Origin of the sequence: Pantoea sp. S61, from assembly GCF_016625145.1 — a bacterium.
Taxonomy (GTDB): domain Bacteria; phylum Pseudomonadota; class Gammaproteobacteria; order Enterobacterales; family Enterobacteriaceae; genus Pantoea; species Pantoea rwandensis_B.
In genome coordinates, this window is sequence record NZ_JACVUO010000005.1 from 113,999 (window position 1) to 333,529 (window position 219,531).

Consider the following 219,531-nt stretch of genomic DNA (forward strand, 5'->3'; position numbering starts at 1 on the left):
CTGGCCTGGTAAAAATTGCTTCTTAAGAAAAATCCTAATTGCTGTGGAGACTTAAACGCAAAAGCACAGCGCTGACAAGCGTTAATCGCCCACAGACAAAAGTTGGTAGTCAGGTTATCGGCAATGGCGAAAAAACATTCAGCGGGATACTCAATTTATCTTGCTGCGTTGACGCTGCTCGTGGGGGAAACGGGGGCTATCAAGATGGCATTGCAGGGGAAAATGCGCTTGCCAGCACAAAGGGGCACGCGCCGCTAAAATCGGGCACTCCGCCGCCGCAACAAAGGCTGGTATCACGCGCTGGGCAGCGGTTTTCTCGATCAACCACAGTTGATCGTCAATCGGCGGATGAACGTTCCACGGCAGCCAGGTTGCCTGCTGATCGGCTAGCAACCTGGCTGCGCGTGTGCCGGGCGCAACGTGACTGCTGAAGATCAGCTTAAAGCCTGGCTGAGCACTCAGCTGCGCGGCTAAGCCGCTGTCGGCCACCGCATCGGCCGCCACAATCACATCTGCAGGTTGCCATTGTTGCGGCTGCGGCTGTTTCAACAAGCGCACCAATCCCAGCGCCGTGGTGGCGGGCAGCTTGTCCATCGCCAGCAGTTGCGCGACCTCACTGCGAATTTGTGGGCAGAGCTGAACCGCCAGACCCCGCGCGGTGAGCTGTAAAGCCACTTCCGGCCCGCGTCCGTGTTCCGGCACGGCAATCACCGCGCCTTGGGTGGCGGCCATCGCCAACGCATCCATTTGATCGCGCAACCGCTGCGTGCGGTCGCCGTAGGAAGCATCCGTGATCAATAGTTTTGCCGACGGCGGGCAGTCAAACGGTAACAGCAGCGCTTCACGGCTCCAGTCGCCCATGTAGGTGATGCCACCGGCGATGGGCAGATGGAACCACACCGAGCCCGGTGAATGGCCGCTGCGGCCAGTAAACAGATGCAACGGGCCAATGGCCGTTTGCCCGCGCAGCGGTAACAAACGTCGCGCATACATCGGCACCGCGACGTTAGCCAGCTGTAACCAGGTTTGCTCGGTGGCGTACACCGGCGGCGAGCCGATTTGCGCCCAGCAGTCGAGCGAGGCCGCGTGGTCAATGTGCGAGTGGGTCAAACATAACGCATCAACGCGGCCAATGGCGCGGATATCCGGGCGCACGCCGGGTTGTGGACCGGCCCCGAGATCCCACAGCAGGCGATAGCCTTCCATCTCGACCAAAAAAGCCGCGGGCAGCTTGCCACCCACACCGCTGATAACCGTTAAGCTTGCCATGGTAAAACCCCTTGCGGCAGACGCCGCGCCAGCCGCGTTGCCAGTCCCATCAGCAAACACACGACCAGAATCATCAGGCAGCCTACCGCGGCTGCCAGCGAGGCGGAGCCCCCTTCGTCAAGGAACACGATGGTGGGTCCGATGGTTTGGGTTTGCGAGGTCACCAGCAATACCGAAACCTGGATTTCATTCAGTGCGGTGAGGAACACCAGCACCGTGCCCGCCAGCGCAGAAGGCGCCGCCAGCGGCAGTAAAATATCGCGCATGCGGCGCATAAAGCTGGCACCACACAAGCGTGCCGCCTCATCCAGCGCCGGTTCCAGCTGCGCGAATCCCGCCAGCGTTGGACGCAACACTAGCGCAAGGAAGTTCGCCAGATAAGCGGCGAGGATGATCCACACCGTGCCATACAGCGACACATTGATGATCGGCAGCGGGCGCAGGAAGAACAGCATCGCCGCTACGCCGGTGACAATCCCCGGCAAGGCATAAGTCAGTTCACTCGCCAGCCACAGGCCGCGCACCAGTTTGGTCCGGCGCCAGCTGAGGAAATACGCCAGGAACAGCGCAGTGGACGTCAGAATTATCGCCGCCAGCGTGGTCAGCCCGAGGCTGGTCATAAAGGCATGGCGCACCGCCGGATAGCCCCATAGCGCGCTGCGGAAGTTCTCCAGCGTCAGCGTTTGCCAGGTGAGCGCCTGACCATATCCGCTGGTGAGTGCAGTGATCAGCAGCGCACTGACCGGCAGCAGCAGCGTTAGTGCCATCCACAGCCAGGCCGCGCCTTCAATCGCCAACCGTCCGCGTCCTAACGGTTGCTGCCACAGACGCGGCGCACCGTTGACGCGCACATCGTGACGACCGCCGAGCCAGGCGCTGGCCGCCATACCCGCCAGCGTGATCACGGCAATCAGCAGCGCGTAAACGGCGGTATTGGGTAAGGCACTCGGGCCAATGCCGTTAAGCTGCTGATAGACCAGCGTAATCAGCGTTGGCACGCGGGCTGGAATGCCCAGCATCGCCTGAATACCGAAGTTACCGGCGGCCGCAACAAAGGTCAGTGCAGCCCCGGCAAAGATCGCCGGGCGCGCCAGCGGCAGAATGATGGTCAATAACACGCGCATCCGCGAGGCACCGCTGATCTGCGCCGCTTCGACTAAATCAGCCGGTATACGACGCAAACCGGCACGCACAGTGAGAAACACCAGTGGCGCGTTGTGTGTACCGAGCAGCAGCACGATGCCGCTCAGCGAATAAAGCGGTTGCTCGCCTGGTGCAAACCATGGCAAGCCGAGTGAACCAAACAGCAGGGCTAACGGGCTGGACGGTGCCAGCGCCTGTAGCCATGCGAGCGCCGTGACCTGCGGCGGAATCATCAGCGGCAGGATAAAGGCAAATACCCAGGCGGTTTTGGCGCGCAGATCGCTCAGCGCCACCAGCCAGGCGGCGGCGGTGCCGAGCAGCACTGAAATCAGGGTCGAACTCAAGGCGATGAGCAACGTATTGCCACTGGCAATCAGCACACGGTCGCTGGCAATCAGACGCGACAAGCGCGCCAGATCCGGCACACCTTGCGGGGCAATGGCCGTCCACACCAGTCGCAGCAGTGGCGCCACCGACAATAAGCCAATCAGCAGCACCATCAGTGCCAGGATCAGCTTTTCGCTGTTGAAACGCCAGCGTTGACCGCCACGCGTCGCGTTACGCCACTCGTTGCTCACCACGCTCATGCTTAGCCGCCAAACAGCGCGGTAAACTGATCGCGCACCGTAGCATCTTCCTTGATGGCTTTCGCGACGTCAGGCGTCAGCAGCTTGATTTTATTGATGGGTGTGAAGCCCGCCGGTGCAGAAACACGATCGTCCACCGGACGGTTACCCTGCTCGACCACCAGCTTCTGACCTTCCTCAGACAGCATAAAGTTCACGAAGGCTTTAGCGGCTGGCAGGTTGTGCACCGACTTCATGATCGCTACCGGCTCCGTCACGTAAGACACGCCCTCTTTCGGGTATACCAGATCGACGGGCGAGCCTTTTTTCTTCGCCAGAATCACGTCAGCGTCAGTGATGATGCCGTACTTATCCAGTCCGCTGGCAACGGCTTTCAGCGCCGGACCGTTGCCGCCCTGCGGTGCCACGCCAATCGCTGCCAGCTTCTTGTAGAAGTCCCAGCCGATGGTTGGCGTGTTGATATCGGTGTGCAGCTTGTACAGCGCCGCGCCGGAGTAAAGTGGGCTTGGCATGGCGATCTGACCTTTATTGGCCTCTACCGCCAGCGCGTTCCAGCTGTCAATCGGCTGTGCGTGCTGGGTGTTGTAAGCAATCACCGTGGCGATGATTTTGGTACCAAAGAAGGTTTTGTCTTTGTCGTAGAAGGACGGATTGATGTGACTCAACGGCGCATCGTTGTAGCTGTAGAGCTGGTTCTGATTTTTCAGGGCACCGAGGTTGATGGCATCGGCAATCAGCAGCACGTCCGGCTTGGCACCACCGCTCATCATCTCGGTCTGCAACACGTTCATCAGCTGCGTGGTGCCGTTACGCGTCCACTCCACTTCGACTTTCGGGTACGCGGCTTTGAACGCGTCCACGGTTTGCTGCGCGATTTCCGGTGCCTGTGAGGTGTAAATCACCAGCTTGCCGGACGGGGCATCATCGGCGTGGCTGGTGGCGGCAAACACTAATCCACTGGCTAACATCAAAGCGTTAAAAGACGTGCGCATAGCAATTTCCCTAAGTATCTGAATGTTATGAAGGAAGGATCCAACCGTCGCGCAGCGCCACCCCAAGGGTCGCGTCTGCAACGGGTAAAGCGGTCTCCGCCAGCTGCAGCGTGATGCTGTGGTCTGGCGCATCAAGTGGCGCAACATCAATCTGGTAATGGCTGCCGCGATAGATCACCCGCTGCACGCGCACCGCAAACTGCGGTTCATCCGGTTCAGCGAGGCGGAAATCCACCGCATGAAAACTGGCTTTGCCGTGAGGCATCGGGCGTTGTTCGGCCGCACAGCGCAAGGTGACGCGCAGACCGCACAGCGTGGCGAGCGCTTTGCCCTCGCCTGTCGGTTCGATATCGCTGACCGGCAGCACTTTGCCGTCATCGATAAAACCCGCCACCATTGCATTCGCCGGTTCACGCCACAGGGTTTGCGGCGTGGCAAACTGCATCACGCGGCCGCCGTCCATCACCACAATGCGGTCGGCCAGCGCCATCGCTTCGTGCTGGTCGTGGGTGATGTAGAGCAAGGTGGCGTGGCTGTGGCGATGGAAGCGGCGAAACTCCTCTTCCATGGTGGCGCGCAGGTGCACATCAAGATTGGCCAATGGTTCGTCGAGCAGCACCAGCGTGGGTTTGGCAACCAGACAGCGGGCTAACGCCACACGCTGACGTTGGCCACCTGAAAGATCGGCGGGGCGGCGTGAGGCAAAGCTTTCTAATCCCACCAGTTCCAGCGCCTGCTGCGTACGGCTGTCACGCTCATGGCGCGCTACGCCGTTGACTTTGAGGCTATAGGCGACGTTTTCCGCCACCGTCATATGTGGCCACAGCGCATAGCTCTGGAACACCACGCCAAGTTGGCGATCTTCTGGCGGCAGGTGCACGCCTGGCGCAGCGAAGCAGCGCTCGCCGACGTGGATTTCACCGGCATCAGCGGTTTCAAAGCCCGCCAGCAGACGTAATAAGGTGGTTTTGCCGCAGCCCGAAGGACCCAGAACGGCGATGAACTCTCCCTGCGCAATCTGCAGCGAGATATCCTGAAGTACCGGCTGGGCAGCAAAGGCTTTGCTTAACCCGCGAAGTGTGATCGTTGCCATGTTTCTGGCCTTTATCTGACAGTCCGGCTAAGACCCTACGACAATCAGATGACGATCCCGTGACATCAACTTGACGTTTCCGTGCTCAAACAGAACGGGAGGCCCGAGAGCCTCCGTGTACCTTATTCGACGCTTTCAGCCTGCAAATGCATGCCGATATAACGCTCATAGCGCGATGGCTTCACGCGTGACAGATCCACCAGCACCAACCCGTCGATACAGTTGTTGAAATCGGGGTCGCTGCCGAAATCGATAAACTGCACCCCGCCCGGCTCACACACTTCGGAATACTGCTTGTAGAGCGTGGGAATCGCGGTGCCGAGGTTCGCCAGCAGATGCTTCAGGCGGCGCAAGTCTTCCGCGTAGTTATCACCGGTAAACTGCGCCAGCACTTCTGGCAACGAGGCCGGATAGGGACGACGCGACTTCGCCAACGGCAACTCGGTTGGGAAGTACATGCGGTAGAACGCCACTAACAGATCGCGTGCCGCCAGTGGCATACCGCCGGAGATCGATACCGGGCCAAACAGATAGCGGGTCTCCGGGTATTTGGCGATATAGGCACCAATGCCCATCCACAGATAATCCAGACCACGTTTGCCCCAGTAGGCGGGCTGGATAAAGCTGCGACCCAGTTCCAGACCCTGATTGATGATCGGCAGCATGCGCTCGTCGTAATGGAACAGGCTATCGCTGTAGATGCCTTCCAGACCACGACGTTCCAGCTGCTCGGCACCCGGAATAAAGCGATAAGCGCCAACAATTTCCAGCGCGTCGTCATCCCACAGAATCAGGTGATAGTAATCGTCATCGTATTTATCGAGGTCACGACGGCGACCGCTGCCCTCGCCCACGGCGCGGAAGGCGATTTCACGCAGGCGTCCGAGTTCACGCAGCAGCGGCACCCAGGTCGCGCCGTTACGACGCCACAGGTAGATCTGTTTGCCATCCGGCAGCGAGCCCAGACGCTCACTCTCCATCAGCGCTTTTTTCAGTTCGGCACGGTCTTCCGGACGCGCAATCGCCGCTTCAGTCTGGAACAGACCCCGACGGCCCTGACCAATGCGATACAAGTGCTTACGCAGCCGTTTCGCCAGCTCTTTGCCCGGCGTGTGGCCGTCGTGCCAGTTGGCAAACGGGATCTGCTCGCCAATGTGCAGCTTGATGCGCGATCCACGCTGGCGGAACATTTCGCGCACCAGCATCAGCAGCGCCAGTGGTGAGGCAATTTTGGCGGCGGCATAGAACGCCAGGCTATTACGTCCGACGACGTGTGCCGGAACAATCGGCGCACGAGCACGGGCGGCCAGGCGCAGGAAGCTGTGATGCCAGCGGTTATCGCGCACACCACGGCTGGAGAGACGGGACACTTCACCTGCCGGGAAGATAATCAGCGCCCCCTGATTGTCGAGATGCTGCTGCATGCGCGTCAGCTGTTCGCGACTGGTACGGTTGCCCATGTTATCCACGGGCAACATCAGGTTGTTAATCGGTTCCAGCATCATCAACATGCGGTTCGCCACGATTTTCACATCACGACGTACCTGAGAAACGGCCGCCAGCAGCGCCAGGCCGTCGAGCGCACCGAGCGGATGGTTGGCGACAATCACCACCGGGCCGCTGGTCGGGATCTGCTCCAAATCGCGTTCACTTAATTCACAGCGCACATCCAGGTGCTCCAGCACTTGCTCGACCATATCCACCCCTTTCAGGTGGCGATAACGGTCAGCAAAAGATTGGAATTCATGTTCGCGAACGGCCCATTTCAACAGGCTTTTTTGCCAGTTCGCGGGGTGATGGCCTGGCCAGTAAGTATCGAGAAGCTGATCAACAGAAAACATCATTCACCTTTTGTGCGCAGAGGTTTATGGCACCGAAGTTAAACAGGCTTGTTTTCAGATTTATGACCAGTACCGAAGCGGAACGGAAAAAGCAGGAGCGGAAAGGAGAAGCACGACAGTGCGCCGCGACTGAATTGATCAATTCATTGCAGCAACGCGGTTTATCACGCGGGACTGACGCGGCGTTATTGCGGGAAAATGTGCAAGGAGTGACGCCGCTACCGAAAGGGGCGCTTTAGGGTAGCGGCGTGATGTCTCTCGCGGCGTTGCTCTATAGTTTTAACGGCGGCAATTGTGAGAACACGCTCAACAAGCCTTTGCTCCACAGCTGACGAATCTGCGAAAAGTAAGGGTGTTGTTCGGTAATATGATGCTGTTCGTTATCTTTGAAGCTGTCGGTGTGATAGACCATCACATCCAGCGGCAGGCCTACCGAAATGTTACTCGCCAGCGTTGAATCCATGGAAATCAGCGCGCACTGCATTGCCTGGCTAAGCGGGGTTTCATAGCGCAATACGCGATCAATAATCGGCTTGCCGTATTTGCTTTCACCAATCTGGAAATAAGGCGTATCCACGCTGGCTTCAATGAAGTTGCCCTGCGGATAGATCTGGAACAGGCGCGGCTCTTCACCGCGAATCTGTCCACCTAACAGCAGCGTGCCACCAAACTCTTCGCCATCACGCTTGATCACTTCACGCAGGGTTTCCCCCACCAATAGCGCAATGTCATACAGCGAGCGCCCATTCAGCAGATTGGGCTGATCGCTGTCGTGGTTATTACGCCGTAGCAAACTCATCACGCTTTGCGTGGTCGCCAGATTACCGGCGCTTTGCAGCACCAGCGTGCGTTCATCATCCACCTGAAACACGTGTAATTTACGGAACGAGGAAATATGATCGACGCCCGCGTTGGTGCGTGAATCCGATACAAAAATCATCCCTGACGATAAACGCATTGCCACACAATAAGTCATAGTCACGCCTGCAAAAAAATATCACTGCTGCGCATGCACCTGCTGCACCGCGGCCATCGCCAGCATATCCTCACCGCCGCCGCCCAGTCGCATACCGCGCACCGGACAAGCATCGAGATAATCCACACCCACCGCCAGACGTAAATGCTGGCGCGTACTGCGCGTATTGTTGGTGATATCAAAGCTGTGCCAACTGCCATCCAGCCAGGCTTCAACCCAGGCGTGAGTAGCAACGTGTTCGACATTGTCCGTATAAAGATAGCCGCTGACATAGCGCGCCGGGATCCCGAGACTGCGACAACAAGCCAGAAACACATGGCTGTGATCCTGGCAAACGCCGCTGCCCGCCGCAAATACTTTCGCTGCGGTATCACTCACCTGCGTGCTGCCAGGCTGGTACGGCATTTTTAACAGCAGCTCATCCATCAGTTTTTCCAGGCTGGCGAGCGGTTTTTCTGCGTGCCAGTAGCGCTGTGCGAAATCGCGAATCGCCGCATCGGGCAAGGTTAATGGCGTGGCGCGCAGAAACACCAAAGGCGAAAGGATCGATTCAGGATCGGGGGAATACTCCCCTTCATCCAGAATTTCCACCACCCCGCGCGCGGCAATCTCCAGTTGCTGATGTGGCGTATCCAGCGTCAGCACGTGCAACACGTTGCCATAAGCATCCAGGGTACGCGTGGCTTCGCACGGTAAATCGAGATCCCACGACAAAATCTGCTGGTGCACCGAGTTTTGCGGCGTCAGGCGCAGATACTGGGTGCTGAGTTTGACCTGCTGCTCATAGGCATACCAGGTTTTGTGCTCGATGTTCAGTCTCATTTCGCCTCCAGATAGGTCTGATTGATGCTTTCTGCCAGCGCGTTGCTCTGCGAGAGAAAGTGATTAAGCCAGCTATACAACCCGTCACGCGTCAGACTTTCCCAGGTGCTGAAGCGCATTTCAGCCAATAGCACCGTCACCAGATAGCGTGGACGATCCTCACCGCTGCTGCCGATCTGTTCCAGCTGGTTGGCGATCTCCTCAATGCAGGAGTGCAGCGAACGCGGGCTTTCGTTACGCAGGATCAGCATCTCATTCACCAGATCCGGCATCAGCTGCTGCTTAAAGATCGCGTTATAGGCTTCACGCGCCGACACGGCACGCAGCAAGGTATCGAGGCAGTAATATTCCCGCACCGAATCGGGGTTCTGCTCCAGCAGTTGCTGGTTGACGCTCAACAAACGCGCGGTGCCGTCGCTGCGCTCCATCAGTGTGCCGATACGGATAAAACACATCGCATCGCCACGCAGCAAAGTGCCGAACATCGCGCCGCGAAACAGGTGTGAGCGCTCTTTAACCCAGTCAAAAAAGCTGTCAGCGTTGGCGCTGGTGATGCCGCGTCGCCGCATGTTACGCATCTCAATCCACGTCGAGTTGATGCTCTCCCACACCTCAGACGACAGACTGCCGCGCACCGCGTGCGCATTGTTCCACGCCTCCTGCCAGCAGCTAAAAATGCTGCTGGGGTTACGATCGTCAAGGGCGAAAAAGTTAAACAGCTGCGGCATGGTGAAACGCCCGTTGAGGGTTTCAAACAGCTGGCGCGTGCCGGTGAGGTTGAGCGGCAACAGCAGCTCATCGGTTTGGCTGTTACGCACCGGCATCAGCGAAAGCCGATTGGTGACATCCAGCACCCGGGCAAGTTGTTCTGCGCGCTCCAGATAGCGCGCCATCCAATAGAGGCCACTGGCCGTGCGGCTTAGCATGATGCGTCATCCTCCAGAACCCAGGTGTCCTTGGTGCCACCGCCCTGCGACGAGTTCACCACCAGCGAACCTTCGGTCAGCGCCACGCGGGTTAAGCCACCCGGTACTAAACGAATATCCGCTCCGCATAAGGCAAAGGGACGCAAATCGATATGACGCGGCGCCAGGCCGTTGTCGATAAAAGTCGGACAGGTAGAGAGCGATAGCGTGTCCTGCGCGATGTAGTTTTCCGGGCGTGCTTTCAAACGATCGCGGAAATCACTCAACTCTTGCTGGCTGGCCACCGGGCCAATCAACATGCCGTAACCGCCGGCGCCATGTACCTCTTTCACCACCATTTTGCTGAGATTGGCGAGGACGTAAGTCAGATCCTGCGGCTTACGGCACTGCCAGGTCGGCACGTTGTTGAGGATCGGATCTTCATCCAGATAGAAGCGGATCATGTCGGGCACGTAGGGATAGATCGATTTGTCATCGGCCACGCCGGTGCCGATCGCATTGGCCAGCACCACGTTGCCGGATCGATACACCGACAGCAGGCCCGGCACGCCGAGCATCGAATCGGGACGGAACGCCAGCGGATCGAGGAACGCATCATCAACACGTCGATAGATCACATCGACTTTGCAGGGCCCGGCGGTGGTGCGCATCATCACCGCACCGTCTTTGACAAACAGATCGGCACTTTCCACCAGCTCGACGCCCATCTGCTGCGCCAGGAAACTGTGTTCGAAGTAAGCGCTGTTGAAGCGACCCGGCGTCAGCACCACCACCACCGGATCGTTGACCGGTGAGCTTTCGCGCAGGGTTTGCAGCAGATGCGAAGGATAGCGTTCTACCGGTGCCACATGCTGCTCGACAAACAACTCGGGATAGAGGCGCATCATCATCTTGCGGTTCTCCAGCATGTAGGAGACGCCAGATGGCGTGCGCAGATTGTCCTCCAGTACGTAGTACTCGCCGTCGTTGTTGCGCACCATATCGACACCGGTGATGTGCGCATAGATGTTGCGGTGCAGATCGACACCTTGCATGCAGGGCTGATATTGATCGTTTACCAGCACTTGCTCGGCAGGCACGATCCCCGCCTTGAGGATGTGTTGTTGATGGTAGATGTCATGCAGGAAGGCATTCAGCGCCTGCACGCGCTGGCGGATGCCGCGATCAAGCATCGCCCATTCACCCGCCGGAATAATACGCGGTACGCTGTCGAACGGGATGAGCCGTTCCGCGCCGCCATCGTCACCATAGACATTGAAGGTGATGCCCACACGATGAAACAGCAGTTCCGCTTCTTCGCGCTTACGCGCCACGGCCTCTTTGTCCGCCTGTTGTAACCACTCCCAGTAATGCTGATAGTGCGCACGGTGTTCGCCGTTGCTCATTAACATCTCATCATAGAAGTGTGACGCTATCTGGTAGCTTTCTTTCATGATTTACCCGGTGCTTGTCAGAGGACCTGGATCCTCTCCTGCACAAAGTGTGCCAGAGGCTCACGCCCCAAACGGCACACGCGCCCCGATAGCGGAGCAGCGCCGAATAACCCTCAGATTGCACCTTACTGGTGCATTAACTGCTGCGCAATTGGCAGCCAGATATCCGTCATCGCCCCATCGCCCCCCGTGAAAGGATCGCGATGCGGTAAAGGTACGCGCGCGATTTGATCTTTCGCCGCGCGTAAACGAGAAGGTTCATCACGCACGGTTTCAGGCGACATCCCTTCAGGATAGGCGCCAACGGCGAAAAAATCGTCTGAGGCGAACACCTGTTTATGGCCGACACCGGCGGGGATCAGCACCGCATCGCCCTCGCGCAGCGTCACCATGCGGCCGCTATCGCCACCAAACAGCACTTCTGCCCAACCGGACGCCACACCCAGCACTTCATGGGTATTCGGATGGTAATGAGTGTAAGGAAAGATCGGTGCGCGCCACGCGGCCGGCCAGCCGTTGGCAGTGAAGGTTTTTTCAAACCATTCGGCGCTGTTGCTTTGCAGCTCTTCATCATAGTCAGGCGCGATGCCCGGCCAGATGATCAGCGGCAGCAGATTGTTAGGCACGCCGCCTGAGGGCTGCGACAGCATCAAATGCTGCGGATTATTGGATGAACCTGCAGAAAAGGTACCGGCGGCGAAAGACATCAGTAACAGCAGGCTGGAAGTGTTGGCAGTCATACTCTTTCTCCGGGAAGCCACATTGCTTAATTGTGGCAAACCCCGACGGCATTGCAATGTGCGCCCGCCGACAAAATTCACATAAAAGAATGATTTACCTTACTAAAGCCAAATTAGTTAGCAACATATTTAACATTTTGTGGAGCCGATAAAACCGCCAGCAAACTGTTATAAAAAAACACTCAGGATCTGTGTCTGATTCGCTTCACTGTTATGTGATTAACTGGCAGGCAGTAACATTTAGAGGTGAACTATGGAAGCGATCAAACAAATTCTGCTCGATGAAATCGCCACGCTGAACCGTGAAGGCCAGCGCGATAATCTGCCACGCTTTAGCTTTTCATTCCTCAAAACCCATCCGGGGCTGTGGGCGATCATGTACCTGTGCTACGCGCTGTGCGTGGCGCTGATCTTCTCCACTGAGATGCTCGGCTGGCCCGCGTTCTGGTTCGCCACCGCCTTTGTATTGGTGATGAGCTTCCTGATGCTGATGGATATCAACCCCAAATACCGCTTTGAGGATATCGACACGCTGGATCTGCGCGTGTGCTACAACGGTGAGTGGTATTACGTGCAGCCGGTGTCTCAGCAGGCGCTGGATAAAATCGTGGAAAATCCCGGCACGCCCGATCGCGTGCGCAGCGGCATCGATCGCCTGATGAAGCAGAAAGGCGAAGTGGATTTTTATGATGTTTATTACCTGACATGGGGAAATAAGCAGGCGGCATCCATCTGATTCATTGCCATTTATTGGAGGTGCGCATTAATGCGCACCCTACGAAAACCGCTCCGAACAGTGTAGCGGCGAGATTTATGGTGCGCCTTTAAAGCTGCGGTGCTACTGGCTGATGCGCAATAAATTGCGCCGCTACAGTTCAGTGCGATTCCGATACATTGTGCCGCTACGATTGCGTGCAGTTTCGATACATTGCGCCGCTACGATTCCGTAGGGTTTCGATACATTGCGAGCTCCAGTCCAGTGCGATTCCGACACATTGCACCGCTACGATTGCGGGCGATTTTTTGCCCGCAGTTCAGCAATCAATTTCCCTAACGTCTCCACCGCCGCCTCAGCGCGGGCATCCCACGGCCAGGCGGTGTTGAAGCGGAAGCAGTGGCTGAACCCTTCACTGCCCGAGAACAGCTGGCCGGGGGCGATGCTGATGCCCTCTTTTAGCGCCAGATGATAGAGCTGCGTGGTGTTGATCTGCTGCGGTAGCGCAATCCACAGGAAATAGCCGCCCGGCGTATCGCTGATCTGCGCGTCAGCAGGCAGCACGCGACGTAAAGCCTGCTGCGCCAGCTGCTTACGTTTTGCCAGCGTCTGGCGCAGTTTCTTTAAGTGCGTGTCGTAACTGCGGGTGCTGAGGAAATCGGCCAATGCCAGCTGCATCGGCGCGCTGGTGGAGAGCGTACTCATGAGCTGAATACGCTGTACGCGCTGTGCGTAGCGCCCGGCAGCCACCCAACCCACGCGAAACCCCGCCACCAGATTCTTCGAAAAACTGCCGCAGTGCAGCACATTGCCCTCGCGGTCAAAGGCTTTGGCGGGCAAAGGCTTGTCGTGGCCGCTGTAGAGATCGCTGTAAACATCATCCTCAATCATCGCGACCTGATAGCGCGCCAGCAAAGACACCAACTGCTGTTTTCGTTCAGCGCTCAGGGTAAAGCCCAGCGGGTTTTGTCGGTTGGTCATCAGCCAGCAGGCTTTGACCGGCCAGCGTTGCAGCGCCTGCTCCAGCTCGTCGAGATCGATGCCCTGCTCGACATCGCTGGCGATAGCAATCGCATTCAGTTTCAGCCGCTCAATCACCTGCAAGGCACCGTAAAACGAAGGATTTTCAATCACCACCCAATCACCGGGTTCAGTCACCGCTTGCAGGCTGAGATTCAGCGCTTCCATCGCGCCGTTGGTGATGACGATATCGTCCGGCGACAAGGTGATGCCCTGCTGGGCATAACGTTGCGCCAGAATTTTACGCAGCGCTTCGTTGCCAGGCGGCAGGTTATTCAGGGCATCGCTGGGTTTCAGATTGTGTGAGACCTTAACCAGCGAGCGCATCAGCTGACGCTGCGGAAAGAGTTCAGGATCGGGAAAGGCAGAGCCAAACGGCATGATGCCCGGATCACGCGTGGCTTGCAGCACATCAAAAACGAAACTGTTGGTGTCCGCCTGCTCGGTTTTGGCAATCGCCTGTGTGGGCAAACGTGGACGGCTTTCGGCGGCACGCGGCGCTACGTAGTATCCGGATTGCGGTTTTGACAGGATCCATCCCTGACTTTCCAGCACTTCGTAGGCGTGCATCACCGTCATCAGGCTGAGGCCGCTCTGTTCCGCCTGCTGGCGCAACGACGGCAGCTTTTCGCCCGGCGGCCAGATGCGCGCTTCAATCTGCGTCCGAAGCTGATCAACCAACTGCTGATATTTCGCCACCCTGGCTCCGATATGGGGGATAGAGGCGACCATTTTCCCTCACCCTGGGCCTGTCCCGCAAGCGAGAGAGAGCATCGTTGGGCAGGGAATCGATGCTGTACTCAGGCTTTACCGCCCATCCCCTGCTGACGGGAGAAGGGTATTGAGCTGAGAGACTCGTACAGGCGAGGGAATCACACTCAGGCACTCACTTTCTGCGCGCACAGGCGTGCACCTTCCCCGGCTTGCAGGAGAAGTTGGCATGGGGGCAATCACTGCCCCCTTACCTTAAGGTAGCTGCACCAGCTGCTGCTCGTTTTCGACAAAATTCGGCAACTCATGGATGCGTTCCGGCGGCACCGGTTTACCCAGCAGATAACCCTGCAACGTATCGCAACCCAGGCCGGTGAGAAACGCTTGCTGATCCTGTGTTTCCACCCCTTCTGCGACCACTTTGAGATCCAGTGACTGCGCCAGTGCCACAATGGCAGAGACGATGGTGGCATCTTCTGATTTCGCCTGCAGCTCATTGACGAAGGCACGGTCAATCTTCAACTCACTGGCGGGCAAACGTTTCAAATAGAGCAGGCTGGAGTAACCCGTACCAAAATCATCGATCGAGGCTTTCACGCCCATATCCGTCAGTTGTGTCAGGATACGCACACTCTCTTCTGGATCACGCATCGCGGTGGTTTCCGTCACTTCCAGCGTCAGCAATTCGGCCGGGATCTGGTGCTTCGCCAGCGCCTGCGTCACGGTTTCCACCAGGTTGCTCTGTTCAAACTGCAGCGCGGAGAGATTCACCGCTACCGACCAGTGTGGATGGCCCTGCAGATGCCTGCTATGCAACTGACGACAGGCTTCGTTGATCACCCAATTGCCGATGTTGATGATCATGCCAGTCTTCTCGGCAATCGGCAGGAATTTGTCCGGTGCCAGCAAACCGCGCGAAGGATGTTCCCACCGCAACAGGGCTTCAAAACCAAGAATCGGACCGCTCGGCGCACAGTATTTTGGCTGGTAAAACAGACGTAACTCGCCGTTATCTAATGCTTGCCACAGGTCGTTGTTCAGCTGCAGCTGCGACTGCGCGAGGGTGTTCATCGATGGCTGGAAGAAGTTGTAGCCATTACGGCCGTTGTTCTTGGTGTGGTACATCGCGGCATCGGCGTTAAACATCAGCTCGCGCTCATCTTTCCCGTCGCCAGGGTAGACCGCGATGCCGATACTCAGTGACACCATCAGTTCATAGCGCGAAATATCGAACGGGCGATCGACCGCTTTCACCAGCGCATCCGCTACCGCAGCGGCATCATTGGGCTCATCGATTTCGATCAGCAGCACAAACTCGTCGCCGCCCATGCGCGCCAGCGTGTGGTGACCTTTCATTTGGCCGATCATACGCTCGGCCACGGCAATCAGCAGGTTGTCACCGACATGGTGACCAAAAGCATCGTTGACCGCTTTGAAGCCATCCAAATCCATAAACATCAGCGCAAACTGCGACTTTTCGCGGTTGGCCTTGTTCATGGATTGCTCCAGACGATCCTCGAGCAAAATACGGTTTGGCAGGCGTGTCAGGTTGTCGTGCAGGGCCAGCTGCGCCAGTTCACGGTTGGCTTCCGCCAGCGAGTGCGCAAGGATAGAGGTGCGCGCTTGCAGCCGAGCATCCAGCATCGAAACCAGCAAGGTGATACCGAGGATCGCCAGCGTCACCACGGTGACCACTATCGCCAGCCAGTTGCTGTTGACGCCCATGTGCGTGGCATGACTCATCATCGGGAAGCTGGCAGCGGCCATACCGGTGTAGTGCATGCCGGCAATGGCGCAGCCCATCACCACCGAAGCACCGAGACGCAGCATCGTCACGCGACCATGTCCTTCACGCAGGTTAAAGGCGAGCCACAGTGCCGCGCCCGATGCCACCAGCGCAATCACCACCGAAGCGGCAACCCAGCCCCAATTCCAGACGATGCCCGGCGCAAACATCAGCGCGGCCATGCCCATGTAGTGCATGGCGACCACGCCGGAACCGAGCACCAAAGCCCCGCCCGTTAAGCGCCGCCAGGATAAATCATGGGATGAGCACACCAGCCACAAGGCAAAAATTGATGCCAGAATCGCCACCGCCATCGACGTCGCCGTTAGCAGCGGATCGTAACTCATCACCATATCCAGGCTCATCGATAACATGCCGATGAAATGCATCGCCCAGACGCCCACGCCCATGGCGAATCCACGGCCTAATAACCAAACCAGCGCCACCTTGCCGGTTGAAGAAGCTACGCGGCCCGCCATATCCAGCGCGGTAAACGAAGCCAGCATCGCCACCAGAATGGAAACGATGACGGTAAACGAATCGTACGAAGTCACTAACATAGTGATTTCCCAAGTTAAAGCCGTTGTCACTCAGCTGTGGTGTTATAAAGAAAAAGTCAATGTCATTGGTTTTATTGTGTGATTTATCGGCAGATAACCTGCCGATTTGAGTCTTTGAACGATGAAACCTTCCGATGCGGAAGAAAATAAAAATTGTTTATCAGGCGCTGGTTAAAGGCAGCGGGTGCTCAGCAAACAGCGGCGGTGCATTAAACGCAGCGGTGAATTCACCGATACGCTCCGCTGGTGTCGGCTTGCCGAGCAGATAGCCCTGCAGCGTGTCAAAACCGAGTCCGGTCAGCAAACGCTGCTGCTCCTCAGTTTCCACCCCTTCGGCGACCATGCGCAGATTGAGACTTTGGGCCAGCGTCAGCATCGCGCTCACGACGGTGGCGTCCTCGCTGTCGGCACGCAGGCTGTTAATAAAGGCGCGGTCGATTTTCAGTTCGGTGGCTTCCAGATGTTTCAGATGCAGCAAATTGGCATAACCGATACCGAAGTTATCGATAGCCACTTTCACGCCCAATTGGTGCAGTTCAGCAATGCGCTGCTGGCTGAACTGCGGGTCGCGCATCGCGATATTCTCGGTTATCTCCAGCATCAGCGCGCCCTCCGGCAGCTGATAACGTTGCAGTGCATGACGTAAGCTGTCGATAAGATCACGCTGATGGAATTGCAACGCCGAAAGGTTGACGGACACGCTCCAGTCGCGGTGACCTTCATCGTGCCACTGCTTCAACTGGCGGCACGCCTCGTTGATCACCCAATTGCCCAGCGCCACGATTTGCCCGGTTTTCTCCGCGCGCGGCAGGAACATATCTGGCATCAGCAATCCCCGACGTGGATGCTGCCAGCGCAATAACGCTTCGAAGCCCATCAGCACCGTGCCGCCCGCGCGGAATTTTGGCTGATAGAACAGGCACATTTCCTGATATTCCAGCGCATTCCACAGATCATTCGCCAGCGCCAGCTGATGCTGCGCCACCGCGCTCATCACAGGCTCAAACAGGCACCAGCCGTTTCGGCCACTGTGTTTGGTGTGGTACATGGCGGAATCGGCGTTGAACATCATCTCCTGCTGACTTCGACCGTGCAGTGGGAACACCACGATGCCAATACTGAGTGACACCCGCAGCGAATAACGATCCAGTTCAAACGGCGCATCGATGGCATTGACCAACTGTTGCGCCAGCGCCGAGGCCTGCAAATCATTGTATTGCGGACACAGCAACACAAACTCATCGCCTCCAAGTCGCGCAAGTAACACGCCTTCGCCCAGTTGTACGCGCAGTCGCTCGGCTACCGCGATGAGCAGACGATCGCCCACATGATGGCCCCAGGTATCGTTGACCGCTTTGAAGCCGTCGAGATCCATAAACATCAGCGCAAAGGTTTCATCCTGCAAAGTGGCTTGCTTGATCTGCGCCGTCAGCTGTTGCTCCAGCAGCACGCGGTTGGGCAGCGAGGTGAGATTGTCATGCATCGCCAGCTGGCGCAGTTCACTGTTGGCGCGTTTGAGTTTGGCGGCCAGACGTGCCGCGCGTAGCTGGGCATCCAGCATGGAAACTAACAGCGTGAGGCCGAGGATGGACAATGTGATAATGGTCACCCACACCGCCAATCCATCTTCACTGATGCCATGATGCTGCTGCATGGTGCTCGGCATACTGTACTCCGCCGCGGCCATGCCGGTATAGTGCATCCCGGCGATGGCAATGCCCATCACCAGCGCAGCACAAACGCGCATGATCCACACGCTCTCGCCCTGGCGCAGATGAAACGCCAGCCACAGGGCCGCACCTGAGGCGGCATAGGCAATCACCACGGAGAGCGCGACCAGCGGCATGTCCCAGCGTATCGCCGGTTCGATCATCAAGGCATTCATGCCGATGTAATGCATCGCCACGACACCGCTGCCGAGTATCAGTGTGCCACGAAGCAGCCGACGTGGAGTTAAATGGCTGCCCTGCACGCCCTGCGCGAAAGCAAAGATGGCAGAGAGGATCGCTACCAGCAGAGAAACCGTGGTGAGGGTAATGTCATAACGCATGGTCATCGGCATCATCATCGCCAGCATACCAATGAAGTGCATCGCCCAGATGCCAATGCCCATCGCGGTGCCACCGCCAATCAGCCACATTTTCGCCAGACAGCCGCGTGAAACCGCGACGCGTCCCGCCGTATCCAGTGCGGTAAACGCAGCAATGAAGGCCACGATCAATGAAACCGTGACCAGAACGCTATCCCAGGTAACCAGCAGCATGTGCGCTCCTAAACTCAGCCCGCTGCGGAGCAGGTGCTGTATCGTCAAAAAAGTTCAAAGTGTTCGAGAACATTGATTAAAGGTGAGTCATGACCGCACGCAGTGAGGCAGAGGGAGTAACCGATCCAGACAATTCTGGAAACACCGCACTATGTTTTTGGTTTTTCATCGTCAGTCGCAGTCAGAAAAATTAATAATATCTGATTAATGCACGAACATAGCATTGAACGGTTAATCGCGGTAGAGGGTTAAATCACTCGCTGTTTAGTTTTTTTAACCGGTTGTCATCCCTTGCGATTACTGCGTTATCGGCGAAAAGTGTGAATTGATTAATGAAAAATCTAAGCGCAACGCTCCCAGTGTTGATTTGCTGATCTATAGTAAAGAAAACTGATATAAATCATAAACCCATCACCTAAGAATATTCCTAGGTGTCGGGCACTTACGCGGTTAAGCCGATTGTGGCTCTTGTTTGAATTCGAGTTCATTACATAAATGAATCACCAGGTGAAAAAGCACTGACCTTGGATAATCAGTAAGGAATGATTATGAAACTCAAGCTTTTTCTTTTGGCGTCCAGCCTGAGCGTCGTGCTCGCACCTCACGCGGCTTTTGCCGCCACCACAACGGGAACCATTAATGCGACCCTGACCCTGACCACCGGTTGCCTGGTGAATGGTCAGTCTGCCACCACGGGGGTCAACTTCGGTACCCTGAACTTTGGTAGCAGCGCCGCAACCTTCGATACCCTGAACGCCACGTTGGTCGGCGCATCGGGCAACGGTATTTATGTTCGCTGCACCACCGGCCAGACTTTCAACGTGCAGGTCACCAGCAGTAATGCTGCACCGGCGACCATTTACGGCACCGTTAGCGGCCAGCCTCGCTATCTGATCCTCGGTTCCAATAACACCCAAGGCATTGCCTATACCCTGTATAGCGATGCGGCATTTACTACCGCCATCGCCAATAACACCAACATTGCCGCCAGCGGCACCACGGACCCGACCTTAGGCACCAACTACGCCATTTACGGTCGTGTCGTGGGGGGCGGGTTTAACCCACTGATCCCGGCAGGGACTTATACCGACACCATTAACGTTGCGGTGAACTACTGAGGTCAGTTGTGGGGTAATCAGGGTGGCCGTGGTGCAGCGTTGGGCGCACAGTGCAGGCGGCCTCGCCCTGCTGATAGGGAGCGTCTCTGCCTGGGGGTTGCCAACCGCAACCTTTCAGGTCTCTGCATCAGTAGTGGCAGGCTGTGTGGTCTCCGGTACCAATACCGGGGTCTTTGGCACGCTTAATTTCGGCACGCAATCGGGTGTGTCGTCCAGCAGCGTGAGCGCCAGCTATGTGCAAAGCACCACCATCATTCTCGCCTGCACGCCAGGCACCGCCGTTAGCATGAGTATCAATGGCGGCGCCAATTACTCTACTACCCGCAATCTCAAGGTCTCGGGCAACACCAATACCGTGCCCTATTCCCTTTACACCAACGCGGCACACACCACGGCGATTCCCGTGAATAGCGCCGTGGCGCTGAGTTACAGCAACGCCAATAACATTACTTTGCCGATTTATGGCCTGTTAACGCTGCCCGGCCCCACGCGCGCCGGCACTTATACCGACACCTTAACCGTTACGCTTAGCTGGTGACGGCAGTGATAAAGAAGGATGAATAATCATGAACCTGCGCGCCTTGATACTGTTGTTTAGTATGGCCCTAATGCCTGCTGCCCACGCCGCCAATTCGCTGATGATTTGGCCCATCGATCCCGCCATCAATCCCGATGATAAAGCCAGTGAGCTGTGGCTGGAAAACCGTGGGAATGCCACCACCATGATGCAGGTGCGCATCTTTAGCTGGCTGCAAGTGGGCGGCCAGGAACAGTATCAAACCCAGCAGCAAGTGGTCGCCAGCCCACCAATGGTGCGCCTCGAACCGGGTCAGAAACAGCTGGTGCGACTCATTAAGCAGGGCGCGCCGCAAGCGGGACGCGAAATGTCCTACCGCGTGGTGCTGGATGAAATCCCTACGCCACGCACACCCGGCGAAAATCAGGCGGGATTAACTTTCCAGATGCGCTATTCGGTACCGCTGTTTGTTTATGGTAACGGCGTCACCAGCGACAGTGCGAAGCCGCAACTCAGCTGGCAACAGGTGGACAGTGGTGGCAAGCGCTGGCTGGAGCTCACCAACCGTGGCAACGGCCATGCGCGGCTGAGTAACGTCACCATTGGTGGTCGCCGCCTGGGCAATGGTCTGTTTGGCTACGTACTGGCAAACAGCAGCAACCGCTGGCCATTAACCAGCAGCGTGAGCGGGGAGTTGTCAGCGGAGGTCAATAAAGGGCACTGGAGCAGCGCGGCCGCGCGTTGATGACGTTTTCGCTGCATCCTTGCACGCTGGCAGTGGCTAGCGTGCTATGCCTGTTACCTCAAATCAGTAGCGCGGAGACCTTTTCCGAGCTACCACCGCCCCCTGCGCTGGAGAACAACGCCAGCGGTCAGCAGTACATGCTGGAGCTGGTGGTGAATCAGAACGCGCGCGGCGATATCGTGCCGGTGGAACGTAAAAACGGGGACTTTTGGCTGCGCAGTGGCGATTTACAGCGTGCCGGTATTCCTGCAGAGAAACTTCAGGGCGAGCAAATCGATGTGAATCAACTGGCGGAGGTGAAAGCCGAATATGACGAGCGCCGTCAGCGCCTGTTGCTCACCGTTCCGCCCGCCTGGCTGCCCGGCCAGGTGATCGGTAAAGATCAGCGCGGTCCACGCTATCCGGGGCGTGCCAGTAACGGTGCGCTGCTCAATTACGACTTTTACGCCACCCGTACCGATAATGCCGGCTCCCGCCTGTCGAGCTGGAATGAGCTGCGCGTGTTTGGCCCCATCGGACAGTTCTCCACCAATGGCGTCTACACCCAACAACTTGAAGGCGGCGTAAGCGGTCAGCAAGAGGGATATATTCGCTACGACACCTGGTTTAGCAATGAAGATGAGAACGATGCGATCAGCTGGCGTGCCGGAGACCTGGTGACCGATGCGCTGAGCTGGAGTAACAGCGTGCGTCTGGGTGGCGTGCAGATTGCGCGTGATTTCAGCGTGCGGCCGGATTTGGTCACTTACCCTCTGCCGGCGTTTTCCGGCCAGGCCGCGGTGCCCTCTTCCGTCGATCTGTTTATTAACGGTTATCGCAGTACGCAAGCCAATGTGCAGCCGGGTCCGTGGTCGCTGACCAATGTGCCGTTCGTCAATGGGGCGGGCGATGCGGTGATCACCACCACCGATGCCGTGGGGCGTCAGGTCACCACCACGCTGCCGTTTTATGTCTCCAGCAGCCTGCTGCGACAGGGTTTGTCGGATTACTCCTTCTCTGCCGGTGCCCTGCGTGAAAACTACGGACTGGAAAACTTTGATTATGGCGCAGCGGCAGCCAGCGGATCTTATCGTTACGGGTTAACCGACTGGCTGACGCTGGAGAGCCATGCGGAAGGCAGCGACAACGTGGCCACCGGCGGCGCAGGAGGCTTAGTGAAGCTCGGCAGTTGGGGGGTAGTGAATGGTGCCCTGGCACAAAGCCAGATGGAGGGTAAACCCGGCACGCAATACAGCTGGGGTTATCAATACAACAACAGCTGGTTCAGCCTCGGCACACAGCATATTTTACGCACTGCAGATTACGGCAATCTGGCGCTGGTCGGCAGCCGGGGCGACAGCGCTAACACCAGCTATTCACTGGCGCGACGCAGTGCACAATACACCGCCAGCGTGTCACTCAATCAATATGGCAGTCTGGGTCTGGCCTATTTTGATATTGCCGGAGGATCGGGCGATCGCACCCGTTTATGGAACTTGTCATGGAGTAAAAACCTGTGGGGTAACAGTAGCTTGTATATCTCCGCCAGCCGCGATCAGGAACAGGGCGACTGGAGCGGTGCTATATCTCTGGTGATCCCGTTCGGCGAACAGAGCAGCGCTTCGGTGAGTTACGAGCGCGATCAGCAAGGCAGCAACAATCAGCGTCTCTATATGTCACGCGCCATGCCGACCGATGGTGGCTTTGCTTACGATGCGGCCTGGGCCAATCAGGGCAGCGACAGCGGTGATTATCGTCAGGCGAGCCTGCGCTATCGCAATAACAAAATCGACACCTCCGCTGGATTCTACGGCGATAACGATAACACCACGCAGTGGGCCGATTTTACCGGTTCACTGGTGCTGATGGATAACCGCGTATTTGCCGCCAACGATATCAATGATGCGTTTGTGGTGGTGAAAACCGACTACCCCGATGTCACGGTACGCTATGAAAACCAGTCCATGGGACGCACCGATAATCAGGGCTATTTGCTGGTGCCCTCGATCAGCAGTTACTACGGCGCGAAATATGACATCGATACCCTGGATTTACCGGCTGACCGCACCGCGCCAAAGGTGGAACAGCGTTTTGCAGTGAAACGGAAAAGTGGTTACCTGCTGAACTTCCCGGTAGAGCGCCTGCGTGCCGCCAGTGTGGTGCTGCATGATAAACAGGGGCAACCGTTGCCAATCTCCAGCCAGGTGTTGCGCCCTAATCAGGGTACGGAATATATCGGATGGGATGGCATTGTCTGGATGGAGAACCTGAGCGCTGAAAACCCGATTCATGTCGTGACGCCTGATGGGCGCAGTTGTGATACCACGCTGACCATTGCAGACGGCCAGCCAAAAGCGCTGGAAACCTACGGTCCGCTGACGTGCGATCTGCCGCCGCCGGCACCGGGTTCGGCGGTCAGCACGGCCAATAATTCACAGTCAGGAATCTCACCATGAGAAAGATTTTTTTGCTGCTGGCGCTGTTTATCTTGCCGGGCACCAGTTATGCGCTTTGTAGTTTATCGGCCCCAGCGGCGACCTTCGGCTCCGTGACCACCTTCGCGGTTGGCTCTACCGTGCAGAACACTTCCAGCACCACCAACGTCAACTGTGGTTCCGGCACGCTTTCGCTGTTGGGCACCGATAACGTCACATACGCCTTCACCACTGCGACCTATCTCAGCGGCACGCGCGCGGTGTTGAAAAGTTCGAGCACCGGCACCGACAGCATTCCGATTCAGATGTGCATCGACAGCGCTTGTGCCACAGAGTTGCAACAGGGCGGCAGCTATCGCTGGAGCTCGGCCTTGCTGCTGGCGCTTGGGAACAGCCTTAACTTTAATATTCCGCTCTATTTTCGCACCCTGACGGGACAGGTGATTGCCGCCGGCACTTACACCACGACGATAACCATAACGGTAAGTTACACGGTATGCGCCGGGCTGAACGTAGCAGGTGCGTGCGTAGGTACGGTGCAAACCAGTACCGGCACCGCGATGCCGATTACCGTTAACCTGATAGTGACGAATGACTGCACCACCATCACCGCCCCTAACGTGAGTTTTGGCAGCGCGCCGCTGGTGGGAAATTTCTCCACGGTGCAGCAGACCATCAACGTGGTGTGTTCAAAAGGCAGCACCTTCACTGTGGGGTTGAGCAATGGCAGTTACTACAGCGGCACCACGCGCCAGATGGCGAGCGGCACCAACCGACTGGCGTACGACATCTACAAGGGCACCACCACCTCAACACGCTGGGGACCGACCGGCACCGACCGCTGGAGCAGCGCCAGCGCCACCTCTCTGAACGCGGATCTGGTGACGCGCAACTTCACCTATACCGCGCAGATTCTGACGACGCAGAATACGCCAGCGGCAGGGAGTTATACGGATAGCGTGGTGGTGGACCTGTCGTTTTAGGCAGGGCATTGGCGACGATGTAGTGTGTTAACAAGGCCTCGATGAATGAGTCCCCCTACACAAACAAAAAAGCAGCCCCTTCAGAAAGAGGCTGCTTTATTCGAATGGCTTCTCAACGGCCTGACATGTGACCCGTTGTCAGCCAGGACGTTACAGCGAAGCCCCCACCGGCGTGCCGCCATGGCGCGCCTGATATTGTTTCACCATGCGGCCAATCAGCAGCGTGCCGATCAATCCACACACCGCAGCGAATGACAACCACACGCCGGGCATCGCTTTATCGCCCGTGGCATGGATTAGGTAGCTTGAAACTGCTGGCGTGAAGCCACCAAACAACGCGGTCGCCAGGCTGTACGCCAGTGAGAAGCCGGTGGCGCGCACTTCAGCCGGCATAATTTCCGCCAGGTAAACCACCATCGCCCCGTTATAGCTGGCATACAGGAACGATAACCACAGCTCCGCTTCCACCAGATGCGCAAAAGTAGGTGATCCCACCAGCCAGTGCAGCACCGGCCAGGTGGTGAGAATCATCAGGATAGTAAAGGTGATCAGCAGCGGACGACGCCCTATGCGGTCTGACAGCGCGCCCATCACCGGCAACCAAATCAGGTTAGAGATACCGACGAACAGGGTCACCATAAAACTCTGCTCATCGCTCATCATCAGCACGGTTTTACCGAAGGTCGGGGTGAAGGCGGTGATCATGTAGAACATCACCGTGGTAGTCACCACCATCAGCATACCCGCCAGCACCAATGCCCAGTTCTCACCGACCGAGCGCATAATCTGTCCCATAGTTGGATGCTGCTTGCGCTTGCTGAACGCTTCGGTTTCTTCCAGCATGCGGCGGATCCAGAACAGGAACGGCACAATCATACAACCGACCACGAACGGAATACGCCAGCCCCACTCGGTGACCGCTTCCTTCGCCAGTAGATGATTAAGACCGAGGCCAAGCAACGCAGCGAAGATCACCGCGACCTGCTGGCTACCGGACTGCCAGCTAACATAGAAACCTTTGCGTCCTTTTGGCGCCACTTCAGACAGATAAACCGACACACCGCCTAACTCCACGCCCGCAGAGAAGCCCTGCAGCAAACGACCCAGCAGAATCAGAATCGGCGCGGCAGCCCCCAACGTGGCGTAACCTGGAACCAGGGCGATGGTGAGTGTGCCCAACGCCATCAAGCCTAATGTCAGTAACAGCCCTTTACGGCGTCCGTGATGGTCAATGTAGGCACCCAGAATAATCGCGCCAAGTGGACGCATCAGGAAGCCCGCGCCAAAGGTCATCAGCGTGAGCATCAGTGAAGCAAAGGGATCATCCCCGGGGAAAAAGGTTTTGGCGATCGCCGTAGCGTAATAGCCAAACACCATAAAATCGTACATCTCAAGAAAGTTACCGCTGGTAACGCTAAAGATGGTCTTGGCACCGCCTTGCGATGGTTTTTGTAAAGATTGACTCGCGCTCATATTGTCCTTCCTGGGTTTTTCTTCCGTTGTAGCGGGTTGTGCCAGGAATAGATGTGATCCGCTTCACCATTGCAGTTTACAAAAGTAAGACCAAAAGTAACAAGAAATTAACATGGGCGGCGGAAGCAAACAAAAAGGGCCGCTATGGATAGCGGCCCTTGTGAGCGATCAGAGGGATGAATTATTTCTTCACCGTCTCCATGCCCATCAAACCAATCTTCAGATAACCCGCTTCACGCAATTGATCCATCACGCTCATCAACGTTTCATAATCCACTGACTTATCCGCCTGGAAGAAGATGGTGGTGTCTTTCTTGCCTTCGGTCTGCGCCGTCAGCGCATTCACCAGCGTCTCTTTGGTCACCGCATCGTTGCCGATATAGATCTGCTTATCTTCCTTAATAGAAAGATAAACCGGTTTTTCCGGGCGCGGTTGCGGTGCGCTGGTGGACGCAGGCAGATTAACGCGCACATCCACCGTAGCTAATGGCGCGGCGACCATAAAGATGATCAGCAGAACCAGCATAACGTCGATAAACGGCGTCACGTTGATTTCATGCATTTCGCCATCGCCTACCGAGTCATCGTTTAAACGCATCGCCATAATACTTATCCTACGCGCAGTTTCTGTGCCGCCGCCGGACGGGTCGCTTCTTTCGCGGTATCCACGTTGCCGAGATCCAGATCGCGGCTCTGCAGCAGCATCACCTGCGCTGCAACATCACCCAATGAGGCTTTGTAGCTGGCAATCATGCGCGCGAAGACGTTGTAGATAACAACAGCAGGAATAGCGGCAACCAGACCAATCGCGGTCGCCAGCAACGCTTCTGCGATGCCCGGCGCCACAACAGCGAGGTTGGTGGTCTGAGTTTTAGCGATACCGATAAAGCTGTTCATGATGCCCCACACGGTACCAAACAGGCCGATGAAGGGAGCAACAGAACCGATGGTAGCGAGGAAGCCGTTACCGCGGCCGGCATGACGGCAGAATGCCGCAACGCGACGATCAAGGCGGAAGCTGGTACGTTCCTTAATGCCATCAAGGTCTTCGGTACCCGCAGAGAGTTCCAACTCGTTCTGCGCATCGTTCAGCAACACCGCACTGTGGCTGTTGCTTTTGAAGCTTTCAGCGGCGCGGTAAGCATCATTAAGCGAACGTGCTTCGCCCAGCGCCTGCTGTTCGCGTTTCAGGCGACGTTTCGCCCCGCTCAGCTCAGCAAACTTGCCGAAGAAAATCGCCCAGGTGACAACCGAGGCCAGTAACAGGCCAATCATCACCACTTTTACCACGATATCGGCATGCTGATACATGCCCCAAACGGAGAGGTCCGTTTGCATCAAATCACTGGCTACCACGCTGCGTCTCCAACTTCTGTTGCACAGTTCACGATTGAAGCGTGGATCATAGCAAAAAAATTGACCGAAGTGATAGTAGTTCTCATTACTATTTACAATCCAAAAGTGTCTTGTATTTCCACAATTTGGCAAATGATTTACAGAATACTGGCGTCACTCTGATAATCCGCAATCAGGCGCAACCCACTGAGGTATTTCGTGGTAACGTGGATGTTTTGTGGTAAGTGTCAGGAAAGGCAGTGATGGCAACGAATAAAATTGATACCACGCTGGTTAGCGCGGGACGAAGCAAACGTTACACTCAGGGCTCAGTTAACAGCGTCATTCAACGCGCATCTTCACTGGTTTTTGACACGGTTGCTGACAAAAAACGGGCGACCGCGGGTCGTGCATCGGGCGAGCTTTTTTATGGCCGCCGTGGCACCCTCACCCACTTCTCGCTGCAAGACGCCATGACCGAACTGGAAGGCGGCGCGGGTTGCGCGCTTTACCCGTGCGGTGCGGCTGCAGTATCCAATGCGATCATCTCCTTTGTCGAAGCGGGCGATCACATTCTGGTGAGCGGCGCGGTCTATGAGCCAACGCAGGATTTCTGCACCAAAATTCTCAGTAAGCTGAATGTCTCCACCACCTTCTTTGATCACTGCATTGGCAGTGAGATCGGTGAACTGATTCAGCCAAATACTCGCGTGGTGTTTCTCGAATCTCCCGCGTCCATCACCATGGAAGTGCAGGATATTCCTGCCATCGTGGCAGCCGTGCGCGCCAAAGCACCAGATGCGATCATCATGATCGATAATACCTGGGCGGCGGGCGTGTTGTTTAACGCGCTGGAGCATGGCATCGATATTTCGATTCAGGCAGGCACCAAATACATTATTGGCCACAGCGATGCGATGATTGGCACCGCCGTCGCCAATGAACGTTGCTGGCCGCAGCTGCGAGAGAATTCGTACCTGATGGGCCAGATGGTGGATGCCGATACGGCGTACATGGCCAGCCGCGGCTTGCGCACACTCGGTACGCGTTTGCGCCAGCATGAAGAGAGCGGTTTGCAGGTCGCGGAATGGCTGGCAGCACAACCGGAAGTGGCGCGCGTCAACCATCCGGCGCTGGCACAGAGTAAAGGCCATGAATTCTGGCAGCGTGATTTCAACGGCAGCAGTGGACTGTTTTCCTTCATCCTGCATGAAAAATTGAGCCGTGAGCAGCTGGCTAATTATCTCGATCACTTCCACCATTTCAGCATGGCTTATTCATGGGGTGGCTATGAATCCCTGATTCTGGCCAACCAGCCGGAAGAGCTGGCGGAGATTCGCCCGGCAGGCGGCGTCGATTTCGACGGTACGCTGGTGCGTTTGCACATTGGTCTTGAACACGTTGATGACCTGCTGAACGACCTGAAAGCGGGCTTTGCGCGCTTAAAACAGTAAATATTTAAACAAAACCTAAACCATTTCGTGCCGCATCGGTGAGATCAACGTCTGCGATGCCACAGATGGTTAAAATAGAATCCTTGTGACTCGATGGGATAGCAGATGGGTGTTTTACATGAGATTGTCCACGCGCTCTGGCATCAGGATTTTGCCGCGCTGGCCAATCCGGATGTCGTGTGGATTGTCTACGGCGTGATGTTTTTAACGCTGTTTTTGGAAAACGGTTTGTTACCTGCCTCTTTTCTGCCGGGTGACAGCCTGTTGCTGCTCGCAGGTGCCATGATTGCCAAAGGCGTGATGGATTTCGTGCCCACGATGGTGATTCTGACCACTGCCGCCAGCCTGGGCTGCTGGTTGAGTTATTTACAGGGGCGATGGCTGGGCAATACGCGGATGGTGAAAAGCTGGTTGATGCATTTACCGGCGCAATATCATCAGCGCGCCTGGAATCTGTTTAACCGCCACGGTTTGATGGCGCTGCTGGTCGGTCGTTTTCTGGCGTTTGTTCGCACATTGCTGCCGACCATGGCAGGCATTTCGGGTTTACAGAATGGGCGCTTCCAGCTGTTTAACTGGCTGAGCGGCGCGCTGTGGGTCGGGATTGTGGTCGCCATGGGCTATGGCATCAGTCAGGTGCCGTTTATCAAGCGTCACGAAGATCAGGTGATGGCAGTGCTGATGGTGCTGCCGATGGTGTTGCTGTTTGTCGGTCTGACCGGCAGCATCGTGGTGATCTGGAAAAAACGCCGCCAGAAAACGAGCTAATTCGGTTCGGGTTGCCATTAATGGCAACCCTTCAATGGTTCAGTGCCGTTTCGTCGCGCGCGCATTGATGCACATTTGGCCGTTCAGATGGCGTCAAACAGCAACCCATAGCGCAGTGCCATTTCTTTCAATGCACATTGATCTGTATTTGTTCAGGCAGCGTCAAACGGCAACGTTTGGCGCACGCGGCTGGCTTCCTCTCCCGGCGTCACGCCGAAATAGCGCTTAAACTCCCGCGAGAATTGCGAAGGGCTTTCATAGCCCACGCGCACCGCTGCCGCACTGGCTTTCATCCCATCCTGCAACATCATCAATCGTGCCTGATGCAGACGATAGCGCTTCAGATATTGCAGCGGCGAGGTCTGGGTGACGGCTTTGAAGTTGTGATGGAACGCCGAAACGCTCATGTTCACTTCAGCAGCCAGCATATCGACGCTGAGACTTTCGGCGAAATGGCTTTCGATGCGGCGTAAGGCGCGCGCAATCTGACTGAACTGGGTCTGACGATTCACCAGCGACAGCAGCGCACCGCCAATCGGGCCGGTGAGCACATAGTAGATAATTTCCCGCACCAGCTGTGGTCCCAGCACGCGCGCATCACGCGGATGGCTCATCGCATCCAGCAAACGCTCGGCAGCGCACAGCATCTCTTCACTCATAAACGCCGAATGGATACCGGAAGTATGCAACTGCGGCTGAAATTGTTCGTCGTCGCCGATATCCATCAATAGATCCTGTAAGCTGGCGATATCCACGCTCAGGCACATGCCGGCCAGCGGCTCTTCCGGGGTGGCTTCGGTTTCGCATTCCACCGGCAGCGGTACGGTCAGCATCAAATACTTCGTGGCGTCGTAATGAAACACCGTGCTGCCGAGATAACCGGTTTTACGCCCCTGAAAAAGAATCACAATGCCGGGTTGATACATCATCGGTGTGCGTGGAAGTGTTTCGCAGGCGTAGATGAGCTTGACGTTTTCCACGGCGCATAGCGGCTTACGCGCATCATTCATTAGCGCGGTCACGCGCTGCGCCAGCTGGCGGCAAAGGGCATCGTTCGGCATGGATCACTCTCAGGCAGCAAAAAAATCAGTGTGCCGCAATGCTGCTCAAAGCTCCACCCTTCAGCAGAATCAGGCAAGATTCTGGCAGAAATGACCAGGGTAAAAGGGCGAGGTGATTGCCACAATGATCCTGCGGTTGAGTTTGTTGACTAGACTTAACCTCAGCGCTTTTACGGTAAGTCACTGCGACAGATAAGGAGCAACTATGGCAGAGCAACCCATTATCAAACTGCACGACGGCAATATGATGCCGCAACTCGGACTCGGTGTCTGGCAAGCGAGTATCGAGGATGCCCGGGCGGCGATTGTCGAGGCTTTAAAAGTAGGCTATCGCTCGATTGATACCGCCGCCATCTACAAAAATGAGGAAGCCGTCGGTCAGGCACTGCAGGACACCGATGTCGCACGCGAAGACATTTTCATTACCACCAAACTGTGGAATGACGATCAGCAGAACGGCCAGCAGGCGATTGAAACCAGCCTGAAGAAGCTGCAACTGGAGAGTGTCGATCTCTATCTGATGCACTGGCCGTGCCCGGAAAAAGATCACTACGTTGAAGCCTGGAAAAAGATGATTGAGCTGCAGCAGCAGGGCTTAACCAAAAGCATTGGCGTCTGTAACTTCCATGAAGCCCATCTTAAACGCCTGATCGATGAAACAGGCGTCTCGCCGGTGGTGAATCAGATTGAGCTGCATCCCATGCTGCAACAGCGCACGCTGCATGCCTGGAACGCACTGCATCAGATTCAGACCGAATCCTGGAGCCCGCTGGCGCAAGGCGGTAAAGGGGTATTCGATCAGGAGATCATTCGCGAGTTGGCGAAGAAATACAGTAAGACGCCAGCGCAGATTGTGATTCGCTGGCATCTGGATAGCGGATTAGTGGTGATTCCAAAATCGGTGACGCCGGAACGTATTCGTGAAAACTTCCAGGTGTTCGACTTCAGACTGGAAAAACCCGAGATCAGCGAGATGACTAAGCTGGATAAAGGAAATCGTTTGGGGCCGGATCCGGAGAGCTTTAACGGGTAAGTCGGCACAGTTTAAACGCCAGGCGGATACGGCTAGCGCGTGCTCGCCTGCATTGGCTTAACAACAGTCGTGCGGTCATGTGCGGATCGCTATGCATCGTGACCCTGTCAATTTGGCGATCTCTTGTAAGGTGCGCATCGCTGCGCACCTTTTTTCTTAAGGGACGGGATTGACCTGTAGCTGCCCCGCCGTGCCGCGATCGGCTAACTCCAGCGTCTGGCTGTAGTAGACAAACGGGAAGTGATCCGACGAACTCTGTGGGAAGCTCACCAATAATTCGACATCACCATCCACCCACACCGTATCTTTCCAGCCGCGATCCTCGCCCATCGGCTGTGCGCCATTGACGCTCTTGATCAGGAACATCACGCCCTGAATATGCAGCGACTGTGGACGATCGGCGTGAATAATCCAGCGTTCAAAGGTGCCCTGCTGCACCGTGGTGTCGATGCGGCTCATGTCCCAGAGTGCGCCATTGATGCCCGGCACACTGTCGCCAATGCGGAATTCGCGCGTGCGCACCGCCACACCATCCAGAATCTGATCCGCTAATAAGCGCATCGGCAGATTGTCGGTAACCAGCGGCAGTAAGCCGGTCGGGCGCAGGCTCAGAACCAGCGTGTTGGCGAGAATGGAGGAAGGTTCAAACAGACCCCGCAGGCGATCCATCAGGCCCGCCGCAGTCCCTGCCGTAATCGAGACTTCATCGCCCTGCGACATATCCACCAGCACTTCACGGCGTTCACCGGGTGCCAGCGACAGCGTTTGCACCGCAACGGGCGCAGGCAGGAAGCCTTGATCGCTGGCAATCACGGTAAACGGACGATTATCCGAGAAGCTCAAATCAAAGCGACGCGCGTTCGAAGCATTCAACAGGCGCAGACGCACCCAACCACGCGACACCTCGACATACGGATTCTGCACGCCGTTGACCAGCAACGTATCCCCGAGGAAACCGCCGTCTGAGGGTGGGTTATAAACCGGCGTGGCAAAGTTATCGAGACGCTTGTCCTGGATAATCAGCGGGAAGTCATCAACGCCATAGTGCTTAGGTAACGGCAGCGCTTTGCTGACGTCATCTTCAATCAGCCACATGCCCGCCAGGCCGTTGTAGACGTGTGGCGCCATACGATTTGGCGTATTGGCGTGATACCACAAGGTCGATGCACCCTGACGAACCGGCAATACCGGCGCCCAGTCAACGCCAGCTGACATCATGCGCGGCGCACCGCCCATTAAGGCGCCCGGCACCTGCAATCCGCTGACCGTCATCGCCACCGGTTCGTTGAGACGGTTGCTGTAAATCAGCTTCACATCATCGCCGCTGTAGACGCGCACCGTGGGGCCGAGGTACATGCCATTAATGCCCCAGACCGGCACTTTATTGCTATTACCGCTAAATGACCAATGGCTGCGTTGCAGCGTCAGAAAGAGCGGCTGGCCACGGCGAGATTCAAGCAGTGGCGGAACAGGAAGCGGCACATCGCCCATCGGGGCCGCAGCGTAGGCGGCATAAGGCATACTACTGGTCGCCAGCGCAACACCGGCGGAAAGCTGAATAAACTGACGTCTGCTGCAAGACATAAAACTTCAGACCTTTTGAGCGGGGCGTGAAGACGCCGTGTCCATGTTGTTCTTGTTAGTGAGTTTTTGCTGTGATGAGCACGGGGCAGCGTTTCTGCCCCGTGGATGGCTAGAGTTTACCGTTTTTTTCGCGTTCGGCGACTTCGGCGTTCAATTCTTCCAGCTTAGCAGACATTAATTCGCGGCAGTGGGTGGCTAATTTGCGCACCGAGGTGGTTTCAAACTGCTTGGTATCCACTGGCGGCAGCATTTCAACAATCACCAGGCCGTTGTTCCAGCGATTAAGTTTCACTTTGCCGTGGGTATTCGACACCACCACAGGGATTATCGGCACACCTGCTGCCACCGCAGCGTGAAACGCACCGGTTTTAAACGGCAGTAAACCACGGCCACGGCTGCGGGTGCCTTCCGGAAACATCCAGAATGAAATCTTCTTTTTATTAAACTGCTCGACCAGTTCACCGATGGTGCCATGCGCTTTGGCGCGGTTATCACGGTCAATCAGCAAATTACCGGTCAGCCAGTAGAGTTGACCAAAGAACGGGATCCACAGCAGGCTCTTTTTGCCGACGGTGACCGTGGTCGGCTGCACGATCTTCGCCGCCGTGATCATGTCGTAATTGTTCTGATGGTTGGCAATGTAAATCGCATTGCCATAGTTCTCCGCGTCAACGGGTTTGCGCAGTTCGACTTTGACGCCAAACACCGTCGACAGGCGACCAAACATATGGCCGAACGTCGCCACATGGCGGGGATTACGCGGTGAGAACAAACACCAGATACTGCCGAAGATGCACACCAAAATCGAATAAACGATAACAATAATCGTGCGTATAATTAGTAACATAGCTTCCTCAAGTTGGGCAATCCATTGCCTGGTCAGTCTTATTCTTCGCTACTGGCGTCACTTTTCGGGCGCGCTGGCGCATTCACTTCTACGCTATCAATGCGCTGCAGGCCACGCGACACGCTGCCACGACGACCGCGATCGGCACGCACTTTTTGCAGATCCTCATCACGCATGATCAGCTTACGTTTGCCGACATACAGGGTGATCGAACTGCCCGGCGGCAGAATCAGCAACCACTGCAGCTTATCCACGCCCGCAGCGGCATCCGCTGATGGAATAGAGATGATTTTATTACCTTTGCCTTTCGACATCTGTGGCAGATCGCCCACCGGGAACATCAACATACGTCCGGCCTGGGTAATCGCCAGCAGCATATCATCGCCCGAATGCACCGCCATTGGCGTCATCACTTTGGCATTGTCTGGCAACGTTAGCAGCGCTTTACCGGCGCGGTTGCGCGAAATCAAATCGGCAAAGGTACAGATAAAGCCGTAACCCGCATCGGAGGCCATCAACAGTTTCTGGTCGTCCGCTTCCATCAGCACCTGTTCAAACGCGGCACCTGGCGGTGGCGTCAGTTTGCCGGTTAGCGGCTCGCCCTGCCCGCGCGCCGACGGCAACGAGGTCGGATCCAGCGTATAGCTACGGCCGGTGGAGTCGATAAAGGCCACGGGCTGGTTGCTCTTACCGCGGGCGGCGGCGAGGTAACTGTCACCGGCTTTGTAACTGAGACCGGTTGGATCGATATCGTGGCCTTTGGCGCTGCGCACCCAGCCCATCTGCGACAGCACAATCGTTACCGGCTCGGCACTCACCAGCTCAGTTTCGCTCAGCGCTTTAGCTTCTTCACGCTCATGCAGCGGCGAACGACGATCGTCACCGTAGGTCTGGCTGTCTGCCAGCAATTCTTTCTTCAGCAGGTTACTCATCTTGCGTTCGGACGCCAGAATCGCCTGCAGCTGATCGCGCTCTTTCTCCAGCTCCGCCTGCTCACCGCGAATCTTCATCTCTTCCAGTTTGGCGAGATGGCGCAGTTTCAGTTCCAGAATGGATTCGGCTTGCGTGTCGCTGAGTTCAAAGCGCGACATCAGTACTTGCTTAGGCTCGTCCTCGGTACGGATGATGTGAATCACTTCATCAATGTTGAGGAACGCCACCAGCAAACCTTCGAGGATATGCAGGCGGCGCAGCACGCGCTCTAAGCGATAGTTCAGGCGGCGCGTCACGGTATCGCGACGGTACACCAGCCATTCAGACAGGATCTCCAGCAGGTTTTTCACCGCCGGACGGTTATCCAGTCCGATCATATTCAGGTTAACGCGATAGCTCTTTTCCAGATCGGTGGTGGCAAACAGATGATTCATCACCTGCTCCACATCCACGCGATTGGAGCGCGGCACAATCACCAGACGCGTTGGGTTCTCATGGTTGGATTCATCACGCAGATCTTCCACCATCGGCAGCTTTTTATTGCGCATCTGGTTGGCGATCTGCTCCAGCACGCGCGCACCGGAAACCTGGTGCGGCAGTGCCGTGATCACCACATCGCCGTCTTCTTTCTTCCATACCGCGCGCTGACGGATCGAACCGCGCCCGCTTTGGTAGATCTTACGGATCTCGCTGCGCGGCGTGATGATCTCGGCTTCGGTCGGATAATCCGGGCCCTGCACAATATCCAGCAACTCATCCAGCGTGGCGTTGGGTTTGTCGATCAGCTTCACCGCCGCTTCCGCCACTTCACGCAGGTTGTGCGGAGGAATATCGGTGGCCATGCCCACGGCGATACCGGTGGTGCCGTTCAGCAGGATGTTCGGCAGACGCGCCGGCAACATCTTCGGCTCCTGCATGGTGCCGTCGAAGTTGGGGATATAATCCACCGTGCCTTGTCCCAGCTCGCCCAGCAAAATCTCGGCATATTTGGACAGGCGTGATTCGGTGTAACGCATCGCGGCGAAGGATTTGGGATCGTCCGGTGCACCCCAGTTACCCTGTCCATCCACCAGCGGATAGCGATAGGAGAACGGCTGCGCCATCAATACCATCGCTTCATAGCAGGCGCTGTCGCCGTGCGGATGGTATTTACCTAATACGTCACCCACGGTACGGGCAGATTTTTTGAATTTGGCGCTGGCGTTGAGGCCCAGTTCCGACATCGCGTAAACAATACGACGCTGCACCGGTTTCAGACCATCGCCGATATACGGCAGTGCGCGGTCCATGATCACGTACATGGAGTAGTTCAGGTACGCGTTTTCCGTAAATTTGTGCAGGGCAAGACGCTCTGCACCATCCTGCGTCAATTCGCTCATTAAGCTCGCATCCTCACTTCGTGGCCCGCAACGGCGGGGCATCCGGCGCTCATTTGGCGAGGATAGTACCTTATTCGTGCGAGTTAGTCACAGGGAAGCCAATGACCGCAGGCAGAATCGTAGGGCATTAAATAACGTGATGTCGGTTGGAAAATGAAAAAGGAATGAGAGCAATATCACAATTAATATCCCAATTAATATGTGAGCAGGATCGCAATTAATTATTAACGATTTCAGGTGTATTAAAGCTGTCCGTAATCATGGACAACATTTAGTATTGTTGCTTACACCGTCCTTTCCTAAATTTATACTCCATAAGACATCAATATTGCGCTCCTGATTTCTGGCATGAAGAAATAGATAACGAGGAAATAATCTTAAAAACGCTTTGCCAAAATAAAGGGTGACCGAATGCAAATACTGACTTCGCGACAACACCGTTTAGTCAAACTACTGTTGCAACATGCTGCACCGCAGCCGATCAGAGAATTAGCCCTACAGTTGGGCGTGTCAGAAAAGACGATTCAGCGCGACCTGCAGTGGCTGGAAAGCTGGCTCGGAAGCTGGTCACTGACGCTGGAGAAAACCCCAGGGCGCGGCGTGCGTTTGCGGGTTGATGATATCCAGCAGCGCCTGCAACTGGAGCAGCAACTCAACGGCGATGAAAGCAGTGCCGATGCGCTGGGGCAAAACAGCCGCAGAGTAAAAATTGCCTCGCAGTTGCTGAGTGACGCGCCGCGTGCAACCTCGATCAGTAAGCTGTCGGAACGCTATTTTATCAGCCACGCCTCGATTGTGAATGACCTTAAGGTGATTGAAGAGTGGCTGCAGCCGCTGGGTTTGACGCTGCAACGTGGGCCAGGCGGCACCCATATCGAAGGCAACGAACAGGCGCTGCGTCAGGCAATGGTCTCCCTGATTAATGATGTGATGCAGCAAAACGTCGCTGGCACGCCGCTGTTACCGCGCCTAGATCCCGGCAGCCAGCAGGCACTGGTGCATTATTTTGGCGATGAGGATGTGGCTTTTGTGCAGACGCTGCTGCAACAGATGGAGCAGCAACTCAGTTACCCGCTAGGCGATGCCTGGTATCTGAATCTCTGCACCCATATTCTGATCATGATGCACCGCATGGCGCAGGGGAATGCGCTGGCATTGGCAACGCTGGCCACAATGCAGGATCTCGATCAGCGCACTTTACTGATTGCCCAGCAAATGGTGACGCAGATTGAACAGCGGATGTGCTGCGCCCTGCCCGCCGATGAAGTGGGGTTTATTTATCAATATATTGTGTCATCCGGCATTGTGGTGGAAGAGCGCGGCGATAATGCGCCGATGCATAATCAATTCTCCACCGCAGAGTCGGTAAAAATAACCTGTGAATTAATTGATCGTTTCGCAGCCTTTATTCAGCAAGATTTAGCGCAGGACCGATTATTATTTGACGGCTTACTGGTGCATATAAAGCCACTATTAAATCGACTCAAATATCACATTCATATTCGCAATCCGCTGCTGGAGGATATTCAGCAGGAAATGAAGGGCATATTTTCGTTAACGCAACAGGCGATGCAATTAACCGCTCGCACTTATGGGCTTTCGCCAGTGGCTGACGACGAAATCGGTTATCTCTGCGTGCATTTCCAGGCTGCGCTGGAGCGGCAAATTGCCCATAAACGCATTCTGGTGGTGTGTTCCAGCGGCGTGGGGACGTCGCATCTGCTGAAGAGTCGCATCTTGCGGGCGTTCCCTGACTGGGAAATTGCGGGTGTGGTCTCCGCCAGCAATCACGCCGCGTTTTGTCAGAACCAGACGGTGGATTTAGTGATCACCACTATCCATCTCAACGCCGGTCCTATTCCGGCAGTGTATGTGAGTGCATTTTTTAACGATGACGATATCCGGCGGGTGACTGACGCCATGATTGGCAGCCAGCTGCCGGACGGCGCGCACTGCGCGTTGGCTGAACATTAATTGAATGAGGTAAAACCCATGGACATTTCCCGCATTCTGACGCCACGCCGCGTTAACCTGGCGCTCACCGCCACCACTAAAGAAGAAGTGATCAACGAACTGACCGATCTGCTGTATCAGGACGGCGCCATCACCGATCGCGCAGCCTTTATTGAAGATGTCTGGCTGCGTGAAGCTGAAGGCTCAACCGGGTTCGAAAACCACGTTGCCATTCCGCATGGCAAGTCTTCCGCCGTCCAACACACCACATTAGCCATTGGTCGTACCCAACAGGATATCCCCTGGGAGACGCTCGATGGCAGCCAGGTGCGCTGCATCATCCTGTTCGCGGTGCGACTGGAAGATCAGAACACCACCCATATTCGCCTGTTGTCGCAGGTGGCCAGCGCGCTGGCCGATGATGAGGTGATTGCCCAACTGCTGGTGGAAAAAGACCCCAGCAATATCATCCGGCTGTTTAGCCAGTACGCCGAAACCGACCTCTGTTAATCCCCTAACTCTTTGAGGTGACACATGAATATCGTCTGTGTAGCGGCCTGCACGGCAGGCATCGCGCATACCTATATTGCGCGTGAAAAACTGATCAAAGGCGCTCATGCACTGGGCCACACCATCCACGTTGAAACCCAGGGCACCATTGGCACTGAAACCGCGCTGACGCGTGAAGACATCGCCGCCGCTGACGTAGTGATCCTCGCCATTGATGTGAAGATCAACGGCGAAGAACGTTTCCAGGGCAAACCCATTGTGCGAGTGAAAACCGAAGTGGTGATCAAGTCACCGGTGAAATTCCTCGAAAAAGTGGCGGATTCACTGGCGCGTGCCTGAGGAGATCCATCATGAACGACAACAAACGTCAGTACGGACAAGAGATCAAAGGCCATCTGCTCACCGGGATCTCCTGGATGATCCCGCTGATCGTCGCCGCCGGGATCTGTATCGCACTCGGCCAGGTGATTGGCGGGCCGGATGTCGGCAAGCAAACCGGCACTATCGCCTGGATGCTGAATCAGATCGGCGGCTGGGGCATGGGCTTGATCGTGCCGCTGATCAGCGCGGCGATTGCCTACTCGATCGCCGATCGTCCCGGCTTTGCGCCAGGTTTGATCGTCGGCTTTATCTGCGGGCAGATCGGCACCGGTTTTATCGGCGGTATGCTCGGCGGCTTTCTGGTGGGTTACACGGTATTGCTGTTGCGCCGCACCATTAAGCTGCCGCAATCGATGCAGGGGTTGATGCCAATTATGGTGCTGCCGGTGCTGAGTACCATCATCGCCGGGCTATTGATGATGACCTTTATTGGCCAGCCGATTGTCTGGCTGCAAAAGGCGCTGATTCATCTGCTGGAATCGATGCAGGGCGGATCGAAGTTTGTGCTGGGTGCGGTGCTGGGCGCGATGGCGACCTTTGACTTCGGCGGCCCCATCAACAAGACCATGTCGCTGTTCGCCGACGGCATGCTGGTCGACGGAATTTATGGCCCGGAAGCAGTGAAGTTTGTCGGCTCAATGATTCCACCGTTTGGCATCACGCTGTCGTATCTGCTGACGCGCCATAAGTACACCAAAGCGGAGAAAGAGGCGCTGAAAGCCGCCTTCCCGATGGGTATCTGCATGATTACCGAAGGGGTGATTCCGATTGCGGCGCGTGATCTGCTGCGTGTGGTCGGCAGCTGCGTGGTGGCCTCTGCCATCGCCGGTGGGCTGATTATGGTGTGGGGCGTGGAAGCACCGGTGCCGCACGGCGGGATGTTTGTAGTGCCGCTGTTCACCAAACCGCTGATGTTCTGTCTGGCGCTGGGAATCGGCACCGTGGTGTGCGGCGTGATGCTGTCGCTGATGAAAAAACCGGTAACGCAGGCAGATGAAGAGTTCGATGACGTGGAAGCCCCTGGCGTCCGCGACGAAGAGATCAAATTCACACTGGAATAAGGAGCCACCATGTTTGCCATGATGAATGACCTGATTCAGGCCGCCGCTAAGCAGCAGTATGCCGTGCTGGCGATCAACTGCTTCAACCTTGAAACCGCGCGGGCGGCGATTCAGGCCGCCGAGCAACAGCGCGCACCGCTGATATTAAATGTCTATCAGGGCCACAGCACGCACTTCCCACCTGCCGTCGCGGTGCCGCTGGTGCAGACACTGGCGAATGCCGCCACGGTACCCGTTGCGCTGGCGCTGGACCACGGCAAGGCCTTTCCGCTGATTGGCCAGGCATTTCGCGCCGGCTTTACCGGCCTGATGATCGATGCCTCTGCCGATCCGCTGGCCGAAAATATCCACCAGACCGCAGCGGTAGTGAAGATGGCGCACACCGCTGGCGTTTGCGTCGAAGGTGAGTTGGGGCATATCGCCGATGCACCCACCTATGAGCTGGCGGATGCGTCGGTGAAAATGACGCAGGTTGCTGACGTGCTGCCGTTTATTGAGCAAACCGATATCGATTTGCTGGCGATTTCGGTGGGCACTGCGCACGGGCTCTACCCGGCTGGCGTGAAGCCGAAGATCGACTTCCAGCGTTTGCAGGAGCTGCATGCGGTCTCAACACGCCCATTGGCACTGCATGGCGGTTCGGGCACACCCGCCGAGGATATTCGCCGCGTCAGTCAGCATGGTGTGGCGAAGATTAACGTCGGCGCCGCAGTGTTTGATGCCGGTAAAAATGCGGTTGAGCAGGCGCTGAAACAGCATCCGCACGCGGAACTGGCCGATCTGCTCGGGCTGATGGAATCCGCCTGCCGTGAAGTGGTGATTGAGTATCTGAGCTGGTCGGGATCGGCTGGCAAAGCGTAGGGCGCGGACGCCATAAATGGCACCCCTACGGGGCCCCGTAGGGTACGCGTGGAAAAGAACACTCGTGATTTGACGCATTAACACGCACCTGAAAAGCCGCTTCGATCATCGCGATGTAAAGCAGCGGCAAGATACAGCGCGATAAGTCGCGCAGCAACAGGATGCAGAAGCATTTCCCTTTTTATCCATCATCGGGTCGGCGCACGCGTCGGCTCTGGTAAAACTCACGTTGAGGAAATATTAACATGTTGATTTCTATGAAAGAGATGTTGGCACCGACTCGTGAACACCGCTTCGCCATCGGCGCATTTAACGTAGCAGACAGCTGCTTTATTCGTGCTGTGGTGGAGGAAGCCGAGGCCACCAATACTCCGGCGATCATCTCGATTCACCCGAGTGAGTTGGAGTTCGTGACCGATGAATTCTTTGGCTATGTGCGTGAACGTACGCTGAAAAGCAAAGTGCCCTTCACCATTCACCTCGACCACGGCGCATCGATTGCGCAGGTGCTGCGCGCCATCCAGTGTGGATTCACGTCGGTGATGATCGATGGATCGCTGCTGCCGTACGAAGAGAACGTGGCACTGACCAAAGAGGTGGTGAAGCTGGCGCATTCGGTAGGCGTGTCAGTGGAAGGTGAACTCGGCACCATTGGCGATACCGGCACCACCGTGGAAGGCGGCGTCAGCAAAGTGATCTATACCGAACCGGCGCAGGCGGAAGATTTTATCCAGCGTACCGGCGTCGATACCCTGGCGGTAGCGATTGGCACCGCGCACGGTATCTATCCAAAAGATATGAAGCCGGAACTGCAGATGCATATTCTGAGAGATATTGCTCAGCGCACCGATATTCCGCTGGTACTGCACGGGGGTTCTGCTAACCCGGATGCGGAGATTGCTGAAGCGGTGACCCTCGGCGTGGGCAAAATCAATATATCCAGCGATATGAAGTACGCCTACTTCGCCAAACTGCGCGAAATTCTGGCGCGTGAAACCTGGTGGGATCCCAACGTGATTTATCCGGAAGCCATTACTGCCGCCAAAGCAGTGATTCGCTACAAGATGAATCTGTTTGGTGGATTGGGTAAAGCGAGTTTGTATCGCTGAGGGCAGCAAGGGGGCAATCGCGCCCCTTTAACCTGACGTAATCCATCGCGCCGCTATCGCCATGAAGGGTAGCGGCGCGCTTCTGTCTGGAAGATATTACTTAATCACACCCAGCCACTGCGAGGCGATTTGCGCATATTCGCCGGTGGCGGTGCTGAGATGCAGCCACTGATCGACATACAGTTTCCAGCTCATATCATCACGCGGAATCATGTAGGCTTTTTCGCCATACTGCATCGGCTTATCCGGATTGATGGCGCACAGCGTCGGGTAGTGCTTCATCTGGAACAATGCTTCGGACGCATCGGTGATCATCACATCGGCTTTCTTATCCACCAGCTGCTGGAAAATACCGACGTTATCGGCCAGTTGCAGCGTCGACTGCGGCAAGTGGCTGTGCACAAAGGCCTCATTGGTACCGCCAGCCGGTTCAATCACCCGCACGCTCGGCTTGTTGATCTGCGCGACGGTTTGGTATTTGTCTTTATCATCACAGCGCACCAGCGGGATCTTGCCATCCACACCCAGCGGCTCGGCAAACCAGGCAATTTGCTGACGTTTTAAGGTAACGGACACGCCACCCAGCGCGATATCACACTGCTTCGCCACGAAATCGTCACTCATGGTTTTCCAGGTGGTTGGCACCCACTGCACTTTGGCGCCCAGGCTGGCCGCCAGTGACTGCGCCATGCTGATATCCAGCCCTTCATACTGCCCATCGCTGCGCAGATAGCTGTAAGGCTTGTAGTCGCCCGTGGTACAGACTTTCAGGGTTTTACTGCTACGAATTTCGTCGAGGTGGGATTGCGCCGAGGCAGCGCCACTCACCAGAAGTAATGCACTCAGTATCGCGGTTTTCATGATTTCTTCTTTTTTATGTTGATGTCGGTTTGCGCGCGGATTGTTGCATAGCCCTGCGCATTGTTGCTTTATTAGCAAAAGTCTTGTGATCAATCACGCATTTTTTTGTCCCGCCTGCGCGCGTAGAGTGTGCGCCATCAACGGGAAACAGAGCGAATCATCCATGAGCAATATTTTAATCATCGACGGCGGAAAAACCTTTGCCCACTCGAAAGGCGAACTGAACCATACCCTCACTGAGGTGGCGGCCAGCCAACTGCGCGATCTGGGCCATAACGTGGTGGTCACCCTTGCCGACAGCGACTACAACGTGGCAGAAGAAGTGCAGAAATATCTCGACAGCGACGTGGTGATCTATCAAATGCCTGGCTGGTGGATGGGCGAGCCGTGGACGGTGAAAAAATACATTGATGACGTGTTCACTGAAGGTCATGGCTCACTGTATGCCAGCGATGGCCGTACGCGCAGCGACGCGGGCAAAAAGTACGGTTCTGGCGGTTTGATTCAGGGCAAAAAATACATGCTGTCGCTGACGTGGAATGCGCCGCTGGAGGCGTTTACCGATCCTGAGCAGTTCTTTGAAGGTGTTGGCGTGGACGGTCTCTATCTGCACTTCCACAAAGCCAACCAGTTCCTCGGTATGGAAGGTTTACCGACCTTTATCTGTAACGATGTGATCAAGATGCCGGACGTGCCGCGCGATATCGAACGTTATCGGACTCATCTCAGCCAAATCTTTGCTTAACTGTAAGCACACCGGGAAAAGAGGAAGCGCTATGTTAACCGTCGTTGCAGAAATTTGCGTCAAGCCAGGCCGCCGTCATGTGGTGCTGGAAGCCATCAAGACACTGATCCCTACCGTGCTGGAAGAGGAGGGTTGCCATCAGTACGACGCGCTGGTTGACCATCAGGCGCAGGTGCCGTGGAAGCAGAATTCACCGGATTCGATCTTTATGCTGGAGCAGTGGGAATCACTGCGCCATCTTGAGCAGCATCAGCAGATGCCGCACATGGACGCGCATCGCGCCACGATCAAAGATGATGTGGTGGACGTGAAAATCCTGGTGTTAGAGCCAGCGCGTTAATCGCCAAAGCCTCTGCCTGTGCAGGGGCTTTTTTATAGCAGGCGATCTTGCTCTATCTTTTCGCGCAGAAAATCGAGAAAACAGGTAATGCGCGAGGTAAGAGACTGGTTGCGGTAATACACGGCGTGAATCGGCAGACGCCATTCGCGCGTTTCCTGCTCCAGCACCTGCACTAAATCGCCCCGCTCGCGATCTTTACGGCTGACAAAATCAGACAAGCGTGCAATACCCTGCCCTGCCAGCGCCAGTTGACGTAAGGTTTCTCCACTGGAAGCCGACAGGGTCGGCTTAATTTGTAAGAACTCACCTTCACGCTGCCACACTGGCCAGACGTTATGCGCATCCAGCTGGCTGAATCCCAAAAGCTGATGGGCTGACAACGCCTCAATCGTTTCAGGCTCGCCATGCTGTTGCAGATAAGCCGGACTCGCCACTAAGCGCGTAGCACTGCTGCCCAGCACGCGGGCACGCAGCGTAGAATCACGCAACTCCCCGACGCGAATCGCGATATCGGTCTGCTGCTCCAGCAAATCGATCATGATGTCGTCGGTGTTCAACTCCAGCTGAATCAGCGGGTAGCGCTGTCGAAATTCCGCCACCAGCGGCACAATCACATGCAGCATAAAGGGTGCGTTGGCATTGATGCGCAATCTGCCGGAGGGAATATCGCGGCGCTGGGCAATCTGCTCTTCCGCCAGTTCGACCGACGAGAGGATCTGGCGCGCATGATCGAGGAAGATTAACCCTTCCTCAGTGAGTGCGAGACGCCGCGTGGTGCGGTGCATCAGGGTGGTTTGTAATTTGCTTTCCAGCCGACTCAGCGCCCGGCTGATACCAGAACTGGTTTGATCGAGTTGCTCGGCCGCCGCCGTGATTGAGCCAGTATCCACCACCGCCACCCAGGCGCGCAGTTCTTCCAGTGTGATTTTCACGTTCCTTTCCCCGTAAAAAATTTTGGCTTGGCCTAAATAATCTGGGACGCCGTAGCGTCCCAGGTCATCAAGCTTCCAGGTCGGCGAGGTCGCCTTTTTCCTGTAGCCAGTTACGGCGGTCTTCAGAACGTTTTTTCGCGAGCAGCATGTCCATCACGCGCAGCGTCTGCTCAACATCATCATCGCTGACCGTCAGCTGCACCAGACGACGGGTGTTAGGGTCGAGCGTAGTTTCACGCAGCTGCAGCGGGTTCATCTCACCCAGACCTTTGAAGCGCTGCACGTTCGGTTTGCCTTTCTTACGCTTCAGCTGCTCCAGCACGCCCTCTTTCTCGTCTTCATCTAACGCGTAAAAGACTTCTTTGCCGAGATCGATGCGATACAGCGGTGGCATGGCGACATAAACATGGCCATGTTGCACCAGCGAGCGGAAGTGCTTCACAAACAGCGCACACAACAAGGTGGCGATGTGTAAGCCATCGGAGTCCGCATCCGCAAGGATACAGATCTTGCCGTAACGCAGCTGGCTCAGATCTTCACTGTCGGGATCGATACCGATCGCCACCGAGATGTCGTGCACTTCCTGCGATGCCAGCACTTCGTCTGACGACACTTCCCAGGTATTGAGGATCTTCCCTTTCAGCGGCATGATCGCCTGATATTCACGATCGCGCGCCTGCTTGGCCGATCCACCTGCGGAGTCCCCTTCCACCAGGAACAGTTCGGTGCGATTCAGATCCTGTGCACTACAGTCTGCCAGTTTGCCCGGCAGTGCCGGTCCGCTGGTGAGCTTTTTACGCACCACTTTCTTGGCCGCGCGCATACGGCGCTGAGCACTGGAGATTGCCAGTTCGGCCAGCATTTCGGCGGCTTGCACGTTCTGGTTCAGCCACAAGCTGAAGGCATCTTTAACGATAGCCGAGACAAATGCCGCGCACTGACGCGAAGAGAGACGCTCTTTGGTTTGACCGGCGAACTGCGGATCCTGCATTTTGACCGACAGCACGTAGGCGCAGCGATCCCAGATATCTTCCGCAGACAGTTTTACACCGCGTGGCAGGATATTGCGGAACTCGCAGAACTCACGCATCGCATCCAGCAAGCCCTGGCGCAGACCGTTGACGTGTGTCCCGCCTTGCATGGTGGGAATCAGGTTCACGTAGCTTTCAGTCAACAGTTCGCCGCCTTCTGGCAGCCACAGCAGCGCCCAATCCACCGCTTCAACATCACCCGCAAAGCTGCCGACAAAGGGTTTTTCCGGCAAGGTGGGGAGGCCGTTTACGGCTTCACTCAGGTAATCTGAAAGACCACCGTGATACAACCAGGTCTGCTCGGTATCGTTCACCTTGTCTTTGAAGACAATTTCCACGCCCGGACACAGCACCGCTTTGGCTTTCAACACATGCGTCAGGCGCGACACCGAGAAGCGTGGGCTGTCGAAGAAACTCTCATCCGGCCAGAAATGCACGCGCGTGCCAGTGTTACGTTTGCCGACCGTGCCGGTCACCGTCAGATCCTGCACTTTATCGCCATTTTCGAAGGCAATATCGTAGATCTCACCATTACGGCGCACGGTGACTTCAACACGTTTTGACAGGGCGTTGACCACCGAAATCCCCACGCCATGCAGGCCGCCGGAGAACTGGTAGTTTTTGTTGGAGAATTTACCGCCCGCATGCAGACGGCAAAGAATCAACTCAACCGCTGGCACACCCTCTTCCGGGTGAATATCCACCGGCATGCCGCGACCGTCATCGATAACTTCCAGTGACTGATCGGCATGCAGGATCACTTCCACGCGTTTGGCGTGACCCGCCAGCGCCTCATCGACACTGTTATCGATCACTTCCTGGCCCAGATGGTTTGGGCGCGTGGTATCGGTGTACATCCCCGGACGACGACGCACCGGTTCAAGGCCGGTTAAGACCTCAATGGCATCGGCATTATAACTTGATTGGCTCATCGTAACTGTCTGATTAGCAATAGGAATAGGGGTCCATCTCGCAGCAATCAGGGAGCATTTAATCCCAGAAAATCAATGATCTGCGCAAAATGGCGTTCGAATCCGATATAAGCATGATTGCCACCCTCTTCGACCGTTTGGCGGCATGCGCTGTAGTATTCCAGCGCCTGGCGGTAATCGAGCACTTCATCGCCGGTCTGTTGCAGCAGCCAGAGTAAATCAGGCGCTTCGAGAGGGTCAATCTGCATGACTTTCAGATCGTAAATGTGGCGTGACTCTAACACATATTGCTGGCCGGTGTAGGGATTACGGTTCTCGCCGAGATAATCCACCAGCAGCTCAAACGGCCTCACAGCAGGATTGACCACCACCGCAGGCAGCATAAAGCATTGCGACAGCCAGGTAGCGAAGTAGCCCCCGAGCGACGATCCCACCAGGCCAAGTGGCTCACCGGCGTACTGCATCACCAGCTCTTCCAGCATGCTGGCGGCTTCGGCGGGAAACGTGGGCAGCTGTGGCACCAGCACGTTGATGTGCGGATGCTGTTGCGCTACCCACTGCTGCAGTTGTGTGGCTTTGGCCGATTGCGGAGAGCTGTTGAATCCGTGCAGATAGATCAGCGCCGCCATCGCTTAGTAGCCCTCGGAATCTAAATCGGGGCGGAACAGATCGCTTTGCAAACGATTCACTTCGGTTTCCAGTACGCCATCGGCCTTCAGGGTTAACCAGCGCCAACCCGGTGCCACGTCATCGATGGCGAAGTTGGTGCAATGCGGTTTGAACTGCACGCAGGTCGAAGGAGAAGCCAGCACGCGACGACCATGCCAGTCGAGATCTAATTCCTGATGAATGTGGCCACACACCAGATTACGCGCACGCGGGAAGTGTTGCAGCACCGCTTCTAATTGATGGGGATTGCGCAGGCTATGCTGATCCAGCCAGGTACAGCCGGAAGCGAGCGGATGGTGGTGCAGCAGCACTAGCGTATGGCGCTCAGGATGCTGGCGCAGCGCCTTGTCGAGCCACTCGAGCTGGTATTCGCTCAACATGCCATGCGGCACACCAAAGACCTGGCTATCCAGCAGCACCAGCTGCCAGTGTTCACCCAGCAGCACATGTTTATCGGAAGCGATTCCGGCATCGGCAAGTGTATTCACCATCGCGGGCTGAAAATCGTGATTACCCGGCAGCCAGACACACGGCTTTGGCAGGCGTGAAATGCCCGCTACAAAGTGTTGATAAGCTTCGACGGTGTGATCCTGGGCGAGATCGCCGGTAGCGATAATCAAATCATAATCGCGCTGTTGTGCCATGATGGCGTCCAGCACCGCATCAAAACTCGACCAGGTATTTACCCCAAGCAGCGATTGATGTTTTCCTGCAAAAAGATGGGTGTCCGTAATTTGTAAAATCCTGATATCGGCCCCATTTGCCGCAGGAAGAGTAAGCAGGCTATCCAAAGCGTTTCCTTTCTCTCCACGCCATAGTTGTATGCTATCAGCAGACCGGCACTGCTACAGCACCGTGCGCCAGACAATAGCGCAACCAATCTGCAAGAAACTGGTTAATCTGATGTTTTTCATCGCGCTGATGCAGTTTTTTATTAGGGTAATCATAGCGCGCTTTGAAACGATAGATCTGCTGAGTGGAACACACTTCAGCGACCATCGCATCATGGTACAGCCGAACGGACATGGATGGCAGGCTCCAGTAACTCACTGCCGGGGCCACCTGGCGAATCTCCACCAGCGTGGTATATCGCGTCGACTCTTGAATAGTCAGCTGATAACGGGCGCCGCTCACCTGATAGATCACCGACGCGCCTGCCTCGTCATCACGCGGCAGCAGGCGACGCAGTTGGGCGAAATTGGTTTCGCACAATCGCATCATTTCGGGAAAGTCAGGGGTATAGCGCTGTTTCATTTTAGCTTCCACTCTTGTCGTAGTTTTTCATGGTGCAACGCCAGCCATTGCAGGGCGATGACAGATGCCGCGTTATCAATAATCCCCTCTTCCACCCAGCGATAAGCCTGTTCGCGGCTCACCACATGGACAAGAATATCCTCATTCTCTTCCTCCAGCCCGTGATTTCCCTCTGCCAGGCTGGCATCCACTTCGCCCACCAGCACCGACAAACGTTCAGACGTTCCGCCTGGGCTGGCTAAGTAATTCACTATCGGTTTCACACGCCCGACCTTGAGGCCTGCTTCTTCTACTGCTTCACGTCGCGCCACATCTTCCGGCGTTTCACCGGGTTCAATGATACCGGCCACCATTTCCAGCAGCCAGGGCGTTGGGCTGGAATCATAAGCCGGGATGCGAATCTGTTCGATTAGCACCACTTCGTCGCGTAAGGGATCATAGGGTAGCAGCACGGCGGCGTGTCCGCGCTCAAAAACTTCGCGTACCACCTCACCGCTCATCTCGCCATTAAAGCGGCGATGGCGGAAACGGTAGCGGACAATGGAAAAAAAACCATCGTAGCGTGTATCGCGTGCAATAATTTCTACATCGTTTTTTGTAAAAGTCACAGGGGATTTTTTTTCACCCGCCATCATCTGGTTCCTTATGCAGATTGGGATGGAGCGAAGAAAAGCCAACCCTTGTGCTCCGTCCGAGTGGTTCTTTCTGAATTATTTACGTAAATTAGGGGAAGAAGGCACGTTCAGCCAACTTATCTCTGACGCCGCCTCTGTAGAATCGGCGATTATTTTTTGGCTTACCTGCAGCACTACCAGTGCAATTTGCTGCAACAAAAGGAATGCAAATGAAAAAACTGCTCCCACTTTTTATTGGGTTGAGCCTGGGCGGATTTAGCCTTGCCAGCCAGGCAGAGAACCTGTTGCAGGTTTACCAGCAGGCGCGCCTTAGCAACCCGGATCTGCGTGCTTCTGCCGCTGACCGTGATGCAGCCTTTGAGAAAATTAACGAAGCGCGTAGCCCTTTATTACCACAGCTCGGTCTGGGCGCAGATTATACCTATAATAATGGTTACCGTGACAGCAGCGGTCTTCATTCCAACACGACCAGCGCCTCTCTGCAATTAACACAAACCATTTTCGATATGTCGAAATGGCGTGCGCTGTCGCTGCAGGAAAAAACCGCCGGGATTCAGGATGTCACCTATCAGGTCGCACAACAGGATCTGATTCTGAACACCGCAACCGCGTATTTCAACGTGTTGAAGGCGATTGATACCCTTTCTTACACGGAAGCGCAGAAACAGTCGATTTACCGCGAATTGGATCAAACCACCCAACGCTTCAACGTGGGTCTGGTGGCGATCACTGACGTGCAGAACGCCCGTGCGCAGTACGACAGCGTGCTGGCCAACGAAGTGACCGCGCGTAACAACCTCGATAATGCAGTGGAATCGCTGCGTCAGATTACCGGCATGGATTATCTGGCACTGGCTTCACTGAATATCGATCGTTTCAAAACGGCACGTCCTGATGCCGTTGCAACGCTGTTGAAACAGGCTGAAAGCCGCAACCTGAATCTGTTATCTGCACGTTTGAGCCAGGACTTAGCTCGCGAGCAAATTCGCTCTGCTGAGTCTGGTCATATGCCAACGCTGGATCTGACTGCCTCCACCGGTGTGTCTAACAGCAAATATGGCGGCAGCCGTGCTAACCAGAGTTCTGGCACTACCGACTCCATCACGGGTTCCAATCAGGTTGGCCTGAGCTTCTCCTTGCCGCTTTACAGCGGTGGTTCGGTGACCTCGCAGGTGAAACAGGCGCAGTATAACTTTGTTGCCGCCAGCGAGCAGTTGGAAGGCGCACACCGTAGTGCAATCCAGACCGTGCGTTCTTCGTTTAACAACGTTAACGCGTCCATCAGCAGCATCGATGCTTACAAACAGGCCGTCGTGTCTGCTCAGAGTTCGTTAGATGCGATGGAAGCCGGTTATCAGGTGGGTACCCGTACTATCGTTGATGTGCTCGATGCCACTACGACCCTGTTCAACGCCAAACAGCAGCTTTCTGATGCGCGTTACAGCTACCTGATTAACCAGCTGAACATCAAATATGCATTGGGTACGTTGAATGAGCAGGACCTGCAGCAGCTGAACAGCACGCTGGGCAAGGAAATCACCACCGCACCTGAAGTGGTGGCACCGGAAAACAGCCAGCAGGCTTCGCGTGTCGATAATGGTCCGAAAACCTCTGCACCTTCAGCCGCCGCGAATGCGCGCCCGGCTGCCGCTCACAGTAGCGGAAATCCTTTCAGTAATTAATCTCTTAAGGGGCTGCTTGCGGCCCCTTTCGCATTCAAACGTATAACAACGTAAAGATCCCCCAGCCATCCGGCTTCTCGCTTCATTTTCCACCACTCATCACCTATCCTAAGCCCCACCTTTGGGCACAGGATGAAAATAATGAAACGGACTAAACATATTCGTCATGCCGCTTTCCGTAAAAGCTGGCAGGCACGCCATTTAACACCAGTTGCACTCGCGGTGACCGCAGTGTTTATGCTGGCTGGCTGCGAACAGAGCGATGAGACAGTATCGCTGTACCAAAACGCGGATGATTGTGCGAAAGCTAACCCTAGCCAAAGCGCGCAATGTACTACTGCGTATAACGATGCGAAGAAAGAAGCAGAACGCACCGCGCCGAAATACGCCACGCGCGAAGATTGCGTTGCAGAGTTCGGTGAGAATCAGTGCCAGCAAACACCTGCTCAGGCCGGTGTTGGCACCACCAACAATGCCGAAGCGCAGCAGAGCGGTAGCTTCTGGATGCCGCTGATGGCCGGTTACATGATGGGACGCATGATGGGCGGCGGCGCGGGCTTTGCGCAGCAACCGTTGTTCTCACCGAAAACCCCGAAAAGTCCGGCTAACGGTCAGTTTGTCGATGCTTCAGGCAAAAACTATGGTGCCGCGACCTCAGGCCGTAGCATGAACGTGCCGAAAACCGCCATGGCACCTAAGCCAGCGACCACCTCCACCATCACGCGTGGTGGCTTCGGTGAGAGCGTTGCGAAACAAAACACTATGCAGCGCAGCAATGCCACCAGCACCAATCGCAGCAGCACTGGCAGCAGCCGCTCGATGGGAGGCTAAGCCGCAGTATGCAACGTATTGCTATCAGCGAACGTCCGGACTGGCGCGAAAAAGCCAACGAATATGGCTTCCAGTTTCACACCATGTACGGTGAACCTTACTGGTGTGAAGACGCTTATTACCAGTTCACCCTCGCACAGGTTGAGCAATTAGAAGATACCACCGCTGAACTGCATCAGATGTGTCTGCAGGCGGTGGAAAAAGTGGTGAACAGTGATGAACTGCTCACTCGCTTCTGCATTCCCAAACACACCTGGGACTTCGTACGAGACTCGTGGAAGCTGCGTCAGCCTTCGCTCTATTCCCGTCTGGATTTAGCCTGGGACGGTAAAGGCGATGCCAAGCTGCTGGAGAATAACGCCGACACGCCGACCTCTCTGTATGAAGCGGCCTTTTTCCAGTGGATCTGGCTGGAAGATCAAGTCAATGCGGGCAACCTGCCACAAGGCAGTGACCAGTTTAATAGCCTGCAGGAAAAGCTGATTGAGCGCTTTGCCGCGTTGCATCAGGAGCACGGTTTTAACTGGCTGCACTTTGCCTGCTGCCGTGACACCGAAGAAGATCGTGCCACAGTGCAGTACATGCAGGATTGCGCCACCGAAGCCGGCCTGCCGAATGAATTCCTGTATATCGATGATATTGGGTTGGGTGAAAGAGGCCAGTTTACCGATCAGCATGACCAGGTGATCAGCAACCTGTTTAAGCTTTATCCTTGGGAATTTATGCTGCGTGAAGTGTTCTCCACCAAGCTGGCAGATGCCGGTGTGCGTTGGTTAGAACCGGCGTGGAAAAGCATTATCTCGAATAAAGCGCTGCTGCCGCTGCTGTGGGAAATGTTCCCTGACCATCCCAATCTGCTGCCCGCCTACTTTGCCGACGACAAAAATGCCCCGCAGATGGACAAGTACGTGGTGAAACCGCTGTTTTCACGTGAAGGTGCCAATATTCGCATCATCGAAAATGGTCAGGAGATCGCCCGTGCTGAAGGTCCGTACGGCGAAGAGGGAATGATCATCCAGCAGTTCCATCCGTTGCCGAAGTTCGGCGACAGCTACACCTTGATCGGTAGCTGGCTGATTGACGATCAACCCGCTGGTATCGGCATTCGTGAAGATCGCGCGCTGATCACTCAGGATCTGTCACGCTTCTACCCGCATACCTTTATCGAATAAATGCTGTGCCGCCCGTCAGACGCGGGCGGCCAGTTCATTAACTTACCTGCACCGAAAGCATACTGATTGCGCCCATCTCCATCCCTTCCACAGGAATGCTGATCGACTCCTCAGCTGCACGCGCACCGAGGATATACAGCAACGGCAGATAGTGTTCTGGCGTTGGGTTGGACATCTCTGCACCTTCGTGCTGCAGATAATTCACCAACGGATGATCTGCTGCTTCACCGGCAAAGCTCAAATTCTCACGCACAAATTCATTGAAGCTTTCTGCCCATGGATAGCTTGTGGCGGCACCCTGCCAGCGCAGCATACGCAAGTTATGCACCACGTTACCGCTGGCGACGATCATCACGCCTTCGTCACGCAGTGACGCCAGTTTGCGACCTAATTCAAAGTGCCATTGCGCCGATTGCGTCCCATCGATACTTAACTGCACCACCGGGATATCGACTTGCGGATACATTTTTGCCAGCACGCCCCATGAGCCGTGATCAAATCCCCACTCCTGGTCGGCATGGACGTCAATCGGTGCCAGCAGATCGATGACTTGCTGTGCCAGCTCAGGCGAACCCGGTGCTGGATAACGCACATCAAACAGCGCCTGCGGGAAGCCACCAAAGTCATGGATGGTGCGCGGATTATTCATGGCCGTCACCGCCGTACCGCGTGTGTACCAGTGTGCCGACACAGCGAGAATGGCGCGCGGACGTGGCAATGTTGCCCCCAGATGCTGCCATGCGCGGGTATAGGTATTGTCTTCCAGTACGTTCATCGGACTGCCGTGACCCAAAAACAGGGCGGGCATACGGTTGTGGCTCATGATGGTTCCTCTGACGAAAGTGTCGCTTTATTAGCCGCTACGATACGCGCTTTCGTGCCGGGATTAACGCTGATAACTGTGATGATCTCTATCAGGGAATTTGAATAAGAATTTGTGCAGTGGATGGGCGGTGAAAATGGGGTTTAAAAACGTACTTAAGCGCTATAAAAAATCCGCAGCCTGGAGAAGCTGCGGATTTTTTGGTGACGATAACTGAGGCTTAGCTTGCCTGCCGCGTTTCACGCTCGCGGCGATAAGCCACCAGATCTTCAATAGTCACGACCGGCATATCGTGTTGTTTGGCAAACACAATCGCTTCTGGCGCATGCGCCATGCTGCCGTCGTCATTGGTCAATTCACACAGCACACCGGCGGGTTTGAAACCTGCTAACGTCACCAAATCGATGGTGGCTTCAGTGTGACCACCACGCGTCAGCACACCACCTTCGCGCGCGCGCAGCGGGAAGACATGGCCTGGACGGTTGAGATCGCTCGGCTTAGCGCCATCTGCCACAGCGGCACGAATCGTGGTGACGCGGTCAGCGGCAGAAACACCGGTGGTAACACCTTCTGCGGCTTCAATGGTGACAGTAAAGCCAGTGCCATAAGAGCTGGTGTTGGTTTCTACCATCATCGGCAGATCCAACTGCTGGCGGCGCTCTTCAGTGATGCACAGGCAGACAATGCCGCTGCCGTGGCGAATAGTCAGTGCCATTTGCTCTACGGTCATGGTTTCGGCGGCAAAGATCATGTCACCTTCGTTTTCACGATTTTCATCGTCGAGCACCATCACACCGCGACCGTTACGCAGCGCATCGATGGCGCGTTCTACACGCTGTTCCGGCGTGCCAAATTCAGAAAGAAGCGTCTGATTCATGGTAAAAAACCTTATAAAAAATATATGAGTTACCAGAACCAGGGCGTGCTTAGGAGTGCGCAAATAATACACATGGCAAAAACGTGACGCGGGCGTAAGCCCGGCTGATGTCGTTACCCTCTCCCATCCGGACTCTAACCGTCGGCCCCGGAATTACACCGGATCTGCTGACCTTTCACTTTGCAGCGAAAGCGCTCGCGGGCTTTCAGCCGAAGCTGATTTACCGCCGGTGGGGAATTTCGCCCCGCCCTGAGAATAAGCGAGCTCACTATAACGCCAATCATCTGGACGGGCAATCGACAAAAGCGCAAATGCTTTTGCATTTACTGCGATGCGGAATTCAGGTTTAACCTTTTCGTTTCAGGCATTACACTTAACCTTTGTTGAGTCGGAACACGTGCTGTTATCAGCCACCGCAACCAGGAAATCATCATGATCGACACGAAAAAAATTGAACAACTGGCTCGCCAGGTCCATGAAGCTATGCCAAAAGGGATTCGCGACTTTGGCGACGATGTCGAAAAGAAAATTCGTCAGGTATTGCAGGCGCAGTTAACCCGCATGGATTTAGTTAATCGTGAAGAGTTTGATGTGCAGACGCAGGTACTGCTGCGCACGCGTGAGAAGCTGGCCGCACTGGAACAGCGCCTGGCAAAACTGGAAAGTGAGAGCCCAGCCGCACCGGCACCTGCGGTAGTGACACCGGATCCGGCGGGTAAAATCGACACTCCGCAGTAAACCACTGACTCGCCGGGCGTATATCGCTTGCCAGCACCCGTTGAGCATACATTGCTCGCAGACAATAACAGGCGGCCTTTTGGCCGCCTGTTGAGTTTGTATCCACTTGCCCTACGCTCGCCGTGAGTGACGGCGAATCGTCTGGAATCTTCGTATTAGCCGTGAGTGACGGCAATCGTCTGAACTCTCAGAGTTTGCCGTTAGTGGCTGCGAATCATTGGAAATCTCAGTGCTCGCCTGTAGTGACGGCGAATCATCTGGGATCTCAGTGCTCGCCGTTAGTGGCTGCGAATCGTCTTGATGATGTTAGTGGTGGAGATACCGTCTTCGAAATTCAGCACCCGCACGTCACCGCCGTTGGCCCAAACCTCTTTACTGCCCGCAATATCTTCCGGCTTATAATCGCCGCCCTTCACCAGCAGATCCGGTAACACACCCGCAATCAAACGCTGTGGCGTGTCTTCTTCAAACAGCACCACCCAATCCACCGCTTCCAGCGCACCAAGCACGATCATACGGTTTTCCTGCGGGTTAACCGGACGGGTTTCGCCTTTCAGACGTTTGGTGGAAGCATCACTGTTTACCGCAACAATCAGACGGTCGCCCAGCTTACGTGCGTTGGCAAGATAGGAAACGTGGCCCGCATGCAAGATGTCGAACACGCCGTTGGTCATCACCACTTTCTCACCGCGCTGACGCGCCAGCGCCACCGCTGCTTTAAGCTCGGCTTCGGTCATCACACCAAACCCGCTGTCGGGACGAGCATGAATGGCGTTTTCCAGCTCAACGATGCTTACGGTTGATGTCCCGAGTTTGCCCACGACCACGCCCGCTGCCGCATTGGCGAGGAAACAGGCTTCTTCCAGGCTGTCTCCGGCCGCCAGCACGGCGGCCAGCACGCCAATAACGGTGTCACCTGCACCGGTGACGTCAAACACTTCCTGCGCCTGCGTTGGCAGATGCAGCGGCGCTTTGCCCGGTTGCAGTAACGTCATGCCGTTTTCAGAACGGGTGACCAGCAGCGCGGAGAGCTCATAATCGGCGATGAGCTGCATGCCGCGATTCACAATCTCTTCCACGGTTTTGCATTTACCCACCACGGCTTCGAACTCAGACAGGTTAGGCGTCAGCAAAGTCGCACCGCGGTAGCGCTCAAAATCCGTGCCTTTCGGGTCGATCAACACCGGCACGTTGGCTTCACGCGCCAGCTGAATCATGGTTTGCACGCTGCTCAACGCGCCTTTGGCGTAATCTGACAGCACCAGTGCACCGGCCTGCGCCAGCGATTGACGCATACGATCGTGGATAGGCTGTGGATCAACCTGCTCGAAACCCTCTTCGAAATCGAGGCGGATCAGCTGCTGGTTGCGCGAAAGCACACGCAGTTTGGTGATGGTGGGATGGCTTTTCACCGCGACAAAATCACAATCGACTTTGACCTTTTCCAGCGTCTCGCTCAGCACACGTGCCGCATCGTCTTCACCCGTCAGGCCAATCAAACGCGAGCCCGCACCCAGTGCAGCAATGTTCATCGCCACGTTGGCCGCGCCGCCAGGACGCTCTTCGATGGTATCGACTTTCACCACCGGTACCGGGGCTTCAGGCGAGATACGGCTGGTTGGGCCATACCAGTAGCGATCTAACATGACATCGCCAACAACCAGCACAGCGGCTTTGCCAAAAGCGGGCAGCGTTACTTTCATTCCAAAGACTCCAGACTACGGTCAAAATTATGCGCGGATAATAACATACCCCGATGATACTTCGAGCCACAGGTGCGTGGGCTGCGCGCCTTCCTGTATGCCGGGTCACTAAGGGGCGAAGCGTTATTTTACGCTTCCGCGCTATCAGATTCGGTTGCAGCCAGCCAGCGTTGCCAGCTGCGATGCACGGCAGCCCGCTCAGTAGCAAAAGATTCCGGCGCGACGTGCCCCGGCAGCTCCTGCAATGCGAGATGATGCAATGCATCACGCAGCGTGACATATGCGTGAGTCAGCGCCTGCGCTTCCTCTGCATCCATGATCTCCTGACGCGCCATCAATTCAAAAATTCGCACATTGTCCGACCAACGCGTCAACGCAGGCTGCTCTGCCGCGTAGCCTAAGACAAGATATTGCGCGATGAATTCAATATCGGTGATGCCGCCTTCATCGGTTTTGATCTCCCAGCGTCCTTTGTGTTTGTTGCTCAGATGGGCACGCATTTTCTCGCGCATCTCTCGCACTTCTTTTTGCAGTGCAGGACGCTCACGCGGCAGGCAAAGAATGCCGCGACGGATGTTATTGAAACGATCGCAGAGCGCCGTTTCACCAAACACAATACGCGCGCGCACCAGCGCCTGATGTTCCCAGGTCCAGGCTTCATTACGCTGATAATCATCGAAGGCGGCAAAGGTACTCACCAGCATGCCCGCCGCGCCAGACGGACGCAGGCGCGCATCGACTTCATACAAGATGCCAGAGGAGGTGCGCGTGCTAAACAGATGCATCACGCGCTGCGCCAGCCGCAGGTAGAACTGGCGGCCATCAATCACGCGTTCGCCATCGGTTTCCGCATCGTCCGGGCAGTCATGCAGGAACACCAAATCCAGATCCGAGCTGTAACCCAACTCCCAGCCGCCCAGTTTGCCGTAGCCGACCACAGCAAAACCACGCTCGCTGTCGCTGGTGAGGTGCGAAGGGCGTCCATAGCGCTGCACCATCATTTGCCACGCTTGCTGCACCACCGATTCGATAATGGCTTCTGCCAGCCAGGTTAAGTGATCACTCACTTTCATCACCGGCAGCGTTTCAGCGATATCGGCCGCGGCAATGCGCAGATGCTGCGCCTGCTTGAACTGGCGCAGCGCTTCCAGCTGCTGTTCTTCATCATCGGTGGGAATACGCAGCAGATACTGGCGCAGTTCATCGCGATAGGCATCGGTAGCCGTGGGTTGATACAACGTGGCGGGATCGAGCAGTTCATCCAGCAACAGCGGATAACGTGCCAGCTGGCTGGCGACCATCGGCGAGGCGGCACACAGGCGGATCAGATGGCGCAGTGCCCCGTGATATTCCGTCAGCAGCTCCAGATAGGTGCTACGCGTCAATACACCGAGCAGCAACGGTGTCAAACGGCCCAGCACCACATCAGCATCTTCGCGTGGACAGACTTCGCTCAGCAGGCGCGGCATCAGTTGATCAAGCGCCAGACGCCCACGCGGGCCGATGGTACGGCGGCTGACATCCTGGCGGAAACTGTTCAGCGATTCGAAGAGCGCATGACGTTGCGCTTCGTTCAGCTGTGGCACAACAGGAATGAGATCGCTCTCCTCCAGCGTGTCCTGCCACAGACCAGCAAATTCTGCCAGCTGCGGTTGATCGTCCACGTCTGGTGCATCATCACCAATGAGTTCATCAAAGATGCTGCGCACTCCCGCCATCTGCTGTTCAAGTTGCACCATCAGCGCATCCCAATCCGCCGCGCCCATCGCCCAGGCTAAACGCTGACGATCAAGCGGGTTTTCCGGCAGGGTTTGCGTCTGCTCATCATTGATGCTTTGCAGCAGATTTTCCAGACGACGCAGGAACAGATAGGCCGCACGCAAATGTTCCACCTGCGCCGGACTCAGCAAGGCCAGTTCACCAATCGCCTGCAGCGTTGGCAGCAGGGAACGGAGCTGAAGTGAGCGCTCACGTCCACCACGAATGAGCTGGAACACCTGCACGATAAATTCGGTTTCGCGAATGCCGCCCGCGCCGAGTTTGATGTTGTCTTTCAGGCCACGGCGCCGCACTTCACGGGCAATCATGCCTTTCATGTTGCGCAGCGACTGAATCACACTGAAATCGATGTAGCGGCGATAGACGAACGGCCGCAGCATCTGCTGCAACTCCTGGCTCCAGTGGCCTTGATCGTCGCCCATCAGGCGCGCTTTAACCATCGCATAGCGCTCCCAGTCACGCCCCTGCTCCTGGTAGTAGTCTTCCAGTGCAGCAAAACTCAGTACCAGCGGGCCACTGTCACCAAACGGACGCAGGCGCATGTCCACGCGATAGACGAAACCATCCACGGTAGGCTGATCCAGCACTTTGATCAGGCGCTGGCCCATGCGGGTAAAGAATTGGGCGTTATCGAGTTCGCGACGGCCACCTTGCGTCACGCCGTTTTCCGGCCAGGCAAAGATCAGGTCGATATCGGAAGAGAAGTTGAGTTCGCCGCCGCCCAGCTTGCCCATGCCGAGGATAAGCATGGGCTGCGCTTCACCGGCTTCATTACATGGCGTGCCGAAATCGCGGCTGCAATCCTGCCACACCCAATCACGAGCGGCAGCGATGAGAATCTCCGCCAGCGTGCTGAGTTGTGTCAGGCTCTGTTCGGTGCTGGCATGTTGTAGCGCCTGCATCCACGCCATACGCACCAGCATATGGCGGCGGAACAGACGCAGTTCGCGCATCAGGGAAGTTTCATTTTCCACGCCCGCCAGCGCCTGTTTCAGCCAGGTGCTGTAGTGCTGCCACTCATCTGGTGCAGGCGGTTGCTGCTGGAGTTGTTGCCACCACTCCGGATGCTGCTGCAGGTTATCAACGATAAAGTCACTAAAGGTCAGCGCGCCCGCCTGCTCTGCCGTAAAGGCGGAAGACGGCATATTCAGGCGCTCGGCCACGTTAGCTAACTGCGCCTGCATCAGCGCCGGTAACGGTAACAACATCTTCCCTCCCTGATTCGATTGTGCGTCCGGCTTAGCGTTTCACTCCGCTATTCAGCCAGAACGGCGATGGCCGAATGGCCAGATTAACCAGTTGAATCAACCCGCGGTCCTGCTGGATGCGGATCGCATGCTGCAGTTCCTGCCAGCCTGCAAGCCAGACATTCACCTCTTCCGCTGGGTAAGCCCCTGCCAGCAGATGCACCGCTAGCAGCTGGCGATTCAGGCGCGTGGATTTGTCCTGGAATTCGTTGAACAGCTGCACATCGACGAAGGTCTCACGCAGATCGGCAGCAATACGGCTGAGCATGATGTCGCTGAAGCGTTTGAACGAACCCTGCAGCTTGCTTTTGCTCTTATCATCCAGCCAGTTCTGCCATTGTGACTCCACTAGCCAGTAAGTAAGTGCTAACTGAGCACCAACAGAGACAGGCGAGAAACAGGCGGTTTCCGCATCAATTTCCGCATCCGCTAACAGCTCATCCAGACGAGTCAGTTTCTGACGCAGATCGCTGCTCGCCTTGCGCGGTACCAGCGCACCAAACAGCGAAAACGCCTGACGCAGGGTTTCCAGCGCATCCATCACCGCTTCTTTGGCATCGGCATTTCCGCGCAGCCAGACTTCTTCGTGATACTGCCACTGGTTAAGACCGGCGGTCATTGCATTGACCATGCCCTGCTCTACCGTGGCTTTGGCACCGATTTTTTGCAGCGCTAACGCACGCAGTGGGCGGGCAGGATTGCCCTGAGCCAGCTGATAACCGCGCGCCGCTTTGCTCAAACTGCCCAGGTGCAGGCCGCCAGCGGTGCTCAAGGCTTCTGCGAACTGCAGCATGTCGGCACGCTGGCCGCTTTTCAGCTCCAGCTCGACTTCATACAACGGCTCGCTCAATTCGCCTGCGGCGACGTCTCCGCGATCAAACGCCACTTCAATTTCGCTCTCACCAAACTGCACCAGCCAGGCTTCACGCTGGAAATGGGTGCTGAACAGCGGTTGCAGGCGCTGCTGTAATGCCGCGACATCGGTGCCTTCTGGCCAGATTTCGGCCGGCAGCTGGGCGATATCCAGCGTAGGCTCAGTGAGGTCGACGTTATATTCCGGGCGTTGATGCAGACCGCCCACGGTTTTTCCGGCGGCCTTCAGCGTCATCTCATAACGCTGATCGACACCGCGGATGCGCAGGCCCATATCCCAACGACGTAGCTGATTGTCATCGGTCTCAAAATAGATGTTAGTCAGCTCGCGTGCGGCGAAGTGCTGATGTGGCCACGCGGCAAGGGTTTCACCGAGTTTTTCGGCGGCTTGTGGTGTGGCAATGAACTTTAATTCGATTTCGATGGTCATAATTTTTTATTCAATACGCTGCTGGCACTTACGAGTTTAATCTGGCGAAGAGTAATGCACCGGAAGCCCGCTGTCTCCGCTTTCTTGTGCTTTTACGACCCTTTTCGCACCAGATTGAGACCAGGATAGTTCTCATTCAGATTTTTGAGAAGCGTCTCCAGACTGTGCCGGTAATTTTACGCCATTAAGAAAAAACGACATCGAATGAAAAAAATCACACTTGCTGCCCTTTCTTTGCTGGCATTTAGCGCCATCGCCCCCGTTCATGCTGCTGACGAAAAGCGTTATATCTCCGATGAATTATCCACTTGGGTACGCAGCGGTCCGGGCGATCAATATCGCTTGATTGGCAAGCTGAATGCCGGAGAGGAAGTCACCCTGTTGCAGGTCAACAACGATTCCCAATATGGTCAGATTCGTGATGCCGAAGGGAAAACCAACTGGATCCCACTGTCCCAGTTGAGTGCCGAACCTAGCCTGCGCACCCGCGTGCCGCAGCTGGAGCAACAGGTCAAAGATCTCACCGCTAAGCTGGCGAACATCGACAACAGCTGGAATCAGCGCACCTCTGAAATGCAGAGCAAAGTGGCGAAAAGCGACGGCACCATTGACGGCCTGAAAGCGGAAAATCAGAAGCTGAAAAATGAGCTGATTGTCGCACAGAAGAAAGTCAGCGCCGCGAACGTCCAGCTGGATGACAAACAGCGCACCATCATCATGCAGTGGTTTATGTATGGTGGCGGCGTGTTGGGTGTCGGCTTGCTGCTTGGTTTGGTATTGCCGCACATGGTGCCACGCCGTAAGAAAAACGATCGCTGGATGAACTAAACCACCACGCCGATTTGTTGTTTTCTTCAAGGGGATCGTAAGATGCCCCTTTTGGCGTGCCCGATATTTAGCCAAAGTATGCAACAATAACGCAACATGCGTGCACGGCGCGCAGAATACATTGCCTCTGGAGTGGTTGAGTGAAGACGTTTCTGGTCGGTGGCGCGGTGCGTGATGCCTTACTGCGCTTGCCGGTAAAAGATAGAGATTGGGTGGTGGTCGGTGCCACACCTGAAGCGATGCTGGCACAAGGTTATCAGCAGGTGGGCCGGGATTTTCCGGTTTTTTTGCACCCACGCAGTCGTGAAGAGTATGCACTGGCGCGTACCGAACGCAAAAATGGCAAGGGCTACACCGGTTTTGTCACACAATTTGCCCCGGACGTGACGCTGGAGCAGGATTTGCAGCGCCGCGATCTCACCATCAATGCCATTGCGCAGGCCGACGACGGCAGCTTAATCGACCCTTATCGCGGACAGCAGGATTTGGCGAATCGCACCCTGCGCCATGTCTCCGCCGCCTTTAACGAAGATCCGCTGCGCGTCCTGCGTGTGGCGCGTTTCGCTGCCCGTTTTGCCCACCTCAATTTCCGTGTCGCGGATGAAACTCAGGCCTTAATGCGTGAGATGGCGGAGAGCGGCGAGTTAGCTGACCTCACGGCCGAACGCGTGTGGAAAGAGACCGAAAAAGCCCTGCTGACCCGCAATCCGCAGGTCTATTTTCAGGTATTGCGTGACTGCGGTGCGTTGCAGGTGCTGTTCCCGGAGCTGGATAACCTGTACGGCATTCCGGCGCCGATCAAATGGCATCCCGAAATTGATACCGGCGTGCACGCGTTAATGACGCTGACGATATCTGCCGCCCTTTCAGATGAGTTGGACGTGCGCTTTGCCACGCTGTTCCACGATGTCGGTAAGGCGCTGACGCCGCCGGAAAAATGGCCGAGCCATCATGGTCACGGTTTAGCTGGCGTCCCGATTGTCGAAGCACTGTGCCAGCGGCTGCGCGTACCCAATCAGGTGCGCGACCTGGCGTTAATCGTCACCGAATTCCACGATATCGTCCACACCATTGAACGTCAGTCAGCGGAGTCATTGGTGGCTCTGTTTGATCGCATTGATGCGTGGCGCAAGCCCGATCGCGTAGAGAAGATGGCGCTAACCAGCGAAGCCGACGCGCGTGGCCGCACCGGAATGGAAAGCCTGGCCTATCCACAAGGCGATTATTTGCGTCAGGCGTTTGCACTGTCTCAGGCGGTGCCGACTAAGGATGTGGTTGCAGCAGGTTTTAAAGGTCCAGCCGTGCGGGAAGAGTTGACGCGTCGTCGGGTGATGGCAGTACAGGAAGGGTTGATCAACGTGCGGCCAGCATAACTGGCCGCACGCCGCGCTTACATGAAGATGGCGTAAACCGCCGCCGCCACGATAAAGCGATAGATAGCGAACGAGACAAACGAAATACGCTTAATCAGTTCCAGGAACACTTTGATGGCCAGCAGCGCTACGATAAAGGCGGTCACGAAGCCGACGGCGAACATCGGGAAATCCTGCATCGTCAGGAAGCCCATGCTCTTGTAGAGATCCAAGCCGGTCGCACCAATCATCATCGGCACCGCAAGGATGAACGAGAACTCCGATGCGGCATAACGACTCACGCCCATCAGCATACCGCCAGAAATGGTGGCACCCGAACGCGAGAAGCCCGGCCACAGCGCCAGACACTGGAAGCAGCCAATCATAAACGCCTGGCGGTAAGTGATATCATCGATACCTACCGCTTTAGGCTGTTTCGGCTTGAAGTACTCCGCGACCAACAGCAACACACCACCAACGACCAGCGCGTACATCACGTTAATCGGATTAAACAGGCTTTTGATTTGATCGTGGAGCACCAGACCAATCACCACCGCGGGAACCATACCTAACAGGATGTGAATCAGCGTCAGTTTCCCGGTTCCGGTGCCTTCATGCGGCTCCTTACCGAAGTGAATACCAATCAGTCCGAACAGGCGGCGCCAGAACATCACCACTACCGCTAAAATTGAACCCAGCTGAATGACAACTTCAAAGGTTTCAGCTTTATCACCCTCAAAACCCAACAGATGGCCAACAATGATCATATGGCCCGTAGAAGAGACCGGCAGGAATTCCGTGAGGCCTTCCACAACCCCCAGGATTGCAGCAACCCAAAGCTGGTGAATATCTGCCATCAAAATTTTTCCTCTATCCGTTTTAAACAGTAAAAAGGCGGTCGCAAGGTGCTACCGCCTAAAATTATGCCTGCGCCACGCTGAAGGAAACCTTAAGAAAATCGGCAACTTCGCGTCCGTTAGCGCAACGGCCTCAAGTGAGACACACCATAATTTGGTTTGGTTTCATTGTGATGGCAATCACGGATGATTTATTTAGGAATAGTCCCGCGCTCAATACGCACGCCAACGGTCGCTGCCTGGGCCACCGCGCCAGGTTTCCCGACCTTGATGCGTACACCGGGAGTTTTGAAACGATTCATCAACAGATCGGCAATTTCTTCCGCCACGCGTTCGACTAAGGCAAAGCGCTGGCCCTGCAGATGATTGAGGATAACCTCGGTGACATCGGCATAGCTCAGACAGTCGTTCACATCGTCACTCACCGCGGCACGACGGTTGTCCCACGCCATTTCGACATCGAGCACCAGCTTCTGCTGCATGCCCTGTTCCCAGTCATAAACGCCAATGGTGGTGAACACGGTGAGTTGTTCTATAAATACGATATCCATGATGTCAGTCTCTGTTTTTGGCTAAGCCGGATACCACTTCCGGCGGATTATGCGTATTATCCACGCTTATCGAGAACAAAACGACCCAAAAGGAATGGTACGACGCTATGAGTGCTATCGCGCTTGGTATGATTATTTTCGCGTATCTTTGCGGCTCGATTTCCAGTGCGATCCTGGTTTGTAAACTCGCGCGCTTACCCGATCCGCGTACCGCTGGCTCCGGCAACCCAGGCGCGACCAACGTGTTGCGCATTGGTGGCAAAGCCGCTGCGGCTGCGGTACTGATTTTTGACGTGGCAAAAGGGATGATTCCGGTGTGGATCGCCTATCTGCTGCACGTCACGCCGATGTATCTCGGCTTAACCGCGATTGCCGCCTGCCTCGGCCATATCTATCCGGTGTTCTTCCGTTTTCGTGGCGGTAAAGGCGTGGCAACGGCGTTTGGTGCGATTGCACCCATTGGCTGGGATTTGACGGGATTGATGACCGGCACCTGGCTGCTGACGGTGCTGCTGAGCGGCTACTCCTCGCTGGGAGCGATAGTCAGTGCGCTGATCGCGCCGTTTTACGTGTGGTGGTTCAAACCCCAGTTTACCTTCCCGGTTTCGATGCTCTCCTGTTTGATTCTGTTGCGCCATCACGACAACATCCAGCGCTTGTGGCGCGGCCAGGAAAATAAGATTTGGAAGCGGAAGAAAAAGAAATAAAAAAACCGGCGCGATGCCGGTTTTTTCGTTTTAGATGGCGGGCAATTCTGCCAGTGGCCAACGTGGCCGGACGCTGACGCCCAATCCACCACGCGTACCGCCCTTCAGCCGCACCATGCCCGCATAGGCAATCATTGCGCCGTTATCGGTGCAGAACTCCGGACGCGCGTAAAACACCTCACCACCGCGTTTTTGCATCATCTCGGCCATGCGCTCACGCAGCGTGCGGTTGGCGCTGACACCACCGGCAATCACCAGGCGTTTAAAGCCGGTCTGCTCCAGCGCGCGTTTGCACTTGATCATCAGCGTATCCACCACTGCATCCTCAAACGCACGAGCGATATCGGCACGCGCCTGCTCATCGCCGTTATGTTCACGAATGGTGTTAGCGGCGAAGGTTTTCAAACCCGAGAAGCTGAAATCCAGCCCTGGGCGATCGGTCATCGGGCGCGGGAATTTGAAGCGACCCGGCGTGCCCTGCTGCGCCATGCGTGACAGCATCGGCCCGCCTGGATAATCCAGACCGAGCAGTTTGGCGGTTTTATCGAAAGCTTCACCCGCCGCATCGTCAATCGATTCGCCCAGCAAAGTGTATTCACCAATGCCAGTGACGCTGATTAACTGCGTGTGACCGCCGGAAACCAGCAGTGCCACAAACGGAAACTCCGGTGGATTATCTTCCAGCATCGGTGCCAGCAGATGGCCTTCCATATGATGGACTGGCACGGCAGGCACATTCCACGCGAACGCCAGTGCACGGCCGACAGTCGCCCCGACCAATAGCGCACCGACCAAACCTGGACCGGCGGTATAGGCCACGGCATCAATGTCTTTTGCGGCTAATCCGGCTTCTTTCAGCGCAGCCTGAATCAGCGGAACGGTTTTGCGCACGTGATCACGTGAGGCCAGTTCGGGCACTACGCCACCGTAATCGGCGTGCAGTTTGACCTGGCTAAATAATTGATTCGCCAACAGACCGGACGCATCGTCATAAATCGCGATGCCGGTTTCATCGCAGGACGTTTCAATACCCAGAACTCGCATAGCTTTTATCACCCTCTTCTTGCGGCGCGCAGTGTAGCACAGGCGAATCACACGCTGGACGACTTTGCCAGGAAAAAGTGTTTTTCTGTCGCACAAAGAGTGCGCTATACTCCACGGCCTGAAAAAACCGGCAGCCGCGATGGCATATGTCTCTGTTGGTTCTAAATTGTTCATGGTGCTTTACAACTCGGCTACGGCTGGAGTAAAATGCTGCACCATTTTAAAAGTGCTGGCGCCGCAGTCAGCAGCAAAACCGAATTTATCGAGGTAAGAGTTACATGCCGGTAATTAAAGTACGTGAAAACGAGCCTTTCGACGTAGCACTGCGTCGCTTCAAGCGTTCTTGCGAGAAAGCAGGTGTTCTGGCGGAAGTTCGTCGTCGTGAGTTTTATGAAAAACCAACGACTGAGCGTAAGCGCGCTAAAGCGTCTGCTGTTAAGCGTCACGCCAAGAAACTGGCTCGCGAAAACGCACGCCGCACTCGTCTGTACTAATTTCTTTCGGAAGTTCGCTTCCGCCGCGTGTTAAACGCAGACAGAGTCAAGTAAGAGGCCGTGCTTTCCGAAAGGAAGCGCGGCTTGTTGCCGTTTATGAGCTGAAAAACCGGGGCTTATGGCTGGACGAATTCCACGCGTATTTATCAATGACTTACTTGCCCGCACGGATATCGTGGATCTTATCGATGCCCGCGTTAAGCTGAAAAAGCAGGGTAAGAACTATCACGCGTGCTGTCCTTTTCATAACGAGAAAACCCCCTCTTTCACCGTAAGCGGTGAGAAGCAGTTCTATTACTGCTTCGGCTGTGGCGCCAAAGGTAACGCCATCGATTTCCTGATGAATCACGATCGTCTGGATTTCGTCGAAAGCGTTGAGGAGCTGGCCACGCAACACGGCTTAGAAGTGCCGTATGAAGCGGGCAACGGCCCCAGCCCGATGGAACGTCATCAGCGTCAAAGTCTGTATCAGCTGCTGGAAGGCCTCGACGGTTTCTATCAGCAAAGCCTGCGTAACCCGCAAGCGACATCTGCACAAAATTATCTCGCCACACGCGGTCTCAGCCAGCAAGTGATCGATCACTTCGCGATTGGTTATGCGCCAGCAGGCTGGGATAACGTGCTGAAACGTTTTGGTCAGCAGAAAGAGGACCGCGAATCCTTAATGGAAGCGGGCATGCTGGTCAGTAACGATTCCGGCCGCACTTATGATCGTTTTCGCGATCGCGTGATGTTCCCGATTCGCGATAAGCGTGGGCGCGTCATTGGTTTTGGTGGACGTGTACTGGGCAACGATACGCCGAAGTACCTGAACTCGCCGGAAACACCGATTTTCCATAAAGGCCGTCAGTTATATGGCTTGTATGAAGCGCAAAAGAATCATCCGCAGCCCGCGCGTTTGCTGGTTGTAGAAGGCTATATGGACGTGGTGGCGCTGGCGCAATTTGGCATCGATTATGCCGTTGCCTCGCTGGGCACCTCGACCACCGCTGAGCACATTCAGCTGCTGTTCCGTTCTACCGACACGGTGATTTGCTGTTACGACGGCGACCGCGCGGGGCGCGAAGCCGCATGGCGTGCACTGGAAACCGCATTGCCTTACATGAATGACGGTCGTCAGCTACGCTTTATGTTTTTGCCTGATGGCGAGGACCCGGACACGCTGGTGCGTAAAGAAGGCAAAGAGGCGTTTGAAGCGCGGATGGAGCAGGCTTTACCGCTCTCCACGTTTTTATTCGACAGCCTGATGCCACAGGTCGATCTGAGCACGCGTGACGGTAAAACCAAGCTGGCAACGCTGGCGCTGCCGTTGATTAGCCAGATCCCCGGTGAAACTTTACGCATTTATATGCGTCAGAATCTGGGTAATAAACTCGGCATTCTGGACGATAACCAGTTAGACAAGCTGATGCCAAAGCAGGCAGAAAGCGGCACTGCGCCAACTGCTCCCCCGTTGAAGCGCACCACCATGCGCGTGTTGATTGCGTTACTGGTGCAGAATCCGCAATTTGCCGCCATCGTTCCTACGCTGGATGGGCTTGAGCAGTCGAAAATGGCGGGTTTACCGCTGTTTGTGGAGTTAGTCAGTCGTTGTACGGAGAATCCTGGCCTGACGACCGGACAGCTACTAGAGTTATATCGCGGGACAGAATTTAGCCAGCCCCTTGAAACGCTGGCCACCTGGAACCACATGATAGTAGATGAAGAAGCAGAAGCTGTGTTCCAGGATTCACTGGCGAGTCTTTACGACTCAGCCCTTGAACAGCGCCTTGAAGCGCTTATCGCACGCGATCGTACCGAAGGCCTGAGCGCCGCCGAACGCCGCGAGTTCTGGGCCTTAAGTCAGGCATTAGCGAAAAAATAAGATTTTTACCAGACCAGAACGTTGAAGGCTGTTAAAGCCGCCGTTTTGGTTTGATCGTTCGGTTCGGTTTTAAGCGCACCGTACGAGGGCCGTCGGCGTCGAAGCCAGGCCCGCAAAGAAAGAATTCAAGCGGCTTAAGTGCCGATATATGAAGGGTCGATACCCTGGCCGCGTTGAAGGCAGCGGCAAAAGAACAACGCCTTCACTGTTATAGTTGGCTCGCTGCCGACCGACACCAATCTAATTAACAGAAGTGTGGATACCGTCTTATGGAGCAAAACCCGCAGTCACAGCTTAAGCTGCTTGTCACCCGTGGTAAGGAGCAGGGCTATCTGACCTATGCTGAGGTCAATGACCATCTGCCGGAAGATATCGTCGACTCCGATCAGATCGAAGACATCATCCAGATGATTAACGACATGGGTATTCAGGTTGTTGAAGAAGCACCTGATGCCGATGATCTGATGCTGAATGAGAACAGTACTGATACTGACGAAGATGCCGCAGAAGCAGCCGCGCAGGTACTCTCTAGCGTTGAATCTGAAATTGGCCGTACTACTGACCCTGTGCGTATGTATATGCGCGAAATGGGTACCGTTGAGCTGCTGACGCGCGAAGGCGAAATCGACATCGCTAAGCGTATCGAAGACGGTATCAACCAGGTTCAGTGCTCGGTTGCCGAATATCCGGAAGCCATCACCTATCTGCTCGATCAGTACGATCGTGTGGAAGCGGGCGAATCTCGCCTGTCTGACCTGATCACCGGCTTTGTTGACCCGAACGCGGAAGAAGATATCGCGCCAACCGCCACTCACGTGGGTTCTGAACTGTCTGAAGAAGACCGTAACGACGACGATGAAGAAGACGAAGATGGCGACGACGACAGCTCTGACGATGATAACTCCATCGATCCAGAACTGGCGCGCGAGAAGTTCAACGATCTGCGCACCCAGTACGAAACCACCCGTACCGTGATCAAAGCCAAAGGCCGCAGCCACGCTGATGCCGTTGCAGAAATCAATAACCTGTCTGAAGTGTTCAAACAGTTCCGCCTGGTGCCGAAGCAATTCGACTACCTGGTGAACAGTATGCGCGTCATGATGGAGCGCGTGCGTACGCAAGAGCGCCTGATCATGAAGCTGTGTATTGAAATCTGCAAAATGCCGAAGAAGAACTTCATCACGCTGTTCACCGGCAACGAAACCAGCCCAAGCTGGTTCAAAGCGGCGCTGGCCATGAATAAGCCCTGGTCAGAGAAACTGCTTGAAGTTGAAGATGATGTGACGCGTTCACTGCAGAAATTGCAGCAGATTGAAGAAGAGACCGGCCTGACCATCGAGCAGGTTAAAGACATCAACCGTCGCATGTCGATCGGCGAAGCCAAAGCGCGTCGTGCGAAGAAAGAGATGGTTGAAGCAAACTTGCGTCTGGTTATTTCTATCGCCAAGAAATACACCAACCGTGGTCTGCAGTTCCTCGATCTGATTCAGGAAGGTAACATCGGCCTGATGAAAGCGGTTGATAAGTTTGAATACCGTCGTGGCTATAAGTTCTCAACTTATGCAACCTGGTGGATTCGTCAGGCTATCACCCGTTCTATCGCCGACCAGGCACGTACCATCCGTATTCCGGTGCATATGATTGAGACCATCAACAAGCTCAACCGTATTTCGCGCCAGATGCTGCAAGAGATGGGCCGTGAGCCAACGCCGGAAGAGCTGGCTGAGCGTATGCTGATGCCAGAAGATAAGATTCGCAAAGTGCTGAAAATTGCTAAAGAGCCGATCTCAATGGAGACGCCGATTGGTGATGATGAAGATTCACATCTGGGCGATTTTATCGAAGACACCACGCTGGAGCTGCCGCTGGATTCTGCTACCTCAGAAAGCCTGCGTTCAGCCACCCACGACGTGCTTGCGGGTCTGACTGCGCGTGAAGCGAAAGTCCTGCGTATGCGTTTCGGTATCGATATGAACACCGACCACACGCTGGAAGAGGTTGGCAAACAGTTTGACGTTACCCGTGAGCGTATTCGTCAGATCGAAGCCAAGGCGCTGCGTAAGCTGCGTCACCCAAGCCGCTCCGAAGTGCTGCGGAGCTTCCTTGACGATTAATCCTCGTTAAGACGAAAAACCCCGGCTTGCCGGGGTTTTTTATTGCCTTCAAAACGGCGTTAGCCCTTTTTCCTGCATCATTTTGCGCGCGTTATCGCTCTGCAAATACTTCACAAACTGCGCTGCCGCCTGCTTCTGCTGGGTGCTACGCGTAATCACCGCACCGTACAAAGTATCCTGCTGCACCGCCGGCGGGATTAACCCAACAATGGTAATCCCCTTCACCGCCTGCAATTCGCTGTTCTGCTGGAAGCCCAGCTCCGCTTTCCCCTGCGCCACCGCTTCACCCACCGGCGTGGCGGGGATCACTGACACTTTGCTGGCGGTCTTCGGCCCCAACGCCAGCTTGCTCAGCATCTTGCCTTGAATATATTTGCCGCTGGCACTGTCTGATATCGCGATGCTGGAGGCTTCCGTGAGGACCTGTTTGAATTTCGCCACCGTGCTGATATCCGGCGGCGTCATGCCCTGCTTCACCGCCATCGCGATATACGAGTGCGCCAGCACCTGATGGCTGTTGCTATCCACAAACTTAGCCTGCTCCAGCGGCTTGATGGCGTAATCGACCATCACCAGCACATCGGCATTATCCTGACGTTTCAGACGATTAGGGATAGCCTGTGGCGTATCGCCCATCGATGGCGCCGCTTCCAGCTGCAGGGTATTGCCGGTTTGCTGCTGATAATCCTGCTTCAGGCTCTCAATCACCGGATACATGCCACCGGAGCTAAATACTTTCAGCGTCTCTGCCTGTGCCGTCTGTTGCGCCATCACCAGCAGCGCCGCTAACGCGATTGTGCGTTTCATCTTCCCTCTCTTTATTTGCCATAAAGATTTGGGTTTAGTCAGAAACCACAGATTGAACAACTTCAGGGCCGCGTTAAGCGGAGCACGCTCACGCGTTATTCTGTAACCAATCATGAAGTTGGCGATAAGCTGCCGCCATCTCCTCTATCGTCGCGCGGTTCAAACCGCTGGGATTGGGCAGCACCCACAAACGCGTTTCGCCCAAGGTTTGCGTCTGCTCGCCCCACTCCACTTTGCGCTGTCGGAACGCCTTCTGGAACGCATCTTTGCCCAACACCGCCAGCGCACGCGGCTGATAGCTTAAGATCTTCTCCTGCAAACGCGCCCCGCCATCGCGCAGCTCATCACCCGCCAACTCGTTGGCCTGAATGGTGGGACGCTCAACCAGCATAGTGATGCCACAACCGGTTTCCAGCAGTCGCTGCTCCTGTTCTGGTTTCAGCAATTCGCGGGTAAAACCGGCCTGATGGATCACCTTCCAGAAGCGATTACCCGGATGAGCAAAGTGGAAGCCGGTGTGCGCCGATGATTTGCCTGGATTGATGCCACAAAACAGCACCTGCAAATCCGGCGCAATAATGTCCTGAATATCGTGCTCGCTCATGCGCCCTCCAGCCCCGCCCTTTGCTTCACTGACCGACGACTCACCGCCAGCATATTGCGCGCTTCCTCATCATCCGGACAGGCACGCGCCAGCGCCACCGCACCGACCATTTCGGCCAGCATGCTGACGGCGACGTCATCAGCCTGAGGATGATGCATTTCGTTAAGGGCCTGTGCCAGCCGTTGCCGCACCGCATCGCGACGTTGCGAGAACAGCGTGCGTGTTTCAATCGGCAGATGGGCAATTTCACTCACCAGCGCAGGCATTGGGCAGCCTTCTCCCGGCGTGTTGCGATGATGCTCAGAGAGATAGTTATCGATCAGTTGTGTCAGTCGCTCGGCGGGATCGGTCAGGCTGGTGATGGCCGCAAAGCGCTGCGCCGAATCAGCAAACATCTCGGCAATCACCGCCTCAACCAGCGCTTCTCGCGAATCAAAGTGGGCGTAGAAGCCGCCGTGAGTTAAGCCCGCGCGCTTCATCAGCGACGCCACGCCAATGCCTTCGGTGCCGCATTCGCGCATCACCACCGCTGCCTCATCCAGTATGCGCTGCCGCGTGCGCGCCTTGTGGCTTAGCTTTTCCATCTCTCACCATCCTGCTCATCGTTAATGGCAATCAGTGTAATTATTACGATCATCATATTCCAGCTTGACGAAAAATATGATGATCGTCATATTAAGTTCCATCAGATATGACAACCATCATTTACAGGAACCGACCATGACACAACAACTGGCTTTGATTACCGGCGCATCCAGCGGCATTGGTGCAACTTACGCGAAACAGCTGGCCGCACGCGGCAGCAATTTGATTCTGGTGGCGCGTGATGCCTCACGGCTTAACCAGCTGGCGCAATCGCTGCAAGAGGCACACGGCGTTGACGTCCGCGTGCTGGCAGCGGACCTCACGCAAACGGATGACCTGGCAAACGTGGCGCGTGAACTGCGTGACAACCACGACATTACGATGCTGGTTAACAATGCGGGAATGGTGGTGGAAGGGGAATTTACCGACGCCGATATTCAGCCGATTCAAACCATGCTGTCACTCAATATCATCGCGCTAACCGAACTGGCCCACAGCGCTGCACAAGCCTTCCGAGCACGCGGGCAAGGCACCATCGTGAACATCGCTTCAGTGGTCGCACTGGTGCATGAGGTAATGAATGGCGCCTACAACGCCAGCAAAGCCTATGTGCTATCGCTGACGCGCAATATGGATCGCGAGTTAGCAGGCAGCGGCGTGGTGCTGCAAGCCGTATTGCCCGGCTTCACGCGGACGGAGATCTTTGATCGTGCCGGGAAATCGATTAATGACATCCCGGCTGAGAAGATGATGGAAGTCGAGGATCTGGTCGCGGCTGCCTTGAGCGGTCTGGATGCGGGCGAACTGATTACTATCCCTTCCGTGGAAGAGATGAGCCTGTGGCAGAAGCTTGATGAAGCGCGTGGCGCGATGATTCCGTATATCTCATTAAATAAACCCGCATCACGTTATCTGTAAGCTTTAGACGTTGCTGAGGCAAGGTGCGTGGTGTGCCTTGCCTCATAAAAACAGCAATGGCTGGGTGTGGGCTGAGCGTTGATATGCTGTGAAAAGGGATTTTTGCTTGGAGATCAATGACTCAGATATTGTTCTAATTTTCACCAACCGATTGGCGAACGCTGGATCACCCCTCCGAGATACTTTATAATCCCCGCTCCGCTGGCCCCTTAGCTCAGTGGTTAGAGCAGGCGACTCATAATCGCTTGGTCGCTGGTTCAAACCCAGCAGGGGCCACCAAATTTAGTGATGTAAATCATGTAGTTAAGCCACATTTTGAGGTGGTTTTTTGTATGCGCGGTTCGCCATTGGCAGCAAAATGACAGCAGACTTTAGCTCGCTCACTTTTCACAATCCTCAACATTGCTCAAAAATCAAAATCAAAGCTATAAAAAGGCGATCACTTGCCTAAATTGAGCTTTGTTTGAATCATAGTTATAGCACTAGCTAATGATAAATACGTTGGCAAGTTGGTCATTTAGCATACACATCACTAAGCCGTAATTGTTTTTTACATCAACAATTGATTATTTTTAACTCCCATAGTTATAATATAAAATTGAAAAAGCATGCAGCGATATTAAATAATGGATTAATTACTATTCATGGAGAAGCTATAGTGTCACCGATAAAATTAATACTCATCTCACTATTAACCTTTTTGATACTTTCGACTATATCTGCCTTTATAGCTATTTCTCATCCAATTTGGATATTGAATGAAAATCAAATATTATACCTTTACTCGACATCTTCCCAAGTATTAGCTGGTGTATATGGACTTACTTTAACCGGATTTATATTCTTTCGGAATGAACTCAGCAGGGAAGAGTCTGATGATGAATCTTTGACTGAAGCCGTTGAAAACTTAAAAGATAGATATTTTAAACTCCTTATTTATGTAACTTTTATATCAATCTTCACACTTTTCATTGGCAATTTAGTACTTTCAATAGAGGATGAAGAAAAATCAACATTCAAAACTATTATAATGAACGTTGCACAATCTTCATTTATCGTCAGCCTACTTACAATTTCTTATTTCATATTCGACATAATCGCCCCTAAAAGAATAGAAAGCGCCAGTAAAAAATTACAACAACAACTGGATCCTATTGATGAAAATAAAAAAGAGGGGAGCCTTGAAACGTTCCTGAAAAACTTCAATCAGATTGAAGCTCTTCTTCAGAAATATGGACAAAACTTCCAAACCAAGGGATATACAATTCAATCGAGCTATCAACCAAGTTATCAACGTAGAATGTCTAATCAGAAATTAGCTCTAATAATTGCGCAAGCGGAAAAAATTGACAAAATACTGTATGATAAAATAAGGAAATTAATAACATTAAGAAATTCGATAGTGCATAGCGCCGAGCCGATTGTTAGCGAAGAAATGGTAAATGAATCGCAAGAAATATTAAATTCACTTTTTAATTTATTAAATGATGAATCAGTTGAATGGTAAAGCTTTCCAATAATTAATAATAATTCAGTATTAAAACCTGAAAAAATGAAGTCAGAAAACATGGGCACCTTAATCTTAGCAGCAATTATAACCACAATGGTTACTGCTGATTCCTTCCCGGATGCGGCTACACCGGTTTAACGCTACCCGGTTTCATAATGATTTCAGATACATTTTCATGAGATTTAAACGTGCAGCTGCAATTAATATTCTGACACTGGTTATAGCGCTCCTTAGTTGTTGCTGATACTTGAAAGCCGCTGCGTGTATGTGCGGCATTCCCGCACAAAGGGCAATTCATCATAACGTCGTCTCAAAAACCTAATTGAGATAAACATTACTCAATAAAACCATTTTGAGATGGCACTATTCCATTTCAAGTGAATCTATTTTCACTTCAAGTTCAATGCTGGTCGTGTAATGGCTTCGCCGGTGTCACGATTCATGCCGAGATACATCATTGCGGGCCTTCTAATGTGTCGCCGCCGGACTTCACGCCGCCGTGTTTATGCTTATCAACTACCACACCGTTTGGACTCATTGGGCCGCCGCCCTGTGTCACCGCGCCGTTCATCACGGTTTCGCTGTTGATAAGCATCTGGCTGGCATCAATGCCCAGCTGGTTGGTGATCAACTGGATACCGCCGGCGACCTCAATGCGCCCGCTTTTGATGTTCTTAATCAGCAGCTGGCTGGTGTCCGGCTCGTATTGGAACCAGCCGCCGTGTAGTGCTGTCGTTCTCTGAATAATCGGGCGGCGGGAAGGCATCGGAATATATGGCTGGCAGCGCAAACGCGGTTTCGAGATTGCCGCCGAGGCTCAGTAGCACAACCTGCTCGCGGATAGACGGTTGCCACCACGTGCGCGTTTTACCGGCACGGCAGGTGAGCCAGTTAATCCAGTTGGTTTCAAGACCGCCCGTTTTCACCCGGCACAGCCAGTTGACCGTATCCACATCGGACACGGTGCTGGTGCGGATCAGTTTGGTGATAAGGCGCATAATTTCGGTGAGTTTTGTGTTTATGCTCACAACGTCTCACATCTAAATTTATAAAAGTAGATGTTGATTTTGTAAGGTTCCTGACACAATAATCATCTAAATATTTTTGAATAAAACACAATGATTTCAATAACATTTATAAATATAAAAGGTTAATGCATGGACACTCAAAATAAATTTGATGAAAATGAATATCAAGAAATCTTAAGGATACTCGATAAAAGATCACGCGTAACAAGATTAACCTTAATTATTCTTGTGTACATTCTAATATTGGCGGTGGGATTGGTTTTTTTAGGCATTTTCTACACAAAGAACAATGACAACTCGCCATTTGGAAAGCTTATTTCTTCATTTATGCAATCTAAGTCAGTTCAAAGTGAATCAAGTGAGCGGCTCTTAAAAATCTTGCGCACTTTCAATGAACAAAACCAAGAATATTTAAAAGGTTTGAACGAATCAAATAGGGAAGAAAGCAAAGATAACAATAGTTATCAAGGCAACGAAAGAATTTCAAGAGGCAGTGTTATGCCTGGCGACTCGATTTTTATGCGGAGCAACAACTCACAAAATATCGCCAATTCAATAGCCTCCGTACTACTAAGCCTTTCTTTAATGATATTCGTTGGCTTTGTGATGAAAGCGATATTAGTTTTTATCAGATACTACATGCAATTAGGTACTGACTTTGAAAACCAAAAGATAGCATATCTATTAAGCAAGGGAGAGGTTGGGCCATTCAACGATATTCTAATGAACTTAAGAAAAAGCAATATAAACTTTGAGAAAACGCCAAGCCTGCCTCAAGAAAAAATAATCCTCTCATTAGTTAATGCGTTAAACTCGAACAAATCCTCCCCTGAAAAATAAAAATCCATCGTCACAAATAAAGCCAGCCAAGAATAATATATTTAATGCTGGCTTCAACCTCATAGTTAAAACCCAGCAAAGGTCTTTCTGCATATTTAACTTTTTCCCCAAGTTTATTTAATTTATCTCTTAAACTGTAGTGGTGAACACGAGCAAGTCGTTGCACTGCAGGCGCAAACGCAACTTCTGCCTGATTGGCGCTTGTCTGCGCCTTGAGATACTTCGCAGTTTTAAGCTTCGCAAACATCTTGCGGCGAATGCGGCCCGACTTGGTGCGTGCTGTGACACGCCGCGGCTCCCATGCTGTGCCGTCCGGGCTGCGTTGCAGCGTGATGTTGCCCTGCTGAATGCGTCGCACATCGCGTACCACTTCGCGCAGCATCTTTGTGCGCATCGGCGGTTTAAGCTGCGACAGCAGCGTACCCAGCCCCCTCAACATCATGCAGCTCAGCCACGGCGGACCGTCCAGGCTTCCTCGGCATCATCCGGCGCTCCCGGCTCCGGCACGGCCTCAACCGACATCACGCCGTCCACTTCCTTCACGATCACACGTTCCGTCAGCTTCAAGTTCATGCTGATGTCGCATTGGTCATTGCCGAGAATGTCCGCCTCAAAGGTGAAAAGTCGCTCCAGCTCGCTGGCGTTCTGAAGGGCGTCCGGCTGGCTGACGCCGAGCCAGAATAAAACCGGCGCCATCAGTAGATTCTAGTCACCGGTAAAGTCCGTCACCACCACATTCAGGGTGTAGCGGTACTCCCACGAAATTGACGTGGCGGAGGTGGCAACCACCGCACCATTATCAACGAACAGGTGCAGGCGGTACGGGTTATCGGCCACATAGGGCACGGCTTTATTCAGGGCGTTTCGCAAGGACTGCGGCTTGTTCATCGTCTTTATCCGCCGCGCCACCACTGCCAGCGGCAACCGCCCGACCTACGAAGCCAGCCACGCCGATCTGGCGTGGGCGACCATGCACGCGCTGGCAAATGAACCGCTACAGGGCGAATCCGCCCACACCGGCAATATTATGGAGATTTTTTAAATGAGCAAACGTAGGAACCGCCCGCGCACGTAGCCCGTGCAGCAGCAACAGATGACCAGCGGCCCGGTGGCGGAAGCGTTCACCTTCGCCGACCCGGTGCCGGTGCTGGACCGCCGCGAGTTGCTGGACTACGTGGAATGCGTTGTGATGGGCAGGTGGTATGAACCGCCGGTGAGCTTTGACGGGCTGGCGCGCACGTTCCGCGCCGCCGTGCATCACAGCTCGCTGATCAACGTGAAGCGCAACATCCTGACCAGCACCTTCATTCCCCACCCGCTGCTGAGTCAGCAGGCGTTCAGCCGTTTTGTGCAGGACTATCTGGTGTTTGGCAACGCCTATCTGATAAAGCGCATTAACAGGCTCGGCGGCGTGCTGGCGCTTGAGGCGGTTTCATCATGTATATGACCGACACCGCACAGAATCAGGAGGGCGTAAACATTATCAGCCTAGCGATGAAAAGCACCAAGGGACCGGGCAACCTCCGCAATCTGTTTATGTACTCACCGAACGGGAAGAAAGACGGGATTCAGATCATACCGCTGTCAGAGGTCGGGGCTAAGGATGAGTTTCTGAATATAAAGAACGTAAGCCGTGACGACATGATGGCCGCGCACCGCGTACCGCCGCAGATGATGGGGATTATGCCGAATAATGTTGGGAGGTTAGGTGATGTGGAGAAAGTGAGACGGTTTTTTGTGCGTAATGAGCTAAGCCCACGGCAAAAAGACTTGAAGAACTTAATTATGGTTAAAAGACGACATTAAAAATTCGACACTTAAATCTTGGAATAATGTAGCATATAAAATTAAAGAGCCGCATAAGCGGCTAATAATAATCAATCTGGCACACCTTTTCGATTAGGGTTCGTCAACCACTCTTTTACTTTACCGATAAAACCCCAAACATCGTCATCCGATGGCCTCACATAAGAATCATTTAATGGATTTTCACCCATTTTCTCAAAGATGCTGGCTAACCAAGTATTTTTATTTCTACTAATTTCCAAGCTTTGCAACCAAGACTCGATCTCACCATTAGGAACAATAAAAACGCCGTAATCTGACAATCCTTCAAAAAACGTTTCACAAGCCTCCTTATTTGCAGAACCCAGTAGATTGATGCCACCCTCAGTTTTCATGTTTTTTTCAGTATCTTTAAATGCGTTTAATAAGGCAATTCGTTCTGCATTAAGAGTTTCATGTTTTATTTCAGGAAAGAACGCTCCCGACATTGGCTTTTTCCAAACGGCCCCGCCTTCCTTTAAGATATCAATATCAACAATTCCAACACTCGGAATCCCTAACTCTCTTAAGGGCTTAATTATATCCCAGACAGTTTGTTTATTTTGGGCGTTTAGGAACAAACATCCTTCGATACCTCGTGGATCGCCCTCAGCTAACAAACGTTCATTAATTTCCTGATAAAAAGCTCTATCAGCATCGGCCTCAGTTACTATGACATAGTTATAAAAAAGAGCATTGAGCACACCTATTGATCTTAACAAAGGATTTCTCATAAGAGGAGTTAATTGCTCTTTTGTTAATAATCGTGATGTTCCTTTTTTACCATCGTAAGTTAGCCTAACTATATTTAATGGAACTTTTCCCTGTACGCAGCCCATGAGGAAATTAGCGCTGTGAGTAGCGATGAAAACATTTTTGTTACTATGAGCACACACTCGTGATATATCTTTCCCTAACTTTGAACATAAAGATGGATGCAAAAAGGCTTCTGGCTCGTCAATTAGTGTAACTTTTGGTGAACCTGCTATTAATGAGATCATCATACCGATAAAAGCATTGACCCCATCACTTGCCTCAGATACCAATGTCGCTTTGGAGTGAAACTCTACAGAGTCTGCATCCCAACCACGCTCTTCTCTTTCATCTATTGGTGGCACGTCAGACAATCTAATCCTCAGATGTCCGATGTTAGTAGGATCTATGACGCAATATTTCCCGAATGCACTAAATACAATATCCCTGAGCTCTTTCCTTGCTTCGTCATTTTTAAACAAAAATGACAAATTATTAATAGGCGGTCCTAAAAGATCATTTGCGGGTTGTTGAGAAGTTAGTGAAAGTCTACTTCTGCCATTTAAACGAAGAGTGTGCATAGAATAATATTGACTCAGTGAGTATCTAGTAATTACATTTGGATTCTGGAACTCTCTAAGTATATCAGGCAAAGATATTTGAGCTCTGATAACCCCAGTACCTTCCATACTCAGCCTGGAAATTATTATATGATTTTCATGTATGACCTCGTTATTTTCAGGCTTAACCTGTAAGAATTTAAGCTCTTCTTCGGCCTCTTTATTTGTTAAGGGTTTAATAATTACCTTATTAATTACCTCCCCCCTACTTACAGTATTTGCTTTTAATTGTGACTCTATGTCTACTAGCGCCCGTGATTTACCACTATTATTTGGGCCAACAAAGATTGTCAGGGGTGTTAACTCTAATGAAAGCGGCACGTTAGATAATGGATTTGTACCAGAGTTAAAAACAATTTTTTCAAGCATGTGAAGTCCTCTATTTTAAAATTATGGAATCAACCCCGTGTTAAAAATCAAAACTAACACACATAAAAATAATCAGATTAGAAAATGAAATGTCAGTTAGTATTCTAAATGACTATAACATTAAGGGATTTATTTTGAATAGGGTGCTTTTTTGTTGATGATCCTCTGCGCGTGCTCGTACCCCCGCCACGCCTGACCTTCTGAACTAAGTTGCGACGACATGTCGCTGAAAATCTTTTCTGGCTTACAACTCCAGCGGCTAATTGCCCGACTTCAGCAGTCGCTTTCAACACATAAGCAGGCAGGTTCTCTTGCGCCCCTTCATTGACCGGCACGCACGGCAGGAATTGCAGCTGCGCCAACATGCCATCGACCAGCGTTGAGTCTTCTGTGAGGTCGGTGAGGATTAACATTTCGCGGATCGTGAGCTGGTGAACCTGCTCCGGATTTAGCTTATTACTGATGGTCTGCGGATTTAAATCCGCCTTTTTAGCCAGCTGGATAATGCTGTGCTTTGCAGAGAATGCGCGGCACGCTTCATCAAAATGGCTATGTGTGGAAACGCTGAAATCAAACATGATAAATCCCTTTTGATATCCCAATATGGATGCATCAAGCCTGCATTGTGATTTCACTATAGGCAGCGGCTTCGATAGTGAGAGCAACCATGTTGATTTCGATAAGGCCGTTAAGCCCTTCTTTCTTGCTGATGGGTAAACGGTTTTCGCGATACATTTGGCGAACGGTACCTTCCTTGTAACCTGTGTGGCGACAGAACTCTTCTACGGTAATGTAGGGTTCTGAGATCACGAGATTGATTGAAGTGCGCATTGAAAGTTTACAGGGCATGATGCAGTATTTCTCGGTTTGGGTATTAGATCTCACTATTAAACGCTATTAATCTCATCACAGACCGAAGAATAGGATCATAAATCGGATATACCAACGAAAGAAAACACAAATCGCCATTATGCGAAGGTGGTTCGTGAAGCGGTTGAGAGCAACCGAGGCGGAAAAGACGCAATCCTGCGCTAGTTGATGCGTATGGTTTCAGTAGCCGTCAGGCACTATGCACGCATTTGGGCGTTTCACAGAGCACGCTTGCCAACCGCTCAGCCCGCGATACCTTCCCGGCAGATTGGGTAATCATCTGTCATATGGAAACAGGCGCGTCGCTAACCTGGCTAACCTGGCTAACCTGGCTAACCTGGCTAACCTGGCTAACCACAGGTAAAAGTGCACGCTTTATGGAAGTCGAGGAATCTCGAGTTGTGATCGCAACGCAGAAAAAAATCTCAAATGGGATTTTAGAGCCAATGGCAGATTATATTTTGGATAAAGGTTCACTTCCAGAAGGCCTAAATGCCCCGTTTGTGATCAACGCCGATAGAAGCACTTACTTGGTTGATACCTACGAAGGCGAGATAGTTGATGGGCTGTGGCTTATCGAGATCGATAAGTTAGTGAGCATTCGCGAGTTAGTGCGTTTTCCGGGCGGAAGAATACGTGTCGAGAACGGTAAGTCGTCGTTTGAGTGCCAATCCAGTGACATCATTGTTTTAGGCAAAGTGATCACTTGAACCGAATATCTTTAAAGGCTAAGCATGGCGATAAGCAAATTACCCAACGGAAAGTGGCAAGCTCAGGTTTTACCGAACGGCCGAGACGGCAAAAGGATTCGCCGCCAGTTCGCCACTAAAGGCGAAGCGCAGTCTTATGAGAAGTTCGTAAAAGATCAGGCTCAGGACAAACCGTGGCTGGGAGAGAAAACAGATAAGCGCCGGGTAATTGAGCTGGTTGAATTGTGGTTCAACACGCATGGCATCACGTTGGCGGATGGTGAGAAGCGGCGAACTACTGTGGCGTTCGCCTGCGAAGCAATGGGAAATCCACTGGCTACCGAATTTAACGCGAAGATTTTTGCATCATATCGTGAGCAGCGGTTAAGCGGGAAGATCACCCGCTCCAGTCGAGTGAAGACGGTAACGCCCCGCACGGTGAATTTAGAGCTGGCTTACTTCCGGGCGATGTATAACGAGCTGCGCCGGTTAGATGAATGGACCTCACCCAATCCGCTTGAGAATGTGCGCGAGTTTAAAATCAGTGAGTCGGAGATGTCATATCTTACCATTGAGGAGATCCGCACGTTACTTACCGAGTGTGAAAACAGCCGTTCTAAAGATTTAACGACAGTTGTGAAAATCTGCCTGGCAACTGGAGCGCGTTGGAGTGAAGCGGAAGGTTTGAAAGGGAATCAGATTCTCGCTGGGCAAATCATCTATGTGAAAACAAAAGGCAAGAAAAACCGAGCGGTGCCGATAACTGAAAAATTGCAGGCTGAGCTGCCATCTAGCAGGAAAGCGCAGGTGCTCTTTAAACCATGCTATTCAGCCTTTAGAAAGGCTTTGCAACGCGCCGGTATTGAAACACCTGCTGGGCAGCTAACGCACGTTTTACGTCACACTTTTGCGTCACATTTCATGATGAATGGTGGCAATATTCTGGTGCTTCAGAGAATACTTGGACATACTGATATTAAGGTCACAATGCGTTACGCGCATTTTGCTCCAGATCATTTGGCTGAAGCCATGCTACTCAACCCAATCAGTAAAATGGGAAATGATGGCAACAATTCAAATTAAATGACCATCAAATAATGAACATTAAGACATCACAGAAATCTGCATTGATAAAAAACCGTTTCTATTGAGGAGAAGGTGTAATGGATTATAAGAAAGAGAATGCATTGCGTCGAATATTGGCTAATAATCAAATGGAGCCATTCATAAGACATATCAGATTCCCCTTCTATAAAAATTTATCTGAAGGAGTTCGAATTGACTTTACATTCCCAATTACGGTGCTTGTTGGTCAGAATGGTACAAATAAAAGCTCAGTTTTAAAAGCATTATATGGCACTCCAAATGGATACAGTTTAGGTTCACTTTGGTTTTCAACCAGCGTTGACCCCATAGATGATGGAGGTCGATCAAGAATGATTTATGGTTACTTCGACCCAGACACAAATAATATCGTTGAAGTAATTAAAACAAGAATAAAAAAGATGAAGATCCAGACTACTGGGAACCTTCCCGACCTTTAACTGCTGATGGCATGATCCCGCCTCAAAAGGAGGAAGTTTCATCAAATAGAACTAAAACCAGATGGAAAGCAATTGATAAACAAGTTGTTTATATTGATTTCAGGTCGCAGCTAAGTGCATTTGATAAGTTCTTTTATCATGGCAATAGCATTGGAAGTTTATCTAAAAAAGATTTTATCAGGAGAGAATCAATCCACTTACGTAAAGTGATTGATAATGAATTAAAAACATATGCTAGATATGGAAAAAGGAAAGTTTTCGTCAATAGAATATGTACAGATGAAGAATTAAATAAAATATCCGAAATTCTGGGTAGGAATTACAGTAGTGTTAGGTTAGTAGTTCATTCTTTCTTTAATGTTAGATCTGCTACGGCTATATTAGAAACATCACACTTAGACTATTCTGAAGCGTTTGCAGGTAGTGGCGAATTTGCAGTTGCGATGCTTGTGATAAAGGTTAAAAATGCTAAACCGAATTCGCTAATCTTACTGGACGAACCTGAAGTATCCCTGCATCCGGGAGCACAAGAAAGGTTAGTAAATTTTCTAATTGATGAATGTGTAAATCAAAAGCACCAAATTATTATCTCAACACATGCTTCCAGTATTGTAAAAAACCTTCCTAAAGATGCCATTAAACTTTTCCATGTTAACGAAAAAAATAATAAAGTTGACATTACTTCCAATATAAGTCCCGATGAAGCATTCTTCCATCTAGGAGACAAACTTCACAAGAAAACTATCTTTGTTGAAGATTGCTTAGCCGTGGAAATCATAAAAAAAGCATTAAGAGAAAAGGGAAAAGCATTCTATTCTCAATTTGACATAAAATTCATCCCCGGTGGCGCTGATGCAATCATAAAAGGATATATTGCGCCATTCTCTGCCGCAAGAAATGAAGGAATAATATTTCTATTAGACGGAGATAAGAATACCGGTGTTAATTTTGTCAACTCTTTATCAATACCCTTATCGGAGAATGACACACTCAGCACGAAGATAAAAGGAATGATTGGATGTGACGTAAAATTCCTAGCTGACGGAAACGGCGGCCAGGTTAATAAAGAATCACTGTATAAAATGCAACGTGACTTCATAGATTACATTGAAAAATATGTATCTTATTTACCTATGAAAACACCTGAATCATTTATTTTAGATAACATGCCTGATGTTTATAAGTCACTTTCCGAAGAAATAGATGAAAATTCATCTGAAAAAGTATTTTTCAGAGAATTTTGCAAGCTCGACTTAGACAGCGATGAGTGTTCTTCAGAAGACATATTTAATACGCAAAGAAGAATAATAAGCCGTATGAATTCTGATTCTGAAGACTTTGTCAAAATAAGAAACATAATTACAAACTTTGCCGATTATGGTAGAATAAATAAAGATGATATTAATAAGTAAGTTGAGGGGAAGATGAAAAAAACAATAAAGGTTTTTGATTTCTTTTCTGGCTGTGGTGGAACCAGTCAGGGCTTTAAACAGGCTGGAATGGAGATAGCTTTCGGCATTGATTTAAATAAAGATGCGGGAGAGACTTTCAAATCAAATTTCCCGGACTCTATATTCATGAGCATGGATATTAGAGATTTATCTATTTCTAAAATCAGAGATATTGTAAAAACAAAAAACCCTCAAAAAGATTATATTCTCTTTTCTGGCTGCGCTCCTTGCCAGCCCTTCTCTTCTCAAAACAAAAATAAAGCGGATGATGATCCTCGAATTGATATGTTGGGAGAGTTCTCTCGATTTGTAAAAGGTATCTTACCTGATTTTGTTTTTGTAGAAAATGTACCTGGAATTCAGAAGGTTTCTAAAAAATCACGCCCCTTTCTTGATTTTATAGATACATTAAATGAACTAGGTTATTTTTATGAACATAAGGTACTTCCAGCTTTGTGGTTTGGGGTTCCCCAAAGAAGAGAGCGCTTAGTTTTAGTCGCATCTAAACATAAAATTATTCAATTACCAAAAGCCACACACGATGGTCAAGTCAACCCTTACACCACCGTCAAAGATTGGATATACGATTTACCAGAAATTGAGGCAGGGTGCACACATCCCGAAATAGCTGACCATGAGACGGCTAAATTGACTCCTTTAAATATCGAAAGGATAAAAGTTACTCCAGAAGGTGGCGGTCGAGAAAGCTGGCCGGAGCAGTTGCTACTTAATTGTCATAAAAATCATACTGGACATACCGATGTCTATGGTCGCCTTAGTTGGGATAAGCCGGCAAGTAGCTTAACTACTAAATGCATTAGTTATTCTAATGGTCGCTTTGGGCACCCGGAACAAAATCGTGCTTTATCTGTACGTGAGGCCGCCTGCTTACAAACATTCCCTAGAGACTATAAATTTTATGGAGCCTTGCAGTCTAAAGCCAGACAGATAGGTAATGCCGTCCCCCCATTAATGGCTGAAATTATAGGTAGAGAAATAATCAAACTCATTTAAAAGTATGTTTTTCTCAACTGTTAGATTTTGTCAAACCACACTATGAATTAAAAACATGGTGATTAATGCCCTTCAAATTGGCAGCAAAGTGGCAGCAGAGCTCAACGCTATGTGCCACTTTTCAGCACTATTCCACTTAGAGAAAACATAAAAATCAGTAAGTTACTGATTTTACTCGCGTCAAATTGGGACTCATAATCGCTTGGTCGCTGGTTCAAACCCAGCAGGGGCCACCAAATCTTCCTACTTTTCCTAAAAGCTTTCGCAACATCATCAACCACCTGATAGCTCACTCGAATGCCCATTCGCGTGAAGAAATTCTATTGTTCGGTTCTTAACAATCTTTACCCATTCTTCAGCTGACAATTCCCATCGCTCGGGAGCGAACTCTCCACGATAACGCGCTATTAATACGTCGTATCCATCTGACTGCTCTTCAATTTCAATCAAATTTGCTAACAACATGCGCTGATTGAATGGCATTGAGGTAGATAAATAATCATCGAGTAAATTATCGAACTCACAGTTTTTATCAATCAAATCACAATCCTGTCCAAAATGAGCGATGACCAAAGTATCGAGTTCACAAGGTTTAAGAGTATTAGTATCCATAGGTTTTCTCACGCAGCAGGATAAGCAGTTAAAATAAAATAGAGTTTGCCATTAAAGCTTTGAGCCTTAAGTATGACACGAACAGAATAAGCTTTCTTAAGCTCAGTACTACCTTTATCAATATAATTCCCGACTGAGAAGGAGAATCGGTGCTCTAAGGGTAGCTTTGATCCTGGACGCAAATATTTCACTGCTGCTTCAATTTGGCTACGTTTGACTGACAATATTTCTGAAATGATTAACTCAGCCTCTTTCACGCTGCGAAATGTACTGGCTCGGTTGGGGGCACGATCGCAGGATAATCTTGCAATTAACTGTTCTGGAGTCTGTGCAACATGCCTCGCAATCGTGTGTCCTAACGCGCTACCTTCATGCTCCACCAATCGGATGCGACCGGAATAAATAGATGCAACTCGTGATGCTCCTGCTAGCGAGGCGAAGCCAATAGGTACAATTAAATCAACGGTCGCACCTATCTTGTAAGCCATCTCGGGATCGGCACCAAATTGGCTTGCTGCTTTTCCTGCCAGTTGTGCTGTTGCCGTTTCCATTCGGCGCCCTGTCCACAGCTGTTTAATCGAAGTATTGAGCGTGTCCAGACTGTGAGATCCAACCACAACACATCCAGCTTTCGTTAACATGGTTGGCTCAGGCACGACGCACAAAACGCCAGCGCCAAAAATTTCAGCAACACCTCCCAGAACACCAACGCCGCCCCAAAGTCGGTTACTTAGTGTCTCACCTTCACTCACCGTTCCTCTTCGTAAAATGGCAGCAAGCTGCACAGGTGATATCGCTAGGGTTAAGCCGTCATCATCATTCATTTTAATCCTTTTCGGGTGAAGCTATGCGTATCGGATTAGATTCAGATTAGGTATGAAGAGATTTAAAACAATAGTAATCTTCTTAATAATACCATGAAAATGAAAGTTTCAAGTTGGGATAATAACAATCATAAATAATTATACATTCAACATTGAACCCGAAAAAAGTCACATCCATACTGAAATCAGCATGCTATAGATTGAAGTGCTTATATTCCCTGAAAATACTTATCACCATGATGTCATTTGAATAATTTCGTAATACAACTAACAGCCATCAATGAAATCGTTATTTCGTCTTATAAAGCATGAATATCAATACAGCATCTTTATTTTTTGCATTACCATTGAGACAAGAGGCTACATGATTAACACTAAGTTTTATAAGAATAAATAACTATCAGATAGATAATTACTAAAAGGACCATTCGAAAGATGAAGAGAGCACTTTTATGGTTAATTCAGTCATTTATCTATCTCATACCCCTCGCGGCCATTATGGTCGGAATCTACATTTTTTCTCGCTACATTCCAAATTACGCAGCCTTCCTCAGCATATCCTGGGTGATCGTTGTTTCCTTCATCTACATCAAATACAACAGATGGTATTGAATATTTCCAACACCATCTGTCAGCACTCTCTTCTAACATCTTACCCAAATCATCAATCTTGGAGTCACTCAACTTGAGAAGGCCGCGAAGTCGAAACCTGATCCATCACTCCCCTTCCAACCCACAAACCTGCCACCGCACCGAACTCACGCCCTTCTCCAGGCTGATCCGTCCCACCAAACTTTCCAGTTGATCCGTCATACTCGGTTTCCCCAGCACTTCCGCATTCACCTCCATGCGATGCGGCGGATTCATATCCTCGCTGTGTAATGATTGCAGGCGCAATCCGCTGCCGCCGAGGCTGTGCAGCATCAGGCTGCGCACCTGCACTTCATCCTGTGCCAGACAGATAATTTGCACCTTGTAATGCTGTACCACTTCCTCCGCAGGCACCAGGCTCTGGCGATTAATCCCCTGGGCCAAATCGCGCAGCAGAATGTTGGCGCACAGAATCACCATGCAACCTATCGTCGCTTCCAGCAGCAATCCCATGCTGCACAGCACGCCCACGGCAGCGGTGCACCACAGCGTTGCGGCAGTATTCAGGCCACGCACGTTGAGACCATCACGCATGATCACCCCACCGCCGAGAAAGCCGATGCCAGAAACCACATAGGCCGCTACACGTGAGGCATCGGTGGCGATGCCGGGTACGCTTTGCGTCATCAAAACAAATAAACAGGCGCCAGTGCTGACCAGCGCGTTAGTGCGCAAACCGGTCATACGTTGGCGAAGCTGGCGCTCGCTGCCAATCAGCGCGCCCAGAACCAGCGCGACGGTGACGCGCAGTAAAAAGATTTTCCAATCCATCATAAACCTCACTCCGCTGCTTCAGGCAGGCGGAACTTCAGGGGGTAATAAATGGATTACAGCCGGTGCCGCTACCGCTGAAACTCAGCAGCATCACGCAAAAAAACAGGGGGAGATTCTGGAAGGAAATCCACCGTCTTAACGCACGGTTAAGACAGCGTTGAGGGCTATCTTACCGCAGGGACCTTTTGTAATCGTTCGGGACAGGTGTCCAATGCAGTTATCCTCTTGGGGTAAAATTCGGCGCGATTGTAAACCTCGCGCCGGTTAATTGCTATCCAACTGCGCTTCTGTTTATCAAATGTTTACGCAGTTGCATTGCTCTCAAGCTGCATTAGCAGCTCAGGAATCGCCTCCATTTCGATGTAATGCGTGGCGTGAGGAAAATCCTTTTCCTCGCCGATAAATACGGCGACTTCCGCATGGCTAAGCATAATGAAATCATTTTGATCGTTGCCAAACGCGGTATATTTCTCGCTGCCAATCAGCTCGCTCAGGGCGCGGTGTTTATTATTCCCCTGCGGTGTGATGTCGTAGAAACCATCGCTACGATGGGTATGTACACTGACATTTTCAGCTTCAACTAATGCCAATACTGATGCTTTGTGTGCATCGGAAAGCATCAGGATTTTCGTCACGCCCTCTTCCATCAACGCTTGTTCGCTGATCTCTTCACTGCTGAGCGAGCGAATGTATTCATGGAAAGGGTGCGTTCGACTGGAGAACGAAAAACTCCATTCGCCATCCAGCACATAAGGGATGTCCAGAGCGGTCAGATGTTGCAAGACCTGCTTCACAAACGCGGGATTGAGTGTATGGCTGGTTTTAATTTCACCCGCCTGATAGGCCATGCCGCCATTGCAGCCAATGAAGGTTGCCGTATGCAGTTCATCAGAAAGCATCGGTAGCATATCGCGCACAGGTCTGGCGGAGGCGAAAATTAACTGATGTTGTTGCTGTAATCTGGCAAGGCTTTGGCAGAGTTCGGCCTCCACTTTTAAGCCACCTTTTGAGATGGTGCCATCAATATCAAATACGTAAATACCCATTAAATCATCCTTAATTCGTTGGCCATCATTAGCCGTTGGCGAAAATATCACCTCCTGATTGCCATGTAAAACTCAGGCTGTCTGAGCTGAATCTGACCGTGCTATCTTACCCACTCGCTATACCGCAATCGGATCAAGACCAATGGCAAAACAACGTGTAGGAATCGTGTTTGGTGGCAAATCGGCCGAGCATGAAGTGTCGTTACAATCAGCAAAAAACATCCTCGAAGCCATCGATAAGAGCAAATACGAGGTGGTGCTGCTGGGCATCGATAAACAGGGCGAATGGCATCTGAATGATGCTTCCGGCTTCCTGCTGAATGCCGATAATCCGGCGCTGATTGCCCTGAATCGTTCTGGCGAAAATGTTGCGCTGGTGCCGGGCAGTGCCTCGCAGCAGTTGATCACCCGTCAGCAGGCGCAGCCGCTGTCACAGCTGGATGTGATCTTCCCGATCGTGCACGGTACGCTGGGTGAAGATGGATCGCTGCAGGGCTTGTTGCGCATGGCGAACCTGCCGTTTGTTGGATCGGATGTGCTGGGCTCGGCGGTGAGCATGGACAAAGATTTCACCAAGCGTTTGCTGCGTGATGCCGGCTTAAACGTCGCGCCGTGGATCAGCGTGACGCAGGCACAGCGTGCACGTCTGGATGCGCAAGCCGTGGTCGATCAGTTCGGTCTGCCGCTGTTTATCAAACCGGCCAATCAGGGATCGTCTGTCGGCGTGAGCAAAGTGGATCATATCGACGATCTGGCGGCAGCGCTGGATCTGGCCTTTACCTTCGATCGCAAAGTGCTGATCGAGCAAGGCATCAAAGGCCGCGAGATTGAGTGTGCGGTGCTAGGCAATGATGAGCCCGAAGCCAGCCCGTGTGGCGAAGTGGTGGTGCATGATGCCTTCTACTCGTACGACACCAAATACATCAGCGCCGACGGTGCACAAGTGGTGGTCCCCGCAGCCATCAGCGAGGAAGCCAGCGAAGCGATTCGTGCCGTGGCGATTCGCGCCTTCCTGGCGCTGGAGTGCTTCGGTATGGCGCGCGTCGATGTGTTCCTGACCGAGAGCAGCGAGATCGTGGTGAACGAGGTGAATACCCTGCCGGGCTTTACCAATATCAGCATGTATCCGAAGTTGTGGCAGGCGGCAGGATTAAGCTACAGCGATTTGATTACGCGCTTGATTGAGCTGGCGCAGCAGCGCCATCAGCAGAGCAGCCAGTTGAAAAGCAGCGTTTAATCATCATTTTACAGGTGCGCAGCAATGCGCACTCTGCGACGGTTAAACCGGTTCGTCATTGATAGCGATCAAAACAAATTAGCGTCAGGCAATTGTGAAGTCGTCATTAAAGTACAACCCAGCATCAAGCCACCCTATGGTCGTCATTAATGGCGACCATCACGCACTTCACGCCACGTCATTCACCATGCTGCGCGGTTCCATCGCTGGAGAGGTTTGGTTACGGCCATTGCGTTTCGAGAGGTAGAGATTTTTATCCGCGGCCGACACCAGACGGTTAATCACGCCCGGCCATTCCCGTTCACTCAGCGCACTGCCGCGCGCCAGCCCTAAACTGGCGGTGACCGTCACCGTGTTGCCCTGAATCCAGAACTTCTCTTTGAACATCGCCTGACGTATCGCCTCGGCTAGCTGGTAAAGTTGCAGATGGCTGTAATCGAACACCACCACCACAAACTCTTCGCCACCAAAGCGACATACCATGCCGCGATTACCCACCACGCGTTGCATGCGGCGCGCAATCTCTTCCAGCACCCCATCACCGGCATCGTGACCAAAGTTGTCGTTAATGGCTTTGAAATAGTCGACATCCAGCATCACTACGCCCGCTTCGCGCTGTAAGGAGAACGGCTCCTGTTTCAGGCTTTCATACAGGCCGGAACGCGACAGCAGCTGGGTGAGGAAATCGAAATTCGCCCGCAACGCCAGACGATGATTGAGCTGGCGAATCGCATCCATGCTCACCGCCACCAGCAGCGGGCTGAGTGCCACGGTTGCCACACCCAATCGCGCCGAAGTGAGATGGCTGATCGGCAGCAGTGCATCATCGCCCTGAATATTCATTACGCCATGGGAAACGAGAACGATCTCAGTGATACCGGTAATCAGGATCACCAGACTTGTAACAGGAATCGGTAACACGATGGCGCACCAAATCAGCGCCGGCACCGGGAAGGTTAAGCTACCTGCCCCGCCAATCATCGCCCCCATGGTCAATGACAGCACCACCGCCGCCAGCGGCAACAGTTTGCCGGGATGCAGTAAGGTGCGCGGTGAGACGTTGCGCAATGAACGCGCCAGCATGACTGGCAGCAGCATCAGGGAAGTCGAGAACTGCTCGCTAAACCAGTCGCCCCACGCCACCACAAAGCGCGCGTTGAAATCGATATCCTGCGCCCACGCGCCCCAGGTGGCACAGGCTGCGGCACCCAGGAAACAGGCCGGGAAGATGCGCATGGCGTTGAACACCTGGCTGTTGGCCGAGGGCGGCTGCAGGTGTTTGATCAACATGCTGACCGAAACGAGGATAAACAGGATATTGGCGAAGTTCACGGTCACCGCAGGCAGCGCCCAGCCGGAGAACACCGTGTCGTTAAATATCATCGCGACATAGCACACCAAATAGCTGGACGTGGTATGCAGGAAGGGGTTGCGCACCATTAAACCGGCAATCAGCGCGTTCACCGGCCAAAACAGGGAGAACTCCTCCGGAATGCGCAGATGACTGCCGATAAAGCAGAAGAAAAGCGTAATCAGGAACAGCGAGAGTGCATTCTTTTTTAAATTATTCTCAGCAAACAGCTTAACGCGCATACGTCTGAACCCTGTAACCTGGAAATCGCTGCCTTCTGCCCACGGGCATCAGCAAGCATTTAACCTGAAATAACTGTGCGATGATTCGGCAATTAAGCGAGTGTTCGTCATCCTACTCTGCGGCTGGGCCGCGCTCAAAGAGCCGCATCGGCGAGATGTGAGCGCGCTAGCAGGGTTGAAACCCGAGAAACAAGGATGAGATCTGCTGCAATTATGCCCTGCAAATAAAAAAATCGGATATCCGAGATATCCGATTTTTACGAGAAAAACCAGTTTTTCAGCAAAGCGTTATTGCTATTTAACCGCAACGGGCCACTGACTCAGACGAATGCCACGATCGCGCGCGTTTTCGCCAAAATCCTGCAGTACCGCTTTGACGTCGGGATCGAGGTACTCGGCGTTATCGTGATCGACAATCACCGTGCTGTTTTCCGGGATCTCCGCCAGCAATCCCTGCAGTTTCGGGTTGTGCATAAAGGTGAGATTTTGCTGGAAGCGCAGCACGTAGTGATCGTCATAGCGCGTGAGTTGCAGCGCGTTGCGGTGGCTTTTGTAGATGCTATAGAGAATCTGCGTGGCGATACCAATACCAATCCCCGCCAGCATGCCGAACACAATGATCCCGCCGATGGTGGCGAGGAATGGCACATACTGCTGAGCGCCCATGCGGAACTGTTCAATGAACAGACGCGGCGTCGCCAGCTTATAGCCGGTATACAGCAAGACCGCGGCGAGGCTGGCTAAAGGGATGGCATTGAGCAGATCGCTGAACCACAGACCGCAAATCAGCAACAGCGCGCCGTGGATCAGAATCGACAGTTTGGTCTGCGCCCCGACACTGACGTTCACCGAGCTGCGCACGATCACCGCAGTAATCGGCATCGCACCGAGAAAACCCGCGGTCAGGTTGCCGATGCCTTGTGCGAACATCTCTTTGTTTGGCGAAGGTGCCGGATGCTGCGGACGCAGTTTTTTTAGCGCCTCCTGACTCAGCAGCGTTTCCAGGCTCGCGACCAGCGCCAGGGTGACGGCAACCACCCAGACAGAAGGATTTTGCCACGCCAGCCAGTCCGGGGTTTCCAGTTCAGCCACCAGTGCTGACAGGCTGTCAAAGGCCGGCAACGCGATACGCGGCAGCCCTTCCGCCAGGCTTGGGAACAGGCGGTCGCCAAACACTGTCGCCATGCAGCCGAACAACACGGCCACCAGCGGCCCCGGGATCCAGCCAAGCAGCTTGACCGATTTCACCATCGGCGTGGTCCACAGCCAGAGAATCACCAGACCGATGCCCGCGACCAGCATCGCACTCAGCGAAAACTGAAACTCACCATTTACCAGCGACACCAGTTCAGCATCACCTGCGGCGCCGAAAGCCACCGGGATCTGCTGCATAATCAGCAAAATACCGATTGCCGCCAGCATCCCTTTGATGACGCTGCCCGGCACCAGCGAGATAAAGCGCCCGGCACGCAATAATCCGAGCAAGCACTGCAACACGCCCGCCAGAATCAGCGCGGTGAGGAAAGCGGAGAAGCTGCCGAGCGTCTGGATTGAGGCCACCACAATGGTCACCAAACCCGCAGCCGGGCCGCTGACGGCAAAGCGCGAGGGGCTGAGCGACGTCACCAGCAGGCCACCGATCACCCCGGTAAGCAACCCGGCAAACGGCGGTAACCCGCTGGCCTGAGCGATACCGAGACACAGCGGCAGTGCCACCAAAAACACCACCAACCCGGCAGGAATATCCTGACGCAGCGTATTCAGATTCATGGCGCCCATTCCTCTGCAGATTGCTGAGTAAGCTCTTTGAGATGACCCGACTGCAGGTCATACACGCAGCCAAACACATCCAGCGTCTGTCCCGCCTGCCAGGCCTGTCGCACTGGCTCGCATGCCACCAGATGAGCGAACTGGGCGATGACGTTGGCTTCCACTAAACGGTTGAGCTTGTTGCTCTCCTCTTCTCCGGCGCGGCTGGCGTGATATTCCACCAATCCTTGTTGCAGGCCACTGCGCAACGCGGCGATGCGTCTTGCCAGCGCCGAATTCTCTTTTGCCAGCGGGCTGGCGGGCAAACCCAGCGCGGCCTGCACGCCACCGCAACCGTAGTGGCCGCACAGGACAATGCGCTCCACGCCGAGGTAGAAAATGGCGTATTGCAGCACGCTCATCAGGTTGTCGTCATCGGGCACCACCATATTGGCGATATTGCGATGCACGAACAGTTCGCCGGGATGCGAGCCGGTCAGCACCTCGGCAGGCACGCGGCTGTCCGAACAACCAATCCACAGCGAATGGGGTTTCTGCTGATGCAAATATTGTTCGAAATAATCGGGATTACGCTCGCGGCGCTGTAATGCCCAGCTGCGATTTTTCGCTAATAAGGGTTTAAGTGTCGTCACAATTATCTTCTCTCTACGTCCAGAAATATCGCTTTCAGGCAAAGTCACGGGCATTAAAACGCCAGCACGACGTTAAAAGGAGGGTGAAAGCAGAGCTTCCTCACAGAAATTGTTTATAGACGCTTAAGCATGATGTTGCATAGAGAATATTTTTACGCATCAAGAATTCACATACTTTGTAAAACAAACGTCAGGAAGTGTCGATTCAACGTAATTTAATGCAAGCCAGAGAGAATAGATAAAATCAAATACATCTCATTAAAATCAATTTATTAAATAATAAAATAAAATTTTCATCTCAGATGAATCAACAAAAATATACAAGCACTGTTAATAAGCCTTTGCACTAGTATGGTGAATTAAGGATGCAGGACTGAGAAAAATCTTAATTATAAAATTGATGATTAGCGTTATTCGCTGGGTTAATGATTTGTTCTCGACATTTTCCACTGGAGATTAATCTATTATCCGGCAAGAGATCAGGAAAATAATAAGGAGAATAATAATGACGATGAAAAGTAAATATTGCTGGCCCTGAAGCGAAGAATGAAGCGCCTGCCGAAACAGGCGCTAATTCGCTTGACGAATTATTTACCGTTCCACGCTTTCATACGCTCTTCACGCACCTGAAGCTGCTGTTCCGGCGTCAGTTTGTTGTAGTTCTCCGCCATGCCGCTTTCCCAGTCGCCGTACAGCGGGTTAGGCAGCACGATAAATTGCGTACCAAAGTGCTGATGATTGAGGCTAACGAACTGCTGGCGCTGCGCATTGCCCTGATGCCAGGTCGCGCCGCCAAAGTCATTCAGGTTATCGCCCACGTACAGCACCACGTTGTAGCCCGCATTTTTAATCGCATCGAAGCGCGCCTGCTTATTGGAGTTTCCGGTGCTGAGACGCACGGTTTTGTCGCTCACGCCGCTGAAGCCCAGCTTATTGAGGTTATCCACCGTGGCGGCGTAATCCTTCTGGTCGCGGTTCGAGACATAGAACATGGTGCCGCCGTGGCTGTTGACGTAGTTCGCGAACTCCACCGCGCCCGGCACGGCGGTGGCCTGACGCGCCTGAGTCCAGGCTGACCAGGTTTTGCCAGAGAACGGCTGGCCATTTTTCGCCTGCCATGCGCTATAGGCACTGTTATCGATCATGGTTTCATCAAGATCGACGATCACCGCCTTCGGTTTGCCCGTCAGCGATGGCGCGGCATCAAACGCCATACGCGCAGTGTTAAATGCCTGCCAGCTTAATGCCTGATACTCACCGGACTGCTGGAACCAGTTCACTGCCAATACCGATTGCTGGCCAAGCTGCTGCTGCGCCTGCTGTTTGGCCGGTTGCGCGCATCCTGTCAGCAGCAGCGCAAGAATGCCGGACGCTGCCAGCAAAGAGGTGTTTTTCATCAGATCATCCTTAAGTGATTATGGTCAGTTTGTGTAAAGCTTTAAAAATGTAGCAGTTAACGTAAGCTGTGAGCAGAAGAAAGCTGCCGCCCTGTCAAAGGAGACACTTATGTCACATGCCGGACCGCGTTCAACGCTGCTTGATGCTCTGCCGTGGCTCGATTATGCCTTCCAGCCTGCGGGCCAACCGGTGCCCACGGATGCCGCCTATGGCCAGCAGCGCCATAGCGCCCAGGTGGTACTGGCAACACAAAATCTGCCGCCGAAAAGCTGCGAATCCGATGGCGTGATTGGGGAAAACCAGCTGCCGGTGGCGGTGTATACCGCAGACTGCTTACCGGTGCTGTTTGCCGACACTCAGCAACATCAGGTTGCGGCGGTGCATGCGGGTTTGAAAGGCACCTTAAGCGGAATCCTTAACAGTGCGATTGATGCGCTGCTGGCGCGCGGTGCCCGCACTGAAACGCTGCATGTCGCCATCGGCCCGGCCATCGGTCCGTGCTGTTATGAGCTGGGCAAAGATTTAGTGTCTCAGATGCAGCAACGCGCAGATTTGCCTGCGTTGCAGTGGGCAAGCGAGCAACCGCACAATAGCGCGGCGATCCGTCCGCAGGCGCGGGCGCATCATCAGGGCGTGTGGTTTGATTTGCCGCATCTGGCGCGAGGGTTGTTGTTACAGCGCGGCATTCCGGCTGAACAAATCGAAGTGTTAAACGTCTGCACTTATTGCATGGCGGAGTCGGGATCGAGCTATCGCTACAACACCCATTTTGACAGCGGCTATCAATCGCGATTTTCGTGGATTCGCTGTCGCGACTGAGTGGCTGCACGTCCCTGTGCAGCCCGTTGCATCAGTGAATGATGGCGTTAAGTGCCAGCACACCGGCCAGACCGAGAATGGAGATCAGCGTCTCCATCACCGTCCAGGTTTTCAGGGTTTCCACCACGCTCAGATTGAAGTACCCCTTAAACAGCCAGAAGCCCGGATCGTTAACGTGTGAGGCGATCACGCTGCCCGATCCCACTGCCAGCACCATCAGTGCTGGGTCGGCATGGGTCACCGCGATAATTGGCGTGACGATCCCGGCGGTGGTGATCGCCGCCACCGTGGCCGATCCCAGCGCGATACGCAGCATCGCTGCCACCGTCCAGCACATCAGCAGTGGAGAGAGCGACGATCCTTTCATCATGTCGGCGATATAGTTGCCGACGCCGCTGTCCACCAGCACCTGCTTAAACGCACCACCACCGGCAATGATGAAGACGATCATGGCGATAGCGGCAATCGACTCGCCGCACATATCCATCACTTCTTCCATCTTGCGGCCGTTGCGCAGACCCAACGTCAGTACAGCGATCACCACGGCGATAAACAGCGCCACTGCCGGGTTACCAATGAACTCAAAGAACTGGCGCAGCGGGTTTTCTTTGGGCGTGGTCAGCTCAAACACCGCCGCAATCGCCATCAGCACCACCGGGATGATGGCGGCAAAGATACTGATACCGAAACCTGGCATCTCTTCTTCAGTGAAGATCTTCGGGTTGTACAAGCCTTCCGGCGGTGACTTCTCAAAGCTCTTGAGGAATTTCGAGAAGATCGGCCCGGCCACGATCACTGTCGGAATGGTGATGATCATACCGTACAGCAGCGTGGTGCCGAGGTTAGCGCCAAAGATGGTGGCAATCGCGGTTGGACCGGGATGCGGCGGCAGGAAGCAGTGCGTCACCGAGAGTGCAGCCACCATCGGCACGCCGACGTACAGCAGCGGCAAACCGGCCGCAGCGACGATGGTGAACACCAGCGGCAGCAGCAGCACGAAGCCCACTTCATAGAACATCGCCAGACCGACGATCAGACCGGTGACCACCAGCGCCCATTGCAGCCGCTCTTTCCCAAAGGCGGCAATCAGCGTGGTCGCCACGCGTTGTGCCGCACCGGTATCCGAGACTAATCGCCCGAGCATGGCACCGAAGCCGAGGATCATCGCTAATCCACCGAGCGTCGAGCCGATACCTTTCTGGATCGAGGCCATCACGTTGAGCGGCGTCATCCCTTCAGCGATACCCACCACCGCCGAGACAAACACCAACGCAATAAAGCCGTTGACCTTAAATACAATCATCAATACCAGCAGCAGTATCACACCCAGCACAATAATGGTTATTGGCATTTTTTATTATCCTTAGGAATACAGAGGGGTGATTAAGGTTTAGGCGCGGCCCGGCGAAAATGCCAGCCGCACCATGGCATTACACGGCGACGCGCATACCGCCATCAACAAACAGCAAGTGACCATTGACGAAATCAGACGCGCCCGAGGCGAGGAACACCGCAGCACCGATCAGCTCTTCCGGTTTACCCCAGCGCGCCGCTGGCGTGCGTTTGGTGAGCCAACCGGTAAAGGCCGGATCGTCGGCCAGCGCCTGAGTCATTTCAGTGACGAAATAGCCTGGAGCGATGGCGTTCACCTGGATGTTATGGCGCGCCAGCTCGACGCACATACCGCGCGTCAGCATGGTGACGGCGCCTTTAGAAGCGGCATAAGGCGTAATGGTGTCGCGGCCCAGCTCACTCTGCATTGAACCAATGTTGATGATCTTACCGCGCTGACGATCGACCATTTTTTTCGCCACGGTTTGTGACACCAGGAACACTGCCGTCTGGTTAACGGCAATCACATCATTCCAGTCCTGTTCCGGGAATTCGAGGAACGGACGGCGGCGCTGGATCCCGGCGTTATTGACCAGAATATCAATCGGTCCCCACTCGGCTTCGATCTCATCCACCGCCTGCTGCACCTGCGCAGACTGCGTCACATCAAAGGCTTTAGCGTGGGCACGTAAACCCAACTCACGCAGTTTCGCCGCGCCCTGCTCTGCACCCTGCTCCGTGGTGGCGTTGACGATCACTTCCGCACCGGCTTCACCTAAACCCCGCGCCAGCAGAAAACCAATGCCGCGCGCCGATCCGGTGAGTAATACTCGCTTGCCTTCGAGGGAAAATAACTGACTCATCACTGCTCCTTAAAAGGTTAACTGGACTTTCGCCGCACGGGTTTTATCGCCGGCAAACTGCAAGGCCGCGTCGATGTCCTGCAAATCGTATTCACCGCTGAACAGCGGCAGCGGATTGATCACACCGTTCGCCAGCCACTCAACGGCGGTGTTGAATTCATGGGTAAAGCGGAAGGAACCGACCAGCTGAATCTCTTTGGCAATCAGCGCCATGATCGGGAAGTTCGGGATAGTGCCACCCATGCCGACCTGCACCAGCGTCCCTTTGGCGCACACCACATCAAGGCAGCGCTGCAGCGAGGAAGGATGGCCAGAAGCTTCAAACGCCACATCGAAATAGCCTTTGTCGGCCAGATAAGGCGTGAAATCGCCCTCGGCGGCATGGATCACATCGGTCGCACCCATCTGCTGCGCCATCTCCAGCGAATGCTCGCTGATGTCGCTGCACACCACAGAGGCGGCACCGCGCGCTTTCGCTGCTGCCGCAATTAAGCAGCCAATCGGACCGACGCCGGAAATGAACACGTGCTTGCCGGTAAGATCGCCCGCCTGATGCGTGGCGTGAATGCACACCGCCAGCGGCTCGGCAAACACCATCACGGTTTCATCCGCATCCTGTGGGAAAGGCACGCACTGTTTGCTGTCCACCACTTTGTATTGGGTGAAACCGCCGTCGACATGCGGCACATACATGGCACTGCCGAAGAAGCGCATGGAGGTGCACTGGTTTTCCTGATCGCGCTGGCAATATTTGCACTCGCCGCACGGTTTGGAGGGATTGACCGCCACTTTCTGATTCGGTTTCAGGTCCGGGTTATCACTTTCCACCACATGGCCAATCACTTCATGGCCCAGGATCATCGGCATTTTGACTTCGAAGCTACCGACTTTGCCTTCCTGATAGTAATGCAGGTCAGATCCACAAATGCCGCCGCGCGTAATACGCACCAGCGTGCCTGTGCCGTCCCAATTCACCTGTTGCGGTGCGACGCTGACCTGTTTTTTCCCGGTAATCACGCAGGATTGCGTTTCGATATTCATGGTTTCCCCATTTGTTGCTGTTGCAATGGGGGCTATCAAAGCGGGATCAGGGGCTGAAAACTGTGAACCAGATCACTCTAAATCATGTTACGAAATAGCTGTTACCTGGAACGTGAACTGCTCGTACAGAAGATGGAAGCGGGATCACTGTTTGCTGGGGAAAATCAAGACCCGTCTTGGGGATCAACCACAGTGAGCTATGTCATTATCGCCGCACCCTCACCCGGGATTGAGTCTGACAGGAGTTATAACTATAGAGCTAAATCATTAGCCCTCATCTTCAAGCTGTTTCAGGGTGCACAGGTCTCTTCCCGTGCCGGGCGAAGGAGTCCGAACCTTTCGCCTGCGACCTGTCGCCCTGCTTTTTTTGAGGTTTCTCACAGCCTGAACAACACGAACTTCCATCCCAACCAATTCCCGCTAGAGTTAACTCATCCGACCACTTTCTGAGACTGTGTTCATGACTGAGCATTACGCCCACCTGTTTGCCCCGCTGGATCTGAGATTTACCCAATTAAAGAATCGTTTTCTGATGGGCTCCATGCACACCGGGCTGGAAGAACATACTGATGGCGCCACACGATTAGCAGCGTTTTATGCGGAACGCGCGCGGGGAGGCGTGGCACTGATTGTGACCGGCGGCATCGCACCCAATCCACAGGGCGTGGTGGCACACGGCGGCGCCATCCTCAACCAAGAAAGCCAGTGCGACTGGCATCGCACCCTGACCGATGCGGTGCATGCAGAAGGCGGCAAAATCGCGCTGCAAATTCTGCATGCCGGGCGCTACAGCTATCAACGCGATTTGGTTGCGCCTTCAGCGTTGCAGGCACCGATTAACCCGTTCACGCCGCGCGCACTGAGCGATGGCGAGATTCGTCAGACCATTGCGGACTTTGCCCAGTGCGCCAGGTTGGCCCAGCAGGCCGGTTATGACGGCGTCGAGATCATGGGCTCCGAAGGCTATCTGATTAATCAGTTCCTGGTAGCACACACCAATCACCGCGACGATGAATGGGGCGGCGATGTGCAGCGCCGTCGTCGCTTTGCGCTGGAGGTTACGCAGGCGGTACGGGAAGCGGTCGGCCCAGAATTTATTATCATCTTCCGTCTGTCGATGCTCGATTTGGTGAACAACGGCAGCTCACTGGAAGAGACGCTGACGCTGGCAAAGGCGCTGGAACGGCGCGGTGTGACGCTGTTCAACAGCGGTATTGGCTGGCACGAAGCGCGCATCCCGACTATCGCCACTTGCGTACCGCGTGCCGGTTTTGCGTGGGTAACGCAGCATCTGCGTGAGGCGGTGTCCGTCCCCGTTATTGCCACTAACCGTATCAATCATCCGCAGGTGGCAGAATCGCTGCTGCGCGATGGCATTGCCGATATGGTGTCGATGGCACGTCCGTTTCTTGCCGATGCGGCCTTTGTGCGCAAAGCGCAGGCCGGGCAGCCGGATGCCATCAACACCTGCATCGCCTGCAATCAGGCCTGTCTCGATCAGATCTTTGTCGGCAAAGTCACTTCCTGTCTGGTCAATCCCCGCGCCTGCCACGAAACCCTGATGCCGGTGATCCCTGCTGAGCAGCCTAAACAGATTGCGGTGGTCGGTGCTGGCCCGGCGGGCATGGCGTTCGCGCTTCAGGCGGCCGAGCGCGGGCATCAGGTTACGCTGTATGAAGCGGACGCACAGATTGGCGGCCAGTTTAATATTGCGCGTCAGATTCCCGGTAAGGAGGAGTTTAGCGAGACGCTGCGCTACTTCCGCCATCAGCTGGAGGCACAGGGCGTGGCGATTCGCACCGAGCATCGCGTTAGCGCTGACGAGCTGGAAAATGTGGATGAAGTGGTGATCGCCAGCGGTATTGCGCCGCGTCAGTTGTCGATTCCCGGCATCGACCATGCCAGCGTGCTCAGCTATCTCGATGTAATTCGCGATAAAAAGCCGGTCGGCCAGCGCGTGGCGATTATCGGCGCAGGCGGCATTGGCTTTGACACCGCCGAGTTTTTGCTGCATCAAAACGCCCACGAAGATTTCTATCAGAGCTGGGGCATCGATCAGAGCTTACAGGCGCGCGGCGGGTTAGTGCGCCCGCAGCCGCTGGCAGCGGATCGGCAAATCTGGCTGTTGCAGCGTAAATCCGGCAAGCCTGGAGCCGGGCTGGCAAAAACCACCGGCTGGATCCATCGCGCCAGTTTGCAGGCACACGGCGTGCAGATGTGGGGCGACGTCGAGTATCTGAAGATTGATGATGCCGGATTGCACCTGCGCCATCAGGGCGAGCCGATCACGCTGGCGGTGGATAACGTGGTGATTTGTGCCGGGCAGGAACCATTGCGTCAGCTGGCGGATGAGCTGGCCGCACGCGGTAAAGCGGTAAAGCTGATTGGCGGAGCCGATGTGGCGCAGGAGCTGGATGCTCGCCGCGCCACCGCTCAGGCCACTGAGCTGGCGCTCAGCGTCTGATTAACGCAGTTTGACCGAACGCAGCACCACGAACTTGGCGTTAGACGCCACCAGCTCACAGTTGCCAAACAGCTTTTTCATTTTGACGTGATAACCGAGGTGGCGGTTGCCGACAATGCGCAACTCGCCGCCATACTGCAGGCAACGTTTGGCATCACGCAGCATTTGCCAGGCGAGATGATCGGTCACCGCGTGCTGCTGATGGAACGGTGGATTGCACAGTACCGCGTGCAGACGATCCGACGGGAAGCCACTCAGCACATTGTTGACGCGGAACTGGCAGCGCGCCAGATCCTGCGGACGGTTCACTTCCACGTTCAGCTTGCTGGACGCCACGGCCATGTAAGATTCGTCATAGAACAGCACGTCCGCCTGCGGGTTCTGTTCCAGCGCCAATAGACCAATCACGCCGTTGCCGCAGCCAAGATCGAGGATTTCCCCTTCAATATCTGACGGCAGATGCTGCATAAAGAAACGCGCACCCACGTCCAGCGATCCGCGAGAGAACACGTTGGCGTGGTTGTGAATCTGGTAAGAGGAATCGTCCAGCGGCCACACCGTGGTTTCCGACACTTCTGGCAGCTGAGGTGCGCTGTATGTGCAGTAGATCAGACGGGATTTTTTCCACGCCAGGGACGTTTTGCTCTCACCGAGGATGCGATCGAACAGTTGCTGCGTGGAGTTGTGGATGTCTTTGGCTTTGGCCGCGCCGAGGATCAGCGTGTCAGCCGTCACTACTTTACGCAGTGCGCGCAGTTGATGCTCCAGCAGAGCCAGCGCTTTCGGGATTTTAATCAGTACAACAGCAGGCGCAGCAGGCAGCGGCGCCAGGCTATCGATAAAGTGCACCTGATCCTCGTCCATCTCATTAAGACGCAGATTCTGTTTCGCCGCCTGCTCGCTCAGCAGCGAGTCGCTGACGTGCCACACTTCACGGCCGTTCAGTCCGCAGGTCAACGCACCAAAGCTGTCGTTGAACACCAGCACCGGTCCTTCTGGCAGTTCTTGCTGCAACAGATATTCATCGGCGGAATCCCACGCCTGTAACGGGCTTTCTTCACGCATCGGCGGGAAGCGCTGCAAGGTCAGCGTGCGATTGGTCAGTTCAAGTTGGCTCATGGAATCTCCGGCGTGGTACACTTTGCGCGATTTTCGCCCTAAAAAGGGGGCGCAGTATACTGTCTTTCGTCGGGAATCCCAATGTCATTAATCTATCTGCAGGGTTATCCTGAAAACATCCTCGAACAGGTGCAGTTGCTGATTGATAATCAGCGATTAGGCAGCTTTTTGCAGGAACGCTATCCTGACACGCACAATATTGTCAGTGACCGTGCGCTGTATGATTACACTCAGGCAATGAAAAGCCGTTATATGCGCAGCGCACCGCCGATCAGCAAAGTGATCTGGGATAACAAAATCAAGGTGATGAAACATGCGCTTGGCCTGCACACCGCCATCTCGCGCGTGCAGGGCGGCAACCTGAAAGCCAAAGCCGAGATTCGTATTTCCACCTTCTTCCGTCTGGCACCGGAACCGTTCCTGCGCATGATCGTGGTGCACGAACTGGCGCACCTGAAAGAGAAGGATCACGACAAAGCGTTCTACCAACTCTGCTGCCATATGGAACCGGATTACCATCAACTGGAGTTCGATGCGCGCCTGTGGATGACGGATCAGGCGATGCGCGGTAACGCGGCTTAAAGAAACTCCTGCGCCTTCTGAATCAAACTGGTTTTGGTCAAGGCGCCCATAAAGCGGCGCTCCTGCGGGTTGTTGAGTACCGGCAAGCGCTCCAGCGTCACCCGTGCGAATGCCTCCCAGCCTTCACGCATGCTCTGGTTCTGATAAATGCACGGGAAGTTATCATCCATCACGCTGCTGACCGGGGAATCCAGGGTGATCTCCTGCGATAACACTTTGCGCGAGATGTCATGGATCGAGACGACCCCCAGAAACTGCCCCGCACTGTTGATCACATACACATAGCGTTCGCGCTTCAGTGAACTGACTGCCAACGCCTGACCTACCGACTCTTCAGGCTGCAACGCGGCGCCAGGGATGATCAGTTGGTCAACGCGCATATTATCGAAATCAAATTTGGCCTCTGAACGGCTAAAGTGATTGCTCACCACCGGATAGGTGCTGGCAGATTGCAGTCGATACACCACCATGGAGGCCAGCACTGAGGCGATCATGATCGGGAATAACAGGCTGCTGTTGAGCGTCATCTCCAGCACCATCAGCATCGCCATTAACGGTGCCTGACTTACGGCCGCTAATACCGCCGCCATACCAATCGCCGCGTAAAGCAGGGTATCGCCAACCGGCAGATGAAGTGCCACGCCCATCTGCGCCAGCGCCACGCCAAGCAGCGCACCAATCAGCAGCGAAGGCGTAAACAGACCACCCACCGCGTTCGATCCCACCGACAGCGTGGTGGCCAGGGTTTTGAGCACCAGCAGGCCAATCAATCCGGCCAGCACATAGTGACCATCGATGATCTTCACGATCACTTCGTAGCCGTTGCCCAGAATATCGGTGGAGATCAATGCCAGAAAACCGACGGCTAATCCGCCAAGCCCCAGGCGTGCAGGCAATGACTTAACACGACCAAATAGCATTTTGCTGCGGGCAATCAACTTGATCAGCAACCAACCGGCTAAACCGGCCACCAAACCAATCACGATGGTCATCAACAAACTGCTGATATCCATCTGGAACAAGGCTTCGGAGAGCGGATAGAGCGCACTACGAAAGCCAAGTGACCACATGGTCATCACCGCCACCGCCGAGGCGACAATTAACGGGATCAGCCGCTGTAGCGCCGAGATACCAAAGGCAATTTCAGCGACAAATATCGCCGAGGCCAGTGGTGCGTGGTACACCGAAGAGAGGCCAGCCGCAGCGGCCATGGCGACAATATCGCTGTTACGCATCTGCGGGAACCAGCGGCCCATCAGGCTGCCACTCAGCGCGGAGAGCTGCACCATCGGGCCCTCTTTACCAATCGAGGCACCGCTGCCGATACTGGCAATCGAGGAGAGTGCACGAAACAGCGAGGTTTTGGTCGGCACCGCATCCAGGCGCGCGTTGATCACTTCGAGGTAATCGGTTTTGACCGTTTCCTGTTTCTCTATCGCCACCGCATAGCGCAGGAAGAAACCCGCCAGTACGCCGCCCGCGCCCACCAGCAGCGGCCAGAAAATCCACGGCCAGACGTGCATCGCCACGGTGATTTCGCTGTCGCTGTTAAACAGCAGGCGGTTAATCAGATCAATGACGCCGCGAAAGGCTAAGGTCACCAGCGACGCGACGAATCCCACGGGGATAGCAATCAGCAGTGTGGTCCAGTTCAATGCATGTTTACTTCCACTCACCCACGCGTCCCCGCTAGCTGGTTAAAAAAATGTGCCGCATCATCATATTGGAATGCGGATCGCATGATCAAATTTCGTCTGACGAACCACCCGCTGAACATGCTACTCTGCCGCTTTACTGTTGCAGGAGAGCAAGCCCGTGATTCGTTTTGCCATTGTGGGAACCAACTGGATAACCCGCCAGTTTATCGACGCCGCGCATGAGACCGGTAAAATGAAGTTAAGCGGTGTCTATTCGCGTCAGCAGTCGCAAGCTGATGCCTTTATCGCTGACTATCCCTGTAAACTCACTTTTACTTCACTCGACGATTTGGCAGCCAGTCCGGAAATCGATGCGGTGTACATCGCCAGCCCGAACGCACTCCACGCTGAGCAAGCGATGCTGTTTATGTCGCACGGCAAACATGTGATTTGCGAAAAGCCGATGGCGTCAAACCTGCGTGAAGCCGAAGCAATGATTGCCTGCGCACGCCAGCATCAGGTGGTGCTGTTTGAAGCGTTTAAAACCGCCAGCCTGCCGACGTTCCTGCAACTGCAGAACACCCTGCCGCAACTTGGCAAGCTGCGCAAAGCGTTGATCAATTACTGCCAGTATTCATCACGCTATCAGCGTTATCTTGACGGTGAAAATCCCAATACCTTTAATCCGCGCTGGTCGAACGGCTCGATAATGGACATTGGCTTTTACTGCCTGGCCGCTGCCGTCACATTGTGGGGTGAGCCGCAGCAGGTGCAAGCGCAGGCTTCGCTGCTGGAGAGTGGTGTCGATGCGCACGGTGTGGTGGTGCTAGGCTACGGCGATTTTGATGTCACGCTGCTGCACTCTAAGGTCAGTGATTCACTGATCCCGAGCGAAATTCAGGGTGAGGCCGGTTCCCTGGTGATTGAGAAAATCTCTGAATGCCAGCAGTTGCGCTTTATCCCGCGCGGTGGTGAGAGTCAGAATCTGACGCAGCCGCAGCACATCAACACCATGCTGTATGAAGCCGAGACTTTTGCCCAACTGGTTGAGCAGCGTCAGGTCGAGCACCCGGCTCTTGAAACCTCGCGTATCACGGCAAAACTGTTGACGGAAATCCGCCGCCAGACTGGCGTGGTATTCCCGGCAGACCAGGCTTAAGTGTAAATATTGCAGAATATTTCAAACACCCCATTGAATACCTCAGCGGTTGGACGTATCTTGGTCACTGCAAAGGGGAGTAACTTGTAAGCTGATTGATCGTCATTACGATGCTGAATGCATCCGGTCATCAGGCAACCCGGAATCTATTCTGAGTTGTAAGTGAGACCTTGCCGGAAGGCGAGGTTTGCTTGCAGCTTGATCAAAGCGGCTAACGTCTTCTGACTTAGCCGCTTTTTTATTTTCCGGACAGGATTACAACTATGCACACTGTAGGCACACCGTTACTCTGGGGCAGCTTCGCTGTTGTTGTGCTCATCATGCTGGCGATCGACCTCTTCTTACAGGGACGTCGGGGCGCGCAAACCATGTCATTTAAGCAGGCCGCCGTTTGGTCGCTGGTGTGGATCTCCGTTTCCCTGCTGTTCAGCGCCGCTTTCTGGTGGTACCTCGAAGGCACTGCAGGCCGAGAAGTGGCGACCGCACAAACTCTCGCTTTCCTCACCGGCTACGTGCTGGAAAAAGCGCTTGCGGTGGATAACGTCTTCGTCTGGCTGATGCTGTTCAGCTACTTCGCTATCCCGGCAAACCTGCAACGCCGCGTGCTGGTGTATGGCGTGCTGGGCGCGATCGTATTGCGTACCATCATGATCTTCGCCGGTAGCTATCTGGTGACGCAGTTCAGCTGGATCCTCTATGTGTTCGGGGCTTTCCTGCTGTTCACCGGCCTGAAAATGGCGTTTGCCAAAGAGGGCGATGACGCGGCGGTCGGCGACAAACCGGTGGTGCGCTGGCTGCGTAAACATCTGCGCATGACCGATAATCTCGAAGGCGAGAAATTCTTCACCCGCAAAAATGGTGTGCTGTTTGCCACCCCGCTGCTGCTGGTGCTGATCATGGTGGAGCTGAGCGATGTGATCTTCGCGGTTGACAGTATCCCGGCGATCTTCGCGGTGACGACCGATCCCTTCATCGTCCTGACCTCAAACCTGTTTGCGATCCTCGGTCTGCGCGCCATGTACTTCCTGCTGGCGAACGTGGCAGAACGCTTCTCGATGCTGAAATATGGCCTGGCGATTGTGCTGGTGTTTATCGGTATCAAGATGCTGATCGTCGAGTTCTACCATATCCCGGTGGGCATCTCACTGTCGGTAGTGGGCGTGATTTTGGGCGGTACGCTGCTGATCAACGCCTGGGTGAACCACAGAAACGACCAGAAGCGCATCTCACCATAATCTTCTGCAGGGGCGGTAATCGCCCCTGCTTTGTTTCGCCAGCTGCAAATTTCACCTTTCATAGCTCTGTCACATTTCACATCGTCAGCAGATCAAAAAACCGATCTGCGCCGCACGCACAGAATTATCTCTTTCCTCACCAGGACTTTTCCTTATACTCCGCCGGGCAAACCGTTTGGCGCGGAGGAACCGCGCACAACACTCATACCGCTATAAAAAGACCGAACTATGCTAAATAACTTTATTGGACGTCTGGGCGCGCTGTTCGCAGGAAGCCTGGTAAAACAAATCATGATTGGCCTGATTGCCGGTGTGGCGCTGGCGTGGTTCTCACGTGATGCCGCTCTGGCCGTAGGTCTGCTGGGTGAACTGTTCGTTCGCGCCCTGAAGGCGGTGGCCCCGCTGCTGGTGTTGGTTTTGGTGATTTCGTCGATTGCTAATCATCAACAAGGGCAGAAAACCAACATCCGTCCCATCATCATGCTCTATCTGTTGAGCACCTTCTTTGCCGCTGTGGTTGCGGTCACCTTGAGCCATCTGTTCCCGCAAACTCTTTCAATGAACGTGGGCGCAACCGAAATTTCACCGCCGTCTGGCATTACCGAAGTGCTGCACGGTCTGTTGATGAGCATGGTGGCTAACCCGATTGAAGCGTTACTCAACGCCAACTACATCGGCATTCTGGTGTGGGCCATCGGCCTCGGTCTGGCCTTCCGCCATGCCAGCCCAAGCAGCAAGGCGTTCCTTACCGATGCTTCGCATGCGGCGACGTGGGTGGTGCGTTGCGTGATTCGCTGTGCGCCGCTGGGGATTTTTGGTCTGGTGGCTTCGATTCTGGCCTCAACCGGCTTCGGTGCGCTGGAGGAGTACGCAACGCTGCTGGCGCTGCTGCTGGGATGCATGGCTATCATGGCGTTGATTGTGAATCCGATTCTGGTGTTCCAAAAGATTCGTCGTAATCCTTACCCGCTGGTGTTTACCTGCATCCGCGAAAGTGGCGTGACCGCTTTCTTTACCCGCAGTTCTGCAGCAAACATTCCAGTGAATATGGCGATCGCTAAACGCCTGAATCTTGATGAAGATACCTATTCTGTCTCCATTCCACTTGGCGCGACGATCAGTATGGCGGGCGCGTCGACCACCATCACGGTGCTGACGCTGGCGGCGGTGCATACGCTGGGCATCTCCGTGGATGTGCCGACAGCAATCCTGCTGAGTTTTGTGGCTTCGATTTGTGCCTGTGGCGCCTCGGGTGTGGCCGGCGGTTCGCTGCTGTTGATTCCGGTCGCCTGTAACATGTTCGGGATTCCGAATGACCTGGCGATGCAGGTGGTGGCCATCGGCTTTATTATCAGCGTATTGCAGGATTCCGCCGAGACGGCATTGAACTCATCAACCGATATTCTGTTTACTGCGGCGGTGTGTCAGGCTGAAGCCGAGCGCGAACCGCGCACGTTGTCTGAAGCAGAGTAAACTGAGATTGACCAGGGCGGCATAAATGCCACCCCTACGACAATCTGCCACGGTTTTGTAAGGTGCGTATTTGCCGCCCCCCACGACAATCTGGCACGGCTTTGTAAGGTGCGCATTTGCCGCCCCTACAACAATCTGGCACAGCTTTGTAAGGTGCGCATTTGCCGCCCCCCACGACAATCTGGCACGGTTTTCGTAGGGTGCGCATTTATGCGCACCTGGCGATTTACAACGTTACTCCGCTTTTAAATATCGCTAACTCGCGGAAATCATTAGCTTCGTTACGCGCGGGTTTACCGTTGGCAATCGCCACAATCATATCAACAAAATCCTCCAGCATCTCCGGCATGCTCATGCCCTCAATCAAACGCCCGGCATTAAAATCAATCCAGTGCGGCTTCTTCTCTGCCAACTGCGAGTTGGTGGCAATCTTCACGGTAGGCACGAATCCGCCATAGGGGGTGCCGCGTCCAGTGGTAAACAACACCATATGACAACCTGCCCCTGCCAGTGCGCTGGTGGCCACCGCATCATTACCTGGCGCGCTTAGCAGATTGAGGCCTGGCGTGATCAGACGCTCGCCATATTTCAGTACATCCACCACCTGGCTCTGCCCGGCTTTCTGCGTGCAGCCAAGGGATTTCTCCTCCAGCGTGGTGATACCACCCGCCTTGTTTCCCGGAGAAGGGTTCTCATAGATTGGCTGCTGATGGTCGATAAAGTAACGCTTGAAGTCGTTGATCATCGCCACCGTTTTATCAAAGGTGGCTTCATCCCGGCAGCGGCTCATCAAAATGCGTTCTGCGCCAAACATTTCCGGTACTTCGGTCAGCACCGTGGTGCCGCCGTTGGCAATCATCTGATCGGAGAAGCAGCCCAGCATCGGGTTGGCGGTAATGCCAGAGAAACCGTCAGAACCGCCGCACTCCAGTCCAAACTTCAGTTCGCTGAGTTTGCCCGGCTGGCGCAGATCGCCGCGCATCACGTTGTACAGTGCATGCATCCGCTCCAATCCAGCTTCGACTTCGTCGTCCTGCTTCTGGCACTCCATAAACTGCACGCGGTCACTGTCAAAGCCGCCGAGCGTCTCGCGGAACACATCCACCTGATTGTTCTCGCAGCCCAGACCAATCACCAACACCGCACCGGCATTGGGATGGCGCACCATGTTTTGCAGCATGGTGCGGGTGTTTTCATGGTCCTGGCCGAGCTGAGAACAGCCAAACGGGTGGCTGAACAGATGCACACCATCAATCCCTTCCGCTTCATTGGTCTCTTTAAGGAAGCGCGACAGAATTTGCCGGGCGATACCGTTCACACAGCCCACCGTTGGCAGAATCCACAGCTCATTGCGAATACCGACTTCACCACTGGCGCGGCGGTAAATCTGCACCTCGCGATCGCCGGCCTGAGCGGGGATATCGAGAAACTCCGGCTGGTAGTCGTACTCATCCACATCGCTCAGATTAGTGCGTGCGTTGCTGGAGTGGATGATTTCTCCCATCGCAATCGGGCGCGTGGCATGGGCAATCGGCAAGCCGTATTTAATCACCAGCGCATCCGTTGCCAGCGGCGTCAGCGCGAACTTATGGCCCCGCCCAACCTCTTGCTGCAAGGTAATATACTGGCGATCAATTTCGACTTTGGTTTCGGCAGGTAAATCGCGCAGCGCTACCGCCACGTTGTCGCGCGAATGGATTCTTATCGCATCTTGCATAGCGTTATCTCAGTTGTACCAGCGCCGTCCGCATCCCGTGGACAACGATGTTTTGCAGGTGTTGGCTGACTGCGGCCACTAATCCGGGCCGCTGAGTAAGATCTTCGCCCCAGTGTGAGCTGTTGCTGAGTACCGCTTGCACCAGCTGTTCCGGGATCAATGTGTCCTGGTTTACCGCCGGCCACAGTTCTGCGAACTGCTGTAGCCAGTGGCTGTCATCCTGTAATGGCCACTGCTGGTCGCCCTGTTCACCGCGATAAAATGCCAGCAGCGCGGCAAAGGCAAAGGTCAGGCGCGGTGGCCATTGGCCGGTTTGTTGCTGAGACAGCAACAGCTGCGGCAGCAAACGGGTGCGGAATTTGGTCATGCCGTTGAGCGCAATCGAGAGCAGCGCATGGCGGATAAACGGATTGCGGAAGCGGCGTTGTACCGCATCGGCAAAGACGTGCAGTTCATCGCGAGGCAGATCCAGCGTCGGGATCACTTCCTCACGCAACAGCGCATCGACATAAGCCGTAATGGCGGCGTCATCCATCGCTTCACCGACGCTCTCCAGTCCGGCCTGAAATGCCACCGGCACCATCGCAGTGTGCGCACCGTTGAGGATCGCCACCTTCTGCGCTTTGTAGGGCGTGATGTCATCAACGAACTTCACTTCCGGTGCCAGCGCGGCGAGTTTCAGTTCCTGTGCCAGCGCATCCGGCCCCTGAATCACAAACTGGTAATAGACTTCGCCTGCCACCAGATAGCGATCCTCGTAACCCAACTGTGCAGCGATGTCGGTACCCTCGGCTGGATAGCCGGTAACGATGCGATCCACCAGCGTGTTATAGAATGCACAGTGGTCCAGCACCCAGCGGGCAAATTCTGGCGGGAGCTGCCAGTGCTTGATATAGCGCAGCACCAGCTCACGCAGTGCATCGCCGTTGTGATCGATTAACTCGCACGGCACAATCAGCCAGCCTTTCTCTGCCGCACCGGCAAAGTGGCAAAAGCGCGTCCACAGCAGTTGTGTCAACTTGCCTGGGAAGGAAGAGGCTGGCGCATCCTCCAGCCGATCCTGCTCAACAAAGGCAATGCCTGCTTCAGTGGTATTGGAGAACACAAAGCGCATCTGCGGCGCACGGGCCAGTGCGAGAAAATCCTCAAACTGCTGATAGGGCTGGATCTCGCGATTGAGGCTACGAATCAGCCGGGTTTCACTCACCTGCTCACCTGCGCCGTTCAATCCACGGATCAGCGTGGTGTACAAACCGTCCTGCTGATTCAGTGAGTCTTCTACCACGCGATTGCGCGGCCGCACCACCACCACGCCCGCATCGGTGCCCTGATGCTCATTGAGCCAGTCGAGCTGCCAGTCAATAAACGCCCGCAGGAAGTTGCCTTCCCCAAACTGGATCACGCGCTCGCTATAGCTTGCGCCGGGGAAATCGTGACGGTTTAGCCGCTGCATCATCAGGCTCCCAACTCAATGCCGAAGTAATCGCGCGCGTTGTTGAAGCAGATGTTTTGCACCATCTGTCCCAGCAGTGCTTCGTCGGCTGGCGCTTCACCGCGCTCAATCCAGTTGCCGATCATCTGGCACAGCAGGCGGCGGAAATACTCGTGGCGGGTATAGGAGAGGAAACTACGGCTGTCGGTGAGCATACCGACAAAGCGACTCAACAGGCCGATCTGCGCCAGCTGCGTCATCTGACGGTGCATGCCATCGAGCTGATCGTTAAACCACCAGGCGGAACCAAACTGCATCTTGCCTGGCTCACCTTCGCCCTGGAAGTTGCCCGCCATGGTCGCCAGCACTTCGTTGTCGCGTGGGTTAACGCAGTAGAGGATAGTTTTAGGCAGTGCGTTGTTACGGTTCTGCGCATCCAGCAAACGACCCAAAGGAATCGCCATCGGCGCATCATTAATGGAGTCAAAGCCCACATCCGGGCCGAGAATATCGAACTGCCGACGATTCGCATTACGCAGCGCACCAATGTGATATTGCTGCGCCCAGCCGCGACGCGCATATTCGCTGCCCAGCCACACCAGCACCGCCGTTTTAAACTGTGCCACCTCCTCTTGCGACGGTGCAATACCTTGCAGGCGACGCGCCAGAATACCATCCAGCGTGCTTTCGTCGGCCTCGGCAAACAGCACCACATCCAGCGCATGGTCGGAGATTTTGCAGCCGTGTGCGGCAAAATGATCGAGACGCAGGCTCAACGCGCGGCGCAGATCATCAAAACGTTGCACGCTGACATCGGCTACCTGTTCCAGACGCTGAATCCACGGCAGGAAGGTATCCAGCTCAATATTGAAGGCTTTATCCGGACGCCAGCTTGGCAGCACTGTCACGCTGAAGCTGGCATCGTCCGCCAGCGTGCGATGGTGCTGGAGGTCATCGAGCGGATCGTCAGTGGTACCGACCATTTTCACTTTCATCTGCTGCATGATGCCGCGTGCGCTAAAGGCATCCTGCGCCAGCAGTTCATTGCACTGCTGCCAGATGCGGTCCGCGCTCTGTTCATTCAGCAATACATCGGTAATGCCAAACGGGCGGCGCAGCTCAAGGTGCGTCCAGTGATACAGCGGATTGCCGATGGTATGCGGCACCGTGCGCGCCCAGGCGTTGAATTTATCGCGATCGCTGGCGTCGCCGGTGCACAGCGCTTCGGGTACGCCATTAGCACGCATCGCACGCCATTTGTAGTGATCGCCTTTCAGCCAGATGTCATAGAGATTGCTGAAGCGGTAATTTTCGGCAATCTGCTGCGGCGGTAAATGGCAGTGATAGTCGAAAATCGGCTGGTTTTTGGCGTAGTCATGGTACAGACGACGGGCGAACTCGCTATCGAGTAGAAAATCCTCACTCATAAAACGCGACATACCTGCTTCCTCATGTTTGGGGCCAATTGGCTTCTGACTCAAAGTTATCATACCAATTTTGACGATCGGCAAAATTGTTTGCGATAGACCTCACAATAATGACAGTTTCCCTGTGGGTATATGGACAAAACAGTCAGCTATATTGCACTAAATTGCTGTTATAACGCCCGTTTCTCGGATCACACAGCACATACAGGGTTTTTGTGATGGCATTCAACTTTTAAAGTTGTATAACAAGTTAATCTCTCGCCTCGTTGATGCCGAACCTCATGGCACATCTCATAACAACAAGGCGGCAGGTCTGATTCGTCATCGCCGCCAGCGGGAGTACTTAAATGCTCCCCTACCTTTAATGGCAAGTGTTACGACAGACTGGAAGAGGTAAATGATGCGTAAGATCAAAGGGCTACGCTGGTACATGATTGGGCTGGTGACGTTGGGCACCATTCTTGGTTACCTGACACGTAATACCATTGCCGTGGCCGCGCCGACGCTGGAAACGCAGCTGGGCATTACCACACAACAGTACTCCTATATCGTCGCCGCTTATTCGGCGTGCTACACCGTGATGCAACCTGTGGCGGGTTATGTGCTTGATTTACTGGGCACCAAAATTGGCTACGCCGTGTTTGCCATCCTTTGGGCGATCTTCTGTGCCGCCACCGCCATGGCCGGCAGCTGGGGTGGTTTTGCGCTGGCACGTGGCGCGGTGGGTGCGGCAGAAGCGGCAATGATTCCTGCTGGCCTGAAAGCCAGTAGCGAATGGTTCCCGGCCAAAGAGCGTTCCGTCGCGGTAGGCTATTTCAACGTTGGTTCATCGATTGGTGCGATGCTGGCGCCACCGCTGGTGGTATGGGCGATTCTGGCACACAGCTGGCAGCTGGCCTTTATCATCACTGGCGTGCTGAGCATGGCGTGGGCGTTGTGCTGGTTAATATTTTATAAACATCCTAAACAGCAAACCAAACTCAGCGAAGAAGAGCGTCACTACATTATTTCCGGTCAGGAAGTACAGCATCAGACCGGCAATAACAGCAAAATGTCAGCCCGTCAGATTCTGCGTAATCGCCAATTCTGGGGTATTGCCCTGCCACGTTTTCTCGCGGAACCGGCATGGGGCACCTTTAACGCGTGGATCCCGCTGTTTATGTTCAAGGTCTACGGCTTCAACCTGAAAGAGATCGCCATGTTCGCCTGGATGCCGATGCTGTTTGCCGACCTCGGTTGTATCGTCGGCGGTTACCTGCCGCCGCTGTTCCAGCGCTGGTTTGGCGTTAACCTGATTGTGTCGCGCAAACTGGTGGTCACCATGGGCGCGGTGCTAATGATTGCACCGGGCACCATCGGCTTGTTTACCAGCCCTTATGTGGCGATTGGTTTGCTGTGCGTCGGTGGCTTCGCCCATCAGGCACTGTCCGGTGCGTTGATCACCCTCTCCTCGGATGTATTTGGCCGTAATGAAGTGGCCACGGCGAATGGCCTGACCGGCATGGCTGCCTGGACTGCCAGCACCCTGTTTGCGCTGGTGGTGGGTGCATTGGCTGATACGCTGGGCTTCAGCCCGCTGTTTGCCGCGCTGGCGGTGTTCGACCTGCTCGGTGCCTGTGTGATCTGGACCGTGCTGAAAAATCAGCCGGTATCTGAGCTGGACGTTCAGCACGTGGCTCAACCGGCGACGGCCCGCACTTAATCTGCACACTTTGGGCTGGCGCACGTCAGCCCATTTCCTCCACCCGGTCAAAGTGGTATAACAACTCATCCTTCCCTGCCACAGCGAACCGCGCAATGGATCTGAACGAATCCCGTCGTCTTTACCAACAACTCGCCAGTGAACTCAAACGTCGTATCGAGGCGGATGATTATCGCGTGGGCGATAAGCTGCCTGCTGAACGCCTGATCGCTGAGGAGATGGAGGTCAGCCGCACAGTGGTTCGCGAAGCCATCATTATGCTGGAAGTGGAAGGATATGTTGAAGTACGTAAGGGCTCCGGCATCCACGTCATCAGCAATCAGCAGCAAAACCGTGAGACCACCCCCAGCCAGCTGGAATTTGCCAGCTTCGGACCCTTTGAGCTGTTACAGGCGCGCCAGCTAATTGAAAGTAACGTGGCCGAGTTTGCCGCCACCCAGGTCACGCGTCAGGACATCATGGCATTGATGGCGATTCAGGAAAAAGCCCGCCAGGAAGACCATTCACGTGATTCAGAATGGGATATGCATTTCCACGTCCGCATCGCGCAATCCACGCAAAACAGCGCGCTCGCCGCGATTGTCGAGAAGATGTGGTTGCATCGCCTGCACAACCCTTATTGGCTCAAACTGCACGAACATATTGATGCGCGCAACATCACCAGCTGGTGCGACGATCATGACCAGATTCTGAAAGCACTCATGCGCAAAGATCCCGCCGCCAGTAAGCTGGCAATGTGGCAGCACCTGGAAAATACTAAACAGATGCTGTTTAACGCCACCGCCGACGATTTTGAATTTAATGTCGACCGTTACATGTTTGCGGAAAATCCCGTCATCCTGCCGGAAGGTAGTGACAATTCTTATTGATTCTGCTGCATTTCCAGGCGAATAAGTCAGTTAATCTGCAATAGTGTCAGCTCATGTAAAGCTCCTTTTGAGCATCTGCGTCAAAAGGTAAAACTCCTGTGCGAGAGCCACTTTACACTGTCTGACCTGCATGATTTTTGTTACAGTTATCGGCCTTTTCTTACCCTTTGCGACAGGGCTTTAAAAAGTCGCTGATTTAACAATCAATTCTGGATGGATCCGGAAATCCCGCAACGGCTGCATACCAAAAATGTATAACCAAGCCAGCCTGCGCCTCAGTCCCTTACGGGCACGTTTAACAATGATGTTCAGGAATGATTGATGGATATTTTGAAAGCATTGCTGCATGCCTTGTGGCAGCAGGATTACGAAATGCTCTCCGACCCGACACTGGTTTGGGCCATTTATGGCGTGCTGTTCTTGATCCTGTTTCTCGAGAATGGCCTGCTACCCGCCGCGTTTCTGCCCGGCGATAGTCTATTGATTTTAGTCGGTGTTTTGATTGCCAAAGGCACCATGGGTTTCCCGCTGACCATCCTGATTTTGACCACCGGCGCCAGTCTGGGCTGTTGGGTAAGTTACATTCAGGGCCGATGGCTGGGGAATACGCCTACGGTACAGAAGTGGCTCTCGCACCTTCCGGCGCAATATCATCAACGCGCGCATAGCTTATTCCATCGCCATGGGCTTTCGGCCTTGCTGATCGGTCGATTTATTGCCTTTGTGCGCACCCTGCTGCCGACCATTGCCGGGCTTTCTGGTCTGAGTAATGCACGCTTCCAGTTCTTCAACTGGATGAGCGGTTTCCTGTGGGTGCTGATTCTGACGGTACTGGGCTTCGCGCTGGGTAAAACGCCGATTTTCCGCCGCTATGAAGATGAACTGATGTTCTGCCTGATGCTGTTACCGCTAGTGTTGCTGGTGATTGGTCTGGTGGGCTCTCTGGTGGTGCTGTGGCGTAAACGTCAGTCTTCACGCAACGGGAATTCACAGCCATGATCAGATTCCGTGGGTTCCCCAGGCGCTTTGTGCCCTGGGCACTTGGCGCTGCGCTGGCGCTGCTGGCAGTGATCTTTGTACCTTCGATGTTGCAGCACGATACCGTGGTACAGATTCGCGTCGCACACAATGGTACCAACTTGCCGGATGGCTTTTATCTGTATCAGCAGCTCAGTGCGCAAGGTGTGCGTATCAAAAGCATTACACCTGCGGGCGATGCGCTGGTGATTCATTTCGAAAATGAAGAACAAAGCCTTGCCGCCCAAAAAGTGCTGAAACGCTTGCTACCACAGGGCTTTGTCGTCGCAAGCGGACCGCAAGCTTCGCAGCAAGTATCTGACAGCAACCGCCCAACTTATAGCTGATTTTCACCGTCTGGCGATAAGCCAGACGGTGAATCAATCCTCGCTATCCCCGCGTCTTCGTTGAATTTTTTCGTCTGCTGTCTATGCTTAAAGGTAGCGCGAGTTAAGACAAGCTGGGACGCTTCTCCTGCCCGGTTTGCGGCAGGTCATCAACAATGGAAGGTAAAACCTGATGAAACATCAATTACTGCTGGGTGCTATTCTGTTCTCTCTCTCGGGATCTCTGATGGCAGCTGAATCGCTGTGTCAGCAGAAAGAACACGATATTCAGCGTGAAATCGACATGGCTAAACAGCACGATAACCAGCGCCGTGTGACCGGGCTGGAGCGCGCGCTCACTGAAGTACGTGCGAATTGTACTGATGAAAGACTGAAGTCAGCCCACAGCGAACGCATTGCAGAGCAAAAACACAAAATTGCGGAACGTGAGCGTGAGTTGAAGGAAGAGCGTCAGGATGGCGACAAAGATAAGATTGAGAAGCGCGAACGTAAGCTGGAAGAGGCACAGCACGAGCTGAAAAAGCTTGAAGCTGAGCCTTACTAATCGGACTTAAATAAATGATGTAATGGAGAACTTCATGTCTAAAGACACCACATCTGAACATCTGCGTGCGGAACTGAAAAACCTTGCTGACACCCTGGAAGAAGTACTGAGCAGCTCGGCGGATAAATCGAAAACCGAGCTGGACAAACTGCGCAGCAAAGCGCGCGGCGCGATTGAAAGTTCGCGTGAGCGCCTGGGCGATTCCGGTGAACGCATCGCGCAATCCACGCGTGAAGCGGCAGAGAAGGCCGACGAGTATGTGCGCGATAATCCGTGGCACGGCGTAGGCATCGGTGCAGCTGTCGGTGTACTGATCGGCATCCTGATCTCACGTCGTTGATATGAGCGATAGTCAGAGCCACGGCCCAGGCAAAGGGGTCTTCAACATCGGTCAGCGCGTCATCACTACCTTAGTGAGTATGGTGGAAACGCGCGTCCGTCTGGCGATTGTCGAGCTGGAGGAGGAGAAAGCCAATCTGATTCAGATGCTGATGATGGTTGGACTGACGATGCTGTTTACCGCTTTTGGTTTAATGAGCCTGATGGTGCTGATCATCTGGGCGGTGGATGCGCAGTATCGGTTAATGGCGATTGCCATTACCACCGCCGTGCTGTTTGCGCTGGCGCTGATTTTTGGTGTGTGGACACTGTATAAGTCACGCCAGTCAACGTTGCTGCGTCATACCCGCAAGGAGCTGGAAACCGATCGCAGCTTGCTGGAGGAGCATCGCTCATGAGCCGTCGTGAACGTGAAGCACGCATTCATGAACTGTTGAATCAGGTTCAGCAGCAGCGATTGGATCTCAGTGCTGCACGCCGTGACTGGCTGGATGGCACCGCTCACTACGATCGCGGCTGGCTAACGTTTCTCAGCTTACGCCGCTATCTGGCGATTGGCAGCAGCGCGCTGGCCATCTGGTCAATCCGCAGTCCTAACCGTATTTTGCGTTGGGCAAAACGCGGTTTTGGTCTTTGGAGTACCTGGCGCATGATTAAATCCACGCTCGAACCTCGCTAACGCCTTCATTTGAAACCGGATCTAAAAGATTCGGTTTTTCTTTATCAAAATCCCTGAACAACATTGACAGTTTAACTCGCTTACAACTGTTGCAACCTGCGACTATCATCTTCCTCCATCAGCCCAACGAATTGCGACCTGCGATTCAGCGGGATCAAAACCTTGCAGGCCATCAACCTGCTTCTTAATTCTTGTTGGAGTAAATGATGAAAAAATTCGAAGACTCAGGCCTGCTGCTGGCACGTGTATTAATGACCATTCTGTTCATCACTGCGGGCTGGGGCAAAATCACCGGTTATGCCGGTACCGCACAATACATGCAGGCGATGGGCGTCCCGGGCTTCTTATTGCCGCTGGTTATTCTGCTGGAGTTCGGCGGCGGTCTGGCAATTCTGTTCGGTTTCCTGACTCGTTTTACCGCACTGTTCACTGCGGGCTTCACTCTGCTGACTGCCTTCCTGTTCCACAGCAACTTTGCTGAAGGCGTTAACCAGCTGATGTTCATGAAAAACCTGTCCATCGCCGGTGGTTTCCTGGTGCTGGGTCTGGTAGGTCCAGGTGCTTACAGCATCGACCGTCTGATTCGTGCTCGTTTCGCACCAGCAGCCGCACGCTAAGCACACAAGCGCTGCCAGAACACATATACTGATTTGCAGGGGCGGGGATTTTCCCCGCCTTTTTTCTTTATGGAGGGCTTATGGGACAACTGATTGACGGTGTCTGGCATGACACCTGGTACGATACGAAGTCAACCGGTGGCCGCTTCAAACGCACAGAAGCAGTCTGGCGCAACTGGGTCACCGCAGATGGCAGTGCAGGCCCAACTGGCAAGGCGGGTTTCGCTGCCGAGCGCGATCGCTATCATCTTTATGTTTCTCTTGCCTGTCCGTGGGCACACCGCACGCTGCTGATGCGCCAGCTTAAAGGGCTGGAAGAGATGATTTCCGTCTCAGTGGTGCATCCATTGATGCTGGAAAACGGATGGACCTTCGACGACGATTTCCCGGACGCAACTGGCGACTCGCTGTATCAAAACGAATACCTTTATCAGCTCTATCTGCACGCCGACCCGCAATACACCGGCCGCGTGACCGTTCCGGTGCTGTGGGATAAAACTCAGCACACCATCGTCAGTAATGAATCGGCTGACATCATCCGTATGCTCAACACGGCCTTTGATGCACAGGGTGCCCGCGCCGGAGATTATTATCCGCCGGCGTTGCGCGATAAGATTGATGAGCTGAATGGTTGGATTTACAACACGGTTAACAATGGCGTGTATAAGAGCGGATTCGCGACCTCGCAGGCGGCGTATGATGAATCAGTCACCGCGCTGTTCCATTCGCTGGCACGACTTGAGCAGATCCTCGGCCAGCATCGCTATCTGGCTGGCGATCGCCTGACAGAAGCGGATTTGCGTTTATGGACCACCTTAGTCCGCTTCGACCCGGTGTATGTAACGCATTTCAAATGCGATCGTCACCGCATCAGTGATTACCGCAATTTGAGCGGCTTCCTGCGTGATATCTATCAGATGCCGGGCATCGCCGACACGGTGAATCTGCCGCATATTCGCCATCACTATTACTGTAGCCACAAGACCATCAACCCGAGCGGCGTGATTTCGCTGGGCCCGGCGTTTGACTGGGATGAGCCACACGGCCGAGGTTAAGCACGTTGCGCTCAACACACTCTTTTCCTGAAGGAGTGCGTTGAGCGCGGATTACCGATTGAATGCGAGGTGTAAAAACACCCGATTGACCATTTCTGTTGTGCACAACCCGGGACAGCTCGTGCCGCTAAAGCCAGGTTTAAGCGAACTTGATCAACAGCATCCCCGCAATCAGCAACCCAACACCAAGCCAGCCGAGACGGTTCAGACGTTGACCAAATAGCACCCATCCGGCTGCCACCGTTGCCACCAGACCAAAACCGCCCCACAGCGCATAAGCGACTGAGAGTTCGATCCCTTTAACCGCCTGTGACAAGGCGCTGAACGCCCCCAGCACCGCGACCAGTGAGAGCACGCCGTAAATTACACGGCGGAAACCATCGGAGTATTTGAGAAAGATATTAGCGACGATCTCCAGCCCAATCGCCAGTGCCAGCCAGGCAACGTGTATCGCATTAAACGTGGCCATGGTGCAGCTCCTTGCGTGTCAGCGTGCCAGATTTGATCAGCGCAATTCCCGCCACCAGCGTGATTAAGCCAGCCACTTTCATCAGCGATAGGGTTTCATCGAACAGTGTGACACTGAACAGGGTGATAAACAGAATGCCGATACCTTCCCACATCGCATAGGCCACGCCTAAAGCGATACGTTTTACGGCGAAAGACAGGAAAATATAAGAGAGCGCGATCATCACCAGCATAAAAATAAAACCCGCGTTGTCTTCATTGACGCTAGCCCATTTCATTGAGAGCGTGCCGGTTATTTCAGCCAGGATAGCGAGAGCTAACAAAAACCAATAGCGCATACTTTCTCTCCTTAAGAGAAATAAAGAGCCATCACGCGGAATAGACGCGTGAAAAATTTTAAGAATATTTTTAAATAAGGAGAGTGTGGCGCTACAGCGCGAAACGCCAGTGCTGGTCGCAGATCGAGCAGTGGAAGTGTTCGGAGAGATAAATAGAGGTTGCCATCATTGGGGCGAGCATTTTGTCCATAATTTTACAACTTATCCACGTTGTTGCTTTTCGTCGATGTGGATGAATAATTGTCCTCGGTAGTTAAACACGCGCCTATTCTGGCATAAGGTCTATTTTATTATGCGGGATTTTCATTTCTTTACGCTTTGGCGTTTTTTATTCTCTGCGAACGAGAATTTATTTAATTATCGGTATGCCGGGTTCTTTTCATAAAGAGTGTAGTGGATAGCAAAAACCCCGCCGGAGCGGGGTTTTTCCATAAAGAAGTCGAAACTGACCGATAAGCCGGGTTCTGTCGTGGACAGTCATTCATCTAGGCCAGCAATCGCTCACTGGCTCAAGCAGCCTACCCGGGTTCAGTACGGGCCGTACCTTGTGAACCCCTATTTGGCCTTGCTCCGGGTGGAGTTTACCGTGCCACGAACTGTTGCCAGTCGCGCGGTGCGCTCTTACCGCACCCTTTCACCCTTACCTGATCCCATTACTGGGCCATCGGCGGTTTGCTCTCTGTTGCACTGGTCGTAGGCTTGCGCCCCCCAGGCGTTACCTGGCACCCTGCCCTATGGAGCCCGGACTTTCCTCCCCTCTGCCCGTCTCCCCCGAAAGGGACGACGACAAAGCGGCGACTGTCTGGTCAGCTTCGGCGCGGGATAATAGGCGATCCGCCCGCGTTTGTCACGCCTCTTGCTGCTCCAGCGCGTACTTATACAGGGCGTTCTTCTTAACGCCATGAATTTCCGCCGTTAACGCAGCGGCTTTTTTCAGCGGCAGCTCAGTTTGCAGCAACGCCAGGGTGCGCAACGCTTCGGCAGGCAGCGCTTCTTCATCGGCCTTGTGCCCTTCAACAATCAGCACCATCTCGCCTTTGCGACGGTTTTCATCTTCCAATACCCAGGCCAGCAGCTCGCCCACCGGCGCGCCCTGGATGGTTTCCCAGGTTTTGGTAATTTCGCGCGCCAGCACCACATAGCGATCGGCACCCCATACGCTCACCATATCTTGCAGGCTATCGATCAAACGGTGAGTGGATTCATAAAAAATGAGGGTACGTGGTTCATTCTCGAGGGAGCGCAGCACATCGCAGCGGCCTTTACTCTTGGCGGGCAGAAATCCTTCGTAACAGAAACGATCTGACGGTAACCCCGCCGCACTTAATGCTGTAATCGCCGCGCAGGCACCCGGCAACGGAACCACGCGCACACCTGCTTCACGGCAGCGACGTACCAGATGATAGCCAGGATCGTTGATTAATGGCGTGCCCGCATCCGAGACCAGCGCAATGCTCTGGCCTTCTTGCAGCCTGGCTAACAACACTTCTGCTTTCTGTTGTTCGTTGTGGTCGTGAAGTGCGAACAGTCGCGCATTGATGGCGAAATGTTGTAGCAACAGCCCGGTATGACGTGTATCTTCCGCTGCGACCAGATCGACGCTCGCAAGCACCGTCAGCGCACGCTGCGTGATATCACCCAGGTTACCGATCGGGGTAGGAACGATATAGAGCGTGCTGGCAGAAATCTCTGCCCGATCGAGTTGTTTCATTGTTTCATCCGAATTGCCGATTTAATATTGAGCATCTAGAAAAAAACATCACTGGATACAGTATGCTTCCTTCAAAAGTCGTACGTCATAAAGCAGGACGCTTTGTACCTGTTCTTCTCGCTGGACTGATTTTAGCCGCCTGTAGCGGCCAGGGACCGCAGCAAACCTCCAACGTCAATATTCAGGGGCCTGCTACTGGCCGGTCTGACTATTATCTGCAGCAGGTGCAGCAAAGCAGCGATGATAGCAAGACCGACTGGCAATTACTTGCCATCCGTGCCCTGTTGAAGGAAGGAAAGTATCCGCAGGCTAACGATCAGATCTCGCAACTGCCACAGCAGCTCTCTGCAGTGCAGCAGCAGGAACTGCAATTATTGCGCGCGCAGATGCAGATTGGTCAGCAGGATTTCGGCGGCGCTCAGCAGACGCTGGGTCAGGTGAAGACTGATGGCCTGTCTCAGGATCAGCAGGTACGCTACTACGCACTGCAAATCGCTGCGGCACAGAATCGCCCTTCACTCGCGCTCTTACGCGCCTATATTGCTCAGGAACCGCTGCTGCAAGGCGCCGACCACCAGAGCAATATTGACGCCACCTGGCAAGCTCTGACGCAAATGACGCAGGATCAGCTGAACAGCCTGGTGATTAACGCCAATGAGAACACCCTGCAAGGCTGGCTGGATCTGCTCAATACCTGGCACACCAATAGCCAGGACCCGCAGATGCTGAAAGCCGCGATCAAAGACTGGCAGACGCGCTATCCGCAGAATCCGGGCGCGAAAACGCTGCCGACGCAGCTTAGCCAGGTGCAAAACTTCACCAAAGCCTCGACCAGCACCATCGCGCTACTGCTGCCGCTGAATGGCCAGGCACAGGTTTTTGCCAATGCGATTCAGAAAGGTTTTAACGATGCCAAAAATGGCGTGTTAACTGCCCCAGCCCCGCAACCCGCCCCTGCTGCGCCAGCGGCAACCGATGCCAATGGTCAGCCGTCAGCACAACAGACTGGCGATGCCAATGCACAACAGCCTGTGGATGCTAACGCTGCCGCTAACACGGTTGTCAGCCCGGCCATGGCAGGTAATATGCCGCCACAGACCGAACAGCCGCAGCCCGCCGCACAACCGGCGACAACGGCTGCTCAGCCGGACAGCAGCGCTCAGGTTAAAGTTTATGACACCAGCAGCCAGCCGATTGCTCAGGTGATGCAGCAGGCACAGCAGGATGGCGCGACCATCGTGGTGGGTCCACTGTTGAAAAACGACGTCGAGTCGGTGGTGAATAGCCAGACACCCCTTAACGTGCTGGCGCTGAATGAGCCAGAACAGATCCAGAACCATCCGAATATTTGTTATTTTGCGCTTTCTCCTGAAGACGAAGCGCGCGATGCCGCGCACCATATCTACGAGCAAGGCAAACGCAAGCCATTACTGCTGGTACCGCGTAGCAGCTATGGCGATCGCGTCAGCAAGGCGTTCGCACAGGAGTGGCAGAAACTCGGCGGTTCAACCGTACTGCAACAGCGTTTCGGTGGCGTTTCTGAGCTGAAACAAGGTATTAATAGCGGGGCCGGTATCGCATTGAGTGGCACGCCGCTGACGGTTGAACAGCCGCAGTCTGCCGGCGTGGCTGTTGCGGGCCTGACCATTCCGGCGCCGCAAACCACCCCGCCAGCGCCAACGGCCGATGCCAGCGGCGGCAGTGTGGATGCAGTGTATATCGTGGCCAGCCAGGACGAGCTGCAACTGATCAAACCGATGATTGCGATGCGCACCAGCAGCCGCAACAACATCGCACTGTATGCCAGCTCCCGCAGTGCGCAGGCGGGTGCCGGTCCAGACTTCCGTCTGGAAATGGATGGCCTGCAGTTCAGTGATATTCCGCTGCTCTCCGGTAACAATCCGGGTCTGATGCAGCAGGCGGCGAAGTCGTTTAACAACGATTATTCGCTGGTTCGCCTCTACGCGATGGGCATTGATGCCTGGACGCTGGCGAATCACTTTAACCAGATGCGCCAGGTGCCTGGCTTTGCCATTGACGGCAACACCGGCAAACTGAGCGCCGACACGGATTGCGTGATCAACAGGAAGTTGGCATGGAACCAGTATCGTCAGGGACAAATCGTTCCGGTGCAATAAACCGCCAGCGCATTGGCGCTGAGCAAGAGCAGCAGGCGCGTGGCTATCTGGAGCGCGCCGGGCTGCGATGGATTGCCAGCAACGTGCGTTGCCGCAGTGGGGAAATTGACCTCATTATGCGAGACGCCGATTGCTGGGTGTTTGTCGAAGTGCGCTATCGACGCGATGCGCGCTACGGCGGTGCCGCCGCCAGCGTGACGCGCCAGAAACAACAAAAGCTGCTGCGTACCGCTGCATGGTGGTTGCTGGCACGCGGCGGCAGTTTTGATACGGTGAATTGCCGTTTTGACATCATTGCCATTACCGGGCGTGAGCTGGAATGGCTGCCCGATGCCTTTAATGCCGATGGATAGAACCAGGTGGTCTTGTGCAGGACAGAATTAAAGCGTGTTTTACCGAAAGTATTCAGACTCAAATCGCCGCTGCGGAGGCACTGCCGGACGCGATTTCTCGCGCCGCTATGACGCTGGTGCAGTCGCTGCTGAACGGTAACAAAATCCTGAGTTGTGGTAACGGTGCCTCATCGGCCAATGCTCAGCATTTTGCCGCCAGTATGATTAACCGTTTTGAGACCGAGCGCCCCAGCCTGCCTGCGCTGGCACTGAGCGCCGACAATGTCATGCTGACGGCAATCGGCAACGATCGTCTCCACGATGAAGTTTATGCCAAGCAGGTTCGCGCGCTTGGTCAGGCCGGTGATGTGCTGCTGGCTATTTCAACCCGTGGCAACACCCGCGATATTGTTAAAGCGGTTGAAGCTGCGGTGACTCGCGATATGACTATCGTCGCGCTGACCGGCCATGATGGCGGTGAGCTGGCGGGCCTGTTGGGTCCGCACGATGTGGAAATTCGCATTCCGTCACATCGCAGTGCACGCATTCAGGAAATGCATATGCTGACGCTGAACTGCCTGTGTGATTTGATTGATAACACTTTGTTCCCACACCAGGAATGACTGAAGGAGCTCAAATGAAAGCATTGAACGCTGTCGCCATTCTTTTAACTGCCATGATGCTGCAGGGCTGTGTTGCCGTTGTGGCAGGCGGCGCCGCTGTGGCGACCAAAACGGCAACGGACCCGCGCACTGTGGGTACGCAAGTGGATGATGGTACGCTGGAACTGCGTGTCACTAACGCACTGGCTAAAGATGAACAAATTAAAAACCAGGCGCGCGTCGTGGTCACCGCTTATCAGGGCAAAGTACTGCTGACCGGCCAATCACCATCGGCTGATTTGGCGAGCCGCGCCAAGCAGATTGCGATGGGCGTAGAGGGTGCCACCGAAGTGTATAACGAAATCCGTACCGGCCAGAAAGTGAGCCTCGGAACGTCATCATCCGATACCTGGATCACCACCAAAATCCGCTCGCAGCTGCTGGGTAGCGATCAGGTGAAATCGTCGAACGTGAAAGTGACCACGGAAAACGGTGAAGTGTTCCTGCTGGGTCTGGTGACACAACAGGAAGCCACTGCGGCGGCCGATGTGGCCAGTCGTGTGAGCGGTGTGAAACACGTAACGACCGCGTTCACCATCCTAAAGTAATCTGCATCTGACGGGCGCAGTCAGTTGCGCCCCGACCACAGACAAGGGCAGCCTCAGCGGGCTGCCTTTTTTTATGCCGGTAAATCGATGACGAGGGCACGCAGCGGCGATTTCGCCTGCAACGTAATCTGCTGTTCTTCACTCAAGAACGCGCCGTCACCGCAGCTCAGTAACTCCTGATTGGCGCTACTTGCCTGCAGATCCAACGAACCGTGGATGGATTGCAGATAGGCGCGAGGACCGTTCAGTTTCACCGTATGCTGCTCACCGGGTGCGAGTATCACCTGATGGACCCAAACTTGCTGACGCAGTTGCAGGCTGCCATCCACGCCGTCTGGCGAGGCCAGCAAGAAACGGGTCTGCTGCGGCACAGCGATTTTCTGCAGCAGCGGATTCTCGCGATCCGGGCAGGCCGCCAGCCACAGCTGCATACGTGTTAGTGGGTGATCTTTGCTGATATTGATTTCACTGTAGTTCACGCCCTGCCGCGCCGACAGCAGCATGGCTTCGCCTTCCCGCGCGATCAGGTGGTTACCTTCGCTATCGCGGTACTCTGCTTCGCCCTGCAACACCAGGTTCAGCACATCCACCTGCGGATAGCTGCGTGGCTGGAACGCCGCACCAGGTGCCAGCACTTCCTGATTAAGCACACGCAATGAAGCGTAGCCCATTAATTTCGGGTCAAAATAGTGGCCAAAAGAGAAGCTGTATCGCGCCTGCAACCAACCGAAATCGGCCTGGCCACATGCTGACGCGCAGCGGGTTGTCATCATGATTTACCTCCGACGCACTGCGGTGAGATTCGACCACAGGCTTTATACGTTAATGGTAAAAGGCTGGACGCCGGATTGTTAGCCAGTTAATCTGCCTGGCATATTCAAATTTACTGACAGAGAACCGGCATGGCAAAAGACCGCGCGTTAACACTCGAAGCTTTACGTGTGATGGATGCTATTGATCGTCGTGGTAGCTTTGCTGCGGCAGCCGATGAACTGGGCCGCGTTCCCTCTGCATTGAGCTACACCATGCAGAAGCTGGAAGAGGAACTGGACGTGGTGCTGTTTGACCGCTCCGGCCATCGCACCAAGTTCACCAATGTCGGGCGTATGCTGCTGGAGCGTGGGCGCGTGCTGCTGGAAGCGGCCGATAAACTCACCACCGATGCCGAAGCGCTGGCACGCGGTTGGGAAACCCATCTCACCATCGTGGCCGAAGCACTGATCCCCACTAATCTGCTGTTTCCTGTCGTTGAAAAGCTGGCGGAGAAAGCCAACACGCAGATTTCGCTGGTGACGGAAGTGCTGGCCGGTGCCTGGGAGCGTCTGGAACAGGGCCGCGCGGACATCGTGATTGCGCCTGATATGCATTTCCGTGCATCAACCGAGATTAACACCCGTAAGCTCTACAGCATTATGAGCGTCTACGTGGCCAGTCCGGATCACCCGATTCATCAGGAAGCCGAACCGCTGTCTGAAGTGACGCGCGTGAAGTATCGCGGTATCGCGGTGGCGGATACCGCGCGCGAACGCCCGGTGTTAACGGTGCAATTACTGGACAAACAGCAGCGCCTGACGGTGAGCAGCATGGACGATAAACGTCGCGCCCTGCTGGCAGGATTGGGTGTCGCCACCATGCCTTATCCGATGGTGGAACAGGATATCGCCGAAGGCCGTCTGCGTGTGGTGAGTGCCGAATACACCCGTGAAGTGGATATTATTATGGCGTGGCGCCGCGATAGCATGGGTGAAGCCAAAGCGTGGTGCTTGCGTGAGATCCCGCGATTGCTGGCGAAGCAGCGTAGCTGATTAAGATCTGGTCGGCATAAATGCCGACTCTCCCCTAAAAGTGTAGCGGGAGATTCATCCCAATCATCACAGCCCGGCACCCAGCCCGAATAGTAAAGCGTCGACATGCTTCCCAAACATCCTGGGGCGGGATGCATGCCGGACGTTGTCGTGTTGGCATTCATCCCAAACCTCGTCAGCCGGGTGCATGCCGGACGTTGTCGTGCTGGCATTCATCTCAAACCTCGTCAGCCCGGATGCATGCCGGACATTGTCGTGCTGGCTTCATCCCACCCAGGTTTACCATCACATCCGGCTGAGACAATCGATCGCCACCGCTTTAAAGCTGACGAAATCCGCGCAATCGCGCAATCGGGTCATCGCCCTCTCCCGCAGGAAGGTGACGAACAGATCGTAAATCGCCATCGCCTCTTCGTATTCGCTTTTGCTGATCGCCAGCAGGAAAATCACCGAAGCGGTTTCATCACCCCAGCTCACGCCATGCGGTGCCAGCACGGTATACACCACGGTTTTCTTCGCCAGCAAACCCAGTGAGTGTGGCAGCGCAATGCCTTCGCCGAGCAGGGTGCTGACAATCGCTTCTCGCTCTTCAACGGAGGGATAAAAGTCCGCATCCACACAGCCTTCTGACTCCAGCTGATCGCACAACACGCGGAACAGCGCGGATTGCGTCATTGGCTTATCCAGCACCATAAAGTGCTGTGCATCGAAATATTTTTCCAGCATGTAAGGCCGCGTGCGATCCACCAGCACCAGCTTGCCCAACTGCTCCAGCTGGAACTCGGTCGGGAACGGTGACATCACCGCAATTGGCTTATTCTTCTCACTCAAACGCACGGTGGAAATCACGAAATCTTCGTCGATGTGTTCGCGCATCTCATAATCACGCTGCGACAAACGCGCCGTGACCACCAACTGCGGATATTTACGCAGCAGCAGCGCTTCAATCATGCGCAGTGTGGAGTTGCCGCTGTCGCACACCAGCAGCACCTGCGGATGGCGTTGATAGCCGACATCGTAATGCCGCTCCAGCCCGACACCGATGTGCAGCACCAGAAAACCGATTTCGTTCTCGCTGATGCTATAGGGCGTGTATTTTCCCCAACTGGTCACCGCCGCCAGCGTCACGTCATACGCCATCGGATAGTGCTGTTTTATGTTACTCAGCAGCGGATTGGGGATGTGAATCTGGTAGCGCACCCGGGTGATCATGGTTTTGATATGGGTGAGCAGATCGGCCCGCAGCTGCTCATCCTGCTGCAAGCGGTAGTTGTAATGGGTGTTGATGTAGTTCAGCAGGTAGTCGACCAGCGCATCGGCATCATCAGCATTAATGGTGCTGGGCGACAGCGCCTGAATCTGCCGGGCGGCGATATTCACACGCAGCCAGTTCTCTTCCGCCTGCGAGATCGGTTTGCCGACCAGCGGCTGCATCAGATTCACCAGATGATGCGCGGCTTCCCGCACCTCTTCACCGACATCTTCCGCGCCAGGATCGTTGAGCGGGAAACCTTCGCTGATGCGTCGCACCGCCACCGCACAGTAAATTTGCAGATAGCGCTCGCCCTCATCGCTCAGGCGAATCGCATACTGATTAAAGCAGTGCTGCAACAGCGGTTCCAGCTGTGCCAGGATGCCGCTGTGCAGCGCTTCCACCGTCAACAGCGGGCTATCAGGCATCTCCTGATCAATTTGCCACAGCAAATCCGTCAGACAGGTGCGGATCGCCGCTTCGCTGCCGAACAACTTCATGCCGTAATGCGGTTTGGTTTCGATATTCAGATGATAGCGGCCCAGCCACTCGCGCACTTCCGCCATATCGCTTTGCAGGGTGGCGCGGCTGACAAACCACTCTTCCGACAGGTCTTCCAGCTTGAGTGAATAGGCGGCGGTGAGAAAACGCGTGAGCAAATAGCGCACGCGATCCTGAGAAGTGCGCGGCACGCGCAGCGGCGCGGCGCTCTCTTCCTGCAGACGGTCAAAAAGCGCCACATCGTCGATCTTCAGCTGATATCCCGCGCCGCGCGCCAGTACGAACTGTGCGCCGTGTTGCTCCAGCAGTGCATTCAGCGCGGTGATATCGGTGCGCACCGTGCGCGTTGAAACAGAAAAGCGGCGCGCCAGCTCATCCTGCGGCAGCGTTTCGTTTTGCAGCGCAGCGAAAAGTTGGGCCAGACGCTGATTGGGAAATCTCACGGAGCTTCACCTGTGACTCGTTTGTTACAGCAGTTTCTTGCACGTTGCCAGAAGCTGACGCACATCGTCAATGCGCGTGTCGCCAGTGGCACTGTCGATGATCGAACTATAGACGTGTGGAATCACTTTGCTGACGCCCGCATCGAGTGCAATCTGCACAATGGCTTCGAAGTTATTGAGATCGATGCCGCCGGTCGGTTCCAGCCAGAAGTCGTGACGCGCACAGGCTTCAGCAACGGCACGGTACTCATTCACCGCTTTTAAGCCGCCCATCGGGAAGTATTTCACCGAACTGCCACCCATGTCCTGCAGCATGGCGATGGCGCTGTCGATCGGCACAATCGCATCTTCCAGCTGCGAGCTGCGCGGTCCGGTGGAAATTTTCACCAGGCCCGGCGTGCCGGTTGGCGAAATCAGACCGTTGACCACGGTGTGATTCTGCCCGAGCAGCGCGCGGCTGGTCGCCACACCGGTAAACACCTGGTTCACGTGCTGCGGTTGCAGCACCGCTGAGATCTCACTCACCATCGCCGACTGATTAGGATCGCCCGCGCCCAGTCCGACGGACAGCGCGTTGTCGATCAGCGCCGCGTACTCGCGCATATCAGCAATCGCTTCTTCATTGCTCGCGTAATTTTTTGATAACACGCCCACCAGCACATGGCCTTCTGCGGCCTGCCAGATCTCTTTGGCGTTCTGCTTAGAACCGGCCAGCACGTTGAGGCACAGACGGCCCTGATAAAAATTCGGGTTCAGACTCATGCGCGTTTTCCTCCGCTGAGTAACGCCTGGATACGGCTAAAGATAATATGCAACTGATCGGCGCTGACGCTGCGCACGTCGGCTTCGATAATGCCTTCATTGGCCTTGTAGCCACGGAAGTAGATAGCGATGTCGCCGGTTTTCAACGCCTGCACCAGCTCGCCGGTTGGCCATTGTGTGACGGCTTCATCGAACTTGATCTCAGCACGGGCGATATCTCGGCCTGCCGCATCCCACACTACGCGTGCGGACACACCATTCAGCGTATTGAGGTTGTCGATAAACGGCGTCATGTTGGCCACCATCTCAGCGCCGGTGGTTTTCGGCTGCACCAGATAGTTTTCAATCGCCTGCGTCAGACCGAGAATGCCCTCTTTACCGACTTTCATCGCGCGGCCAATACCGTTGCTTTGACGTTTTACCCACTCAACGTACTGAGTGCGGCCAATCACCAGACCGCTGGTCGGCCCTTCAATCGCCTTGGCGCCGCTGTAGATCACCAGGTCCGCACCCATCTGGTAGTAGCACTGCAGTTCTTCTTCTGCCGCCGCATCCACGATTAACGGGATACCGTGTTGACGCGCGACCACCGCCGCCTGCTCCACACTCAGGTGGCTCTTCTGCACACAGTGGTGTGATTTGATGTACAACAGCGCCGCCGTGGTGGGCGTGATGGCGGCAGCCAGCTGTTCAGGCGAACATTCGTTGCTGTAACCAGCCTCCACCAGACGTCCGCCGCCCAGCGCCACCATCGCACCTACCGGCGCACCGAAGTTCACGTTATGGCCTTTCGGCACCACGATATCGTGCGGCACCGTCAGCGGCGCGGCATGCAGGTTGTCCAGCAGCCAGTCGTTATCTTTGACGATCACCGCCGCCACGCTCTGTGCGATGCCCGCAGAGGCGCAGGAAACCACCACCGCATTTTCCACATCCAGCAATTTAGCGATGTAGGCGCCGGTTTTGTTGACCAGATCTTTGATCTCGAAATAGTGATTCAAACCGTAGCTGACGGTCTCCACCACATCGGCAGACGGCGTTGAAACACCCAGAATGGTCATACGACCGGAGGCATTGATGACCTGTTTCAGGTCATATTTTTCATAAATCGAAGACATGATTAGCTTTCCCTTCATCAGTCAGATGCCACTTACCCGCGATAACCACGGCCAGCGGCAGCAAATGTTGCTCACCCAAAACCCGTTCGCCTTCAGCATCGACGAACGGGCGGGCTTCCTCTTTGACGGTAAAAATGGTCAGGTCGGCGTCATAACCTTCTGTTAAGCGCCCTTTGCCCGCTAAGCGCAGGCCAGCCGCGGCATTGCCGGTGACGCAGTCGATAACCTGCGGCAGCGTCATGCCAATGCTGAAGAATTTCGACATCACGTGCGCCAGGCTATGTACCGGGCCGTTGATGCGGTTGCGACAATAAATGTCCGAACTGATGGTGTCGGGCAGAATGCCCTGCGCGATGGCCTGACGGGCCACTTCAAAGCTGAAGCTGGCACTGCCGTGGCCGATATCCAGTTTTACGCCACGCGCGATGGCGTTTTTCACTGCCGCTTTCAACTCACCCTGTGGTGAAAGAATGCGGTTTGGTTTGCCGTTAAAGCAGTGAGTAATGATGTCGCCGGAAGTGAGCAGATCGGCAATCTCTTCCAGCACCGGCGGATTGTTGCCGATATGCACCATCAGTGGCAGATTTCCCGCCGCCTGCTGAATAGCTTTGGCGCGAATCAGCGGCTGAATGCCATTCTCACCCACCACGCTGCTGCTCATGCGCGCTTTCAGCCCCACGATAAAGTCCGGGCGACGTTTCACCGCCTGCACCACGGCGTCACCGTCAATCTGCGCCATATCGGCCAGCTCGTTCTGGGTGATGATGCCGGTGCGTGAGATGTTGATCAGCGCGCGCACTTCGGTGATGGCGGAACGGGTGAGCTGATAGAAATCGTCGATATGATCCGCGCCGGTGCTGCCTGCATCAACCACGGTAGTGACGCCCTGCGCCATGCCAATCGCATCGGCTTCATCGTGATAGATGGGGGATTTGGGATAGCAGTGCACGTGGCTGTCGATCCAGCCTGCGCTGACGTAATAGCGCCCCTCTAAATCGCGCTCCTGCTGAGCTGAACCGCTGACGTCGCCGACCGCGACAATTTTGCCCTGCTGGATGGCGATATCCACCAGCTGTTCGTCGCACAAACGCGCGCGGCGCAGAATCAAATCAAACATATTTACTCCTTAACAACCTGCATTCAGCCTGGTGCACATAAATGCGCACCCTACAGAATCTGCATCACATCTGTGTGGGGGCATTAATGCGCCCCCCACAGAATGTACTGTTCAATCGTAGGGTCGCCATGAAGGGCGACCGTTAAATCGATGACAGCTTTACAGCGAAACCGGGAACATCGCGCCTAACGCCATGGCACCTAAAATCGCGCCACCGGTGATCGGTTTGTTCCACAGATAAAACAACAGCGCACCCACCAGCGAACCGAGGCCGATGGGAATCGATGCCGCCATCGCAGACAGAATAATCAACGGCCCAAGGAAGCGGCCGGAAGCATTACCTGCACCCATCATCACGTCCGCACCGTAAGTGGAGTCGCTCTGATTGATGGTGAACTTACGCGCCAGGATAATCAGATAGCCAATGGCTAAACCCACCACCAGGCCCGTTGCCAGTGATGCCGCAAAGTTCGCCACCGGGAACACGATGCCCGCGCCCAGCAGTAAAGCGGGAACGCCCAGCCCGACTCCGGTTTGAATCGCGCCGCCGATATCCAGAATCCCGACCAGCGAACCTTCGATGATGCGAGCAAACAGGAAGCTGGCACCAAACGCCGCCACGGCGCCATACACGCCGGTTTCCATGCCGGAACGCAGCATTGAAACAAACGCCACTTCGTTAAATGCGCCGATGCCGTACAGGTAGTACATGTGCGTACCGGCAAACACCCCGGCGGACAGCAGGCCGACAAAGATCGGGAAAGACCAGTCGGCGTACCAGAACCCTTTGTTTTCGGTCTCGTTCATTCTCAAGGCTCCTTATTTGCCGCTCAGGCTGTTGTGAATCATGTCCAGCCAGCCAGGAATGCCAAGTTGGAAGGATTGCAGCAGCTTCATATCGAAGCCACGGAAGAAGCCGCTCAGAGCGAACAGCAGCACAATCGCGAACATCATCACTTTGGTGACTTTGTTCCAGCCGCTCTCTTCCACGCCTTTACCAATCAGGATACCCAGCACCAGACCCGGTACGGCATTGCCCATGATCAACTGCGCCAGACCACCAAAGATGGTCGCCCAGAAACCGGATTTCTTACCGGCATCAATCGCTGCCAGCCAGAAGATCACCGGCATCACGGTGTTCACCAGCAGGTTGGCCGCCGGCACCAGCACTTTAACCGCCGTAACCTGCAACGCTGCAGGCACCGCAGAAGCCGTGCTGTTGAGGAACGCCACCACGATCATGCCGATGATGCCGCAGGCAATCGCCATGCGTTTTGGGTTATGCAGGGTTTCGGCGACGTTGCGGTTTTTCACCATCAACGCGGCTGCGCCCCAGTTAGGCAGAATGCGGTGATCAACGTCCTGAGTGAAGGAACCTGCAGCCACAGACGATGCCCAGGCGTTAAAGAAGAAGCCAAGACCAAAGGAGAAGTGCGAAGCGGGATCGCCCTCACAGGAATTGAGTTCACCCAAGGTACGAAACGCGCCCATACCTTGCGTGGTCGGTGCATGGAACATGCGCGCTGCGCCCGCTCCTACCCCAACGCCAACCAATCCACCAATGATCAACGACTTAAACAAAATGATTAAAAACATGTTGTTGTACCCTTTGTTGTCGTTTTTATTTCGTCGCGATGAAATCCACCTTGTCGGTGTCGATCACGGTGACGCTGACGGTGATTTCCAGCTCGACGCTGTAATTCCGTCGTTCGCGCGCCAGAAAGAAGAACAAGAACTTCTCTGTGCGTACGCTCTCCTGCGCGCGCAGCACCCGCACATCTATGGGTTCAATGCGCAACAGAATCTTTTGGCTGGTGCGCAGCACTTGCTGCTGCACCTTGCTCAGTGCATCGGAAAAGGCTTTCGCTTTGCTATCGCCTTTGCCCTGCACCGTAACCTGCGTCTCGTATTGCTGTTTCATGCTTAGCTGCCGTGTTTTTTATTCCAGGCCTGCACCAGACGTTCACCCAGCTCTTCTTTATCCATAAAGCCAAAGCCCAGCACGGTGGCGCCTTCGTTGATGGCGGTCACGCCTTCATCAATCGAACGCATACCGTGTTTGGCTTTGTAGCCATATTTGTTTTGCGCAGTGATGGCACCGGCACCGCCGCTGCCGCAGAAAGAGATGCCGAAGTCAGCGTTTTCCGCTTTCATCACATCGCCCAGCTTCATGTCCGCTGCAACGCCCGGCACCACAACAGCACGGCCGCCTGCTTTCTCAATCCCTGCTGCGACTTTCTGACCTTTACCCAGACGATCACCAATCACGACTGTTACCATGTTCAATTCCTCTCGATTTATGCTTCGTTGGATTTCGCCACTTCGATATGCACCGATAGCAGCCAGGCTTCTTCTTTTGGCAGATTGCCAAACAGATCGACCACCTGCTGTGCCAGCGCCATGGTTTCTGGCGAGATGTCTTCAAACAGTTCGGCTTCCACTTCCGGCAAGGCTTCACCTGTGAGCGAACGCGCTGCCATCGCCCGCACATGCGAGGCCAGCATCTGCTGCTGCACGGCGTTGGCTTCGATGTGGTGCGCAGCGTAGATCGCCGCAATTTGCTTCATCACGTTATCCGCCAGCGCCTGAATGGCTTCCGGCGTGCTCTGTTTCAGTGGGACAGCTTCACTCCTCACCTTGCTACTCCTGTTTACTGCGGACAATTAGAGATAATTCGCGTTGAAAAGAAATTACGCTTTCCGCTTCAGGCTGTGGAGACGCATCTTTTCCACCTCAAAGTGGAAATCCCACGGGCGTGTGTGCGCCAGATCGCACTACGCATGAAGTGTGCGAAACAGGTCACAAAAATGCAGGTTATGCCGGGAATCTATGCGTTTAAACGGAGGAAATGCGAGGGGAGATAAGGCCAGCCACAGGGCTGGCCGGGTTATCAGCGGAATTTCTTATGGTTGGCGTTACGAATATCTTCCAACTTCTTCGCTTCAGTTTTGGCTTCGTCGAGCTTGTTGGCTTTCGCCAACTGATCGACGACATCAATCTGCGCAATCAGAGAATCAAGACCGGCGTGATAATCCTTAATCTGGGCGCTATCGGCAGCCTGACCTTCCAGTTTTTCCGGCGTGGATTTTTTAGCATCCTCCGCCGCCTGGCGCATCTTGCCGAGCGCGGTTTGCATTTCCTGAGCATCAGAGGTTTTCTTCACCACGCTCAGGCCATCTTTCAGGGTATCCATATCACTCTTCAGGTCAGCAGCGAATACGCTAGCTGAAGAGAACAACAGCGAGAGAGACAACATTGCAATCACATGCTTACGCATAAATATTCCTTATTTCCCGTCATATTTCAGGTTCCAGACACGTTGGCTACGCTCACTCACCCCAGTCACTTACTGATGTCATATCCTGAGGATTCATTCACTTGCCGCCTTTCTGTCACGCGAATAATTTTGGGGGTTTTATTGTCGGGCTAAAAAAAAAGCAGCCTTGCGGGCTGCTTTCATGAAGCGATGTCTTTATTGTCCGGCGATTTTCATCTCCGGCAGCAGCACCGACCCGCATTGTATATTGCTGCGCGTTTCAATGTCGTTACCGAGCGTTACCATATTGAGCCACATATCCTTGAGGTTGCCCGCAATTGTGATCTCGCTCACAGGATATTGGATTTCACCGTTTTCAACCCAGAAGCCTGAGGCACCGCGCGAATAGTCACCGGTCATGGCGCTGACGCTGGAGCCCATCATTTCGGTGACCACTAAACCACGGCCCATCTGCTTCAGCATATCTTCAAAGCTATGCCCCTGGCCCGCAATGCGCCAGTTGTGAATACCGCCCGCATGGCCAGTGCTCTGCAGGCCAAGCTTGCGTGCCGAATAGCTGGTCAGCAGCCAGTTTTGCAGCACGCCATCTTTGATGATGTCGCGCGCCTGGGTGCGCACGCCTTCGCTGTCGAACGGCGTAGACGCCAGCCCTTTCAGCAGGTGCGGCTTCTCTTCAATCGTCAGCCACTCAGGCAGGATCTGCTTGCCGAGTGAATCCAGCAGGAAGGTCGCTTTGCGATAGACGCTGCCGCCGCTGATCATGCCGACCAGATGACCAAATAGACCCGTCGCCACTTCCGGCGCGAAGATCACCGGCGCTTTCATGGTCGGCAACTTGCGCGGCGCTAAACGGGATAGCACGCGACGCGCGCACTCCTGGCCCACCCAATCCGCAGTTTGCAGATCGTCAATGGAACGGCCAATGGTGTAGGCGTAATCACGCTCCATGTTGCCATCCTGCTCGGCAATCACGCAGCTGGAGAGCGAATGGCGGCTGGAGCAGTAGCTCTGCAACATGCCGTGGCTGTTACCGAATACTTTGATGCCGACGTGACTGTTGAAGCTACCGCCTTCGGTATTGGTAATGCGCTTGTCAGCCTGCAACGACGCCTGTTCTGCCTGAGCGGCCCATTCGATAGCGCGATCGGCATCGATCTCCCACGGATGGTAAAGATCGAGATCCGGCGCTTCAAATGCCAGCAGATCGGGATCGGCCGGGGCACCAAAAGGATCAACCGAGGTGTAGCGCGCAATGTCGATCGCCGCCTGCACGGTGCGTTTAATCGCATCCGGGCTGAGGTCGGTTGAAGAAGCACTGCCTTTGCGGTTCTGATGATAGACGGTGATGCCAAGTGCACCATCGCTGTTGAATTCGACGTTTTCCACTTCGCCATAGCGGGTACTGACGCCGATGCCGGTGGTTTTGGTCACCGCAACTTCTGCTCCATCGGTGCTGGCTTTCGCCAGTTCCAGCGCCTGCGCGACAGCCTGTTCTAACACTTTACGTTGTTCTGCAACCTGAGTAGATACGTTCATCGACCTGCCGTCTAATCTTAAGTATGAATTTATTGAGTCTATCAGACTCAGAGAACAATTTCGCAGTCGCCCGATAAACTGGTAGGATTAGCCTCTTTTTTTTAGGGAGCCAAGAGATGACCAAGCAGCCCGATGACTGGCTCGACGATGTGCCAGATAATCAAAACGAAGAAGATGAAGACGAAGAGATTATCTGGGTCAGCAAAAGCGAAATTAAACGCGACGCCGAAGAGCTGAAACGCCTGGGCGCCGAGTTAGTGGATCTGGGGAAAAACTCCCTCGACAAAATTCCACTCGACGATGATCTGCGTGCCGCCATTGAGCTGGCACAGCGTATTAAAAAGGAAGGCCGTCGCCGCCAGTTGCAGCTGATCGGTAAGATGTTGCGCGCGCGCGATGAAGATCCGATTCGTCAGGCACTGGATAAGCTGAAGAACCGCCATAACCAGCAGGTGGCGCTGTTCCATAAACTCGAGCAATTGCGCGATCGCATGATCGAGAAAGGCGATGACGCGATCGCGGAAGTGATTAACCTCTATCCGCAGGCCGATCGCCAGCAGCTGCGCACCATGATTCGTAATGCGCAGAAAGAGAAAGCCGCTAACAAGCCACCGAAAGCCACCCGTCAGATCTTCCAGTATCTGCGCGAACTGGCCGAGGCGTGAGTTTACCGCGAGCATAAAAAGGGTCGCCAACAGGCGACCCTTTTTAATTTGGGCGGTTAACAGAGTGTCTTCAAACCCAGTGGCAACCCCGATTTAAGGGGCGCCACGCCATCAACGTCCCAATCTCTCCAGCAGTTTCTGGTGAATGCCACCAAAGCCGCCGTTACTCATCACCAGAATGGAATCACCTGGCTGGGCTTCTTTTGCCACCATTTCCACCAGCGTATCGATATCCGCGCTCCACTTCGCCGGCTGGATGCAGGCTTCCGCGACATCAGATACCTGCCAGGGAATGTGGTGCGGCTGGAACAGGAACACGTTATCGGCGCGACCCAGTGACGGCGCCAGCTCGTTTTTGCTTACGCCCATTTTCATGGTGTTGGAGCGCGGCTCCAGCACTGCCAGAATACGCGCGGTGCCGCCCACTTTGCTGCGCAGCGCAGCCAGCGTCGCCAGGATTGCAGTGGGGTGATGGGCAAAATCGTCATACACCTTGATGGCATTCACTTCACCACGCAGCTCAAGACGACGGCGAGCATTGATAAAGCTGCTGAGCGCCTCACCGGCATCCACCGGCTTCACGCCGACGTGCCGTGCGGCCGCAATCGCCATCAGGCCATTGTGCATGTTGTGCTCGCCGACCAGCGCCCAGTTCACTTCACCGACTTTCTCGCCATCCAGCCAGATTTCCCAGTGGGAGGAGTCCGGTGTCAGCTTTTTCGCCTGCCAGTGGCCGTTGTCGCCAACCGTTTCCTGTTCGCTCCAGCAGCCCATCGCCATCACCTGCTTGAGGTTGTTATCGTGTTCCGGCAGCAGAATTTTGCCCTGGCCCGGCACGATGCGAATCAGGTGATGGAACTGCTTCTGGATCGCGCGCAGATCGTCAAAGATATCGGCGTGATCGAATTCGAGATTGTTAAGGATCAGCGTGCGCGGGCAGTAATGGACAAATTTGGAACGTTTGTCGAAGAACGCGCTGTCGTATTCATCCGCCTCAATCACGAAGAATGGACTTTTTCCTAATTTTGCCGAAACCTCGAAGTTTCCGGGCACACCACCAATGATGAAGCCCGGTTCAAGGCCACAGGCCTCCAGAATCCACGCTGCCATGCCTGCGGTGGTCGTTTTGCCATGGGTTCCGGCCACGGCCAGCACCCAACGGTCACGCAGCACGAAATCATGCAGCCACTGCGGGCCAGAGAGGTACGGAATGTTGCGTTCCAGAACCGCTTCCACACACGGATTTCCGCGCGTCATGGCATTGCCAATGATCACCAGATCCGGCTGCGGATCGAGCTGACTGGCATCGTAACCTTCTGTCAATTCAATGCCTTGCTGTTCCAGCAAGGTGCTCATCGGCGGATAGACATTGGCGTCAGAGCCGGTCACTTCATGCCCTAGCGAACGGGCCAGCATTGCCAGTCCGCCCATGAAGGTGCCACAAATCCCAAGGATGTGAATGCGCATATAGAGATCCATTACTCAAAAGTTCGGCGCACAGTGTAACCCCGAGCAGAGTGGGAAGAAACGGATTAGGACTATGGTTTTTAAAGTTCAATCGGCTAAACTGCGCTCATACGTTGGTAGCGTGTTACATCTGCTGCCACTCCACCGTAGATTCAGGGAATGTGTTATGAAAACGTTAGGCGAATTCATCGTCGAGAAGCAACACGACTTTCCACACGCCACAGGTGAACTGACGGCGCTGATTTCCTCCATTAAGCTCGGAGCTAAGATTATCCACCGCGACATCAACAAAGCGGGTCTGGTGGATATTCTCGGTGCCAGCGGTGTGGAAAACGTGCAGGGCGAACAGCAGATGAAGCTGGACCTCTTCGCGAATGAAAAATTGAAAGCTGCTCTGAAAGCGCGTGGTGTGGTTGCCGGTATCGCTTCCGAAGAAGAAGATGAGTTCGTGATCTTTGAAGGCTCAGAAGACGGTAAATATGTGGTGTTGATGGATCCGCTGGACGGCTCTTCCAACATCGACGTGAACGTTTCCGTCGGTACCATTTTCTCTATCTACCACCGCATCAGTGAGCCGGGTACGCCGATCACCGAAGCTGACTTTATGCAGCCAGGCAACAAGCAAGTTGCGGCAGGCTATGTGGTTTACGGTTCTTCCACCATGATGGTCTACACCACCGGCGTGGGCGTGCATGCGTTTACTTACGATCCGTCACTGGGCGTATTCTGCCTGAGCCATGAGCGCATGACCTTCCCGGAGAAAGGCTACACCTACTCCATCAACGAAGGTAACTACATTCGCTTCCCTCAGGGCGTGAAGAAGTACCTGAAGTTCTGTCAGGAAGAAGATATCGCCACCAAGCGCCCATACACCTCGCGCTATATCGGTTCACTGGTGGCAGACTTCCACCGTAACCTGCTGAAAGGCGGCATCTATTTGTATCCAAGCACTGCAAGCCACCCGAAAGGCAAGCTGCGTCTGCTGTACGAATGCAACCCGATGGCATTCCTGGCTGAACAAGCCGGCGGTAAAGCCAGTGATGGCGAGCATCGTATCCTCGATATCCAGCCAGAAACGCTGCACCAGCGCTGCCCGTTCTTCTGCGGCAACGATGCGATGGTGGATGACGTTGAGCGCTTTATCCGTGAGTTCCCGGACAGCCACGAATAAGCTGATGTGATGTGAAAAAAGCCCGCGACTTTGTCAGCGGGCTTTTTTATTGGCTTATTTTCGGCGCTTTGCCTGCCGATCGATAAGCTCCCCCTGCAGGGAGTAGTAGCGGCTGGGCCAGATTTCATGCGGTGCAACGCCAATCGCTTCAGCAATCAGCCATTCGCCCTTAGGCCAGGGGCGAATTAACGCATTCCCCAACGTAGTGGAACACAAGCCCGCCGCACGGGATACGGCGGCTAATGACGTCCCTCTCTTGCGTAAGGCAGCAATAATATCGGCCTGATGCCAGTCCTGTTTGCTTTCACCCACGTCACTCTCCTTAGTTCTCGTTATAGGTTGCCATAACGATACTACGTTACTCGTAGTATCTGACAAGCAGTAAATCTACGATTCTCGTAGCTATGAAACCGACCTCTTCCCTGCAAAATACCTTCTGCCGACGCCTGAAACAGGCACGTCTGGTGAAGGGTTTTTCGCAAAAAGGGTTAGGGATTGCCGCTGGTATTGAAGAGTTTTCCGCCAGTGCGCGCATCAATCGTTATGAAGTCGGTGTGCATCAGCCCGATTTACTGACGCTGCAACTGCTGGCGAAAGCGCTGGAGATTCCTGCGGCCTACTTTCTTGCAGAAGATGACCAGTTAGCCGAGATGATTCTGCGCTTTGCTGAAGAGGTGAGTGGCAACGTGCAATAACGCACGTTGCACCCGGTTTACGCGGTGGCCACGCGGAATTGCGCCATCGATTCCTGCAACTGCTGTGACTGCGCTTCCAGCGACTGCGTGGCGGCACTGGCTTCTTCCACCAGCGCGGCGTTTTGCTGCGCGGCTTCATCCATTTGCGTCACCGCCTGATTCACCTGTTCAATCCCGCGGCTCTGCTCTTCCGAGGCAATAGAGATCTCTTTCATCAGTGAGGTGACACGCATCACTTCGCTGGAGATTTCATCCATGGTTTCACCGGCGCGTGTCGCCATGTCGCTGCCCTCTTTGACGCGCGTTTGTGATTCGCTGATCAACTCACGAATCTCTTTGGCGGCGGTAGCACTGCGACCGGCCAGCGTACGCACTTCGTTGGCGACCACAGCAAAGCCACGGCCCTGCTCGCCAGCACGCGCGGCTTCCACTGAGGCGTTCAGCGCGAGGATATTAGTCTGGAAGGCGATACCATCAATCACGCTGAGGATGTCGCCGATGCGGTTAGAGCTTTGGGTGATCTCCTGCATCTTCTCCATCACGTAACCCACCACCTCTGCGCCACGCTCGGCGCTGGTCGACACATTGCTGGCCAGCTGATTGGCCTGCTGAGCGTTACTGGCGTTAAGACGGACGGTGGCGGTCAGCTGCTCCATGCTGGCGGCAGTTTGCTCCAGCGAAGCGGCAGACTCTTCGGTACGCTGCGACAGATGCACCGTGCCCGCCGCCAGTTCACGGCTGCCCACATCAATCTGCATGCTGGCTTCACGCACCTGACTCACCGAATCACGCAGCGCCAGCTGCATATCGGAAAGGGCTTGATTCAGGCGACCAATTTCATTTTTACCTGCGGCAGGTAAAGGCTGCGAGAGATCGCCCGCCGCAATCTGTTCCAGATGTACGATTGCGTTGTCCAGAGGACGCAGCAGCGAGCGACGCAACAACTGCCAGGCCAGTACAATCAGCACCAGTGTCAGTACCATCACCACGCCAATCATCACCTTCATCCGGACTTCGTTGTCAGCCGCCTGCTTGAGGCGTGCCGCAGAGACTTCATCGGCGTAAATACTGAAATCATTTACCGCCTTCGAATAGTTTGCTGCCAGCTGTGATTGTTTGCCTTCCAGCACCTGATAGTACTCATCGGTGTACTGTTTTTTTAAGGCATCCATCATGGGCGTGATGCCTTCTTTATCGTAGACGCTGTAGGTCGCCACAATCGCATCGGCCAGAGTTTTACCATGCGCTGTTACAGTGCCCGCATCGACAAACGCCTGCAGCAATTTGTGTGAGCTGTCCACTGCAGCCTGCGCCTGCTGTGTGACTTTGGCGCCATCATCCAATAGGCCAATCTCGATTTTGCGCACCGCCAATGCCGCGTTAGCACGTGCGCGCATCAGCTCAGAGCGGCTCTGATACAACTTGTTCAGCTCAATCCCCTGAATGCGGTTCAGCGCGTCCAGAGATTGATTTCCAGCATTAATGGCATAGATGCCCATGGCGCTGACGGCTAACAGCATCACCGTCATGATGGCCAACAACGCAAGTAAAGCGGTACGTATTGATAGTTGTCTGATCATGATCATTCCCGTGTGTATGAAAAGGCAGAACTCCACTGGCCCTAAAACGGAGAGATTATCGGCAGCTGATCGCAGAAACTTTATCCAATGTTGATGGTCAATCTGCCGACGTTCGCTTACCCTTCAGCTTTTCTGAAGTCCGCTGCGCAAAAATGAAGGAATGAAATGATGAAAAAGTGGCTCCCGATTGCCTGTTTGTTCGCCAGTAGTATGGCTATGGCACAGACGCATCCGCTCGACCAGCAGCTGCAGCAGTGTCTGGACAAGGAATCCAGCACCGCAGGCATGTCCCAGTGCTACGGCAGCGCCAATAAGGCCTGGGATAAAGAGATGAATACGCAGTACAACCAGGTGATGAAAAAATTAACTGGCGAACCTAAAGACAAATTACGAGCTGCCCAGCGCGCGTGGCTGGCCTATCGCGACAGTTGGATGGAAGCCAGCCGCAGCTACTTCCTCAGCAGCCAGGGCAGCATGGCAGCGCTTTCTGTTGGGGCGCAGGGGGTAAATCTGGTGCGGAATCAGGCTCTGATGTTGCAATCAATGAACAAAGGCAGTTGCGCCAATCCCGATGATTGTTGATAAATGGTGGCGTTAAAAAAACGTCAGCGCAGGCACTGACCTGCGCACCCATCCATCTTCAGGGAGAAATCATGGCTGCTTATGCCTCTACCATCATTCTGGTCTGCCTCGCCGTCCTGAGCTATTTCGTTCATAACAGTGCCGTTACCATTTCCATTCTGATCCTGCTCGCCATCAAGCTGACACCGCTGTCGCAGTTCTTCCCGTATGTGGAAAAACAGGGCATTCAGATCGGTATTATTATTCTAACCGTCGCGGTGATGGCGCCACTGGCGAGTGGGACGTTGCCCGCTTCATCCTTGCTGAAGTCATTTGCTAACTGGCAATCGATCGTGGCGATTATCGTCGGGGTGTTTGTTGCCTGGCTGGGCGGGCGCGGCGTAAGTTTTATGAGCGTGCAGCCTTCAGTGATTGGTGGATTGTTGATCGGTACCGTGATTGGCGTGGCCTTTTTCCGTGGTGTGCCGGTCGGACCACTGATTGCTGCAGGGATTGTCTCGCTGTTTGTCACCGCGAAGTAGGCCGTTGGAGCATTCCGAAACGCCAAAAAGGGGGCATACTTTCAGAGTCAGTTGGCTATAATAGCCGTCACTCAACATATGACCAATGAAGGAAAGCCAGATGAGTTTGAACCAGGTGCCTGCAGGTAAAGAACTGCCAGAAGATATCTATGTCGTTATCGAGATCCCAGCCAATGCTGATCCGATCAAATATGAAGTGGACAAAGAGTCTGGCGCCCTGTTTGTAGACCGTTTCATGTCTACCGCCATGTTCTATCCGTGCAACTACGGTTACATCAACCACACCCTGTCTCTGGATGGTGATCCGGTTGACGTGCTGGTACCAACCCCGTATCCGCTGGTGCCGGGCTCAGTGATTCGCTGCCGTCCCGTTGGCGTGCTGAAAATGACCGACGAGTCTGGCGAAGATGCCAAGCTGGTTGCGGTTCCGCACACCAAACTGAGCAAAGAATACGATCACATCAAAGATGTGAACGACCTGCCAGAACTGCTGAAAGCGCAGATCACCCACTTCTTTGAGCACTACAAAGATCTGGAAAAAGGCAAATGGGTTAAAGTTGATGGCTGGGACAACGCTGAAGCGGCCAAAGCTGAAATCATCTCTTCTTACGAGCGCGCACAGAAGAAATAATCTTATCTGCCTCGCAAGCATAAAAAAACACCGTCCTATGGACGGTGTTTTTATTTATGCCTCGGGTGCGTCGTCGCGCTTTAGCCAGTCACCGCTCGCAATGCGGGTACGACCCGCAATCGAACGCTGATAGACATACAGCCAGGCACTGCCGTAAGGCGTCTGGATGAGTTGGCGTTTGTATTCGCCATTCTTGGTGCGCAAGGCATCAAGTTCGCCAAGCGTGCTGGCGTCGATGCGATACACTTCGCAGAAGACGGTTCCCTGATCTTCAACGACGCCCGGATAGTGACCCAGATTGTAGAGCGCAAACCCCTCAATCTGATGGTCGCCGAGCCATTGCGCATTCGTCATCCAGTGACTGTTTCCCTGTTTGCGCCGTAAACTGCCGTAGACAATTATTCGCATTGCTAAAACTCAAACTGATAGAGCAAATCCAGTGCCTGATCGAGACCGGACACGGCTTCCAAATAGAGTTTGGGCATCAGGCGGTAACGCAAGGTTAACGTCGCCAGTGAATCAAATATGCCAACACCGTATTTTACTTGTAGACCCGGCAGCACATAACCACTCACCTGCACCTGCTGGCTGTCGCCCACACCGGTGGTATCAAGTGCGAGGTTACTGACGCCGAATGTCTCGCCGATTTTACCCATAACCTGACCAATTTGTGCAACCCCTAACCCCACAAGTGCTGAAGTTAATGCATTACTGTCGCCATCGCTGCTGAGTCCCTGACCGCGTAATAAGTAAGAAAGCGCTTCCTGCTGCGACATGGCGGGGTCAGAGAACACCTCGACTTTCGGCTCATCGGCCAGGCCGGTGACGCGAATACCGGCGGTGACATCATCTTCGGTGGCTTCCGGGTTACGTATCGCTTCAAGGTTGACGTACGGCTGATCTGGCGGCCCGGCAAACTGTAGCTCGCCTTTACGCACAATCAAATCCTGCCCGTAAGCGTGGAAGCGGCCATCAGGAATATTGATCTGTCCGTTTAAGCCCAGACCGGTTTTATCCTGCACCAGTTTAAGATCGCCATTCAGCTTGGCTTTCAGACCAAAGGCTGACAGCCGTACATCGTTACCGACGTGGATCACCAGGTTACTGTTGATCGGAATGGCGGCGGTCTTCGGCTGAATCGGCTTGAGATCTTTATCCAGCATCACCTCATCCGAGGAGACGCCAGTGGCGCTTTCTGGTACTTCCTGCACCGTAATACGCGCCCACGGAATATCGACCTTACCATCCAGATTAAACGCGGCTGGCGTGGCTTCAAACACCAGGTCTGGCGAAACATCCATACGCACCATCGGCGGCACGGTGACGCGAATACGGTTGCCCTGCGCAGTGATACGCGCTCGCCAGTTATCCAGCTGGCTCCAGTCGGCATTGCCGCCCAGATTGAGGTTGCCCTGCGTCGTCTGCAACAGACCGTTAAGCGTCGAGCTCATGCCATTGAACACCATGTTCAGATTGGCGGAGGTGAGTGTGACCGGCATAAAGCTGGCCTGCACGTTGACATCGCTCAATCCCAACTGGCCAAACACCTGCGGCTGTTGCAGTGTGCCGCCCAGACGCAGGTTACTGTTGAGATTGCCTTTGATCTTCTCGCCCTGCATCAACGCCGGGTTGAACATCGCCAGCGACAGATTGCTGATGCCGATGTTGCCGGACAGCTGGCGACGGGTTTGCGGATCGGCAATCTGCACGTTACCGCTCAGCTGGCCGTTGTTGACGATGTGAATCAGCCAGTCGAGTTGGGCACGACCGTTGCGCATCGCGGCATTCAGGTTAAGCGTGTCAAAGGCGATCGGCAGCGTGTTGCCCTGCACGTCTTGTTCGACTTTCACGCCGTTTCCTTTCAGCGATACGGTACCGGTTGGCAGCGCGCCGTCGGCGGTCCAGTTCACACGCGCATCGCCACTGAATACGCCATTAAGCTTGGTCGCATCGGTGAGGAAAGGTTTGATCATCGCCAAATCGAAGCGGTTCAGCACCACATGGGCATGACCGCTGGCCCCTGCTTCAATCGGCTCCGGTACACACAGTTGCGCATTCGGATTTTGCCAGCAGTGCGGACCGATGGTGGCTGTCTGCTTAGTGTTGAGGTAATCAATCGCCATCGCACGCGTCAGACGCCATTCGCCGACCGGGGTATCAAAGTGCGTGTTGTTGAGATTACCCTGCCAGCGTTCGGTTTTGCGATCAAAGCTGCCGTTGAGTGCCAACTGACCGGAGACCGGTTCGCCTTCCACGTTCAGCTTGAGCTGATGCTGCTTCTCGTTGCCGTCAGCGTTCAGCGTCAGCAGATTGATTTTCAGTGCGTCCTGTTGCAGTTGCTCGACGCGCAGTTGCAGCTTACCGGCGATCTGATCGCTGGATTTCACATCGCCTTCCAGCGCCACACGACGGATCTGCAATTGCTGCCAGCGCAAGCCGGTTGCGGTGAGATCGGCCAGCAGCTGCGGTGCCTGTAAGGTACCACGCGCTTTTACCGTCCCTTTCGCCACACCGCCGAGTCCTGGCAGTGCGTTATCCAGATGCGGTGCATCGATATTGGCATCCAGGTTGAGCGTGTCGCCCAGTTCACCTTTCACGTCCAGATGGTTACGGCCCAACGCGAGGTTGATACCCGGGATTTTCCACTGGTTATAGCTGTTGCCGGTCAGTGAGCCATTGGCGCTGACGGCGTTCTGCTTCACGTTCCCTTTCAGCTCCAGCTGTGGCACGCTCAGCTGCCAGCTTCCGCCGTACAGGCTGCCACGCGTGGCGATTTTGCCGTCGAGTTTGGCAGGCCAGTCCGGGTACTGTTTGGCGGTGTTGATGCCGGAGAGCGTCAATTCGCTGCGCCAGCTAATGGCTTTGCTCCAGTCCACCAGCGCGGTTAAATCAACGTTACCCTGCAGTGCCGCCACGCGCAGCTTGTCCAGGCTGAACTGCTGCACGTTGCCTTTGCCATCAAGTGAAATGGTCGCCGGTGGCACGGCTTCGCCTTTCACAGCGGTGCGCAGTGACATCACATAATCAGTGGCTTTGCCTTTGAACTGATAATCGAGGTTATCCGCCTGATACTGCACCGGGCCGGTCAGCGGCCAGCGCAATTCCGGGCTGGTGAGTTTCAGTGACAGTGGCAGCCCCGCCACCGCCGGTTGCGCGGCGGCATCCAGCTGTGCGCGCACCGGGCCAGAGAGATTCAGCCCCAGCTTCAGCTCTTCACGCATCGCCCCGCTGAGATTCATTTTGATCTTCTCGCCCTTGATCGGATCGAGATTTAACGATCCGCTGAGCGCGAAATTCACCGGCCAGTTATCCGCCAGCTGCGCATCACCGCTGGCGTTCAACTGCCCTTGCGGTGAATCGATGTCAAAGGTTTCTAACTGAAGATGGCGGTCAGCGGTTTTGGCTTTCAGCAACAGACGGGTAATCGACACATCGGTATCGCCGGTCAAGCGCAGCTGTTCGCCGAGCAGCTCCTGTACGGTGATATCCAAAGGCAGCTGGAAGTCAGGCAGTTCGGGTAAAAGCGGTTTAGCGAACATCTCTTGCAGCGTTTCACCCAAGGGTTTCTCATCCGGCTGCGGCTGTTGCACTTTCGGCTGCACCACTTGCTCATCAACCACTTTCGCCGCCTTCGGCAGCGCAATCAGCAGACTTTGAATATGCGTTGGGGTTAACGTCAACGCGCGCCCCTGCCAGTTAAGGCCGGTGGTGAAGTCCAGCAGCGAGATGGACGTGTCATCCACTTTGACATTGATGTTATGCAGGCCGATCTTGCTGAGCGTAATCGAATACGGCGTGGTCAGGTTGGTGCTACCGCTCTCTTCCTGCGGCGGGGGCGCAGCGGCCGGGGCCATTTTCTTGCTGTCGACCACCACACTCACATCCTGCAAACCGATGTCATTCACGCACACCGACGAGTGCAGCAGGCAGTTAAGATTGAGCGCCAGATGGAAGCGTCCAGCATCCACGCTCACGCCCGGCATCTCATACTTCACACCACTCAGCGTCAGATCGCGCCAGCCGCCTTCGACTTTGTTGATCGATAAACCGGGTACCCAGCGATCGGCACCTTTCAGCACCAGATGCAATCCGGGTGTGGTGCCAATCAGAAACGCCACACTGCCAAACAGCACCACCAGAAAAATACCGAATCCAATCAGGACCTTTTTCCACAGCTTCATAGTTCAGGCCCCAGTCCTACATAGAATTGCAAACCATGTTCCTTGTCATCGCCAATCGGCCGCGCGATATCAAATTTGATTGGCCCGACCGGAGAAGCCCAACGCACGCCAACACCGGCACCAGTTTTAAAATCACTCTGTTTGATGTCATTTACCGCTTCACCGGAATCAACAAACACCGCGCCCCACCACTTGCCGGTCACGTTGTATTGATACTCCAGCGAGCCGGTGGCCATTTTGGAGGCACCGGTCAGCTTGCCGTCGCTATCACGTGGGGAGACATCTTTGTATTTATAGCCGCGAATACTGCGGTCGCCCCCGGCGAAGAAGCGCAGGTCTGGTGGGACTTTGTCAAAATCGTTGGTTTCGATCCAGCCAAGGTTACCGCGTACTACAAAGCGATTTTTCTCGCCCAGCATGCGGATCCAGACGTTTTGCGCCTGCAGGATCAGGAAGTCGACATCCGATCCCCAGGTAGTATCGGAGACATCGACGGAATAACGCTGCGAGTCGCCCCAGGTTGGCATCAAGCCACCGCGCGAACGCGTGCGGCTCAAACTCACGCCTGGATAGAGCAGCATGGTGGTGTTGGTGACACTGCCTTGGGTGAAGTGATCGAGGCTCCACTTCAGGTTAACCGCGCGCTGCCAGCCGGAGCTGCTGTCCCAGTTACGCGAAACGCCCAGCGTGGTGGTGTCCGCTTTGGTGTCGTTGAGATCGGTACGCTTCAAACCACCCGAGAAGGTGTAATACTGCTCCAGCGGGCTTTTCAGCAAGGGCACTTTATAGCTGAGATCGAGCTGTTGTTCAGGCGCGGAAATATAGGAACTGGCAGTCAGGCTATGACCGCTGCTGTTAATCCACGGTTTTTTCCACGTGCCTTTCAGGCGCGGGCCGACGTCGGTGGAATAGCCCACACCGGCTTCGATGGTATTCTCAACCCGTGGCGATACCGCCGCATTGAGCGGCAGCACTTTGGTCTGACGACCTTTGTCGAATTCAGGAGCCACGACCACCGAGTTAAACCAGCCCGTGGCGGATAAACGACGGTTTAATTCCGCCAGATCGCGCGAGCTGTAAGGGTCGCCCTTTTTGAACGGCACCAGATTACGCAGATAGGCTTCGTTGATTTGCGAGCCCTGGAAACTGACATCGCCAAAACGGTAGCGCGGGCCACTGTCGTAGTCGATATCCCAGAATGCTTCGCGTCTTTCGACCGAAACGCCAAGCTGGCTTTGCTTAAAGTCACCGTCGAAGTAACCATTACGCAGTGCCAGGCTGGAGAAGCCATTTTTAAATTTGTCGTATTCGCCGTGATTGAGTTGGGTGCCAACTTTCGGCGTGCCCTGCTTCACCCAGGCTTTATAATCATCATCGTTTTTCGCCGCCCCTTCGACCACAATGTGGCTGCCACCGATCTTCACCGGTTCACCCGGTTTGACGTGGGCGATCAGCACCGGTCTGCCACCCTGCGGCGGTGCGGGACGCGACTCAAAATCGATTTCCGGTTCGTAATAACCGAGTGCCCGCAAACCTTCTTTAATTGCCTGTGAAACACGCGCCTGGAAGCGCCCATCGCTCGACACTTCGTCAGTACCAATGGTGGACAAGCGTGCCCTGACGTTCTTTTGTAAATCCCCGGTTAGCCCTTCAAGCTGCAAGCGCACTTTCGCTGCCTCAACGGCAGGTGCAGCAAGCAACAGGCTGGCCAAACAATAAATATGCAATCGCGGCACGCGTACTCCTGTTAATAATGCCTGCCCCTTATTCCGCAGGGGCGTTATTTCTCATCGGAGGCTATCACCACCACTCGCTTACCCATCAGCATAGCCGCTCTTTTTGGCGGATGGCTGAGGAAAAATGGTCACTAAGCCAAATCATTTCCTATTGTCGGTAAATGGGGGGATCGATACAACACCGAAGCCGCACTTCTGCGATAGAGAGGGGCGCACTCGGATTATTCCGACCTCCTTGTGCGCGCCTCTGGCGGCGGCATAAGCGCTGCTGCTATAATCAGCACCCAGCAGGCATGACCTGCTTTCCTTTCTGCCCCGACGTTAACGTTCCTTGTCGAAATGGCGCAGACATTTTTGGCACGGATAGCTCTGTATGACAGGTGAATACTGGATGTTCTCCTGCGCTGCCCAGGCCAAAAATGACAAGTGATTAACCCAACGGATCTTTTATGCTCGATAGCTTACTTGTCATTCTTTTACTGATTGTGATCAGTTCATTCTTTTCTCTTTCTGAGATCTCGCTGGCGGCTGCCCGTAAGATCAAACTTAAACTGCTCGCCGATGAAGGCAACATCAATGCGCAGCGCGTGCTGAAAATGCAGGAACAGCCTGGCATGTTCTTCACCGTGGTGCAGATTGGCCTCAATGCCGTGGCCATCCTCGGTGGTATTGTCGGTGATGCCGCGTTTTCCCCCGCCTTCAGCAGTTTATTTAGCCGCTTTATGGCCCCTGAACTGGCCGATCAGCTCAGCTTTATCTGTTCCTTCACCGTCGTCACCAGCCTGTTTATTTTGTTTGCCGATTTAACGCCGAAGCGCGTGGGGATGATCGCGCCAGAAGCGGTGGCGCTGCGCATCATCAATCCGATGCGCTTCTGCTTGCTGGTGATGCGCCCGCTGGTGTGGCTGTTTAACGGGCTGGCCAACGTGTTTTTCCGCATCTTCAAGCTGCCGATGGTGCGTAAAGACGACATCACCTCCGACGATATTTACGCGGTGGTGGAAGCCGGTGCGCTGGCTGGCGTGCTGCGTAAACAGGAACACGAACTGATCGAAAACGTGTTTGAGCTGGAATCGCGTACCGTGCCGTCTTCGATGACGTCACGCGAGAACGTGGTGTGGTTTGATCTGCACGAAGATGAAAACAGCCTCAAAACCAAAATCGCCCAGCATCCGCACTCTAAATTCCTGGTGTGTGATGGCGACATTGACCATATCGTCGGCTATGTCGATTCCAAAGAGTTGCTGCTGCGCGTGCTGGGCAATCAAAGCCTGACCCTGAGCAGCGGCGTGCAGATTCGCTCTGCGCTGATTGTGCCGGACACGTTAACGCTCTCTGAAGCGCTGGAAAGCTTTAAAACTGCGGGCGAAGACTTCGCGGTCATCATGAACGAATACGCGTTGGTGGTGGGGATCATTACCCTCAACGACGTGATGACCACGCTGATGGGTGATTTGGTCGGCCAGGGTCAGGAAGAGCAGATTGTGGCGCGTGATGAGAACTCATGGCTGGTTGAAGGCGGCACACCGATTGATGACGTGATGCGTGTGCTGGATATCGATGATTTCCCACAGTCCGGCAACTATGAAACCATTGGTGGTTTCATGATGTACATGCTGCGCAAAATCCCGAAACGCACCGATTTCGTCAAGTTCTCAGGTTACAAGTTTGAAGTGGTGGATATCGACAGTTATCGCATCGACCAGCTGCTGGTGACGCGTATTGACGATCGTCCGCCGGTGCTGAGTGTGACGAAGAGCGCCACTGATGAGCTGGAGTCGCCATAGTACCGGGCGGCAGAAAAAAACAAGGCGCGATTTCTCGCGCCGCTACTGAGGGCGCCGGATTGCATGGCGCCCTTTCTTTTTACTGCTTAGTTGTACTCGGCTTGCAAACGCAGAACCTGGCGGTTGATCTCGGACATCACGCTAAGGTGCTGTTTATCTTTGACGCGGGGCAACATCACTTTGCCTTTATCGAACTCAAACGCGCCAACATCCTTGATATACAACCTTCCTTTAAAAAGCGTTTTTACGTATTTCGCAATTTGCAGCGGATTATAGCGCTGGAAGATTTTCATACTGTCTAACTCCTGAACAGATGTACTACGCTTCGTCGCTGCCAAATCCGGTACGAACCCATGAAGCGCAAATGAGGCATAACTATAGAACACCAAACGTTACGTATGTTCCGAAAAGGTGAATTTTTTACTGAATTGACACATTATTACAGAACACTCTGTTATGACGTTCACAAAACCCAGTATAAACCTTCACTCATTAAGGAATTGTGGCGTGGGTTGCAAAGCTGTTAACTCATCGCGACAGGCGCATCATCCACACCTAATATTGCAAAAACATGAATAACTGGTCGGATCACTAAGGAGCATCACCATGCGTTTGGCACACTCAGTCTTAGCACTGGCACTGCTGGTTCCCAGCCTTGTCTCAGCTCATGCTTTTAAGATCGGCGATCGTGTTCCGCCAGTAGGCGTGAGCGACAGGGGCGAACTGCTTTATCAACAAGATAAGTTTAGCTACCAACCGTGGAATAGCGCGCAGCTGAGTGGAAAAGTGCGTGTCATCTTACATATTGCCGGGCGTTCTTCGGCTAAAGAACAGAATGCCGCGCTGATTGAAGCGATAAAAGCGGCAAAATTCCCGCATGACCGTTATCAGACCACCACCATTGTGAACACTGACGATGCGATTCCTGGCACGGGGATGTTTGTGCGCAGCAGTATTGAGAGCAACAAGCAGCAATATCCGTGGTCGCAGTTTATTGTCGACAGCAATGGCAACGTGCGTAAAGTCTGGCAGCTGGAAAAAGGCGGTTCAACGATTGTGGTGCTGGATAAGACCGGGCATGTGCGTTACGCCAAAGAGGGTGCACTTACGCAGGATGAAGTGCAGCAGGCGATGAAACTGATCCGTGAGCTGTTGCAGTAAAAACAGTGGTCGCCATCAAGGTACGACCCTATGTTGCCCGACTACACGTCCACCTCATCCCGCATATTAAAAGCACAACGACTGGCTGGGATTTGTTAACTGATTGGGATATTTACGGCGAAAATGCAGGATGATCTTCCATTGCTCATCGCGGACTTTTACAGGGAAAATACCGGGTAGCATTGTTAAAGGGTGCGCAGTGATGCGCACCCGCAATTAAAACAGCGAAACGCGGAACCCCGGATTCAGGAAAGATTCGCGCGGCGTGTAGTCCAGGGTTTTGCCCTGCCAGTCATGTACGTGGGCACCCGCCGCAATGGCCACCGCGTGACCCGCTCCGGTATCCCAAATGTTCGTTGGCCCAAAGCGTGGATACAGTTGCGCTTTGCCTTCCGCCACCAGACAAAATTTCAGCGAAGAGCCAATCGCCGTGGTTTGATGTTCGCCTAACTGCGTCAGATACTCTTTCAGCTCTTCATCTTTATCTGCATGCGAACGGCTGACCACCACCAGCAGTGGACGCGCCTCGCGCACCTGAATCTGCGTTTTATGGCCGCCCTCTTCTTTCCAGGCCTTGCCTTCAGCTGCCGAATACATCACACCCAGCGCGGGCGCATAGACGACACCTAATACCGGCTTGCCGTTTTCAATCAAGGCAATATTGACGGTAAATTCGCCATTGCGCTTGATAAACTCTTTGGTGCCATCCAGTGGGTCAACCAGCCAATATTTTTTCCAGTTCTGACGCACAGACCAGCTCGGCGGATCTTCCTCTGATAATACCGGCACTTCTGGGGAGAGCGCGGCAAGCCCTTCCACGATGACTTTGTGCGCCGCGAGATCGGCAGCCGTCACCGGCGAATCATCCGACTTGCTCGTCACATCCATCGGCTGCTCACCCGCATAAACATGCATAATGGCATCACCCGCTTCACGCGCCAGTTGGCTAATTTTATCTAACATTCTTCACCTCTTTTCCGCTGATTCTGCCTGTCAGACATCAACAGCTCACCTCAACACATTTTAGCAGTTGTGTTCCCATGCTTTGCGGCTGAACTGTCTGAAACGGCAATCTATATGATTATCAATACCATAGTTCATAGATGGCGGCTATGGCGCGATGCTGATTCCCTTTTCACCACGCGACTGCGGCAGTTAAGGCTTAAAAGTCCGAGCTTCATCACAAATTGAAATGATAATTCGTCATTGTTTTACATTATTTTGAGAGGCCCATTCGAACGAACAAGGAGCAAGCGATGTTCAAAGCGAGCATGTCGTTATTGGCGCTGTGTGTATCTGCTGCAACGGTACAGGCTGCTACCGTGGATCTGCGCATTCTGGAAACCACCGATCTGCACAGTAATATGATGGATTTCGATTACTACAAAGATACGCCAACCGAGAAATTTGGTCTGGTGCGCACCGCCACGCTGATTCAGCAGGCGCGCGCGGAAGCGAAAAACAGTGTGCTGGTTGATAACGGCGACATTATTCAGGGCAGCCCGCTGGGCGATTACATGGCGGCTAAGGGGCTGAAAAAAGGGGATGTGCATCCAGTATATAAAGCGATGAACACGCTGGATTACGCAGTGGGCAACTTAGGCAATCACGAATTCAATTACGGCTTACCCTATCTGCAGAAGGCGATTGCCGGCGCGCGTTTCCCCTATGTGAATGCCAATATTATCGATGAAAAGAGCGGAAAACCGCTGTTTGCCCCCTACTTAATCAAAGAAACCACCGTTACCGACCGCAGCGGCAGCGCGCACCGCTTAAAAATTGGCTACATCGGCTTCGTTCCACCACAGATTATGGTGTGGGATCGCAACAATCTGCAGGGTAAGGTGCGTGTTGATGACATCACGGAAACAGCGAAGCGCTATGTGCCGGAAATGCGCGCAAAAGGTGCTGAAATAATCATCGCTATTCCGCACTCAGGTTTAAGCAGTGAGCCTTATCACGCCATGGCGGAGAATTCGGTCTACTACCTCAGCCAGGTGCCGGGCATTAGCGCCATTATGTTTGGTCACGCGCATGCGGTATTCCCCAGTAAAGAGTTCGCGGCCATTCAGGGCGCTGACATCGCACAGGGCACGCTGAACGGTGTTCCGGCAGTGATGCCCGGCATGTGGGGCGATCATCTCGGCGTGGTCGATTTGGTGCTGAATAATGAAGGCGGGAAATGGCAGGTCACCCAGGGTAAAGCTGAAGCACGGCCCATTTACGATCCGGTTGCCAAAAAAGCACTGGCAGCAGAAGACGCCGATCTGGTGAAAGTGCTGGAGCCTGATCATCGTGCCACGCGTGAGTTCGTTGCTAAGCCGATCGGTAAATCGGCTGATGTGATGTACAGCTATCTGTCGCTGGTGCAGGACGATCCTACCGTACAGATCGTCAATAATGCGCAGCGCGCCTATGTTGAGCACTTTATTCAGGGCGATCCCGATCTCGGTCGCCTGCCAGTGCTTTCCGCTGCCGCACCGTTTAAAGCCGGTGGCCGTAAAAACGATCCTGCCAGCTACACCGAAGTGGAGAAAGGTGAGCTGACTTTCCGTAACGCCGCCGATCTTTATCTCTATCCCAATACGCTGGTGGTGATGAAAGTGACGGGTGCGCAGGTGAAGGAGTGGCTGGAATGCTCGGCCGCGCAGTTTAATCAGATCGATCCACACACCCGAAAACCGCAAGCACTGATTAACTGGGATTTTCGTACCTACAATTTCGATGTGATTGACGGCGTGGATTATCAAATTGATGTCACGCAACCTGCGCGCTACGACGGTGAATGTACGTTGATTAATAAAGACGCTTCACGCATTAAAGATTTGACGTGGCAAGGTAAGCCCATCGATCCCAACGCGGTATTCCTGGTCGCCACCAACAACTATCGCGCCTATGGCGGTAAATTTGCCGGCACCGGCGATAAATATGTGGCATTTGCCTCACCGGATGAGAACCGTTCAGTGGTCGCGGCTTATATCAGTAGCGAAACCAAAGCACACGGCGAAGTGAAACCGCAGGCCGATCACAACTGGCGTTTAGCGCCGATTCACAGTGATACGCCGCTGGATATTCGCTTTGAAACCGCACCAGGCGAGAAAGCCACGCAGTTTATTGAGAAGTACGCAGATTATCCGATGAAAGCGGTGGGCAGTGACGAGATTGGTTTTGCGATTTGGCAGGTAGATTTGCAGAAGCAGTAACAGGCTATAGCCGGGCTGCCAAATGAATGGAAGGCACCCGGCTTTGATGCATAACCGCGAGCACAATAATTCCCTGGTGCATTACCTGGTAATAAATCATATGGCTAACAAAGGGAAAACTGAGTACGCCTTCGGCAAGATCGGACGTTCTGCTGATCCCCATGGCTGGGAGTTCAGACAGCGTGTGTAATGTGCGCTGCAAACGCCTCAAGTATTGATGAGACTGCGCTTCGCCCCAGTGCTGTAAGGTGAACTGACGAATATCGACAAGATCCTGCCGCGCTTCATCCGTGAGCTGAAATTTGGCCATTTAATCCAGTAATTGATTGAAAAATGTTTCACCATCGGTCAGTCGTCCGTTGGCAACGTCTTCTCTGGCTCGGGCAATTTTTTCCTGTAAAAACTGCTGCTTCATGAGTTCAATTGCCTGAAACTCTTCAGCAGATATGACAACGGCGACAGGTTTTCCGTTCCGACTGATTTGTACCGGTTCACGCTGAGCTTTGAGAAGCATATCCCCAAATTGCGTTTTAGCTTCGTTGGCAGAGAGTAAATACATTTCGCACCTTCCGCTTGAATCGTTCGATTCGCTCATTGTATTAGCCAATCGGGTAAAGATCAGCCAGATTTACAAACAAAAAAACCGGCATTTATGCCGGTTTCAATGAATTGCTGAATGATTACAGAATTTCCAGCAGCTCGACTTCGAACACCAATGTGCTGAATGGCGGGATGGATGCACCTGCACCGCGCTCGCCGTAGGCGAGGTTTTGTGGAATCACTAATTCCCACTTAGAACCCACTGGCATTAGGGTCAGCGCTTCAATCCAGCCAGCGATAACGCCGCTTACCGGGAATTCAGCCGGTTCGCCACGTGCCACTGAGCTATCAAACACCGTACCGTCGATCAGTTTGCCTGTGTAGTGCACACGGACACGATCCTGACGTGATGGAATCGGGCCATCACCTTGAGCGATTACGCTGAACTGCAGACCAGATTCCGTGCTGCTCACGCCTTCACGCTGCGCATTCTGCTCCAGGAATTTATGGCCTTCAGCCGCCATGGCTTCCACACGCTCACGACGTACGCCTTCTGCACGTTCGTGCACTTCACGCAGCGCGCGATGTACCACATCAACAGGCACAGCCGGTGAGTTCCCTTCCAACGCATCGCGCAGACCCGCGAGCAGTGCTTCCGGCTGCAGACCCTGCAGTCCAGATTCCTGCAGCTGCTGGCCGACCTGTAAACCGATACCGTAACTTGCTTGTGATTCGACGCTGTCGAATGAAGGGGTGGTCATCTTGATTCCTTAATCCCGGAGAAAATAGAAACGGCAGCATAACAGCGCAGGCGGCTGGCGTAAAATCTGCAGCGCCGCAGATGACATTTCTCAGCGAAAGAGAAACAATACGCAGGTCAAATTTTTCAATGCTGGCAGGCACTTCGTGCCCGCATTGCCCATACTATAGCTGTGGCAACGTTTTCGTCGTACAGCGCTAAGAAAGAGAGAATACATGGGCCAGATTGCCCCACGACGCCGCAGGACGCGCGCACCGCGTGCTGTTACTTTATCGAGGTTGCAACGTTGGCTGCCGCAATTTCCGAGCAAGGCCGCCAGCGAGGAGGATTCACGAATGGCTTCTGATACCCCTTCCCGCGTTCCCGCCGTGCTGCTGCGCGTCTGGCATCTGCTGGATGATGTGCGCTGGATGAACCCACTGCCGGCCTTCCATCGCCGTGGCATTGTGATTGCCTTGCTGGTTCTGCTATTGGCGTTTCTCTGGCCGAGCAGTACGCCGCAATATCCGATTGAGCGCCCGGCAGATAACAGCAGCAAAGAGGTGCCGTTGCAGGCGGAGATTTACGACAACAAGCAGCCGCAGAACACCCAACCGAAAACCGATTCTCAGGGTGAGTGGCACAACTTTACCGTGGCATCAGGTCAGACGCTGGCACAGCTGTTCCGCGACAATAATCTGCCGGTCAATGATGTGTTCGCCATGGCACGCGTTGAGGGCGACGATCAGCCTCTTAGCGCACTGAAGAATGGACAACAGGTGAAGATTCGTCAGAACGCGCAAGGCGTGGTGACAGGATTAACGGTGGATGGCAGCAACGGCCCGGTGCTGTTTACCCGTCAGCCCGACGGCAGCTTTATCCGCGCCCAGTAAATCGCAGAAACAAAAACGCCGGCACAGGGCCGGCGTTTTCGCGTTACCGAGTATACTCGTCATACTTCAAGTTGCTGATGCGTTGGCTTCGCTCATTCACCTCAGTCACTTACCTAAGTAAGCTCCTGAGATTCATTCCCTTGCCGCCTTCCCGCACCTTGAATTATTTAGAGTAGATTACTCAGCCACTACATTCACAACCAGTTTAGCGAACACTTCGCTATGAACCTGGAAGTCAACTTCGTGCTCACCGGTAGAACGCAGAACGCCGTTTGGCAGACGCACTTCGCTCTTAGCCACTTCAACGCCAGCTGCAGTCACTGCATCAGCGATGTCGCGAGTACCGATTGAACCGAACAGTTTACCTTCGTCGCCTGATTTAGACGCGATGGTAACGGTGCCCAGTGCGTTGATTTTCTCTGCACGTGCGTTAGCAGCAGCCAGAACGTCAGCCAGTTTGGCTTCCAGTTCAGCGCGACGTGTTTCGAAGAACTCAACGTTTTTCTTGGTAGCAGGAACAGCTTTACCCTGTGGAACCAGGAAGTTACGAGCGTAGCCCGCTTTAACGTTAACCTGATCACCCAGGCTGCCCAGGTTTGCTACTTTATCAAGCAGAATAACTTGCATTACCTTATCCTCTTAAAGTCGTTAATGGACAACTACCAATTACTGATGACGATCAGTGTATGGCAGCAGGGACAGGTAGCGAGCGCGCTTGATGCAACGAGCGAGCTGACGCTGGTATTTTGCACGAGTACCGGTAATACGGCTCGGGACAATTTTACCGCTTTCGGTAATGTAGTTTTTCAGTGTAGCGATATCTTTGTAATCAATCTCTACAACGCCTTCCGCGGTGAAACGGCAGAATTTGCGACGACGGAAATAACGTGCCATTTGGCTAGTCTCCAGAATCTATCAATTCAATCTGCTCGGCATGTAACACCATTCTGCTCTGACCATTGCGTGCCTGATGGCAGCTAATGAAACCTTCGAGAACGAGTTGCGTACCGACCGTTATATGTTGAGTAATCACCTGATGGGTGCTGCCGCTGATAATCACCGGCATCTGACACCAGGCTTGCCGGTGAAAACCGGCTTCCTCCTGCACAGAACGGTGCTCAAGCACGAACTGGCAGTGAGGAATCCCTGACGGACTGACTTTTCGAACTGGCGTCTTGCACACAGTGCCTGACAGGCGCAGTCGATTTGCCGTCATGTCGGATTACTCTTCAGAATCCCCAGCATCTGAGTCATCTGATGATTCGTTAGCGAAGTCTTCGCGACGATCACGACGCTCATCTTTCGCTTTAACCATCGGAGATGCTTCAGTTACCGCGTGCTTAACGCGCATAACCATGCTGCGGATAACGGCGTCGTTGAAGCGGAAGTTAGTTTCCAGCTCGTCAATCACTTCCTGCGGTGCTTCTACGTTCAGCAGAACATAGTGAGCTTTGTGCAGTTTGTTGATTGGGTAAGCCAGCTGACGGCGGCCCCAGTCTTCCAGACGGTGAATCGTGCCCTGTGCACCGGTGATAGCACCAGTGTAACGCTCGATCATACCTGGAACCTGTTCGCTCTGGTCAGGATGGACCATAAATACGATTTCGTAATGACGCATCGATAGCTCCTTACGGATTATTCAGCCTCCTGTCGGGGTCAGCTGCGGCCCATGGAAGCAAGGAACGTTATAGGTTGTGAATCATTTAAATGAAACACACCTCTGAATGCAGCTGAAAAATTGACGCGTAATCATACTGGCGTCCCCCTGGAAACTCAAGCGCACAATTCATCAAATCCCTTGGGTCATGCCAGTTAAGCGCACCTTTTGTGCTAAGGATTAAGATTCAGCAGGTTAGCGAAGGTTTGTTCAAAATCGCTGATGGAGGCGTTCAACAGGGCGATCTGGCATCAATGTGGCGAAGAACTAAACTATTTACAGGCGCAACGGGTTGGCTTATTCGCGGCGTCTGAGAGTGCAATCCCTGGAGTGAGGAGTCGAATATGAAAACCATCATTTTCGCCACTTTACTGGGTCTCTTCCTGTCTCCACCCGCTTTCGCCAGCTCCGCTGACTACGCGCAGCAGATGAGAAGTAACAGCAGCAATGCGGCTTCAGGCTATGTCTATGTCAACCGGCTGGATACGCCTGGCAGCAACCCAGTCAGTGCGAATACCAGTGCAGCAGATCGTCTGTCTTCACAGTTGTAAAATCGGATGACGTAACGGGCTGGCATCTTTGCCAGCCCGAGTTGTTTCTACAGCTGATGCTTGAAAAAACTCACCAGTGCAGTCAGGGCTGAAGGCGTGATTTTGTGGCCGATTTGCTTTTCCGACAGGTAAGTCATTTTTTCATTCAACGCGGCTTCACGCAGCGCTTTCTCCAGCCGGACGGTTTCAGCGAACGGCACCACCTCATCGGCTTCACCGTGCCATAACAGCAGCGGGCGATTGGCCAGTTTATCCAGTTGCTGGCTGGGGTCGTAAGGTGCCAGCGGTGCGAGGCGGGCGGCTAGCGTCTCTTTCTGCTCTGGCGTGCGCGCCACCAGCGGTGGGAACAACGTATGGCTGAGCTGCATAAAGTAACCGGAGCCCATCATACAAGCGACGCTATGAATCTGCGGATAGCGCACCATCGCGCCCAATGCGGTCATGCCGCCCATCGAAGCACCAGCCACCGCAAAGCGCTCATCGGCAATCAAATCTTTCTCACGCAGCGCCGCTTCTAACAGCGGTACTTCGTCGATGTTCTGTTTGAGGATCTCCCAGAAGTGCGTCATACGCGTTTCAGTATCCCCGTTGTAGCGCGCTCCGTGCATATCGGCATCCGGCATCACTACGCGAAACCCAGCCTGCGCTAGCGCCACCGCGAAGTAGCTGTAGACTTCTTTGGATGAGGTAAATCCGTGGTAAAACAGGATGGTGGGTAAACGTGCCTGCCGCTGTCCTGCGGGAGCCGCATGAATACACTCAATACCTGCCAGGTTTTCCGTTGCCAACTCAATCATACCGCCTCCGTTGAGAATGATTATCACCCGTCACAGTGTAAGCGCTGAGCGGCAAAACGCGAGCGACTTCACATTTAATCAGAATAATTTCTGTACTAAACCTTTTGCCGCAATTGCCGTTGATCTTGTACCCCTCCAACAATCATCAAATAGGTACTTTATGAAGCGTCTCTCTCTCAGCGCCATGGGTCTCGGCATTAAACTGTCTGTATTGACGTCTTTAAGCGTGGCAATTGTGCTGTTTACCCTGACCTTAACCCTGAGCCATAACGCGGCTCGCCAACTGGAACAGCTGGCGACCGATGATATGCAGAATCAGGTGCTGGGCATTAATGAAATGGCCACCATGTTTAACGCCACGTTGTCTGAAGAAGTGGCGAACTACACCAAACTGTTCCAGAGTTTCCTGCCCAAGCGCTTTAGCCGTGATGAGAATGAGCGTATTCAGGTCGGCGAACTTAGCACGCCAACCCTGCGCGCGGGGCTGAAAACCCTCAATCTGGATCAAATCGCGGTGGATGATTTTCTCGATCGTACCGGTGCAGTGTCGACCATCTTTGTGCGTGATGGTGAAGACTATGTTCGTATTGCCACCTCGCTGAAAAAAGAGGATGGCAATCGCGCCATTGGCACCCGACTTGACCGCAGCAGCGCAGCCTGGCGCAGCGTTAATCAGGGCGAAGTCTATCGCGGGCTGGCCACGCTGTTTGGCCATCGCTATATCACTCAGTATCAGCCGGTACAGGATGAGAGCGGCGCGGTGATCGCCATTCTGTTTGTCGGCGTGCAGATCGATGCGCAATATGCCCTGATGCGCGACAAAGTGCTGGCACGCCATCTCGGCGACAGCGGCACCTTCTTTGTACTCAACGGCGCCCCCGGCAGCACGCAAGGACAGTATCTGTTTGATCGTCAATCCGAAGGCAAGCTGCCGAGCTGGGATCAGTCTGTCCAGCAACAGCTGTTAACCCAGTCCAAAGGGTTGCTGAGTATTCAACTGGATGGCGAGACTAAGCTGCTGGCGTGGCAGCAGCTGCCGGGCTGGAACTGGATTATCGCTGGCGAAGTGAGTCGCGCCAGCCTGCTGACACCGATTACCCAGAGCCGTAACCTGTTTATCGTCATTGGGCTTGCCCTGGTCATCGCTTTCGCCGTGGGCTTCATCTGGTATAGCCGACGCGCCATTACGCGCCCGTTGCAGCAGGTGATTCATCTGGCAGAGCAGTATGCGGCCGGTAATTTGCAGGCGCATCTGGATTCCACCCGCCGTGATGAAATTGGTCAACTGGTCGCGGCCATAAACGGTATCGGCGATGGACTGGAAAAAGTGGTGAGTCAGGTTCGTCATGCGGCACGCGATATCAGCCGTGGCACTGACACTATCGCCGCCAGCAGCTCCAGCATCAGCGAACAGATCAATCGTCAGGCGAGTAGCGTGGAAGAGACCTCTGCCAGCATGGAGCAGTTTGGTGCCACCGTGGCGCAAACTGCGGCCAACGTCCGCCAGGCGATGGCGCTGGTCGGTGAGGCGGCCAGCACCGTCAATCATGGCGGCAGTACGGTGGCACGCTCGGTCGAAACTATGGCGGAGATCCGCGTGGCTTCACAAAGCATCGCTGATATCACCCATGTGATTGAATCCATTGCTTTTCAGACCAATATTCTGGCGCTGAACGCGGCAGTGGAAGCGGCGCGTGCCGGTGAGCATGGCAAAGGCTTTGCCGTGGTCGCAGCGGAAGTCCGCGCGCTGGCGCAACGCAGTGCCAATGCGGCTAAAGAGATCGATAACTTGATCGCCACCTCCATCGATAAAGTCGCGGCCGGCCATGCGCTGTCCGAGCAAACGCGCGATGCAATGCAGCATATTGTTAGCCATATTGACCAGGTGAAAACGCTGATGGGCGAAATCAATATCGCAGCACAGGAACAGGCGGCGGGCATTGGTCAGGTGAATCTGGCGATGAATCATATTGGCCAGGCGACGCACCAAAGCAGCGATATGGTTACCCAATCGGAAACCACAGCGCAGACGTTGAGCCAGCAGGGTCATCATTTAACCCAGCTGGTGAGTGTTTTTCATTTGAAAGACTGATGTGAACGGGGAAGATGGCCTAAACTGGAGCCATCTTCCTTATCAGGAGCGTATTATGCGTCGCTTTTTACTGGTGTTGAGCCTGTTACTAACCGGTTGTGCCGCGTTTAAAACCACACCGGAAGCCCCACCGCCGCCGACCAGCCACGCGCAGGAAATCAGCCGCGCGCAAAGCTATGGCTTGCGCAAACTGGGCAATATCACGGTCTCCACCCGTGGCTCACCGGATGATGCCGAGCGCGCATTAGCCGCACGAGCGAATCAGGCGGGCGCGGTTTACTACCAAATCCTGATGCTGGATGAAACCACACTGCCTGGCTTTTGGTACGGCACCGCCATTCTCTATGGCGCGCCGTCAGCCAGTGCTGGCTCGCAGCAGTAAGCGCGTGCTGAGATCGTCACTCAGCGAACGTCGCCCCCGCATATCCAGGCGTTGATCGCACCAGCCATCGGCCAACGGCGGTTCAGCCACTTTCAACAGAATCGCCGCGCTCGCCAGTTGTAACAGTTCCTGCGTCACCTCGCGCGCCATACCTTCTCGCACATGGTTAAGCTGCAGCCTTAACTGGCGCCAGCGACGATCAAAGTGGCGATTGCTGCCTTTTACCGCTTCAAATTCATCGTTAAGCATGGTCATCACATCGGCCTGGCGACCCAGCACGCGGAGCACGTCGAGGCACATCACGTTACCTGAGCCTTCCCAAATGCTGTTGACTGGCATCTCGCGGTACAGACGTGGCAGTTCACTCTCTTCGCAGTAGCCGATACCGCCCAGCACCTCCATCGACTCTGCCACAAACGGTATGCCGGCTTTGCAAATGCCAAACTTGGCGGCGGGCGTGAATAACCGTGCGTACAAACGTTCGTGCTCGCTGGCAGGCGTGGACCATGCGCGTGCTAATCGCATCAGTAGCGCGGTTTGCCCTTCCAGCTGCAAGGCCTGCTGCGCCAGCACGGTGCGCATTAGCGGTTGATCGCTAAGGTTTTTGCCCATCACCTGACGCTGCTGCGCATGATGCAGGGCAATCGATAAGGCGCGGCGCATCAAGCCATGGCTGCCCAGCGCGCAATCAAAGCGCGTCATGCCGCCCATCTTTAAGATCAGCCGCACGCCATCGCCCTCTTCGCCCATCAGCCAGCCAATCGCATCCTGGAATTCCACCTCGGCGCTGGCGTTGGATCGGTTGCCGAGCTTGTCCTTCAGGCGCTCAATGCGAATCGCGTTGCGCGTGCCATCAGGCAGCAGACGCGGCAGAAAGAAACAGCTCAGCCCTTGCGAAGTCTGCGCCAGAATGAGATGCGCATCGCTTTGCGGCACAGAGAAAAACCATTTGTGACCGGTGATGCGATAAGGTTCACCCGTACCGCGTGACCCAATGGGTTCCGCGCGCGTGCTATTGCTGAGCACATCGGTTCCGCCCTGCTTCTCGGTCATGCCCATGCCAATCAACAGGCCGCGCTTTTTATTGCCCGGCTGATGATGCGCATCGTAGCGATCGCTCAGCAGCGCTTCGCGCCAATCAGCGTAGGCTTCCGGCAGATGGTTTTGCAGTAGCGGAATGGCGGCGTGCGTCATGGTGACCGGGCAGAGTGAACCCGCTTCGACCTGAGCATGCAGAATAAAGCGCGCGGCACGCGCTACCATCGCATTAGGCTGAACATCGGGCTGCCAGCTGAGGTTGTGCAAGCGGCTGGCGCATAATCCCTGCATGAGCAGATGCCAGGCGGGATGAAAGCGCACTTCGTCCAGCCGCTCACCGCGTGCGTCATAGCGCTGTAGCTCAGGCGGTTGGGTATTCGCCAGCCGACCTAATTCCAGCGATTCAGCGCTGCCGAGTTGCAGTCCAACAGAAGCCAGCCATTCGCGATCCCAGCCTGCACCTTCGCGCACGACGGCCTCGCACAAGGCGATATCGCGGGTGAATAAATTGCTATGACTAAGAGGATGGGGCTGATTGAAAACGCTGTGGGTTGTCCAGGTCATAATGTGGCATCTCCCTCATAAAACGCATGGTTCAAGTATGAGGGGGATGTGCAGTTATGCCTGGCTCAGAAACACTTTTGCGGCGGGGATCACGCCAAACGCTGACGCACCGCTTCGAACAGGCAGACGCCGGTTGCGACAGAGACGTTCAGAGAAGAGACGCTGCCCGCCATTGGAATGCTGATCAGTTCATCGCAGTGTTCACGGGTCAGACGACGCATGCCTTCGCCTTCCGCGCCCATCACCAGCGCCATCGGGCCGGTCATTTTGCTCTGGTACACGGTGTGATCGGCCTCACCTGCGGTGCCCACCACCCAGATGTTGTACTCCTGCAGTAAACGCAGTGTACGCGCCAGGTTGGTGACGCGGATCAGTGGCACGTTCTCAGCTGCGCCGCTGGCGACTTTTTTCGCCGTGGCATTCAGCGGTGCGGCACGATCTTTCGGCACGATGACGGCATGTACGCCCGCAGCGTCGGCGCTACGCAGGCAAGCACCGAGGTTATGCGGATCGGTGACGCCGTCCAGTACCAGCAGGAAAGGTTTATCCAGACTTTGCAGCAGATCAGGCAAATCACCTTCCTGATAATTTTTACCCTGCTTTACGCGTGCCACGATACCCTGGTGCACACCGCCTTCCACCTGGCTGTCGAGCCATTGGCGATTAGCCACCTGAACCACAATTCCCTGAGCTTCCAGTGCGGCAATCAGCGGCTGCAGGCGACGATCGTCACGGCCTTTGAGAATAAAGACTTCCTGGAAACGCTGAGGATCACGTTCCAGCAGCGCCTGCACGGCATGAATACCAAAAATTATTTCACTCATTTGTTTGCTCAAGGTTGGATGTATATATCTGAATATAAGGGTATTAATTTCGATGCACATTAATGCGCACCCTACAAAACGCGCCGATTTAACGTACGCTCGTCGTCACAACACGCTGAACTAACTTAGGGCCGCCATCACTACGCACTTATCTATGATCTGCCCTACGGGCGCCATCACAGCACGCTGGCCTGGCTTAGGGTCGCTATCACTACGCACTTATCCATGATCTGCCCTACGGGCGCTATCACAGCACGCTGGCCTAACTTAGGGTCGCTATCACTACGCACTTATCCATGATCTGCCCTACGGGCGCCATCACAGCACGCTGGCCTGGCTTAGGGGCGCCGTTTAAGGCGGCCCCAGCTTCACAGTGCGATCAGGTCTTCAGGCTTCGCGAGCCAACCCTCAAGCTTCGTTAAGTTTCTTCTTCGACCCGCGCTTGGCCTTGGTGGCGGCGGCGATTTTACGGGTTTTCTCAGAGATTTTTTTGCCTTTTTTCTCATTTTTTGCCGATTTTTCAGCAGACGCAGGCTGCTTCTTCTCGCTGCGGAACGCTGAATCTGGCTCGAAGGTGCCCTTTTTGCCCGCATCACGACGACGTCTTGCGGGCGGCTTGCCGCCGCGCTTCTCACGTTCGCGCTCGGTTTTACCCTCGCCGCGCGGTACGCGCTTGCTGGAGATCAGCGCAAAGTCGATTTTGCGCTCATCCATGTGCACCGCTTCCACACGCACTTCCACCGTATCGCCTAAACGATAAGTACGGCCACCAGATTCGCCAATCAGACGCTGACCAATCGGATCGAAACGATAGTAATCGTTGTCCAGTGAAGAGACGTGCACCAGGCCATCGATAAACAGATCGTTGAGACGCACGAAGAAGCCAAAACCGGTCACGCTGGAGATCACGCCGCTAAACACGTTGCCAACCTGATCCTGCATGAAGTCACATTTCAGCCAGTCCGCGACATCACGCGTGGCTTCATCAGCACGGCGTTCAGTCATCGAGCAGTGCTGACCGAGCTGCAACATCTGCTGCATATCGTAGTGATAACCGCCGTTTGGCGTGGTGTTACCTTTCAGCGTGCCCTGCTCTTTCGCCAGCAGGTATTTGATCGCACGGTGCAGCAGCAGATCAGGGTAACGACGAATCGGTGAGGTGAAGTGCGCATAGGACTGCAACGCCAGGCCAAAGTGACCACGGTTTTCAGGATCGTACACCGCTTGCTTCATTGAGCGCAGCAACATGGTTTGCAGCATTTCTGCATCGGGGCGATCGGCCACTTGCTTGAGCAATTCGGCATAGTCGACAGGCTGCGGTTTCGCGCCACCTGGCAGGCTCAACCCCAGCTCGTTCAATACAGTGCGGAAGCTTTTGATGCTGTCTTCGGTTGGACGATCGTGATCGCGGAACAGTGACGGTTCCTGATGCTTCTCAACATAACGCGCCGAGGCGATGTTGGCGAGAATCATGCACTCTTCGATCAGCTTGTGCGCATCGTTACGCACGGTACGTTCAACGCGATCAATACGGCGCTCCGCATTGAAGATAAATTTGGCTTCTTCAGTTTCGAAGGAGATGCCACCACGCTGCTCACGTGCGGTTTCCAACTCCTGATACATGTGATGCAGCTCTTCAAGGTGTTTCACCTGAGCGGCATACTGCTCACGCAGTTCGGTATCACCCTGCAGAATGTTCCACACTTTGGTGTAAGTCAGACGCGCATGGGAGTTCATCACCGCTTCGTAGTGCTTATAGCCAGTGAGTTTGCCGCTGGAAGAGATGGTCATCTCGCATACCATGCACAGGCGATCAACCTGCGGGTTCAGCGAGCACAGTCCGTTGGAGAGGATCTCCGGCAGCATCGGCACCACTTGCGATGGGAAGTAGACCGAGGTGCCGCGTTGATGCGCTTCGTCATCTAACGCTGTGCCAGGGCGCACGTAATAACTGACGTCAGCAATCGCCACCCATAGACGCCAGCCACCACCGCGCTTTTTCTCACAGTAGACGGCATCGTCAAAGTCACGCGCATCTTCACCATCAATGGTAACGAGCGGTAATTCACGCAGATCGACGCGGCCTTTTTTTGCCGCCTCTGGCACCTGCTCTTTCAGTTTCGAGATCTCTTTCTCAACTTCTTCCGGCCAGGTATGAGGGATCTCGTGGGTGCGCAGCGCCATATCGACCGCCAGACCGGTGCCCATGTTATCGCCGAGAATTTCGGTGACCTTACCGATGGCTTTGGTGCGACGAGTTGAGCGCTGAACGATCTCTACAACCACCACCGAGCCCATGCGCGCGCCCTGGGTTTCTTCCTGCGGGATCAGGATGTCGAAGCTCAGGCGGCTGTCATCCGGCACCACAAAACCGGTGCCGGCATCGGTAAAGTAACGGCCAACAATCTGGCTGTTGCGTGGTTCCAGCACGCGCACCACGCGCGCTTCACGGCGACCTTTACGGTCTGCACTGCCCGGCTGTGCGAGAATCACATCACCGTGCAGGCAAAATTTCATCTGCTCAGCAGACAGATAGAAATCATCTTTCTGGCCTTCGACGCGCAGGAAGCCATAGCCATCACGATGGCCAATCACTTTGCCGCGCAGTAAGTCGAGGCGTTCTGGCAGGGCGTAACATTGACGACGAGTAAACACCAGCTGACCGTCACGCTCCATGGCGCGCAAACGACGGCGCAGCGCTTCAAGCTGCTCTTCGCTGGTGATATTTAATTCCTGGGCAATTTCATCGCGATTGATGGGTTTCTCACGCTTTTCTAACAGCGCCAGAATAAATTCGCGGCTTGGAATGGGGTTGTCGTACTTTTCTGCTTCTCTATCCTGGTAAGGATCTTTTGACATTACGGTTCCTCCGATGTCATTTAATTTGGATTGCCACCGGCGGTTCGGACAATAAAATTTGGTACAGTGAATCGTTATCTTTGACCAGATCGGCCAACGTATAGTTATCCAGCTCTTTGAGGAATAACTGGACCGCATCGTGCAGCGCCTTACGCAGACGACAGGCCGGTGTGATGGCGCACTCCTCACAGTTCACTAGCTGCAAAGGCTCCATTTTTCTCACGACCTGACCAATCACGATTTTTTCCGGGTCCATGCCTAAACGAATTCCGCCGTTTTTACCGCGTGTTGCGGCGACAAAGCCGGCCCGGCTTAGTTGGTTGATGATTTTAACCATATGGTTACGCGACACCCCGTAGGTATCGGTGACTTCGGTAATGTTGGTCTGCTTACCTTCCGGCAACGTCGCCATGTAAATCAGCGCACGCAGACCATAATCGGTGAAACTCGTTAGCTGCACATATACCTCGGTGAATCATCGGGCGTTAGGGTTATGCGCCGGTCGGCGTGGTATTTAAGTATGATGATAAACCAGAGCGTGGAAGCCGGTGCGTTTTTTCTTAAGCAAGTATCGATAATTGCAAGAAAAAAGAGAGTGAGCGGAGTCAAAGAGCGGATAAACAAAGGCCGGACAGTGTCCGGCCATGTAAGATTATGCGTCGAACGGGTCGCGCAGAATCATGGTCTCACTACGGTCCGGGCCAGTTGAAATAATATCAATCGGCACACCGGTCACTTCTTCTACACGCTTGATGTAGTCACGCGCGGCCTGCGGCAGACCTTCCAGCGTTTTCACACCAAAGGTGGTTTCGCTCCAGCCTGGCATGGTTTCGTAGATTGGCACAATACCTTCCCAACCTTCCGCTGCCAGTGGCGTGGTGGTCATCTCGCGGCCATCCGGCATGCGATAAGCCACACAGATTTTCACTTCTTTCAGGCCATCCAGCACGTCCAGTTTGGTCATGCAGAAACCTGACAGGGAGTTGATCTGTACTGCGCGACGCACGGCAACCGCATCCAGCCAGCCGGTACGACGACGGCGACCGGTAGTCGCGCCAAACTCGTGGCCCTGAGCACACAGGAACTCGCCAGTTTCATCAAACAGCTCGGTAGGGAATGGACCCGCACCAACACGCGTTGAGTAAGCTTTAACGATACCCAGCACGTAATCAACATAACGTGGACCAATACCGGAACCCGTCGCCACGCCACCTGCGGTGGTGTTAGACGAGGTCACGTACGGATAAGTACCGTGGTCAATATCCAACAGCGTACCCTGTGCGCCTTCAAACATGATCAGATCGCCACGCTTGCGCGCACCGTCCAACAGGTCAGAAACGTCAACCACCATGCTGGTCAAAATGTCAGCCACAGCCAACGTATCGCTCAGCACTTTTTCGTAGTCAACCGCATCAGTTTTGTAGTAGTTAACCAGCTGGAAGTTATAGAAATCGACGATTTCTTTCAGCTTAACGGCGAAGGTTTCTTTGTTGAAGAGATCACTCACGCGCAGACCGCGACGTGCAACTTTATCTTCATAAGCTGGGCCGATACCACGACCGGTGGTACCGATCGCTTTGGCGCCACGCGCTTTTTCGCGCGCTACGTCCATCGCGACATGATATTGCAGAATCAGTGGACATGCTTCAGAGATCAGCAGACGTTCACGTACCGGCACACCGCGCTCTTCCAGACCTTTCATCTCTTTCATCAGCGCTTCAGGCGACAATACTACACCATTACCAATGATGCTGGTCACGTTATCACGCAGGATGCCAGATGGAATTAGGTGGAGGACGGTTTTTTCACCGTTGATGACAAGTGTATGGCCTGCATTGTGGCCACCCTGGTAACGCACAACGAAATTCGCGCGTTCAGTCAGAAGGTCTACGATCTTACCTTTACCTTCGTCACCCCATTGGGTGCCCAGTACGACGACGTTCTTACCCATTTTTTCAAAATCACCGATTGCTTAAAAATGGATTCTACCATCGGTTTTGCTCACTTTCAGCACTTTTAGCATACGATTGCGCGGTTTTTTGCCCGCGTTTTGATCAATACAACATGTTGGGGGAAACATCGACCGCAAGACACAATTTAGCCGTGTGTTACCGCTCAAATTTAACGCTATGCGCTCGCGTGCACGCTCAGCATGTAATAAATCACCACGCCCGCGACCACTAATCCACCACCAAAACGATGCAGGATGCGATCGGGCAACTGCGCCATCGACAGAATCATGCGGCGCCAGACACGCGGCAGAAACATCGGACCCAGCCCTTCCAACACCAGAACTAATGCCAGCGCCATCCAGATGGTTGTGTTCATTCTATTTTTCCCAAAAAAAAGGCCGACAACATTGTCGGCCTCAAGGTTATATCAGTTCTTAACGCGCGGTGTTAGTCGGTGCCTTCATAAAGCGGAAGAAATCGCTATCCGGGCTCAACACCATCACATCCTGGTTATCAGAGAAGCTATTCTCGTAAGCACGCAGGCTGCGGATAAAGGCATAGAAATCAGGATCCTGACCGAAAGCATCTGCAAACAGTTTTGCTGCCTGCGCATCACCTTCACCACGTGAAATCAATGCCTGACGCTGAGCTTCAGCCAAAGTACGTGTGACCTGGTAATCCGCCTGTGCACGCAGTTTTTCTGCCTCTTCCTGACCTTGTGAACGCTGGCTACGGGCAACCGCTTCACGCTCTGCGCGCATACGGTTGTAGATAGCATCAGACACTTCCGCCGGCAGGTTGATCTGCTTGATGCGCACGTCAACTACCTGGATACCCAATGCAGCCATACTGTTCGGGTTCGGTGCTGGCTCGCTGCTGTTGGTTTCACGCTCAACGCGGGCTGCCGCGCTGGCAATCGCATCATCAGCAGCTGGCGTTTGTACTTCGTCATCACTGCCTGCAGTACCGGTGTTCAACGCATCACGCACGTCGGTGGTCAAACGACCACGTGAATCCGTCACGATGTCTTTCACATCCAGGCGACCCATCTCAGATCGCAGACGGTCACTGAACTTACGTTTCAGCAGCACTTCCGCCTGAGAAACATCACCACCGCCGGTTGCCAGGTAGTAGCGGCTAAAATCACTGATACGCCACTTGATGTAGGAATCAACGATCAGGTCTTTCTTCTCTTTGGTAACAAAGCGATCGGCCTGGTTGTCCATGGTCTGGATACGCGCATCCAGCGACTTCACGGTTTCAATAAACGGGATCTTGAAGTGCAGACCCGGCTCGTAAACCTGCGGCTTGTTCTCGCTATCGCGCAGAACTTTACCGAAGCGCAGCACGATACCGCGCTCACCTTCCTGCACCACGAACAGTGATGCGTACAGCGCCACCAGGACGACAATAATTACGGCAATAATTGGCTTACGCATCGATCACTCCCTCCCTGCGCGCTGGGTATCGTTGCGTAACGCATTGGCGCGACGCTGGTCCATGATGCTGCTCGGACTGTAAGACGAAGAGTCATCATTGCTGGCACTGCTGCCAGACGAAGGCAGCTTCATCAAATTAGTGTTTTTCTGGCCTGCCTGGCTGCCAGAAATCTGACCACCACGCATCAGTTGATCCAGCGGCAGCACCATCAGGCTGTTACCACGGTCGTTAACCAGAACTTTGCGCGTATGGCTCAGCACACGTTCCATGCTTTCGATATACAGACGCTCTTTGGTGATTTGCGGTGCGGCTTTGTATTCCGGCAGCAGTAAAGCAAAGCGTGCCACTTCACCCTGCGCTTCTAACACCGTGCGCTCTTTGTATGCGCGGGCCTCTTCCAGAATACGCTGCGCCTGACCGTTCGCACGCGGCTGCACTTCATTCGAATAAGCTTCTGCTTCACGCACGTACTGCTCACGGTTTTCACGCGCGGCGATGGCATCGTCAAACGAGGCCTTCACTTCTTCCGGTGGACGTGCCGCCTGGAAGTTAACGTCAAGCAGCGTAATCCCCATGTTGTAAGGGCGGATGGTTTCATCCAACTCACGTTGCGTCTCGCTACGCACCACGGTACGACCTTCAGTGAGGATACGGTCCATGGTAGAACGACCAATCACCCCGCGCAGTGCACTGTCGGTGGCCTGACGCAAACTGTCGTCAGCGCTTGTAACCGCGTACAAATACTGCTCAGGATTGGTTACGCGGTACTGCACGTTCATTTCCACGCGCACCACGTTTTCGTCCGAAGTTAGCATTACGCCAGAAGCAGCCAGCTCACGCACCGCTTCAACGTTAACGGCACGCACCTGATCGATAAAGGTTGGCTTCCAGTTCAGGCCCGGCTCAACCAGATGGCTGAACTTACCAAAACGAGTCACAACCCCACGTTCTGCTTCTTTAATGGTGTAGAAACCGCTGGCAGCCCAGATGACCACTGCAGCTACGGCAACGATGCCAACCAGTTTGCCACCGCTACCGCCGCCGCGCTGGCCGTTGTTGTCACTCTGTTTGCCACCGCCCAGTCCGCCGAGTTTTTTACTCAGCTTACGGAAGATATCATCCAGATCAGGAGGCCCCTGATCGCGCCCTCCCTTATTTCCCCCAGAGTTGCCGCCTTGATTATTGCTGCTTCCCCACGGGTCGCGGTCCTGTCCGTTATTTCCGGGCTGATTCCACGCCATGTCTCTACTCCATTTATTGTATTTACGTTTTTTACCCTTCTCTTGCGAATTGCAGCTGCGTTGGCTGTCTTCGCGCACTCCGGTCACTGACTGACGTAAGTGCCCGAAGATTCACTCAGTTGCCGCCATGCTGAAATCCGAAATAGTCGGGTATAACCTGCTAATTTGCGGTTCACAGCAATCATCACTGCATTTTTCAATAAGTTGGGTAAAGGCGTTAGGGCAATATCAAACAATATAACTGGCTAATGACGGCTCCTGTTTGCACAAACGACGCCAGTCAACGATCGGCATTCGCACATGCATACCGACAGAACCATCATCTTCATTCCATTCTTTCTCAATCGCCTGCAGTTGGTAGAAGCGGCTGCGCAAACGGCCCGCTTCTGGCGGCAGACGTAAATCATACTGCGCAATTTCACCGGCTAAGCGTTCAGACAGCGCCTGCCAAAGTAAGGGTAGACCTTCACCGCTCTGAGCAGAAAGCCAGACGCGTGTCGGCTTATTCTCTTCATCACGATCAATACGCGGCACAAAACCGTCCAGCATGTCGATTTTATTCATAATCAACAGCGCGGGAATTTCATCCGATTCGATTTCTGCCAATACTTCATTAACAGCGTCGATGTTGTCGTTGACGCGCAAATCGGCAGCGTCAATCACGTGCAGCAAGAGCGTCGCCTGACGTGTTTCCTGCAGTGTGGCTTTAAAGGCCGCCACTAAATCATGCGGTAAGTGGCGAATAAACCCAACGGTATCCGCTAAAACCACCTCACCCACGTCTGCCACATTCAGGCGACGCAGTGTCGGATCGAGGGTCGCAAACAGCTGATCTGCCGCATACACATTGGCTGACGTCACCGCATTGAACAGGGTAGATTTGCCGGCGTTGGTGTATCCCACCAGCGAAACGGTCGGCACATCGGCTTTGGCGCGTGCTTGTCGGCCCTGTTCGCGCTGCTTCTCTACACGCTCAAGGCGAGAAAGGATGAGACTAATGCGATTACGCAGTAAGCGGCGGTCCGTTTCCAGCTGCGTTTCACCGGGACCACGCAAACCAATACCGCCTTTTTGGCGCTCAAGGTGCGTCCATCCACGCACCAAACGGGTTGCCATGTGGCGCAACTGTGCCAGCTCGACCTGTAATTTACCCTCATGGGTACGGGCGCGCTGAGCAAAAATATCGAGAATTAAGCCAGTGCGGTCGACAACGCGACATTCACACACTCGCTCGAGATTACGTTCCTGGGCAGGCGATAAGGCATGATCGAATAATACGACCGATGCTCCACTCGCTTTCACCGCATCGGCAATTTCAACTGCCTTTCCTTCACCGACAAAATATTTGGGATGTGGCGCTTTACGGCTGCCCGTAATGACTTGCAGCGCTTCGACGCCCGCAGAAGAGACAAGAGTTTCGAACTCCTGCAAATCTTCCAGCTCTTTGTCTTGGGAGAACCAGATGTGTACCAGTACGGCCTGCTCACCGGCATCATAACGGTCAAACAAGCTATAACCTCGCTAAAATAAAATAACCAGGACGGGAAAACGCTTTCGCTCCCCAGCCCTGGCTTTACGGCAGCGCAAAATTATTCTGCGTTATCGCCGTCTTGTTGTGGCTGCGACTGAGCGCCCTGGTTGCTTCCGCTATGGTGGTAATTGCTGCTGCCACCGCTACCGCCCGGGTTGTTGCTATGGTGCGAAACCGGACGAGAAGGAACCACTGTAGAGATGGCGTGCTTGTACACCATCTGGCTAACCGTGTTTTTCAACAGAATGACGAACTGATCAAAGGATTCAATTTGTCCTTGCAGCTTAATACCATTCACCAAATAGATCGAAACCGGTACACGTTCACGACGCAATGCGTTCAAAAACGGGTCTTGTAATGATTGCCCCTTAGCCATTCTATCTTTTCCTTATATGCTTGTTGTTTGTTACTTTAAGAACCGTGGTTCAGAAAAACTGCGTAAAAATTTGCGCACGATAACGGACCAATTGTACACAATCATCCCTGCTACGCACTAACTACCTGAAGCACCGCATTACGGGCTAATTCTGGCTCGTCACTGTCTAACCAGTGGACGTTGGACCAGCCACGTAACCAGGTCATCTGGCGTTTAGCGAGCTGCCGGGTGGCGCAAATTCCCCGATAAACCATTTCGTCGTAATCGATTTCACCAGAGAGATAAGACCACATCTGGCGATAACCTACACAACGAATGGAAGGCATATCCGTATGCAAATCACCTCGTGCAAACAGTTCACGAGCCTCCGCTTCAAATCCTGACGCTAGCATCTGGTCGTAACGCAACGCAATGCGTTGATGTATCAGTTCACGATTCGCCGGAGCGATAGCAAACTGGTACACGTCGTAGGGTAACGCTTCGCCGGATGTTTTTGTCAGTTCCGTTAAAGTTTTACCCGAAATAAAAAAAACTTCCAGTGCTCGCGAAAGTCTCTGCGGATCATTCGGATGAATACGACTACCGGCGACCGGATCGATTTCACACAGCTGGCGGTGCAGGGCATCCCACCCTTTCTCCGCCGCCATTTGCTCTATCCGCTGACGCACCTCGGGATCGGCCGAGGGCAGCGGCGACAATCCTTCAAGTAACGCCTTGAAGTAGAGCATGGTTCCACCAACAAGCAACGGAATCTTACCCTTTTGAGTAATCTCCGCCATTTCTGCCAGCGCATCGCGACGAAACTCAGCAGCGGAATACGCTTCCGCTGGATCGCGAATGTCCAGCAAACGATGGGGCGCCTGTGCTAACTCCTCTGCCGACGGTTTCGCCGTGCCAATATCCATCCCGCGATAGATTAAGGCAGAGTCAACGCTGATAAGTTCCACCGGAAGTTGCTGACGCAGCGAAATCGCTAATGCCGTCTTACCGGAGGCGGTAGGCCCCATCAAAAAAATTGCCTTAGGCCGGCTAGCCTGGTTTAGTTCACTCATGCTTCAACGCGTTCATCGCGCTCTCAATCTCAATGGTCTGTAACAGACCTGAAGGCGGCGATTTAAGCAAGTGCGGGCAAAGTCGTTCGAGCTCTGCCAACAGTGCAATCGCCTGCGAGTGATTCCAGTGAGCGTTTTCTGCATCATCACGACGTGCCAGCCATTGGGCCAGCGCCGATGCAGAAACCTCTTGCTGCCGGGCGAGATAGCCTAACAGTTCTGGAATCAAGATTTGTAAATTTTGTGTGCGTAACGGTAAAGGGACAGCGCGCAAGGTGACGTGCTGACCTTCTCGTTGTAAATCAATGCCCATCAGCCGTAACAGTCCGCCCTGAGTATCGATCACATTCAACTCTTCTTTGGCAATTTTCAGCCGCACCGGAATAAGTAAAGGTTGGGGTTTTAAGCCCTCTTCTCCCGGTTGTAACTGGGCCTGTTTCAGCCAGCGTGAGGCCACACTGAGTGACAACAACTGTAATTGTGGGCCACGTTCTAACAGCGCATATTGCTCATGCATCACACTCAGCACGCGACCAAAACTTTGTGCATGTGCGGCCAACGGCGCTTCCCGTGCTTCAGGTTGACGCACAGGTGCCGGTTGCGGCGCGGCGGCGCGAGGCGTGTCGGCCGCAGGCGTTTTCATGAGCTGCTGATAAGCAGCACCTTCACGTGCGCGATAGACCGGCTCTTTATTCTGCCAACCCGCGTGTGTTCCCGCCGCAGCCGCACCGCTGCTGATGGAGCTGGTGCTACTGCGTGGTGTGCTCGCCGGTTGCGCAAAATGATTCGTCCCCGCAGCCTGTCGGTTCTCTGGTTGCCACTTCGGCGCGGGCTCTTCCGCATGCGCGATTGGCAACTCTGCGACACGGCTCGCCTGCAAAGCGCTCATCACGCCTTGCCAGATGAAATCATGCACCAGTCGTGACTGATGAAAACGCACTTCGTGCTTGGCGGGATGAACGTTGACATCCACCTGATGGGGATCGATCTCCAGATAGAGCACATAAGCGGGCTGTTGATCTTCCCCCAACTGCGTCTGATACGCCTGCCGAATCGCATGGTTGATCAGCTTGTCACGCATCATGCGTCCATTGACGTAGCAATATTGCAGGTCTGTGACCTGACGTGACCCGGCGGGATCGGCCACCCATCCACGTAACGCCAGATCGTCATGTTGCCAGTCAATGCGCAGAGCATGCTGCATAAAGGGGGTGCCACAGATGGCGCCAAGACGGCGTTCACGCTGCGCTTCCTGATCCACCGCGCGATACTGGCGAATCATCTTACCGTTGTGGGTCAGCGAAATTGCCACGTCAAAGCGCGCCAACGCGATACGGCGAATCACTTCATCAATATGGGTAAATTCGGTCTTCTCAGTGCGCATGAACTTGCGCCGCGCCGGGGTGTTGTAAAATAGATCGAGCACTTCCAGCGACGTCCCGACAGGATGTGCTGCGGGTTTCACCGTGACATCCATATCACGTCCTTCCGCATAGGCTTGCCAGGCTTCGTGTTGATCCGCGGTGCGAGAAGTTAGCGTGAGGCGTGAAACCGAACTGATACTGGCGAGGGCTTCGCCGCGAAAACCGAGGCTCATAATCGCCTCAAGATCATCCAGCGAAGCAATTTTACTGGTGGCATGGCGAGCCAATGCCATGGCCAGTTCGGCTTTGGCGATGCCACAACCGTTGTCGCGGATGCGAATCAATTTCGCGCCGCCTTTTTCGATATCAACGTCGATGCGCGTTGCTCCGGCATCAAGACTGTTTTCCACCAGCTCTTTTACGACCGATGCCGGGCGCTCAACCACTTCGCCGGCGGCAATCTGGTTCGCCAGCTGCGGGGGTAAAATCTGTATTGGCATGGTGGTGATCCTTTAAGCAGACTGGCGCCGCAGCGCCAGCAATCAGGATTGTGGAATCTTTAAGTTTTGCCCCAGCATCACGTTGCTCGACTTCATATTATTCGCCTGCATGATGGCTTTGGGGCTGACACCATAATGAGCGGCAATCCCAGTGAGTGAGTCACCGCGTACCACTTTGTGTCGGGTAGGACGACTCGCAGCGGTCACGCTAACGCCCGATTTTGCCGGGACTTTCAAACGTTGCCCGACCCACACCACATCGCGCTTCAGGCTATTGAGGTCACGCAGGGTTGCCATGCTGACACCGTATTTGGCGGCAATACCTGACAACGTCTCACCCCGCGTCACCGTATGGCGCTGCGTCGCGCCAGTGTATTGCACGGTTCCGGTTGCCGGGTTGCTGGCCACGCTAACCGCTGGTGCGCTGTCCAGCGGCCGGTTTTCCTCCTTTGGGATGGATTGCAGCGGATGCGCGAGGAAATAGTTGCGCAGTCCTTTATAGATCGACTGAGCAATTTTTTCCTGATACGCGCTGCTGCCAAGCAGCCGCTCCTCCGCCGCGTTACTGATAAAGCCAGTCTCAACCAGTAAAGAAGGGATATCCGGGGAACGCAACACGCCTAAGCTGGCATGTTCCGGTAAACGTTTGTGCAACGGCGTCACTCCGCGCAGTTGCTGCAGCACTTTCACCGCAACATCATAGCCAACGCGCTGTGAATGGCCGAATTGCAGATCCAGTACCGCCTGGCTTAAGTAAGGATCAGCCTGGCTGTTTGCCAGTAAATCACCGGCACCGCCCAGCAATTCGGACTGCTTCTCTTTCTGTTCCAGCCAGTTCGCCATTTCGTTATTGGCGCGACGGTTTGACAACACCCAAACGGATGCGCCGGTCGCCGAATGGTTGGGCGCGGCATCGGCGTGAATCGATACCAGTAAGTTGGCATTCTCTTTTCGCGCCACCTCGGAACGACCCATCACCGAGATAAAGTAATCGCCGTTTCGCGTCAGCACAGGTTTAAACATCGGGTCCTGATCCATCAGCGCTTTCAGTTTGCGCGCAATGGCAATGGTGACGTTCTTCTCGTGCAGGCCATGCTGACCCGATGCGCCAGGGTCCTGACCACCGTGGCCGGCGTCAATCGCCACAATCACCGTGTCATTGCGTGAAACGGCGCCACCCGGACGTACCGTGGTGTTGCTGCTGGTGACGGTGGTCACAGGATTGGCATTAAACGGATTCGCGGCACTTTCGCTTTGGCGGGCGGTGGTCACCGGTGCGGCAGCAGTGCTGCGTTTTGCCGGTTGCGTACCGCGAATGGTAAACACCACGCGATACTGATTGCCGTCACGTTGGGTGCTGGCACGCGTGTGTGCCGCCTGGGTCAGTTCGAACACCAAACGAATACTCTGTTTGTCTTTCGGCTGGCTATTACGAATACGTTGAACGATATTTTCGCCGCTAAAGTTCAGCGGTAAGCCCTTAATCGCGCCGCTTTGCCGAATATCCAGCACCACACGATTGGGATTATGCAGCGGGAAGAAACCATACACGGGTTGACCATTAAAACTCAGCGTGACGGTTGCCTGGCTGTCGCCGTTATCGACTTTGATATCTGACAAGGTGGCAGATAACGCAGAAGCAGAAACGATACAGAGCGCAGCCAGCACAATCCCTTTCATCCATGCGGTCATGCCGATTCCCTGCCTTGCTGGAACTGAGCCAGCAACGTTTCACCCACCGCAGATACCGCGCGGATCTCCGCTTCTCGCGCCGCGTCCACGTAGCGCAGCGTCAATGCCAGATCGGGTTCGGGCAATACGCCGGCGCCCTGCTGCGGCCATTCGACCAGACACAATGCATCCCCGCTGAAGTAATCGCGGATACCCATAAACTCCAGCTCTTCAGGATCGGCCAGGCGATAAAGATCGAAGTGATACAGGGTGCGTGAGCCGAGTTCGTACGGCTCCACCAGCGTATAAGTTGGGCTTTTGACATTACCCTGATGGCCAAGCGCCTGCAAAAAGCCGCGGCTAAACGTGGTTTTACCGGCGCCGAGATCGCCATAAAGATAGATCACCAACGCGCTGCTGCAAACGCGGGCCAATTGCGCACCCAGATTTAGGGTTGCCGCCTCATCGGGCAAAGGGATAACACAGGTCTTCATGCTTTATTGTTGGATCATCTCTGGATTAACAAACTGCCACAGCAGTTCGAACAAATCAGTGGCTAACATGCCGCGCGTACCGCGCTGCCGGGCAACCGCATCTGCCGCTGCACCGTGTGCGACACAGCCCGCGCAGGCTGCCTCAAGTAAAGTCAGTTTCTGGCCCAGCATGGCCGCAATGATACCGCTCAGTACATCGCCCATGCCGCCGGATGCCATCCCCGCATTGCCTACATCCGCAATCGCGATGTCACCTGCCGCGCTGGCCACGATCGTGCCTGCGCCTTTCAGCACCACCACCCCGCCATAGCGTTTTGCCAGCGTTTGTGCCGCCTGTAAGCGATCGCGTTCGACCTCACGGGTCTTAACGCCTAACAGTCGTGCGGCCTCGCCAGGATGCGGAGTGATGATGCGATTCTGACGGTAATCCGGCTTGATTGCCAGCAGGTTAAGCGCATCAGCATCCCAAAGCATCGGCTTTTCACTGGCCGCGACTTTTTTCAGTGCCTTCTGAGCCCAATCGCGTTGTCCCAGTCCGGGTCCGATAGCGATCACGTCAGCCCATTGCAGGGCTTGCTCCAGCGTTTCTTCACCCAACGCATCGACCATGAGCTCCGGCCGTGCCGTCAGAATCGGGCCGATATTATCTTCATGCGTGAGCACGCGCACAAGCCCAGCACCACTGCGCAGCGCTGCTTCTGCCGTCATTCGGATTGCCCCGGCGGTGCCAGTATCCCCTCCCACCACCACTAAACGTCCATGGTCGCCTTTGTGCGAAGTGGCTTTTCGTGGTTTCAGCCAGTGCGCCAGATCAGCCGCATCGTAGCGTTGAATGGGGGCCGTCTCGCCTGCAAGGAAGGTGTTCAGCCCTAGTGCATCACAATGCAACCGGCCCACGTGATCGCGAGCTTTACCGGTCAACAATCCCGGTTTCAGCACAATCATACTCAGGGTGACATCCGCGTTGATGGCGTTGCCAGGCGCGGTGCCAGTGGCGGCATCCAATCCCGAGGGAATATCTATCGCGAAGATGGGTGCGGCATGTGCATTGGCCAGATCAATCAATTCAGCGTAAGGTGCGGCTGGCGCACGATTGATGCCAGTACCGAGCAATGCATCGACGATCACATCAATGTTTTGCGGCCATGGCGCATCCGGGGCATGTATCACCCCTCCCGCCGCCAGCCAGGCTTCTTGCGCCTGCTGTGCTTCTTCCGGCAAGGGTTTATTGCCGCTACACGCCAGCAATGTGACGCGCAATCCCGCCGCCTGCGCCAGCCGCGCCATCACATAGCCATCGCCCCCGTTATTACCCTGTCCGCAGAGAATCAGCCAGTGCTGCGCCTGCGGCCACTGTGCCCGCACTCGCTCATAGCTCGCCTGCCCGGCGCGCAGCATTAATTCGTACAAGGTTAAACCCAGGCTATCCGCCGCATCGCGCTCCAGTTGCCCTATCGCCTGCGCAGGCCAGACAGAGTGTGGTAAACTGCGCGGGTTTGCTTCAATTGCCTGGTTTCTCATGTCATACCCTCTCGATCTTCAACAGCTTGCCCACCAAATTAAACTGTGGGGGCGCGAACTTGGCTTTCAGCAGGTTGGTATTTGCGATACCAATCTCAGCGCTGAAGAGCCCAAATTACAGGATTGGCTGGAGAAGCAGTATCACGGAGAAATGGACTGGATGGCGCGTCACGGTATGATGCGTGCCCGCCCACACGAACTCCTGCCCGGCACACTGCGCGTGATCAGCGTGCGCATGAACTATCTTCCCGCGAAAGCAGCGTTTGCCAGTACCTTAAAAAATCCCCAGTTGGGTTATGTCAGCCGCTATGCGCTGGGCCGCGATTATCACAAAGTATTGCGCAATCGACTGAAAAAGCTTGGAGAGATGATCCAGGCGCATTGTGGCGAACTCAATTTCCGCCCGTTTGTCGATTCCGCACCGATTCTCGAGCGCCCGATTGCCGCCAAAGCAGGCCTGGGCTGGACCGGTAAACACTCGCTCATTCTCAATCGTGAAGCCGGTTCCTGGTTCTTTCTCGGCGAGTTGCTGATTGATTTGCCGTTGCCCGTCGATCAGCCACAGGAAGAACAGTGCGGTCGCTGCGTCGCCTGCATCACTATTTGCCCTACTTCCGCCATCGTTGAGCCTTATGTGGTTGACGCGCGGCGCTGTATTTCCTATCTCACCATCGAACTCGAAGGCGCGATACCGGAAGAGTTCCGCCCGCTGATTGGTAACCGCATCTACGGATGTGACGATTGCCAGCTTATCTGTCCGTGGAATCGTTACGGTCAGTTAACCGATGAAGATGATTTCTCACCGCGTGCGGTGCTGCACGCGCCACCGTTGGTGGATCTTTTTCAGTGGGACGAAGCGAAATTCTTGCGTGTCACGGAAGGCTCGGCGATTCGTCGCATCGGCCACTTGCGCTGGCTGAGGAACATCGCGGTGGCATTGGGCAATGCGCCCTGGGCAGAGGAAAATCTGGCGGCGTTGCAAATGCGTAGCGGTGAACACGCCATGCTGGATGAGCATATTGACTGGGCCATCGCGCAGCAGTTACAGAAACGTGCAGCACAGGGGGTAGAGGTTCAGCCCGCTAAGAAACAGCGCTTAGTGCGCGCCGTCGAGAAAGGCCTGGCCCGTGATGCGTGAATGACCAATCGCGCAGGATAAAATCCTTTTCCACATGCTGTGAATAAAATTATAGAGCCGAATAGTGACGGGGATCGTTATATCGTCTAGCAAGACTATTCACACACTGAAATACCTATAAATACAATAAAAACAATTAGTTAGGTAATTACTGTAAACATTAATGTAGAGTTTAGCGCGCAGGGGCTTGTCCAGAGCTTGTGGATAACTCTGTTTAAAACAGTTTTGCAGATAGGGTAAAACGCCGTCAGCACGTTGCAGGCGCATTGTGGATAACCTGTAAGATAACTGCAACAGACTACAGGCATCATTGGTGCTAATGCGGTGCGTAAAATTTCCAGAAAGAAAAACAGGCCGCATAAGATCGATAAAGACTGCAGCAGTTTTAAGTCTGATTACGCCCGAGAGCAAATAACATTAGTGAATATGAAAATCTGGAGCGGGAAACGAGACTCGAACTCGCGACCCCGACCTTGGCAAGGTCGTGCTCTACCAACTGAGCTATTCCCGCATAATCTTCGTCTTTCAATTCGCAGCTGCGTTAGCTTCCTTCACTCACACGGGTCACTTACTGAAGTAAGCTCTCTGTGATTCGTTTCGTTGCTGCCTTGCCGCAAACCGAAATACTTGATTCCGGAACTTCGTGTTACTGCTGCGCACCGTTGTAAATTCTTCACCGGTACGGGGTGCGCATTATACGAGAAATCCTTTCAGTCGCAAGAGTCTAAAAGCAAAATTTTGCGCTTTCAGTTCGTTTGCTGCTTTAATCGGCAACCTGATGATTTCCTGCGCACCCTTTGCCGATTAAAGCTGCAAGAAGTGCTCGCGGTAATACGCCAACTCAGCAACGGACTCGCGAATATCGTCCAGCGCCTGATGGCTGCCGGCTTTTTTGAAGCCTGGCAGGATACCCGGTTTCCAGCGACGCGCCAGTTCTTTCAGCGTGCTGACATCCAGATAACGGTAATGGAAGTAGGCTTCCAGCTCCGGCATGTATTTGAACAGGAAGCGACGGTCCTGGCCGATGCTGTTGCCGCAAATCGGAGAAGTGTTGGCCGGAACCCACTGCTTGAGAAATTCGATGGTCGCCCGCTCTGCAGCACGGTCGTCGTATTGGCTGGCTTTCACACGTTCGACCAAGCCACTGTTGGTGTGCGTACGCACATTCCACTCATCCATCAATGCCAATTGCTTATCAGACTGATGCACCGCAAACACCGGGCCTTCTGCCAGAATGTTCAGGTTGGCATCGGTGACGATCGTGGCGATCTCAATAATGCGATCCTGCTCCGGATCCAATCCGGTCATTTCCAGGTCGATCCAAATCAGATTATTTTCATTTCCAGCTGTCATGCGTTTCCCGCCTGTTGCCAAAGTCGTCATTACACTCGTTTCAGGTGTATCATAGACGTTTTGCCCAGCGGGGCGAAGCCTGGCGAAAGCCGTGAGAGGATGCGTGAGCAAAAATAAACTGTCGAAGGGTCAACAACGTCGCGTAAGCGCTAACCATCAGCGTCGTCTGCAGCAACGGAATGAAAAGCCGGAACCGGATGACAACCTGTTTGGAGAAGCGAGCGAAGGCGTGGTGATCAGCCGTTTCGGCATGCACGCAGATGTGGAAGATGGCGTGGGCGAAGTGCATCGCTGCAATATCCGTCGCACCATTCGTTCGCTGGTCACCGGTGACCGTGTGCTGTGGCGTGCGGCGATTGGCGGCGGCAAAGGCATCGTAGAAGCGGTCCACGAACGTAAAACGGTGCTGACCCGTCCGGACTTCTATGATGGCGTCAAACCGATCGCGGCGAACATCGATCAGATCATCATTGTGTCGGCGATCCTGCCGGAACTTTCGCTCAATATCATCGATCGTTATCTGGTGGCCAGTGAAACCCTGGGCGTTGAGCCGCTGCTGGTCCTGAACAAAACCGACCTGCTCGACGCGGAAGCCCGCGCGTTTGTGGATGAGCAGATGGATATCTATCGCAAAATTGGCTATCGCGTGTTGATGGTCTCCAGCCGTGCCAAAGATGGCCTGGCGGAGTTGGAACAGGCCTTAACCGATCGCGTGAGCATTTTTGCGGGTCAATCTGGTGTGGGTAAATCCAGTTTGCTGAACAATCTGCTGGGACTGGAATTGGCGGGCGATGAGATTCTGACCAACGATGTCTCTGATAACTCCGGTCTGGGCCAACACACCACCACCGCCTCACGCCTGTATCACTTCCCGCACGGCGGCGACGTGATTGATTCTCCAGGCGTACGTGAATTCGGTTTATGGCATCTGGAGCCGGAACAAATCACCCGTGGATTTGTCGAATTTCGTGAGTTTATCGGCGGTTGCCGTTTCCGCGACTGCAAGCATGATACCGATCCCGGCTGTGCCATTCGCGAAGCGGTAGAGGAAGGAACAATCAACATCTCGCGCTTCGATAACTACCACCGGATTCTGGAGAGTATGGCGCAGGTAAAAACGCGTAAAAACTTTTCCGCCAGCGAAGATTAACGGGTACAACGGCACATTCGCCAACTGACCGGGGCGCTGCTACAATCCGCCCCCTTTTGTGTAAACCAAGCGTAATTAAGCCAGGAGGCAACGGTGTTTGATCGTTTTAAACTCGGCCTGAATCATATTCTGCCTAAAAAAGGGCTGACCGAACTTGCCGGCTGGGGCGCCAGTCGTCGCGGTGGCTGGCTGACCAAAGCGGTCATCGACATTTTTGTCTGGTACTACAAAGTGGATATGGCCGAAGCCAGCAAACCCCATACCGGTAGCTATCGCACCTTCAATGACTTCTTCGTGCGTCCGCTAAAAGAGGGTGCGCGCCCGATTGATCCCGACGCGACCTTGCTGGCGCTGCCTGCCGATGGCGCGGTGAGCCAGTTAGGCCGCATCGAAGGCGATCAGATCTTCCAGGCGAAAGGCCATTACTATTCGTTGCAGGCCTTGCTGGCCGGTAACGACGATCTGGCGGAAAAGTTCGTCGATGGCGAGTTCATCACCACCTATCTCGCACCGCGCGATTATCACCGTGTGCACATGCCCTGTAACGGCATTCTGCGCGAAATGATTTATGTGCCGGGCGACCTTTACTCCGTCAACCCGCTGACAGCACGTAACATCCCGAACCTGTTTGCACGCAATGAGCGTGTGATCTGCGTCTTCGATACCGATCATGGCCCGATGGTGCAGATCCTGGTGGGAGCGACTATTGTGGGCAGCATCGAAACCGTGTGGGCGGGCACCATTACGCCACCACGTGAAGGGGTGATTAAACGTTGGCGTTATCCTTCAGCCGATCATGACGGCGCTGTTGTGCTGTTGAAAGGTCAGGAAATGGGGCGTTTCAAACTCGGTTCGACGGTGATTAACTTGTTCGCACCGGGCCGCGTCAAGCTGGCGGAAAGTCTCGAAGCCGAGAGTAAAACCCGTCTTGGCCAACCGCTGGCGATTGCCCTGCCGCAGCCCGGCGAAAGCGCCCCGCTCGCTGAATAACCGGAACCTATCCCGTGCGCGTTTTTCTCTCTCTGCTGCTGAGCCTGGTGCTCAGCAGTTCTGTATTGGCAGCCACCGTTCCTCCTGCGAGTCAGCTGAAGCAGGAACTGGATGCGGCCAAATCCGCCAAAGCCTCTCCCGCTCAAGCCGAGCAAGTTCAGGCGATTGAAGCGGCGATCAATTTCCTCTCTGAGCGTGATGAATCGCTTGAGCGTGCCAAACAGTATCAGCAGGTGATTGATGATTTCCCACGGCTGGCACGTGAACTGCGTCAGCAGATTGCCACGCTGACCGACAGCAGTAAAACGGTGCGCACCAACATGAGCAGCGCCGAGCTGGATCAGGAAATCCTGCAAATCAGCAGCCAGCTGCTGGAAGAAGGCCGTCAGGCGCAGCAAGAGCAGGACCGCGCACGTGAGATCAGCGATTCACTTTCACAGTTACCGCAGCAGCAGACTGACGCGCGCCGGGCGATGACCGAAAGCGATCGCCGTGCTCAGGGCTTTTCTGCGGCCGCTACGCCGCTGGCTCAGGCGCAGATATATGCCCGACTGGCCGAGAATGCCGCCAATAAAGCGCGCGTGGATGAGTTAGAACTGGCACAGCTCTCCGCCAATAATCGCCAGGAGCTGGCGCGTATGCGGGCGGAGGTGCATCAGCGCAAAGTGACGCAGCTGGATAACTATCTGCAGTCGCTGCGCAATCAACTGAATAACCAGCGTCAGCGAGAAGCGGAACTGGCGCTCGAACGCACTGAACAGCTGGCGGAAAACAGTGGCGATTTACCGGCTTCGATCAGCGATCAATTCCGCGTCAACCGTGAGCTATCAGCCGACCTGAATGCGCAGGCCCAACGTATGGATTTGGTCGCTTCGCAGCAACGTCTGGCCACCAACCAAACGCTACAGGTGCGCCAGGCTCTCAGCACGCTGCGCGAACAATCACAATGGCTGGGCGCCTCGAATCTGCTGGGTGAAGCCTTGCGTGCGCAAGTCGCCAGATTGCCGGATATGCCGAAGTCGCAGCAGATCGACAGCGAGATGGGCCAGCTGCGTGTACAACGACTGCATTATGAAGATTTGCTGGAGCGGCAAAAGGATCTGCGCAAAGAGAAGCAGGATGACGGCACGCCGTTCACCAGCGAGCAAACCCGTATTCTTGATGCCCAGTTGAAAACCCAGCGCGAGCTGCTCAATTCACTGATCTCCGGCTGCGATACACTGATTCTGGAAATCACCAAGCTGAAGGTGTCGAACACGCAGTTGCAGGACGCCCTGGGTGAAGTGAAGGAAGCCACCCACCGTTATCTGTTCTGGACGGCGGATGTCAGCGCCATCGACCTGAAGTATCCGATTGACGTGGCGCGTGACTTAACCCGCCTGCTGTCGCTGGATACCTTAGGGCAACTCGGTAAAGCGCTGGCGATGATGTTTACCAGCAAAGAAACCGTGATGCCAATCATCTGCGCAGTGCTGTTGGTGGGCTTCAGCATCAGCTCGCGCCGTCATTACAATGCCTTTATGGCGCGTTCCGCCAGCAAAGTGGGCAAAGTGACCCAGGACCGCTTTAGCCTGACATTGCGCACCGTGTTCTGGTCGATTCTGGTCGCCGTGCCGCTGCCGGTATTGTGGGCCGCGCTGGGCTTTGGTTTGCAGCACGCCTGGCCTTATCCGTTTGCCGTTGCGATTGGAGATGGCATCACCGCCACGCTGCCGCTGCTGTGGGCCTTTATGATCAGTGCTGCTTTTGCGCGTCATGATGGGCTATTTGTGGTGCACTTCCGCTGGCCGCAGGCGCGGGTAGCGCGTGCTATGCGTTACTACTCTCTGACGGTTGGCCTGATTGTGCCGCTGATCATGCTGCTGATTGCCTTTGCCAATCTGGACGATCCGCAGTTCTCCGGCACGCTCGGTCGCCTGTGCTTCATTTTGATTTGCGGTGCGTTAAGTATTGTCACCGTCAGCCTCAAACGTGCAGGCATTCCGCTGTATCTGGATAAAGAGGGCAACGGCGACAACTTCGTTAACCGCATTCTGTGGAACCTGATGATTGCCATCCCGCTGGTGGCGGCGTTGGCTTCCTGCATCGGCTATCTGGCAACGGCGCAGGCCCTGCTGGCACGCCTGGAAACCTCGGTAGGCATTTGGTTCTTCCTGCTGGTGATTTACCACATTATTCGCCGCTGGATGCTGATCCAACGTCGCCGCATCGCCTTTGATCGCGCCCGCCAACGCCGTGCCGATATGCTGGCGAACCGTGCGCGCAGCGAAGAAGAGAAAGATCAACAAACGCCCGCCAACGCCGATACCATCGAAATTGAAGAGCCGAGCCTGGATTTAGATGAGATCAGCGCGCAGTCATTGCGTTTGGTGCGCTCCATTCTGACGTTGATTGCGCTGGTATCGGTGATTGTGCTGTGGTCGGAAATTCACTCGGCCTTTAGCTTCCTCGATAATATCCCGCTATGGGATGCCAGCACCACGGTGCAGGGCGTGGAGAGCGTGCAGCCGATAACGCTGGGTGCGGTGCTGATTGCCATCCTGGTGTTCATTATTACCACCCAGCTGGTGCGCAACATGCCTGCCCTGCTGGAATTGGCACTGCTGCAACACATCAGCCTGACGCCCGGCACCGGTTACGCTATTACCACCCTGACCAAATACGTACTGATGTTGATTGGCGGGTTAGTCGGCTTCTCGATTATTGGTGTTGAGTGGGCAAAACTGCAGTGGCTGGTGGCGGCATTAGGTCTGGGACTGGGCTTTGGTATGCAGGAGATCTTCGCCAACTTTATTTCTGGTCTGATTATCCTGTTCGAAAAGCCAATTCGTATCGGCGATACCGTCACCATTCGCGATCTGACCGGCAGCATTACCCGCATCAATACCCGCGCCACGACGATTACCGATTGGGACCGTAAAGAGATCATCGTGCCGAACAAGGCCTTTATCACTGAGCAGTTCGTTAACTGGTCGTTGTCGGATTCTGTCACGCGTGTGGTGCTGACCATCCCGGCTCCAGCACACGTCAACAGTGATGAAGTCACCAACATTCTCAAGCAGGCGGCCGAGCGCTGTACCTACGTGCTGGATATGCCCGCACCGGATGTGTTCCTGGTGGATTTACAGCAAGGCATTCAGCTGTTTGAACTGCGTGTGCACGCGGCTGAGATGGGCCACCGCATGCCGCTGCGTCATGAGTTGCATCAGTTGATTCTGCGCGGCTTTGAAGAGCACGGCATTGAGATGCCGTTCCCACCATTCCAGGTGCGTATGGAAACGCTGGGGCGTAAAACACCGGCCAGCAATGGCTCACCGTCCAGCCAGACCTTTAAATCTGGCGGCTTATGAATGACAACGCCCGGCAATCACCGGGCGTTGTTTTTTCTGCTGAGCGTTACTTCACAAACTCTTCGCCCTGCGCGATATCTTTCTTCAGCGTTTCCAGCATACCGTTAAGCGCCTGCTGTTCAAACGCACTCAAAGAACCCAACGGGCGACGTTCCACGATACCGTTCTTGCCGATCAGCAGCGGCTGAGAGAAGAAGCGCGCATACTCACCGTCCCCTTCAACATAAGCGCACTCGACCACGTTTGCTTCACCCTGCAGCGCACGCACCAGTGAGAGACCAAAGCGCGCAGCAGCCTGCCCCATGGATAAGGTCGCCGATCCACCACCAGCTTTCGCTTCCACCACTTCGGTGCCGGCGTTTTGAATACGCTTAGTGACGTCAGCCACTTCCTGTTCGCTGAAGCTGATGCCTTTAACCTGCGACAGCAGCGGCAAAATTGTCACGCCTGAGTGCCCCCCCACCACCGGGACCTCGATCTCGGTAGGCTGCTTGCCTTTCAACGCGGCAACAAAGGTGTTGGCGCGGATAATGTCGAGGGTTGAGACCCCAAACAGGCGGTTCTTGTCATACACGCCGGCTTTCTTCAACACTTCAGCCGCAATCGCCACCGTGGTGTTAACCGGATTAGTGATCACGCCAATCAGCGCTTTCGGCGCGGTGCTGGCAACCTGCTCGATCAGGTTACGCACAATGCCTGCGTTAACGTTAAACAGGTCGGCGCGGTCCATGCCGGGTTTACGTGCCACACCCGCAGAAATCAGCACAATATCGGCGCCCTGCAGAGCAGGTGTCGCGTCTTCGCCACTGAACCCTTCCACCTTCACTGAGGTAGGAATATGGCTGAGATCAACCGCCACCCCGGGCGTGACCGGGGCGATATCATAAAGTGAGAGAGCGGAACCTGCGGGTAATTGAGTCTTGAGCAGCAGTGCGAGCGCCTGGCCAATACCACCGGCTGCACCGAGAACGGCAACTTTCATCCTGAACTCCTTATGAAGGTGGGGCAGAGATATGCCGAAAATCCATCAGGTTACGAGTTTAATCAACTTCTCAGGCGATAGCGACAAACCTGTCGCGCAATAACATGACGCCGCAATCGGCTCCCGAGACATCTCCACTTCAGAAGTCGCCTGAATGATACAATCGCAGCCAGAAGACAATGGACGGCAATGATCATCGATATAGTTGTTACCACTTCAATACTATAACAACATTGCAACCTTCGCTTTGCGCGTCAGCCCGCGATTTTGGCGCAACACAAAACTCTGCTATGATGCCTGTCCGCAGTTGATTAGCGCGATTCTCTCACTACGCTTATTGCATAAAAATTCATCTAAATGCATAATAATTTATCTGCCGCTGGCCTGTTGCCTGCTGCACCCCTCTTTTATTGGTAGCTTATGCGAAACCCATCAAAACAAGACGACTTGATCAAAGCGTTCAAAGCGTTATTAAAAGAAGAAAAATTCAGCTCTCAGGGCGAAATCGTGCAGGCACTGCAGGAAGACGGCTTCGAGAACATTAACCAGTCAAAAGTTTCTCGTATGCTGACCAAGTTTGGTGCCGTGCGCACCCGCAATGCCAAAATGGAAATGGTTTATTGTTTGCCAGCCGAACTGGGCGTGCCGACCACCACCAGCCCATTGAAGAATCTGGTGCTGGATATCGATTACAACGATGCCTTAGTGGTGATTCACACCAGCCCGGGTGCTGCGCAGCTGATTGCACGCCTGCTGGATTCACTCGGTAAAGCGGAAGGCATTCTCGGGACTATCGCGGGGGATGACACCATTTTTATTACCCCTGCACGTAGCTTCTCCGTAAAACAGCTGCACGATGCCGTACTGGTTTTATTCGAACAGGAACTATAAAACCCTGGTCTTAACCGGCAGATCATCTGCCGGTAACATCCTTCCTGATGACCCGTTACCCGCCACGCTTGTTACAAAATCCTTTTTTAATAATAAGTTATCGATATAGCTGCCGGTTCTGCATCCGTCGAAATATTGGTACGACCTTTTCCCCTTCTTAACCATTCGCGCTATTTTACACTGCTTTACATATTGTGCTCAGTGGTTATAGCTTCTTATGGCGTATCAGCCAGCGAGATCAACCATGATCTTTCGCACGAAAAGATAATTTGATGCAGATCATTGTTTTTACGAATAAATAACAGTCAATGGTTAATGATTGACCGGTTTTAATAACTTCCAGTTCTAAAAAGGTGCCATAAGGATAAAGAATAACAACCAAACATTATTAGCCAGATATTAATTTCATGGGTGATTAGATCTATACTTGTTTTCGTGATGCAAATCACACGAAAGAAAAAGATAAAAACAGAAGACGAGGAAAAATACCATGAACGTTAAAACTACTATCGCAACCCTGAGTGTTCTATCTGCCCTGTCATTTGGTGCTTTTGCAGCAGATTCTATCAATGCCCAACAGGCAGCGAATCTGCAACCTGCCGGCACCATTAGTGTGAGCGGCGTGGGCGGTTCTCCGATGGATATCCATGAGCAGCTGAATGCTAAAGCCGATCAGGAAGGTGCTAAAGCCTACCGTGTGATCGAAGCGAATACCGGCGACAGCTATCACGCCACCGCTGAGCTTTATAAATAAGTTGACCGAACAAGACGCAGTGTGAACGGCGACCCATTTGAGACGCATTTGCCTCTCAGGTTGCCAAATCCCATTTCAGGAGAGTGAATCATGAAAACCAAATTAGCTATCGCCATCGTAGGTCTGGCTTCCGTATTGTCCTTCGGTGCCAGTGCCGCCAGCCTGGTTTCTAACGAACAAGCCGAGCAACTGCAACCGCTGAATCAAACCATCAGTGTGAGCGGTGTTGACGGTGATCAGACTAACGTCCGTCAGGAACTGTCGCAGAAAGCCGATGCTCAGGGTGCCAGCCATTACCGCATCATTGAGAATAACCGTGGCGACACCTTCCACGTGACTGCAGAACTGTACAAATAAGAATACATCGAACGTCGGGCGCCTGAACGGCGCCAGACAATTGATCGACGACCCGCCTCACCCACTTTTTGCCGCAGGTTGTTGATTACAACGAGGAGAAAAAATCATGAAAATCAAAGCAACCATCGCAGCCGCCAGCCTTCTTTCCCTGTTTGCCTTTGGTGCATCAGCAGCACAACTGGTAACTGATGAGCAGGCGCAAAATCTGCAACCTACCGGCAGCACTATCACCATCAGCGGTACCGGCGGTTCGCCAATGGATTATCGTTCTGAGCTTTCTCAGAAAGCCGATGCACAAGGTGCCAGTGCTTATAAAGTGATTGAAGCGAAAACCGGCGACAGCTATCACGTGACCGCCGAGCTGTATAAATAATTCCTCGTCAATTTCTGACGAACCCTTTGGCCCCGCTCGCCGGGGCCCTTTTTCGGCTTGTCACTTCACATTAAAGCGGAGCTGGCCTTCCAGCTCCTCTTCTGCTTCATCAAACAGCAGGATTAATGCGCCATACCGGCGTTTCTGCCCTGTCCCCAGATTTACAAACTCAATTTCCAGCGGCAACGGCAGCTGCTCCCCAAGTATCGCATCCCAGAGATCGTCAAGATCGCTGATGGCCAGATCCGCCAGCGCAAAACGATCGCTGAACTGGCGATAGAAATGGGCTTGATCGACGATTTCGTCAAAATCAAAACGCTCGGTTCTCATCGTGATTCCCTCTTGCAGGCAGGGCCGCCCGTCAGGCAAGCCCACCAATATGCAGCGCTTTCACTTCCAGGTACTCTTCCATTCCCAGCACCGATCCTTCACGTCCCAAACCGGACTCTTTTACACCGCCAAACGGTGCCAGTTCGGTGGATACGGCACACTCATTAATGCCAATCATCCCGGCCTCCAGCGCCGCCGAGACGCGGAACACCCGTTGCAGATTTTGCGTGTAGAAATAGGCGGCTAATCCGTATTCCGTGTTATTGGCGCGCTGAATGACATCGGCTTCATCATCAAAGCGGAAGCAGGCGGCGACCGGACCAAAGGTCTCTTCCTGGGCCAGCATCATCCCCTCATGCGCCTCGGCAATCACCGTCGGCTGCCAGAAGTTGCCTCCCAGCGGATGACGCTCGCCGCCGATCAGCAACTTACCGCCTTTGCTCAGCGCATCCTTCACGTGCTCTTCCACTTTCTCCAGCGCCGAGCGCTCGATCAGCGGGCCGACAATTACGCCTTCTTCAACGCCATTCCCTACTTTCAGCTTGCCCACGGCATCGGCCAGTTGATTGACGAAACGATCGTAGACCGCGTTGTGCACATAGAAACGGTTCACGCTGACACAAACCTGGCCCGCATTGCGGAATTTGTTGGCTATTGCACCCTGTACCGCCGCCTCAATATCCGCATCCTCAAACACGATATAGGGTGCATTGCCGCCCAGCTCCATCGAGACTTTCTTCATGGTGTCTGCTGCGTTGCGCATCAGCGTTTTGCCCACGGCGGTCGACCCGGTAAACGAGATTTTACGCACCGCCTGGCTAGCCATAATGGCGTCGCTGATGGCATGGGTATCGCCCGCCACCGCATTTAACACGCCATCAGGTACACCGGCTTCTTGTGCCAGAGCCAACAGTGCAAAGGCACACAGCGGCGTATTATTCGCCGGTTTGATGATGCCGGTACAGCCTGCTGCCAGCGCCGGGCCAAGCTTGCGTGTCAGCATCGCCATCGGGAAATTCCACGGCGTGATAGCCGCCACCACACCAATCGGTTCACGTGTTGCCAAAATGCGTGATCCGGGTTTCGCAGGCGGGATGATTTCGCCGTTGGCACGTTTAGCTTGCTCGGCAAACCATTGAATAAAGCTGGCGGCGTACTCGACTTCGCCTTCGGCTTCTTTCAGGGGTTTGCCCTGCTCGGCCGTCATGAGCTGCCCGAGCCAGCTTTTGTTCTCAATGATCAGTTGATACCAGCGATGAAGGATCTCCGCGCGCTGTTTCGCGGTTTTATCACGCCATGCCGGAAAAGCCTGCTGAGCGGCAGTGATGGCCTGCTCGGTTTCCGCCTTACCCGCTCGGGCGACTTTGGCCAGCACTTCGCCGGTTGCCGGGTTAGTGACGTCAAAGGTGTCACTGGCGGTGTGCCACTGGCCCGCAGCGAAATAGCCGGTTTTAAACAGCGCGTGTTGTTGTAGAGAGGTGGACATCATTCTTCTCCTGCTAGTTTTCATCCAGTCAGGAAAGTATAGATGCCAATATCATCGGGTTTTGTTTCAGCGTGGGATCAAAAAGGCCGCTGCAAGGTGCAGCGGCCGATTTCAGATTTGGATGAGGGTGTTCTGGTATTTATCCAGCATCGACGAGAGCCGTTTCACCGGTTCGGTAACGCTCTCCGGTGCCGAATAGTGATGGAGCTTTTCCTGATAAATCTCCAGTTCCTTCAACAAACGCTCAAAGTAGTAGCGCCGCTTGTCATCGCTGGTGGCTGAAATCACGCGATCGGCGGTGTATCGCAACTGGCGGTGATAAGCCGAAAGCTCCGCGTTAACCGGGACTTCAGCATTACGCAGTCGCTGATGGCCGATAATCAGCGTCAGCGCGATGCGGTATTTGTCGATATCGCCGGGGAACAGATTGAGCAGCAGAAACAGTTGCTGATAGAGCGCGGGCAGATGGTTCTCGCGACGGCGCGCCTGATTAGTGGTCAAGGCCGCCACAGCCGCATACATAAAGCGATTCAACAATTTACGGCCGGTACGTGCTTTGGATTTATCGCGAATCAGCAGAATGACCATCATCGCCACAAAGCTGCCGATCCACTGGCCCAGGGCGTTATCGAGGAAGACGTTGAACTCAAACTTCATCGGATTATCCAGCACCAGCACATTGATGGTACCAATCAACGCACCTAGCGTACCAATCTGACGTCGTTGCACGAAGATACCGCCGATAAAGCCGAGTGCGCCAATCGCGATACACAACAGCAACGCGCTTTGCTGGGTGGCTGGCAGGATATAGACGAAGTAGAGCATGCCGAGTGGCACGGCGAAGGCCATACCGTAGAAGAAATCTTTCGCCATCATCAGCGGATTCGGCATACGCATCGCCAGCGCGGTGATGACGGCCAGCATCACCATACAGCCACTGCCCGAAGTCCAGCCGGTATAGAGCCAAAACAGAGAACCGAGCGCGGTCGCCACAAAGGTACGCACGCCGTTGATCATCGCATGATGGGTTTCCGCCGAACGTGCCTGAATCACCACTTCGCGCTGCAGGATACTCTCTTCCAGCGTGGTAATGCGGCTGTTACTGCGCACACCATTAATCAGCAGCAGATACTCTGTTGCTGCACCGACCCAGCTTGCCACCGTCATCGGCACGGTTTTATTGCTGACACTGATTAAACGACGCATCACCTTCATGCGCTTATGCACGTCATCGACGTTATGAACGTCTTTCTCAATCAGCAGGCGATACTGCGTCGGAATATAATCCGGACGGGCGTTTTGAATCAGGAAGGTTTCAGCTGCTTGCGTAATCAACGTCAGCGACAGCGTATTCAGCATCTGTAACCGGCGGCTGGTATTTTTCCAGCGCGAAGATTCCATCAACAATTGGCTGCGCATGCCGTTGAGTGCCGTTGTGCGACGTACCAGCGCGCTCCAGGTGCGATCCACCTCGTCTTTATCCGCGTGGGCGACACACAGTTGCAGCAGTTTGTAATGCGCCACCAGCAGCGAATCGACTTCGGCATCAATCACTTTTTTGATCGAGCGCGGCGAAAACAGCATATCCGCAAGAATCGCACACAGAATCCCAATGACGATTTCACTGCAACGTTCAACGGCATATTGCGGTGCCAGCGTTAAGCCACCGCTGGCATCGGCGGTGACCACGATGATCAGCGCAGTGTAACCAGCCAAACCTAGCGCGTAGGAGTTCTCGACTTTGATCAGCGAGGAGAGCCAGACGCACATCCCCGCCCATAAACAGCACAGCAGCAGCATCACCACCGGTGCACGCACCGTGGCGATCATGATAGTGAGGGCGGCAATACAGCCAATAAACGTACCGATGATGCGCAGAATGCCGCGATAGCGCAGTGCGCCAGAATAGGGATCGCCCCCCGCAGCAAAGGCGGTACCACCGGCAACAATGCCGGCGGTCATCACCGCCCAACGCGGCGTTTCCAGATTAAAGTGAAAGCCAATCATCAGCGCTGCAACCAGCGCAAATGTCAGCTTCACCGGGAAACGCAAAAACTCAATCATAACGCCCTCGCTTAACCAAACTCGCGCAGGCGGTTAAAGAACTGCGCCAACGGCGAGACTTTGGTCTGGCGATCTTTATCCCCGGTGATCACCACCGTGGCGGTAGTGCCCGCCGGGAAGCGGTTGCCCGGTTGATCGTCAAGATGAATGCGCACCGGTACGCGCTGTGCCAGTCGCACCCATTCGAGGTTGGAGTCGATGGTCGCCATACCTTTGCTGTCCACGCTGCTGCTGCTGTTGGTCACGCCCGCAGCAATGCTGTCCACCGTGCCGCGCAATACGGTATTACTGCCCAGCGGGGTGATTTCGGCGCGGAAGCCCGGACGCACGCCATCCAGCTTGGTCTCTTCCATATACGCCAGCACGTAGAATGAGTGCTGCTGTACCAATGCCACGGCAACGGAACCACGGGTGATGAACTCGCCCTGATAAACGTTCAGGTTAGTGACCCAGCCATCTGAAGGCGCTTTGATGGTGGTGCGATCCAGGTCGATCACCGCCAAATCGCGCGTTGCCACCGATTTCGCCAGCTGATGTTCGCTGGTTTGCAGATCGTTATTAGACTGATCGATGGCTTCACGTGACATGGCACTGGTGCCAAGTTGGTTACGGCGCGCCGCTTCACGACGCTTTTCATTGACCAATGCCTGATAATATTCGACATCCGCCTGGGCTTCATCCAGCGCTTTCTGGTAGCGCGGGCGATCCACGACAAACAGCGTATCACCCTGTTTCACCAGCTGGTTGTCGTGCACCGGCACGTCAGTGATAAGGCCGGTCACGTCCGGCGAGATCGCCACCACATCAGCGGAGAATTTGGCGTCACGCGTCCAGGGCGATTCGGTGTAGAACACCCAGGCGCGGAAGATGATCACGATTGCGATGATAACCAGCAGGATTGTAATCGCGTAACGCGCGATTTTTCTTATGAGCGCTTTCACTTAAAAACCTCAGACGAATAGACGGGATACAAGGTAAAACACGCAGCAATACAACGCTGTGTTAAAAAGTGCCGGATGCCACACCAGGTCATAAATTCCGCTGGGCGTCAGCACGCGTTTCACCAGCCAGAACAGCGCCAGCGAAACCAGTAGTTCAATGAAGATGGGCGGAAAACTCAGCCCGAATACGACAAATACCGGAAGCACACTCATTACGGTTCCTTAGTTCGACCTTGCCGGATTGCACCGATACCTGCCCTCATGCCGCATGGCACGTCGGGTTGAGAATCAGGGGATGATTGGGAGACTGATGGCAACATTCAGGCCGCGTTGAGCTAATGATAGCGTATCATCGTGTAAACACAGCCGTGTTAAGGTGCGGTGAACAGACCCAGCGTGCGTATAGTAACGCGCATGACTATACGTTTTCTACATATTGTGAGCTAAATCACTTTTTAGCCAGAGTAAACAATGGAACGACTTAAAGGCATGTCCATTTTCGCCAAAGTGGTTGAATTAGGTTCTTTTACCGCCGCGGCACGTCAGCTTCATCTTAGCGTTTCGTCAATCAGCCAAATTGTCGCCAAACTGGAAGATGAGTTGCAGGTCAAATTGTTAAATCGCAGTACGCGCAGTATTGGTCTGACCGAAGCAGGTAAGATCTACTATCAGGGTTGCCGCCGCATGCTGGCTGAAGCATCTCAGGTGCACGAACAGCTTTATGCCTTTAACAATACGCCGATCGGTATTCTGCGCATCGGCTGCTCCTCCACCATGGCGCAAAACGTGTTGTCTGCAATGACCAGCGATATGCTGCGTGAATATCCTGGTTTGAGCGTCAATCTGGTTACCGGCATTCCCGCGCCAGATTTGATCGCTAACGGCTTGGATCTCGTGGTCCGCGTAGGCGCGTTGCAAGATTCAAACCTGTTCTCACGCCGACTGGGCGCGATGCCGATGGTGGTCTGTGCCGCAAAAAGTTATCTGGCACAGCATGGCACGCCAGATAAACCGGGTGAAATCGATAATTTTTCATGGCTGGAGTACAGCGTTCGCCCGGATAACACCTTTGAACTGGTCGCGCCGGAAGGCCTGGTGACGCGATTGACGCCGCAGGGTCGCTTCGTCACCAATGATTCACAGACGCTGATTCGCTGGCTGAAAGCTGGTTGCGGCATCGCCTATGTCCCCCTGATGTGGGTGATTGATGAGATTAACGCCGGGGAGATCGATATTCTGTTCCCGCAATATCACTCAGAACCGCGTCCGGTGTATGCGCTGTATACCGAGAAGGACAAGATGCCGTTGAAGGTGCAGGTATGTATTGATTATCTGACCGAGTACTTTAAGCAGGTGGCGCAGCAGTATCAGCTGCATCGTAAGAGCTGATGATTCTCCTAAAGAGGTGAATCTCCGATGGGCGATGCCGCCATTCGGCAGGTACGCCATAGGTAAACTCAGACTGTTCGATAATGAGCAGAGTCCGCCATGCGAATATCTGACTCCACGGCCTTCAGAGTGGGTGCCATGGAGTCATCAGGCTTTGTAGCGTGCGCTATGCATGGGAATATCAGACGCTACGGTCATTCGTCAGGTGCGCATTTATGCGCACCTGGAATGATTATGCAGTACCGCCGACGGTGATTTTATCCAGCTTCAGGGTTGGCTGGCCGACGCCGACCGGCACACTCTGCCCCTCTTTACCGCACACGCCAACGCCTTTATCCAGCGCCAGATCGTTACCGACCATTGAGATCTGCTGCATTGCTTCAATACCCGAACCAATCAGCGTTGCACCTTTCACCGGCGTGGTCACTTTGCCGTTTTCAATCAGATAGGCTTCCGAGGTTGAGAAGACAAACTTGCCGGAGGTGATATCCACCTGACCACCACCAAAGTTCGGCGCATAAATCCCATACTCAACGCTGGAAATGATGTCCTGAGGCGTGGATTTGCCTGCCAGCATATAGGTGTTGGTCATGCGCGGCATCGGCAGATGCGCATAGGATTCACGACGCCCGTTACCGGTTGGTGGAACACCCATCAGACGCGCATTAAGCTTGTCTTGCATGTAACCTTTCAGCACGCCGTTTTCGATCAATACGTTATATTGGCCTGGCACGCCTTCATCATCCACCGCCAGTGAGCCGCGCAGGCCTTCGATGGTGCCATCGTCAACCACGGTGCAGAGTTCAGACGCCACCAGTTGCCCCATTTTTCCGCTGAAGACCGAAGTTTCACGGCGGTTGAAATCGCCTTCCAGACCATGACCGACGGCTTCATGCAGCAGCACGCCTGGCCAGCCAGCGCCTAACACCACCGGCAATGTGCCCGCTGGCGCAGCCACGGCAGAGAGATTCACCAGCGCCAGACGCACCGCTTCACGCGCCCATGCATCGGCACGGACATCACCGTTTTCATCGGCATAGAAGAATTCATAGCCGGTACGCGCGCCGCCGCCGCTAGAGCCACGTTCACGTTTCCCCTGATCTTCCACCTGTACGCTGATCGACAGACGCACCAGCGGACGGATATCCGCAGCCAGCGTGCCATCAGTCGCCGCCACCAGCACCTGCTCGTACACGCCTGTCAGGCTGGCGTTCACTTCCTGCACGCGCGGATCGGCCGCACGTGCCACGGTATCAACACGATGCAGCAGTGCAATTTTGTCTTCGCGCGTCAGGCTGTCCAGCGGATTGATCGGCGCATACAGCGAACGGTTGATGACAGCTGAAAGCGTATGCGCTTTGCCATTACCCTGCTCACGCACAATACTGCGCGCGGCTTCAGAAGACTGGCGCAGGGCGTTCAGGGTGATTTGGTCTGCGTAAGCGAAACCGGTTTTCTCACCACTGATAGCACGCACACCGACACCCTGGTCGATATGGTAAGAACCATCTTTGATGATTTTGTCTTCCAGCACCCAGGATTCATGGAAACTGGACTGGAAGTAGAGATCGGCATAATCCAGACGACGTTCTGAAAGCTGCCCTAACAGGGAAAAAAGGTCCTGCTGATTAATGCTGTTCGCAGCTAGTAACTGCTCACTTACCAGATTCAGAGTCATCGTTTCTCACTCATTATGTGCTCGGATAGTCATAGCCTGCGGCAATTCCCCGACGGCGTCAAATTCACTTCTTGTCGTCTTCGCGCGGTTTGCGCAGCACTTCATTGATTTCCGGTTTATCCAACGGTCCGCTTATGTGATAACGCAGTAGCGAAATCTTATTCCACAGCGGGCCCAATACTTTACTGGCGGCAAACACGGCGGCCCCGATCACCGGGTTGACCACAAAGGCCGTCGCCACACCTACCGAAGCGGAGATCTCAGGGGCAACGACCGCTTCCATATCAATCTGGCGTTTTGCCAGATCGATCTGCCCCTGCATGGCGATATCCGCTTCAAGGCCATCGACCAGCAGGTTATCCGTGCGCATCACACCGTTTTCGATCCACGCCGTGCCGTTAATGGAATCGAAATAGAAGCCTTCGCTGAAGGTGTCACTGAAATCGAATCGCAGCTTACGCAGTAAGGCGTCAAAACTCATCAGGCGGAGCAACTGCCCTGCGCGCCCGGTATTCACATCCGCAATCTGGCCTTTGCCAAAATGGGTTTTCAGCGTACCACTCAACGTTTCCGCGGAAGGCTGCCACGGGGCGGAACGCCAGTGCAGGTCATAATCCACGTTAAACGGCGCGTCACGAAGTGGGGTATTCATCCCAAACCAGTTAACGGCGTCATTGATGTTTTTACCGCTCAGACTGCCTTTTAATGAGGTACGCTGATTGCCCGGCTTGTTGACCCATTCGCCGTTGATCTTCAGCTTCGCACTGCCGGAATCCACGCTACCGTTAGTAAGTGCTAACGTATCTCCCTGCGGCTGTAATCTGGCCTGCATATGTCCAAACTTCTGCCCGCGCAGCCAGCACTCATCACAGTTTAGCTGCATCGCCGGCCAGTTACTGAAGTCGACTGTGCTGCTATTGCCACCCAACGGTGAGGCGTTGTTGTCGCTGCTGTTCACCCATTCTGGATTGTAGTAAAGATAGCTAAGGTCGATCTGCCATGGCGCATGCTGTGCGGTTTGCAAACTGCCGCGCGCTTCGCGGCTTTCCAGCTGAAGTTGCGTGTTGCCAGTCGGCCCTTGCGTGACGGTGGCATTAACGTCATGCCACTGCTGGCCACCGAGCATCAGTGCCGGTGTCCGCAGAGTCACATCGCCCGGTAACAGCGCGCCGCCCACTTCCGTTTCGCCCTGAGCATTACGCGAACCACTGCTTCCCGCCATTAGCCCCATCCAGGCTTCACCATCCAACGGTGGTAAATTGAGTTCCATCCCGCGTTTTTCTGGCAGCTTCGGCGTGCTTTTCGCATCGTTGAGCCAGATGCCGCGATCCACGCGCAGCTGGGGTTCGAGAATCCAGCGGCTGTTAAAACGGTTGTGCTCACGCACGCTGCCGCTTAGCGTGAATCCTTTAAGGTCACCGGTGGCGTTGATGGCGATGGGCATTGCTTCGCCCGCCTTCTTATCCAGCGGCCCAGGTAAGTGACTGCTTACTGTTTTGCCCTCACCCTGCAAATCGACTTTATAGGTCGCACCACCATTGTGTGGCAGCGTGATGTCGACATTGCCCTGCCACGGCAAACTGCCGCTCAACTGACTGCTGACACTGGCCGGCAATACTTTCAGTTTCGACGGCTGCCAGTCGCCCAATAACTTCACGTTGACGCCGAAGTTGTCAGGATTCTCAGTGGTAGAAAAACGGACGCCGGTGGGCTGACCGAACCAGTTAGCCTGCATATCTTCACTTTCGAGATTGCCGTTGTTGTAGCGGAAGCGCCCGGTGAGATTTTCCAGCGTGGTGTTTAACGGCTTGATGTGCAGGCTGTTATTGTTCATCACCACATTCCCGCTGGCATGCACCAATTCACCATCCAGCGGAATATCGAGATTCAATGAACCGCGCACATTGCCACCGATTTGCAGCTGCTGCAGTGCCGCGCCCAACGTCGATTTCAAAGGCGTCTGTTCGAAGTAATCGGCAATCTGCTTGCCCTGACCGCTAAGATCGCCATTGATGATCAACTTCTCTTTGAGATAGTCCGGGATCACCGCGCTGACGTTACGTGCATCCACTTCCCCCAATTTGGTTTTCTCGGCTTTCATCCACAGGCCGTCGTTAACAAAATCGAGGTCGATATCGAGGTTTTCCAGCGCAGGCCAACCGGGCTGGAACTGGAAAGTGGATTGACGCAGCGGCACCCACACTTCAAACATGCCGTCATTGTGCTTAAACGGGAACAGGCTGGGATTACCGGCGAACAACAGCGTGGCATTGTCCACTTTCCCGCCTTTGATCGACTCGCTGAGGAAATGGGTCAGATCATGGCCCATTAGCGGTTCCGGGAAGTAGCGCCAGGCATCACCCGCATCGGTGACGCGAATGCCCGCCAGAATATCCAGCTGTGGCGCTTTGCCGACATTTTGCTGATAGCGGAAATCACCGCGCGCCCACAGGGAACGTGCCTGAACATCAAGATTCTGACCGTCCAGCGTCAGGCCGCTGGCATCGCGCTGCCAGTTCAGCTTGCCAGTGATCTGTTGAATTTGCAGTGGCGCCTGGAACATGTCGCCATAAGGCACTTCCGCTTGTCCCATCGTCACATCCAACCGACCGTTACTCACGCTGCCGCTGGCGGTACCGTTGAGATTGCTGATCCCCGGCAACAGCTCCCAATGCTGCCACGCCAGGTTGCGCCATTTGGCTTGCAGTCGGGTTTGTTCGGGCTGATTAAGCGGAATATCCAGCGCCAGCGCATCGATGTTGCCGCGCGGCTGCAATGCACGCCAGTTATCCAGTAACGCAGGGGACAAGGGTTTGAACAGCGGCACCAACGGTGCCAGACGCTCCAGATCCAGTTGGGTGGCACGGACACGCACTTCCGCACCACTGTTCGCGCCCAGCATCTGCTGGTCTTCCGGCTTCCACAGAAGTGAGAAGTGCCCCGGCGCCCAGGCGATGCCATCGGTGCTGAGTCGGGTTTGCGGGACGGACAAACTCCAGCCATTTTGGAAACGCGCCAGATGCGCGGTTAAGCCATCAACCTGCAGCTGGTGATCGCCCTGTTCGCCGCGCCAGCGTGCACCGCCTTTACTGAGCAACAGGTCACCGGCGTAGACATCGCCATCACGCAGATTCACCCACGCCGCAAGGCTGAAGCGGGCACTTTCGAGGCTGGTATTGTCTCGCAGCCACGGACCGATCCACGGGCGCACATCGACGTCATCCGCTTGCATCCAGATGCGGCCATCGTTGAGTAATCCGTTGGTATCGTTGAGATCGAGTCGCACCTGCACCACACCGTGCTGCCCCGTAAAACTGGAGAGATTGACTTCCCCTTCCGCACGGTGACGCGTGCTTTCGTTGAGCCAGGTCAGACGCGGGATCGCCAGCTCAGCGTGCTGGCCAGAAGGCGTGAGAAAACGGATGCTGCTATCACGCAGATCAAAGTGGTCAAACTGTCGCAGAAACAGATCGTTGATTTGCGCCGGCTTAAAGCTGTTTTTTTGTTGATCGCTGGTAAGCAGCGGATGATTGGTTTCGAGACGCAGTTGCCAGAAGGTCAGATCGCGGAACTGCCAGCGCCAATGCAGCAGCGATTGCCAGACGTTAAGCGCCAGATTTACACGGCCAATGGTGAGTTTGCCATCTTCCGGCATCACAACGTTGAGATTGCGCACCTGCAGGGTTGGGCCGAAGTTCTCCCATTTACCCTGCAGCTCGCTGGCATCCACCGTCACTCCGCTGACGCGTGAAATCGTCTGCAGTATGTCGCTGCGATAGCTGTTGAGATGCGGCATCACGAGGCGCAACCCGCTGACTAGCAGCGCCACAATAACGATGATTGCGGCGAGCAGCAGTAACAAAATCCTCGGCAACCGCCTCACGCACCTCTCCTTGCTTCCCGTTGAATAACGGCGTTCAGCATCACGACTTACATCATGACAACGTCAAACTGCTCCTGAGTATAGAGCGGCTCAACATGAACTTTAACCTGCTTACCGACAAAGATTTCCACTTCAGCCAGCGCATGTGACTCTTCGCTTTTTAACGCCTCGCCCACTGCCGGGGAAACATAAACGAGGAAGCGATCGGAATCATAAGCATGATGCACACGCACGATTTCGCGCATGATTTCGTAGCAGACCGTTTCCACCGTTTTCAGCGTGCCGCGCCCTTTGCACACCGGGCAATCGGCACAGAGCACATGTTCAATACTTTCCCGCGTGCGTTTACGCGTCATTTCCACCAAACCGAGCGCCGAGAAGCCGTTGATACCGGTTTTCACCCGATCTTTGCTAAGCGCACTTTCCAGCGAATGCAGTACGCGGCGACGATGGTCGTCATTACTCATGTCGATAAAATCGATGATGATAATGCCGCCCAAATTGCGCAGACGCAGCTGGCGAGCAATCGCCTGCGTGGCTTCAATGTTGGTGTTGAAGATGGTTTCGTCGAGATTACGATGCCCAACGAACGCGCCGGTATTGATATCGACGGTGGTCATGGCTTCGGTTTGATCGATGATCAGGTAGCCGCCCGACTTGAGCTCAACCTTGCGCTCCAGTGAGCGCTGGATTTCATTCTCAACATCAAACAGATCGAAGATTGGCTGTTTGCCGCTGTACAGCTCCAGCTTGCTGGCCATTTCCGGGATATATTCGCCGGTAAATTCCACCAGCAGATCGCAGGTCAGACGTGAATCCACGCGAATGCGATCCAGCGCTGCGCCGGCAAAGTCGCGCAACACGCGCTGTGCCAATGCTAACTCGCCGTACAGCAGACAGCGCGTCTGGTTACGTTTCTTACGCTCGCTGACTTTAGTCCAGAGACGTTTGAGGAACGCGGCATCCTGCGCCAGGTCTTCCTCGCAGATGCCTTCAGCAGCAGTACGAATAATGAAACCGCCGAGGTCGTCGCAGTAGGCGGAAACGACCGCTTTTAAGCGATCACGCTCCGCTTCGCTTTCAATACGCTGGGAAACACCCACATGCGATGCGCCTGGCATAAACACCAGATAACGTGAAGGCAGCGTAATATCGGTGGTAAGGCGCGCGCCTTTGGTGCCGAGCGGATCTTTCACCACCTGTACCACTAAATCCTGGCCGGGACGCACCAACTCGCTAATATCGCGCACCACAAAATTTTTCTTCTCATCCCCTGCCACGCATTCGGTGTGCGGCATGATGTCAGAAGCGTGCAGGAAGGCGGCTTTATCCATACCGATATCGACAAACGCGGCCTGCATGCCGGGTAACACGCGGCTGATGCGGCCTTTATAGATATTCCCCACGATACCGCGTCGTGCTTCGCGCTCGATGTGGATTTCCTGCAGAATGCCGCCATCAATATAGGCAACACGGGTTTCAGAAGGTGTAACGTTAACCAGCAGCTCAGCCGTCATCTTGTCCCCTTAACGCACGCAGTGACTGAAAGTGGCTCAGCAACTCATTGGTTTCAACCAGCGGTAATCCCACTACGGCGTGATAGCTTCCATTAATCTTGCGGACAAAGTTGCCGCCCAGACCTTGTATTCCGTACGCGCCGGCTTTGTCCATCGGCTCGCCGCTGGCAATATAGTGCGAGATTTCTTCTGCCGTGATATTGCGGAATGTCACGTCAGTAGTGACAAGGCAATCCAGCACGCGTGCACTGTCAGCCAGCGCGACGGCAGTCATCACCTGATGCGTTTGCCCGGAGAGTTGACTCAACATCTGCGCTGCGTGTGCAGCATCGCGCGGCTTTTCCAGCACGTTATTGTTGAGTACCACGATGGTATCTGCACCCAGCACCGGTAAATCTTGCGGCGCGACCGCCACGCCAGCACGCGCTTTATCCAAAGCCAGACGGCGAACATACACTTCCGCCGCTTCCTCTGGCTGGCGCTGCTCTTCAACGTCGGTAACCAGACGTTCAAACTGCAGACCCAGTTGCGTGAGCAGTTCACGTCGACGCGGTGAACCGGATGCGAGATACAGGCTTATCATAGTCTTCCTTACTGAACAGCGAACTGACGGCGAATCTTTCTCATTAATAAGAATAGCCAGGGCCATAGAATGCCGTCGACCACACTGCTCCAGAAGATTTCCGGGCGGAATGAGACGTTGATCACCAGGAATTCAGCCCAGAAAACAATTACATCCACCGCGAGCGACAGCACCATAACCATTAATGCCTGCTGCCACAACGCCAGATTTCGGAATAGCTGAAATTTGAAGGCCACCAGATACGCGATGATGCTGAACGCCAGCGCGCGCACCCCCAGCGTCGAACCGGCCACCAGGTCCATCACGGCCCCTAAAAAGAAGCCTGTTCCGACATTAACCCGGTGCGGTAATGCCAGAACCCAGTAAACCAGGATCAACAAAAGCCATGAAGGCCGGAACATGTAGATTTGTTCCGGCCAGGGCATGATTTGCAGAATGAGGGCAATCAGAAAGGACAGCCAGATAACCCATCGGCCCTGGCTGCGATATCGACTCAAGGCTGGCCTCCGCGTGTGTTCGCTGGGATCCCTTGCGAACGACTGCTGTTAGCGGGTGCCGGCGGCCCCATTTGCTGGCCAGGTTGCATCATATCCGGTGCCGGTGGGCCCATTTCGCCCGCTGGCGGCAAGACCTGCGGCATCATCTGCATCAGACGCTCATTCGCCACGCGGTGAACTTCATCGGGTGCCATTGGCATGTCGCCATTCTTATCCGCGCCCCACAACAGCAGCAGGTAACGCAGACGTTGCAGGCCTGCCGTCGGATGCGCCTGAATCACGGTGTAGGCACGTTGGGTATCGACTTTCACGGAAGAGACCACACCAACCGGGTAGCCTTCAGGGAAACGTCCACCGAGGCCTGACGTCACCAGCACATCGCCAACCCGAATGTCAGTGTTGCCCGGCAGATGTTCCAGCTGCAAGTCTTCGCTGCAGCCGTTACCCGCCGCAATCACGCGAATATCATTACGTAACACCTGAATCGGCAACGCATGCGAAGCATCACAAATCAGCAGTACGCGGCTGGTCACCTGACCCACAGCCACCACCTGACCCACTACACCTTTATCACTGATCACCGGCTGGCCTTCGTAAACACCGTTTACGCTGCCTTTATCGATAACCACCTGATCGGTATACGGATCGGTGCCGGTTGAAATCACCTGGGTCACCATCTTGTGCTCATCCTGACGCAGCGGCGAGCCGAGCAGCTCACGCAGACGTGCGTTTTCCTGCTTGTATTGCCCCAGCATCAGCAGGTCACTGTTTTTCAGGAAGAGCTCACGGCGCAGCGCTTTGTTTTCCAGCTCGAGCTGCTGGCGTGAAGCCAGCGTTTCTGAGACACCGTCAAGAAGCTGTCGCGGCCCATTGGCCAGAAAGTAAAATGGACTTACCGACGTGTCCAGGTAGTTGCGGATCTGGGAGAAGGAGCTCACGCGACTGTCTGCGATAATAATCGCGATAGCCACAATGACTGCCAGAAAGAGACGCAACTGCAGGGAAGGCCCCCTGCTAAAAATCGGCTTCATAAATTCTGCGTGTTCCTCGACATCAGGGAAGAAGCGCCAGTCTTATGACTAACGCCTCCAGTGCTGGACGCATCTCGCCGTCGTGCGCAGCGTCGATAGGCGCGACTCCCTGCGCAATTTGACCACGGTCTCAGCCGATGAGGATTTACTCCTCGCTGAACAAATCGCCGCCGTGCATGTCGATCATTTCCAACGCTTTACCACCGCCGCGCGCGACGCAGGTCAGCGGATCTTCTGCAACAACCACCGGAATACCGGTTTCTTCCATCAGCAGACGATCCAGATTGCGCAGCAATGCGCCACCACCGGTCAGCACCATGCCGCGCTCGGAGATATCAGAAGCCAGTTCTGGTGGGCACTGTTCCAGCGCGACCATCACTGCACTCACGATACCGGTCAACGGCTCTTGCAGCGCTTCGAGGATTTCATTGGAGTTCAGGGTAAAGCCACGCGGTACACCTTCTGCCAGGTTACGACCACGTACTTCAATTTCGTGTACTTCATCACCCGGATAGGCAGAACCAATGCCGTGCTTGATACGTTCCGCAGTGGCTTCACCAATCAGTGAACCGTAGTTGCGGCGCACATAATTAATGATAGCTTCATCGAAGCGATCACCACCTATACGTACAGAAGAAGAGTAGACCACGCCGTTCAGGGAGATGACGGCCACTTCAGTGGTACCACCACCGATATCCACCACCATCGAACCGGTTGCTTCTGATACCGGCAGGCCTGCACCAATTGCGGCAGCCATCGGCTCTTCAATCAGAAACACTTCGCGCGCGCCTGCACCCTGTGCAGATTCACGGATAGCACGGCGCTCAACCTGAGTGGCGCCAACCGGTACGCAGACCAGCACACGTGGGCTTGGACGCATAAAGCTGTTGCTGTGCACTTGTTTAATGAAGTGCTGGAGCATTTTTTCAGTCACGAAGAAGTCGGCGATCACGCCATCTTTCATAGGACGGATGGCCGCGATGTTGCCTGGAGTACGACCCAGCATCTGCTTGGCGTCATGACCTACGGCCGCAACGCTCTTTGGCGAACCAGCACGATCCTGACGAATGGCAACCACGGAAGGCTCGTTCAGCACGATGCCTTGTCCTTTTACGTAAATCAGGGTATTCGCGGTACCCAGGTCAATGGACAAGTCATTGGAAAACATGCCACGAAATTTTTTAAACATACTAAGGGATAATCCTGCAAGCTGGGGGCGGAAAATAAAATCCGCCTACTTTACCAACCACGCGAAGCCGCTACAAGGCGCAAAAACGTTCTGCTTCGGTGAAAAAATACGCTGAATAATTTTTTGGGCCGATTCGCTTATCCCTGGCCGCCGTTAAATAGCGCAAAGCCGCCCTATTAAACGTAAATTCACCCTCAATCACCGGGCGAATTTCGACATAAAATCTAACATTTCCAGCCATCATAAGCGCGGACGTTATCCACTAAATGGCAGAAAAAAAAGCGACACAGCGCCGCTTTACTGGCTGAAGACCTAAATTCGATAACGTTGTGAATGTTTTTTCACGTTACTGTTCACCGGCAATGATGGGGCAAAGAAGTCGCCCTGCCCACCTGCCACGCCCAGATTCGCCAGCGTTTGCCACTCCGCGCGCGTACGCACGCCCGCAGCAAAAACTTGTGTCGAGGTGGATTTGCATACTTCCAGTAAACTTTGCACAAATAACTGGTTTTCAGTACGACGTTCAATATTACGTACCAGCCCAGGATCGAGTTTGATCACTTCGATTGGGAACTGCTTGATATAAGCACTGCTCACCACGGTCATACCCGCCTGATCCACCGCCACACGACAACCAAACGCGGTCAACATTTGGAAAACCGGTACTAAGCGATTGATGTGTTGACAAACATCCGCCTCAGCAAGTTCAAATAAAAAACGTTTTCTTTGCGATTTTGTACATTGCAGCAAAAGCTTTTGCAGCCAGCGCTGGAATGGGCGCTGTAATAAGGAGTCAATATTGACGGGTAAAGCCAGTGTTTCATCAGGCCACACTTCAGAGAGTGCCGCGATTCGCGTCACCAGTTGGCGATCCCAACTGTCGGTCAAACCAAGTTGCAGCACCAGCGGCATATACTCGGCCGACACCACTTCTTTGTCGCCATCGAACACGCGCGCCAGCATTTCACGGTGGTGTACTTTGCCATCCAGCAATACGGCCGGTTTTTGGTAAAGACGTGGGCCGCCGCGATTAAGGGTGTTTTCCAGCAGCGTTCGCCAGCGCACGCTACCACGCCCCATGTCTAAGGTATTGCCTTCACCGACTGACCAACTGTTACCGCCCTGCAAAGCGGCACGACGGGTCGCCATCTCGACATTTTCCATCACCTGCGGCACGGTTTCTCCGCTGCGCCACGCACTGATGCCAATGTGGATTAAATCATCGCGATCGACCATACGCATCGGCGGCAATGAGTCGACCGCGTTGATCAACTGATCGGCGATACTGTTGGCCTCTTTAAGCGTGCGGTGCGGCAATAAAACGGCAAAATCGCTGCGGAAGTAGCGTGCCAGTAAAGCGCCTGGATAGCGCAGAACAAAAGTCGACAGCATATTAATCAGGTCAAACAGGTATTCATCCACCAGCGTTTGGCCCAGCGTTTCATGCAGCGTGTCGAGATCGGGCAGACGCACCATCATCACCACGCCATGCGTGCCCACATCTTCCTGATCTTCCAGCAGCGTGGCTAACTGGTTATCAAAGAACAGGCGGTTATTCAGGCCGGTGCGTGAATCCTGTGCGGCAAACGTGCGGATAAGCGTATCAATGCGCAGGCGCTGCTCGCCCGCTTCCTGAAGATCGTTAAGTAATGTGTCAATGGCGCGACTGGCTTTTGGCGGCCATTCGGCATAATGCCCGACGGAGGGCACGCGCTCACCCGCCAGAATGCGCTCGGAGCGTGCTTCTAAACGCTCCATGTGCTGCCAGCGACGATTGATCCAACGATGCGTCATCACCAATAAAGCGGACATAATGGCCACCACGCTGAGCAGGACAATCAGCGTATAGGCACCGGTAAAGGAGCGGAACCAGGTTTTCGCAGGATCGAGTACCACTACTCGCAGTTCAAGGCCGGGAGAGTGCACCAACGGAAGATCGAACTGAATAAAACGATTCGGCTCATCTTCAAGCATAGGATTTTCATGGCGAGCGAGTTGAAACACCACGGTATTGCCGTTATGCATCTCAATCTGTTCCGCATTGATCACCGGCATGATGCGCGTCAACCACTGCGTCAGTTCTTGTGGCGATTGCGTTGTCAGCGCTTTATCGACTTCGGTCGCTAGCGTATTGACGCGTGTTTCTACGCGCTGTTGCGATAGCCAGATAAAACTAAAAGCGCAGCCGACCAGCATCAATAACATTGCCAGTAAGCTTAATAATGTAATAAACGCAGAAAACTTAGTTGTTAATCGCATCCCTGTGCCTGTATCACTGCGGTTCTGAACGGTCGCCATCCAACGGCGCCAACCTGCTCATTGGCGTAAACCTGAGCAAAATAGCACAAAACATCGTCTGAATCAGCGCCAGACGCGCATCAAATTAGGCGGTGCGCCATGCTAATCGGCCCTGCGGCGCGAGTATAGCCGCAAAGTGTGATGGCTTGCGTTTCACACGGGCTTTTTCGTCCTATTCTCAACAGAGCGCTTTCGCCAGGAAATTTCATATTTTTCCGGGCAAAGTGGCGTGTCCAGCGTGAGTTGATCATGCTGAGTACCACACCTTTTTCGCCGGAGAATGTCATGAAGCTGAAGCAATACCTTACCGAATCCGACGTGACGCCCGAGAGCATCTTTAATATGCGCCGCCGTCAGGTGTTGAAAGCGCTGGGATTAGGCGCAGCGGCGGCAAGTTTGCCCGGCGCGGCGCAGGCAGATGTGCTGAGCTGGTTCAAAGGCAATGACCGCCCACCTGCCCCCGCAGGTCGCGATCTGCAATTTACCAAACCCGCGCAGTGGCAAGCTGATTTGCCCATGACGCCGTTTGACAAGGTTTCCGGCTACAACAACTTTTATGAGTTTGGCCTGGATAAAGCCGATCCTGCCGCCAACGCCGGCACGCTGAAAACCGAACCCTGGCAGTTGCGCATTGAAGGTGAAGTGGCGAAACCGATCACGCTGGATATGGACGATATCTTTAAACGTTTTGCCATGGAGCAGCGTATTTATCGCATGCGCTGTGTTGAAGCGTGGTCGATGGTGATCCCCTGGGTGGGCTTCGAGCTGAATAAATTACTCAAATTGGCTGAACCCACCAGCAATGCCCGCTTTGTCGCCTTTCAGACGTTATATGCGCCGGATCAAATGCCTGGGCAGAAAGATCGCTTTATCGGCGGTGGGCTGGATTACCCCTATGTGGAAGGATTACGCCTCGATGAAGCAATGCACCCTCTCACACTGTTAAGCACCGGCGTGTACGGCAAAGCGCTGCCGCCACAAAATGGCGCCCCGATTCGCCTGACGGTGCCGTGGAAATATGGTTTCAAGGGCATCAAGTCCATCGTGAAGATCACACTGACGCGCGATCAGCCCCCGACAACCTGGAACCAAATCGCCAATAATGAATATGGTTTTTATGCCAACGTTAACCCACATGTGAATCATCCACGCTGGTCGCAAGCCACAGAACGTTTTATTGGTTCCGGCGGTATTCTCAATGTCGAACGCCAGCCAACCCTGCTGTTTAACGGCTACGCTAAAGAGGTGGCTTCACTGTATCGCGGGCTCGATTTACGGGAGAACTACTGAGTGCGACTGACGTTACGCCATATCACCCTGTTAAAAGTGGTGCTGCATCTCGCGGCTTTCCTGCCGTTTGTGTATCTGTTTATGGCTGCCAGCCAGGGTTGGTTAAGTGCCGATCCTGCGAAAGATATCCAGCATTTTACCGGCAGAATGGCGTTAAAATTACTGCTGGCGACGCTGCTGGTGACGCCATTAACGCGCTACCTGAAACAACCGTTGCTGATACGCACTCGCCGCCTGCTGGGCGTATGGTGTTTTGCCTGGGCATGTTTGCATTTGACCAGCTATTACCTGCTGGAGCTGGGTTACAACCATCTGCAGTTACTGGGGAGTGAGATCATTTCGCGCCCTTATCTGTTACTGGGTATGATCTGCTGGCTGGTGCTGTTTACTTTAGCCATCACCTCGTTCCAGCGCGCACAACGTAAACTGGGTCGCCGCTGGCAAACCCTGCACAACGGCATCTATCTTGTCGCGATCCTCGCACCTATCCACTATCTTTGGTCGGTGAAAGTCTTCTCGCCGCAGCCCTGGATTTATGCGCTGCTGGCTTTGGTGTTGTTAGGCTGGCGTTACAATAAGTTGCGTAATCTTCTGCGTCGATAATCCCCGCACGGTTGTTTTCCTGTCACGAGATCTGTTAAAAGGTGTGGCCTAAGGGCCGCATCCGATCAACTTCGCAGATAAGACCAGTATTTTGCTGCGAATTGCGACGAAACGGATATAATGCCCGGCTTTATTGCAAGCGAAGTCGCCTTTTTCACTCTCAGGAGTGACAAACGGCAGATGTCGCGGTATTTTACGCGATGCCTCACTGATTGCAGGAGATAGCAGCAAGATGGCGCACAAATTTCACATACTGCTTTTGAACGGTCCCAATCTGAATCTGTTGGGAACGCGCGAGCCTGATAAGTATGGTCATACCACGCTGGCGCAAATTGTCGGCGATTTGACGCAACAGGCTGAACAGCACGATGTGAAATTAAGTCATTTGCAATCTAACGCAGAGTTTCAGTTGATTGATCGTATTCACGAGGCCCGTGGCAATGTGGATTACATCATCATCAATCCGGCTGCGTTCACGCATACCAGCGTTGCACTGCGTGATGCCCTGTTGGCGGTCAGCATACCTTTTATTGAGGTGCATCTCTCAAACGTGCATGCACGCGAACCGTTCCGACATCACTCCTATCTTTCTGATGTATCTGCTGGCGTCATCTGTGGACTTGGCGCTGATGGATACTCATGGGCTTTACAAACGGCAGTAAAACGCCTGTCACATTCCAATTAAACAGAGTACGGAACCACACTCATGGATATTCGTAAAATTAAGAAACTGATCGAACTGGTAGAAGAGTCTG

At 54.2% G+C, this 219,531-nt stretch carries 201 protein-coding genes, 2 tRNA genes, 1 other RNA gene, 5 pseudogenes and 1 riboswitch; of the genes and pseudogenes, 85 read left to right on the top strand and 124 right to left on the bottom strand.

Going from position 1 to position 219,531, the window contains the following annotated elements:
• Positions 1-150: 150 nt before the first annotated feature.
• The 10 genes from IAE30_RS12455 to IAE30_RS12500 all read right to left on the bottom strand — a co-directional run bounded on the left by IAE30_RS12455 (position 151) and on the right by IAE30_RS12500 (position 11,822).
• Positions 151-1,269 (bottom strand): MBL fold metallo-hydrolase, encoded by a 1,119-nt coding sequence (locus tag IAE30_RS12455; RefSeq protein ID WP_200679844.1) that lies wholly within the window; start codon positions 1,267-1,269, stop codon positions 151-153.
• Complete coding sequence (locus tag IAE30_RS12460) at positions 1,257-2,999, bottom strand: iron ABC transporter permease (RefSeq protein WP_200679846.1); 1,743 nt, start codon at positions 2,997-2,999, stop codon at positions 1,257-1,259. Before IAE30_RS12460 ends, IAE30_RS12455 begins: the two co-directional genes overlap by 13 nt.
• A 2-nt stretch (positions 3,000-3,001) precedes the next feature.
• A complete protein-coding gene (locus IAE30_RS12465) occupies positions 3,002-3,991 on the bottom strand; it encodes an ABC transporter substrate-binding protein (protein WP_200679847.1) in 990 nt (329 codons plus the stop codon).
• A gap of 25 nt (positions 3,992-4,016) precedes the next feature.
• Positions 4,017-5,084, bottom strand: coding sequence for an ABC transporter ATP-binding protein (locus IAE30_RS12470; RefSeq protein WP_200679848.1), 1,068 nt, complete (start codon positions 5,082-5,084; stop codon positions 4,017-4,019).
• Between the two features lie 122 nt (positions 5,085-5,206).
• Positions 5,207-6,925: a lysophospholipid acyltransferase family protein gene (locus tag IAE30_RS12475; RefSeq protein WP_034828463.1), complete on the bottom strand. Its 1,719-nt coding sequence runs from the start codon at positions 6,923-6,925 to the stop codon at positions 5,207-5,209.
• A gap of 271 nt (positions 6,926-7,196) precedes the next feature.
• Positions 7,197-7,901, bottom strand: coding sequence for a proteasome-type protease (locus tag IAE30_RS12480; RefSeq protein ID WP_038644739.1), 705 nt, complete (start codon positions 7,899-7,901; stop codon positions 7,197-7,199).
• Positions 7,902-7,922: 21 nt separating this feature from the next.
• On the bottom strand, positions 7,923-8,723 hold the full coding sequence (locus IAE30_RS12485) for a transglutaminase family protein (protein ID WP_200679849.1): 801 nt from the start codon (positions 8,721-8,723) through the stop codon (positions 7,923-7,925).
• Positions 8,720-9,649 carry an alpha-E domain-containing protein gene (locus IAE30_RS12490; protein ID WP_200679850.1) on the bottom strand — a complete coding sequence of 310 codons (930 nt, stop codon included), beginning with the start codon at positions 9,647-9,649 and terminating at the stop codon, positions 8,720-8,722. Before IAE30_RS12490 ends, IAE30_RS12485 begins: the two co-directional genes overlap by 4 nt.
• Complete coding sequence (locus tag IAE30_RS12495; RefSeq protein WP_200679851.1) at positions 9,643-11,082, bottom strand: circularly permuted type 2 ATP-grasp protein; 1,440 nt, start codon at positions 11,080-11,082, stop codon at positions 9,643-9,645. Before IAE30_RS12495 ends, IAE30_RS12490 begins: the two co-directional genes overlap by 7 nt.
• 125 nt (positions 11,083-11,207) lie before the next feature.
• Complete coding sequence (locus IAE30_RS12500; RefSeq protein WP_045814779.1) at positions 11,208-11,822, bottom strand: cupin domain-containing protein; 615 nt, start codon at positions 11,820-11,822, stop codon at positions 11,208-11,210.
• A gap of 253 nt (positions 11,823-12,075) precedes the next feature.
• On the opposite strand from IAE30_RS12500, the gene IAE30_RS12505 reads away from it, so the two are divergent.
• Complete coding sequence (locus tag IAE30_RS12505; protein WP_045814780.1) at positions 12,076-12,558, top strand: YlaC family protein; 483 nt, start codon at positions 12,076-12,078, stop codon at positions 12,556-12,558.
• Between the two features lie 267 nt (positions 12,559-12,825).
• On the opposite strand, the gene IAE30_RS12510 is transcribed toward IAE30_RS12505, so the two are convergent.
• The 3 genes from IAE30_RS12510 to IAE30_RS12520 all read right to left on the bottom strand — a co-directional run bounded on the left by IAE30_RS12510 (position 12,826) and on the right by IAE30_RS12520 (position 18,877).
• Entirely contained in the window at positions 12,826-14,256 is a 1,431-nt protein-coding gene (locus tag IAE30_RS12510; RefSeq protein WP_200679975.1) for a PLP-dependent aminotransferase family protein, read from the bottom strand.
• A gap of 267 nt (positions 14,257-14,523) precedes the next feature.
• Positions 14,524-16,614, bottom strand: coding sequence for a bifunctional diguanylate cyclase/phosphodiesterase (locus tag IAE30_RS12515; RefSeq protein ID WP_200679852.1), 2,091 nt, complete (start codon positions 16,612-16,614; stop codon positions 14,524-14,526).
• A 160-nt stretch (positions 16,615-16,774) separates the two neighbouring features.
• A complete protein-coding gene (locus tag IAE30_RS12520) occupies positions 16,775-18,877 on the bottom strand; it encodes a bifunctional diguanylate cyclase/phosphodiesterase (protein ID WP_200679853.1) in 2,103 nt (700 codons plus the stop codon).
• Between the two features lie 548 nt (positions 18,878-19,425).
• On the opposite strand from IAE30_RS12520, the gene IAE30_RS12525 reads away from it, so the two are divergent.
• From IAE30_RS12525 to IAE30_RS12545, 5 genes are read left to right on the top strand one after another with little or no spacing between them, the layout of a single operon-like run.
• Positions 19,426-19,995, top strand: coding sequence for a spore coat protein U domain-containing protein (locus IAE30_RS12525; RefSeq protein ID WP_045814784.1), 570 nt, complete (start codon positions 19,426-19,428; stop codon positions 19,993-19,995).
• Between the two features lie 22 nt (positions 19,996-20,017).
• Positions 20,018-20,533 (top strand): spore coat U domain-containing protein, encoded by a 516-nt coding sequence (locus IAE30_RS12530; protein ID WP_038644721.1) that lies wholly within the window; start codon positions 20,018-20,020, stop codon positions 20,531-20,533.
• Positions 20,534-20,558: 25 nt separating this feature from the next.
• Positions 20,559-21,257 carry a molecular chaperone gene (locus IAE30_RS12535; RefSeq protein ID WP_200679977.1) on the top strand — a complete coding sequence of 233 codons (699 nt, stop codon included), beginning with the start codon at positions 20,559-20,561 and terminating at the stop codon, positions 21,255-21,257.
• On the top strand, positions 21,254-23,692 hold the full coding sequence (locus IAE30_RS12540) for a fimbria/pilus outer membrane usher protein (protein WP_200679855.1): 2,439 nt from the start codon (positions 21,254-21,256) through the stop codon (positions 23,690-23,692). Before IAE30_RS12535 ends, IAE30_RS12540 begins: the two co-directional genes overlap by 4 nt.
• Complete coding sequence (locus IAE30_RS12545) at positions 23,689-24,654, top strand: spore coat U domain-containing protein (RefSeq protein ID WP_200679857.1); 966 nt, start codon at positions 23,689-23,691, stop codon at positions 24,652-24,654. Before IAE30_RS12540 ends, IAE30_RS12545 begins: the two co-directional genes overlap by 4 nt.
• A 150-nt stretch (positions 24,655-24,804) precedes the next feature.
• Here the strand turns inward: IAE30_RS12545 and IAE30_RS12550 are convergent, their stop codons facing one another.
• From IAE30_RS12550 to exbB, 3 genes are all read right to left on the bottom strand, one after another.
• On the bottom strand, positions 24,805-26,127 hold the full coding sequence (locus IAE30_RS12550) for an MFS transporter (protein WP_200679859.1): 1,323 nt from the start codon (positions 26,125-26,127) through the stop codon (positions 24,805-24,807).
• Positions 26,128-26,308: 181 nt separating this feature from the next.
• Positions 26,309-26,731, bottom strand: a complete 423-nt coding sequence (gene exbD, locus IAE30_RS12555) for a TonB system transport protein ExbD (protein WP_034828432.1) — start codon at positions 26,729-26,731, stop codon at positions 26,309-26,311.
• Between the two features lie 5 nt (positions 26,732-26,736).
• On the bottom strand, positions 26,737-27,465 hold the full coding sequence (gene exbB / locus IAE30_RS12560) for a tol-pal system-associated acyl-CoA thioesterase (RefSeq protein ID WP_200679979.1): 729 nt from the start codon (positions 27,463-27,465) through the stop codon (positions 26,737-26,739).
• Between the two features lie 260 nt (positions 27,466-27,725).
• Between exbB and metC the strand changes: the two genes are divergently transcribed.
• Together metC and IAE30_RS12570 are read left to right on the top strand one after the other, a co-directional pair.
• Positions 27,726-28,916, top strand: a complete 1,191-nt coding sequence (gene metC / locus IAE30_RS12565) for a cystathionine beta-lyase (protein ID WP_045831814.1) — start codon at positions 27,726-27,728, stop codon at positions 28,914-28,916.
• Positions 28,917-29,021: 105 nt separating this feature from the next.
• Positions 29,022-29,684 (top strand): DedA family protein, encoded by a 663-nt coding sequence (locus IAE30_RS12570; protein WP_038644709.1) that lies wholly within the window; start codon positions 29,022-29,024, stop codon positions 29,682-29,684.
• A gap of 152 nt (positions 29,685-29,836) precedes the next feature.
• Here the strand turns inward: IAE30_RS12570 and IAE30_RS12575 are convergent, their stop codons facing one another.
• Positions 29,837-30,745 (bottom strand): AraC family transcriptional regulator, encoded by a 909-nt coding sequence (locus IAE30_RS12575; RefSeq protein ID WP_038644707.1) that lies wholly within the window; start codon positions 30,743-30,745, stop codon positions 29,837-29,839.
• Positions 30,746-30,950: 205 nt separating this feature from the next.
• Here IAE30_RS12575 and dkgA point away from each other — a divergent pair, with 205 nt between their 5' ends.
• Positions 30,951-31,778 carry a 2,5-didehydrogluconate reductase DkgA gene (gene dkgA, locus IAE30_RS12580; RefSeq protein ID WP_038644705.1) on the top strand — a complete coding sequence of 276 codons (828 nt, stop codon included), beginning with the start codon at positions 30,951-30,953 and terminating at the stop codon, positions 31,776-31,778.
• Between the two features lie 156 nt (positions 31,779-31,934).
• Here dkgA and ftsP read toward each other — a convergent pair whose 3' ends face one another.
• The 3 genes from ftsP to parC form a co-directional block, all read right to left on the bottom strand.
• On the bottom strand, positions 31,935-33,362 hold the full coding sequence (gene ftsP / locus IAE30_RS12585) for a cell division protein FtsP (protein WP_038644703.1): 1,428 nt from the start codon (positions 33,360-33,362) through the stop codon (positions 31,935-31,937).
• 109 nt (positions 33,363-33,471) lie between these two features.
• The gene (locus IAE30_RS12590) at positions 33,472-34,209 is read right to left on the bottom strand and encodes a 1-acylglycerol-3-phosphate O-acyltransferase (protein ID WP_038644701.1); all 738 of its coding nucleotides are present in this window, start codon (positions 34,207-34,209) and stop codon (positions 33,472-33,474) included.
• A gap of 38 nt (positions 34,210-34,247) precedes the next feature.
• The gene (parC, locus tag IAE30_RS12595; protein ID WP_038644699.1) at positions 34,248-36,521 is read right to left on the bottom strand and encodes a DNA topoisomerase IV subunit A; all 2,274 of its coding nucleotides are present in this window, start codon (positions 36,519-36,521) and stop codon (positions 34,248-34,250) included.
• Between the two features lie 411 nt (positions 36,522-36,932).
• Here parC and IAE30_RS12600 point away from each other — a divergent pair, with 411 nt between their 5' ends.
• The 6 genes from IAE30_RS12600 to IAE30_RS12625 all read left to right on the top strand — a co-directional run bounded on the left by IAE30_RS12600 (position 36,933) and on the right by IAE30_RS12625 (position 42,396).
• On the top strand, positions 36,933-38,495 hold the full coding sequence (locus tag IAE30_RS12600; protein ID WP_200679861.1) for a transcription antiterminator: 1,563 nt from the start codon (positions 36,933-36,935) through the stop codon (positions 38,493-38,495).
• Positions 38,496-38,513: 18 nt separating this feature from the next.
• The gene (locus tag IAE30_RS12605) at positions 38,514-38,984 is read left to right on the top strand and encodes a PTS sugar transporter subunit IIA (RefSeq protein WP_200536669.1); all 471 of its coding nucleotides are present in this window, start codon (positions 38,514-38,516) and stop codon (positions 38,982-38,984) included.
• 24 nt (positions 38,985-39,008) lie between these two features.
• Positions 39,009-39,323 carry a PTS fructose transporter subunit IIB gene (locus IAE30_RS12610; protein WP_034828411.1) on the top strand — a complete coding sequence of 105 codons (315 nt, stop codon included), beginning with the start codon at positions 39,009-39,011 and terminating at the stop codon, positions 39,321-39,323.
• A gap of 11 nt (positions 39,324-39,334) precedes the next feature.
• Positions 39,335-40,426, top strand: coding sequence for a PTS fructose transporter subunit IIC (locus tag IAE30_RS12615; protein WP_034828408.1), 1,092 nt, complete (start codon positions 39,335-39,337; stop codon positions 40,424-40,426).
• Positions 40,427-40,435: 9 nt separating this feature from the next.
• On the top strand, positions 40,436-41,287 hold the full coding sequence (locus tag IAE30_RS12620) for a class II fructose-bisphosphate aldolase (RefSeq protein WP_038644695.1): 852 nt from the start codon (positions 40,436-40,438) through the stop codon (positions 41,285-41,287).
• A 245-nt stretch (positions 41,288-41,532) separates the two neighbouring features.
• The gene (locus IAE30_RS12625; RefSeq protein ID WP_045814797.1) at positions 41,533-42,396 is read left to right on the top strand and encodes a ketose-bisphosphate aldolase; all 864 of its coding nucleotides are present in this window, start codon (positions 41,533-41,535) and stop codon (positions 42,394-42,396) included.
• Positions 42,397-42,492: 96 nt separating this feature from the next.
• Here IAE30_RS12625 and IAE30_RS12630 read toward each other — a convergent pair whose 3' ends face one another.
• Complete coding sequence (locus IAE30_RS12630) at positions 42,493-43,257, bottom strand: transporter substrate-binding domain-containing protein (protein ID WP_045831819.1); 765 nt, start codon at positions 43,255-43,257, stop codon at positions 42,493-42,495.
• Positions 43,258-43,420: 163 nt separating this feature from the next.
• On the opposite strand from IAE30_RS12630, the gene IAE30_RS12635 reads away from it, so the two are divergent.
• Together IAE30_RS12635 and IAE30_RS12640 are read left to right on the top strand one after the other, a co-directional pair.
• Positions 43,421-44,002 (top strand): NAD(P)H-dependent oxidoreductase, encoded by a 582-nt coding sequence (locus IAE30_RS12635; RefSeq protein ID WP_038644688.1) that lies wholly within the window; start codon positions 43,421-43,423, stop codon positions 44,000-44,002.
• Positions 44,003-44,033: 31 nt separating this feature from the next.
• Complete coding sequence (locus tag IAE30_RS12640; protein ID WP_038644686.1) at positions 44,034-44,342, top strand: putative quinol monooxygenase; 309 nt, start codon at positions 44,034-44,036, stop codon at positions 44,340-44,342.
• Between the two features lie 32 nt (positions 44,343-44,374).
• On the opposite strand, the gene IAE30_RS12645 is transcribed toward IAE30_RS12640, so the two are convergent.
• From IAE30_RS12645 to nudF, 6 genes are all read right to left on the bottom strand, one after another.
• A complete protein-coding gene (locus IAE30_RS12645; RefSeq protein ID WP_200679863.1) occupies positions 44,375-45,274 on the bottom strand; it encodes a LysR substrate-binding domain-containing protein in 900 nt (299 codons plus the stop codon).
• Positions 45,275-45,341: 67 nt separating this feature from the next.
• Positions 45,342-47,237: a DNA topoisomerase IV subunit B gene (gene parE, locus IAE30_RS12650; RefSeq protein WP_038644682.1), complete on the bottom strand. Its 1,896-nt coding sequence runs from the start codon at positions 47,235-47,237 to the stop codon at positions 45,342-45,344.
• Between the two features lie 47 nt (positions 47,238-47,284).
• Positions 47,285-47,866, bottom strand: coding sequence for an esterase YqiA (gene yqiA / locus IAE30_RS12655; RefSeq protein WP_045831821.1), 582 nt, complete (start codon positions 47,864-47,866; stop codon positions 47,285-47,287).
• Positions 47,867-47,869: 3 nt separating this feature from the next.
• Positions 47,870-48,697, bottom strand: a complete 828-nt coding sequence (gene cpdA, locus IAE30_RS12660; RefSeq protein ID WP_038644678.1) for a 3',5'-cyclic-AMP phosphodiesterase — start codon at positions 48,695-48,697, stop codon at positions 47,870-47,872.
• A 37-nt stretch (positions 48,698-48,734) separates the two neighbouring features.
• Positions 48,735-49,160 (bottom strand): DUF1249 family protein, encoded by a 426-nt coding sequence (locus IAE30_RS12665; protein ID WP_034828381.1) that lies wholly within the window; start codon positions 49,158-49,160, stop codon positions 48,735-48,737.
• Positions 49,157-49,792: an ADP-ribose diphosphatase gene (gene nudF / locus IAE30_RS12670; protein ID WP_034828380.1), complete on the bottom strand. Its 636-nt coding sequence runs from the start codon at positions 49,790-49,792 to the stop codon at positions 49,157-49,159. Before nudF ends, IAE30_RS12665 begins: the two co-directional genes overlap by 4 nt.
• Positions 49,793-50,004: 212 nt before the next feature.
• On the opposite strand from nudF, the gene tolC reads away from it, so the two are divergent.
• From tolC to IAE30_RS12685, 3 genes are all read left to right on the top strand, one after another.
• Entirely contained in the window at positions 50,005-51,477 is a 1,473-nt protein-coding gene (gene tolC / locus IAE30_RS12675; RefSeq protein WP_200679865.1) for an outer membrane channel protein TolC, read from the top strand.
• 141 nt (positions 51,478-51,618) lie between these two features.
• A complete protein-coding gene (locus IAE30_RS12680) occupies positions 51,619-52,308 on the top strand; it encodes a DUF1190 family protein (RefSeq protein ID WP_200679867.1) in 690 nt (229 codons plus the stop codon).
• Between the two features lie 8 nt (positions 52,309-52,316).
• Positions 52,317-53,480, top strand: a complete 1,164-nt coding sequence (locus IAE30_RS12685) for a glutathionylspermidine synthase family protein (protein ID WP_045814804.1) — start codon at positions 52,317-52,319, stop codon at positions 53,478-53,480.
• A gap of 37 nt (positions 53,481-53,517) precedes the next feature.
• Here the strand turns inward: IAE30_RS12685 and ygiD are convergent, their stop codons facing one another.
• On the bottom strand, positions 53,518-54,303 hold the full coding sequence (gene ygiD / locus IAE30_RS12690; RefSeq protein WP_200679869.1) for a 4,5-DOPA dioxygenase extradiol: 786 nt from the start codon (positions 54,301-54,303) through the stop codon (positions 53,518-53,520).
• 220 nt (positions 54,304-54,523) lie between these two features.
• On the bottom strand, positions 54,524-55,180 hold the full coding sequence (ribB, locus tag IAE30_RS12695) for a 3,4-dihydroxy-2-butanone-4-phosphate synthase (RefSeq protein ID WP_034828370.1): 657 nt from the start codon (positions 55,178-55,180) through the stop codon (positions 54,524-54,526).
• A gap of 111 nt (positions 55,181-55,291) precedes the next feature.
• Positions 55,292-55,441: riboswitch (FMN riboswitch) on the bottom strand.
• 171 nt (positions 55,442-55,612) lie between these two features.
• On the opposite strand from ribB, the gene IAE30_RS12700 reads away from it, so the two are divergent.
• Positions 55,613-55,918 (top strand): accessory factor UbiK family protein, encoded by a 306-nt coding sequence (locus IAE30_RS12700; protein WP_034828368.1) that lies wholly within the window; start codon positions 55,613-55,615, stop codon positions 55,916-55,918.
• A gap of 278 nt (positions 55,919-56,196) precedes the next feature.
• Here the strand turns inward: IAE30_RS12700 and hldE are convergent, their stop codons facing one another.
• The 3 genes from hldE to IAE30_RS12715 form a co-directional block, all read right to left on the bottom strand.
• Positions 56,197-57,621, bottom strand: coding sequence for a bifunctional D-glycero-beta-D-manno-heptose-7-phosphate kinase/D-glycero-beta-D-manno-heptose 1-phosphate adenylyltransferase HldE (hldE, locus tag IAE30_RS12705; RefSeq protein ID WP_038644667.1), 1,425 nt, complete (start codon positions 57,619-57,621; stop codon positions 56,197-56,199).
• 128 nt (positions 57,622-57,749) lie between these two features.
• The gene (gene glnE / locus IAE30_RS12710) at positions 57,750-60,608 is read right to left on the bottom strand and encodes a bifunctional [glutamate--ammonia ligase]-adenylyl-L-tyrosine phosphorylase/[glutamate--ammonia-ligase] adenylyltransferase (protein WP_200679871.1); all 2,859 of its coding nucleotides are present in this window, start codon (positions 60,606-60,608) and stop codon (positions 57,750-57,752) included.
• A 31-nt stretch (positions 60,609-60,639) separates the two neighbouring features.
• A complete protein-coding gene (locus IAE30_RS12715) occupies positions 60,640-61,950 on the bottom strand; it encodes an inorganic triphosphatase (RefSeq protein WP_200679873.1) in 1,311 nt (436 codons plus the stop codon).
• Between the two features lie 204 nt (positions 61,951-62,154).
• Here IAE30_RS12715 and IAE30_RS12720 point away from each other — a divergent pair, with 204 nt between their 5' ends.
• Positions 62,155-62,778 carry a TIGR04211 family SH3 domain-containing protein gene (locus IAE30_RS12720; protein WP_200679875.1) on the top strand — a complete coding sequence of 208 codons (624 nt, stop codon included), beginning with the start codon at positions 62,155-62,157 and terminating at the stop codon, positions 62,776-62,778.
• A 140-nt stretch (positions 62,779-62,918) separates the two neighbouring features.
• A complete protein-coding gene (locus IAE30_RS12725) occupies positions 62,919-64,151 on the top strand; it encodes a multifunctional CCA addition/repair protein (protein ID WP_200536663.1) in 1,233 nt (410 codons plus the stop codon).
• Between the two features lie 17 nt (positions 64,152-64,168).
• Here the strand turns inward: IAE30_RS12725 and bacA are convergent, their stop codons facing one another.
• Complete coding sequence (gene bacA, locus IAE30_RS12730) at positions 64,169-64,987, bottom strand: undecaprenyl-diphosphate phosphatase (protein WP_038644661.1); 819 nt, start codon at positions 64,985-64,987, stop codon at positions 64,169-64,171.
• 191 nt (positions 64,988-65,178) lie between these two features.
• On the bottom strand, positions 65,179-65,538 hold the full coding sequence (folB, locus tag IAE30_RS12735) for a bifunctional dihydroneopterin aldolase/7,8-dihydroneopterin epimerase (RefSeq protein ID WP_034828354.1): 360 nt from the start codon (positions 65,536-65,538) through the stop codon (positions 65,179-65,181).
• 107 nt (positions 65,539-65,645) lie between these two features.
• Here folB and plsY point away from each other — a divergent pair, with 107 nt between their 5' ends.
• Positions 65,646-66,245, top strand: coding sequence for a glycerol-3-phosphate 1-O-acyltransferase PlsY (gene plsY, locus IAE30_RS12740; RefSeq protein ID WP_034828352.1), 600 nt, complete (start codon positions 65,646-65,648; stop codon positions 66,243-66,245).
• A gap of 30 nt (positions 66,246-66,275) precedes the next feature.
• On the opposite strand, the gene tsaD is transcribed toward plsY, so the two are convergent.
• The gene (gene tsaD, locus IAE30_RS12745; RefSeq protein ID WP_200679877.1) at positions 66,276-67,289 is read right to left on the bottom strand and encodes a tRNA (adenosine(37)-N6)-threonylcarbamoyltransferase complex transferase subunit TsaD; all 1,014 of its coding nucleotides are present in this window, start codon (positions 67,287-67,289) and stop codon (positions 66,276-66,278) included.
• A 278-nt stretch (positions 67,290-67,567) separates the two neighbouring features.
• Between tsaD and rpsU the strand changes: the two genes are divergently transcribed.
• The 3 genes from rpsU (at position 67,568) to rpoD (ending at position 71,761) form a co-directional block, all read left to right on the top strand.
• Positions 67,568-67,783, top strand: a complete 216-nt coding sequence (gene rpsU / locus IAE30_RS12750) for a 30S ribosomal protein S21 (RefSeq protein WP_001144069.1) — start codon at positions 67,568-67,570, stop codon at positions 67,781-67,783.
• 118 nt (positions 67,784-67,901) lie between these two features.
• Positions 67,902-69,647, top strand: a complete 1,746-nt coding sequence (gene dnaG / locus IAE30_RS12755) for a DNA primase (protein WP_045814813.1) — start codon at positions 67,902-67,904, stop codon at positions 69,645-69,647.
• Between the two features lie 269 nt (positions 69,648-69,916).
• Entirely contained in the window at positions 69,917-71,761 is a 1,845-nt protein-coding gene (gene rpoD / locus IAE30_RS12760) for an RNA polymerase sigma factor RpoD (RefSeq protein ID WP_034828348.1), read from the top strand.
• Between the two features lie 48 nt (positions 71,762-71,809).
• Here rpoD and IAE30_RS12765 read toward each other — a convergent pair whose 3' ends face one another.
• The 3 genes from IAE30_RS12765 to IAE30_RS12775 all read right to left on the bottom strand — a co-directional run bounded on the left by IAE30_RS12765 (position 71,810) and on the right by IAE30_RS12775 (position 73,756).
• Positions 71,810-72,568, bottom strand: coding sequence for a substrate-binding domain-containing protein (locus IAE30_RS12765; protein ID WP_200679878.1), 759 nt, complete (start codon positions 72,566-72,568; stop codon positions 71,810-71,812).
• Positions 72,569-72,656: 88 nt separating this feature from the next.
• The gene (mug, locus tag IAE30_RS12770; RefSeq protein WP_200679880.1) at positions 72,657-73,172 is read right to left on the bottom strand and encodes a G/U mismatch-specific DNA glycosylase; all 516 of its coding nucleotides are present in this window, start codon (positions 73,170-73,172) and stop codon (positions 72,657-72,659) included.
• Positions 73,169-73,756 carry a TetR/AcrR family transcriptional regulator gene (locus IAE30_RS12775; protein ID WP_200679882.1) on the bottom strand — a complete coding sequence of 196 codons (588 nt, stop codon included), beginning with the start codon at positions 73,754-73,756 and terminating at the stop codon, positions 73,169-73,171. The genes mug and IAE30_RS12775 overlap by 4 nt, the downstream gene beginning before the upstream one ends.
• 136 nt (positions 73,757-73,892) lie before the next feature.
• Between IAE30_RS12775 and IAE30_RS12780 the strand changes: the two genes are divergently transcribed.
• From IAE30_RS12780 to IAE30_RS12790, 3 genes are all read left to right on the top strand, one after another.
• Positions 73,893-74,675, top strand: coding sequence for an SDR family oxidoreductase (locus tag IAE30_RS12780; protein ID WP_200679884.1), 783 nt, complete (start codon positions 73,893-73,895; stop codon positions 74,673-74,675).
• Positions 74,676-74,878: 203 nt separating this feature from the next.
• Positions 74,879-74,954: transfer RNA gene (locus tag IAE30_RS12785), tRNA-Ile, on the top strand.
• A gap of 319 nt (positions 74,955-75,273) precedes the next feature.
• Positions 75,274-76,182, top strand: a complete 909-nt coding sequence (locus tag IAE30_RS12790) for a hypothetical protein (RefSeq protein ID WP_200679886.1) — start codon at positions 75,274-75,276, stop codon at positions 76,180-76,182.
• Positions 76,183-76,309: 127 nt separating this feature from the next.
• On the opposite strand, the gene IAE30_RS12795 is transcribed toward IAE30_RS12790, so the two are convergent.
• Positions 76,310-76,486, bottom strand: a complete 177-nt coding sequence (locus IAE30_RS12795; protein ID WP_200679888.1) for an ogr/Delta-like zinc finger family protein — start codon at positions 76,484-76,486, stop codon at positions 76,310-76,312.
• Between the two features lie 153 nt (positions 76,487-76,639).
• Positions 76,640-77,207, bottom strand: a pseudogene (locus IAE30_RS12800) (phage baseplate assembly protein V).
• Positions 77,208-77,342: 135 nt separating this feature from the next.
• Between IAE30_RS12800 and IAE30_RS12805 the strand changes: the two are divergent.
• Positions 77,343-78,053 (top strand): hypothetical protein, encoded by a 711-nt coding sequence (locus IAE30_RS12805; RefSeq protein ID WP_200679890.1) that lies wholly within the window; start codon positions 77,343-77,345, stop codon positions 78,051-78,053.
• Between the two features lie 10 nt (positions 78,054-78,063).
• On the opposite strand, the pseudogene IAE30_RS12810 reads toward IAE30_RS12805, so the two are convergent.
• Positions 78,064-78,508: pseudogene (locus tag IAE30_RS12810) on the bottom strand (phage virion morphogenesis protein).
• Positions 78,501-78,941, bottom strand: a pseudogene (locus tag IAE30_RS12815) (phage tail protein). The pseudogenes IAE30_RS12810 and IAE30_RS12815 overlap by 8 nt, the downstream one beginning before the upstream one ends.
• A 4-nt stretch (positions 78,942-78,945) precedes the next feature.
• On the opposite strand from IAE30_RS12815, the pseudogene IAE30_RS12820 reads away from it, so the two are divergent.
• Both IAE30_RS12820 and IAE30_RS12825 read left to right on the top strand, forming a co-directional pair.
• Positions 78,946-79,095: pseudogene (locus tag IAE30_RS12820) on the top strand (terminase-like protein); the annotation flags it as partial.
• Between the two features lie 51 nt (positions 79,096-79,146).
• Positions 79,147-79,859: pseudogene (locus IAE30_RS12825) on the top strand (phage portal protein).
• A gap of 71 nt (positions 79,860-79,930) precedes the next feature.
• On the opposite strand, the gene IAE30_RS12830 reads toward IAE30_RS12825, so the two are convergent.
• The 3 genes from IAE30_RS12830 to IAE30_RS12840 form a co-directional block, all read right to left on the bottom strand.
• On the bottom strand, positions 79,931-81,619 hold the full coding sequence (locus IAE30_RS12830; protein ID WP_200679894.1) for an AAA family ATPase: 1,689 nt from the start codon (positions 81,617-81,619) through the stop codon (positions 79,931-79,933).
• 104 nt (positions 81,620-81,723) lie between these two features.
• The gene (locus IAE30_RS12835; protein ID WP_200679896.1) at positions 81,724-82,197 is read right to left on the bottom strand and encodes a phage regulatory CII family protein; all 474 of its coding nucleotides are present in this window, start codon (positions 82,195-82,197) and stop codon (positions 81,724-81,726) included.
• 34 nt (positions 82,198-82,231) lie between these two features.
• Positions 82,232-82,468: a regulator gene (locus IAE30_RS12840; RefSeq protein WP_200679898.1), complete on the bottom strand. Its 237-nt coding sequence runs from the start codon at positions 82,466-82,468 to the stop codon at positions 82,232-82,234.
• 230 nt (positions 82,469-82,698) lie between these two features.
• Between IAE30_RS12840 and IAE30_RS12845 the strand changes: the two genes are divergently transcribed.
• The 5 genes from IAE30_RS12845 to IAE30_RS12865 all read left to right on the top strand — a co-directional run bounded on the left by IAE30_RS12845 (position 82,699) and on the right by IAE30_RS12865 (position 87,187).
• Complete coding sequence (locus IAE30_RS12845) at positions 82,699-83,199, top strand: helix-turn-helix domain-containing protein (protein ID WP_234472750.1); 501 nt, start codon at positions 82,699-82,701, stop codon at positions 83,197-83,199.
• Positions 83,200-83,223: 24 nt separating this feature from the next.
• The gene (locus IAE30_RS12850; RefSeq protein WP_200679900.1) at positions 83,224-84,261 is read left to right on the top strand and encodes a tyrosine-type recombinase/integrase; all 1,038 of its coding nucleotides are present in this window, start codon (positions 83,224-83,226) and stop codon (positions 84,259-84,261) included.
• An 80-nt stretch (positions 84,262-84,341) separates the two neighbouring features.
• A complete protein-coding gene (locus IAE30_RS12855; RefSeq protein ID WP_200679902.1) occupies positions 84,342-84,722 on the top strand; it encodes an AAA family ATPase in 381 nt (126 codons plus the stop codon).
• Between the two features lie 11 nt (positions 84,723-84,733).
• Positions 84,734-86,134 (top strand): ATP-dependent endonuclease, encoded by a 1,401-nt coding sequence (locus IAE30_RS12860; RefSeq protein ID WP_200679904.1) that lies wholly within the window; start codon positions 84,734-84,736, stop codon positions 86,132-86,134.
• Between the two features lie 12 nt (positions 86,135-86,146).
• Positions 86,147-87,187: a DNA cytosine methyltransferase gene (locus IAE30_RS12865; protein WP_200679906.1), complete on the top strand. Its 1,041-nt coding sequence runs from the start codon at positions 86,147-86,149 to the stop codon at positions 87,185-87,187.
• Positions 87,188-87,460: 273 nt separating this feature from the next.
• Here the strand turns inward: IAE30_RS12865 and IAE30_RS12870 are convergent, their stop codons facing one another.
• From IAE30_RS12870 to IAE30_RS12885, 4 genes are all read right to left on the bottom strand, one after another.
• Entirely contained in the window at positions 87,461-87,799 is a 339-nt protein-coding gene (locus tag IAE30_RS12870; protein WP_200679908.1) for a contact-dependent growth inhibition system immunity protein, read from the bottom strand.
• Positions 87,800-87,807: 8 nt separating this feature from the next.
• Entirely contained in the window at positions 87,808-88,623 is an 816-nt protein-coding gene (locus tag IAE30_RS12875; protein ID WP_200679911.1) for an RNase A-like domain-containing protein, read from the bottom strand.
• A gap of 717 nt (positions 88,624-89,340) precedes the next feature.
• Complete coding sequence (locus IAE30_RS12880; protein ID WP_038649854.1) at positions 89,341-90,045, bottom strand: MgtC/SapB family protein; 705 nt, start codon at positions 90,043-90,045, stop codon at positions 89,341-89,343.
• 305 nt (positions 90,046-90,350) lie between these two features.
• Complete coding sequence (locus tag IAE30_RS12885; RefSeq protein ID WP_038644562.1) at positions 90,351-91,094, bottom strand: HAD-IIB family hydrolase; 744 nt, start codon at positions 91,092-91,094, stop codon at positions 90,351-90,353.
• A gap of 142 nt (positions 91,095-91,236) precedes the next feature.
• Between IAE30_RS12885 and ddlA the strand changes: the two genes are divergently transcribed.
• A complete protein-coding gene (gene ddlA, locus IAE30_RS12890; protein ID WP_200679913.1) occupies positions 91,237-92,331 on the top strand; it encodes a D-alanine--D-alanine ligase in 1,095 nt (364 codons plus the stop codon).
• Positions 92,332-92,499: 168 nt separating this feature from the next.
• Here the strand turns inward: ddlA and IAE30_RS12895 are convergent, their stop codons facing one another.
• The 4 genes from IAE30_RS12895 to IAE30_RS12910 all read right to left on the bottom strand — a co-directional run bounded on the left by IAE30_RS12895 (position 92,500) and on the right by IAE30_RS12910 (position 97,723).
• Positions 92,500-93,924, bottom strand: a complete 1,425-nt coding sequence (locus tag IAE30_RS12895; protein ID WP_200679915.1) for a GGDEF domain-containing protein — start codon at positions 93,922-93,924, stop codon at positions 92,500-92,502.
• Between the two features lie 294 nt (positions 93,925-94,218).
• On the bottom strand, positions 94,219-95,694 hold the full coding sequence (locus tag IAE30_RS12900; RefSeq protein WP_045814827.1) for a SulP family inorganic anion transporter: 1,476 nt from the start codon (positions 95,692-95,694) through the stop codon (positions 94,219-94,221).
• Positions 95,691-96,332: a carbonic anhydrase gene (locus IAE30_RS12905; protein ID WP_200679980.1), complete on the bottom strand. Its 642-nt coding sequence runs from the start codon at positions 96,330-96,332 to the stop codon at positions 95,691-95,693. The genes IAE30_RS12900 and IAE30_RS12905 overlap by 4 nt, the downstream gene beginning before the upstream one ends.
• Positions 96,333-96,913: 581 nt before the next feature.
• Positions 96,914-97,723, bottom strand: a complete 810-nt coding sequence (locus IAE30_RS12910; protein WP_038644554.1) for a 5'-nucleotidase, lipoprotein e(P4) family — start codon at positions 97,721-97,723, stop codon at positions 96,914-96,916.
• A 109-nt stretch (positions 97,724-97,832) separates the two neighbouring features.
• Between IAE30_RS12910 and IAE30_RS12915 the strand changes: the two genes are divergently transcribed.
• Positions 97,833-98,543: a polyphenol oxidase family protein gene (locus IAE30_RS12915; RefSeq protein ID WP_045831844.1), complete on the top strand. Its 711-nt coding sequence runs from the start codon at positions 97,833-97,835 to the stop codon at positions 98,541-98,543.
• A 31-nt stretch (positions 98,544-98,574) separates the two neighbouring features.
• Here IAE30_RS12915 and IAE30_RS12920 read toward each other — a convergent pair whose 3' ends face one another.
• The 3 genes from IAE30_RS12920 to idnD all read right to left on the bottom strand — a co-directional run bounded on the left by IAE30_RS12920 (position 98,575) and on the right by idnD (position 101,779).
• Positions 98,575-99,894 (bottom strand): gluconate:H+ symporter, encoded by a 1,320-nt coding sequence (locus IAE30_RS12920; RefSeq protein WP_045831845.1) that lies wholly within the window; start codon positions 99,892-99,894, stop codon positions 98,575-98,577.
• 79 nt (positions 99,895-99,973) lie between these two features.
• Positions 99,974-100,738: a gluconate 5-dehydrogenase gene (idnO, locus tag IAE30_RS12925; protein ID WP_038644549.1), complete on the bottom strand. Its 765-nt coding sequence runs from the start codon at positions 100,736-100,738 to the stop codon at positions 99,974-99,976.
• 9 nt (positions 100,739-100,747) lie between these two features.
• Entirely contained in the window at positions 100,748-101,779 is a 1,032-nt protein-coding gene (gene idnD, locus IAE30_RS12930; protein ID WP_200679917.1) for an L-idonate 5-dehydrogenase, read from the bottom strand.
• Between the two features lie 460 nt (positions 101,780-102,239).
• Between idnD and IAE30_RS12935 the strand changes: the two genes are divergently transcribed.
• Positions 102,240-104,243: an NADPH-dependent 2,4-dienoyl-CoA reductase gene (locus IAE30_RS12935; protein WP_200679919.1), complete on the top strand. Its 2,004-nt coding sequence runs from the start codon at positions 102,240-102,242 to the stop codon at positions 104,241-104,243.
• Here IAE30_RS12935 and rlmG read toward each other — a convergent pair whose 3' ends face one another.
• Positions 104,244-105,362, bottom strand: coding sequence for a 23S rRNA (guanine(1835)-N(2))-methyltransferase RlmG (gene rlmG, locus IAE30_RS12940; protein ID WP_045814833.1), 1,119 nt, complete (start codon positions 105,360-105,362; stop codon positions 104,244-104,246).
• A gap of 81 nt (positions 105,363-105,443) precedes the next feature.
• Here rlmG and IAE30_RS12945 point away from each other — a divergent pair, with 81 nt between their 5' ends.
• On the top strand, positions 105,444-105,944 hold the full coding sequence (locus IAE30_RS12945) for a M48 family metallopeptidase (protein ID WP_045831849.1): 501 nt from the start codon (positions 105,444-105,446) through the stop codon (positions 105,942-105,944).
• On the opposite strand, the gene IAE30_RS12950 is transcribed toward IAE30_RS12945, so the two are convergent.
• The gene (locus tag IAE30_RS12950) at positions 105,941-107,620 is read right to left on the bottom strand and encodes a chloride channel protein (protein WP_038644541.1); all 1,680 of its coding nucleotides are present in this window, start codon (positions 107,618-107,620) and stop codon (positions 105,941-105,943) included. The two genes, IAE30_RS12945 and IAE30_RS12950, sit on opposite strands and share 4 nt — an antisense overlap.
• Before the next feature lie 139 nt (positions 107,621-107,759).
• Here IAE30_RS12950 and IAE30_RS12955 point away from each other — a divergent pair, with 139 nt between their 5' ends.
• The 3 genes from IAE30_RS12955 (at position 107,760) to sstT (ending at position 111,448) form a co-directional block, all read left to right on the top strand.
• On the top strand, positions 107,760-108,740 hold the full coding sequence (locus tag IAE30_RS12955; protein WP_200679921.1) for a Gfo/Idh/MocA family protein: 981 nt from the start codon (positions 107,760-107,762) through the stop codon (positions 108,738-108,740).
• Between the two features lie 263 nt (positions 108,741-109,003).
• Positions 109,004-109,975, top strand: coding sequence for a TerC family protein (locus tag IAE30_RS12960; protein WP_045831851.1), 972 nt, complete (start codon positions 109,004-109,006; stop codon positions 109,973-109,975).
• A 228-nt stretch (positions 109,976-110,203) separates the two neighbouring features.
• Entirely contained in the window at positions 110,204-111,448 is a 1,245-nt protein-coding gene (gene sstT, locus IAE30_RS12965) for a serine/threonine transporter SstT (protein WP_200679924.1), read from the top strand.
• A 226-nt stretch (positions 111,449-111,674) separates the two neighbouring features.
• On the opposite strand, the gene IAE30_RS12970 is transcribed toward sstT, so the two are convergent.
• From IAE30_RS12970 to uxaC, 3 genes are read right to left on the bottom strand one after another with little or no spacing between them, the layout of a single operon-like run.
• The gene (locus IAE30_RS12970; RefSeq protein WP_200679925.1) at positions 111,675-113,165 is read right to left on the bottom strand and encodes a UxaA family hydrolase; all 1,491 of its coding nucleotides are present in this window, start codon (positions 113,163-113,165) and stop codon (positions 111,675-111,677) included.
• A 4-nt stretch (positions 113,166-113,169) separates the two neighbouring features.
• A complete protein-coding gene (locus IAE30_RS12975; protein WP_200679981.1) occupies positions 113,170-114,618 on the bottom strand; it encodes a tagaturonate reductase in 1,449 nt (482 codons plus the stop codon).
• Positions 114,619-114,620: 2 nt separating this feature from the next.
• Entirely contained in the window at positions 114,621-116,036 is a 1,416-nt protein-coding gene (gene uxaC, locus IAE30_RS12980) for a glucuronate isomerase (protein ID WP_200679927.1), read from the bottom strand.
• Between the two features lie 388 nt (positions 116,037-116,424).
• Here uxaC and IAE30_RS12985 point away from each other — a divergent pair, with 388 nt between their 5' ends.
• From IAE30_RS12985 to IAE30_RS13030, 10 genes are all read left to right on the top strand, one after another.
• Positions 116,425-117,726, top strand: coding sequence for an MFS transporter (locus tag IAE30_RS12985; RefSeq protein WP_038649846.1), 1,302 nt, complete (start codon positions 116,425-116,427; stop codon positions 117,724-117,726).
• 95 nt (positions 117,727-117,821) lie between these two features.
• A complete protein-coding gene (gene exuR, locus IAE30_RS12990; RefSeq protein ID WP_045814840.1) occupies positions 117,822-118,595 on the top strand; it encodes a transcriptional regulator ExuR in 774 nt (257 codons plus the stop codon).
• Positions 118,596-118,916: 321 nt separating this feature from the next.
• A complete protein-coding gene (locus IAE30_RS12995; RefSeq protein WP_034829190.1) occupies positions 118,917-119,594 on the top strand; it encodes a DedA family protein in 678 nt (225 codons plus the stop codon).
• Entirely contained in the window at positions 119,591-119,959 is a 369-nt protein-coding gene (mzrA, locus tag IAE30_RS13000; RefSeq protein ID WP_038644528.1) for an EnvZ/OmpR regulon moderator MzrA, read from the top strand. The genes IAE30_RS12995 and mzrA overlap by 4 nt, the downstream gene beginning before the upstream one ends.
• Positions 119,960-120,131: 172 nt before the next feature.
• Entirely contained in the window at positions 120,132-120,503 is a 372-nt protein-coding gene (locus IAE30_RS13005; RefSeq protein WP_034829192.1) for a DUF1090 domain-containing protein, read from the top strand.
• A gap of 34 nt (positions 120,504-120,537) precedes the next feature.
• Positions 120,538-120,843, top strand: a complete 306-nt coding sequence (locus IAE30_RS13010) for a YqjD family protein (protein ID WP_034829194.1) — start codon at positions 120,538-120,540, stop codon at positions 120,841-120,843.
• Position 120,844: 1 nt separating this feature from the next.
• Entirely contained in the window at positions 120,845-121,240 is a 396-nt protein-coding gene (locus tag IAE30_RS13015) for a phage holin family protein (RefSeq protein WP_038644525.1), read from the top strand.
• Complete coding sequence (locus tag IAE30_RS13020; RefSeq protein ID WP_038644523.1) at positions 121,237-121,521, top strand: YqjK-like family protein; 285 nt, start codon at positions 121,237-121,239, stop codon at positions 121,519-121,521. Before IAE30_RS13015 ends, IAE30_RS13020 begins: the two co-directional genes overlap by 4 nt.
• 206 nt (positions 121,522-121,727) lie before the next feature.
• Positions 121,728-122,138: a DoxX family protein gene (locus IAE30_RS13025; RefSeq protein WP_034829198.1), complete on the top strand. Its 411-nt coding sequence runs from the start codon at positions 121,728-121,730 to the stop codon at positions 122,136-122,138.
• An 80-nt stretch (positions 122,139-122,218) separates the two neighbouring features.
• On the top strand, positions 122,219-123,193 hold the full coding sequence (locus IAE30_RS13030) for a glutathione S-transferase family protein (protein WP_038644521.1): 975 nt from the start codon (positions 122,219-122,221) through the stop codon (positions 123,191-123,193).
• 139 nt (positions 123,194-123,332) lie between these two features.
• Here IAE30_RS13030 and mdtI read toward each other — a convergent pair whose 3' ends face one another.
• From mdtI to rsmI, 4 genes are all read right to left on the bottom strand, one after another.
• Positions 123,333-123,662 (bottom strand): multidrug/spermidine efflux SMR transporter subunit MdtI, encoded by a 330-nt coding sequence (gene mdtI / locus IAE30_RS13035; RefSeq protein WP_038644519.1) that lies wholly within the window; start codon positions 123,660-123,662, stop codon positions 123,333-123,335.
• Positions 123,649-123,999, bottom strand: coding sequence for a multidrug/spermidine efflux SMR transporter subunit MdtJ (gene mdtJ / locus IAE30_RS13040; RefSeq protein WP_045814844.1), 351 nt, complete (start codon positions 123,997-123,999; stop codon positions 123,649-123,651). Before mdtJ ends, mdtI begins: the two co-directional genes overlap by 14 nt.
• A 437-nt stretch (positions 124,000-124,436) precedes the next feature.
• Positions 124,437-124,813: RNase P RNA component class A (rnpB, locus tag IAE30_RS13045), an RNA gene on the bottom strand.
• 33 nt (positions 124,814-124,846) lie between these two features.
• Positions 124,847-125,710, bottom strand: a complete 864-nt coding sequence (rsmI, locus tag IAE30_RS13050; protein ID WP_038644515.1) for a 16S rRNA (cytidine(1402)-2'-O)-methyltransferase — start codon at positions 125,708-125,710, stop codon at positions 124,847-124,849.
• 62 nt (positions 125,711-125,772) lie between these two features.
• On the opposite strand from rsmI, the gene IAE30_RS13055 reads away from it, so the two are divergent.
• From IAE30_RS13055 to dolP, 4 genes are read left to right on the top strand one after another with little or no spacing between them, the layout of a single operon-like run.
• Positions 125,773-127,848 (top strand): penicillin-binding protein activator, encoded by a 2,076-nt coding sequence (locus IAE30_RS13055; protein WP_200679929.1) that lies wholly within the window; start codon positions 125,773-125,775, stop codon positions 127,846-127,848.
• Positions 127,806-128,201 carry a YraN family protein gene (locus tag IAE30_RS13060; protein WP_200679931.1) on the top strand — a complete coding sequence of 132 codons (396 nt, stop codon included), beginning with the start codon at positions 127,806-127,808 and terminating at the stop codon, positions 128,199-128,201. Before IAE30_RS13055 ends, IAE30_RS13060 begins: the two co-directional genes overlap by 43 nt.
• A gap of 14 nt (positions 128,202-128,215) precedes the next feature.
• The gene (gene diaA, locus IAE30_RS13065) at positions 128,216-128,803 is read left to right on the top strand and encodes a DnaA initiator-associating protein DiaA (RefSeq protein ID WP_034829211.1); all 588 of its coding nucleotides are present in this window, start codon (positions 128,216-128,218) and stop codon (positions 128,801-128,803) included.
• A 14-nt stretch (positions 128,804-128,817) separates the two neighbouring features.
• Positions 128,818-129,390, top strand: coding sequence for a division/outer membrane stress-associated lipid-binding lipoprotein (dolP, locus tag IAE30_RS13070; RefSeq protein WP_045832880.1), 573 nt, complete (start codon positions 128,818-128,820; stop codon positions 129,388-129,390).
• A gap of 71 nt (positions 129,391-129,461) precedes the next feature.
• On the opposite strand, the gene IAE30_RS13075 is transcribed toward dolP, so the two are convergent.
• A complete protein-coding gene (locus IAE30_RS13075; protein ID WP_200679933.1) occupies positions 129,462-130,163 on the bottom strand; it encodes a pirin family protein in 702 nt (233 codons plus the stop codon).
• Between the two features lie 129 nt (positions 130,164-130,292).
• Here IAE30_RS13075 and IAE30_RS13080 point away from each other — a divergent pair, with 129 nt between their 5' ends.
• Positions 130,293-131,195, top strand: coding sequence for a LysR family transcriptional regulator (locus IAE30_RS13080; protein ID WP_038644506.1), 903 nt, complete (start codon positions 130,293-130,295; stop codon positions 131,193-131,195).
• Positions 131,196-131,480: 285 nt separating this feature from the next.
• On the opposite strand, the gene IAE30_RS13085 is transcribed toward IAE30_RS13080, so the two are convergent.
• The 11 genes from IAE30_RS13085 to pmbA form a co-directional block, all read right to left on the bottom strand.
• The gene (locus tag IAE30_RS13085) at positions 131,481-133,391 is read right to left on the bottom strand and encodes a transcription antiterminator (RefSeq protein WP_045816566.1); all 1,911 of its coding nucleotides are present in this window, start codon (positions 133,389-133,391) and stop codon (positions 131,481-131,483) included.
• A 24-nt stretch (positions 133,392-133,415) separates the two neighbouring features.
• On the bottom strand, positions 133,416-134,153 hold the full coding sequence (locus IAE30_RS13090; RefSeq protein WP_038644502.1) for a KDGP aldolase family protein: 738 nt from the start codon (positions 134,151-134,153) through the stop codon (positions 133,416-133,418).
• Complete coding sequence (locus IAE30_RS13095) at positions 134,150-135,271, bottom strand: DgaE family pyridoxal phosphate-dependent ammonia lyase (RefSeq protein WP_200679935.1); 1,122 nt, start codon at positions 135,269-135,271, stop codon at positions 134,150-134,152. Before IAE30_RS13095 ends, IAE30_RS13090 begins: the two co-directional genes overlap by 4 nt.
• On the bottom strand, positions 135,255-136,388 hold the full coding sequence (locus IAE30_RS13100) for an amidohydrolase/deacetylase family metallohydrolase (protein WP_200536586.1): 1,134 nt from the start codon (positions 136,386-136,388) through the stop codon (positions 135,255-135,257). Before IAE30_RS13100 ends, IAE30_RS13095 begins: the two co-directional genes overlap by 17 nt.
• A 159-nt stretch (positions 136,389-136,547) precedes the next feature.
• Positions 136,548-137,195: a DUF4310 family protein gene (locus IAE30_RS13105; RefSeq protein WP_038644496.1), complete on the bottom strand. Its 648-nt coding sequence runs from the start codon at positions 137,193-137,195 to the stop codon at positions 136,548-136,550.
• A gap of 12 nt (positions 137,196-137,207) precedes the next feature.
• Positions 137,208-137,984 carry a DUF4311 domain-containing protein gene (locus IAE30_RS13110; protein ID WP_034829226.1) on the bottom strand — a complete coding sequence of 259 codons (777 nt, stop codon included), beginning with the start codon at positions 137,982-137,984 and terminating at the stop codon, positions 137,208-137,210.
• Positions 137,985-138,009: 25 nt separating this feature from the next.
• Complete coding sequence (locus IAE30_RS13115) at positions 138,010-138,309, bottom strand: DUF4312 family protein (protein ID WP_034829228.1); 300 nt, start codon at positions 138,307-138,309, stop codon at positions 138,010-138,012.
• A 2-nt stretch (positions 138,310-138,311) separates the two neighbouring features.
• Positions 138,312-138,668 (bottom strand): SFCGS family glycine-rich protein, encoded by a 357-nt coding sequence (locus IAE30_RS13120; protein WP_009087404.1) that lies wholly within the window; start codon positions 138,666-138,668, stop codon positions 138,312-138,314.
• Positions 138,669-138,685: 17 nt separating this feature from the next.
• The gene (locus IAE30_RS13125) at positions 138,686-139,024 is read right to left on the bottom strand and encodes a glycine dehydrogenase (RefSeq protein ID WP_038644494.1); all 339 of its coding nucleotides are present in this window, start codon (positions 139,022-139,024) and stop codon (positions 138,686-138,688) included.
• A 254-nt stretch (positions 139,025-139,278) separates the two neighbouring features.
• Positions 139,279-139,665: a cytochrome b562 gene (cybC, locus tag IAE30_RS13130; RefSeq protein ID WP_038644492.1), complete on the bottom strand. Its 387-nt coding sequence runs from the start codon at positions 139,663-139,665 to the stop codon at positions 139,279-139,281.
• Positions 139,666-139,860: 195 nt separating this feature from the next.
• Positions 139,861-141,201 (bottom strand): metalloprotease PmbA, encoded by a 1,341-nt coding sequence (gene pmbA / locus IAE30_RS13135; RefSeq protein ID WP_045816560.1) that lies wholly within the window; start codon positions 141,199-141,201, stop codon positions 139,861-139,863.
• Between the two features lie 116 nt (positions 141,202-141,317).
• Here pmbA and yjgA point away from each other — a divergent pair, with 116 nt between their 5' ends.
• Positions 141,318-141,866 carry a ribosome biogenesis factor YjgA gene (yjgA, locus tag IAE30_RS13140; protein WP_034829237.1) on the top strand — a complete coding sequence of 183 codons (549 nt, stop codon included), beginning with the start codon at positions 141,318-141,320 and terminating at the stop codon, positions 141,864-141,866.
• A 111-nt stretch (positions 141,867-141,977) separates the two neighbouring features.
• Here the strand turns inward: yjgA and mpl are convergent, their stop codons facing one another.
• A complete protein-coding gene (mpl, locus tag IAE30_RS13145) occupies positions 141,978-143,333 on the bottom strand; it encodes a UDP-N-acetylmuramate:L-alanyl-gamma-D-glutamyl-meso-diaminopimelate ligase (RefSeq protein WP_045832883.1) in 1,356 nt (451 codons plus the stop codon).
• Between the two features lie 166 nt (positions 143,334-143,499).
• Here mpl and fbp point away from each other — a divergent pair, with 166 nt between their 5' ends.
• The gene (fbp, locus tag IAE30_RS13150; RefSeq protein ID WP_038644485.1) at positions 143,500-144,504 is read left to right on the top strand and encodes a class 1 fructose-bisphosphatase; all 1,005 of its coding nucleotides are present in this window, start codon (positions 143,500-143,502) and stop codon (positions 144,502-144,504) included.
• 54 nt (positions 144,505-144,558) lie between these two features.
• On the opposite strand, the gene IAE30_RS13155 is transcribed toward fbp, so the two are convergent.
• Positions 144,559-144,816: a helix-turn-helix transcriptional regulator gene (locus tag IAE30_RS13155; RefSeq protein ID WP_200536584.1), complete on the bottom strand. Its 258-nt coding sequence runs from the start codon at positions 144,814-144,816 to the stop codon at positions 144,559-144,561.
• Between the two features lie 92 nt (positions 144,817-144,908).
• Between IAE30_RS13155 and IAE30_RS13160 the strand changes: the two genes are divergently transcribed.
• Entirely contained in the window at positions 144,909-145,199 is a 291-nt protein-coding gene (locus IAE30_RS13160) for a helix-turn-helix domain-containing protein (protein ID WP_038644481.1), read from the top strand.
• Positions 145,200-145,216: 17 nt separating this feature from the next.
• On the opposite strand, the gene IAE30_RS13165 is transcribed toward IAE30_RS13160, so the two are convergent.
• Complete coding sequence (locus IAE30_RS13165) at positions 145,217-146,776, bottom strand: methyl-accepting chemotaxis protein (protein ID WP_200679982.1); 1,560 nt, start codon at positions 146,774-146,776, stop codon at positions 145,217-145,219.
• 171 nt (positions 146,777-146,947) lie between these two features.
• Between IAE30_RS13165 and IAE30_RS13170 the strand changes: the two genes are divergently transcribed.
• The 3 genes from IAE30_RS13170 to ppa all read left to right on the top strand — a co-directional run bounded on the left by IAE30_RS13170 (position 146,948) and on the right by ppa (position 148,513).
• The gene (locus IAE30_RS13170) at positions 146,948-147,361 is read left to right on the top strand and encodes a lysozyme inhibitor LprI family protein (RefSeq protein WP_045816555.1); all 414 of its coding nucleotides are present in this window, start codon (positions 146,948-146,950) and stop codon (positions 147,359-147,361) included.
• A gap of 71 nt (positions 147,362-147,432) precedes the next feature.
• Entirely contained in the window at positions 147,433-147,882 is a 450-nt protein-coding gene (locus tag IAE30_RS13175; RefSeq protein ID WP_038644476.1) for a DUF441 domain-containing protein, read from the top strand.
• 100 nt (positions 147,883-147,982) lie between these two features.
• Complete coding sequence (gene ppa / locus IAE30_RS13180) at positions 147,983-148,513, top strand: inorganic diphosphatase (RefSeq protein ID WP_034829250.1); 531 nt, start codon at positions 147,983-147,985, stop codon at positions 148,511-148,513.
• A 54-nt stretch (positions 148,514-148,567) separates the two neighbouring features.
• Here ppa and IAE30_RS13185 read toward each other — a convergent pair whose 3' ends face one another.
• Genes IAE30_RS13185 through IAE30_RS13195 form a run of 3 tightly spaced genes read right to left on the bottom strand, consistent with a single transcriptional unit; the run spans position 148,568 to position 154,430 of the window.
• Entirely contained in the window at positions 148,568-148,921 is a 354-nt protein-coding gene (locus IAE30_RS13185; protein ID WP_200536583.1) for a gamma-glutamylcyclotransferase, read from the bottom strand.
• A gap of 2 nt (positions 148,922-148,923) precedes the next feature.
• Positions 148,924-152,694, bottom strand: a complete 3,771-nt coding sequence (locus IAE30_RS13190; RefSeq protein ID WP_200679937.1) for a translocation/assembly module TamB domain-containing protein — start codon at positions 152,692-152,694, stop codon at positions 148,924-148,926.
• Positions 152,691-154,430 carry an autotransporter assembly complex family protein gene (locus tag IAE30_RS13195; protein ID WP_038644462.1) on the bottom strand — a complete coding sequence of 580 codons (1,740 nt, stop codon included), beginning with the start codon at positions 154,428-154,430 and terminating at the stop codon, positions 152,691-152,693. Before IAE30_RS13195 ends, IAE30_RS13190 begins: the two co-directional genes overlap by 4 nt.
• Positions 154,431-154,879: 449 nt before the next feature.
• Between IAE30_RS13195 and IAE30_RS13200 the strand changes: the two genes are divergently transcribed.
• Complete coding sequence (locus IAE30_RS13200; RefSeq protein ID WP_034829259.1) at positions 154,880-156,217, top strand: hemolysin family protein; 1,338 nt, start codon at positions 154,880-154,882, stop codon at positions 156,215-156,217.
• A gap of 86 nt (positions 156,218-156,303) precedes the next feature.
• On the opposite strand, the gene IAE30_RS13205 is transcribed toward IAE30_RS13200, so the two are convergent.
• Positions 156,304-156,510 carry a DUF1107 domain-containing protein gene (locus IAE30_RS13205; RefSeq protein WP_031280153.1) on the bottom strand — a complete coding sequence of 69 codons (207 nt, stop codon included), beginning with the start codon at positions 156,508-156,510 and terminating at the stop codon, positions 156,304-156,306.
• Positions 156,511-156,823: 313 nt separating this feature from the next.
• Here IAE30_RS13205 and IAE30_RS13210 point away from each other — a divergent pair, with 313 nt between their 5' ends.
• Positions 156,824-157,378, top strand: a complete 555-nt coding sequence (locus IAE30_RS13210) for a YtfJ family protein (RefSeq protein WP_052059346.1) — start codon at positions 156,824-156,826, stop codon at positions 157,376-157,378.
• A gap of 216 nt (positions 157,379-157,594) precedes the next feature.
• Here the strand turns inward: IAE30_RS13210 and cysQ are convergent, their stop codons facing one another.
• Complete coding sequence (gene cysQ, locus IAE30_RS13215; RefSeq protein WP_038644453.1) at positions 157,595-158,341, bottom strand: 3'(2'),5'-bisphosphate nucleotidase CysQ; 747 nt, start codon at positions 158,339-158,341, stop codon at positions 157,595-157,597.
• A 293-nt stretch (positions 158,342-158,634) separates the two neighbouring features.
• Between cysQ and IAE30_RS13220 the strand changes: the two genes are divergently transcribed.
• Positions 158,635-160,581, top strand: coding sequence for a bifunctional 2',3'-cyclic-nucleotide 2'-phosphodiesterase/3'-nucleotidase (locus IAE30_RS13220; RefSeq protein ID WP_200679939.1), 1,947 nt, complete (start codon positions 158,635-158,637; stop codon positions 160,579-160,581).
• Between the two features lie 4 nt (positions 160,582-160,585).
• Here IAE30_RS13220 and IAE30_RS13225 read toward each other — a convergent pair whose 3' ends face one another.
• The 3 genes from IAE30_RS13225 to fklB form a co-directional block, all read right to left on the bottom strand.
• Positions 160,586-160,891 carry a type II toxin-antitoxin system RelE/ParE family toxin gene (locus IAE30_RS13225; protein WP_200679940.1) on the bottom strand — a complete coding sequence of 102 codons (306 nt, stop codon included), beginning with the start codon at positions 160,889-160,891 and terminating at the stop codon, positions 160,586-160,588.
• Complete coding sequence (locus IAE30_RS13230) at positions 160,892-161,140, bottom strand: type II toxin-antitoxin system Phd/YefM family antitoxin (RefSeq protein ID WP_038644444.1); 249 nt, start codon at positions 161,138-161,140, stop codon at positions 160,892-160,894.
• Between the two features lie 121 nt (positions 161,141-161,261).
• Entirely contained in the window at positions 161,262-161,882 is a 621-nt protein-coding gene (fklB, locus tag IAE30_RS13235) for an FKBP-type peptidyl-prolyl cis-trans isomerase (RefSeq protein ID WP_038644441.1), read from the bottom strand.
• 214 nt (positions 161,883-162,096) lie between these two features.
• On the opposite strand from fklB, the gene IAE30_RS13240 reads away from it, so the two are divergent.
• Complete coding sequence (locus IAE30_RS13240; RefSeq protein WP_200679941.1) at positions 162,097-162,753, top strand: LysM-like peptidoglycan-binding domain-containing protein; 657 nt, start codon at positions 162,097-162,099, stop codon at positions 162,751-162,753.
• Between the two features lie 177 nt (positions 162,754-162,930).
• On the opposite strand, the gene rplI is transcribed toward IAE30_RS13240, so the two are convergent.
• From rplI to rpsF, 4 genes are read right to left on the bottom strand one after another with little or no spacing between them, the layout of a single operon-like run.
• Complete coding sequence (gene rplI / locus IAE30_RS13245) at positions 162,931-163,380, bottom strand: 50S ribosomal protein L9 (protein WP_038644435.1); 450 nt, start codon at positions 163,378-163,380, stop codon at positions 162,931-162,933.
• Between the two features lie 39 nt (positions 163,381-163,419).
• Complete coding sequence (gene rpsR, locus IAE30_RS13250; protein ID WP_002210155.1) at positions 163,420-163,647, bottom strand: 30S ribosomal protein S18; 228 nt, start codon at positions 163,645-163,647, stop codon at positions 163,420-163,422.
• Between the two features lie 4 nt (positions 163,648-163,651).
• Positions 163,652-163,969: a primosomal replication protein N gene (gene priB, locus IAE30_RS13255; RefSeq protein ID WP_034829319.1), complete on the bottom strand. Its 318-nt coding sequence runs from the start codon at positions 163,967-163,969 to the stop codon at positions 163,652-163,654.
• A 6-nt stretch (positions 163,970-163,975) separates the two neighbouring features.
• Entirely contained in the window at positions 163,976-164,371 is a 396-nt protein-coding gene (rpsF, locus tag IAE30_RS13260; RefSeq protein WP_034829324.1) for a 30S ribosomal protein S6, read from the bottom strand.
• Between the two features lie 383 nt (positions 164,372-164,754).
• Between rpsF and IAE30_RS13265 the strand changes: the two genes are divergently transcribed.
• Positions 164,755-164,961: a hypothetical protein gene (locus tag IAE30_RS13265; protein ID WP_038644432.1), complete on the top strand. Its 207-nt coding sequence runs from the start codon at positions 164,755-164,757 to the stop codon at positions 164,959-164,961.
• Positions 164,962-165,008: 47 nt separating this feature from the next.
• Here the strand turns inward: IAE30_RS13265 and yjfP are convergent, their stop codons facing one another.
• Positions 165,009-165,758, bottom strand: a complete 750-nt coding sequence (yjfP, locus tag IAE30_RS13270) for an esterase (RefSeq protein ID WP_200679942.1) — start codon at positions 165,756-165,758, stop codon at positions 165,009-165,011.
• Positions 165,759-165,918: 160 nt separating this feature from the next.
• On the opposite strand from yjfP, the gene IAE30_RS13275 reads away from it, so the two are divergent.
• Both IAE30_RS13275 and bsmA read left to right on the top strand, forming a co-directional pair.
• Positions 165,919-167,850 carry a methyl-accepting chemotaxis protein gene (locus IAE30_RS13275; RefSeq protein WP_200679943.1) on the top strand — a complete coding sequence of 644 codons (1,932 nt, stop codon included), beginning with the start codon at positions 165,919-165,921 and terminating at the stop codon, positions 167,848-167,850.
• A gap of 55 nt (positions 167,851-167,905) precedes the next feature.
• A complete protein-coding gene (bsmA, locus tag IAE30_RS13280; protein WP_038644423.1) occupies positions 167,906-168,232 on the top strand; it encodes a biofilm peroxide resistance protein BsmA in 327 nt (108 codons plus the stop codon).
• On the opposite strand, the gene IAE30_RS13285 is transcribed toward bsmA, so the two are convergent.
• From IAE30_RS13285 to nnr, 15 genes are all read right to left on the bottom strand, one after another.
• On the bottom strand, positions 168,206-169,834 hold the full coding sequence (locus IAE30_RS13285) for an isovaleryl-CoA dehydrogenase (RefSeq protein ID WP_200679944.1): 1,629 nt from the start codon (positions 169,832-169,834) through the stop codon (positions 168,206-168,208). The genes bsmA and IAE30_RS13285 overlap by 27 nt on opposite strands.
• A gap of 89 nt (positions 169,835-169,923) precedes the next feature.
• A complete protein-coding gene (gene rlmB / locus IAE30_RS13290) occupies positions 169,924-170,658 on the bottom strand; it encodes a 23S rRNA (guanosine(2251)-2'-O)-methyltransferase RlmB (RefSeq protein WP_038644417.1) in 735 nt (244 codons plus the stop codon).
• 408 nt (positions 170,659-171,066) lie between these two features.
• Positions 171,067-173,517, bottom strand: coding sequence for a ribonuclease R (gene rnr / locus IAE30_RS13295; RefSeq protein WP_200679945.1), 2,451 nt, complete (start codon positions 173,515-173,517; stop codon positions 171,067-171,069).
• A 16-nt stretch (positions 173,518-173,533) separates the two neighbouring features.
• Positions 173,534-173,977, bottom strand: a complete 444-nt coding sequence (gene nsrR, locus IAE30_RS13300; protein ID WP_034829346.1) for a nitric oxide-sensing transcriptional repressor NsrR — start codon at positions 173,975-173,977, stop codon at positions 173,534-173,536.
• A gap of 192 nt (positions 173,978-174,169) precedes the next feature.
• On the bottom strand, positions 174,170-175,468 hold the full coding sequence (locus IAE30_RS13305; protein WP_200679947.1) for an adenylosuccinate synthase: 1,299 nt from the start codon (positions 175,466-175,468) through the stop codon (positions 174,170-174,172).
• Positions 175,469-175,644: 176 nt separating this feature from the next.
• Positions 175,645-175,845 (bottom strand): DUF2065 family protein, encoded by a 201-nt coding sequence (locus IAE30_RS13310; RefSeq protein ID WP_038644411.1) that lies wholly within the window; start codon positions 175,843-175,845, stop codon positions 175,645-175,647.
• A gap of 58 nt (positions 175,846-175,903) precedes the next feature.
• The gene (hflC, locus tag IAE30_RS13315) at positions 175,904-176,908 is read right to left on the bottom strand and encodes a protease modulator HflC (protein WP_034829352.1); all 1,005 of its coding nucleotides are present in this window, start codon (positions 176,906-176,908) and stop codon (positions 175,904-175,906) included.
• Between the two features lie 3 nt (positions 176,909-176,911).
• The gene (gene hflK, locus IAE30_RS13320) at positions 176,912-178,150 is read right to left on the bottom strand and encodes an FtsH protease activity modulator HflK (RefSeq protein WP_034829354.1); all 1,239 of its coding nucleotides are present in this window, start codon (positions 178,148-178,150) and stop codon (positions 176,912-176,914) included.
• 228 nt (positions 178,151-178,378) lie between these two features.
• The gene (hflX, locus tag IAE30_RS13325) at positions 178,379-179,659 is read right to left on the bottom strand and encodes a ribosome rescue GTPase HflX (RefSeq protein ID WP_038644406.1); all 1,281 of its coding nucleotides are present in this window, start codon (positions 179,657-179,659) and stop codon (positions 178,379-178,381) included.
• Between the two features lie 80 nt (positions 179,660-179,739).
• Positions 179,740-180,057 carry an RNA chaperone Hfq gene (gene hfq / locus IAE30_RS13330; RefSeq protein WP_034829366.1) on the bottom strand — a complete coding sequence of 106 codons (318 nt, stop codon included), beginning with the start codon at positions 180,055-180,057 and terminating at the stop codon, positions 179,740-179,742.
• A 110-nt stretch (positions 180,058-180,167) separates the two neighbouring features.
• On the bottom strand, positions 180,168-181,109 hold the full coding sequence (gene miaA, locus IAE30_RS13335; protein WP_038644402.1) for a tRNA (adenosine(37)-N6)-dimethylallyltransferase MiaA: 942 nt from the start codon (positions 181,107-181,109) through the stop codon (positions 180,168-180,170).
• Positions 181,102-182,973: a DNA mismatch repair endonuclease MutL gene (mutL, locus tag IAE30_RS13340; RefSeq protein WP_200679950.1), complete on the bottom strand. Its 1,872-nt coding sequence runs from the start codon at positions 182,971-182,973 to the stop codon at positions 181,102-181,104. The genes miaA and mutL overlap by 8 nt, the downstream gene beginning before the upstream one ends.
• Positions 182,974-183,015: 42 nt before the next feature.
• Positions 183,016-184,653, bottom strand: coding sequence for an N-acetylmuramoyl-L-alanine amidase AmiB (gene amiB / locus IAE30_RS13345; protein ID WP_369800323.1), 1,638 nt, complete (start codon positions 184,651-184,653; stop codon positions 183,016-183,018).
• An 8-nt stretch (positions 184,654-184,661) separates the two neighbouring features.
• Positions 184,662-185,138: a tRNA (adenosine(37)-N6)-threonylcarbamoyltransferase complex ATPase subunit type 1 TsaE gene (gene tsaE, locus IAE30_RS13350; RefSeq protein ID WP_038644396.1), complete on the bottom strand. Its 477-nt coding sequence runs from the start codon at positions 185,136-185,138 to the stop codon at positions 184,662-184,664.
• 3 nt (positions 185,139-185,141) lie between these two features.
• Complete coding sequence (gene nnr, locus IAE30_RS13355; protein WP_200679952.1) at positions 185,142-186,659, bottom strand: bifunctional ADP-dependent NAD(P)H-hydrate dehydratase/NAD(P)H-hydrate epimerase; 1,518 nt, start codon at positions 186,657-186,659, stop codon at positions 185,142-185,144.
• On the opposite strand from nnr, the gene queG reads away from it, so the two are divergent.
• Entirely contained in the window at positions 186,658-187,797 is a 1,140-nt protein-coding gene (queG, locus tag IAE30_RS13360; protein ID WP_038644394.1) for a tRNA epoxyqueuosine(34) reductase QueG, read from the top strand. The two genes, nnr and queG, sit on opposite strands and share 2 nt — an antisense overlap.
• A gap of 435 nt (positions 187,798-188,232) precedes the next feature.
• Here queG and IAE30_RS13365 read toward each other — a convergent pair.
• A tRNA-Gly gene (locus IAE30_RS13365) sits at positions 188,233-188,308 on the bottom strand.
• Positions 188,309-188,601: 293 nt separating this feature from the next.
• Complete coding sequence (gene orn, locus IAE30_RS13370; RefSeq protein ID WP_200679954.1) at positions 188,602-189,150, bottom strand: oligoribonuclease; 549 nt, start codon at positions 189,148-189,150, stop codon at positions 188,602-188,604.
• 103 nt (positions 189,151-189,253) lie between these two features.
• Between orn and rsgA the strand changes: the two genes are divergently transcribed.
• From rsgA to mscM, 3 genes are all read left to right on the top strand, one after another.
• Positions 189,254-190,300 (top strand): small ribosomal subunit biogenesis GTPase RsgA, encoded by a 1,047-nt coding sequence (rsgA, locus tag IAE30_RS13375; protein WP_034829385.1) that lies wholly within the window; start codon positions 189,254-189,256, stop codon positions 190,298-190,300.
• Between the two features lie 93 nt (positions 190,301-190,393).
• The gene (asd, locus tag IAE30_RS13380) at positions 190,394-191,290 is read left to right on the top strand and encodes an archaetidylserine decarboxylase (RefSeq protein ID WP_038644387.1); all 897 of its coding nucleotides are present in this window, start codon (positions 190,394-190,396) and stop codon (positions 191,288-191,290) included.
• Positions 191,291-191,304: 14 nt separating this feature from the next.
• Positions 191,305-194,640 (top strand): miniconductance mechanosensitive channel MscM, encoded by a 3,336-nt coding sequence (gene mscM / locus IAE30_RS13385; protein WP_038644385.1) that lies wholly within the window; start codon positions 191,305-191,307, stop codon positions 194,638-194,640.
• 46 nt (positions 194,641-194,686) lie between these two features.
• Here mscM and mdh read toward each other — a convergent pair whose 3' ends face one another.
• A complete protein-coding gene (gene mdh / locus IAE30_RS13390) occupies positions 194,687-195,622 on the bottom strand; it encodes a malate dehydrogenase (RefSeq protein WP_200679956.1) in 936 nt (311 codons plus the stop codon).
• A 420-nt stretch (positions 195,623-196,042) separates the two neighbouring features.
• Between mdh and argR the strand changes: the two genes are divergently transcribed.
• The 4 genes from argR (at position 196,043) to yhcN (IAE30_RS13410) (ending at position 197,997) form a co-directional block, all read left to right on the top strand.
• Positions 196,043-196,513: a transcriptional regulator ArgR gene (gene argR / locus IAE30_RS13395; protein WP_034831131.1), complete on the top strand. Its 471-nt coding sequence runs from the start codon at positions 196,043-196,045 to the stop codon at positions 196,511-196,513.
• A gap of 490 nt (positions 196,514-197,003) precedes the next feature.
• Positions 197,004-197,267, top strand: coding sequence for a peroxide/acid stress response protein YhcN (yhcN, locus tag IAE30_RS13400; protein WP_034831133.1), 264 nt, complete (start codon positions 197,004-197,006; stop codon positions 197,265-197,267).
• A 90-nt stretch (positions 197,268-197,357) separates the two neighbouring features.
• Complete coding sequence (locus tag IAE30_RS13405; RefSeq protein WP_034831135.1) at positions 197,358-197,624, top strand: YdgH/BhsA/McbA-like domain containing protein; 267 nt, start codon at positions 197,358-197,360, stop codon at positions 197,622-197,624.
• 106 nt (positions 197,625-197,730) lie between these two features.
• Positions 197,731-197,997: a peroxide/acid stress response protein YhcN gene (gene yhcN, locus IAE30_RS13410; protein WP_038644381.1), complete on the top strand. Its 267-nt coding sequence runs from the start codon at positions 197,731-197,733 to the stop codon at positions 197,995-197,997.
• A 60-nt stretch (positions 197,998-198,057) separates the two neighbouring features.
• Here the strand turns inward: yhcN (IAE30_RS13410) and IAE30_RS13415 are convergent, their stop codons facing one another.
• The 5 genes from IAE30_RS13415 to aaeX all read right to left on the bottom strand — a co-directional run bounded on the left by IAE30_RS13415 (position 198,058) and on the right by aaeX (position 203,031).
• Positions 198,058-198,327 carry a hypothetical protein gene (locus tag IAE30_RS13415; RefSeq protein ID WP_034831139.1) on the bottom strand — a complete coding sequence of 90 codons (270 nt, stop codon included), beginning with the start codon at positions 198,325-198,327 and terminating at the stop codon, positions 198,058-198,060.
• A gap of 31 nt (positions 198,328-198,358) precedes the next feature.
• The gene (locus IAE30_RS13420; protein WP_081946710.1) at positions 198,359-199,813 is read right to left on the bottom strand and encodes an NAD-dependent succinate-semialdehyde dehydrogenase; all 1,455 of its coding nucleotides are present in this window, start codon (positions 199,811-199,813) and stop codon (positions 198,359-198,361) included.
• 111 nt (positions 199,814-199,924) lie between these two features.
• Positions 199,925-201,877, bottom strand: coding sequence for a p-hydroxybenzoic acid efflux pump subunit AaeB (gene aaeB, locus IAE30_RS13425; protein WP_200536561.1), 1,953 nt, complete (start codon positions 201,875-201,877; stop codon positions 199,925-199,927).
• 11 nt (positions 201,878-201,888) lie between these two features.
• Positions 201,889-202,818, bottom strand: a complete 930-nt coding sequence (gene aaeA / locus IAE30_RS13430) for a p-hydroxybenzoic acid efflux pump subunit AaeA (protein ID WP_200536560.1) — start codon at positions 202,816-202,818, stop codon at positions 201,889-201,891.
• A gap of 9 nt (positions 202,819-202,827) precedes the next feature.
• Positions 202,828-203,031: a p-hydroxybenzoic acid efflux pump operon protein AaeX gene (aaeX, locus tag IAE30_RS13435; protein ID WP_021508145.1), complete on the bottom strand. Its 204-nt coding sequence runs from the start codon at positions 203,029-203,031 to the stop codon at positions 202,828-202,830.
• Positions 203,032-203,289: 258 nt separating this feature from the next.
• On the opposite strand from aaeX, the gene aaeR reads away from it, so the two are divergent.
• Entirely contained in the window at positions 203,290-204,207 is a 918-nt protein-coding gene (gene aaeR, locus IAE30_RS13440) for an HTH-type transcriptional activator AaeR (RefSeq protein ID WP_200536559.1), read from the top strand.
• Positions 204,208-204,439: 232 nt separating this feature from the next.
• On the opposite strand, the gene tldD is transcribed toward aaeR, so the two are convergent.
• The 8 genes from tldD to csrD all read right to left on the bottom strand — a co-directional run bounded on the left by tldD (position 204,440) and on the right by csrD (position 216,844).
• Positions 204,440-205,885: a metalloprotease TldD gene (tldD, locus tag IAE30_RS13445; RefSeq protein ID WP_200536558.1), complete on the bottom strand. Its 1,446-nt coding sequence runs from the start codon at positions 205,883-205,885 to the stop codon at positions 204,440-204,442.
• A gap of 64 nt (positions 205,886-205,949) precedes the next feature.
• Entirely contained in the window at positions 205,950-209,768 is a 3,819-nt protein-coding gene (yhdP, locus tag IAE30_RS13450; protein ID WP_200679958.1) for an AsmA2 domain-containing protein YhdP, read from the bottom strand.
• 47 nt (positions 209,769-209,815) lie between these two features.
• On the bottom strand, positions 209,816-211,285 hold the full coding sequence (rng, locus tag IAE30_RS13455; protein ID WP_038644369.1) for a ribonuclease G: 1,470 nt from the start codon (positions 211,283-211,285) through the stop codon (positions 209,816-209,818).
• Entirely contained in the window at positions 211,275-211,868 is a 594-nt protein-coding gene (locus tag IAE30_RS13460) for a nucleoside triphosphate pyrophosphatase (RefSeq protein ID WP_200536556.1), read from the bottom strand. The genes rng and IAE30_RS13460 overlap by 11 nt, the downstream gene beginning before the upstream one ends.
• Positions 211,869-211,876: 8 nt before the next feature.
• Positions 211,877-212,365, bottom strand: coding sequence for a rod shape-determining protein MreD (mreD, locus tag IAE30_RS13465; protein WP_034830875.1), 489 nt, complete (start codon positions 212,363-212,365; stop codon positions 211,877-211,879).
• Positions 212,362-213,396, bottom strand: coding sequence for a rod shape-determining protein MreC (gene mreC / locus IAE30_RS13470; protein WP_045816533.1), 1,035 nt, complete (start codon positions 213,394-213,396; stop codon positions 212,362-212,364). Before mreC ends, mreD begins: the two co-directional genes overlap by 4 nt.
• A gap of 145 nt (positions 213,397-213,541) precedes the next feature.
• On the bottom strand, positions 213,542-214,585 hold the full coding sequence (mreB, locus tag IAE30_RS13475; protein ID WP_007891976.1) for a rod shape-determining protein MreB: 1,044 nt from the start codon (positions 214,583-214,585) through the stop codon (positions 213,542-213,544).
• 312 nt (positions 214,586-214,897) lie between these two features.
• Positions 214,898-216,844 (bottom strand): RNase E specificity factor CsrD, encoded by a 1,947-nt coding sequence (gene csrD, locus IAE30_RS13480; protein WP_038644366.1) that lies wholly within the window; start codon positions 216,842-216,844, stop codon positions 214,898-214,900.
• A gap of 324 nt (positions 216,845-217,168) precedes the next feature.
• Between csrD and msrP the strand changes: the two genes are divergently transcribed.
• The 3 genes from msrP (at position 217,169) to aroQ (ending at position 219,461) form a co-directional block, all read left to right on the top strand.
• Complete coding sequence (gene msrP, locus IAE30_RS13485; RefSeq protein WP_200679960.1) at positions 217,169-218,173, top strand: protein-methionine-sulfoxide reductase catalytic subunit MsrP; 1,005 nt, start codon at positions 217,169-217,171, stop codon at positions 218,171-218,173.
• Positions 218,174-218,776, top strand: coding sequence for a protein-methionine-sulfoxide reductase heme-binding subunit MsrQ (msrQ, locus tag IAE30_RS13490; RefSeq protein ID WP_038644362.1), 603 nt, complete (start codon positions 218,174-218,176; stop codon positions 218,774-218,776). It abuts the gene before it with no gap.
• Between the two features lie 232 nt (positions 218,777-219,008).
• Positions 219,009-219,461, top strand: coding sequence for a type II 3-dehydroquinate dehydratase (gene aroQ, locus IAE30_RS13495; protein ID WP_038644361.1), 453 nt, complete (start codon positions 219,009-219,011; stop codon positions 219,459-219,461).
• Positions 219,462-219,531 lie beyond the last annotated feature (70 nt).

Coding starts and splice junctions, on each gene's coding strand:
- IAE30_RS12455 (WP_200679844.1), bottom strand. CDS start 1,269: ATGGCAAGCTTAACGGTTATCAGCGGTGTGGGTGGCAAGCTGCCCGCG.
- IAE30_RS12460 (WP_200679846.1), bottom strand. CDS start 2,999: ATGAGCGTGGTGAGCAACGAGTGGCGTAACGCGACGCGTGGCGGTCAA.
- IAE30_RS12465 (WP_200679847.1), bottom strand. CDS start 3,991: ATGCGCACGTCTTTTAACGCTTTGATGTTAGCCAGTGGATTAGTGTTT.
- IAE30_RS12470 (WP_200679848.1), bottom strand. CDS start 5,084: ATGGCAACGATCACACTTCGCGGGTTAAGCAAAGCCTTTGCTGCCCAG.
- IAE30_RS12475 (WP_034828463.1), bottom strand. CDS start 6,925: ATGTTTTCTGTTGATCAGCTTCTCGATACTTACTGGCCAGGCCATCAC.
- IAE30_RS12480 (WP_038644739.1), bottom strand. CDS start 7,901: ATGACTTATTGTGTGGCAATGCGTTTATCGTCAGGGATGATTTTTGTA.
- IAE30_RS12485 (WP_200679849.1), bottom strand. CDS start 8,723: ATGAGACTGAACATCGAGCACAAAACCTGGTATGCCTATGAGCAGCAG.
- IAE30_RS12490 (WP_200679850.1), bottom strand. CDS start 9,649: ATGCTAAGCCGCACGGCCAGTGGCCTCTATTGGATGGCGCGCTATCTG.
- IAE30_RS12495 (WP_200679851.1), bottom strand. CDS start 11,082: ATGAAAGAAAGCTACCAGATAGCGTCACACTTCTATGATGAGATGTTA.
- IAE30_RS12500 (WP_045814779.1), bottom strand. CDS start 11,822: ATGACTGCCAACACTTCCAGCCTGCTGTTACTGATGTCTTTCGCCGCC.
- IAE30_RS12505 (WP_045814780.1), top strand. CDS start 12,076: ATGGAAGCGATCAAACAAATTCTGCTCGATGAAATCGCCACGCTGAAC.
- IAE30_RS12515 (WP_200679852.1), bottom strand. CDS start 16,614: ATGTTAGTGACTTCGTACGATTCGTTTACCGTCATCGTTTCCATTCTG.
- IAE30_RS12520 (WP_200679853.1), bottom strand. CDS start 18,877: ATGCTGCTGGTTACCTGGGATAGCGTTCTGGTCACGGTTTCATTGATC.
- IAE30_RS12525 (WP_045814784.1), top strand. CDS start 19,426: ATGAAACTCAAGCTTTTTCTTTTGGCGTCCAGCCTGAGCGTCGTGCTC.
- IAE30_RS12545 (WP_200679857.1), top strand. CDS start 23,689: ATGAGAAAGATTTTTTTGCTGCTGGCGCTGTTTATCTTGCCGGGCACC.
- IAE30_RS12550 (WP_200679859.1), bottom strand. CDS start 26,127: ATGAGCGCGAGTCAATCTTTACAAAAACCATCGCAAGGCGGTGCCAAG.
- exbD (WP_034828432.1), bottom strand. CDS start 26,731: ATGGCGATGCGTTTAAACGATGACTCGGTAGGCGATGGCGAAATGCAT.
- exbB (WP_200679979.1), bottom strand. CDS start 27,465: ATGCAAACGGACCTCTCCGTTTGGGGCATGTATCAGCATGCCGATATC.
- metC (WP_045831814.1), top strand. CDS start 27,726: ATGGCAACGAATAAAATTGATACCACGCTGGTTAGCGCGGGACGAAGC.
- IAE30_RS12570 (WP_038644709.1), top strand. CDS start 29,022: ATGGGTGTTTTACATGAGATTGTCCACGCGCTCTGGCATCAGGATTTT.
- IAE30_RS12575 (WP_038644707.1), bottom strand. CDS start 30,745: ATGCCGAACGATGCCCTTTGCCGCCAGCTGGCGCAGCGCGTGACCGCG.
- dkgA (WP_038644705.1), top strand. CDS start 30,951: ATGGCAGAGCAACCCATTATCAAACTGCACGACGGCAATATGATGCCG.
- ftsP (WP_038644703.1), bottom strand. CDS start 33,362: ATGTCTTGCAGCAGACGTCAGTTTATTCAGCTTTCCGCCGGTGTTGCG.
- IAE30_RS12590 (WP_038644701.1), bottom strand. CDS start 34,209: ATGTTACTAATTATACGCACGATTATTGTTATCGTTTATTCGATTTTG.
- parC (WP_038644699.1), bottom strand. CDS start 36,521: ATGAGCGAATTGACGCAGGATGGTGCAGAGCGTCTTGCCCTGCACAAA.
- IAE30_RS12600 (WP_200679861.1), top strand. CDS start 36,933: ATGCAAATACTGACTTCGCGACAACACCGTTTAGTCAAACTACTGTTG.
- IAE30_RS12605 (WP_200536669.1), top strand. CDS start 38,514: ATGGACATTTCCCGCATTCTGACGCCACGCCGCGTTAACCTGGCGCTC.
- IAE30_RS12610 (WP_034828411.1), top strand. CDS start 39,009: ATGAATATCGTCTGTGTAGCGGCCTGCACGGCAGGCATCGCGCATACC.
- IAE30_RS12615 (WP_034828408.1), top strand. CDS start 39,335: ATGAACGACAACAAACGTCAGTACGGACAAGAGATCAAAGGCCATCTG.
- IAE30_RS12620 (WP_038644695.1), top strand. CDS start 40,436: ATGTTTGCCATGATGAATGACCTGATTCAGGCCGCCGCTAAGCAGCAG.
- IAE30_RS12625 (WP_045814797.1), top strand. CDS start 41,533: ATGTTGATTTCTATGAAAGAGATGTTGGCACCGACTCGTGAACACCGC.
- IAE30_RS12630 (WP_045831819.1), bottom strand. CDS start 43,257: ATGAAAACCGCGATACTGAGTGCATTACTTCTGGTGAGTGGCGCTGCC.
- IAE30_RS12635 (WP_038644688.1), top strand. CDS start 43,421: ATGAGCAATATTTTAATCATCGACGGCGGAAAAACCTTTGCCCACTCG.
- IAE30_RS12640 (WP_038644686.1), top strand. CDS start 44,034: ATGTTAACCGTCGTTGCAGAAATTTGCGTCAAGCCAGGCCGCCGTCAT.
- parE (WP_038644682.1), bottom strand. CDS start 47,237: ATGAGCCAATCAAGTTATAATGCCGATGCCATTGAGGTCTTAACCGGC.
- yqiA (WP_045831821.1), bottom strand. CDS start 47,866: ATGGCGGCGCTGATCTATCTGCACGGATTCAACAGCTCTCCGCAATCG.
- IAE30_RS12665 (WP_034828381.1), bottom strand. CDS start 49,160: ATGAAACAGCGCTATACCCCTGACTTTCCCGAAATGATGCGATTGTGC.
- nudF (WP_034828380.1), bottom strand. CDS start 49,792: ATGGCGGGTGAAAAAAAATCCCCTGTGACTTTTACAAAAAACGATGTA.
- tolC (WP_200679865.1), top strand. CDS start 50,005: ATGAAAAAACTGCTCCCACTTTTTATTGGGTTGAGCCTGGGCGGATTT.
- IAE30_RS12680 (WP_200679867.1), top strand. CDS start 51,619: ATGAAACGGACTAAACATATTCGTCATGCCGCTTTCCGTAAAAGCTGG.
- IAE30_RS12685 (WP_045814804.1), top strand. CDS start 52,317: ATGCAACGTATTGCTATCAGCGAACGTCCGGACTGGCGCGAAAAAGCC.
- ygiD (WP_200679869.1), bottom strand. CDS start 54,303: ATGAGCCACAACCGTATGCCCGCCCTGTTTTTGGGTCACGGCAGTCCG.
- ribB (WP_034828370.1), bottom strand. CDS start 55,180: ATGAATCAGACGCTTCTTTCTGAATTTGGCACGCCGGAACAGCGTGTA.
- IAE30_RS12700 (WP_034828368.1), top strand. CDS start 55,613: ATGATCGACACGAAAAAAATTGAACAACTGGCTCGCCAGGTCCATGAA.
- hldE (WP_038644667.1), bottom strand. CDS start 57,621: ATGAAAGTAACGCTGCCCGCTTTTGGCAAAGCCGCTGTGCTGGTTGTT.
- glnE (WP_200679871.1), bottom strand. CDS start 60,608: ATGTTGTTACCGTTACCGGCGCTGATGCAGGCGCAGTTAGCTAACGTG.
- IAE30_RS12715 (WP_200679873.1), bottom strand. CDS start 61,950: ATGACCATCGAAATCGAATTAAAGTTCATTGCCACACCACAAGCCGCC.
- IAE30_RS12720 (WP_200679875.1), top strand. CDS start 62,155: ATGAAAAAAATCACACTTGCTGCCCTTTCTTTGCTGGCATTTAGCGCC.
- bacA (WP_038644661.1), bottom strand. CDS start 64,987: ATGGCAGATATTCACCAGCTTTGGGTTGCTGCAATCCTGGGGGTTGTG.
- folB (WP_034828354.1), bottom strand. CDS start 65,538: ATGGATATCGTATTTATAGAACAACTCACCGTGTTCACCACCATTGGC.
- plsY (WP_034828352.1), top strand. CDS start 65,646: ATGAGTGCTATCGCGCTTGGTATGATTATTTTCGCGTATCTTTGCGGC.
- tsaD (WP_200679877.1), bottom strand. CDS start 67,289: ATGCGAGTTCTGGGTATTGAAACGTCCTGCGATGAAACCGGCATCGCG.
- rpsU (WP_001144069.1), top strand. CDS start 67,568: ATGCCGGTAATTAAAGTACGTGAAAACGAGCCTTTCGACGTAGCACTG.
- dnaG (WP_045814813.1), top strand. CDS start 67,902: ATGGCTGGACGAATTCCACGCGTATTTATCAATGACTTACTTGCCCGC.
- rpoD (WP_034828348.1), top strand. CDS start 69,917: ATGGAGCAAAACCCGCAGTCACAGCTTAAGCTGCTTGTCACCCGTGGT.
- IAE30_RS12765 (WP_200679878.1), bottom strand. CDS start 72,568: ATGAAACGCACAATCGCGTTAGCGGCGCTGCTGGTGATGGCGCAACAG.
- mug (WP_200679880.1), bottom strand. CDS start 73,172: ATGAGCGAGCACGATATTCAGGACATTATTGCGCCGGATTTGCAGGTG.
- IAE30_RS12775 (WP_200679882.1), bottom strand. CDS start 73,756: ATGGAAAAGCTAAGCCACAAGGCGCGCACGCGGCAGCGCATACTGGAT.
- IAE30_RS12780 (WP_200679884.1), top strand. CDS start 73,893: ATGACACAACAACTGGCTTTGATTACCGGCGCATCCAGCGGCATTGGT.
- IAE30_RS12795 (WP_200679888.1), bottom strand. CDS start 76,486: ATGATGAATTGCCCTTTGTGCGGGAATGCCGCACATACACGCAGCGGC.
- IAE30_RS12805 (WP_200679890.1), top strand. CDS start 77,343: ATGGACACTCAAAATAAATTTGATGAAAATGAATATCAAGAAATCTTA.
- IAE30_RS12830 (WP_200679894.1), bottom strand. CDS start 81,619: ATGCTTGAAAAAATTGTTTTTAACTCTGGTACAAATCCATTATCTAAC.
- IAE30_RS12835 (WP_200679896.1), bottom strand. CDS start 82,197: ATGTTTGATTTCAGCGTTTCCACACATAGCCATTTTGATGAAGCGTGC.
- IAE30_RS12840 (WP_200679898.1), bottom strand. CDS start 82,468: ATGCCCTGTAAACTTTCAATGCGCACTTCAATCAATCTCGTGATCTCA.
- IAE30_RS12850 (WP_200679900.1), top strand. CDS start 83,224: ATGGCGATAAGCAAATTACCCAACGGAAAGTGGCAAGCTCAGGTTTTA.
- IAE30_RS12855 (WP_200679902.1), top strand. CDS start 84,342: ATGGATTATAAGAAAGAGAATGCATTGCGTCGAATATTGGCTAATAAT.
- IAE30_RS12860 (WP_200679904.1), top strand. CDS start 84,734: ATGATCCCGCCTCAAAAGGAGGAAGTTTCATCAAATAGAACTAAAACC.
- IAE30_RS12865 (WP_200679906.1), top strand. CDS start 86,147: ATGAAAAAAACAATAAAGGTTTTTGATTTCTTTTCTGGCTGTGGTGGA.
- IAE30_RS12870 (WP_200679908.1), bottom strand. CDS start 87,799: ATGGATACTAATACTCTTAAACCTTGTGAACTCGATACTTTGGTCATC.
- IAE30_RS12875 (WP_200679911.1), bottom strand. CDS start 88,623: ATGAATGATGATGACGGCTTAACCCTAGCGATATCACCTGTGCAGCTT.
- IAE30_RS12880 (WP_038649854.1), bottom strand. CDS start 90,045: ATGGATTGGAAAATCTTTTTACTGCGCGTCACCGTCGCGCTGGTTCTG.
- IAE30_RS12885 (WP_038644562.1), bottom strand. CDS start 91,094: ATGGGTATTTACGTATTTGATATTGATGGCACCATCTCAAAAGGTGGC.
- ddlA (WP_200679913.1), top strand. CDS start 91,237: ATGGCAAAACAACGTGTAGGAATCGTGTTTGGTGGCAAATCGGCCGAG.
- IAE30_RS12895 (WP_200679915.1), bottom strand. CDS start 93,924: ATGCGCGTTAAGCTGTTTGCTGAGAATAATTTAAAAAAGAATGCACTC.
- IAE30_RS12900 (WP_045814827.1), bottom strand. CDS start 95,694: ATGAATCTGAATACGCTGCGTCAGGATATTCCTGCCGGGTTGGTGGTG.
- IAE30_RS12910 (WP_038644554.1), bottom strand. CDS start 97,723: ATGAAAAACACCTCTTTGCTGGCAGCGTCCGGCATTCTTGCGCTGCTG.
- IAE30_RS12915 (WP_045831844.1), top strand. CDS start 97,833: ATGTCACATGCCGGACCGCGTTCAACGCTGCTTGATGCTCTGCCGTGG.
- IAE30_RS12920 (WP_045831845.1), bottom strand. CDS start 99,894: ATGCCAATAACCATTATTGTGCTGGGTGTGATACTGCTGCTGGTATTG.
- idnO (WP_038644549.1), bottom strand. CDS start 100,738: ATGAGTCAGTTATTTTCCCTCGAAGGCAAGCGAGTATTACTCACCGGA.
- idnD (WP_200679917.1), bottom strand. CDS start 101,779: ATGAATATCGAAACGCAATCCTGCGTGATTACCGGGAAAAAACAGGTC.
- IAE30_RS12935 (WP_200679919.1), top strand. CDS start 102,240: ATGACTGAGCATTACGCCCACCTGTTTGCCCCGCTGGATCTGAGATTT.
- rlmG (WP_045814833.1), bottom strand. CDS start 105,362: ATGAGCCAACTTGAACTGACCAATCGCACGCTGACCTTGCAGCGCTTC.
- IAE30_RS12945 (WP_045831849.1), top strand. CDS start 105,444: ATGTCATTAATCTATCTGCAGGGTTATCCTGAAAACATCCTCGAACAG.
- IAE30_RS12960 (WP_045831851.1), top strand. CDS start 109,004: ATGCACACTGTAGGCACACCGTTACTCTGGGGCAGCTTCGCTGTTGTT.
- sstT (WP_200679924.1), top strand. CDS start 110,204: ATGCTAAATAACTTTATTGGACGTCTGGGCGCGCTGTTCGCAGGAAGC.
- IAE30_RS12970 (WP_200679925.1), bottom strand. CDS start 113,165: ATGCAAGATGCGATAAGAATCCATTCGCGCGACAACGTGGCGGTAGCG.
- IAE30_RS12975 (WP_200679981.1), bottom strand. CDS start 114,618: ATGCAGCGGCTAAACCGTCACGATTTCCCCGGCGCAAGCTATAGCGAG.
- uxaC (WP_200679927.1), bottom strand. CDS start 116,036: ATGTCGCGTTTTATGAGTGAGGATTTTCTACTCGATAGCGAGTTCGCC.
- IAE30_RS12985 (WP_038649846.1), top strand. CDS start 116,425: ATGCGTAAGATCAAAGGGCTACGCTGGTACATGATTGGGCTGGTGACG.
- exuR (WP_045814840.1), top strand. CDS start 117,822: ATGGATCTGAACGAATCCCGTCGTCTTTACCAACAACTCGCCAGTGAA.
- IAE30_RS12995 (WP_034829190.1), top strand. CDS start 118,917: ATGGATATTTTGAAAGCATTGCTGCATGCCTTGTGGCAGCAGGATTAC.
- mzrA (WP_038644528.1), top strand. CDS start 119,591: ATGATCAGATTCCGTGGGTTCCCCAGGCGCTTTGTGCCCTGGGCACTT.
- IAE30_RS13005 (WP_034829192.1), top strand. CDS start 120,132: ATGAAACATCAATTACTGCTGGGTGCTATTCTGTTCTCTCTCTCGGGA.
- IAE30_RS13010 (WP_034829194.1), top strand. CDS start 120,538: ATGTCTAAAGACACCACATCTGAACATCTGCGTGCGGAACTGAAAAAC.
- IAE30_RS13015 (WP_038644525.1), top strand. CDS start 120,845: ATGAGCGATAGTCAGAGCCACGGCCCAGGCAAAGGGGTCTTCAACATC.
- IAE30_RS13020 (WP_038644523.1), top strand. CDS start 121,237: ATGAGCCGTCGTGAACGTGAAGCACGCATTCATGAACTGTTGAATCAG.
- IAE30_RS13025 (WP_034829198.1), top strand. CDS start 121,728: ATGAAAAAATTCGAAGACTCAGGCCTGCTGCTGGCACGTGTATTAATG.
- IAE30_RS13030 (WP_038644521.1), top strand. CDS start 122,219: ATGGGACAACTGATTGACGGTGTCTGGCATGACACCTGGTACGATACG.
- mdtI (WP_038644519.1), bottom strand. CDS start 123,662: ATGGCCACGTTTAATGCGATACACGTTGCCTGGCTGGCACTGGCGATT.
- mdtJ (WP_045814844.1), bottom strand. CDS start 123,999: ATGCGCTATTGGTTTTTGTTAGCTCTCGCTATCCTGGCTGAAATAACC.
- rsmI (WP_038644515.1), bottom strand. CDS start 125,710: ATGAAACAACTCGATCGGGCAGAGATTTCTGCCAGCACGCTCTATATC.
- IAE30_RS13055 (WP_200679929.1), top strand. CDS start 125,773: ATGCTTCCTTCAAAAGTCGTACGTCATAAAGCAGGACGCTTTGTACCT.
- IAE30_RS13060 (WP_200679931.1), top strand. CDS start 127,806: ATGGAACCAGTATCGTCAGGGACAAATCGTTCCGGTGCAATAAACCGC.
- dolP (WP_045832880.1), top strand. CDS start 128,818: ATGAAAGCATTGAACGCTGTCGCCATTCTTTTAACTGCCATGATGCTG.
- IAE30_RS13075 (WP_200679933.1), bottom strand. CDS start 130,163: ATGATGACAACCCGCTGCGCGTCAGCATGTGGCCAGGCCGATTTCGGT.
- IAE30_RS13080 (WP_038644506.1), top strand. CDS start 130,293: ATGGCAAAAGACCGCGCGTTAACACTCGAAGCTTTACGTGTGATGGAT.
- IAE30_RS13090 (WP_038644502.1), bottom strand. CDS start 134,153: ATGAGTCTGAACCCGAATTTTTATCAGGGCCGTCTGTGCCTCAACGTG.
- IAE30_RS13095 (WP_200679935.1), bottom strand. CDS start 135,271: ATGTCTTCGATTTATGAAAAATATGACCTGAAACAGGTCATCAATGCC.
- IAE30_RS13100 (WP_200536586.1), bottom strand. CDS start 136,388: ATGTTTGATTTGATTCTGCGCCGCGCGCGTTTGTGCGACGAACAGCTG.
- IAE30_RS13105 (WP_038644496.1), bottom strand. CDS start 137,195: ATGAACGAGACCGAAAACAAAGGGTTCTGGTACGCCGACTGGTCTTTC.
- IAE30_RS13110 (WP_034829226.1), bottom strand. CDS start 137,984: ATGTTTTTAATCATTTTGTTTAAGTCGTTGATCATTGGTGGATTGGTT.
- IAE30_RS13115 (WP_034829228.1), bottom strand. CDS start 138,309: ATGAAACAGCAATACGAGACGCAGGTTACGGTGCAGGGCAAAGGCGAT.
- IAE30_RS13120 (WP_009087404.1), bottom strand. CDS start 138,668: ATGGTAACAGTCGTGATTGGTGATCGTCTGGGTAAAGGTCAGAAAGTC.
- cybC (WP_038644492.1), bottom strand. CDS start 139,665: ATGCGTAAGCATGTGATTGCAATGTTGTCTCTCTCGCTGTTGTTCTCT.
- pmbA (WP_045816560.1), bottom strand. CDS start 141,201: ATGAACGTATCTACTCAGGTTGCAGAACAACGTAAAGTGTTAGAACAG.
- yjgA (WP_034829237.1), top strand. CDS start 141,318: ATGACCAAGCAGCCCGATGACTGGCTCGACGATGTGCCAGATAATCAA.
- mpl (WP_045832883.1), bottom strand. CDS start 143,333: ATGCGCATTCACATCCTTGGGATTTGTGGCACCTTCATGGGCGGACTG.
- fbp (WP_038644485.1), top strand. CDS start 143,500: ATGAAAACGTTAGGCGAATTCATCGTCGAGAAGCAACACGACTTTCCA.
- IAE30_RS13160 (WP_038644481.1), top strand. CDS start 144,909: ATGAAACCGACCTCTTCCCTGCAAAATACCTTCTGCCGACGCCTGAAA.
- IAE30_RS13170 (WP_045816555.1), top strand. CDS start 146,948: ATGAAAAAGTGGCTCCCGATTGCCTGTTTGTTCGCCAGTAGTATGGCT.
- IAE30_RS13175 (WP_038644476.1), top strand. CDS start 147,433: ATGGCTGCTTATGCCTCTACCATCATTCTGGTCTGCCTCGCCGTCCTG.
- ppa (WP_034829250.1), top strand. CDS start 147,983: ATGAGTTTGAACCAGGTGCCTGCAGGTAAAGAACTGCCAGAAGATATC.
- IAE30_RS13185 (WP_200536583.1), bottom strand. CDS start 148,921: ATGCGAATAATTGTCTACGGCAGTTTACGGCGCAAACAGGGAAACAGT.
- IAE30_RS13190 (WP_200679937.1), bottom strand. CDS start 152,694: ATGAAGCTGTGGAAAAAGGTCCTGATTGGATTCGGTATTTTTCTGGTG.
- IAE30_RS13200 (WP_034829259.1), top strand. CDS start 154,880: ATGCTCGATAGCTTACTTGTCATTCTTTTACTGATTGTGATCAGTTCA.
- IAE30_RS13205 (WP_031280153.1), bottom strand. CDS start 156,510: ATGAAAATCTTCCAGCGCTATAATCCGCTGCAAATTGCGAAATACGTA.
- IAE30_RS13210 (WP_052059346.1), top strand. CDS start 156,824: ATGCGTTTGGCACACTCAGTCTTAGCACTGGCACTGCTGGTTCCCAGC.
- cysQ (WP_038644453.1), bottom strand. CDS start 158,341: ATGTTAGATAAAATTAGCCAACTGGCGCGTGAAGCGGGTGATGCCATT.
- IAE30_RS13220 (WP_200679939.1), top strand. CDS start 158,635: ATGTTCAAAGCGAGCATGTCGTTATTGGCGCTGTGTGTATCTGCTGCA.
- IAE30_RS13225 (WP_200679940.1), bottom strand. CDS start 160,891: ATGGCCAAATTTCAGCTCACGGATGAAGCGCGGCAGGATCTTGTCGAT.
- IAE30_RS13230 (WP_038644444.1), bottom strand. CDS start 161,140: ATGTATTTACTCTCTGCCAACGAAGCTAAAACGCAATTTGGGGATATG.
- fklB (WP_038644441.1), bottom strand. CDS start 161,882: ATGACCACCCCTTCATTCGACAGCGTCGAATCACAAGCAAGTTACGGT.
- IAE30_RS13240 (WP_200679941.1), top strand. CDS start 162,097: ATGGGCCAGATTGCCCCACGACGCCGCAGGACGCGCGCACCGCGTGCT.
- rplI (WP_038644435.1), bottom strand. CDS start 163,380: ATGCAAGTTATTCTGCTTGATAAAGTAGCAAACCTGGGCAGCCTGGGT.
- rpsR (WP_002210155.1), bottom strand. CDS start 163,647: ATGGCACGTTATTTCCGTCGTCGCAAATTCTGCCGTTTCACCGCGGAA.
- priB (WP_034829319.1), bottom strand. CDS start 163,969: ATGACGGCAAATCGACTGCGCCTGTCAGGCACTGTGTGCAAGACGCCA.
- rpsF (WP_034829324.1), bottom strand. CDS start 164,371: ATGCGTCATTACGAAATCGTATTTATGGTCCATCCTGACCAGAGCGAA.
- IAE30_RS13265 (WP_038644432.1), top strand. CDS start 164,755: ATGAAAACCATCATTTTCGCCACTTTACTGGGTCTCTTCCTGTCTCCA.
- yjfP (WP_200679942.1), bottom strand. CDS start 165,758: ATGATTGAGTTGGCAACGGAAAACCTGGCAGGTATTGAGTGTATTCAT.
- IAE30_RS13275 (WP_200679943.1), top strand. CDS start 165,919: ATGAAGCGTCTCTCTCTCAGCGCCATGGGTCTCGGCATTAAACTGTCT.
- bsmA (WP_038644423.1), top strand. CDS start 167,906: ATGCGTCGCTTTTTACTGGTGTTGAGCCTGTTACTAACCGGTTGTGCC.
- IAE30_RS13285 (WP_200679944.1), bottom strand. CDS start 169,834: ATGACCTGGACAACCCACAGCGTTTTCAATCAGCCCCATCCTCTTAGT.
- rlmB (WP_038644417.1), bottom strand. CDS start 170,658: ATGAGTGAAATAATTTTTGGTATTCATGCCGTGCAGGCGCTGCTGGAA.
- rnr (WP_200679945.1), bottom strand. CDS start 173,517: ATGTCAAAAGATCCTTACCAGGATAGAGAAGCAGAAAAGTACGACAAC.
- IAE30_RS13305 (WP_200679947.1), bottom strand. CDS start 175,468: ATGGGTAAGAACGTCGTCGTACTGGGCACCCAATGGGGTGACGAAGGT.
- IAE30_RS13310 (WP_038644411.1), bottom strand. CDS start 175,845: ATGAACACAACCATCTGGATGGCGCTGGCATTAGTTCTGGTGTTGGAA.
- hflC (WP_034829352.1), bottom strand. CDS start 176,908: ATGCGTAAGCCAATTATTGCCGTAATTATTGTCGTCCTGGTGGCGCTG.
- hflK (WP_034829354.1), bottom strand. CDS start 178,150: ATGGCGTGGAATCAGCCCGGAAATAACGGACAGGACCGCGACCCGTGG.
- hfq (WP_034829366.1), bottom strand. CDS start 180,057: ATGGCTAAGGGGCAATCATTACAAGACCCGTTTTTGAACGCATTGCGT.
- miaA (WP_038644402.1), bottom strand. CDS start 181,109: ATGAGTGAACTAAACCAGGCTAGCCGGCCTAAGGCAATTTTTTTGATG.
- mutL (WP_200679950.1), bottom strand. CDS start 182,973: ATGCCAATACAGATTTTACCCCCGCAGCTGGCGAACCAGATTGCCGCC.
- amiB (WP_369800323.1), bottom strand. CDS start 184,653: ATGAAAGGGATTGTGCTGGCTGCGCTCTGTATCGTTTCTGCTTCTGCG.
- tsaE (WP_038644396.1), bottom strand. CDS start 185,138: ATGAAGACCTGTGTTATCCCTTTGCCCGATGAGGCGGCAACCCTAAAT.
- queG (WP_038644394.1), top strand. CDS start 186,658: ATGTCATACCCTCTCGATCTTCAACAGCTTGCCCACCAAATTAAACTG.
- nnr (WP_200679952.1), bottom strand. CDS start 186,659: ATGAGAAACCAGGCAATTGAAGCAAACCCGCGCAGTTTACCACACTCT.
- orn (WP_200679954.1), bottom strand. CDS start 189,150: ATGACAGCTGGAAATGAAAATAATCTGATTTGGATCGACCTGGAAATG.
- mdh (WP_200679956.1), bottom strand. CDS start 195,622: ATGAAAGTTGCCGTTCTCGGTGCAGCCGGTGGTATTGGCCAGGCGCTC.
- argR (WP_034831131.1), top strand. CDS start 196,043: ATGCGAAACCCATCAAAACAAGACGACTTGATCAAAGCGTTCAAAGCG.
- yhcN (WP_034831133.1), top strand. CDS start 197,004: ATGAACGTTAAAACTACTATCGCAACCCTGAGTGTTCTATCTGCCCTG.
- IAE30_RS13405 (WP_034831135.1), top strand. CDS start 197,358: ATGAAAACCAAATTAGCTATCGCCATCGTAGGTCTGGCTTCCGTATTG.
- yhcN (WP_038644381.1), top strand. CDS start 197,731: ATGAAAATCAAAGCAACCATCGCAGCCGCCAGCCTTCTTTCCCTGTTT.
- IAE30_RS13415 (WP_034831139.1), bottom strand. CDS start 198,327: ATGAGAACCGAGCGTTTTGATTTTGACGAAATCGTCGATCAAGCCCAT.
- IAE30_RS13420 (WP_081946710.1), bottom strand. CDS start 199,813: ATGTCCACCTCTCTACAACAACACGCGCTGTTTAAAACCGGCTATTTC.
- aaeB (WP_200536561.1), bottom strand. CDS start 201,877: ATGATTGAGTTTTTGCGTTTCCCGGTGAAGCTGACATTTGCGCTGGTT.
- aaeX (WP_021508145.1), bottom strand. CDS start 203,031: ATGAGTGTGCTTCCGGTATTTGTCGTATTCGGGCTGAGTTTTCCGCCC.
- aaeR (WP_200536559.1), top strand. CDS start 203,290: ATGGAACGACTTAAAGGCATGTCCATTTTCGCCAAAGTGGTTGAATTA.
- tldD (WP_200536558.1), bottom strand. CDS start 205,885: ATGACTCTGAATCTGGTAAGTGAGCAGTTACTAGCTGCGAACAGCATT.
- rng (WP_038644369.1), bottom strand. CDS start 211,285: ATGACGGCTGAGCTGCTGGTTAACGTTACACCTTCTGAAACCCGTGTT.
- IAE30_RS13460 (WP_200536556.1), bottom strand. CDS start 211,868: ATGATAAGCCTGTATCTCGCATCCGGTTCACCGCGTCGACGTGAACTG.
- mreC (WP_045816533.1), bottom strand. CDS start 213,396: ATGAAGCCGATTTTTAGCAGGGGGCCTTCCCTGCAGTTGCGTCTCTTT.
- mreB (WP_007891976.1), bottom strand. CDS start 214,585: ATGTTTAAAAAATTTCGTGGCATGTTTTCCAATGACTTGTCCATTGAC.
- csrD (WP_038644366.1), bottom strand. CDS start 216,844: ATGCGATTAACAACTAAGTTTTCTGCGTTTATTACATTATTAAGCTTA.
- msrP (WP_200679960.1), top strand. CDS start 217,169: ATGAAGCTGAAGCAATACCTTACCGAATCCGACGTGACGCCCGAGAGC.
- aroQ (WP_038644361.1), top strand. CDS start 219,009: ATGGCGCACAAATTTCACATACTGCTTTTGAACGGTCCCAATCTGAAT.